This is a genomic window from Synechococcus sp. PCC 7336 (assembly GCF_000332275.1).
GTDB lineage: Bacteria > Cyanobacteriota > Cyanobacteriia > Thermostichales > PCC-7336 > PCC-7336.
Genome location: NZ_CM001776.1, coordinates 3,527,679 through 3,758,364, shown reverse-complemented (window position 1 = coordinate 3,758,364; position 230,686 = coordinate 3,527,679). Strand labels below are relative to the sequence as shown.

At 53.8% G+C, this 230,686-nt stretch carries 188 protein-coding genes, 1 tRNA gene and 3 pseudogenes (2 of these 192 only partly in view); 93 read left to right on the top strand and 99 right to left on the bottom strand.

Annotation, left to right across the window (positions count from 1 at the left end; translation table 11 throughout):
- Together bchH and SYN7336_RS17875 are read left to right on the top strand one after the other, a co-directional pair.
- A protein-coding gene (gene bchH / locus SYN7336_RS17880; protein ID WP_017327308.1) for a magnesium chelatase subunit H crosses the window boundary here: on the top strand, nt 1-1,742 show its end. Its footprint begins 2,044 nt before the window's first position; the window shows 1,742 of its 3,786 coding nt (coding positions 2,045-3,786); its start codon lies off the left edge, out of view; the stop codon is at nt 1,740-1,742.
- 113 nt (nt 1,743-1,855) lie between these two features.
- Nucleotides 1,856-2,101, top strand: a complete 246-nt coding sequence (locus SYN7336_RS17875; RefSeq protein WP_017327307.1) for a type II toxin-antitoxin system ParD family antitoxin — start codon at nt 1,856-1,858, stop codon at nt 2,099-2,101.
- 417 nt (nt 2,102-2,518) lie between these two features.
- On the opposite strand, the gene SYN7336_RS17870 is transcribed toward SYN7336_RS17875, so the two are convergent.
- The 4 genes from SYN7336_RS17870 to SYN7336_RS17855 all read right to left on the bottom strand — a co-directional run bounded on the left by SYN7336_RS17870 (nt 2,519) and on the right by SYN7336_RS17855 (nt 6,706).
- Complete coding sequence (locus SYN7336_RS17870) at nt 2,519-3,214, bottom strand: DUF4276 family protein (protein ID WP_017327306.1); 696 nt, start codon at nt 3,212-3,214, stop codon at nt 2,519-2,521.
- Nucleotides 3,207-4,313, bottom strand: a complete 1,107-nt coding sequence (locus SYN7336_RS17865; RefSeq protein WP_017327305.1) for an AAA family ATPase — start codon at nt 4,311-4,313, stop codon at nt 3,207-3,209. The genes SYN7336_RS17870 and SYN7336_RS17865 overlap by 8 nt, the downstream gene beginning before the upstream one ends.
- A gap of 168 nt (nt 4,314-4,481) precedes the next feature.
- Nucleotides 4,482-5,135: a cyclic nucleotide-binding domain-containing protein gene (locus SYN7336_RS17860; protein WP_017327304.1), complete on the bottom strand. Its 654-nt coding sequence runs from the start codon at nt 5,133-5,135 to the stop codon at nt 4,482-4,484.
- Nucleotides 5,136-5,218: 83 nt separating this feature from the next.
- Complete coding sequence (locus SYN7336_RS17855; protein ID WP_038026086.1) at nt 5,219-6,706, bottom strand: mechanosensitive ion channel family protein; 1,488 nt, start codon at nt 6,704-6,706, stop codon at nt 5,219-5,221.
- Between the two features lie 223 nt (nt 6,707-6,929).
- On the opposite strand from SYN7336_RS17855, the gene SYN7336_RS17850 reads away from it, so the two are divergent.
- Both SYN7336_RS17850 and SYN7336_RS17845 read left to right on the top strand, forming a co-directional pair.
- Complete coding sequence (locus SYN7336_RS17850) at nt 6,930-8,273, top strand: AAA family ATPase (RefSeq protein ID WP_017327302.1); 1,344 nt, start codon at nt 6,930-6,932, stop codon at nt 8,271-8,273.
- 74 nt (nt 8,274-8,347) lie between these two features.
- Nucleotides 8,348-8,956 (top strand): HNH endonuclease, encoded by a 609-nt coding sequence (locus SYN7336_RS17845; protein ID WP_162139120.1) that lies wholly within the window; start codon nt 8,348-8,350, stop codon nt 8,954-8,956.
- A gap of 343 nt (nt 8,957-9,299) precedes the next feature.
- Here the strand turns inward: SYN7336_RS17845 and gyrA are convergent, their stop codons facing one another.
- Both gyrA and SYN7336_RS28245 read right to left on the bottom strand, forming a co-directional pair.
- Nucleotides 9,300-11,762: a DNA gyrase subunit A gene (gene gyrA / locus SYN7336_RS17840; RefSeq protein ID WP_017327300.1), complete on the bottom strand. Its 2,463-nt coding sequence runs from the start codon at nt 11,760-11,762 to the stop codon at nt 9,300-9,302.
- 122 nt (nt 11,763-11,884) lie between these two features.
- Nucleotides 11,885-12,652 carry a hypothetical protein gene (locus SYN7336_RS28245; protein WP_017327299.1) on the bottom strand — a complete coding sequence of 256 codons (768 nt, stop codon included), beginning with the start codon at nt 12,650-12,652 and terminating at the stop codon, nt 11,885-11,887.
- A 218-nt stretch (nt 12,653-12,870) separates the two neighbouring features.
- Between SYN7336_RS28245 and hisS the strand changes: the two genes are divergently transcribed.
- The 3 genes from hisS (at nt 12,871) to SYN7336_RS17815 (ending at nt 16,822) form a co-directional block, all read left to right on the top strand.
- Nucleotides 12,871-14,139: a histidine--tRNA ligase gene (hisS, locus tag SYN7336_RS17825; protein WP_017327298.1), complete on the top strand. Its 1,269-nt coding sequence runs from the start codon at nt 12,871-12,873 to the stop codon at nt 14,137-14,139.
- Between the two features lie 27 nt (nt 14,140-14,166).
- Complete coding sequence (locus SYN7336_RS17820; protein WP_156820207.1) at nt 14,167-15,597, top strand: hypothetical protein; 1,431 nt, start codon at nt 14,167-14,169, stop codon at nt 15,595-15,597.
- Nucleotides 15,598-15,868: 271 nt separating this feature from the next.
- Nucleotides 15,869-16,822 carry a fatty acid desaturase gene (locus SYN7336_RS17815; protein WP_017327296.1) on the top strand — a complete coding sequence of 318 codons (954 nt, stop codon included), beginning with the start codon at nt 15,869-15,871 and terminating at the stop codon, nt 16,820-16,822.
- Here SYN7336_RS17815 and SYN7336_RS17810 read toward each other — a convergent pair.
- Both SYN7336_RS17810 and SYN7336_RS17805 read right to left on the bottom strand, forming a co-directional pair.
- Nucleotides 16,809-17,723 (bottom strand): branched-chain amino acid transaminase, encoded by a 915-nt coding sequence (locus tag SYN7336_RS17810; RefSeq protein ID WP_017327295.1) that lies wholly within the window; start codon nt 17,721-17,723, stop codon nt 16,809-16,811. The two genes, SYN7336_RS17815 and SYN7336_RS17810, sit on opposite strands and share 14 nt — an antisense overlap.
- Before the next feature lie 385 nt (nt 17,724-18,108).
- The gene (locus SYN7336_RS17805; protein ID WP_083885803.1) at nt 18,109-18,645 is read right to left on the bottom strand and encodes an FHA domain-containing protein; all 537 of its coding nucleotides are present in this window, start codon (nt 18,643-18,645) and stop codon (nt 18,109-18,111) included.
- Between the two features lie 639 nt (nt 18,646-19,284).
- Between SYN7336_RS17805 and SYN7336_RS26565 the strand changes: the two genes are divergently transcribed.
- The 3 genes from SYN7336_RS26565 to SYN7336_RS17790 all read left to right on the top strand — a co-directional run bounded on the left by SYN7336_RS26565 (nt 19,285) and on the right by SYN7336_RS17790 (nt 23,107).
- Nucleotides 19,285-21,813: a cation:proton antiporter gene (locus tag SYN7336_RS26565; protein ID WP_017327293.1), complete on the top strand. Its 2,529-nt coding sequence runs from the start codon at nt 19,285-19,287 to the stop codon at nt 21,811-21,813.
- A gap of 52 nt (nt 21,814-21,865) precedes the next feature.
- Entirely contained in the window at nt 21,866-22,639 is a 774-nt protein-coding gene (locus SYN7336_RS17795; protein ID WP_026101119.1) for a DUF2993 domain-containing protein, read from the top strand.
- 69 nt (nt 22,640-22,708) lie between these two features.
- Complete coding sequence (locus SYN7336_RS17790; RefSeq protein ID WP_017327291.1) at nt 22,709-23,107, top strand: DUF6464 family protein; 399 nt, start codon at nt 22,709-22,711, stop codon at nt 23,105-23,107.
- A 73-nt stretch (nt 23,108-23,180) separates the two neighbouring features.
- On the opposite strand, the gene SYN7336_RS17785 is transcribed toward SYN7336_RS17790, so the two are convergent.
- The gene (locus tag SYN7336_RS17785) at nt 23,181-24,200 is read right to left on the bottom strand and encodes a site-specific DNA-methyltransferase (protein WP_227498535.1); all 1,020 of its coding nucleotides are present in this window, start codon (nt 24,198-24,200) and stop codon (nt 23,181-23,183) included.
- Between the two features lie 112 nt (nt 24,201-24,312).
- Here SYN7336_RS17785 and SYN7336_RS29145 point away from each other — a divergent pair, with 112 nt between their 5' ends.
- Entirely contained in the window at nt 24,313-24,534 is a 222-nt protein-coding gene (locus tag SYN7336_RS29145; RefSeq protein ID WP_017327289.1) for a helix-turn-helix domain-containing protein, read from the top strand.
- Nucleotides 24,531-25,028, top strand: coding sequence for a type II restriction endonuclease PvuII (locus SYN7336_RS17775; RefSeq protein WP_017327288.1), 498 nt, complete (start codon nt 24,531-24,533; stop codon nt 25,026-25,028). Before SYN7336_RS29145 ends, SYN7336_RS17775 begins: the two co-directional genes overlap by 4 nt.
- Before the next feature lie 139 nt (nt 25,029-25,167).
- Here the strand turns inward: SYN7336_RS17775 and SYN7336_RS17770 are convergent, their stop codons facing one another.
- Both SYN7336_RS17770 and petC read right to left on the bottom strand, forming a co-directional pair.
- The gene (locus SYN7336_RS17770) at nt 25,168-26,151 is read right to left on the bottom strand and encodes an apocytochrome f (RefSeq protein WP_017327287.1); all 984 of its coding nucleotides are present in this window, start codon (nt 26,149-26,151) and stop codon (nt 25,168-25,170) included.
- Between the two features lie 111 nt (nt 26,152-26,262).
- The gene (petC, locus tag SYN7336_RS17765) at nt 26,263-26,778 is read right to left on the bottom strand and encodes a cytochrome b6-f complex iron-sulfur subunit (RefSeq protein WP_017327286.1); all 516 of its coding nucleotides are present in this window, start codon (nt 26,776-26,778) and stop codon (nt 26,263-26,265) included.
- 305 nt (nt 26,779-27,083) lie between these two features.
- Here petC and SYN7336_RS17760 point away from each other — a divergent pair, with 305 nt between their 5' ends.
- Nucleotides 27,084-27,392: a DUF3067 family protein gene (locus tag SYN7336_RS17760; protein WP_017327285.1), complete on the top strand. Its 309-nt coding sequence runs from the start codon at nt 27,084-27,086 to the stop codon at nt 27,390-27,392.
- 86 nt (nt 27,393-27,478) lie between these two features.
- Nucleotides 27,479-30,019: a sigma 54-interacting transcriptional regulator gene (locus SYN7336_RS17755; protein ID WP_017327284.1), complete on the top strand. Its 2,541-nt coding sequence runs from the start codon at nt 27,479-27,481 to the stop codon at nt 30,017-30,019.
- 24 nt (nt 30,020-30,043) lie between these two features.
- Here the strand turns inward: SYN7336_RS17755 and SYN7336_RS26560 are convergent, their stop codons facing one another.
- Entirely contained in the window at nt 30,044-30,277 is a 234-nt protein-coding gene (locus tag SYN7336_RS26560; protein WP_017327283.1) for a hypothetical protein, read from the bottom strand.
- A 329-nt stretch (nt 30,278-30,606) separates the two neighbouring features.
- Here SYN7336_RS26560 and SYN7336_RS17740 point away from each other — a divergent pair, with 329 nt between their 5' ends.
- Nucleotides 30,607-31,566, top strand: coding sequence for a heme A synthase (locus tag SYN7336_RS17740; RefSeq protein ID WP_017327281.1), 960 nt, complete (start codon nt 30,607-30,609; stop codon nt 31,564-31,566).
- Nucleotides 31,567-31,664: 98 nt separating this feature from the next.
- Nucleotides 31,665-32,633 (top strand): heme o synthase, encoded by a 969-nt coding sequence (locus SYN7336_RS17735; protein ID WP_017327280.1) that lies wholly within the window; start codon nt 31,665-31,667, stop codon nt 32,631-32,633.
- Here SYN7336_RS17735 and SYN7336_RS26555 read toward each other — a convergent pair.
- Both SYN7336_RS26555 and SYN7336_RS28240 read right to left on the bottom strand, forming a co-directional pair.
- Complete coding sequence (locus tag SYN7336_RS26555) at nt 32,598-33,623, bottom strand: molybdopterin-dependent oxidoreductase (RefSeq protein ID WP_227498534.1); 1,026 nt, start codon at nt 33,621-33,623, stop codon at nt 32,598-32,600. The two genes, SYN7336_RS17735 and SYN7336_RS26555, sit on opposite strands and share 36 nt — an antisense overlap.
- Before the next feature lie 380 nt (nt 33,624-34,003).
- Nucleotides 34,004-34,549, bottom strand: a complete 546-nt coding sequence (locus tag SYN7336_RS28240; protein ID WP_156820206.1) for a MerR family transcriptional regulator — start codon at nt 34,547-34,549, stop codon at nt 34,004-34,006.
- A gap of 364 nt (nt 34,550-34,913) precedes the next feature.
- Between SYN7336_RS28240 and pgk the strand changes: the two genes are divergently transcribed.
- Entirely contained in the window at nt 34,914-36,131 is a 1,218-nt protein-coding gene (gene pgk, locus SYN7336_RS17715) for a phosphoglycerate kinase (protein ID WP_026101118.1), read from the top strand.
- Between the two features lie 32 nt (nt 36,132-36,163).
- Here the strand turns inward: pgk and SYN7336_RS17710 are convergent.
- From SYN7336_RS17710 to SYN7336_RS17670, 8 genes and pseudogenes are all read right to left on the bottom strand, one after another.
- Nucleotides 36,164-36,502 (bottom strand): annotated as a pseudogene (locus SYN7336_RS17710) (DEAD/DEAH box helicase); the annotation flags it as partial.
- An 85-nt stretch (nt 36,503-36,587) separates the two neighbouring features.
- On the bottom strand, nt 36,588-36,740 hold the full coding sequence (locus SYN7336_RS32055) for a HEPN domain-containing protein (protein WP_017327275.1): 153 nt from the start codon (nt 36,738-36,740) through the stop codon (nt 36,588-36,590).
- A complete protein-coding gene (locus SYN7336_RS17700; protein ID WP_017327274.1) occupies nt 36,737-37,057 on the bottom strand; it encodes a nucleotidyltransferase domain-containing protein in 321 nt (106 codons plus the stop codon). Before SYN7336_RS17700 ends, SYN7336_RS32055 begins: the two co-directional genes overlap by 4 nt.
- Nucleotides 37,058-37,170: 113 nt before the next feature.
- Complete coding sequence (locus SYN7336_RS17695) at nt 37,171-37,656, bottom strand: DUF3368 domain-containing protein (RefSeq protein ID WP_017327273.1); 486 nt, start codon at nt 37,654-37,656, stop codon at nt 37,171-37,173.
- On the bottom strand, nt 37,649-37,900 hold the full coding sequence (locus SYN7336_RS17690) for a UPF0175 family protein (protein WP_017327272.1): 252 nt from the start codon (nt 37,898-37,900) through the stop codon (nt 37,649-37,651). Before SYN7336_RS17690 ends, SYN7336_RS17695 begins: the two co-directional genes overlap by 8 nt.
- Before the next feature lie 20 nt (nt 37,901-37,920).
- Complete coding sequence (locus SYN7336_RS17685) at nt 37,921-39,297, bottom strand: type IIL restriction-modification enzyme MmeI (protein WP_017327271.1); 1,377 nt, start codon at nt 39,295-39,297, stop codon at nt 37,921-37,923.
- Between the two features lie 344 nt (nt 39,298-39,641).
- Nucleotides 39,642-39,714, bottom strand: a tRNA-Thr gene (locus SYN7336_RS17675).
- Nucleotides 39,715-39,794: 80 nt separating this feature from the next.
- A complete protein-coding gene (locus SYN7336_RS17670; RefSeq protein WP_026101117.1) occupies nt 39,795-40,172 on the bottom strand; it encodes a DUF423 domain-containing protein in 378 nt (125 codons plus the stop codon).
- 271 nt (nt 40,173-40,443) lie between these two features.
- Between SYN7336_RS17670 and SYN7336_RS17665 the strand changes: the two genes are divergently transcribed.
- On the top strand, nt 40,444-41,334 hold the full coding sequence (locus tag SYN7336_RS17665; protein ID WP_017327268.1) for an alpha/beta fold hydrolase: 891 nt from the start codon (nt 40,444-40,446) through the stop codon (nt 41,332-41,334).
- A 26-nt stretch (nt 41,335-41,360) separates the two neighbouring features.
- Here the strand turns inward: SYN7336_RS17665 and SYN7336_RS17660 are convergent, their stop codons facing one another.
- The 6 genes from SYN7336_RS17660 to SYN7336_RS26535 all read right to left on the bottom strand — a co-directional run bounded on the left by SYN7336_RS17660 (nt 41,361) and on the right by SYN7336_RS26535 (nt 47,367).
- Nucleotides 41,361-42,314, bottom strand: coding sequence for an NmrA family NAD(P)-binding protein (locus tag SYN7336_RS17660; RefSeq protein ID WP_017327267.1), 954 nt, complete (start codon nt 42,312-42,314; stop codon nt 41,361-41,363).
- Nucleotides 42,315-42,467: 153 nt separating this feature from the next.
- Nucleotides 42,468-43,595, bottom strand: coding sequence for a glucose-6-phosphate dehydrogenase assembly protein OpcA (locus SYN7336_RS17655; RefSeq protein WP_017327266.1), 1,128 nt, complete (start codon nt 43,593-43,595; stop codon nt 42,468-42,470).
- A gap of 112 nt (nt 43,596-43,707) precedes the next feature.
- Complete coding sequence (locus tag SYN7336_RS17650; RefSeq protein WP_071590806.1) at nt 43,708-44,601, bottom strand: RodZ domain-containing protein; 894 nt, start codon at nt 44,599-44,601, stop codon at nt 43,708-43,710.
- Nucleotides 44,602-44,646: 45 nt separating this feature from the next.
- The gene (locus tag SYN7336_RS17645; RefSeq protein WP_017327264.1) at nt 44,647-45,417 is read right to left on the bottom strand and encodes a pseudouridine synthase; all 771 of its coding nucleotides are present in this window, start codon (nt 45,415-45,417) and stop codon (nt 44,647-44,649) included.
- A 56-nt stretch (nt 45,418-45,473) separates the two neighbouring features.
- Nucleotides 45,474-45,905 carry a hypothetical protein gene (locus SYN7336_RS26540; RefSeq protein WP_017327263.1) on the bottom strand — a complete coding sequence of 144 codons (432 nt, stop codon included), beginning with the start codon at nt 45,903-45,905 and terminating at the stop codon, nt 45,474-45,476.
- A 169-nt stretch (nt 45,906-46,074) separates the two neighbouring features.
- Nucleotides 46,075-47,367, bottom strand: a complete 1,293-nt coding sequence (locus SYN7336_RS26535; RefSeq protein WP_017327262.1) for a replication-associated recombination protein A — start codon at nt 47,365-47,367, stop codon at nt 46,075-46,077.
- 478 nt (nt 47,368-47,845) lie between these two features.
- On the opposite strand from SYN7336_RS26535, the gene SYN7336_RS17630 reads away from it, so the two are divergent.
- Entirely contained in the window at nt 47,846-48,223 is a 378-nt protein-coding gene (locus SYN7336_RS17630; protein WP_017327261.1) for an AbrB family transcriptional regulator, read from the top strand.
- An 820-nt stretch (nt 48,224-49,043) separates the two neighbouring features.
- Here the strand turns inward: SYN7336_RS17630 and SYN7336_RS29130 are convergent.
- From SYN7336_RS29130 to SYN7336_RS17600, 6 genes are all read right to left on the bottom strand, one after another.
- Nucleotides 49,044-49,331: a HigA family addiction module antitoxin gene (locus SYN7336_RS29130; protein ID WP_227498692.1), complete on the bottom strand. Its 288-nt coding sequence runs from the start codon at nt 49,329-49,331 to the stop codon at nt 49,044-49,046.
- Nucleotides 49,332-49,336: 5 nt separating this feature from the next.
- A complete protein-coding gene (locus SYN7336_RS17620) occupies nt 49,337-49,654 on the bottom strand; it encodes a type II toxin-antitoxin system RelE/ParE family toxin (protein ID WP_017327259.1) in 318 nt (105 codons plus the stop codon).
- 59 nt (nt 49,655-49,713) lie between these two features.
- Complete coding sequence (locus tag SYN7336_RS17615; RefSeq protein WP_017327258.1) at nt 49,714-50,385, bottom strand: response regulator transcription factor; 672 nt, start codon at nt 50,383-50,385, stop codon at nt 49,714-49,716.
- 89 nt (nt 50,386-50,474) lie between these two features.
- Complete coding sequence (locus SYN7336_RS17610; RefSeq protein ID WP_156820205.1) at nt 50,475-50,621, bottom strand: hypothetical protein; 147 nt, start codon at nt 50,619-50,621, stop codon at nt 50,475-50,477.
- Nucleotides 50,622-50,662: 41 nt separating this feature from the next.
- Complete coding sequence (gene rsmG, locus SYN7336_RS17605) at nt 50,663-51,385, bottom strand: 16S rRNA (guanine(527)-N(7))-methyltransferase RsmG (protein WP_026101115.1); 723 nt, start codon at nt 51,383-51,385, stop codon at nt 50,663-50,665.
- A gap of 581 nt (nt 51,386-51,966) precedes the next feature.
- The gene (locus SYN7336_RS17600) at nt 51,967-53,022 is read right to left on the bottom strand and encodes a YheT family hydrolase (RefSeq protein ID WP_017327255.1); all 1,056 of its coding nucleotides are present in this window, start codon (nt 53,020-53,022) and stop codon (nt 51,967-51,969) included.
- Between the two features lie 156 nt (nt 53,023-53,178).
- Between SYN7336_RS17600 and ureG the strand changes: the two genes are divergently transcribed.
- From ureG to argF, 8 genes are all read left to right on the top strand, one after another.
- Entirely contained in the window at nt 53,179-53,805 is a 627-nt protein-coding gene (gene ureG / locus SYN7336_RS17595) for an urease accessory protein UreG (RefSeq protein WP_017327254.1), read from the top strand.
- A complete protein-coding gene (locus SYN7336_RS17590) occupies nt 53,802-54,608 on the top strand; it encodes an urease accessory protein UreD (RefSeq protein WP_017327253.1) in 807 nt (268 codons plus the stop codon). The genes ureG and SYN7336_RS17590 overlap by 4 nt, the downstream gene beginning before the upstream one ends.
- Nucleotides 54,598-54,882, top strand: a complete 285-nt coding sequence (locus SYN7336_RS28235) for a DUF2887 domain-containing protein (RefSeq protein WP_026101113.1) — start codon at nt 54,598-54,600, stop codon at nt 54,880-54,882. The genes SYN7336_RS17590 and SYN7336_RS28235 overlap by 11 nt, the downstream gene beginning before the upstream one ends.
- Complete coding sequence (locus SYN7336_RS28230; protein WP_017327252.1) at nt 54,854-55,249, top strand: DUF2887 domain-containing protein; 396 nt, start codon at nt 54,854-54,856, stop codon at nt 55,247-55,249. The genes SYN7336_RS28235 and SYN7336_RS28230 overlap by 29 nt, the downstream gene beginning before the upstream one ends.
- Before the next feature lie 282 nt (nt 55,250-55,531).
- The gene (gene glgA, locus SYN7336_RS17570) at nt 55,532-57,007 is read left to right on the top strand and encodes a glycogen synthase GlgA (protein WP_017327250.1); all 1,476 of its coding nucleotides are present in this window, start codon (nt 55,532-55,534) and stop codon (nt 57,005-57,007) included.
- 21 nt (nt 57,008-57,028) lie between these two features.
- The gene (cutA, locus tag SYN7336_RS17565; protein ID WP_017327249.1) at nt 57,029-57,367 is read left to right on the top strand and encodes a divalent-cation tolerance protein CutA; all 339 of its coding nucleotides are present in this window, start codon (nt 57,029-57,031) and stop codon (nt 57,365-57,367) included.
- A gap of 256 nt (nt 57,368-57,623) precedes the next feature.
- Nucleotides 57,624-58,919: a carboxyl-terminal processing protease CtpC gene (gene ctpC, locus SYN7336_RS17560; RefSeq protein ID WP_017327248.1), complete on the top strand. Its 1,296-nt coding sequence runs from the start codon at nt 57,624-57,626 to the stop codon at nt 58,917-58,919.
- A gap of 167 nt (nt 58,920-59,086) precedes the next feature.
- Nucleotides 59,087-60,025 carry an ornithine carbamoyltransferase gene (argF, locus tag SYN7336_RS17555; RefSeq protein WP_017327247.1) on the top strand — a complete coding sequence of 313 codons (939 nt, stop codon included), beginning with the start codon at nt 59,087-59,089 and terminating at the stop codon, nt 60,023-60,025.
- Between the two features lie 93 nt (nt 60,026-60,118).
- Here the strand turns inward: argF and ppk1 are convergent, their stop codons facing one another.
- Entirely contained in the window at nt 60,119-62,320 is a 2,202-nt protein-coding gene (gene ppk1 / locus SYN7336_RS17550; protein WP_017327246.1) for a polyphosphate kinase 1, read from the bottom strand.
- 239 nt (nt 62,321-62,559) lie between these two features.
- Between ppk1 and SYN7336_RS17545 the strand changes: the two genes are divergently transcribed.
- The 3 genes from SYN7336_RS17545 (at nt 62,560) to uvrC (ending at nt 66,664) form a co-directional block, all read left to right on the top strand.
- A complete protein-coding gene (locus SYN7336_RS17545) occupies nt 62,560-63,381 on the top strand; it encodes a mannosyl-3-phosphoglycerate phosphatase (protein ID WP_017327245.1) in 822 nt (273 codons plus the stop codon).
- Between the two features lie 71 nt (nt 63,382-63,452).
- Nucleotides 63,453-64,703, top strand: a complete 1,251-nt coding sequence (locus SYN7336_RS17540; protein ID WP_017327244.1) for a hypothetical protein — start codon at nt 63,453-63,455, stop codon at nt 64,701-64,703.
- Nucleotides 64,704-64,780: 77 nt separating this feature from the next.
- The gene (uvrC, locus tag SYN7336_RS17535; protein ID WP_017327243.1) at nt 64,781-66,664 is read left to right on the top strand and encodes an excinuclease ABC subunit UvrC; all 1,884 of its coding nucleotides are present in this window, start codon (nt 64,781-64,783) and stop codon (nt 66,662-66,664) included.
- Between the two features lie 18 nt (nt 66,665-66,682).
- Here uvrC and SYN7336_RS17530 read toward each other — a convergent pair whose 3' ends face one another.
- Both SYN7336_RS17530 and SYN7336_RS17525 read right to left on the bottom strand, forming a co-directional pair.
- The gene (locus SYN7336_RS17530; RefSeq protein ID WP_017327242.1) at nt 66,683-67,375 is read right to left on the bottom strand and encodes an SIMPL domain-containing protein; all 693 of its coding nucleotides are present in this window, start codon (nt 67,373-67,375) and stop codon (nt 66,683-66,685) included.
- 275 nt (nt 67,376-67,650) lie between these two features.
- Nucleotides 67,651-69,744, bottom strand: a complete 2,094-nt coding sequence (locus SYN7336_RS17525; protein WP_017327241.1) for an AMP-binding protein — start codon at nt 69,742-69,744, stop codon at nt 67,651-67,653.
- A 369-nt stretch (nt 69,745-70,113) separates the two neighbouring features.
- On the opposite strand from SYN7336_RS17525, the gene SYN7336_RS28225 reads away from it, so the two are divergent.
- Nucleotides 70,114-70,548 (top strand): TIGR03792 family protein, encoded by a 435-nt coding sequence (locus tag SYN7336_RS28225; protein ID WP_017327240.1) that lies wholly within the window; start codon nt 70,114-70,116, stop codon nt 70,546-70,548.
- Between the two features lie 10 nt (nt 70,549-70,558).
- Here SYN7336_RS28225 and SYN7336_RS17515 read toward each other — a convergent pair whose 3' ends face one another.
- Nucleotides 70,559-72,253, bottom strand: coding sequence for a CocE/NonD family hydrolase (locus tag SYN7336_RS17515; protein WP_038026076.1), 1,695 nt, complete (start codon nt 72,251-72,253; stop codon nt 70,559-70,561).
- Nucleotides 72,254-72,315: 62 nt separating this feature from the next.
- On the opposite strand from SYN7336_RS17515, the gene SYN7336_RS31140 reads away from it, so the two are divergent.
- The 7 genes from SYN7336_RS31140 (at nt 72,316) to SYN7336_RS17490 (ending at nt 77,791) form a co-directional block, all read left to right on the top strand.
- Nucleotides 72,316-72,465, top strand: a complete 150-nt coding sequence (locus SYN7336_RS31140) for a hypothetical protein (protein ID WP_156820204.1) — start codon at nt 72,316-72,318, stop codon at nt 72,463-72,465.
- A gap of 92 nt (nt 72,466-72,557) precedes the next feature.
- On the top strand, nt 72,558-72,686 hold the full coding sequence (locus tag SYN7336_RS32750; protein ID WP_255346682.1) for a hypothetical protein: 129 nt from the start codon (nt 72,558-72,560) through the stop codon (nt 72,684-72,686).
- Nucleotides 72,687-72,726: 40 nt separating this feature from the next.
- Entirely contained in the window at nt 72,727-73,881 is a 1,155-nt protein-coding gene (locus SYN7336_RS17510) for an alanine--glyoxylate aminotransferase family protein (protein WP_017327238.1), read from the top strand.
- A 107-nt stretch (nt 73,882-73,988) separates the two neighbouring features.
- On the top strand, nt 73,989-74,588 hold the full coding sequence (gene dcd, locus SYN7336_RS17505; RefSeq protein WP_017327237.1) for a dCTP deaminase: 600 nt from the start codon (nt 73,989-73,991) through the stop codon (nt 74,586-74,588).
- Between the two features lie 184 nt (nt 74,589-74,772).
- On the top strand, nt 74,773-76,914 hold the full coding sequence (locus SYN7336_RS17500; RefSeq protein WP_017327236.1) for a caspase family protein: 2,142 nt from the start codon (nt 74,773-74,775) through the stop codon (nt 76,912-76,914).
- A 61-nt stretch (nt 76,915-76,975) separates the two neighbouring features.
- On the top strand, nt 76,976-77,116 hold the full coding sequence (locus tag SYN7336_RS31135) for a hypothetical protein (RefSeq protein ID WP_017327235.1): 141 nt from the start codon (nt 76,976-76,978) through the stop codon (nt 77,114-77,116).
- Nucleotides 77,117-77,173: 57 nt separating this feature from the next.
- On the top strand, nt 77,174-77,791 hold the full coding sequence (locus SYN7336_RS17490; protein WP_227498533.1) for a DUF3318 domain-containing protein: 618 nt from the start codon (nt 77,174-77,176) through the stop codon (nt 77,789-77,791).
- Between the two features lie 50 nt (nt 77,792-77,841).
- Here the strand turns inward: SYN7336_RS17490 and SYN7336_RS17485 are convergent, their stop codons facing one another.
- Entirely contained in the window at nt 77,842-79,257 is a 1,416-nt protein-coding gene (locus SYN7336_RS17485; RefSeq protein WP_017327233.1) for a phosphoglucomutase/phosphomannomutase family protein, read from the bottom strand.
- Nucleotides 79,258-79,563: 306 nt separating this feature from the next.
- Between SYN7336_RS17485 and SYN7336_RS17480 the strand changes: the two genes are divergently transcribed.
- The 7 genes from SYN7336_RS17480 to SYN7336_RS26510 all read left to right on the top strand — a co-directional run bounded on the left by SYN7336_RS17480 (nt 79,564) and on the right by SYN7336_RS26510 (nt 88,258).
- On the top strand, nt 79,564-80,325 hold the full coding sequence (locus tag SYN7336_RS17480) for a phosphoadenylyl-sulfate reductase (RefSeq protein ID WP_026101109.1): 762 nt from the start codon (nt 79,564-79,566) through the stop codon (nt 80,323-80,325).
- A gap of 11 nt (nt 80,326-80,336) precedes the next feature.
- Nucleotides 80,337-80,942, top strand: a complete 606-nt coding sequence (locus tag SYN7336_RS17475) for a hypothetical protein (protein WP_017327231.1) — start codon at nt 80,337-80,339, stop codon at nt 80,940-80,942.
- 68 nt (nt 80,943-81,010) lie between these two features.
- Nucleotides 81,011-81,889, top strand: a complete 879-nt coding sequence (locus tag SYN7336_RS17470; protein WP_017327230.1) for a hypothetical protein — start codon at nt 81,011-81,013, stop codon at nt 81,887-81,889.
- Between the two features lie 137 nt (nt 81,890-82,026).
- A complete protein-coding gene (locus SYN7336_RS17465) occupies nt 82,027-85,266 on the top strand; it encodes a glycoside hydrolase family 15 protein (protein ID WP_017327229.1) in 3,240 nt (1,079 codons plus the stop codon).
- A 130-nt stretch (nt 85,267-85,396) separates the two neighbouring features.
- Complete coding sequence (locus SYN7336_RS26520; RefSeq protein WP_017327228.1) at nt 85,397-87,415, top strand: mechanosensitive ion channel domain-containing protein; 2,019 nt, start codon at nt 85,397-85,399, stop codon at nt 87,413-87,415.
- Nucleotides 87,416-87,574: 159 nt separating this feature from the next.
- Nucleotides 87,575-87,925, top strand: a complete 351-nt coding sequence (locus tag SYN7336_RS26515; RefSeq protein ID WP_038026073.1) for a hypothetical protein — start codon at nt 87,575-87,577, stop codon at nt 87,923-87,925.
- A 75-nt stretch (nt 87,926-88,000) separates the two neighbouring features.
- On the top strand, nt 88,001-88,258 hold the full coding sequence (locus SYN7336_RS26510) for a hypothetical protein (RefSeq protein WP_017327226.1): 258 nt from the start codon (nt 88,001-88,003) through the stop codon (nt 88,256-88,258).
- A gap of 3 nt (nt 88,259-88,261) precedes the next feature.
- Here SYN7336_RS26510 and SYN7336_RS17445 read toward each other — a convergent pair whose 3' ends face one another.
- On the bottom strand, nt 88,262-88,939 hold the full coding sequence (locus SYN7336_RS17445) for a response regulator transcription factor (RefSeq protein WP_017327225.1): 678 nt from the start codon (nt 88,937-88,939) through the stop codon (nt 88,262-88,264).
- Nucleotides 88,940-89,213: 274 nt separating this feature from the next.
- Between SYN7336_RS17445 and SYN7336_RS28220 the strand changes: the two genes are divergently transcribed.
- From SYN7336_RS28220 to SYN7336_RS17425, 4 genes are all read left to right on the top strand, one after another.
- Nucleotides 89,214-90,938, top strand: a complete 1,725-nt coding sequence (locus SYN7336_RS28220; RefSeq protein ID WP_017327224.1) for an ATP-binding protein — start codon at nt 89,214-89,216, stop codon at nt 90,936-90,938.
- Nucleotides 90,939-91,002: 64 nt separating this feature from the next.
- Nucleotides 91,003-91,440 (top strand): response regulator, encoded by a 438-nt coding sequence (locus tag SYN7336_RS17435; protein WP_017327223.1) that lies wholly within the window; start codon nt 91,003-91,005, stop codon nt 91,438-91,440.
- Nucleotides 91,441-91,473: 33 nt separating this feature from the next.
- Nucleotides 91,474-92,991 (top strand): ATP-binding protein, encoded by a 1,518-nt coding sequence (locus SYN7336_RS26500; RefSeq protein ID WP_017327222.1) that lies wholly within the window; start codon nt 91,474-91,476, stop codon nt 92,989-92,991.
- 464 nt (nt 92,992-93,455) lie between these two features.
- Nucleotides 93,456-94,148: a PEP-CTERM sorting domain-containing protein gene (locus SYN7336_RS17425; RefSeq protein WP_017327221.1), complete on the top strand. Its 693-nt coding sequence runs from the start codon at nt 93,456-93,458 to the stop codon at nt 94,146-94,148.
- Between the two features lie 117 nt (nt 94,149-94,265).
- Here the strand turns inward: SYN7336_RS17425 and SYN7336_RS17415 are convergent, their stop codons facing one another.
- From SYN7336_RS17415 to SYN7336_RS17405, 3 genes are all read right to left on the bottom strand, one after another.
- Nucleotides 94,266-94,751 (bottom strand): hypothetical protein, encoded by a 486-nt coding sequence (locus SYN7336_RS17415; protein WP_051039838.1) that lies wholly within the window; start codon nt 94,749-94,751, stop codon nt 94,266-94,268.
- Between the two features lie 61 nt (nt 94,752-94,812).
- On the bottom strand, nt 94,813-97,974 hold the full coding sequence (locus tag SYN7336_RS26495; protein WP_017327219.1) for a response regulator: 3,162 nt from the start codon (nt 97,972-97,974) through the stop codon (nt 94,813-94,815).
- A 117-nt stretch (nt 97,975-98,091) separates the two neighbouring features.
- Nucleotides 98,092-98,802, bottom strand: coding sequence for a J domain-containing protein (locus SYN7336_RS17405; protein WP_017327218.1), 711 nt, complete (start codon nt 98,800-98,802; stop codon nt 98,092-98,094).
- Between the two features lie 93 nt (nt 98,803-98,895).
- On the opposite strand from SYN7336_RS17405, the gene SYN7336_RS29125 reads away from it, so the two are divergent.
- The 5 genes from SYN7336_RS29125 (at nt 98,896) to SYN7336_RS17380 (ending at nt 101,860) form a co-directional block, all read left to right on the top strand.
- Nucleotides 98,896-99,306 (top strand): DUF3082 domain-containing protein, encoded by a 411-nt coding sequence (locus SYN7336_RS29125; protein WP_083885907.1) that lies wholly within the window; start codon nt 98,896-98,898, stop codon nt 99,304-99,306.
- A gap of 119 nt (nt 99,307-99,425) precedes the next feature.
- Entirely contained in the window at nt 99,426-99,749 is a 324-nt protein-coding gene (trxA, locus tag SYN7336_RS17395) for a thioredoxin (protein ID WP_017327216.1), read from the top strand.
- Nucleotides 99,750-99,829: 80 nt separating this feature from the next.
- Entirely contained in the window at nt 99,830-100,885 is a 1,056-nt protein-coding gene (locus SYN7336_RS17390) for an LOG family protein (protein WP_017327215.1), read from the top strand.
- A 5-nt stretch (nt 100,886-100,890) separates the two neighbouring features.
- Nucleotides 100,891-101,577, top strand: a complete 687-nt coding sequence (locus SYN7336_RS17385; RefSeq protein ID WP_017327214.1) for a phosphoribosylanthranilate isomerase — start codon at nt 100,891-100,893, stop codon at nt 101,575-101,577.
- A 94-nt stretch (nt 101,578-101,671) separates the two neighbouring features.
- The gene (locus SYN7336_RS17380) at nt 101,672-101,860 is read left to right on the top strand and encodes a hypothetical protein (protein WP_026101107.1); all 189 of its coding nucleotides are present in this window, start codon (nt 101,672-101,674) and stop codon (nt 101,858-101,860) included.
- 103 nt (nt 101,861-101,963) lie between these two features.
- On the opposite strand, the gene SYN7336_RS26485 is transcribed toward SYN7336_RS17380, so the two are convergent.
- The 6 genes from SYN7336_RS26485 to ruvA form a co-directional block, all read right to left on the bottom strand.
- Entirely contained in the window at nt 101,964-102,470 is a 507-nt protein-coding gene (locus SYN7336_RS26485; protein ID WP_017327212.1) for a pentapeptide repeat-containing protein, read from the bottom strand.
- Nucleotides 102,471-102,562: 92 nt separating this feature from the next.
- Nucleotides 102,563-102,826 (bottom strand): Shedu anti-phage system protein SduA domain-containing protein, encoded by a 264-nt coding sequence (locus tag SYN7336_RS33090; RefSeq protein ID WP_227498532.1) that lies wholly within the window; start codon nt 102,824-102,826, stop codon nt 102,563-102,565.
- Nucleotides 102,827-102,893: 67 nt separating this feature from the next.
- A complete protein-coding gene (gene recJ / locus SYN7336_RS26480; RefSeq protein WP_017327211.1) occupies nt 102,894-105,281 on the bottom strand; it encodes a single-stranded-DNA-specific exonuclease RecJ in 2,388 nt (795 codons plus the stop codon).
- A 93-nt stretch (nt 105,282-105,374) separates the two neighbouring features.
- The gene (locus SYN7336_RS32745; RefSeq protein ID WP_255346681.1) at nt 105,375-105,509 is read right to left on the bottom strand and encodes a hypothetical protein; all 135 of its coding nucleotides are present in this window, start codon (nt 105,507-105,509) and stop codon (nt 105,375-105,377) included.
- 165 nt (nt 105,510-105,674) lie between these two features.
- A complete protein-coding gene (gene nadD / locus SYN7336_RS17365) occupies nt 105,675-106,331 on the bottom strand; it encodes a nicotinate-nucleotide adenylyltransferase (RefSeq protein WP_017327210.1) in 657 nt (218 codons plus the stop codon).
- On the bottom strand, nt 106,332-106,961 hold the full coding sequence (ruvA, locus tag SYN7336_RS17360; protein ID WP_026101105.1) for a Holliday junction branch migration protein RuvA: 630 nt from the start codon (nt 106,959-106,961) through the stop codon (nt 106,332-106,334). It lies immediately after the preceding gene.
- A 58-nt stretch (nt 106,962-107,019) separates the two neighbouring features.
- Here ruvA and SYN7336_RS17355 point away from each other — a divergent pair, with 58 nt between their 5' ends.
- Nucleotides 107,020-108,363, top strand: coding sequence for a TldD/PmbA family protein (locus tag SYN7336_RS17355; RefSeq protein ID WP_017327208.1), 1,344 nt, complete (start codon nt 107,020-107,022; stop codon nt 108,361-108,363).
- Nucleotides 108,364-108,368: 5 nt separating this feature from the next.
- On the opposite strand, the gene SYN7336_RS17350 is transcribed toward SYN7336_RS17355, so the two are convergent.
- The 4 genes from SYN7336_RS17350 to prfB all read right to left on the bottom strand — a co-directional run bounded on the left by SYN7336_RS17350 (nt 108,369) and on the right by prfB (nt 112,599).
- The gene (locus SYN7336_RS17350; RefSeq protein WP_017327207.1) at nt 108,369-109,364 is read right to left on the bottom strand and encodes a ribose-phosphate pyrophosphokinase; all 996 of its coding nucleotides are present in this window, start codon (nt 109,362-109,364) and stop codon (nt 108,369-108,371) included.
- A gap of 198 nt (nt 109,365-109,562) precedes the next feature.
- Complete coding sequence (locus SYN7336_RS17345; protein WP_017327206.1) at nt 109,563-110,513, bottom strand: D-alanine--D-alanine ligase; 951 nt, start codon at nt 110,511-110,513, stop codon at nt 109,563-109,565.
- 75 nt (nt 110,514-110,588) lie between these two features.
- Nucleotides 110,589-111,002, bottom strand: a complete 414-nt coding sequence (locus SYN7336_RS17340; RefSeq protein ID WP_017327205.1) for a DUF1824 family protein — start codon at nt 111,000-111,002, stop codon at nt 110,589-110,591.
- A 465-nt stretch (nt 111,003-111,467) separates the two neighbouring features.
- Nucleotides 111,468-112,599 (bottom strand): peptide chain release factor 2 gene (gene prfB, locus SYN7336_RS26475; RefSeq protein ID WP_156820396.1). Its coding sequence is split into 2 segments (ribosomal slippage): nt 111,468-112,526 and nt 112,528-112,599, totalling 1,131 coding nucleotides; the frame shifts between segments, so codons are not numbered across the junction.
- 234 nt (nt 112,600-112,833) lie between these two features.
- Between prfB and SYN7336_RS17325 the strand changes: the two genes are divergently transcribed.
- From SYN7336_RS17325 to SYN7336_RS28215, 3 genes are read left to right on the top strand one after another with little or no spacing between them, the layout of a single operon-like run.
- Nucleotides 112,834-113,490, top strand: a complete 657-nt coding sequence (locus tag SYN7336_RS17325; protein ID WP_017327202.1) for a sigma-70 family RNA polymerase sigma factor — start codon at nt 112,834-112,836, stop codon at nt 113,488-113,490.
- Nucleotides 113,491-113,505: 15 nt separating this feature from the next.
- Nucleotides 113,506-114,048 (top strand): anti-sigma factor, encoded by a 543-nt coding sequence (locus tag SYN7336_RS17320; RefSeq protein WP_017327201.1) that lies wholly within the window; start codon nt 113,506-113,508, stop codon nt 114,046-114,048.
- A gap of 48 nt (nt 114,049-114,096) precedes the next feature.
- On the top strand, nt 114,097-114,609 hold the full coding sequence (locus tag SYN7336_RS28215; RefSeq protein WP_051039836.1) for a hypothetical protein: 513 nt from the start codon (nt 114,097-114,099) through the stop codon (nt 114,607-114,609).
- A 24-nt stretch (nt 114,610-114,633) separates the two neighbouring features.
- Here the strand turns inward: SYN7336_RS28215 and SYN7336_RS26465 are convergent, their stop codons facing one another.
- Nucleotides 114,634-116,214: a LysM peptidoglycan-binding domain-containing protein gene (locus SYN7336_RS26465; RefSeq protein ID WP_162139119.1), complete on the bottom strand. Its 1,581-nt coding sequence runs from the start codon at nt 116,212-116,214 to the stop codon at nt 114,634-114,636.
- A gap of 409 nt (nt 116,215-116,623) precedes the next feature.
- Between SYN7336_RS26465 and cysS the strand changes: the two genes are divergently transcribed.
- Complete coding sequence (gene cysS, locus SYN7336_RS17305; RefSeq protein WP_038027225.1) at nt 116,624-118,069, top strand: cysteine--tRNA ligase; 1,446 nt, start codon at nt 116,624-116,626, stop codon at nt 118,067-118,069.
- A 27-nt stretch (nt 118,070-118,096) separates the two neighbouring features.
- On the opposite strand, the gene SYN7336_RS17300 is transcribed toward cysS, so the two are convergent.
- The 6 genes from SYN7336_RS17300 to SYN7336_RS17275 all read right to left on the bottom strand — a co-directional run bounded on the left by SYN7336_RS17300 (nt 118,097) and on the right by SYN7336_RS17275 (nt 122,184).
- Entirely contained in the window at nt 118,097-118,795 is a 699-nt protein-coding gene (locus SYN7336_RS17300; protein WP_017327197.1) for a hypothetical protein, read from the bottom strand.
- Nucleotides 118,789-119,928 carry a Holliday junction branch migration DNA helicase RuvB gene (ruvB, locus tag SYN7336_RS17295; RefSeq protein WP_017327196.1) on the bottom strand — a complete coding sequence of 380 codons (1,140 nt, stop codon included), beginning with the start codon at nt 119,926-119,928 and terminating at the stop codon, nt 118,789-118,791. The genes SYN7336_RS17300 and ruvB overlap by 7 nt, the downstream gene beginning before the upstream one ends.
- A gap of 81 nt (nt 119,929-120,009) precedes the next feature.
- Nucleotides 120,010-120,219, bottom strand: a complete 210-nt coding sequence (locus SYN7336_RS17290) for a hypothetical protein (RefSeq protein ID WP_017327195.1) — start codon at nt 120,217-120,219, stop codon at nt 120,010-120,012.
- A gap of 517 nt (nt 120,220-120,736) precedes the next feature.
- The gene (locus SYN7336_RS17285) at nt 120,737-121,132 is read right to left on the bottom strand and encodes a ferredoxin (protein WP_017327194.1); all 396 of its coding nucleotides are present in this window, start codon (nt 121,130-121,132) and stop codon (nt 120,737-120,739) included.
- A 2-nt stretch (nt 121,133-121,134) separates the two neighbouring features.
- Complete coding sequence (locus tag SYN7336_RS17280; RefSeq protein WP_017327193.1) at nt 121,135-121,521, bottom strand: DUF1257 domain-containing protein; 387 nt, start codon at nt 121,519-121,521, stop codon at nt 121,135-121,137.
- Nucleotides 121,522-121,704: 183 nt separating this feature from the next.
- Nucleotides 121,705-122,184, bottom strand: coding sequence for a glutathione peroxidase (locus tag SYN7336_RS17275; protein ID WP_017327192.1), 480 nt, complete (start codon nt 122,182-122,184; stop codon nt 121,705-121,707).
- A 184-nt stretch (nt 122,185-122,368) separates the two neighbouring features.
- On the opposite strand from SYN7336_RS17275, the gene SYN7336_RS17270 reads away from it, so the two are divergent.
- Nucleotides 122,369-122,677 (top strand): hypothetical protein, encoded by a 309-nt coding sequence (locus SYN7336_RS17270; RefSeq protein ID WP_017327191.1) that lies wholly within the window; start codon nt 122,369-122,371, stop codon nt 122,675-122,677.
- 81 nt (nt 122,678-122,758) lie between these two features.
- Here SYN7336_RS17270 and SYN7336_RS17265 read toward each other — a convergent pair whose 3' ends face one another.
- Entirely contained in the window at nt 122,759-123,001 is a 243-nt protein-coding gene (locus SYN7336_RS17265) for a Ycf34 family protein (protein ID WP_017327190.1), read from the bottom strand.
- A gap of 358 nt (nt 123,002-123,359) precedes the next feature.
- Here SYN7336_RS17265 and SYN7336_RS17260 point away from each other — a divergent pair, with 358 nt between their 5' ends.
- The 4 genes from SYN7336_RS17260 to menA all read left to right on the top strand — a co-directional run bounded on the left by SYN7336_RS17260 (nt 123,360) and on the right by menA (nt 125,397).
- The gene (locus tag SYN7336_RS17260) at nt 123,360-123,665 is read left to right on the top strand and encodes a DUF3155 domain-containing protein (protein ID WP_026101102.1); all 306 of its coding nucleotides are present in this window, start codon (nt 123,360-123,362) and stop codon (nt 123,663-123,665) included.
- Nucleotides 123,666-123,730: 65 nt separating this feature from the next.
- Complete coding sequence (psb28, locus tag SYN7336_RS17255) at nt 123,731-124,153, top strand: photosystem II reaction center protein Psb28 (RefSeq protein WP_017327188.1); 423 nt, start codon at nt 123,731-123,733, stop codon at nt 124,151-124,153.
- A gap of 33 nt (nt 124,154-124,186) precedes the next feature.
- Complete coding sequence (locus SYN7336_RS26460; RefSeq protein WP_369791864.1) at nt 124,187-124,429, top strand: RNA-binding S4 domain-containing protein; 243 nt, start codon at nt 124,187-124,189, stop codon at nt 124,427-124,429.
- Nucleotides 124,430-124,533: 104 nt separating this feature from the next.
- Nucleotides 124,534-125,397, top strand: coding sequence for a 2-carboxy-1,4-naphthoquinone phytyltransferase (menA, locus tag SYN7336_RS17245; protein ID WP_051039931.1), 864 nt, complete (start codon nt 124,534-124,536; stop codon nt 125,395-125,397).
- A gap of 1 nt (nt 125,398) precedes the next feature.
- On the opposite strand, the gene SYN7336_RS28210 is transcribed toward menA, so the two are convergent.
- From SYN7336_RS28210 to SYN7336_RS28200, 6 genes are all read right to left on the bottom strand, one after another.
- The gene (locus SYN7336_RS28210; RefSeq protein WP_017327185.1) at nt 125,399-126,589 is read right to left on the bottom strand and encodes a glycine betaine ABC transporter substrate-binding protein; all 1,191 of its coding nucleotides are present in this window, start codon (nt 126,587-126,589) and stop codon (nt 125,399-125,401) included.
- Nucleotides 126,590-126,622: 33 nt separating this feature from the next.
- Nucleotides 126,623-127,696 (bottom strand): hypothetical protein, encoded by a 1,074-nt coding sequence (locus tag SYN7336_RS17235; RefSeq protein ID WP_017327184.1) that lies wholly within the window; start codon nt 127,694-127,696, stop codon nt 126,623-126,625.
- A 71-nt stretch (nt 127,697-127,767) separates the two neighbouring features.
- A complete protein-coding gene (locus tag SYN7336_RS17230) occupies nt 127,768-129,939 on the bottom strand; it encodes a glycosyltransferase (RefSeq protein WP_017327183.1) in 2,172 nt (723 codons plus the stop codon).
- Between the two features lie 84 nt (nt 129,940-130,023).
- Nucleotides 130,024-131,874, bottom strand: a complete 1,851-nt coding sequence (locus tag SYN7336_RS17225) for an HlyD family efflux transporter periplasmic adaptor subunit (RefSeq protein ID WP_017327182.1) — start codon at nt 131,872-131,874, stop codon at nt 130,024-130,026.
- A gap of 246 nt (nt 131,875-132,120) precedes the next feature.
- Nucleotides 132,121-132,732: a PPC domain-containing protein gene (locus SYN7336_RS28205; protein ID WP_017327181.1), complete on the bottom strand. Its 612-nt coding sequence runs from the start codon at nt 132,730-132,732 to the stop codon at nt 132,121-132,123.
- Nucleotides 132,733-132,750: 18 nt separating this feature from the next.
- Nucleotides 132,751-134,751: a serine/threonine-protein kinase gene (locus SYN7336_RS28200; protein ID WP_017327180.1), complete on the bottom strand. Its 2,001-nt coding sequence runs from the start codon at nt 134,749-134,751 to the stop codon at nt 132,751-132,753.
- A gap of 524 nt (nt 134,752-135,275) precedes the next feature.
- On the opposite strand from SYN7336_RS28200, the gene SYN7336_RS17210 reads away from it, so the two are divergent.
- The 11 genes from SYN7336_RS17210 (at nt 135,276) to SYN7336_RS17160 (ending at nt 144,886) form a co-directional block, all read left to right on the top strand.
- The gene (locus SYN7336_RS17210) at nt 135,276-135,554 is read left to right on the top strand and encodes a hypothetical protein (protein ID WP_017327179.1); all 279 of its coding nucleotides are present in this window, start codon (nt 135,276-135,278) and stop codon (nt 135,552-135,554) included.
- A gap of 197 nt (nt 135,555-135,751) precedes the next feature.
- The gene (locus tag SYN7336_RS17205) at nt 135,752-136,546 is read left to right on the top strand and encodes a sterol desaturase family protein (protein WP_369791863.1); all 795 of its coding nucleotides are present in this window, start codon (nt 135,752-135,754) and stop codon (nt 136,544-136,546) included.
- A 198-nt stretch (nt 136,547-136,744) separates the two neighbouring features.
- Nucleotides 136,745-136,948 (top strand): lipopolysaccharide assembly protein LapA domain-containing protein, encoded by a 204-nt coding sequence (locus tag SYN7336_RS33085; RefSeq protein WP_156820203.1) that lies wholly within the window; start codon nt 136,745-136,747, stop codon nt 136,946-136,948.
- Nucleotides 136,949-137,177: 229 nt separating this feature from the next.
- Entirely contained in the window at nt 137,178-138,890 is a 1,713-nt protein-coding gene (locus SYN7336_RS17195) for a succinate dehydrogenase/fumarate reductase flavoprotein subunit (protein WP_017327176.1), read from the top strand.
- A gap of 9 nt (nt 138,891-138,899) precedes the next feature.
- Complete coding sequence (locus SYN7336_RS17190; RefSeq protein WP_017327175.1) at nt 138,900-139,862, top strand: succinate dehydrogenase/fumarate reductase iron-sulfur subunit; 963 nt, start codon at nt 138,900-138,902, stop codon at nt 139,860-139,862.
- Nucleotides 139,859-140,770 (top strand): CoB--CoM heterodisulfide reductase iron-sulfur subunit B family protein, encoded by a 912-nt coding sequence (locus tag SYN7336_RS17185; protein ID WP_017327174.1) that lies wholly within the window; start codon nt 139,859-139,861, stop codon nt 140,768-140,770. Before SYN7336_RS17190 ends, SYN7336_RS17185 begins: the two co-directional genes overlap by 4 nt.
- A 236-nt stretch (nt 140,771-141,006) precedes the next feature.
- Entirely contained in the window at nt 141,007-141,258 is a 252-nt protein-coding gene (locus SYN7336_RS17180; RefSeq protein ID WP_017327173.1) for a hypothetical protein, read from the top strand.
- Nucleotides 141,259-141,472: 214 nt separating this feature from the next.
- Nucleotides 141,473-142,183, top strand: a complete 711-nt coding sequence (locus SYN7336_RS26435; protein WP_227498531.1) for a thioredoxin domain-containing protein — start codon at nt 141,473-141,475, stop codon at nt 142,181-142,183.
- A 257-nt stretch (nt 142,184-142,440) separates the two neighbouring features.
- Complete coding sequence (gene rimP / locus SYN7336_RS17170) at nt 142,441-142,914, top strand: ribosome maturation factor RimP (RefSeq protein ID WP_017327171.1); 474 nt, start codon at nt 142,441-142,443, stop codon at nt 142,912-142,914.
- 116 nt (nt 142,915-143,030) lie between these two features.
- The gene (gene nusA, locus SYN7336_RS17165; RefSeq protein WP_038026068.1) at nt 143,031-144,344 is read left to right on the top strand and encodes a transcription termination factor NusA; all 1,314 of its coding nucleotides are present in this window, start codon (nt 143,031-143,033) and stop codon (nt 144,342-144,344) included.
- Between the two features lie 62 nt (nt 144,345-144,406).
- Nucleotides 144,407-144,886: a hypothetical protein gene (locus SYN7336_RS17160; RefSeq protein ID WP_038026066.1), complete on the top strand. Its 480-nt coding sequence runs from the start codon at nt 144,407-144,409 to the stop codon at nt 144,884-144,886.
- A 489-nt stretch (nt 144,887-145,375) separates the two neighbouring features.
- On the opposite strand, the gene SYN7336_RS17155 is transcribed toward SYN7336_RS17160, so the two are convergent.
- Nucleotides 145,376-145,687: a hypothetical protein gene (locus SYN7336_RS17155; RefSeq protein WP_083885905.1), complete on the bottom strand. Its 312-nt coding sequence runs from the start codon at nt 145,685-145,687 to the stop codon at nt 145,376-145,378.
- Nucleotides 145,688-146,359: 672 nt separating this feature from the next.
- Here SYN7336_RS17155 and SYN7336_RS26430 point away from each other — a divergent pair.
- A complete protein-coding gene (locus tag SYN7336_RS26430) occupies nt 146,360-146,602 on the top strand; it encodes a hypothetical protein (RefSeq protein WP_017327167.1) in 243 nt (80 codons plus the stop codon).
- Here the strand turns inward: SYN7336_RS26430 and SYN7336_RS17145 are convergent.
- Nucleotides 146,599-147,246: a class I SAM-dependent methyltransferase gene (locus SYN7336_RS17145; RefSeq protein WP_017327166.1), complete on the bottom strand. Its 648-nt coding sequence runs from the start codon at nt 147,244-147,246 to the stop codon at nt 146,599-146,601. The two genes, SYN7336_RS26430 and SYN7336_RS17145, sit on opposite strands and share 4 nt — an antisense overlap.
- 183 nt (nt 147,247-147,429) lie before the next feature.
- On the opposite strand from SYN7336_RS17145, the gene SYN7336_RS17140 reads away from it, so the two are divergent.
- The 11 genes and pseudogenes from SYN7336_RS17140 to SYN7336_RS17090 form a co-directional block, all read left to right on the top strand.
- Nucleotides 147,430-149,643, top strand: coding sequence for a PhoX family phosphatase (locus tag SYN7336_RS17140; RefSeq protein WP_017327165.1), 2,214 nt, complete (start codon nt 147,430-147,432; stop codon nt 149,641-149,643).
- A gap of 210 nt (nt 149,644-149,853) precedes the next feature.
- A complete protein-coding gene (locus SYN7336_RS17135) occupies nt 149,854-150,432 on the top strand; it encodes a hypothetical protein (RefSeq protein ID WP_017327164.1) in 579 nt (192 codons plus the stop codon).
- A gap of 151 nt (nt 150,433-150,583) precedes the next feature.
- Nucleotides 150,584-151,261, top strand: coding sequence for a class I SAM-dependent methyltransferase (locus SYN7336_RS17130; RefSeq protein ID WP_017327163.1), 678 nt, complete (start codon nt 150,584-150,586; stop codon nt 151,259-151,261).
- Nucleotides 151,262-152,509: 1,248 nt separating this feature from the next.
- Nucleotides 152,510-153,349, top strand: coding sequence for a Pvc16 family protein (locus SYN7336_RS17125; RefSeq protein ID WP_017327162.1), 840 nt, complete (start codon nt 152,510-152,512; stop codon nt 153,347-153,349).
- Between the two features lie 35 nt (nt 153,350-153,384).
- Nucleotides 153,385-154,257 carry a phage tail sheath subtilisin-like domain-containing protein gene (locus tag SYN7336_RS26425; RefSeq protein ID WP_017327161.1) on the top strand — a complete coding sequence of 291 codons (873 nt, stop codon included), beginning with the start codon at nt 153,385-153,387 and terminating at the stop codon, nt 154,255-154,257.
- Nucleotides 154,185-154,838 carry a hypothetical protein gene (locus SYN7336_RS31560; RefSeq protein ID WP_017327160.1) on the top strand — a complete coding sequence of 218 codons (654 nt, stop codon included), beginning with the start codon at nt 154,185-154,187 and terminating at the stop codon, nt 154,836-154,838. The genes SYN7336_RS26425 and SYN7336_RS31560 overlap by 73 nt, the downstream gene beginning before the upstream one ends.
- Before the next feature lie 13 nt (nt 154,839-154,851).
- The gene (locus SYN7336_RS17110; RefSeq protein ID WP_017327159.1) at nt 154,852-156,702 is read left to right on the top strand and encodes a tail fiber domain-containing protein; all 1,851 of its coding nucleotides are present in this window, start codon (nt 154,852-154,854) and stop codon (nt 156,700-156,702) included.
- Between the two features lie 253 nt (nt 156,703-156,955).
- Entirely contained in the window at nt 156,956-157,900 is a 945-nt protein-coding gene (locus SYN7336_RS17105; protein ID WP_017327158.1) for a lysylphosphatidylglycerol synthase domain-containing protein, read from the top strand.
- Nucleotides 157,897-158,928, top strand: a complete 1,032-nt coding sequence (locus SYN7336_RS17100) for a glycosyltransferase (protein WP_017327157.1) — start codon at nt 157,897-157,899, stop codon at nt 158,926-158,928. Before SYN7336_RS17105 ends, SYN7336_RS17100 begins: the two co-directional genes overlap by 4 nt.
- 154 nt (nt 158,929-159,082) lie before the next feature.
- Nucleotides 159,083-160,438: an IS4 family transposase gene (locus tag SYN7336_RS17095; protein WP_017324427.1), complete on the top strand. Its 1,356-nt coding sequence runs from the start codon at nt 159,083-159,085 to the stop codon at nt 160,436-160,438.
- 315 nt (nt 160,439-160,753) lie between these two features.
- Nucleotides 160,754-161,074, top strand: a pseudogene (locus SYN7336_RS17090) (transposase); the annotation flags it as partial.
- A gap of 43 nt (nt 161,075-161,117) precedes the next feature.
- Here the strand turns inward: SYN7336_RS17090 and SYN7336_RS17085 are convergent.
- From SYN7336_RS17085 to SYN7336_RS17050, 10 genes and pseudogenes are all read right to left on the bottom strand, one after another.
- Nucleotides 161,118-162,782 carry an ISL3 family transposase gene (locus SYN7336_RS17085; protein WP_017327155.1) on the bottom strand — a complete coding sequence of 555 codons (1,665 nt, stop codon included), beginning with the start codon at nt 162,780-162,782 and terminating at the stop codon, nt 161,118-161,120.
- Between the two features lie 53 nt (nt 162,783-162,835).
- Nucleotides 162,836-165,850: an RHS repeat-associated core domain-containing protein gene (locus SYN7336_RS17080; protein WP_369791886.1), complete on the bottom strand. Its 3,015-nt coding sequence runs from the start codon at nt 165,848-165,850 to the stop codon at nt 162,836-162,838.
- A gap of 9 nt (nt 165,851-165,859) precedes the next feature.
- Nucleotides 165,860-166,951 (bottom strand): annotated as a pseudogene (locus SYN7336_RS33080) (hypothetical protein); the annotation flags it as partial.
- A 40-nt stretch (nt 166,952-166,991) separates the two neighbouring features.
- A complete protein-coding gene (locus tag SYN7336_RS31125; protein WP_156820202.1) occupies nt 166,992-167,399 on the bottom strand; it encodes a DUF4279 domain-containing protein in 408 nt (135 codons plus the stop codon).
- A 281-nt stretch (nt 167,400-167,680) separates the two neighbouring features.
- Entirely contained in the window at nt 167,681-168,085 is a 405-nt protein-coding gene (locus SYN7336_RS17070) for a hypothetical protein (protein WP_017327152.1), read from the bottom strand.
- A gap of 1 nt (nt 168,086) precedes the next feature.
- Complete coding sequence (locus SYN7336_RS26415) at nt 168,087-173,039, bottom strand: RHS repeat-associated core domain-containing protein (protein WP_017327151.1); 4,953 nt, start codon at nt 173,037-173,039, stop codon at nt 168,087-168,089.
- A gap of 60 nt (nt 173,040-173,099) precedes the next feature.
- A complete protein-coding gene (locus tag SYN7336_RS31120; RefSeq protein ID WP_156820200.1) occupies nt 173,100-173,507 on the bottom strand; it encodes a hypothetical protein in 408 nt (135 codons plus the stop codon).
- Nucleotides 173,508-173,539: 32 nt separating this feature from the next.
- The gene (locus SYN7336_RS17060; protein WP_227498530.1) at nt 173,540-175,642 is read right to left on the bottom strand and encodes a polymorphic toxin-type HINT domain-containing protein; all 2,103 of its coding nucleotides are present in this window, start codon (nt 175,640-175,642) and stop codon (nt 173,540-173,542) included.
- Nucleotides 175,643-176,271: 629 nt separating this feature from the next.
- Complete coding sequence (locus SYN7336_RS31115) at nt 176,272-176,571, bottom strand: hypothetical protein (RefSeq protein ID WP_156820199.1); 300 nt, start codon at nt 176,569-176,571, stop codon at nt 176,272-176,274.
- Between the two features lie 166 nt (nt 176,572-176,737).
- Nucleotides 176,738-181,303: a polymorphic toxin-type HINT domain-containing protein gene (locus SYN7336_RS17050; protein WP_017327148.1), complete on the bottom strand. Its 4,566-nt coding sequence runs from the start codon at nt 181,301-181,303 to the stop codon at nt 176,738-176,740.
- Nucleotides 181,304-181,521: 218 nt separating this feature from the next.
- Here SYN7336_RS17050 and SYN7336_RS17040 point away from each other — a divergent pair, with 218 nt between their 5' ends.
- Nucleotides 181,522-182,616, top strand: coding sequence for an IS630 family transposase (locus SYN7336_RS17040; protein WP_017327147.1), 1,095 nt, complete (start codon nt 181,522-181,524; stop codon nt 182,614-182,616).
- 19 nt (nt 182,617-182,635) lie between these two features.
- On the opposite strand, the gene SYN7336_RS17035 is transcribed toward SYN7336_RS17040, so the two are convergent.
- The 17 genes from SYN7336_RS17035 to SYN7336_RS16950 all read right to left on the bottom strand — a co-directional run bounded on the left by SYN7336_RS17035 (nt 182,636) and on the right by SYN7336_RS16950 (nt 224,804).
- Nucleotides 182,636-186,487, bottom strand: a complete 3,852-nt coding sequence (locus SYN7336_RS17035) for a putative Ig domain-containing protein (RefSeq protein ID WP_017327146.1) — start codon at nt 186,485-186,487, stop codon at nt 182,636-182,638.
- 549 nt (nt 186,488-187,036) lie between these two features.
- Nucleotides 187,037-187,486 (bottom strand): hypothetical protein, encoded by a 450-nt coding sequence (locus tag SYN7336_RS17030; protein WP_162139118.1) that lies wholly within the window; start codon nt 187,484-187,486, stop codon nt 187,037-187,039.
- A 305-nt stretch (nt 187,487-187,791) separates the two neighbouring features.
- Complete coding sequence (locus SYN7336_RS17025) at nt 187,792-188,244, bottom strand: hypothetical protein (RefSeq protein WP_017327144.1); 453 nt, start codon at nt 188,242-188,244, stop codon at nt 187,792-187,794.
- Nucleotides 188,245-188,277: 33 nt separating this feature from the next.
- Nucleotides 188,278-188,664, bottom strand: coding sequence for a hypothetical protein (locus SYN7336_RS17020; RefSeq protein ID WP_017327143.1), 387 nt, complete (start codon nt 188,662-188,664; stop codon nt 188,278-188,280).
- A 7-nt stretch (nt 188,665-188,671) separates the two neighbouring features.
- Nucleotides 188,672-190,282, bottom strand: coding sequence for an RHS repeat-associated core domain-containing protein (locus tag SYN7336_RS17015; RefSeq protein ID WP_017327142.1), 1,611 nt, complete (start codon nt 190,280-190,282; stop codon nt 188,672-188,674).
- Nucleotides 190,275-190,640 carry a putative Ig domain-containing protein gene (locus SYN7336_RS31555; protein WP_017327141.1) on the bottom strand — a complete coding sequence of 122 codons (366 nt, stop codon included), beginning with the start codon at nt 190,638-190,640 and terminating at the stop codon, nt 190,275-190,277. The genes SYN7336_RS17015 and SYN7336_RS31555 overlap by 8 nt, the downstream gene beginning before the upstream one ends.
- Nucleotides 190,641-190,653: 13 nt before the next feature.
- On the bottom strand, nt 190,654-191,619 hold the full coding sequence (locus SYN7336_RS17005) for a lipopolysaccharide assembly protein LapB (RefSeq protein ID WP_017327140.1): 966 nt from the start codon (nt 191,617-191,619) through the stop codon (nt 190,654-190,656).
- Between the two features lie 544 nt (nt 191,620-192,163).
- Nucleotides 192,164-192,463, bottom strand: coding sequence for an SMI1/KNR4 family protein (locus SYN7336_RS17000; RefSeq protein WP_017327139.1), 300 nt, complete (start codon nt 192,461-192,463; stop codon nt 192,164-192,166).
- Nucleotides 192,464-192,721: 258 nt separating this feature from the next.
- On the bottom strand, nt 192,722-193,183 hold the full coding sequence (locus SYN7336_RS16995; protein ID WP_017327138.1) for an SMI1/KNR4 family protein: 462 nt from the start codon (nt 193,181-193,183) through the stop codon (nt 192,722-192,724).
- Between the two features lie 11 nt (nt 193,184-193,194).
- Complete coding sequence (locus tag SYN7336_RS26410; protein ID WP_051039833.1) at nt 193,195-198,456, bottom strand: RHS repeat-associated core domain-containing protein; 5,262 nt, start codon at nt 198,454-198,456, stop codon at nt 193,195-193,197.
- Nucleotides 198,457-198,721: 265 nt separating this feature from the next.
- The gene (locus SYN7336_RS16985) at nt 198,722-199,504 is read right to left on the bottom strand and encodes an IS5 family transposase (protein ID WP_017324155.1); all 783 of its coding nucleotides are present in this window, start codon (nt 199,502-199,504) and stop codon (nt 198,722-198,724) included.
- 32 nt (nt 199,505-199,536) lie between these two features.
- Nucleotides 199,537-199,911 (bottom strand): hypothetical protein, encoded by a 375-nt coding sequence (locus SYN7336_RS16980; protein ID WP_038026061.1) that lies wholly within the window; start codon nt 199,909-199,911, stop codon nt 199,537-199,539.
- A 1,061-nt stretch (nt 199,912-200,972) separates the two neighbouring features.
- Entirely contained in the window at nt 200,973-201,380 is a 408-nt protein-coding gene (locus tag SYN7336_RS16970) for a hypothetical protein (RefSeq protein WP_202951116.1), read from the bottom strand.
- A complete protein-coding gene (locus SYN7336_RS26405) occupies nt 201,373-220,356 on the bottom strand; it encodes a putative Ig domain-containing protein (RefSeq protein ID WP_156820198.1) in 18,984 nt (6,327 codons plus the stop codon). The genes SYN7336_RS16970 and SYN7336_RS26405 overlap by 8 nt, the downstream gene beginning before the upstream one ends.
- Nucleotides 220,357-220,592: 236 nt before the next feature.
- Nucleotides 220,593-221,384 carry a glycosyltransferase gene (locus SYN7336_RS16960; protein ID WP_026101095.1) on the bottom strand — a complete coding sequence of 264 codons (792 nt, stop codon included), beginning with the start codon at nt 221,382-221,384 and terminating at the stop codon, nt 220,593-220,595.
- Nucleotides 221,385-221,590: 206 nt separating this feature from the next.
- Nucleotides 221,591-223,087 carry an iron uptake porin gene (locus SYN7336_RS16955; RefSeq protein ID WP_017327131.1) on the bottom strand — a complete coding sequence of 499 codons (1,497 nt, stop codon included), beginning with the start codon at nt 223,085-223,087 and terminating at the stop codon, nt 221,591-221,593.
- Nucleotides 223,088-223,448: 361 nt separating this feature from the next.
- Nucleotides 223,449-224,804, bottom strand: coding sequence for an IS4 family transposase (locus SYN7336_RS16950; RefSeq protein WP_017324427.1), 1,356 nt, complete (start codon nt 224,802-224,804; stop codon nt 223,449-223,451).
- A 275-nt stretch (nt 224,805-225,079) separates the two neighbouring features.
- Between SYN7336_RS16950 and SYN7336_RS16940 the strand changes: the two genes are divergently transcribed.
- The 4 genes from SYN7336_RS16940 to SYN7336_RS16925 all read left to right on the top strand — a co-directional run bounded on the left by SYN7336_RS16940 (nt 225,080) and on the right by SYN7336_RS16925 (nt 228,033).
- A complete protein-coding gene (locus SYN7336_RS16940; protein WP_017327129.1) occupies nt 225,080-225,673 on the top strand; it encodes a Uma2 family endonuclease in 594 nt (197 codons plus the stop codon).
- 125 nt (nt 225,674-225,798) lie between these two features.
- The gene (locus SYN7336_RS26400) at nt 225,799-227,091 is read left to right on the top strand and encodes a trypsin-like peptidase domain-containing protein (protein WP_017327128.1); all 1,293 of its coding nucleotides are present in this window, start codon (nt 225,799-225,801) and stop codon (nt 227,089-227,091) included.
- A gap of 135 nt (nt 227,092-227,226) precedes the next feature.
- Nucleotides 227,227-227,436: a DUF2949 domain-containing protein gene (locus SYN7336_RS16930; protein WP_017327127.1), complete on the top strand. Its 210-nt coding sequence runs from the start codon at nt 227,227-227,229 to the stop codon at nt 227,434-227,436.
- Nucleotides 227,437-227,538: 102 nt separating this feature from the next.
- Nucleotides 227,539-228,033, top strand: a complete 495-nt coding sequence (locus SYN7336_RS16925) for a DUF2267 domain-containing protein (RefSeq protein WP_017327126.1) — start codon at nt 227,539-227,541, stop codon at nt 228,031-228,033.
- 61 nt (nt 228,034-228,094) lie between these two features.
- Here SYN7336_RS16925 and SYN7336_RS26395 read toward each other — a convergent pair whose 3' ends face one another.
- The 3 genes from SYN7336_RS26395 to SYN7336_RS16910 form a co-directional block, all read right to left on the bottom strand.
- Nucleotides 228,095-228,802, bottom strand: a complete 708-nt coding sequence (locus SYN7336_RS26395) for a PD-(D/E)XK nuclease family protein (protein WP_017327125.1) — start codon at nt 228,800-228,802, stop codon at nt 228,095-228,097.
- Nucleotides 228,803-228,858: 56 nt separating this feature from the next.
- Nucleotides 228,859-229,551 (bottom strand): ribose 5-phosphate isomerase A, encoded by a 693-nt coding sequence (rpiA, locus tag SYN7336_RS16915; protein ID WP_017327124.1) that lies wholly within the window; start codon nt 229,549-229,551, stop codon nt 228,859-228,861.
- A 64-nt stretch (nt 229,552-229,615) separates the two neighbouring features.
- Nucleotides 229,616-230,293: a riboflavin synthase gene (locus SYN7336_RS16910; protein ID WP_017327123.1), complete on the bottom strand. Its 678-nt coding sequence runs from the start codon at nt 230,291-230,293 to the stop codon at nt 229,616-229,618.
- Between the two features lie 209 nt (nt 230,294-230,502).
- Here SYN7336_RS16910 and SYN7336_RS16905 point away from each other — a divergent pair, with 209 nt between their 5' ends.
- A protein-coding gene (locus tag SYN7336_RS16905) for a bifunctional nuclease family protein (RefSeq protein WP_026101092.1) crosses the window boundary here: on the top strand, nt 230,503-230,686 show its 5' end (the start). Its footprint extends 329 nt past the window's final position; 184 of the gene's 513 nt are visible here — the first part of the coding sequence; it begins with the start codon at nt 230,503-230,505; its stop codon lies off the right edge, out of view.

Here is a 230,686-nt window from a genome sequence, read left to right as displayed (position 1 = left end):
AGTATCGCGAAGATCCCGAGAAAAACTTCCCGCTCAAGCAAGTCATTTGCAGCAAGATTGCGGATACGGGGCTGTATGCCGATTGCCCGCTGCCAGAATTGAAAAAAATGGGGATGGAGTTTTCTTACGAGAACGCCAACCTGTTTGGCGGCGAAGTGTTCGATCGCTATTTGCGCGATCTCTACGAATATCTCCAAGTCCTAGAAAATCGCCTGTTCTCTTCCGGCTTGCACGTCCTCGGTCGCGCCCCCAATTCCGAGCAGTTGGCCAGTTATTTAAACGCTTATTTCGACAATCGCTTACCCGATACCGTACTGGATGCCATTGCCTCCGGCGGCGATCGCCTTCAGGCAGAACAGCTTTGTGCAGACGCATTGCGACGAGAACCGGATGGCGAGGCAAACCCAAATCGATTCGCGCAACATTTAGACGAAGCCTTCGAGATTCGCGATCGCCTCTCCCAAACCACCGACGAACTGGCCAACCTCTTGCGCGGTCTCAACGGCGAATACATTCCCCCCGCACCGGGGGGCGATTTGCTGCGGGACGGTCCGGGGGTCTTGCCGACGGGGCGCAACGTCCATGCTTTGGACCCCTATCGGATGCCTTCACCGGCAGCGTTCGAGCGGGGGAAGGCGATCGGGCAAAAGATCGTCGCTCAACATCTAGCCGAACGGGGAGAATATCCCGAAACCGTGGCGGTGATGTTATGGGGGTTGGATGCGATTAAGACGAAAGGGGAGTCGCTGGGGATTCTGCTGGAGCTGGTGGGGGCCGAGCCCGTCAAGGAAGGAACGGGCAGAATCGTGCGCTACGAGTTAAAGCCATTGGAGGATTTAGAGCATCCACGGATTGATATTTTAGGGAATTTGTCAGGGATTTTTCGGGATAGTTTTGTCAATATCATCGAGCTTTTGGACGACCTGTTTGTGCGGGCAGCGGCGGCGGACGAACCTGGCGATCGCAATTTCATCCGCAAACATGCCTTAGAACTGGAAGCTCGGGGGGTGGAAAATACATCTGCTCGGCTGTTCTCCAATCCCGCAGGAGATTTTGGTTCGTTAGTCAACGATCGCGTCACAGATTCGAATTGGGAGTCGGGGGACGAATTGGGGGAAACCTGGCGCGGACGCAATGGGTTTAGCTACGGCCGGGGAGATAAAGGTCAGGCTCGACCGGAGGTGTTGAATACGCTGCTGCAGAGCACGGGGCGCGTGGTGCAGCAGATTGACTCGGTGGAGTACGGTCTGACGGATATTCAAGAATATTACGCTAACACTGGCGGATTAAAGAAAGCGGCTGAAATGCAGCAGGGGAAAAAGGTGACGGCCAGTTTTGTGGAAAGTTTTTCCAAGGATTCCACGCCGCGTCAATTGGAAGATGTATTGCGCATGGAGTACCGGACTAAACTACTCAACCCGAAGTGGGCCTCAGCAATGGCCGAGCAGGGTTCCGGCGGTGCTTACGAGATTTCGCAGCGCATGACGGCATTGATGGGCTGGGCTGGAACCGCTGATTTTCGGGAGAATTGGGTCTACGACCAAACAGCAGAGACTTATGCCTTCGATGCCGAAATGGCTCAGAGATTGCGAGAGGCGAATCCAGAAGCATTTCGCAATATTGTCGGACGCATGTTGGAGGCTCAGGGACGTGGATTTTGGCAGGTGGATGGGGACAAGCTGCAGAAATTGAGGGATCTCTACGACTTGACAGACGCAGAATTGGAAGGAGTGGAGGTGTAACTTATAGTAAGCTGTGCTTAGCCTGTAATTTGAATAGTCAATTCTGACAATTTTTGGGAAATCAGGTTAAGGTTTCGGTTTAGAATAGTAGATAGTTTAGATAAATATTTTCTATGAGAATTAATCTCACTCCTGAACAAGAACACTTTATCCAAACCAAGCTGCAAGCTGGCAAATATCGCTCTGCTGAAGAGATTTTAGAGATCGCTCTGCGGCTATTAGATGAGTACGATCGCTCCGAAGCAGAATGGGTTGAGGAAGTACGAGTAAAAATTGATGCGGCGGTTGAAGCCTCAACCCACCAACCTCCGATTGATGGTGAGATGTTCGTTAATAAGATTTTAGAGCGCTTCCAGTAAGCCGATCGGAATAGGCATGAGTCGCTAAAACTCATCCATGTTGAGCCTTGGAGTTTTCAGGCATTGCACTCGGCCCCCTAAATCCCCCACCAGTGGGGGACTTGTGAGAGTCTGTTGGCTTCGCTTTACACCTTTAATGACCGCGATTCGCCGGTTCGTCTTCCCCGTCTCCAAACCCCAGCTAGCACTGTATTCAAGTCCCCCAGAATGGGGGATTTAGGGGGCGAATGCAGTGGTTAGCAGCGTTAGTGAGGGAGACTAAAAGGTGCCTCATTAAAACTACAGGTTTCTGACTAGACTTGGTTTATGCAGCAATCCGCCTCGGAGTCCGAGGGTTGTCTTTGGAAGGCTATGTCATCTTCTACAGAGCGCTGGATGACGGGTTAGATATTGCACATCTTTAGACAATCGTCTCTTCTAGATAATGCTCTCGATTCGTTCTATCCAATGGTAAAATCCAGGGCATTCTTTCATGAAAGTCGTGAGCCCAATCTCAATAGCTGCAAAATTTCCGTGGATGGGTTTCTGATATTCTGGCATCAAGTCTGTGATGCGCTTAGACGGGTGAGTTTCTGGTGAATCATTGATTTCTTCTGGCGTTGAATATCCATTACGGATTTGCTGAAAGTTAGCAAATAGATCTTCCCGACAAATACCAATCGCAAACTTTTGACAGTCACTAAAAAGCAAGCCTTCGAACTCGTGCATCATAATGTATGGAATAAATCGTCTCACAGATGAGGAATTTTTCAGCTTATTAGCAATATTATTGATTAATTGTATCTCGATATGTCTAGCTTTACTTAAATATTTTAAGCTGCTTGCTTGAGAACGACCTGGCCACCCATTTCCACTTTTTCCCTCTTCGGGCAATGCATAGTAATCTACCATCGTTGACACATATACCCCAGTATCTTCTTTGAGATGCCGGATAATCTCCTCACACACCTGAGGCCAACCTCGAATACCTCCACGCCGATTCCGATTCCGAGCATTCCCCATCAATTTAGCCTTAACCGAAAAGAATCCTTTGGAGTAAAGATAATCTGCCAACACTTCATTCACAAAAGTTTCTTCTGTTTCGCCTTCCACTAACACTAACAATCTAGCCATGCGTAGGTCTACCGCCAAATTGATTCTTTTCCCATAACTGTCCTAAACTATACTCTTCAAGCCAGTCTTCTAACTTATCTGGACTTAAACGGGTAATGTTTGTTGCGCCCTCTTCTAGCTCCGTCACCAAAACATCTTCTGGCTCAAAGCGATCTAAGAGTAGAGGTGATTGCGTAGAAATAATTAGCTGAGTCTCAGTCGCAGCAGATTTGATCATGCTAGCTAACATTGAAATAGCGTAAGGATGCAGGCCCAATTCTGGTTCGTCGAGAAGAATTGCTGAAGGACGCAGATCGGGGGGTTGGAGAAGCAATGTTGCTAAACAAATAAAACGTAATGTTCCATCCGAAAGAGAAGAAACATCGAAATATTGGTCTGAATTTTGATGAATCCATTCCAAGCGGATCTTGCTTTCATTGCGGCGCAATGGAGCTAATTGAAAGTCAGATACAAAAGGTGTAACTCGCCTGATCATCTTACAAATTAAGCGATAAGCTGGCAGATGTTTCTCCTTAAGGAATAGTAGATAAGCTGGAAGATTAGAGCCATCTGGTCGCAGGAAGCGATTGTCATCTACATCTGCAATACGCTTCATCGGTGATTTGTCGCTTGTATCGTGGAAGTGATAAATCCGCCAGCTATCAAATCTCGACTGCAACCACTTAACCATCTTTCTTGTTTGATGCCGACTAATTCCTGCTTCACCATCAGTTGATTTAAGATTCTCAGTGTATGGTTGTGGATATTGTTTTTTCCAAAACCAACAAGATTCTTCTTCAACATAAAACAAATCTTCAAAAGTTGGACTCAGAGAAATTCCATAACCATTAACACCTTCTCGAAATGAAATCTCTATCTCTATTTTTGGCGTGATTTTTGAGCCAAAGTGGAGAATTCTATCCGATCCACCTCTTTCCTCTGTATATCTGCGTAAATTGCCACTACGAATTACATTTAAAAAGTCAAAAGCACCTACGAAATTCGATTTGCCAGAGCCATTTGCCCCCACCAAAATATTGATGGAACTTAGTTCCAGCTTTCCAGTTTCACGTATACTTCGAAATCCCTTAATTGAAATATAGTCTAGCGTGGTTTGCATGTCGCAAGTTTAAGCGATTGCTCTTGTGTATTCCTAGAGTAGCCTCAAATTTGTTCAATCGAGCTACGAGAAGGCGTAAAGGTACTCTCTGGTTCCCTGGAAATCCCGCAATACAAGCGTGGAGGGCTGCGAAGTTATAACAATAGCGACAGAACGCGAAGACAGCAATTAGAGCAATAGGTCTTCAAGGCTGTCCATGTTGGGGATGCAGACGATATCCCGATCGCGATCGCGTTGAATCAGCCCTTTCTGTTCCAGCTTGCCGAGAATGCGGGTGACGGTTTCGCGGGCTAGACCGCTCAGGCTGCCCAACTCGCGATGGGGCAAGTTGGGCACTTCGACCCCCGCCCGACTGACATGGCCCCGAAACTCTGCCAGAAACAGGAGAACATCGGCCACACGGGCAGTGCTGCCCGCCTCGCGCAATTGCAGCCGACGGTTGATTTGCCGCAGGCGACGGCTAATCAGTTGAGCCAAGCGCACGCCGCAAGCGGAATCCGATTCCAAAAACTCGATAAACGATTTGGCAGGCATTAGGGCCACCTTGGCCGGAGTGAGAGCAATCACGTCCGTCGATCGCGGCGCTTCATCCAACGCCGCCATCTCCCCCACCACCTCGCCGGGACCGAGAATATTGAGGGTGACTTCCTTGCCATCTAAATTGAAGGTGCGCACCTTCACCCAGCCAGCCATCACAAAGTAAACGCTATTGCCCCAATCGTTCTGCAAAATAATCGTCTGATTGGCGGGATGCGATCGCACTGTCATGATTCGACTCAGTGGCTCCAACAGTTCGGGCGCTAACCCCTCAAACAGTGGCATCACCCTCAACTCGTCGATCGAAACCCCTGACATAATCCATCCACTCAATAGATTCTCACTCTAGACAGTAGCTGCAGCAACCCTTACGGGCGACCAAAAATCTTTACAATCTCCGATCGCACCAGTTCGAAGAGACTGGCAGTCTCTTGCCGTCGGACTTCTCGATCGGCCTCGGGAGCGAGGGCAGCCTGTTGCCGCTCGGCAATCACTTGTGCAATTCGCTCTGCCATTTGCGGATGGGAGTCGATCAACCGTTGAAAGGCTTGGCGTTCGAAGGCCAATAACAAAGTGTCTTCCACCGCCATTACGGTGGCAGTTCGCACCTGTCCTGTCAGAACTGCAATTTCGCCGAAATAGTCTCCAGGCCCCAGTCGCGCCAACACGGGGCGTCCGGGTTTGAGCGTGACCTGTACCTGACCGCCCAGAATGATGTAGAAGCGATCGCCCGGTTCCCCCACCCGACAGATGGTTTCCCCGACGGTATAGCGCAGGCGATCGCCGAGATCGAGAAATTCCTCTAGCTGGCAAGATTCGCACACCTGCAAAAAGTCCACCGCCGCCAGCCATTCGAGGGCATCGGGGGGCAGCTCTTTAGCCGGCGGTCGGTGGCGGCGCACGATCGTGTCGCGAATGGGAAACGGCACCCGCAGTTCGGACCGCTCTAGGGCATACCAAACCCGTTGGCGAATTTGGCTTTGAATGCGCCGCTGCTCCCCCGGCAGGCGGCTCCAGTAGAGCACTTGATAGAGAATGAAGTAGTCGGCATAGTTTTTGACAATCGTGGTGACGGAGGGCTGGGCCAACACCCCATCCACCGACTGGGCTGCCTGTTGCAAGACCTGCATCACTTTACTGGGGGGCACTTTGTAGCTCAAGCCGAAGTCCACCTGTTGGGCAAAGGCGTTTTCGCGGCTGTAGTTGACCAATTTCGAGCGCCCAATGGTGCTGTTGGGGATGGAAATGACTTCGCGATCGATCGTGCGCAGCACTGTGGCGCGCCAATTGAGAGACAAGACTTCGCCGTAGCATTCGTCCACGGCAATCCAATCTCCCTGCAGGAAAGGGGCATCCAATTGCAGGCCGATGCCCGCAAAGAAATTGGCCAGGGTCTCTTGCAGGGCAAAACCGATCACCACCGCGCCCACAGTGGAGATGGTGAAGACCCAGTTAAAAATGCCGCGCAGGTTGACCCCTTCAAACAGTTGCGAGGTTAGGGCGATCGCCACCGTGGCGCTGATGAACATCTGAGCCAGGTCGAAAAAGATGCGGGGGGGCGGGCGGCGCAGGGTGCGGCGTAGGGGTTCGATGCAAGCCTGGACGAGCAAGATCGACAGCAATAGACCGATCGCGATCGCCAAGTAGGGATAGACGTCACCCAAAAATCGCGGCAAGGCCAAAGACAGGCCCAGCCAGATCCAGATGGCCCACTGGCACAGCATTAGAGGAACTCCCACCGCCTGGTGCCAGCGGGGGAGTTCAGCTTGCAATTGCCGATCGATCCACCAGGCGGCGATCGCCCCGACGGCGATCGCCGCGATGAAACTCCCCATGCGAATTGGCCAATCGAGCATTTTCACCCCAGCACTGATGTAGAAAGCTGTCAATCGTCGTGTTCGATTGAGCCTCTAATGGTTCTATAATCCTCGAACAAAGAGAGATTGGTGATTCCGAACCAATGGGTCGATCCCTGAAACAAGGCAAAACCGTACCGAATTTAGAATTGCCGGCCGAACTGAATGGAAACTATCAGTCCAGAGGGTATGACGGGAATATGACAACCCGCGAGGTATCGCCATGAGGATTGACCGACTGGAGATCGTCAACTTCAAAAAATTCGAGCAATACACCCTCGACCTCCACCCCCAATTCACATTGTTAGTGGGAGACAACGGCTCGGGCAAAACCTCTCTCTTGGATGCACTAGCCATTGCTGCTGGTATCTGGCTTGTCAATCCTCCCGACTCCACTCTGTCCAACAGTGGTCGAAATATTCTGCCCCAAGAAATTCGCTTAGAAGCCAACAAATCAGGGGATCGAACCCAATTCGTTGAATGTAAGCCCGTCCAAATTCGAGCAATGGGAAGCATTGGCGATCGCAACGACGTGTCTTGGATGCGACAGATTGGCGCAAGTGGATCGAGAACCTCCAACGCCGAGGCTAAAGCAGTCTTGCAGATTATCGCTCAGCTCTGCGAAAGCGAGCATTCTGAGACTCCTATCTCGCTACCTGTAATTGCCTATTATGGTGCGGGTCGAGCTTGGTTGCCCTCTAACAGTCGGGAAAGAAGAACAACGAAGTCAAAATCTCGGCGTTGGGATGCCTTTTATGATTGTTTTGACGAACGAATTCGACTACCCGATTTGCAAAATTGGTTTAAAAATGAGGCGATCGCTGCTGTCAGCCGTCATGGCAGGATGCGTCCCGGCTACGAGGTTGTAAAACTGGCAGTTTTACGCTGTATCCCCGAGGCGGATGACTTTTGGTACGATCCCGATCTCAACGAAATTGTCCTCGAGATCGCCCACAATCCCCAACCCTTCAGCAATCTCAGTGCAGGACAAAAATCAATAGTGGCCCTGATTGCCGATATTGCGATTAAAGCTGTCACCCTCAATGCATTTCTCTTGCCTGAAGAATTAGAATTAGACGGTGAAACTCTACCCCTACTTCTGCAAGAAACATCGGGACTCGTGCTAATTGATGAGCTTGACGTTCACCTCCATCCAAAATGGCAACGTCGAATTGTCGATACCCTCAAAACCACGTTTCCCTCCATACAATTTGTCTGCACATCCCATTCCCCCTTCATCATTCAATCGCTCGGCCCGGGAGAATTGATCGGCCTGGATAGTGAGGACAGGCAATCGCTGGAGTACGAGAATCGCTCCATTGAAGATATTGCCGAAACCATTCAATTCGTCGAAGTTCCTCAACAAAGTCTTAAAGCACGCGAACTGGCCGAGGCAACCGAACGATACTTCGAACTCTTGCAACAGGCGGATTCAACTCCCAGCGAGCAACTGGCTGAGGCAGAAGTGGCCTATCGTCAAGCAGCGGAGCGTTTCTCTAATACTCCTGGTTTGACTGCGCTCCTCAAGCTCGAAGCGATGGCAAAGGCGCAGGAGAACGGTGAATGAGACCCGTAGAACGAGGGGCAGCACCTCGAACCTATCGCCGCTATCAAGATGCGATCGGGGATCTCGAAGCACGATTGGGCTCTTATTGCAGCTATTGCGAACGAAAACTATCGACGGGGCTAGCTGTCGAACATATTCAGCCCAAGATTCTATACCCAGACCTGGAAACTGAGTGGACAAATTTTCTGTTGGGCTGTGCAAACTGTAATTCAACGAAAGGGGATAAAGACGTTGATATCCTCAACTTTCTCTGGCCACACCTCGACAACACGTTGCTTGCATTTGTTTACTCGAAAGGTGGCTTCGTACAGTTACATGAAAACTTGACTGCAGCACAGGCAATCCGAGCACAAGCCATATTAGATCTGGTGGGCCTGCAACGTCACCAGGCTCCTGGCTGGAAAACCCCATCGCCGAGGGATAAACGTTGGCTAGATCGCGAGCAGGTATGGGCCGCTGCCGAAAGGAGTAGAGACTTATTTGAAGCTCTCAATCGCAGCGAAGCAGCCAAAAAACTGGTACTAGAAGTGGCTCAAAGCAGTAGCTTTTTCTCGGTTTGGATAACGGTATTTGAGGCATATTCCGATATTAAAAAAGAATTAATTCAGTTTTTTCCAGGAACTTCATCGTCTTGCTTCGATCCAGACGGCATGCCGCTCAATCGACCCGGGCGAATTATTTAAACCGCTCGCCAAGCCGATCTTCCTGCCAGGTCCAGTGATACCAGTGGTACCATCCAGATACAACCCAACAGCCTCTGGATACAACCCAGCGAATCGCCCAATGCCTTCGTCACGCGATTGCACGTTCGCTATACCCGCGATCGCTTTCCCGATACCCGTAGTTGAAGAGGTCGCTCCAGACCTTTGGTGGAAGCAACTCTGGAGCGAGTAAGTGTGTCGAATCTAGCCCCGAGTGTTCCAGATCGGAGGACACTCGGAGTTGCGATCGAGATCGCTCCCCACCCATGACGGCTGGCACTGAACTACAGCAGTATCTGGTTCAGGCTAGAAGACTGCCCAATAGCTAGTAAGCCTCCGGTGAAACCAGATTGACCAGCTCGATTGACTCTCCTGCAGCAGTGGAGAGCATTCGAGTTCCGACACTGGCGCGATCGCTTTCCGGCACATCCCCCACCGAGAGCCGCAAGACGCGAGCTTTATTGGTCACCCAACCCATCGTCACATCCTCAGCCGCTGCCACCATCCCCACCAACGTGTCGGATTTTAATTTAAACTGCATCGCTTGCATGCCCACGCTGCCCCGCTTGGCCATGCGAATCGCTCGGGCCGGTATGCGTTTGGCATATCCCTTAGCCGACACGAACACGAGGCGATCGCTCGGTTGCACGATTGCCATCCCCACGATCGCCTCCTTGCGCCGCAGCCGCAGCGCCTGATTGCCCAAGGCCGTTCGACCCATCACCGGCACCTGCTCCACATTCAGCGGCAACCGCAACACCCGTCCGGCAGAGGTGGCGATCGCCACGCTCGAGTCGGGGCTGAGCTCGGTCAAAATGGCCCAGCCTACGGCATCGTCGTCTTTGACCTTCAGGGCAGAGAGGCCGCGAGCGGTCAAATTGGCAAACTCCGACAGCATCACCCGCTTCATGCGCCCCTTTTGGGTCAGTAGAGTCAAGCTGCTGTCCTCGGGATATTCCGCCAAGGCAAAGGTGGCGACGATTTCCTCTTTGGTGGACAGCACGTTCACGAGGGCGGTGCCGCGCGATCGCCCCGATGTCGCTGGAATTTCGTGTACCTTGACCGAAAACATGCGGCCGCTGGCAGTGAGGGCTAAAAAGTCTTGGTGCAGTTCGGTGGCTTGCGCTTGAATGATGTAATCTTCCACCTCCTCTTGAATGCCTTTGCGAGCTTTGGCGTGGCGTTCGAAGGCAGCGGGTAAGAGGCGGCGCACATAACCCTTTTGGGTGATTTGTAACACCACTGCTTGATTGGGAATCAGATCGGCTTCTTCCAGTTGGGGGGGCGCTTCCGAGACAATGCGGGTGCGACGCTGGTTGGAAAATTGTTTTTTGAGCGATCGCAATTCTTTTTTGAGGTGCTTGAGAAAAGCTTTGCGATCGCCTAACAACGTCTCCAATTCCTCAATCTTGGCGGTCACTTCCTCCTGTTCCGAGGCAATGCGATTGCGCTCCAATCCCGTCAGACGGCGCAATGGCATCGCCAGAATGGTGTCCGCTTGGTTAGCGGTGCAATCGAGTAACTCCTGCAGTTGTACCTTCGCCGTCGGTCCATCCGGTGCATTGCGCAGCAGCTCGATCGTCTCGTCCAGAAATTGCAAGGCCAGCAGTTGTGCCCCCAACTCTTCGGAACGCTTGCGATACTTGCCCAACTCCTGCTGCAAGACATTGGTCAGGGTTTCAATGCGGAAGTCGAGGAATTCCTGCAGGGCCTCCTTCAACGACAGTTGCTTGGGTTCGCGATTCACTAACGCGAGTAGAATTGCCCCGTAATTAATCTGCAATTGGGTGGAGCGATACAGGTGAGCGAGCACAATCTCGGGGCGGGCATCTTTGCGCAACTCCACCACCACGCGAATACCGGTGCGATCGCTTTCGTCCCGCAAATCGGAGATCCCTTCCAGCCGACCCTGATTGGTCAGATCGGCAACTTTCTCGATCCAGGCAGCCTTGTTGACCTGATAGGGAAACTCAGTGATGACAATGGCATCGCGACGGTGGCGACCCTTGCCCGGTTGAATCTCTTCGACATGGGCGATCCCTCGTAACGGAATCGAACCCCGACCTTTGGTATAGACCTCTAGCAAGCCGGTATTCCCCACAATCTCTCCGCCTGTGGGAAAGTCTGGGGCCGGAATATAGTTCATCAACCCCTCGACGGTGATGTCGGGGCGATCGATCGCGGCCAGCAAGCCATCCACCAACTCCCCCAAATTATGGGGGGGGATCTTGGTCGCCATGCCCACCGCAATGCCATCCGCTCCATTTAGCAGCAGGATAGGAAGCTGGGCAGGTAAGACCACCGGCTCCTGCTGGGAACCGTCGAAGTTGGAAGCAAAGGGGACGATGCCCTCATTGATGTTGTCTAAGACACCAGTGCTACTGATGGGAGAGAGGCGAGTTTCCGTGTAGCGCATGGCAGCGGGGGGATCGGCATCCACCGAACCGAAGTTGCCGTGCCCTTGCAACAGCGGATAGCGGCTGGAAAAATCTTGCACCATGCGCACGAGGGCGTCGTACACGGCTTGGTCGCCGTGGGGATGGTATTTACCCAGCACGTCCCCCACCACGCGGGCGCACTTGCGAAAGGGGCGATCGGGGGTTAGCCCCAACTCGTGCATGGCAAAGAGGATGCGCCGGTGGACCGGCTTGAGTCCATCTCGCACATCCGGTAACGCCCGCCCCACAATTACGCTCATGGCGTATTCCAAGTAGGAGCGTTCCATCTCTTCGAGCAAGGAGATGGGCAAAATTTGTCCGGCTACGCCTTCAAACGTTGCGTCGGTCATGGGGTAAGCCACTGGTAGCAGTCAATTGTTCACCAACTTACCCCAAACCTTACTGCTGCCACGAATTGCCACCGCTAAATTTGTGGTTAGCCAAACCACAGCGCTGTTCAATTGAAGAGGCTTCAGCGCCGCCGATTCCGCAGGGGACCGTTGTAAACCACTGTGGGCTCTAGCGTCCTCTTATCTACACTCACTTCGGTTTCCGTCCTAAAAGTAGTTCTGCCGGGGGGAGCTCCCAGAAAGGTGAAAATCCAGCGATCGCCTGCATCCACATAGGGCGATTCTAAGGCCGGACCGTGCATGGCCGGTTCGGCTCGATAGTTGGAGAGGCCGCCGTTAGCCCGCTCGGCGGCTTGGCGGGCAAAGTTTTTGGCGGTATTTAGATCTCCCGGCGCGCGCAAACTCGTCTCAGTGGGTCGAACCTCGCTACGATTGTCTGCAGTCGCGGAGAAATCGTTGCGATTGGCTGGTGGGGAAAGGTTCGCGGTTGCAGCAGTCGCAGCAGGAGATGGGGTAGCAGGAGGGGGGGCGGCTGTGCGAACGGGACCGTTGTAGAGAATGACTGTTTCGAGGGTCGATTTATCCACGCTCACCTGGCTTTCAATCGTGGGAGCCCTGCCGGGAAATCCCCCTCGGAAGGTGAAAATCCAGCGATCGCCTCCATCCACATAAGGGGATTCGAGGGCAGGACCGTGCATCGAAAGTTCGGCCCGATAGTTGGACAGACCGCCGTTAGCTCGCTCGGCGGCTTGGCGAGCAAAGTTTTTGGCGGTATTCAAGGTGCCAGCGGTTAAAGGTACCCCCGATTGGGCGAACGCTGCTGGGGAGAGAGGGAGCGGAGATAGCGCGAGCAGAGGGACCCATAGGGCCAAGATGGCGATCGAATGCATAGTGACTGTTCTCTGAGGGCATACGGAATTGAGGAGGGCCTGAAGAGTTATCTAAGATACTTGTAGTTGCAGATTGGGGAACATCGCGGGGGGAAATTGCGGGCAATGTTACGGGAGACGGACAAAAGATTAAGAAATGTAGCGATCGCCCGGGGGATATGTCAGGCTAGCGTGTAATCAAAACGAATAGGGCGTTTTAACGCTAGATAGAAGCCTCAATGGACACCATTCGCGCAATCAAAGGTACCCAGGATATTCTGCCTGTCGACGTAGCGTTGTGGCAGCAGATGGAAGTGGTGGCTCAGCGCATTCTCACTCTAGCGGGCTATCGAGAGATACGGACGCCTATTTTTGAAAGAACTGAGCTGTTTGTACGCAGCATCGGTACAGCTACCGATGTAGTCAGCAAAGAAATGTATAGCTTTACCACCCAGGGGAACGACGATATCACCCTGCGCCCCGAAGCTACGGCGGGGGTGGTGCGCGCCTTCATTCAAAACAATCTCTATGCCAGCGGCGACGTACAGAAGCTGTGGTATTGCGGCCCCATGTTCCGTTACGAGCGTCCCCAAAAGGGACGCCAGCGACAATTTCACCAGTTGGGTCTAGAGGCTCTGGGCAGCAGCGATCCGCGAGCCGATGTGGAGACAATCGCGATCGCGATCGATATTCTCAAAACACTGGGGTTAGGCAACCTGTCCGTCACGATTAACTCGGTCGGTCGCGGCGACGATCGCGATCGCTACCGTCAAGCCCTGATCGACTATCTCACCCCCTACCGAGCCGAGCTGGACAAAGATTCCCGAGATCGCCTCAGCCGCAACCCCCTGCGAGTGCTCGACAGCAAAGACGAGCGCACCCGCGAGATCGTGGCGGAGGCTCCCAAGCTCGTCGAATACTTGAGCGACACTTCTAAAGCCCACTTCGATCGCGTTCTGTCTCTGCTCGACAACCTCGATATTGCATATGCGATCGACCACAAACTGGTGCGCGGTTTGGACTATTACACCCATACTGCCTTCGAAATCCAGTCCAATCATTTAGGAGCCCAAAACGCCGTTTGCGGCGGCGGTCGCTATGACGGGCTAGTCTCGGAATTAGGCGGCCCCGAAACCCCCGCCGTGGGCTGGGCGATGGGGCTGGAGCGCATTGCTATTTTGTTGCAACAGCAGCAATTTGTCTGCCCAACCCAAACAGATGTATATGTCATTTCGCGGGGGCAGGTGGCAGAGGATGTGGCCCTAGCGATCGCCCAACAATTGCGTCAGGCGGGCCTCGTCACTGCCTTAGATCTGAGCGGGGGAAAGTTCAACAAGCAGTTTAAGCGAGCCGATCGCAGTGGAGCCACTTGGGCTCTAGTGTTGGGGGATGAAGAGGTGGCTCGCCATGTGGTTCAGGCAAAACAGTTGCAGACTGGCAAACAATATGAGGTGACTCGCACCGATTTGGTAGCAGTCTTGCGGGGCGATCTCGTTCCTGCTGGATAGCGCTTGCAGCGGTTTAGGAGAATGGTGATGATTTTTTGGTTTAAAGCTGACGATGGGTCCGATTGGCAAGAGCTTCCCCCCCAGGGCAATCCTCTTTCTGCAGGGAAGTACAGCATTGCGGTGCAATCTCCCCAACCCCACTTCAAGCTCGAATCTTCTATCCGCCACTATTGCCACTTGCCAGACGGAACTCGGGTGCAAGTCGGGCGACAAAGCAACACCTGCCGCACCAATAACGAAGGGATGGGGTGGATCGGCCAGCATCTGGAGCTACTGCCAGGGATATGGGAGATTAGCTGCCAAGATGGCGATTTAATTGCTGAATTATTTGGCGAGGGCCATACGGATAGCATCACCTTTGAGGTGGCAGACCTCGCCAGTGACTCTCAGGCAACCGAGACTGCTCCAGACCAGTTGCAGGATGGGGCTTGGCTCCACCCGGACAATGGCTCGCACGGTAACGGCTTGACGAACGGGGCTTCAGTTGCCGAAGTCAAACAGTTCATTGCCAAAGAACAGACCGGGGCCTCTGTTGCCGACGTCGAACAGATTGTCTCCAACGCACAGACAAATGCTAGTTCTGCTGTGGCGACCGATCGCTTTTCCCTCATGCGCACTCGGCTCAGTGCCGTAGCGGGGGAGGTGCTGACGCTGACAGGCCGTACCCGCTGCTCCGGTTGCCTCGACGTCACCGCTGGCAGTGCTGATGGCAGCGTTCAGTTGCTAGAACGCCGCACCCTGACCCTGCGACCGGGGGCACAAACGATGGCCTTCAGCCTGCAACTTCAGTTGCCGGAAGTCTGCTCTGGCGATTTAGCTGGCGTGGCTTACATGCACCCCCAAGATGGCAGCCCCAGCCTGCGGGTGGAGTTTACCGTCAGTATCGTGCCGCTGGCAGAAGGGGAATGGCGAGCCTCAAAACCAGCTTCGCAGATCTGGAAGATTCGGCCAGCCCAGCCCGGGGACAATGGGGATCGGCTGGATCGAGCTGAGGCTGAAACCTTTGACGCTGAGGAGCCGGATCGTGACAGCACCCAGAGCAGCAGTTCCCAAATCGCCGATCTCCAGGTGGCCGACTCAGACAGATCCACTCAGAGCAATCCTCCAGTCACTGAGGCGATCGCCGTCACACCTCCCGATGCTCCCCCTGCTGCCCCCCCCGAATTACAGTCCGCAACCGACCCATTCCCGCTCGCTGAGAGCGAATCCTCCTCTATCCCCAGACCCGAACCCCAGCTTTATCTCGACGGGGAAGAGTTGCCCTCCCCCGCGATCGCCTTTGCCAGCGATCGCGATCGCGATCGCACCTTTGAAACACTGTTAGCCCTCTTTCATGCGGCGATTGCCCGCCAAAACAGCGCCAGTTCTGCCATCGTATCGGCAGCAAAAGTCTGTTCCCCCACCGGTTCGGCATTTACTCGGGACCGCGTAGAGAGTACGATCGGCCAATCCTCGTAAGAGCAGGTCCGCCGGACAAACATTGCGAGTACTATCCTTATTTGTTTCTCAGCGGGGGAGTTGCCCGAGCTAGGGAGAATGTTGCCACTCATTTACAAATATTCATGAACGAGGAAAGTGCCGTATACTAAAACCGCCCCAAGCTTTGCTGCTCTGTTCGAGCACCTGGGTATTGGCGTGCGATCGCGGGGCGGCAGTCCCTTTGCATTTTTATTTCCTGTTTGAAAATGGGCTTACATTCGATCGCAGATATCAGAGGAGTGACATTTTTATGACAGTGGCGGGGAAGCGGAGATCCATTCCACACGAGCTGATTGGAGCCCCCGACGAGTTTTTCAATCCCAATGTGCTCATGTTCCTGGGCTCGTTGTGTTTGGCTGTCTGCTGCTTTTGCGGCTATGCCTTTTGGGCTTGGCCCCGTTGGCTGGTGTTTTGGCTGCACTTTGTCGCCCTTTACGTCTTGGGCACGGTCATCCACGACGCCTCCCACGGGTCTGCCCACAAGATTGTTTGGCTGAATGAGGCTCTAGGACACGGATCGGCTCTGTTGCAGGGATTTGTCTATCCCGTATTCAAGCGGGTTCACATGCAGCACCACGCCAACGTGAACGATCCCGTCAACGATCCCGACCACTATGTCTCCACTGGTGGCCCGCTGTGGCTGATCCCGGTGCGATTTTTCTACCACGAGGTGTTTTTCTTCAAGCGCCAGCTCTGGCGCAAAGGCAAGTACGACTTGCTGGAATGGGGGCTGAGTCGCTCGCTGGTGGTGTTTACCTTTGGGATGGCGATTCACTTTGGCTACACCGACTATCTGCTCAACTATTGGCTCCCCGGTGCGTTCATCATGGGTCTGTTGTTGGGCCTGTTCTTTGACTATCTGCCCCATCGCCCCTTTCTAGAAAAGGCCCGCTGGTACAATGCGCGGGTCTATCCCAGCGCGATTACCAACTTGCTCCTATTGGGGCAGAACTATCACTTGATTCACCATTTGTGGCCGACGGTGCCCTGGTACAAGTACCAGGCTGCCTATCGGGAAGCTAAGCCCGTGCTGGAAGAGAAGGGCTGCGATTGCTCCCTCGATATTTGGCGCGATCGCCGGGAGATTGGCAAATTCTTGTACGATTGCGTCCTGGGCATTCGCTGGGGGGACAACCATCGCGAGGGAGCAAAAGAGACTGAGGTCGTGCAGAGTGACGCTGTATCCCCCACTAGTCCAAAGTAATCGTATGAACCCAGGCTCGATAGGTGGGGTCGCGGTTTTCAGTAATCGCAGTCAGCTTGTCTCGAAGTAACTCGGTGACGGGTCGCTGCTGGGATAACTCGTAGTTTTCAATCCGCTTGACCGGGGTAATCTTGGCCGCAGTGCCGCTCAAAAACACCTCATCTGCGATCGGCAACTCGGTTTTATCCACCGGGCGCTCGATACATTCGATCCCCAAGTCGCGGGCGATCGTCAGTATGCTATCCCGCGTAATCCCCTCCAAAATATCCTGATCGAAACCGGGGGCGAACAGCTTGCCGTTGCGCACCACAAAAATATTCATCCCCGAAGCTTCGCACACTTTGCCTTGGGCGTTCATCAAGATCGCTTCGTCAAATCCCGATTCCACCGCTTCGGTCTTCGCCAGAGAAGACGTGATGTAAGCGCCACTAATCTTGCCTCGCAACGGCAAGCTGCGATCCTCTTGGCGGTACCAAGAGCTAATCCGACAACTGACGCCATCGGGTGAGAGATAATCGCCCAGTTCTAAGCCATAGACAAAAAAGTCTTTTTGGATGTTGTGCAGGCGGGGGGCAATGCCCAAGTCGGAGGTGTAAACAAAGGGGCGGATGTAAAAAGAGGTTTTGGGCTGATTCTGTTTCACAAAGTCGGCAATCACCGCTTGAATCTTATCGGCGGGTAGATCGAAGTGCAGGAACTTCGCACTTTGGCTGAGGCGCTGACAGTGGCGATCGAGGCGAAATAGCAGAATTTGTCGCGGATTGGCCGGGTCGGGAATGCCGCGCATGCCGCCGAATGCTCCCGTGCCGTAGTGGAGGGCGTGGGTGGCAATGGATAAATTCGCTTCGCCAAAGGGCACAAACTGCTGTTTGTAATAGGCGATCGGCAAAAAATCAGGCATAGCGACAGCACAGCAACAGTATCGGCAGGGTCGTGCCCCCAAGAACTGAACTCCGTCCCTCGGCGGACTCAAACCTAAATGCAAAGCAACTCAAAAACTCGTCAATTTTGAGTCAACCCTCAGGATACGACATCCCCTGCCCAATTGTTCGGTTGCTGGCTCCCCGCTGCAATCCCCCTTCTCCTGGGGTGGGGATGCTTCAGTTCTCGAGCTCGCGTTAACGAAACTGCAGACTCCAGAAACAAAAAAAAAGCAGCTGAAACACCAATTCAGCTGCCACCACAATATGCCTATACGCTGCTAGGCCATACCTCTCAAACTGTGGGAATTATGCAAAACGTTTGGAACCGATCTCCCATAACCCCCTCTAATACTCACGAGCGATTCAATCTGAAACGGCAGTCAAGCCGACTGCCGTTGCCGAGCAATCGTCAGCAGTTCGAGCGAGTTTGGGGTGAACCGATTCTGTGGGGTCGTTGCTGTTGAGAGGAGAGGGTTGCGGACATTCTGCGGACTGAGGAAGAGCCTTCACGTCGAGTTCGGGGAAACCTTGCTGCTGTAACTGCTCGAAGGTCATCAAGACTGCTTTGGCATGCGGCCCGAACGAAATGCGATCGCCCAGTTTCAACCGCTGAGTCTTTACAGAACGCCCGTTGAGAAAGGTACTGTTGGTGCTGGGTTGCTTGGGGCTGCCGTCACAGAGTAGAAATCCAGGTTGCGAGGATAGATCGGTATTCGGAATCAGCTGGGCCTGCACCCGCGAAATATATTGACCGCGCAGTTGAATATCGCTGGCAACCAAACGACCGACGATATATCGCTGTTGTTTGAGGGGAACGATCTGCGGCCCCCAGCCATCATTAACCACCAGCACCCACGTGCTGGAGGATGTCCTGAGATCGGATGAGCCTATAGCCTTCATAATCGGTTTGCGACAGGGATAAACGAAACGATTGCTTCTCCGACTTTGGTAACCAGCCAAACGTCCTAGAGAACAGTGTGAATTACTCAGCGAACCAGAAACTGCATTCCTCTCGATAGGCTAGCTGTTCGGAGGAGTACTCTATCCGAAAGAACATGAAGTCGCATCTTGCACAGAATATTCTCTGCTTCAACTAAAGATTTTCGGATTTCAGCCTGAAAGTTGGCTGATTCTATAATGAAATTTTACTGTGCTTTTTAGTTTAAAGCAAATCAGTATACAAAAATTAGTAATATTACGTATAGACAAAGAGAGAACGACTGTGTGGTAAGGGTCCGGGATTAATAGCGCCTCTCGGGGAAAGCTAAGAACCTCGCCAGACAAACGGCGATCGCCATCGCGGCCTCGAACTGGCAGGCCACAAATTGCAGAGCTGATTTCCCGCACAAAATGAGTCTGCCCAGCTGCCGCACATTAAGTGACCGTTCGAGATTTCTGTCGAGTCTGTAAAACCGTCTGGAATTAATGCCCAGAAGCCGCAGTTGCAGGCAGACTTGATACTGAGATCCGTCGCGCTCCGGTCAACTCCGATGGCTGCGGATACCCTTTGCGGCAGTTCGGCAGGTTTTAACTCCAGTCATGTTTGAAGATCCTCTGTTTGCGGCGCAGGTCTTTATCCTGTCACTATTGCTGGTGGCGATCGCCTCTGAAATTACCTTTCGGCGATTGCGAGTGCCCTATTCCATCGGCTTGATTGTGGTGGGATTTGTTTTGGGGTTATTACTGTTTGGCAATGTGGGCATGGGCTGGCTGGGGGCCGTCCAGCGGGAGACAGTATTCTTTTTTTTCTTGCCTATTTTGGTATTCGAGTCTGCCCTCAATCTGGATGCTCGCTTACTGGCGCGCAACCTCTTGTCGGTACTGACACTGGCGGTGCCGGGGCTATTGATTGCTACCGCGATTGTGGGGGTCGCGATCGCCTGGCTGACGCCGTTACCCCTCAGTCAGGCAATCTTGTTTGGAGCCTTAATTTCAGCCACCGACCCCGTTGCGGTGATTGCTCTGTTTAAAGAACTCGGTGCCCCCAAGCGGCTGACGATCTTGGCGGAAGGGGAAAGTCTATTTAACGATGCTACGGCGATCGTGCTTTTCGAGCTCGTCCTCCTGCAAATCGAGCACGGTGGATCGAGCGGCGCAGAAGCGTTGGAATTCGCCACCCTGCTCGGCGGATTCCAACGCTTTGCCGTCGTGTTTTTCGGCGGCATCTTGGTGGGATTGGCGTTGGGATTGGCGATCGTGCGACTGATTCCCTTGGAATACGGCAATCCAATGGTGCAGGTGGCCACTTCGGTCGTGATGGCTTTTGTCGCCTTCTTGGTGGCAGAAGACGTCCTGCATGTCTCGGGGGTGATGGCCACGGTTGGGGCGGGATTAGTGGTGGGCTGGTATCGCGATGTCAGCTACAGTCGCGAGGCGCGGGAAAGCATTCAACAGTTTTGGGAGTTCGCGGCGTTTTTAGCCAACAGTCTGATCTTTCTGCTGGTGGGATTGGCACAGGCTGGGTTTGTGCTGGAGCTTAGCGATGAAGGGGTATTGGGAAATTTCGGCGAAGTCACCGACCTATTGGCGTATGCCGCAGTTGCAGTGGTGGCAGTTTTGCTGGCTAGAGCGTTTGTCATCTGGACCTTCTTTCCTCTATTACTGAATCGCCTGCCGGGTATGGAGCCTGTGGATTGGCGCTATCAACTGACGATGTTTTGGGGGGGGCTCAAGGGGGCGGTGGGGGTGGCACTGGCACTGAGTCTCGACCCGGCTTTAGTCGATCGCCGCACCATTGTGGGGCTGACCTTGGCAGTGGTCTTTTTTACGGCTCTTGCGAGCGGCACTACAATAGGACGCCTGATTCATGGCTTGCGGTTAGATATTCCGTCCCTGACCGATCGCGTCTTGAAAGCTCAAACTCAACTGACGATCGCGCAATCTGCCTTAGCTCGCCTGGGCAAAGCGACCCAAGTCGGCCACTTTTCCCATCGCTTGCGCCAATCGCTCCAACAGCGCTACGAGCAAGAGATCGAACAGCGACAACAGACTCTACAACAGCTTCGAGACGATCCCTGCTATCGCACAGAGGGAATCGATCGCCAACTGTTGTGGCTGCAGGCCCTCAATCTCGAACAAGCCGCCTACACTCGGTTGTACGAGCGCGGCAGTATTGCGGATGCGGTCATGAAAGAATTGCGGCTCACCCTCGATCTGAAGCGAGATGCCGTTCGCTGCCAGCAAATCCCTCCGCCGAATGAAATCGTCGTGCCGCCAGACCAGAAAGCGGCTGAGGCGATCGCCAATTTGCTCGAACGCATTGCCCCCCACAGTCATCTGGCGAAAGAGCGGCGCTTGGCGGTCCTCACTGTACGCTACGAATGCGAAGCGGCGGTTTCGGAAGTGGCTTCCACCGTGGCGGGGGAAGTTCACCTCGATGGCAATGCGATCGCGGCCTGCGATCGCGACATCATTGAATGTCGGAACCTCTATCGTCAAATGAGCATTGACGCGATGAAGCGACTGGATCGACTGGCCCATCAGTATCCCGAATACGCCATCTTGTTACAGAAACGGGCAGCTCGGGCCTTGGCCTTAGATAGCGAGCTGATGGCTCTGGCAGAACTGACTGCCGAAGGCGATGTGCCGCCGATGGTGGCTCGGGAAATTCGCCACCATATTGAGACACAGCAATACGAATTGGTCCATCAGCCGGTGGTGAGTCTGCCCCGCGAACCGCAGGAGCTGTTGCGGCGCCTGCCCGCGTTTCGGGAGTTGCCAAAGGAGACGTTTCAGGCAGTCTCGGACAAGTTGGAGTTGCGCACAGTCTTGGCGGGGGAAACGATTCTGACTCGCGGCGATGTCAATAATTCGATTTTCTTGATTGGGCGCGGTTCTGTGGCTGTCTTCGGCATTGAGGCGGCGAGCGAGATGGACCGAGAGGCTTCTCTGCATGCGGGGGACTGTTTTGGAGAAGCTGTGTTGTTAGGCGATCGCATCAGTGGCAAAACGGTGCGAGCGGTGACTGACTGCGCCCTGTACGAGTTTAACTGTCGAGACTTGGCCGAGCTGCCCGAAGTGTATGAGGGCCTCAAAGAGATGTTGTTCGGGCGGCGAGCCTCTGCTTGAGGCCCGCACGGGATCTCGTACACTATCGGCAAGTGAGCTAAAGGAGTTGCGCGTGGAAATTTTTGCCGGTGTTTTGGCTTTACTAGCAGGTCTATTGGGAACGGGGGGATTTTTGGTCGATCGCATTGCCCGCGATGCGATCGCCGACGAATTGGATGACTTTGAAGTCCTGGAGGTCCGCGTTCAGTCCAGCCCCAACCTCAAGCTGGTCGGCGGACGGATCGATCGCCTGTTGTTGGCCGGTCGGGGTTTGGTGTTGGAGCCGTTTCCTCGATTGGAGCTGTTGGAGTTGGAAACCGATCCCGTGCGGTTGGATTTGGGGGGGGATATCGAGCTGCGATCGCCGTTACGGGCAGCAATGCGAGTGGCGATCGCCGAGGAGGATATCAATGGGGCTCTCCAGTCCCCAGCAGTGTTGGAGCGCTTTCAGGATATTGAAGCGGATTTGCCTTTTTCAGACAATGGGCCAGAGGTGTTCGATCTGGAATCTCCCGCCGTCGATTTTTTAGGCAATAACCGCGTGCAACTGCAGGTGCGGCTAGTGCCCGAAGCTAACCCTGCAGAGGTCTTGGCGATTGTATTTACGACAGAGATTGCACTGGAAGAGGGGCAGCGCCTCCGTCTCGACGATCCCGAAGTCATCTTGAACGATGTTCCTTTCCCCGAGGAAATTGTCGATGCGTTTACGGACGGCATCAATCGCGCCCTCGATGTTTCGGAGTTAGAAGCGCGGGGGGTTTTCTTGCGTTTACTCCAACTCGACATCGCAGCGGACCGATTGGAGGTGGTGGGCTTCCTTCAAATCGATTCTTTGGATGACATATAGCTGCGCTTCGATTTACTGGCCGCTGTTATTCTGGGAAGAACTGCTGACCCCCTCCCGCGATCGCCACATATGCCCGCTCCACCCTTGCCCGTCCAACTGGTCGATGCCCGCACCGGAGAAACATTTGAGAAGCTGCGTCTGAATTGGACGCCCTACCCCGGTCACACCATTCAACTGGGCAATAACACCTACACCATTTTAGAGAAGCGTCATTACTATCAATTGCGAGCGGGTCGCTATGTCCTGGATGCCATTCGGGCCTTTGTGCGTCCTGCTCCCGAAGCGGCGGAACTGGTGCCGGGAAACGGCGATCGCGAGCGAAGTCTGATGAACGGTCAGTGGGTGATTGGCGATAGCACTTGCGAATACAACGCCCGATCGCCCCTGCTGCGCTGTGCCCCCAATCCGCTGGGACCTTGTGCTGGATGTACGAGTTTTCAACCGCGATCGGAAACGCGATCGGAATGAGGATTGAAGTTATTGCTCTCTCGTGCAATGCGCCGGTACAGGCCAGATCGTAAGAGTCACTCGTTAGCGGCTGTTAGGGTCGGTACTTGCTTGCCTTCTCAAAGAGCCTTAACTGCTTGGCATCTGGGCCTACTTCAACTGATTCACCTAGCATGATTTTTTGATAGTAATGGCTTAGATTGTGCTCTCCTACATCTTCTTGCATAAACCGAAAAGCAGAAGCCGCAAGATATTGCCGCTCATTTTCAAAAGCTAACCAATAACGACATTCTTGCTCGGCCACAAAGCCAGTCGTGTTTGAGCCAGCAAATATATCAACAACAAGATCGCAGGGGTCTGTGAGAAAGCGGATAAAAAACTCCGGTAGCTTACTCGGGAAACGTGCTGGATGTGCTTTTAAACCCAAAGCTTTGCAACCTCTCAGATATTGACCATTTGAATCAGAATTAGGGATTTGCAGGAGATTAGAAGGAATTGCCCCACCGTTATTTTTACCAAACCCTTTGCCAATATCGTGACCGGAAGGACGCTTCTTAGGATCGTAAAACTTCTCTGGGTCTTCAAGAAGCTTCTTCATTCTAGAGCTATATTCAGTTAAAACCCTTGTCACGTCTGCCTTAGGAAATTCTGATTTACTGAACCACCAAACTGTATTGACTGAATCCTTTGCTCTTATTTTTCGTTTATTGACCCACTCGATTGGGCTCGGCAACTTTGAAGGATTAAACCAGTAAAAATCTTCTGCCAAAAAGAATCCGATTTTATCGCAGAAGTAAATCGGAATTCTAAAATTATAAAGACTTCTAACAGGCTTACCTTTTTCATAAGCTCCGCCTAAATCTAAGACAAAACTACCATCATCCTTTAATTTTTGGTAAACCAGTGAAGCAAATTGTGCCAACCATTCAATGTATTCACTTTGATTCTTATTTCCATATTCTTTTTTTCTCTGAAGAGCAAAAGGTGGACTCGTTAATACTAGATTGATACTATTATCGGGAAGCTGATTCAATAGCTTGAGAGAATCCCCTAAGAAGGCTGCTCCAAAACCAGTCTGATAGGTTGGTGCATGTCTAAATTGTTCAATATCCACTGGGAACTTCATTTGCTTTGGGGGCATAGCTTCTCCTGAACGCTACTTATAGTCTGTAGACCTATAGTCATCAACCTCTCAATTATAGAGGCTATGTCAACGTCTATAAGCTGTGTCATCTAACGCGAGAAGGATCTTTAGCAAGCGCTTGAGGCAGATCCGCCAAATCAGAGGACTTTCGCAAGAAGAACTCGCCAGCATGGCAGGTCTGCATCGGACATACGTTGGTTCTGTCGAGCGGAGTGAACGCAATGTATCGATTGACAATATGGAACGCTTGGCAAAAGCCCTAGAGGTTGACATTACTGAACTTCTTAGGGAAGAACCAGAATGAATTCTCATCCAGACAAAGCAATTCTTGACGAACTATTTCCGTACATCCAGCGTTATCAAGAGTTAGCACTTAAACATGGTGTCAATGATATTTTTCAAGATAATGGCGGCAAGCTTTTGCAAGTCTTGCTACTGACAGGGCTAGAAATTTTGCCTGGAAGGGAAGGGAATGATGCCAGAGATTCAGATGGGAATGAGTTTGAGTTAAAGTCACTGAACGTAGCTCTCACTAAGAGCTTTTCTACTCACCACCATATCAATCCTCGCATTATTGAAAAATATAGGAAAGTGGATTGGATCTTCTCTGTTTATAGGGGAATCAATTTGCTAAATATTTATAAACTTACACCATTAGATCTGGAGTCCTTTTATTCAAAATGGGAAGAGAAGTGGCACAGCGAAGGTGGCAAGGATATCAACAATCCTAAAATCCCATTGAAGTATGTGAAGCAGCATGGGGAGCTCCTATATGCTGCTGAAGTAGACGAAGTATAACAATCAACCGATATTGGAGCAAGTTGTCGGTCACTCAGCGCGAATGTTGGGCTTACAGCGAACCCCGTCGGCTGAGCTCCGACGGGGTTCGCGAGATTTTAACTGGTGCGAGTAATTGGGATTGAAGAGGTGAAACGGATTATACCAAACCTTCTGCCAGTTGAATCTTCTCGATTTGCTTCTTCTTCAGCACCAACAGAATTTGGGCCAAAGCAACAGCAGCCAAGAAGGCAATCAGCCACTTCACGCGGGTGGGGTTCTGCAGCACGATTTCCCGATCCGCTTGACCGAAACCGCCAACATTGGGGTTATTGGTCAGTACAGTACCCACTTCAACCCGATCGCCCACACTGACCAGCAACTGAGGACCGGCAAGAATAATTTCATCAACCAAACCCTCAGCCGTATCAATGGTGACGATAGAGAGGGGAGTGTAGTAGGGGCTCAGGTCGACGCGATCGACAGCAGCAGCGACGGGTGGATCGAAGGGATCGGGCACTTCCGTAATGGCTGAAATTGTGCCAGCAGCAGAGGCTTTGACCTGATTGTTATTGCTGATGCTGCCGTCGGGATTAATTTGGCCCCGACCTCGGTTGCCACCTGCGGAAACCAGGTACTTCATGAACGCGACAGAATCGTCTTCGGCGGGGTCGGGGGTCATGACCGGGAAAACGATTTCCTGATGGTCTTCGCCCGAGATAGGACCGACCACTAGAATATTGGGTCGCTCCTCATTGAAGGGCTGGATATAGAGGTCAGCCGTCTCTTCATACAGCTTCGGACCCATTTCCGCTTCAGTGGCCAGACGGAAGCCCTCGGGCAATACCACCACGGCCCCCACGTTGAGGCCACCTAGGGAACCGTCGCCAGTCACCTGCTGAACGGAAGTGTCATAGGGAATTTCCACTTTGGCTTGGAACACCTTGCCGGGGGTGACGGCTTGGGGCAGCTCTAAGCGGGTGGGCTTTTCGGCCAAGTGACAGTTGGCGCAGACAATTTTTCCAGTGGCTTCGCGCGGGTTGTCGTAAGCCGCTTGTGCGTAGGCAGGATAGGCGGATGCCCGATCGGCAGAGGTAAACAGGAAGGCCAAGCAGGCGATCGCCGCAAGCAAAATTCTAATCATGAGAGCGTATCTAAAAGGCCGAGAAAACAATAGAGACAAACTCAGCAAGCTCGCCCAGTGGAGCGATCCATTTGAGTTGAGTCGCCCAACTGAGTGGCGAACATTCGGGGTTTAGGTGTCGCGGAAGTCTTCGCCTTCCCAAGTGGAGAAACGAACGTTGTCCCCTTCCACAGCTGCTGCGACCAATCCCAAAGACTTGGGGGCAGGGCCGCGCACCACTTTGCCGTTGGGGGCATATTGAGACCCGTGGCAAGGGCACTTAAATAGGTCGAGACCGGCGTTCCAGGGCACCACGCAACCGAGGTGGGTGCAAATGGCGTTGAGGCCATAGTTGGCCACTGCCGAGTCGTCGATCACGACGTAGGTGGGATCGCCTTTGGGCCCTTGGGCGAGCACGCGGGCCTTGGCAGGATTGGAGGCTAAGGTAGCGGCCACGCTGATGGGATTGCCTTGGGCATCTTGAGCCAATACCCCAGCAGAACCACTGCCTGAGGACGGAGGAATAAAGTATTTTACGAACGGATACAGTGCCCCGAGGGCGACTACTCCAATCGATCCGCCCAATAGGGCGGTTAAGGCTTGTCTGCGTCCCATACTGGGAGATTCAATGCTCGATGCTTCGGTCATGGCTTACTCTGATGACTAAAACTGCGCGATACGTAGGTACAGCGCCGGGACAACGAAGTGTCGGTACATAGTGTAAACGACAGGATGTTAAGTTGAGAAACTTGAACTGGAGATGAGTAAAGCTTACAAAACTTGACATTTCCATCTTAGCGACCTTTCCGATCGCGATCGCGCTACAAAATGTAAAGCCATTATTCTAGAGCAATTTTCAGGTGGGCAGTGTACGCTCTAATTTTCAAGCCCAGAACCTCTAAGCTCTTTCGGGACAGAATGTATATTTCTAAGCTGAAAAATGCTCTAAGGCCATGACTGGAGAAGACTTTCGCCGCTCGATCGAACAAAAGTGGGGCAGAGCGTATGACGTTCAACTGCAGCGGCGGGGCAGTCGGGTGCTGTTGTTGGTTATGTGGAAGTATCTGGGGCAGCGCTCGTTTCCCCTCACCGCCGAGGAATATACTCAGCACCTCGAGGCCATCTTGGAGCGATTGGCCGATTGGGGGGTGTTGGAGTTTGCCCTGCAGCAGTTACAGGCCACCCGCCAGCGCCCCCGCTTGGGCAAGGCGGTATCGATTCCGCTAGATCTGGGGGAGCGGGCTTCTGAATGGCTTTTGTAAAGAAGAGTATTGCAGATTTTGGGGAGATCGCCGTTTGCCACAAAACCTCGCTAGGTTAGCAGTATCCGTGCTAGCGGGGTGCTGCAATGGAAATATCGGACCGGGCCGCTTGGCTGCAACAGAACACCATTTTTAAGCCGTTATCACTAGAGGTGTTGGAGGCGATCGCCTCAGCGATGCAGGAAAGAGAGATTCGAGAGAATCGCCGCATTGTCTTGGAAGGAACGCTGCCGGGAGCACTCTACATTCTCCGGCAGGGTCGGGTGGAGTCCTATCGCAGCGGCACTACCGGGCCGACGCAGGCGATGAGCTGTCTGCCTGGGTCGGTGCTATACCTGCAGGAGCTATTGCTGGAGCAGCCTGCGGAGCGGACGGCGATCGCCCTCTCCGATTGCCACTTTTGGCTGGTTCCGCAATCGGATTTTGCGGCGATCGCACAGCAATATCCCGAAATTGCCCAAACCCTCTCCCGTCAGTTGGCCGCCCAACTCCAAGATGTGGCTTCGCAGTTGGAGTACGAGCAAAAGCGGCAAGAGGCGTTGCTGCCCTATCGAGTCACCAAAGCTCGACGAGGGGTGGTGGGATCGAGTCGGTATGCCGTGCGGATTCGGCAGGCGATTCGCACGGCGGCAGGCGATCGCGCTCCAGTCGTGATTTTTGGCGAGCCGGGATTGGGCAAAGACATTGTTGCGGCTCTGATTCACTTCAGCTCCTCTTCGCGACGGGAGCCCATGATTCAACTTGACTGCAATCTATTGCAGGCAAGCGGCTCGGAGTTGTTTGGCAAGCTGGGGGGCAAGCCGGGGCTGATCGAGTGGCTGGGGCGCGGCACCTTGCTGCTGAACAACCTGCACGAGCTGCCCCCCACTCTATACGACAAGATTGGGCGCTTGTTAGAGTCGGGCACTTACCAACCCGTCAGCCGCGAAGGGGAATGGCCTGCCCCCCTCCGCACCAGTCAAGCTCGCATCGTGGCGACGGCAGAGCGGACGCTGTCCCAGCTCGATTTCAAGCGGCTGGCGGAACATTTTATCCAGTTGCCGCCAGTGCGCGTGCGCAAAGCGGATATCGAGCAAATGGTGAACTACACCATTAGTTTGTTCAGCCGTTCGCAAAAGGTGCCCCGCCCGCAGATCTCGCCAGAGGCATTGCGGCAGTTACAAGGGTACGATTTTCCGGGCAACTTTACCGAGCTGGAGAGTGCGATCTCGCGGGCGATCGCTCAGTCGAATGGGGCAGCGGTGCTGACGGAAGAGACGTTTTGGGGGACCACCAACCGCAATGACCGCTTCCGCTGGAATTTGCTCAATGCTTATCCGCAACTGCGCCAGTTTTTGCGCAGCCCTTGGTGGCCCGATCGGATTAATTATTGGGTGGTTGCACCCTTGTTTGCTTTGGTTGTGACGCTATTGTTTCTAGGACCGCAAACCCGCGATCGCAACATTGGCTTAAACCTGTTTTGGGCTTGGTGGTGGCCCCTCATCCTCATAGCCTTTCCGTTTGTGGGGCGATTGTGGTGCTCGATCTGCCCCTTCATGATTTACGGAGAAATTGTTCAAAAGCTGTCTCTGTGGCTGTGGCCCCGTCCGTTAGCCCGTTGGCCCCGGCAGCAGATGGATCGCTATGGCGGCTGGTTTTTGTTTGCCCTCTTTGCCGCGATTTACCTCTGGGAGGAACTGTGGGATTTGGAGAATACGGCTTATCTCTCCAGTTGGTTGCTGCTGCTAATTACGGGGGGGGCGATCGTCTGCTCGGCGATTTTCGAGCGGCGGCTGTGGTGCCGCTACTTATGTCCAATTGGGGGAATGAATGGGCTATTTGCCAAACTGTCGATGACGGAACTGCGGGCGCAGCGGGGCATTTGCTCGGCAGAATGCACCACTTACCAGTGTTATAAAGGCGGGCCGCAGAAGGGGGAAGGGCAGGAAACAGAGGGGTGTCCCCTCTATTCCCATCCAGCTCAAATGGAAGAGAACAAAGACTGCGTGCTGTGCATGACCTGCCTCAAGGCTTGCCCGCACCGCTCGGTGGAGTTCAACTTGCGTCCGCCCGGTATCGAACTGTGGACCACCCACACCGCCCGATCGCCTGAAGTGGCGCTGCTGTTTCTCCTCTTCGGCGGCATTTTGCTCCATCGCCTGCCCGAAATTATCTCCCAGTGGCAGATACCGATCTCGTTCGATCGCTTCTGGCTCCACGCAGCTCTGTCTGTGGCAGTATTGCTGGTGCCGGCAGCGATCGCCCTGCTGGCCTATGCCGCCACAATGGCGATCGGAAGCAAGGGCAAGCTGCAGCCGTTTACCAGCTTGGCTTACGGTTACCTACCCCTCGTCTTGGGGGGTACTCTAGCCCATTATTGGCGGCTGGGACTGACGGAGGCCGGACGAATATTGCCGGTGACGATGGCAACGTTTGGCGCGAGCGGCACGGGGCTACCTGCGATTGTCGCTCACCCGGCGGTCATTGCCTTTTTGCAGGGCACTACTCTACTCGCGGGGGCGATCGCCAGTGCGATCGCGATCCAAAAAATTGCCCGCCAGCCATTGACCGCTATGCTGCCCCAACATGCTGCCATTGTGACGATGACAAGCGGCTTTTGGCCTTTAATTGTGGGGGCGGGTCTCTAGCGGCTCGTGGCTCGGACTGTTACCCTATCTCTGAGGTGTTTGAACCCTGTCAGAATTCTCCTCCCCGAGTGGCTGTTGAATGCTTGCGGTACGCGGGCTGCGTACCGCAAGAATAATTCGCTTGGCATCTTCTAAGGCCAAGAAGCTAGCTGGCGTCTCAAATGGAATGCCAAAAGTCCGACACATCTCAACCACTTCATCCACATCGAGCTGATAGTCTTCCGCTAGTTCGGCAATGGTGATATCGGCAAAGCCCATCAAATATCCTCGCAATCTGGGATGTCAAGTTCGGGAATCGAGGCAGTGGCCGTTCCATTCAGCTCCCGATCTTCGGCTTCCGTAGCGGCCAAATTTTAACAATTCTGCCTCGATCGTCCAAAATCTAAGCTTGTTTTTAAACATTGTAACTAAGCTGTCAAACTCCCACACAATTCGAAGAAAACATTAAAGCTTGAGGCTTCTCTAAAGACTGTTTCTAGAGTGGCAGTAGGCGCAGCCAGTGTCAGACCCTAGGTGTTTGCGGGATAAGCGAAGCATTGGGGAACGGCCAGTCTGTTGCGCGATCGCCATGAATCTGTGCTGCTTGTATGCAAAACACTTACCGGCCCAACTCCCCCATCCCTCAGGGCTCTGGTGCTGAAGAATTTTCCTCCAATCTCGACGAATCGCTGCTAGCCAATTTGCGCCGCTGTCTGTATGCTCTGGCGGGTCTGACGCTCTTTTTGATGGCTTTGGGCAGTGCCACTCGCGTCATGAATGCTGGCTTGGCTTGTCCCGATTGGCCTCTGTGCTACGGCGAATTCGTCCCTAGCGCCCAGATGAATCTACAGGTGTTTTTAGAGTGGTTTCACCGCCTGGTTGCCTCCACCGTAGGGTTTTGCACGATCGCCCTAGTTGGCGTCAGTTGGTGGTTTCGGAAATCTGTGCCCAACTGGTTGCCCTGGGCGGCTTTAGCGGCTTTGGCTCTCGTGGTGTTTCAGGGGGTATTGGGGGGACTGACGGTGATCGAACTGCTGCGGTTTGACATTGTCACCGCCCATTTAGGCACGGGACTGCTGTTTTTTAGTCTGGTGTTGGCGATCGCCGTCGGTCTCACTCCCCTCCAAACAACGACCGTAGCGGCCCATCTCCCCTGGCTGGGACTGACCGCAACCCTGTTGGTCTACCTGCAAAGTCTGCTCGGCGCCCTAGTGGCGTCCCAATGGGCACTGCATCTCTGCTTCAGCGAATCGGAACTGTGCGGCGTGATGAACGCCCACCTGCTCGGCATTATTCCCGCCAGTTTGGCCGCTCTGACGGTGGCGATCGCCACTTGGCTGACCCCTGACAAAACCCCCCTGCTCGATCGCCTGTCGCAACTGGCGGGCCTGCTGCTCGCGACGCAATTAGCGGTGGGCAGCGCCACCTTCCGGCTGCACTTGCAAGTGGAACCTCTGACCGTAACCCACCAAGCGGTAGGGGCTGCGCTACTCGGCACGTTGTTGGCTTATACCTTGGTGGCGTGGCGATCGCGTGCCGCTACTCGCTCGACCGAATCTCCCGCATAACCCTAGCGGTCTGTCTCTGCTCGACTCAGTATTTCGTTCGGGGTGCAGTGACTGCCGAGACTCAGACGAACCATCCCCATCGCACTCTTTTGGATCTTATGATCGATACTTTTATCAACAGCTCCAACCCTCGCAACCGCACTTGGGGACAAGTCCTCGAAAGCTATTACCAACTCACCAAACCTCGCATTATCGTCCTGCTGCTGATTACCACTGCCGGTGGCATGTGGGTGGCCGGTGGAGGTCGAGTAGATCCCCTTTTAATGTTGGCGACCTTGGCGGGGGGAGCGCTGGCCTCTGCGGCAGCAAATACCATTAACTGCTGGTACGATCGCGACATCGATTACGACATGGAGCGCACCCGCCACCGCCCGCTGCCCTCGGGGCGGGTGCATCCGAGAGATGCATTGCTCTTTGCGGGGCTGTTGGCGATCGCCTCTTTCGGTCTGCTCGCCACCTATGCCAATCTCGCTGCTGCTCTGCTGGCCATGTCGGGGATCGGGTTTTACGTGGCCATCTACACGTTGTGGCTCAAGCGCACGAGTAGCCTCAATATTGTGATTGGCGGTGCGGCAGGTGCTATTCCCCCGTTAGTGGGTTGGGCGGCAGTGACGGGCGGTCTGGATTGGGGAGCTTGGGCACTGTTTCTCATCATCTTTTTGTGGACCCCCCCCCACTTCTGGGCCTTGGCATTGCTGATGCGAGATGAATACGCTCAGGTGAAGGTGCCGATGTTGCCGGTGGTGGCGGGGGACAAGTCGACCGCGCAGCAGATGATGGTTTACACGTTGCTGATGGTACCGGCTACCTTGCTGCTCGTATTTCCGCTGCATCAGTTGGGCTGGGTCTACGCGATCGCCGCCTTGGGCTTGGGAGAGATCTTTATCCGCAAGAATTGGCAGTTATTGCAGCAGCCTGAAGATCGGGAGTTAGCGCGATCGCTGTTCAAATACTCGCTGTATTACATGATGCTATTGTGTGCGGCGATGGGTTTAGATACCTTGCCGCTGTCGCAGCAGTTGAGCAGTGCCCTATCGGAGAACTGGGCTGCGATCGCTCACCTCTAGCTGCACCTGTAGAATTGCCTGATTGCCATCTAGCGGGATGATATCGTTCAGCGGCTGCACGTCCTCTCCAGCCACTGCCCGCGCTAAGAGCTGGTGCTGGCCTGGGGCAATGAAAAACCACTGGTGCCGCCATACGGTCCATTCGTAAGGGGTGGAGGGTCGTGTCTGTTCGGCGATCTCCCAGATACTGCCGCCATCCCGACTCACTTCAACTCGATCGATCCATACATTACTGGCCAGCGCCATCCCGGCGATCGCCACCCATCCCGGCGGCGACTGCACCCGCTTATTGCCGGTAAATACTCGCTGCCGCTGCACCTGCCGCGCTAGCCCGTGGGTGAGAATGGGGGCTCGATCGGACCAGCCCCGTCGCTCCCAATACCCCCGGAACGGTTCTGCGATCGCCTCTATCTGCGTCAGCCATTTCGGCTGCTTTTGGCCGTACTTGCCGGGGATGAAAATGCGGACCGGATAGCCGTGCTCTGGAGGTAACGGCTCGCCATTCATGCGATAGACCAGAAAAACATCCTCCTGCAGCAGTTCCTGCCGCAACAGCCCCGTTTCGTACTCGTCGGCCGATCGCAGTGCAAATGCCCTCGCCTCGGGACGCACTCCCGCCCGTTCTAGCAGGGGTCGCAACCGGGTACCCCGCCACAGCGCGTTGCCCGCCAACTGTCCTCCCGCCGGGTTGCCGATACATTCCAGCGTCCAGTAAATGTCTTCGGCTGGGAGAGAGAGGAGATCGGTAAAGCTGAGGGAGAGAGGGCGATCGAGTAGTCCCGAAAGCTCTAATTTCCAGCGATCGCGATCCAGCTCTGGCGTGCCAAACGCCGATTGAATGTAGAAGTCTGAGGTGGGGGTCACCCAATGCTCGGGCAGCGGTTGCGAAAAATCCCTCAGATCGAGCAGCGGCCAGCGTCCGTCTTGGGTAATGGCCTGCGATCGCGGTTGCAGGAGCACCAATCCCCCAGCCGTCCAAACTGAAGCCAAGCTTGCCACCTGCACAAACCGTCGCCGCCTCATTGCCGTTCGCCGCGAAACTTTACCAAGTGCAATACCTGTTTGACGATATGTCAATTGTGTTTGTCTGTTTGTCCCAGTCAAAAATCATCCGAAGTTTGGCGGATGCATTCCTAGTTTGACCCATATTCTACGTACGCGAGTCAGTTGCGGGCGATTCATTTTCAACGCGATAGTAGTGGCTCTTCCTGTTGGTGTCAAACCAATAATCTCTGTGGCTGCCGAGCGAGGGATAATATGTTCAAATTCATAAGTTACTGCTGTAAGGGATTCGGCTGTTCGGCAATAAGCACAGCAATTGGAGAAATAAGTACGGATCTGACGCTGTAGGTCAACTGGAATATAGGTGCTCACAGCTTCGATTCTGTGTAGTTTATTTGCTCTAAGGTATATCTGGCACGAGCTCTAAGCAGAGTGAGACGATCGGCTTGTTCTAACAAGCGATCTAGTTCGGCAACTTCAGTCTCAGAAAGATCTGATTCTTCGTTCTTCTTCAGAAGTTCATCTAAAAGCAACTGATTCTCAGGGGCTAGTTTACATTCTGCTAGTGCTTCCAATTCTTCATAACTGATATCTCGAAGCAATTCTCGATCTAGCACGTCACTACTTATCTGTTGTGGAACTCGATCGCGCTCTGTTGGCACGATCGAAAACTCATAGTCCCCATCGCGTAGGAAGTTCAGGATCCGTCGGATTTCTGGGAGAGGGAGCCGCTCTCCGAGACTCTGGATGAGCTTGAGTTGTAGAAGCTGCTCGCCTGTATAAGCCAAGATCGGGCAACTAGGATTGCCGATTTTTTCTGGTATAACCAGGCCAACCTTCTCCCAATAGCTGAGATTGACAGAATTCATGCCCGTGAGATTCGAGACCTCCTGGCGGGTAAATTTGCGAACCACGAACTCCGGGGCTCCTAATGAAGACAGGAATACTATCACTATAAACTTGACTTGCTGCAAAGGCTTGAAGTCCTGCTATGACTGGGATCGCAAGCCAGCTCGAGCGTAGTCTGTCATTTTTGAAGGCCCCGATATTAGGTGAAAATTTTTGACAGCGCAAGGGGGATAGGCAATTGAGCTTGAAGTCTTTTGAAATGCGCGGGTGTGCGCCGATTTGCAAGAGAGATCTGGTAGAGCCACCTATGTAGATCTCTCAACCCTTTGCCTAGCATAGGTTTCGCAATTCATCATCACAGGCGAGCCGCAGTCCGGTAGAATGTTTTCAAATGTTAAGTAGTCATAACCTTATAGGGTGCCCGCAGTCATGTCCAAGTTGTCACTTGCCAATCTTCTCGAAGGTCCTGCCGCGATCGAATTAGCAGGTAAACGGGTGTTAGTGCGGGCTGACTTCAACGTTCCTCTCGATGGCAGCGGCACCATTACAGACGACACCCGCATCCGCACTGCCCTGCCCACCATCCAAGCTTTGAGCGGTGCGGGGGCCAAAGTGATTTTGGCCAGTCACTTCGGTCGTCCTAAGGGACAAGTCAAAGAGGACATGCGTCTGACCCCCATAGCGACTCGTCTTTCCGAGGTTCTGGGGCAAGAGGTGAAGAAGCCAAACGACTGCATTGGCGATGAGGTCAAAAGCTTAGTTGATTCGATGAGCAACGGCCAAGTCATTTTGCTGGAGAACGTTCGGTTTCATGCGGGCGAAGAAAAGAACGACCCCGACTTTGCCAAAGCGCTAGCTTCTGTGGCCGATCTGTACGTTAACGATGCCTTCGGCACTGCCCACCGCGCCCACAGCTCGACCGCAGGGGTGACGGAATATCTCTCCCCTTCTGTGGCGGGCTTTTTGATGGAGAAAGAGTTGCAATTTTTGCAAGGGGCGATTGAAGCTCCCAAGCGTCCGTTGGTGGCGATCGTGGGGGGATCGAAGGTTTCTAGCAAAATCGGTGTGATTGAAACTTTGCTGGAGAAGGTGGACAAGTTAATAGTCGGCGGCGGCATGATTTTTACGTTCTACAAGGCTCGCGGTCTCAGTGTGGGCAAGTCTTTGGTGGAAGAGGACAAGTTGGAGTTGGCTCAGGCTCTGGAGGCTAAGGCTAAAGAGCGAGGCGTCGAGCTGCTGCTGCCCACCGATGTGGTGGTGGCCGATAACTTTGCCCCCGATGCTAACGCGAAAACCGTGAGTGTGGATGCGATTCCCGCTGGTTGGATGGGGTTGGATATTGGCCCCGATGCAGTGAAGACCTTCCAAGCGGCATTAGAAGGCTGCGGCATCGTTATCTGGAATGGTCCGATGGGGGTATTCGAATTCGATCGGTTTGCCAAGGGAACGGAGGCGATCGCCACTTCTCTAGCGAACCTGACCGAAACGGGAACCGTCACCATTATTGGCGGTGGCGACTCTGTGGCAGCGGTTGAAAAGGTCGGTGTGGCTGACAAGATGAGCCACATTTCTACGGGGGGCGGTGCCAGCCTGGAGCTCTTGGAAGGCAAGGTGTTGCCCGGTATCGCGGCACTGACTGACGCCTAGCGATCGCCTCACCAGTTCGAATAACAGCAAAGAGGGGCGTCGCAGAGGTTCCACAGGGGTTCGACGCACCAATCTGCCCAAAAACCGAACTGGCTCAGCGGCTCGTCGTGGAAGCTAGAGCCGATCGCTTTCTCTGGCACAACAATGATGGCTTGCTTGAGTCCCTGATTCTCTAGTTTGTCGAGGGCGATGAACATGAGCGCCCGACTCTTGCCGGAGGCCGGGGGCGATTTGATTAGAAGGTACTGTTCGCCGCGCTTTTGGTAGGCCCGTTCCTGCATCGGGCGCATCCCGAGTTCATTCGACCGCGTGGAACTGCCATCTTGGCTGTAGGTGACAGAAACAGAAGGAATCGCAGTGGGTTTGCTCATATTGTGCCAATCTCCTGAATTGCAAGTTCCAAAAACTGTTCGGCGCGGTAAATTTGTTCTGTGGCTTGGTCGGTTGTGACGGCATTCAGTCGCCTTCTAGAAAGGCTTCGGCAATGTAGAACATGGTGTAGTAGGCGCGGGAGGTGGCATAGTCTGGGTAATAGTTGGCGAGCAGGAGTTTTGCCGCTTCTAGACTTTGCTGAGCTTTGAGCAGGAGTTCTCGTTGCTCGTCAGTCATAGCAAAACTCCTTCGTTTCGGATATTGCGAAGCAGAGCACTGTTGCGGGTTTGGTAGTGGGTTTCGTCCATGAAGAGGCAGCTAATCACCACATCGTGATGAAGAGAAAGATCGGCAACAATTTTGCCTGTGCGTTTGATTTCTTCGCCAGGATTGACAGGCGATCGCAACACTACGAGCACATCAATATCTGACTCTGGTTCTTCCTCTCCACGAGCCTGGGAACCGAAGAGGGTAAGGTGGCGGAGGCGATCGCCGTAGAGTGCGCTCAGGTCTTGTTTAAGCTGGTTGAGGATGGGTTGAAGAATCGGATTCATGGTCAATTATTTTAGAGAAGATTACTGATATTTCTGGGTCAGATGGTCGTCCCCTAGGGTCAGCATGGCTTCTTCCTCTAAGAATCTGTTGTGATAGTTCAGATAGGGTGTGATTATTCTTCGGCTAGGGCCAAGGCTTGCGCGAGGACGGCGGGGCTGATGCGTAAACCGACCTGGACAAGGTTTTCTAAATCCTGCTTGGCTGATGAAATGTATCCCCTCTGTTTGGCAAGGACGACGATCGCCAACGTCCCCCGGACGGGAATCTGGAGAATCTTGGCGGCTTTCCGTGCGGCCAGGTCATCGATAATGGCTTCATATCCAGTATGATTGATGACCCAAGATAACACCTGGCTTTCTCCTAATCCCAGATCCCAACTGGCAACCCTGGTGTCAATTGCTGGAGCCGCCTGAATGAAGGCTTGGCCTGCTTGCTGGAGCCACGTCACGGCACCATCTACGTATCCGCCCAAGTTGATTTCATCCGCAACGCCTTGAGGAATCACCACTTCATCAGAGAGGTCATGCAGTAAGTGAACCCGGTCAATCTCGGTCAGGCTAATGATGGGGGAGGCATTCACCACCCAGTGGTTACCCACGGCGCACTTCCTCGCTCAGGTCTTCGGGGGTGGTCTGAAAGGGGGAAACTTCAAAGCGATCGAGGGCTTGCAGAAAGGCTTGACGGCTGATGCCGGCAATTTCAGCCGCTTTAGACTGGGAAATCATCCCGACTTCGTACCATTTGACGACCGCTGCAATGAGTAGTTCTTGGGCGAATTCGTCGGGGCTGCTGCGGAGAGCGGAGAAGGCACTTTCGGGTAGGCTCAGTTGAATCTGAATCATGGGATTGAGTAGGGGTATGGTTATGCAGTCATTTTGGTATACAGCTCGAAGAGTTTTTCTAGCCGCTCGGTGTCGTTTTTGAAGCGGCGACCGATGTAGATGCGTTCGAGCACTTCGTCGTTGCGATCGTGGGCTTCGCGGACCAACGGGAACTCGGTGTCCATGCGTTTTGGATCGTACATGTCAGCACAGGAAAAATGGCGAATTTCGATGCCGCGAAAGTTGGTCAGGGGAATCTCGGATCTGCGATTGAGTTCTCCCTGGCGCTGGTCGATTTCCGCTGCGATCGCCCGCATCTCCTTGTAGGCAATCACCAAAAAATTCCCCGACCCACAGGCCGGGTCAAACACCCGAATGCGGGCCATGCGTTTCCGCAGATTCAGCAGCTTGCGCGAGTTGTCCCCTGCTGCCTCTAGCTGGGCACGCAGGTCATCCAAAAAAAGTGGGTTCAGCACCTTCAGAATATTAGGCACGCTGGTGTAGTGCATCCCCAGAGCACCGCGCTCCTTCTCATCCGCCACCGCCTGAATCATCGACCCGAAAATATCCGGGTTGATTTTCGTCCAGTCGAGATTGCCCACATGCAGCAGGTAAGAGCGAGCAATCTTGCTAAAGCGGGGCACATCCACACCGCCAGAAAAGAGCCCCCCATTTACATAGGGAAACCCATTGGCCCAATTGCGGACCTGGGCAGCCTCCCGCGCCTCGATCGGGGTACTCATCGCCCGAAATAGCTCGGATAGCACCTCGTGGGTATTCGAGGAATCGCGCGCGCTCATCTGCTCGACGGTGGCCGTAAAGAGGCCATTGCTGTGAAAGATATTCGTATCCTCAGCGAAGAAGCAGAAGATCAGTCGGGCCATAAAGTGGTTCAGATCCTGCCGGCGATCCTCCGTGTCCCAGTTTGGATTCTCCTTCAGCAGCTCGCAGTAGAGGCGATTGAGGCGACCCGTTGCCTTAATGTCAAAGGCATTCTCGCGGATCTGCTCGACCGTCGTAATGCCCGCCAGCAGCAAGAAAAAACCGAAGTGGTCGGGAAAGTCGGAATAGTCGCAGGCTACCGTCTCGCCATCGGCCAGGTTTTCCGCCTCAAAACTTTTGCCGTCCGTAGCGAGGATGAACTTGGCCTTGTATTTGGTGGTGGCTGGACTCTCTCGCAAAGCTGTGAGGGTGGCGGTTACCTCCCCTTCCGGGCAAACCTTCAGGTGGATATTGTTACGCTGGAGTACGCCGTCTGGCAGATCGGATTGGTTCGAGCTACTGCGTTTGCTTTTGAGCCGCTTGAGGGTCGTCGGCTTGTTGCCGAAGGCTTCGAGGAATGCAAAGGGGAACGCCTCTGAGTCGAAGGGGGCTTCAGCGAGCTTTGAAACGGCTTCTTCGATTTCGACTGCATTCATATTCCGACTATAAACAGCTCAGGGGGCAGTGCTCGAGGGTTCGGCGATCGCCTCCTAAAGCAATTTTGGATTTTATCCTGATTTTCGATTGCGGAGATGCGATCGCTGTCGGATTTTGCTGGGAATGTCCCCCGCAAAACCAGTCGCCCCGCTTTGCCCCTCACCTACAAAACTAAACTTGCCCGCACTTCCTTCAGCCTCGTAGCGGCCGTGTCAATGTCCATTCCGCATCTGGCCTAGAGATGGCCTAAAAATATTTCAATAATTATCGGTTTCCAGGTGCCCAATAAGCCTAACTTAGGCCAAGGTAGTGCTTCATTCTTAAGTCAGGGGCTGGAAACTAAAGCTGGCGACAAGACTCGAACTTGCGACCTGCTGATTACAAATCAGCTGCTCTACCAACTGAGCTACACCAGCAAAGCACTCATTAAACTAGCACAACAGAATACCTCATCCAAGCAATTGGTACAGAGTTAGCCGAGCGACCCGAGGACGAGCTACGCGAGCAGCTTCCAACTGGCGATCGCCAGACAGACCCAGCCCACCATAAACGCCAACCCACCCATGGGTGCTACCGCCCCCAAGATCTTGACGCCAGAGAGACTGAGGACATATAAAGAGCCGCAAAAGAAGACAACACCGATGGAGAAGGCAATGCCAGCGGCCATCAGAGGCCCATTCCCCCCAGTTGTATAGATCGATAGCCCGACAGCGACTAAGGCCAGGGCATGATACATCTGATAGCGGGCCGCTGTCTCGAACGTAGCTAGGGCGTTCTCCTCCAATTGCGCCGCTAGGGCATGAGCGCCGAAAGCTCCTCCTGCCACCGACAACCCGGCCAAAATAGCCCCGATGAGCACGAATAGGCGAGCCATCAATTTTCCCTCCAATGCGAGTGGATCCAACTGAGCCGTTCTCAGGATAAGCGATCGCCCGAGCCCATTTGAATGAACTTCCAATCGACTCAGATTCTTTTCAGGCAGTAGCTCGAAGATTTACTTTTGTCACTTGCGAGGATAGCGAGCGACGCAAGGCGTTCTGCCCTAGGCTATCTCCAGCAGGTTGGGCGGTTGAACAACCAGCAGAACTCAGTGTTCTTCACTACAATTGAGAAGACGCAATCCTTTTGTTCCCATTCGAGCACATATGGCAGCAACTCATTCGGCGGCATTAGTTGGCCCCTGGCAGCACGGTTACATCAGCACCAACGGTATTCGACTGCATTACGTTACACAAGGAGAAGGAGATTTAGTCGTCCTCCTGCACGGCTTTCCCGAGTTTTGGTATTCCTGGAGGCATCAAATTCCGGCATTGGCCTGCAGCTTCCGGGTGGTGGTACCCGATCTGCGAGGGTACAACGACTCCGATAAACCCGATTCTGGCTATGACATCGAGACGCTGACGGCTGACGTGCGCGGTTTGGTAGAGGGGTTGGGAGAAAAAACGGCAATGGTGGTGGCCCACGACTGGGGCGGGGCGATCGCTTGGCACTGGGCGGAGCAGTTTCCCGAACAGGTGCGCAAGTTAGTGGTGCTCAACTCGCCGCATCCCGCTTGTTTTCGACGGGAGTTATTGAGTAATGTCGATCAACTACGTCGCAGTTGGTACATGCTTTTAATGCAACTTCCCCTCCTGCCGGAGTGGTTGCTACAGAGTAATTTGGGCAATGCCGTTCGCCAGATTTTTCGAGAAACGGCGATTCGGAAAGGGGCGTTTAGCAAGGCAGATTTGGAAGTGTACCGAATGGCCCTGTCGAAGCCGAAGGTCTTGACCTCTGCCATGAACTACTATCGGCAGATGTTTCACTGGCGCACGCTACAAAATTGGTTGCTCAATCCAATTCGCCAGATTCAGGCTCCGACCCTATTGATTTGGGGTGAAGAAGACTTTGCCCTCAGCCGCAAATTGACGGAGAATATGGAGTCGTTTTTTACCCGCAAGCTGCAACTGGAAATCATTCGAGATTGCGGCCATTGGGCTCAGCAAGAGGCTCCGCAGACGGTAAATCGGTTGTTGTTGGAGTTTCTGGGCCGCTGAACTGCCTGAAGGCGATCGCTGCTCATTTAGAATCGCGTCATTTTCTTGGGATCTTTATAGTTGGTATCGCGCAGCTTCTTCAAGATCCGCTCGAAATATTCCAGCAAATATCCCTCTAGAGTGGTGAGCTCCTCGGGATCGATATCGAGCAGCTCGTACACCCCTTGCATCTCTGCATGCATCGGCTTTCCAGACGCCAACACTTCAGCAAAGGCGAGGCGATCGCCAATATTCCACGTCCACTGGAAGAAATTGGCGATATTGCGCGCCCCCCGCAAAATACCGATCGGCATAGTGGCGATCTTGGCAGTTTTGTTCGAGAGTTTCTCGCACAGAGCAATCACTTCGCTCGGGGTCCAAGCCTTAGAGCCCGCTAAAGGCAGAGTCTGTCGGAGTGCTCCTTCGCAACCGATCGCCTTCACTGCGATCGCTGCAGCATCTAGGGTGTCAATGTAAGAAATTGCCGTGGGCGGTTTAGTAGTCCAGACCAATTGGTCTTCCAGAATCGGAATGGCATATTGACCGATTAGCCCTTGCATAAAACCGCAGGGCCGGAAAATGGTGTAGGGCACTAACGATTGTTTGAGGTAATTCTCAATGTGGTGCTTGAAATTCATCAGGGGCACAGTGGGAAATTCTTCGGCTCGCAAGACCGAGAAAAACATGTACTGCTTAATTTCTGCCGCGCGGGCTGCGTTGATTAGGGCAACTTTACCGTCCCAATCGACTTCCTTTAGACTCAGACTGCTGGACGGGCGCACCGTCGCGCAATCGATCGCCACCTCCATCCCCTCCAGTGCCGGGGCAAGCGTGTCTGGCTGGGTCAGACTGCCAACTTTGAGTTTCGCACCCCATTCACTTAAAAATGCAGCTTTCGTTGGGTTGCGGACGAGACAGGTGACCGCATGACCCGCCTCAATTGCTTTGCGTGCAACTTGGCGACCGAGGGTACCAGTCGCGCCAACCACAAGTACATTCATGAAAGTTCGTATTTCTTAATGTCTCATCAGTTTATCAGACTGCGATGACAGTCGGAGCCACGGATCTCTAGCAAAATGCCCCCGCGAGTACGGGGGCGTTATCGTCAGTCCAGCCAGTGGGAACAGACCGTCAGGGCAGAACCGCCAAGAACCTCAATCCGTTTGCGGGGCAGTCAAGATGGCCTCAACCATCGCCAGACTCTCTTCATACAGGAGATCTTTGCCAACCCGCTGAAGTTGCTGAGATAAGAGAGTCTCTGCGGTCTGCTGCTCGATCGGAGAGACCTGTTGAATTCGGCAGCGTTGAGCTCCTCCTTTCTCCTCCATCCGCATACAGCCAGTGGTTTCAGAGCACAAGACAGTGCAAGCATCGGCGGCTGGATCGGTGGAATTGAGGCGCAACCCCACCAGCTCGCCAGGGGTGGTGGTAATAGTAGGAACGGAAGCCAGTTCGACTTGTATGGCGAGATCGCTTGGCGATCGAAAAGCAATGCGATCGATCAGATAATCGTGCTCTTGGTGCCGTTTGCGCGAGCTGGGTTCCCAGCCCAAGCGGCTGGCAAACCAGCCCAGATACAGCCAAGCTTGGCAGGGGTTATCGGCTTGGTAATCGATCGTGACTAGATCGACCGAACTGAGGAAGGTGCGCCGTTCGGGTGGATCGAAGGCTTGGGCGGTGAGTTCTTGCCAGGAGTTGAGTCGACGCCAGTTGAGATCCCCGACATAGTTATCCCTGCTAGCGAGCAGGTGCATCTCCTGCAGGTCTTCTTCAGGATTTACAAAGGTGCTGGAATCAGCAATGATGCGATGGCTGAGCCCGACCATGAGTTGAAACAGACGACTGTCGAGATCCAAATCTCCCTGCCACCACAGATAGGTGGGCAAATCGCCAATCAGCAGGGAAGAAATAGTACTGCAGGCGCGCTCGAAGGATTCTGGAGAGGCTTGCAAGGTGATGTACTCGCAACAGACAAGCGAGCTGCGCTCTTGGCGAATGGGACAGTAGGCAGCCACCTGTGCTTGCAAAATTTCCCCCGTGCCGCTGGGCATTGCTTGTAAGTCGATGACGCGACAGGGGTTTTGGGAGGCGATCGCGTCAACGGTGGACGAAAAGGCTTGCGGGCGATCGGCTTGGGACTCAAACACGATCAGGTTAAAGGTGGCGGCACGAGCGGCTACGCTTTCCCCTTTCGATTCCCAAATTTGTCTGAGCTCCGCTTGAATTTCTTCGACCGAGACATCTTTAGGCGCTTGTAGGGGCAGAACGGCGGCGGTATCCATTGAACTTACCTAGTGCAGGTTCGCCTCTATCTTAATGACGGGATCTAATTGGATGCTGAGTCTTTATGCTTCTCTCAGGATGTGGGGGTCGGAGGCCATTCGAGGACGATCGCTACTGTACCGTTTCTCTCTCCACCGGTACCCCCCGCTTAAACTCTTGCTGGCGCACTTCGCCAAACTCTCCCATTACCCCCAACTGCTCGTCATTAAACGTGACCAAAACGCCGCCGGCATTGCCTGCCCGCAAGACAATCGACTCATCCGCTTCCCATTCCAGTTCGGCACCGGGTTGCAATATGCCTTCAAACACAGTTTTGCGATCGGCCACCACTTGCAACCACGAAGCCCGATCGACTACCCGAATGCCCAAGTGCAGCAGATCGTCCTGCAAACCACTATCACTGGGGTTCACCGTCACTGCCGAATTATCCCGCTCGGGAAACACGCCCGCGATGTAGGTCCAATCACTCAGGGTTTGAAAGGGGGGTAATTCTCCGGTACCTGCAGGACCTAGCTCAATATCGGGGGTCGGATTGACCGATCCGCCAGCTCGATTCGCGGTTGGAGGCAATGTCTGCGGTCTCTCCCCCGTTCCCGTTCGTTCCCAAAACACAGAAATGCCACCCACGGCTGCCACCACCAGGAATACATAGGCGAGCCAAGCGTGGAAGGGACGCAGTTGAATGCCCTGCAGAGATCGCGTTTGCGGCTGCTCTTTCACCACTTTGCGATCGCTCAGTTGCGGTACCGTCTGTGTAAACTGTTCTGCCAGCGCGCTACCGTCTAAATCGAGATAGTTGCCATAGGTTTTGAGAAAGCCGCGCACGTAGATTGGCTCTGGCAAGAGGTCGAAATTGGCCGACTCGATCCCCTCTAAATAGACGCACCGAATATGGACCGAATGGGCAATGGCCTCAAGTGAAAGGCCCCGAGATTCGCGGGCCTCTCGCAGTTGAGTGCCAATATCCACTAAGGTATGTGGCGGTAGGGAGTCTGTTCTAGCCATGCTCGATCTCGGATTTGCTCCTAATATGCAACGGAAGTCAGGAGTTTAGGTCCGAAGCTGTTCATATTTAATCATATGAATTTCGGCCTTTTGCAAGAGCCGAAATTGGCCCGGTTTGAGCTGGCCCAACTGGAGCGAGCCAATGGCTTGGCGGTGCAACGATCGCACGGGAAAGCCAAGTTGGGCAGCGACGCGTCGGATCTGGCGATTGCGCCCCTCCTGCAAGACTACCGTCAGAATTGTGCAATGGCGATGGGGCTTTATCCGTTCTTTATGTACGCGAGCTGGCAATGTTCGGCCATCTTCCAATGCCACCCCCTCGCGCCACTGTTGCAATACAGTTTCCGACGGATGCCCTTCCACTTCCACTCGGTAGGTCTTGGGGAGATGATAGCGAGGATGGGTGAGTTTGAGGGTGAAATCGCCGTCATTGGTTAACAGCAGCGCCCCAGTGCTAGCGGCATCCAGTCTGCCAACGGGGAAAAAGCGCGTTTGCGATCGCCATGCCTCGGGCAGCAAATCCAGCACAGTTTGCCGTCCTTTCGGATCGGAGCAGGTGGAAATCGCCCCTGCAGGCTTGTGGAGCAGAATGTAGCGCAGTTGGGGCGGGGCAATAGAGAAGTTGGAACTCGCGCGGGCGAGAGGTTTGCCATCCAGTTCGATGCGATCGCGCTGCGGGTCCGCTTTGGTGCCCAATTCTGCAACCACCTTTCCATTCAAGCGCACCCGTCCAGCCACAATCATGGCCTCGGCCTGACGCCGAGAGGCCACCCCCCAACGGGCCATAATCTTTTGCAATCGCTGCGGCTCTACCACGCTCGCTCGGGATCGGTGCGACCCCGCCCATCAACTGTCGGGATTTCCAGGGGGGACTAGCGGGCTGAAACTTCAGGCCCCTGTAAATCGCCGATGATAGAGTACACCAGACCGCAATCAAATTCTTCAGCCAAACGGCATACCTCTTTCAAATCGGCGATCGACCAAATACTCCAACTGCCGCGCAATTCGTCATTCACGCGCACTTCAACCTTATTGCCCTCAATATAAATCAAGGGCTGCGAGGTATTGGCCAGTCCCGATTGGTGTCGCAGTGCCTGAATCGGATCGACCCCCAACGAATGCATAGCTTCCAAGAGCTGGGGTAAAGCCTCCGCCACTTTTTCTCTTGCTTGGACGGGCTCTTGCTCGATCGATGCTAGCGCTTCGGTCACAGTGTCATTTAAACGCTTGAGAGTTTCGAGCGCTCCTAAAGAATCATCTCGCGAACGATCGCCCAGTTGACCTAGAATTTGACGCCAATCCATTGGCTTGCATCGGTAATGCAATCAGATCATAACAAAGTTTATCTGTCCAGAGCTAAGTAAAGCCTGAATTTTCAGGGTATCGAGGACGTTCGGCTGCCAATTGCGATCGCTTTTTCGGCCGATTGAGACACAATTCTGCACGACGTGAATTCGACTAGCCGCATCGACCTCAACCCGAGTCCTCCATCGAAGCCGCGCTATCGTCAGGGGAGCCTGGAGTCCAGTCGCAATATCGAGCCTCCCATCCCCGTCGCACCGGCTGGTAAAACAGTCTGTCTCGGAGGGTGGTTGGAAAATAATTCTGCTCTACATACCCGCCAGGGTAGTCGTGGGGATATTGATAGCCGCTGGCGCGATCGCGACTGAGGTGATTTGGCACTGGATGGGGATAGCGACCGGCCTCCATAGCGCGATCGATCGCTGTTGCTGTTCGATTGCTTTTGGGGGCGTGGGCGAGATATAACACCGCTTCAGCCAGAGCGTAGCGACATTCCGGCATGCCCAAACTGGCAACCGCTTGACTGGCGGCAGTCGCCACCCCCAATGCCTGCGGATCGGCCAAGCCAATATCTTCACTAGCCGTTACCACAATCCGTCTGGCCACCCGCACCGGATCGGCTCCTGCCACCAGCAATCGTCCCAAGTAAAATATCGCGGCTTGGGGACTGCTACCTCGAATACTCTTTTGAAGAGCAGATACGAGCTGATAGTAGGTAGTGTCGTCGCAGCCCACATAGAGAGAACTGCAGACCCGTTCGGCCATTTCTAGCGCGATCGTCTGCGGTTGCGCTGCTACTGAATCGTCCGAGTTTGGGGTGTCTGGCGAGGGGGACTTTGACAACTCCTCGCAGGCTTCTAAAAGGGTATAGAGTCGCCGAATATCGCCGCCGCAACTTTGCAACAGCACCTGCTCGGCTTCGGGGGTCAGTGACAGGTGAATTCCATTCGGATGGGCGATCGCCCGCTGTAAGGCTCGCTTGAGCCCCTGCGGGCCGAGGCCGCGCAATTCAAACACCTGCAAGCGCGACAATAAGGCTCGCTCAATCGCCACAAAGGGATTTTCAGTGGTCGCTCCAATCAGCACGATCCATCCTTTTTCCAACGCCTCCAGCAAGGTTTCCGTTTGGGAGCGGCTCCAGCGATGCAGTTCGTCCGCTAGTAACAAGAGTCCCCGCTCTTTGCCGAGAGCGATATATTTGCGGATTTCGGCGACCCCGCTCACCCCAGCATTTAATTCTCGATAGGGCAAAGCGCTATAACTGGCCGCTAACCGTGCCAAGCTGGTTTTCCCCACCCCCGGCGGTCCCCACAGGACGATCGACCGCCGCGCCCCTCGTTCTAACCAGGCCCGCAATGGGCAGCCAGCCCCCAGCAAGTGTTGCTGGCCAATGACGTCTTCTAACGTTTGCGGTCGCAGGCGATCGGCTAAAGGGGATTGAGGGGTAAAGAGACTGGTTTGCATGGTGGTTGGAATGAGCGATCTGTTGGGGCAAATCTTGCCGGTAAAGCCTCTGAGGTTAACACAGTCTGAGTTTAGGAAAGTTCGGATTGGGACAAGTTCGAGAACTATCCGTTCGATTACAATACTTGCTGGAGGGGTGTAGGAGATTGGACCGATTGAGGGCACAAGTCAGAATGCCATGCCGTCAAGGTTAGCGCGATCGCCTTCGATCGCGATCGCCTAGGTTTACCAATTGCTAAGTCCGCTTGCCCCGACAGCCCAATCTCGCTGGGATGAACCTATCTTTAGCCTCTCCAAGCATAGTTTCTTCATGACAATAGATATCTGTTCTCCCCCAGAGGCCAGCCAGTCAATCTAGAAGTGAAGCTTGCATGAAAATTGTGTTTATCAAGCAAATTCAGTTGAAAATTGCTTGCGCTCGTACCGGTAACTTAGCTACACTAAATGCAGAATTATTAACGATTGAGTTGCAGGAAATATGCCTACTACTACACAGAAGAAGCCACTCACGGGTAAAGACCTCTTAGCTAAAGTACAAGAACTGGGTAACGCTGACAAGAAAGAAAAGGCCAAAGCCTGTGGATACGTCACTCAAACCAAAAACGGACAAGAGCGCGTCAATCTGATGCAGTTCTACAATGCGATTTTGGCAGCAAAAGACGTCGATTTAGATGCCACCGATCAGGTGGGCACCCGAGGTCGCGCGCCGACCTATCGAGTTTCCGTTCACAAGAATGGAAATTTGCTGATCGGTGCAGCCTATACGAAGGAAATGGGCTTAAACCCCGGTGACGAGTTTGAAATTAAACTGGGCAGTCGCAATATTAAGCTAGAGCGACTCGATATGGAGGAATAAGCTTTTAACTCGTCGGGAGATGCCCGTCTATCTTGGAGCTATGCCCGATCGCTCCCAGTCCTCTTAGCATCTTCAATGCTATTGAGAGTGCGCCGAGAGAAGCTTCCCAGTCGGGTTGAGCCAACCGAAGCGCATCGTAACTCGGGCAGATCGAACGGGATTTTCCCAGTAGTTGTAGAATTCATCTCGACGAAAGTTGCTAACGGTTGAGCGCGGGGCGAGAGCTAGCAGTAGTAGGCTGTAGGCAGCCCTATTTTTCTTGAAATTCTTCAAGTTTTGTTAGGTGGAGCGCACCGATCGCTCTCGTACTCCGCTCAATAACCTTACAGCCAGTCAGCTTACTCCAGTTATCTATCGACTTCCATTGCAGTTTTGGCTACCTGGAGCAGAATTCTGCGATCTAGGTGCTCGCTCGTTTCGGCGTCGCAGTCATTTTAGCTAGAAACCCTAAAAGGCTTGACACTCGGCCCCCTTTCTCAAGTTTTGCCCTGAAAATCGAGCGTAGTTCGTTCAACAATCTACATTGTAGTTGGAGCGGGCAAACCCTGTTCGTCTGGGACGCAAGCGACCTAACGGGCAAGCATTTATCGGTCTGGAAGGATACGCAGTTAACCTATTGTATCCCCCTGAAAAGCTGCCAGTCCTGCGAACGGGATAGGGGCAGGAATGCCCATTCGATCGCCAAAAAGGCAGTTCGCGATCGCAAACTGCTCCATCACTATTTGACTAGAAGACCTTCTAATGCCCTACCACTGAATCGCTATACGTCAGGACGAAGTTTCCCGTTTGGCGCAACGCAGGGATTGGCTGAATGTCATCCTCAGGCAGCGTCAAAGTTGAGTTCTTGTATCTGCGATAGATCGGTATTCTGTCTTGCATGCCATAGATCGTAATGACTTTGCATTAAAAGCCAACTTTCAGGAGAGCGACCCAACCCTTTTGATAACCGTAGGGCCATTTCGGGCGTAACTCCGCTCTGACCTTTAACAACTCGGCTAAGGGTAGACGGCGAGACTCCGAGTCCCTTAGCTAGCTGCCGAATGCTGAGATCGAATGGTTCCAGATAGATCTCTCGAATGAACTCTCCAGGATGAGGGGGATTATGCATCTCCATCAGTGATAGTCCTCGTAGTCTAGAATTTGCGCGTTTCCATCTTCAAAAGCGAACGTCAGTCTCCAATTCCCATTGACCCAGATAGACCAGCGGCCTTGCTGTTTGACTTTAAGCGGGTGAAGTCGGAAACCAGGTAGATCGACATCTTCAATTGATTGGGCGGTATCTAAAGCCGCTAGCTGTATGCGCAGCCTCTTGGCGTGTTTGGCTTGTATGCCAGATGTCTTTCCAGTTTCGAAGAACCGCTTGAGTCCTTTATGTCGAAAAGAGATAATCACACTGCCATCATAGATAGCGAGTTGCGCATCACGCAACACAAGGCAGCCTGCGATCGCGAACTGCCCTATTTTTATTGGACTAGAGGATCTTTAGTTCTCTACCATTGAATCACTTTATTTTTCACCGCCACCATACACATGGCCACGCGGGGATTGGTTTCGTCCTCGACCCCATACACATCCAATTTTTCCTTCAGCCGCTGGATACAATTCTGGACCGTTTTTTTACTCGTGTGGATGCGATCGGCGATCGCCTGATCCGTCAGAGCTTCCTTGCACAACAACGTCAGCACTTCAATTTCTCGCTCGGTCAGCTTAGTCAAACCGCGCAGCTCTCGGGGCATCCGCAGCTCGCCATTGAGAGCACTCTTGGCTCCATCCAAAAACTGCGTGCGCCGTTCCATTTTATTCACTGCAGCAAAGCCCCCCTGATGGCGACTGATCGCCGCCACCAGCGGAGTGAGTAAGAGCGGCTCGCTAGAATAGGCCATCACGTTCAAACTGGGATAACTCTCGAACACGTGGCGCAGCAGATCCAAACCTGGCTCTCCCGACTGTTCGCCACTGGTCTGGCCGTAAAGTAAGTCCACTACCATCAAACTGGGGATTTCTCGCTCCAGACGCATAGAAGCTTCTTGAGGGTTGGAAACAGTCGTGCAAATAGCACTTTCATCTAAACGTTTGAGCCATTCGCAGTTATTTTGGGCCACTTCGGGATGATCTTCGACCACTAAAAACTTAAGTGAAGCTGCTTGTGCGGCATCGGCCATAATAGAAACCTTTGGAGACACACCGAGTTGATTGCTTTAGCTCAGCTTAGCCGATATTGGCGGGGCTAAAATTTGGCACGAACGACAGGCTAGGCGGTACTGCTGTTGCCAAGATTGAAGACGCCTTCAGCATCGAACTCAGGTTGCCAGTGCTCATCTGCTGGGCGTACGGCGATATCTAGACAGGATTGACTCACATCAATGCCGACCCATTGGGACTCTGTCAGTTCCTTCATGGCTCCAGACGCTCCGACTCTAATGATTGCCCGATGCTTGGCTACCTCTTGCATCCGAGCGGTTGCCGTGCGGCAAAGCCAGGAGCTCGCGGGAATTTGGCAGGAGTTTCCGCCGTCTTTTGTAGCACGATGCAGTGGCGAACGCTTTGACTGGTGGGGGTAGCAAAGGCATCCACTGTGGCGATCTCGCCGCCCAGAATTTCTGCCGCTGTCGCCAAGGTCGATTCCTCCTCTAAAGTCCACCGACCGCGATACAGGATGGCCCGACCGCCCTGCTTCAGCAGGGGAAAACAATATTCCGCACACACTTCTGCCGGACCGATCGCCCTCAAGATCGCTAAGTCGTATTGCTCCCGTTGCGACAACAGCTCCACCCGAGAAGCGATCGCCGCCGTATTGGAGAGCTCCACGCGATCGATCGCCTGCTGCAGGTAATCCACTTTGCGCTTGGTCGAGTCGAGCAGGGCGAATGAGCCATTCGGTAAGGCGATCGCCGCTGGCAAGCCTGGAAATCCCGGTCCCGAGCCAATATCGATCGCCGTCAGGGATTGCTCGGTTAGTTCGTCCCAACTGCCTAAACTGAGGAGTCCCCGCAGTGAATCCCACAAATGCTTCTCCCAAAACTCGCTCGGTTCGGTCAGACGGGTGAGGTTAAGCAGAGTATTGCCCAAAATCACCACTTCGTACAGGCGCTCCAACTGTTCTAATTGGCTCGGATTGGGTTGCCAGCCTAACGATGCCACCCAGTCCGTCGCCTGCAGCAGGTCCCGCCAAGCGCGGCATTGGGGTTGCAGGCTAGGGGGGACAGCGGTGGGTAGCTGGATGGGCTTGGACGGGTGGTGCTGAGACAATGGGGCGATCGGAAACAGTCGAGTTCCACTGTAGCGGAATCGCTTCGCCCCGTTCGAATATTTTGGAGGGAGTGCCCCTGCTGTCAGAATTGGGGGAAGGGGAACAGAACGGTAGATTGCGGGTTTGAGGCTGTTGCTCCCCTCGCCCAAAATTGATGCTGCTGGCGAAATTCATATTCCGAAACATTGGCCATTTGTCTAGATGCCTGTAGCCCCCTTCCCCTAACCCCTACCCCCAACTTTGGGGGCAGGGGAACAAGGCCCCGTAAGGATTTTCGGCTGTTTCTCCCCTCTCCCAAACTTGGGAGAGGGGCCGGGGGTGAGGGCCATGCAGAGGACTTGCACCATGCCAATATTTCTAAATGTTCAATTGGCCAGCAGTATCAAACTTGGGAGAGGGGCCGGGGGTGAGGGCCATGCAGCGCCATCGAACTCAGGTCCTAAAGGGTTTCCCTAGATCGCCAAAAGCTCGGAAGAGCCCTTTTTGCTTGTCGTTAGCTGTAACTCATCCGATCGCACCAATCCAAAACGCGGTTCCAAGCCCACCAAGGATCGGGATCTCCAGCTTCTCGCTGGCAGGTTTTGTTGCTCACATAGCCCACATGGCCGCCGTACTGAGTCAGCAATAGATGAAGGGCATCATTGCGATCGCAAGCTGCCTGCAAGTCGGGTACCAAAGTGGGATCGAACATGGGGTCGTCTTCTGCATAGACGATCAGGGTGGATTTAGATAATTGCGGCAGAATGTAGAGGGGGCTGCTGGCCTGGTAATAGGCTTCCACCGACGGGAAGCCTAACGGACCGATGACCAACTCGCGATCGAAGCCCCAAATGGTATCTGCACGCTCAATCGCTGCCGGATCGAGTGCGCCAGGGTGAGCGGCGTGGATCGAGTACGCCAATTTTTTCAATTCTTTCGCAATTCGCTGTTCTAGGCGCTTGCCGAGGGGATCGCGGACTAGGTAGCTGAGCGATCGCTGCGATTCGAGGCTGGGGCAAATGGCTGCAGCCCCCAGAATGTCGTCTGCCTGCAGACCGGAATGGGTGCCCGGATCGACCGTCTGAGCAGCTTTCACCCCCCATAGAGCCAGTTGACCTCCCAAGGAGTAGCCCGCAAACCAAAACGGTGCGGGACATCCCATTTGTTTGGCGGCGGCAGCGATACAGACAAAATCTTCCCCTTCATTTAACCCATCGGAGGTGAGGGTGGGAGACAATTCGGCAGTTTTGCCGTGGGCGCGCCAGTCGAACAGGACTACCGCATAATTTTGGGCCAAGGCTTTGCGACCCAACACCCTTAAGAACCATTGATCCTCTAAGCAGCCAGTAATGCCGTAAGTGGCCACCCAGGTACCGCGCGGGCGTTCGGGTATAGCGACCCAACCATAAATCGGTACACCGCCCGCCCCCACGAAAATCGTTTCTCGGTAGTCGGGCTCTGGCAGAGCAGTTTGGGCCTCCCAGGTTTTACCGCACTTGAGGGCTGCATACAGCGTCATGGAGAGGCCATCCCGCAGGAACAGGGGAGGAGTAAATGTAGGAAAAGCCATATCAGCCGCAGCAGCTATTTTTCATTCATGCTAAATCAGTTTGGCTCGAAACTTCCCTCCAAGCGCCAGATCTAGAGTGTGGTGAAAGGTCCACTGTTAAAAGAACGCGCTATGGTGGGGGGCGAATGATGGTGACGTTACTGGGAAGGAGATGGCATGTCTGGAGCGCAACCGATACGAGTGGGCATTGGCGGTCCGGTTGGGTCGGGCAAAACAGCCTTGGTGGAGAGATTGTGCAAATCTCTCCGATCGCGGCTTTCCCTCGCAGTCGTCACAAACGATATTTACACCCGCGAAGATGCCGAGTTTCTGGTGCGGGCAGGGGCACTAGAAGCGGAGAGGATTGTCGGGGTGGAGACCGGCGGTTGCCCCCATACGGCCATTCGGGAAGATGCCTCGTTGAATTTGGATGCGATCGCCCAGTTAGAACGTCAATTTCAACCTTTGGATCTCGTCCTAGTGGAGTCGGGGGGAGATAATCTAGCGGCAACGTTCAGCCCTGAATTGGTGGATGCCTGCATCTATGTCATTGATGTGGCAGAGGGGGACAAAATTCCTCGCAAAGGCGGTCCCGGCATCACGCGGTCCGATTTATTAGTCATTAACAAAATTGATTTAGCCCCTTACGTGGGGGCCGACCTGGAGGTCATGGCCCGCGATTCCGAGCGGATGCGCGGCACCAAGCCGTTTCTCATGACCAATCTGCGATCGGGTGAGGGATTGGATCGGGTCATCGAATGGCTCGATCGAGAAGTCCTGTTCGCCCCTGTCGCCGCGTCGTGAACGCCGCCCTAACAAACCGAGGCTATGCCGAACTGGTGGCAACCTCTGCAGGCGATCGCACGATTGTTTCTCACCAATATTCCCGTGCCCCCCTACAATGGCTCGGCCCCCTCGAACCCAATCGCGATCGCCCCAGGCTGTTCCTACGCAATCCCAACGGCGGCTTGTTGGGGGGAGATCTACAGACCATCCGGCTGGATCTGCAAGCAGATGCCCAACTCGAAATCCTCACCCAGAGTGCCACTCGCCTGCATCCCGGTCGCTCTCGACAGCAGATCCAGATGAGCTTGGGCGATCGCAGCAGTTTGATTTGGATTGCCCATCCCCTGATTCCTGGCGCGGCCACGGAGTTCGAGCAGCAAGTGAGGGTACAGTTAGCGCCTTCTGCTCGTTTGGCTTATGGCGAAGTGTGGACAGCGGGGCGGCTGGCAATGAGTCAGGCATTTGCGCCTGTAGGGGTAGCAGCAGCAGAACAGTGGCAATTTAAACGTTTGAGCAATCGCCTTGCAGTCGATCGCGAGGGGCTACCGGTTTTGCGAGAGGCGATCGCCAGCCAATTTCCCCATTCAGCACTGACCTCTCCTGGCGTTTTGGGGCATTACCCCTGTTGGGGGTCGCTATATCTGTTTGGGGCTTGGCCGGAGTTAGATTGGCCGCAGAGCGAAACCCAGTGGTCGGCGAGATCGCCAAGGGGCGATCGAATTCTGCGGGCAGTGGGCGATCGAGCGATCGCCATTTGGGACAGCTTTGTCAGCATCGGATTGAGATTGAAAGCGATCGGGAGCTCGAACGTTGAAGAATGATTCGGCGTTTTACAAGCTGTTTGCCAAATATCCTGCCAGTTTCTTTCAGTTGGTCGGTCAACCGGAAGTAGCGGCTGACTACCTGTTCGATTCTGTTGAGGTGAAAGAAAGGCTTCAGGTCGAGATTAAAAACAAGGCTTACCGCATTGATGGAGTATTTCGACCGCGTCAGCCAGAGTCAGGGAAACCGACGATATTCACTGAGGTTCAATCAGGCGGAGCGAACGGGGGAACGGTTTTCGCAGGTGGCCAAATTGGCTCGTCAGGAAATTAGCAACCCCACTCTCAGAGATGAGATAATTAAGCTAATCGAAGAAATGGTTATTGAACGATTTCCCTCTCTTTCCCCGCAGGAGGTTGCGCAGATGCTAGGCTTTGCCGATCTTAAGGATACTCGGGCTTATCAGGAGATTTTTGCCGAAGGCAAGCAGGAAGGCAAGCAAGAAGGCAAGCAAGAAGGCAAGCAAGAAGGCAAGCAGGAAGGCAAGCAGGAAGGCAAGCAAGAGGGTAGAAATGAAAAAGCTCGCGAAGTTTTTGACAAGCTACTCAGGAGGGGCTTCTCAGAACAAGAAGCCCTGGAGCTTTCTGGACTCGATCCCCTTAGCCTGTCAGCGGATTCAGGTGCGGGAACTCCTCAATAAGTTTACGAACGCTGCAGCCAGTCTTTTACTGGCTTGACTCGTTGGGTAATGCAAACCCATTGCTCTTTCATGCCCATTTTTAGCCTCTCTAGCCAGATTCGAGAGTAACTCTCCCCTAGCAGCAGGAATTCGTGCTCCTCCCGTGTAGCTGCTGGTCTTCCAAGCCATTTGAATGGTTGTATAGCTTGCAACATCTCAGTTTGAGATGTTGCAACGGCATCGTTGAGCTTGACTGAATGGCGATAAATGAACTTTTATGAAGGTGTGTGATGAGGAGTCCCCATGTACATTGTTCAGATTGCCTCCGAATGTGCGCCAGTCATTAAGGCCGGGGGCTTGGGCGATGTCGTGTACGGTCTCAGCCGCGAATTGAGCCTGCAGCAGCATACGGTCGAGATTGTTCTACCGAAGTACGACTGCATGCGTTACGACCACATTTGGGGGCTGCACGAAGCCTATCGCGATCTGTGGGTGCCCTGGTACGGCGGCGCGATCCACTGTTCGGTGCATTGCGGTTGGGTCCACGGTCAATTGTGCTTCTTTATCGAGCCCCACTCAGAGGATTTCTACTTCGATCGCGGTCATTACTACGGTAGCGACGACGATGAAATGCGGTTTGCCTTCTTCAGTAAAGCCGCCTTGGAATTTTTGCTGCAGAGTAACAAACGCCCGAACGTGATTCACTGCCACGACTGGCAAACCGGCTTAGTCCCCGTCCTGCTCTACGAGATCTATCAGTATCAGGGCATGGGCAATCAGCGAGTCTGCTACACCATTCACAACTTCAAACACCAAGGCATTGGCGGAGTTAAAACCCTTTGGGCCACTGGCCTCAACCGCGAGTCCTACTACTTCAACAACGAGCGACTGCAAGATAACTTCAATCCCTTTGCGATCAATTACATGAAGGGGGGGATTGTCTATTCCAACCACGTCACCACCGTTTCCCCCCATCATGCTTGGGAAGCCCAGTACACCGATATTGGTTACGGCCTCGGCCATACCCTGCACTTCCACCAAGACAAATTCAGCGGTATCCTCAACGGCATCAACTACGAGTTTTGGAATCCCGAAGTTGACAGCCAAATTCCATATCACTACACCCCAGAAGACTTGACCGGCAAGCGGTTAAATAAAAAGGCACTGCGCGATCGCCTCTTACTGCAGGATGTCGATAAACCAATCGTCAGCTTCATCGGTCGACTAGACCAGCAGAAGGGGGTGCATCTCGTCCAACACGCCATCTACTATTCGCTGTTCAAAAACGCACAGTTCGTCCTGCTGGGGTCCGCAACCGAATCCGGCATTAACGACCATTTCTGGCGGGAAAAAGTCCACCTCAACAACAATCCCAACGCCCATCTGGAAATTGGCTTTAACGAAGAACTGGCCCATCTCATCTATGCGGGCTCTGACATCATTGTGGTGCCGAGTAATTACGAGCCCTGCGGCCTCACCCAAATCATTGGCTTGAAATACGGTACGGTCCCCGTAGTGCGGGGGGTAGGCGGTTTGGTGAATACGGTGTTCGATCGCGATTACGATCCCAATAAACCGCTCGAAGAGCGCAATGGCTTCGTCTTCTATCAAGGGGACTATCCTGCCTTGGAATCGGCACTGGGACGGGCGATCGACCTATGGTATGAAAAATCGAACGATTTCGAGCAGTTGGCTCTGCAGGGGATGAAATACGATAATTCTTGGAATTTACCGGGTGCTGAATATGTGGCGCTATACGATCGTATCCGTCACAAATAGTTGCCGCGAAGGACTGCGATCGTGACTCCTGCGTTTCTACAAGTCACCACTACCACCGCCACCGAAGCGGAGGCTCGGCAGTTAGCAGAGCTGCTCGTCACCCGCCACCTGGCGGCCTGCGTCCAAATTGTCGGTCCTGTTGTCAGCTACTACCGCTGGCAGGGGCAGATGCAATCGGCAACCGAATGGCAATGTGCAGTGAAAACCCATGCTCGCCTCTATGCCCAACTAGAGCAGGCGATTGTAGAACAGCATTCCTACGAACTACCCGAGATTGTGGCCGTGCCGTTGGTGGCGGGCAGTCAAAGCTATCTCGATTGGCTGGACGAGCAGCTCTTAACCGAATCGCGATCGCAGTAACTTAAGGTTTAATTGAGCGCCAAAAATTCCGCGAAAAAACCCACAGCGCAAACTCGATACCTATGCTAAATTGGGCACATTCATTTCAGGGCACCTCATACGGAGACTGAGTTCGTTTGACAGGTTGCTATCATCGGAAGCGGTCACTAGGTCCAACATTCGCTATGGTGAATGCTAGATCTGAGCTAGGTGACGGCTTTTTTGAGTTTGAGATCTTCTGCTCTGAGTCCCTATTAATCTCGAGGATATCTGCAACATGAATAAGCGTGGCTTCGTACTCAGCACTACTGCTTCTGTGGCTGCCCTAGTAACTTTAGTTGGCGTACAAATTGCGGCTCCCAGTTGGGCGGGCTTTCGCAGCAATCCGAAAGAAGTTGTGGACGAAGCTTGGCAGATTATCAATCGCGAATACGTCGATGGCGATTTTAACAATGTCGATTGGGAGCAAACCCGCCGAGACTTACTGGCCCGCGACTACACCACTGAAGAAGAAGCCTACAACGCAATTCGAGATGCTCTGGGGGAACTGGACGATCCCTACACGCGGTTTATGGACCCCGAGCAATTTGCCAGTATGCAGATCGATACCTCGGGCGAACTGACAGGGGTAGGGATTCAACTGGGGGCGGAAGAGGAGACCGGTCGCCTCTTGGTGGTGTCCCCGATTGAAGATTCTCCCGCGTTTGAAGCGGGAGTTCAGTCTCAGGACATCATCATTGGTATTGACGGTACCGATACTGAAGGGATGGATGTGAATGGTGCCGTGAACTTGATTCGAGGCGAGATTGGTTCGACGGTCGTCCTCACGATTCTGCGCGGCGAAGAAGAAATTGATTTTGAAATCACCCGCGATCGCATCGAACTGCAGGCTGTCCGATACGAAACCCACAACGAAAATGGCGATCTGGTGGGCTACATTCGGCTGACGCAATTTAGTGCCAATGCCTCTGAGAAAATGCGTGCCGCCATCAAAGATTTAGAAGTGCAGGGGGCGGTAGCTTACATCCTCGATCTGCGGGGCAATCCTGGAGGACTGTTGTATTCCAGTGCAGAAATTGCCCGCCTATTCTTAAATGAAGGCGGCATTGTGTCCACCATCAACCGTCAGGGGGTTCAGGATAGTATTTCTGCCAACGGGCGGGCGCTAACGGATAAGCCTCTAACCGTTTTAGTGGACGGTGGCTCTGCCAGCGCTAGCGAAATTTTGGCGGGGGCCTTGCAAGATAACCATCGCGCTGTCTTAGTAGGCACCCAAACGTTTGGTAAAGGTCTAGTCCAATCCGTACATGCCCTGTCGGGAGACTCGGGCTTAGCCGTCACCATCGCCCGCTACCACACCCCCAGCGGCAGAGATATCGACCATAAAGGCATTGCGCCCGATATCGTGACGGAGTTGAGCGAGGCAGATCTAGAGCGGCTGTCGAGCGATCGCGACTTGGTCGCCACGCTAGCGGATCCGCAATACGCGGCTGCCGTACAGAACCTAAAACTGCAGCTTGCCAGCAGAACTGCCCAGCCGCAGGCATTAGCAGGCCCCCATAACGCAAATTAATCCTTTTCTACGGGTCGCCAACACAGGATAATAAAAGCGAAAATTCTGGCGTCGTTCGCGGGGCCAGAGTTTCTGTTTTCATTGGTCTGTCATTGGTCTGTCATTGGTCTGTCATTGGCAGGAACCTCGAGGTTTGTTGCTTGCCCGCAATCGCTTTGGAAGGCTCTATGGCAAATTCCCTTTACGGTCGCGATTTATTGAGCTTGAACGACTGGTCTCCAGAGGAAGTCGCCCTGCTGCTGCAGTTGGCCGCACAGTTGAAGGCTGGCCGAGAGCGGGCGAGTTTGCAGGGGCGGGTGTTAGGGCTGCTATTTCGCAAGGCGTCTACTCGCACGCGGGTGAGTTTTGCGGCGGCGATCGCCCAATGTGGCGGGTCGGTACTCGATCTGATGCCCACCACAATGCAGGTCAGTCGGGGGGAGCCCATCCGCGACACCGCCCGCATTTTGTCCGGCTATCTGGATGCCTTAGCCATTCGCACCTTCGATCAGACGGAAATTGAGGAATTTGCCGAATTCGCCGATATTCCCATCATTAACGCCCTCACCGATCTTTACCATCCCTGCCAAATTTTGGCGGATTTGCTGACGATTCGAGAGGTCTTCGGCCAAATTGAAGGGCTGACTCTGACCTATTGTGGCGATGGCAATAACATTGTTCATTCCTTGCTGTTGGGGGGGGCACTGACGGGGATGAATGTGCGGGTGGCCACCCCGACGGGATTCGAGCCCAAGCCGGAAATTGTGGAGCGGGCTAAGGCGATCGCCTCTAGCACTCGGACAGGCAGCCAGATCGATATTCTGAGCGATCCCGTTGCGGCAGCGGAGGGGGCGCAGGTGCTCTACACGGATGTGTGGGCCAGCATGGGTCAAGAGGCACTGGCGGAGTCCCGCATTCCCATTTTCGAGCCCTATCAACTCAACGAATCTTTGTTGGCCCGAGCGGATGCCGAGGCGATCGTGCTCCACTGTCTGCCCGCCCATCGCGGGGAGGAGATTACGGACGAGGTGATGGAAGGGCCTCGCTCTCGGGTGTGGCAGCAGGCGGAAAATCGCTTGCACGCGCAGAAGGCATTGTTGGTCAGCCTGATGACTGACGATGGCTGAGCCTCGGGTTCGATGGCTCCTCATTACCCTCACCCCCAGCCCCTCTCCCAGGGGAGATGAGAGGAATAGCCTGTTCACCTTTTCTCAGATACTTCAGCGCTCTAAGGCTCGGGCCATTAAGACCTGATGGGTACTGCGATGTTTTCCCCTGTGGGGTCGCCGCTGCTTGTAGCTGCCGTCCGACTGCAAGTCCCAAGCTTGGCGATTGTCTGCCAACATGACCCGCAATAACTCCAACAGCTCTGCCATCAACTTCGGATCGCTCACCGGAGTGACTGCTTCCACCCGCCGATCTAGGTTTCGAGTCATCCAGTCGGCGCTGCCAATGTAGATTTCCTCTTCCCCTCCATTGGCAAAATAGAAAATCCGCGAGTGCTCCAAAAAGCGGCCAATCACACTGATAACCCGAATACTCTCGCTCAAACCGGGCACGCCAGGGCGCAGACAGCAAATTCCCCGCACAATCAGATCGATTTCCACCCCCTCTTTCCCCGCTTCGTAGAGGGCTTCAATGATTTGGGCATCCACCAACGAGTTCATCTTGGCGATGATGCGACCCCCCTTGCCCTCGCCTGTCTGGTTAAACCTACGTTGGCGAGCCGTTTCGCGACGAATCATTTCGGTAATGCGCGATCGCAGCGATACCGGAGCCACCAACAGTTTGCGATAGGACTGCTGATGAGAATATCCGGTCAAGAAATTAAACAGATCGATCGCATCTGCTCCTAACGCTTCATCGCAGCTGAATAAGCCCAAATCGGTGTAGAGACGGGCGGTTTTGGGATTGTAATTGCCCGTGCCGATGTGAACGTAGCTGCGCAGGCAATCGTCTTCCTTGCGCACCGCCAGCGACAATTTAGTGTGGGTCTTGAGTCCGATCACCCCGTAAACGACGTGAACGCCTGCGTTTTCTAGCCGTCGCGCCCACTGAATATTATTCGCTTCATCAAAGCGAGCTTTCAGTTCCACCAACACGGCCACCTGTTTGCCCGCGGCCGCTGCATCGATTAGGGCCTGAATCACTGGCGAATCGCCCGAGGTGCGATAGAGCGTCTGCTTGATACTCATGACATTGCGATCGCGAGAGGCCGCTTGAATAAACCGCAAGACACTGCCGCTAAACGAGTCGTAGGGATGGTGGACGAGAATATCCCCTTTGCGAATCGCCGCAAAAATAGCGGCGGGATTGTCGCTGTCCAGGTGTCTGAAGCGGGGGGGAGCGGTGGGCGTCCAGGGGGTATCTTTGTACCCTGGAAAATCCAGCGACATAAAGGCAAACAGGCTATCGAGGCCCAGCAGGCCGTCAATCTCGTAAATGCATCGCTCGTCTAGCTCCAATTGATCCACGAGCTTATTGCGAATCTTGTCGGGGGTACCGGCAGACAGCTCCAGCCGCACGGCAGAGCCCCCCAAGCGCTGCTTGCGAAGTTCCTCTTCAATCGCGAGAAGTAGATCGCCTGCCTCTTCTTCTTCGATCGCTAAATCGGCATTGCGGGTAATGCGGAAGGGGTGGTACGTCCGAATTTCCATGCCCTCGAACAAGGGCTCCAGATTGTTGCCAATGGCGTGCTCTAGCGGCACAAAATCTAAACTATCTCCCAACTGAATAAACCGGTTGAGGGCGCGGGGCACTTTGACGCGGGCAAAATGTTCCAGGCCGTCGCGGGGGTCGTAAACCAAGACCGCCAGGTTGAGGCTGAGGTTAGAAATGTAAGGAAAGGGGTGACCGGGATCGACGGCTAGGGGGGTGAGAATGGGGAAGATATGGCACTCGAAGTAATCCTTGAGATAATCTTGCTGCTGGCGATCGAGATCTGCGTAGCTCAGAATGCGCACCCCCAGTTGGGCGAGGGCGGGGCGCAGCACCTTTTCGAAACACTTATGTTGCTGTGCCACGATGGGGCGCAGATGTTCTTGAATGCGTCCCAATTGTTCGGGAGGGGTGAGGCCGTCGGCGGTTCTGGAGGTCACCCCTGCTTCGATCTGCTGTTGGATCGCTGCCACCCGCACCATGAAAAATTCATCCAGGTTACTGGAAAAGATGCCTAGAAACTTCAATCGTTCGAGTAGGGGCGTGCGATCGTCGAGGGCTTCGTGCAAGACGCGTCGGTTGAATTCCAACCAGCTCAATTCTCGATTGAGATAATACTCGGGGGGAACTTTCTCGAGTGGCTCAGTTGGCAGTGTCAACTCTGCAGGTCCATCGACAGATATCAGTTGCACTCCTCCAGCGCCATTGTGGGGGTCACTCTTGGGGGTGGAGGGCGAGCTGAGTTGCGTGTCGGGAGCAGTCATGGAGATCGCACAGGCTGACAGTCATCCCCATCTTGACTTATGCTGCTCGATTTCGCTCTGGCATTCAGCACTGGCAGCAATTGCGAGTCAAATGAATGGGGCAGATTGGCTAGTGGGGCGATATCGCCACCCGCTACGATAATCCTGCGGTTTGCGGGCTTGCCCTCGTGCAACTCGCCTCCGCCACGATTGGACATTTGTGGCGGTTAACCTTTCATAGGTCCTACTGAGGTGCGATTTTGACGAAAAAACTGCTGGTCGCGACAGATTTAGATGGGACTTTGCTCGACCATAAAACCTATAGCTGCGAAGCGACCCTACCCACTATTGCCCGCCTTCAAGCGCGAGGCTATCCCATCGTCTTCAATTCCAGCAAAACCCTCGCAGAACAAACACTGTTGCGGGAAACCCTGCATATCCGCGCTCCTTTCATCATTGAGAATGGCGCTGCAGTGGTCATTCCCTCCGGCCAACTCGATCGCCCAGCCCGATCGCCGAACCCAGAAATCGAGGTCTTCGGACCGCCCTACGCCGACCTTGTCAGGCAAATCGATCGCCTGCGACAGCAACGGGGATATTGCTTTCGCGGATTTGCCGATCTGAGTGCGGCAGAGCTGGCTGAAATTACGGGCCTGTCTGTGGAAGGGGCTGTGGCGGCCAAACAGCGATCGGGGTCGGAACCGCTGCTTTGGGAGGATAGCGAAACGGCCTATGGAGAGTTTGTGGCGGCGATCGCGAACAGGGGGCTACAAACCACTCGCGGGGGCAGGTTCCGCCACGTCACGGCCAAAGCAGATAAAGGCAAGGCTTTAAGCTGGCTAGTTGAGAGATATCGCAGGGCGTTCCCTCAACAAGAGTGGATTGTGGTGGCTTTGGGCGATAGCCCCAACGATCTGCCGATGTTGCGAGTAGCCGACATTGGTGTCTCGATCCCCAATCCCCATCGTGCCAGTTTTGAGGTGACGGGGGTGAAGAACCTCTTGCAGCCAGAGCAGCCCGGTCCCTTAGGATGGACGGAGGCTGTGACCCATATTCTCGAGGAGCGGAGTTTGAATCTCTAGCTGTATTTGGGACATCACCGTCCATCGACCCAAACAAGCTATTCTCAAGTGGGTTTAAGGATAGGAGAGACATGGCGGACTTCTTTCAGCATGGCGCGATCGCCACTTTGCACAACCTAACCGATCGTTCCACGGCCGAATTGGAAGCCGACCTGATTCAATTTTCTCAACAGCGGCGTTTGGGTCTGGTGCTGCCAGCCCTGTTTTCGGAATTAGAATCCGATGCTTTGCCGCAGATTCTGATGGAGCTGAAGCAGGTACCCTATCTGTCAGAAATCGTGATTGGCCTCGATCGCGCCAATCTCGACCAGTGGCTGTACGCCCGCGAATATTTCTCTCGACTGCCCCAACATCACCGCATTCTTTGGAACGACGGCCCTCGCTTGCAAGCCCTCGAACGAGAACTGGCTGTGCTGGATTTAGCACCTCAAGCAATGGGTAAAGGTCGCAATGTCTGGTATTGCTTGGGCTATATGATGGCCTCCCAGCGCTGCGATGCGCTCGCCCTGCACGACTGCGATATCGCCACCTACGATCGCAGTCTGCTGGCCAGGTTGCTTTACCCGGTGGCCAATCCCAACTTCGACTACCGCTTTTGCAAAGGCTATTACGCTCGCGTCAGTGGCGATCGGAAACTCAAGGGGCGGGTCACTCGCCTGCTGGTGACCCCTTTACTGCGGGCCATGAAACTGACTTTAGGCAGTACGCCATATCTAGACTATCTCGATAGTTTTCGATATCCTCTTGCCGGTGAATTTGCCCTAATGGCACATATCATTCCCGGACTGCGCATTCCCAGCGATTGGGGGCTAGAAATTGGCGTCCTGTCAGAAATTCAGCGCAATCATGCCCCCCATCGCATCTGCCAAACAGAAATTTTAGACATTTACGATCACAAACATAAATCTCTATATGGCGGTCCCGAAGATCGAGCGCTAGCCGATAAGGATAAACATGCAGGCTTGGCCAAAATGAGCCTCGATATTACTAAGGCTCTGTTCCGCAAATTAGCTATCCAAGGCCACATCCTCACGCAGGAAACTTTCCGTACTCTCAAAGCCACTTACTATCGTCTCGCTTTAGACTTGGTGGCAGTTCACCAAAATAATGCAATTATCAACGCGCTGAAGTTCGATCGCCACGAAGAAGAACAGGCTGTTGAAGTCTTTGCGGAAAGCATTATCACCGCTGGAGATATCTTTTTGGCCAATCCTATGGAAACCCCCTTTATTCATAGTTGGGAGCGCATTCAAAGTGCTCTACCCGATTTCCTCCCCCGTTTTCTAGAGGCAGTTGAGCTGGATAACACTGAAGCGGAGTAGGTCTGCGGGAGCGATCGATGCCTCGATCGCCAGCCATTGCGCTAACCTGAAATAACCTCCCAGAGCGTATTTCGGGTATGAGCGCCACCGCCGTGCCGCTATTGCAAAACCGCGAGGTGCTGGAAGCGCGCCTCCAAGAGATCCCCTTCGAACCGGGGGTCTATCTGATGCGGGATAAAACCGACAATATTTTGTACGTGGGCAAATCGAAGAAATTGCGATCGCGGGTACGGTCCTATTTCCGCTTCAGCTCGGACCTGACGCCGCGCAAGCAGCGAATGGTGATGCAGGTGTGGGAAATCGAATTTATTGTCACCGACACCGAAGCCGAAGCCCTCGCCCTCGAAGACAACTTAATCAAGCGCCACCAACCTCCCTATAACGTCCTGCTCAAAGACGACAAGAAATATCCTTACCTCTGCATCACCTGGTCGCAGGACTATCCGCAACTGTTCATCACCCGCAACCGCAGGATGCAGAAGGAGAAAAGCGGCAAGCGCGATCGCTATTACGGTCCCTACACCGATGTCAGCTCCCTCCGCTATACCCTGCGATTAGTCAAACGAATTTTCCCCCTGCGCCAGCGGTCCAAACCCCTCTACAAAGATCGCACTTGCCTCAATTACGACATCGGTCGCTGTCCCGGCGTCTGTCAAGGGTCGATCGACCCGCAGAACTATCACAAAACCTTGGAAGGGGTGGCAATGGTATTTCAGGGGCAGGCGGATGAGCTGCTGGCCCAGTTAGAAACGCGCATGTATGGGGCCGCTGCCGAGGAGAATTTCGAGGCAGCAGCTCGGTTTCGGGACCAAATTCAGGGCTTGCAGCAGTTGGGGGAGCGGCAGAAGGTATCATTGCCCAACTCGACAGCTTCCCGCGATGCGATCGCTCTAGCCGCCAATCCCCATCGCGCCTGCATTCAACTGTTCCAAGTGCGGGCGGGCAAACTGGTGGGGCGGTTGGGCTTTATCGCTGAAAACCAAGGGTACGATCCGGCCACAATTCTGCAGCGGGTCTTGGAGGAGCACTATCAAAACTGCGATCCGGTGGAAATCCCCCCAGAGATCTCGACCCAATATCCCCTCCCCGATGCTGACTTTTTGGAAGCGTGGCTGAGTCAGAAAAAGGGCCGCAAAATCTCGTTGCTAGCCCCTCAACGACAGATGAAGGCCGAGCTGTTGGAGATGGTGGAGCGCAACGCCCAATACGAACTCGATCGCACCCAACGCCTCGCCGATCGCGATGCCGTCGCCCTGCAACGTCTGGCCGATGTGTTAGATCTCCCCGCTCCCCCCCACCGCATGGAAGCCTACGATATTTCCCACATTCAGGGCTCGGATGCGGTGGGCAGTCGCGTCGTCTTTATCGACGGTTTGCCCGCCAATCAACATTACCGCCGCTACAAAATCCGCAACCCCGACGTGCATATCGGTCGGTCTGACGACTTTGCCAGCCATGCCGAGGTGGCCCGCCGCCGGTTTGGCAAGCTGGCAGATGGAGAGATTCCCGATCTGGTGTTGATCGACGGGGGCAAGGGTCAGCTCTCTGCGGTGATGGCGGTGCTGGAGGAATTGGGGTTGGAGGATCTGCCTGTTTTGGGGCTGGCGAAGCGGGAGGAGGCTATTTTTCTACCGGAGCGATCGCAGCCGATTGTGCTCGACAATGACGATCCGGGGCGCTTGCTGCTACAGCGTTTGCGAGATGAAGCCCACCGCTTTGCCATTACTTTTCACCGCCAGCAGCGCAAAGTTCGCCAGCAATATTCCAGTCTCGACGATGTCCCCGGTTTGGGAGCCCACCGACAAAAACTATTATTGGCCGAGTTCCAGACGGTCTCCCGCATTCAGATCGCTAAGCCGGAGGAGCTGGCTCGGGTGGCGGGAATTGGCCCGAAGTTAGCCCAACAGATCTACGATTACTTCCATCCCGAAGCGGCTGCGTCGGAGATCGAGACCACTTAGAAATTCCCTCCCTCCCTTTCAGTACTCGACCGTCACCGTGACGGTAGCACTAATGTCGCGATCGCCCCCCACCACAGGGGTGGTCGCAGCAGCCCGACTCAGTTCCCCAAACTGCACCACGGGAATGGGATTGTTGCTGGCACTATTCACTTGAATCGTCCGAATGGAGGTGAGTTCGAAGTCGAGGGCGTCTAAGACGACTTCTGCTTGGGAGATGGCATCGTCCACGGCCAATCGTAGTGCTTCGTCGCGCCCCGCTTCGGCGTTTTCGTCTGTCGGTCGAAACGAGATTGAATGAATGCGACTGGCTCCGGCTCCGACAGCATCGTCCAAAGTCTTACCTGCCACCTCGACTGGTACCTCAAACTGCACAGTATTTTCGCCCCGCACTGAGGTAATCCTGGTGTCTTCTCGCGTGAAGGTTTGGGGATAGAGGGAAATGCCGGTGGTTTGTAGGTTATCGATGGCTAATTCCTGCAATTTCGAAACAACACTATCCGTCCGTTCGGCGACTTCTGCCTGGACCTCGCTAGCTGATTCTCCTTCTACGGCGACCCCCAATCGGATGGTGGCGATCGCCGTTTCCACTGCGACTGTGCCTCGACCGGTGACGGTGAGGGTGCGATCGAGCTCTTCTCGGGCAGAGAGGGGGAGGGCGAGAGAGAAACTGAGCAGCAGGGCTGCGAAGAGGGGGGGGAGCAGTCGGCGCATGGGAGAATCTCTATCTTTGCTAGTTTCACGCTAGCGAAGAATGAAGAGGGAACGTGTCAGAGATCGATTTTTGTAACAAGCGATGGAGGAGAGCTGGCGATCGCCATTGAGTAACGTCAGTTCGGCAGGTGTCTGGCCCCCATCCCCCAAAATTGGGGAATGGGGAACCGGACGGTAGATTGCGGGTTTGAGGCTGTTGCTCCCCTCTCCCTAGGGGGCAAGTGCAACATCCCGCGTATCAATCCTTGCGATTTGAGGATTAAGCTCGCGAACCACTAAGTCCTCGTTTCGATTGCAATTCGCGCTGGCTCGAACCTATCAGCTTGGAGGCATCGAAATCGATCGCGCAATACTCGACGCATCACTTTGTTGGAGGCGGTGCGGGGCAACTCATCAACGATGCGAAGGTCGCGAATCTTAAACATGGGATTGAGATGCTGTCGAATGGCGCTCTGCAAGGCAGCAGCAAGGTCATCCCGATCGCGATCGCTATCTGGCTCCAATACCGCATAGATCGCTAACTGACTCGGTCCCCCTTCCGGTGGAGAGACTGCGATGGCAGCCGTTTCGCAAATGCCCGCTTCGGCATTGAGAACTCGCTCGATTTCGGCAGAACTGACCTTGATGCCGCCGAGGTTCATGGTGTCGTCCACGCGGCCCAGGGCGCGGTAGTAGCCGTTGGGCAGTCGCTCCACGCGATCGCCGTGGCGACGGAGAGGAATGGTGGAATTGGGTAGGTGAGGGGGGCGATCGAAATAGACTTGGTGGTGGTTCCGATTGAGTAACTCGGTGGAAAGCCCGATCGATGGCGGCACGATGTAGGCTTCTCCGGCAGTGGCGGGCTGTCCGGCTTCGTTGAGGACAGCAATGTCTAGACCGAGAGCTGGCGTCGTAAAGGTGGAGGGGGCACAGGGCTGAACGAGCGTACCGGTGAGATAGCCGCCGCCGATTTCCGTGCCGCCGCAATATTCGACAATGGGTCTGTATCCGGCAAGGGACATCAGAAAGAGCATTTCTTGCGGGTTGGAACATTCCCCCGTCGAGCTGAATACTTTGATAGCGCTCCAGTCGAGCCCTTGCATACAGCCACTGGTTTTCCAGGATTTCACCAAGCTGGGTACCACACCCAACATCGAGACACCCGCGTCTTGCACGAACTGGCCGAAGGCTCGTCCCGTGGGCGCGCCGTAGTAAAGGGCGATGGTCGCTCGATCGATCAGACTGGCATAAATGAGCCACGGTCCCATCATCCAACCCAAATTGGTCGGCCACGCCACCCGATCGCCGGGGTGGATATCGTGATGTAAGAACCCGTCCGCTGCGCATTTAATCGGGGTGGTTTGCGTCCAGGGAATTGCTTTGGGTTCGCCGGTCGTCCCCGAAGAAAACAGGATGTTGGTGCGATCGTCGGGCTGAGCAGGGATGGCATCGAAGCGATCGCGATCGCTCAAAAATGCTTCCCAGGCCAGATCGCCCGCACGTAAGGGGATAGAGGAGGATACGCCACTCGACAGCACGATTGCCTGCGGAGCATTGGCCTCGATGACTTTGGCATAGAGTGGTAGCTCTTTGCCAGCCCGCAGAATGGTGTCCTGCGTGAAGATTCCCTTAGCAGCAGAAATGCGCAAGCGCGTGGCTATTGCATCGGCGGCAAAACTATCGGCAATGGAGACGACTGTGCAGCCAGCTTCGACAATCCCCAGGTAGAGGGCGACTGACTCTGCGGTCATGGGCAGGTCGATCGCGATCGCATCGCCAGGGCAGAAGCCCAGTTCGATAAGCCCATTGGCAACCCGATCGGTCAGAGTCCGAAGTTCGCCATAGGTCAGAGTTAACAGCGACTCTCCTTCGGCTTGAAAGACAATTGCGGGAGCCTCTGCAGGAGCTTGGAAGCAACTTTCAACAATATTGAATTGGGCGTCCAGCAACCATTGGGGCGATTCGATGCCATTGGCTAGATCGAGAACAGCTCGATAGGGCTGCCGGAAGCGAATGCCGAGGCGTTGCACCATCAGCTCCCAAAACTGGGCACGATGGCGGGCTGTCCAGGCATGGAATTCGGTATAGGACTGCAGACCTAGCTCGTGCAGGAGTGCAGCGATATGAGTGGCTTGGATCTGCGCTTCTGTCGGAAACCAGGCTGGAGGAACTCCCTGGCTGGCATCCCAGTTGGAGAAGACAGTTTTGTACAGGAGTTCGTGCAGGGCAAACGGCAGATCGGGGGTGAGGATAGTTTGGGTGAGGTGCTGCCAGTTGTTTGAGGGAGATCCATCGGCGAGACATTGGTTGAAGGTCGGCAGGATCTCAATTGCGATGGATTTCTCTACACCGCAAGCGACAACTTGTTCGAGCGAGAGTTGTGCGGTCATGAGAGTGTCCCCATCGGTTCGGTTCAATGGGATTTGCTACCCCGAGCGGTAGCTGCCTCGTTCGGACCGTGTTTTTAAAGCATCTTTTCTCTTTAAAAGCATCAACGTCGAGCAGGCGATCGAACGCGCGGCCGCTACACTTTTTGTCAGACAGCAACCCCTAACCCCATTCTCGCCTATTGGAACTGACGACCTAAAAGGTATGGCTCTATGCGCATAAAGAGCCATACTGATGGCGATCGCCGCTAACATATCGGAATTGGCACAATGGATCGAGAGCGATGCGGGGACTCAGTATCAGCAGATTTTAACGAATTGAGGGAGAGTCCTCTTGCAAACCAGGGACGATGCGAGAACTTCAATCTGGCAATGCTGCTCGCAAGGGCAGTGCGGCCGGTGGTGGCGGCCGGAGTGTGCGCTCTGGTGCTAATGGGAATGGTCTTTATCGGAGGTCCTGTGGCGATCGCAACTGAGGCACTGACACCGACAGTGGTAGAGGTTTTGGAGTTTCGCGTTCCTGCTGAGGACCGAGAGAGGTTTATAGAGCTGGACGATCGCGTCTGGACGGCGGCTTTGCGCCAGCAACCGGGGTTCGTCCACAAGTCCATTTGGCTGCCGCCGGAGAATCCCGAGGCAGTGACCTTTGTAATTTATTGGACCAATCGGGAAGCTTGGCACGCTTTTCCAGCAGAGTTGCAGGCAGAGTTAGACCGCCAGATGTCCCCCTACAACACCCTATTTGTGAAGGGTTGGGACTATACTCTGCGGCAGCCCCCCCCCTTTGGCTCGTCCCTCGCTGAATAGGTCTCCGCCATCATCTGGGTTCGTGCAGGAGTGGCAGTTCCAGATGGGAAGGGTATTGCGTCGAGTGAAAGATGGTTTGCGTCGCCACGTGAAAATCGCTGAAAGAGGCGCTGGCGGGCCACTGTCCCGTATTGGGATTGCGGTCGATCCAAGGAAAGGCAGCACTGGCGATCGCCACTTGTAAGCGTTCCCCCACTCGCACCTGCCAGCAGGTGGCCCGCAGGGGAATAACGTAATGCTCGATCGCCTCGGGAGTCAGCAATTGTGGCTGCGATCGCGACTGGCGAAAGCGCGCCCGCAACACCCCAGCAGTCATTAGCAGAGCTTCGCCAGAAGGGGTGACGCGCACGAGCTTGACCACCCAATCGGTATCGACAGCCGTGCTAGAGGCGTAGAAGTGAAGCGTGGGAGCCCCCGCGATCGCGAGCTGCTCCTGCAGCGGTTCGCTGTTATAGAGCAGCAGATCGGAACGCTGGTGAACCACTCGCTGATCGTAAGGACCGTAGGGGGTAGTGGGGTTGGCAATGCGCGGATCGCAAACGTAAGTGTCGAACCCGCAGCCATCCCAACGATCGCGCAGCAGGCGTCCGTCACTGTCGGGACCGTTGGCTAAGCCGTCACTGGCAAGCCACAACCGTTGCGATCGCGTCGGCGGGGGCCAAGACTCGAACCTTCGCCAGCGATTGGCCCCCATTTCGAACAGTCGGACGGGCGCTTCGGAGTCAAAGCCGGACTTTCCCTTCAGCCAGCGGTTAAACCATTGCACTTGCAGGCGATCGATCTGCGGGCTGGCCTCGGGACCGAAATCCATCTGTCCGACTCGGCGAGACCAGGGGAGGTGTTGCCAAGGCCCCACAATCAGATGTTGGGGGGCATCGCTCTGCTGTACCATCCATTCGTAGGCTTGAAGCGTTCCAGCCAAATAGCTATCGGCCCAACCGGCAATGTGCAGTCCTGGCAGATCGCATTGCCCCGTTAGATAAACTTGGGGATTGAGGCGGCGGTAGTAGTCCGAATCGGCGATCGCCTCTTTCACCCAGTCGAAATAAAACTCTCCCACCGGGCGATCGCGCAATAGTTCGAGGCGGTCTAGAGGGGTAAAGTCGAGCCAGTCAGCCAGCCGCGATCGGGCTCGCCCCAATTCCGTCGCGTGGGGTTCTAACTGGTGGAATTGTGCTTGGTCCTGGGCTAGCTGCACCCCCCAAGGCAGTGCCACATTCAAGGCCAGCGCTCCCCCCCAATAGCACCAGCCCCGATAAAAATCGATCGCCCCCATCCCCGGCGCGATCGCCGTCAGGCCCACCTGCGCTCCCCCTGCCGCCATCGCCTGAAATTGGGTAATGCCTTGATAGGAAAAGCCATACATGCCGATCTTGCCGTTCGTCCCCGGCAACGTTTGGCACCACTGCAGTGTGTCGAACCCGTCGTCCATTTCAATCGCCTGCATGGGATAAAACTGCCCCTGCGAGCGATCGCACCCCCGCACCGCTTGAATGACGACAATAAACCCCTGTGCGGCGTACCAACTGGGGTGAGCGTAGACCACCGTCGAGGCGATTTCCCGACCGTAGGGCAGTCGCATTAATAGGATTGGCAGCGGCTCGCTCTGTTGTTTGGGGCGGTATACATCCGCGTAGAGTAGAGTGCCGTCCCGCATCGGCACTGGCAGGGCCTGCGCGATCGAAATAGATGGATGCTGAGCCACGCTCGTTCCTAAGAGTCACCGCCAAGAAGTTACCATCCGCAGTCACTCTGCGACCTAGCAGCATGGAGAGCGAACCATCCAGCCTCGCCGAGCATAATGTCTGTGCAGAAGGCTTTAGGCTGCTGGCCATCTCCCTCAACGTCAGTTCGACAGGCGTCTGGCCCCCATCCCCTAGCCCCTTCCCCCCTCGCGAAGCGTGGCGTCAGCCGTAATTTTGGAGGAAGGGGAACAGAACGGTAGATTGCGGGTTTGAGGCTGTTGCTCCCCTCTCCCAAATTTGGGAGAGGGGCTGGGGGTGAGGGCCATGCAGAGTCATCGAACTCAGGTTCCCTCAAGTCAATTGCGATCGGGGAAACTCGCCGAGATCGCCGAGGACATCTGTCATCCCGAGCAAAACCTTGTTTTAAGGATGCACATTCTGCCCTGCGTGTAACAATGGTGGAACTGTGTCGAGATAGAAGCCTGGGGCAACGATGAAAGACAAGCTGCAACTGATGATTCCGGGGCCAACCCCAGTGCCGGAACGGGCCTTGTTGGCCATGGCCAAACACCCGATCGGACACCGCAGTAAAGCATTTTCTGACACGATCGCCGCAGTCACCGCAGGACTGCGCTGGCTGCATCAAACCCAAAATGACGTATTTATTCTGTCGGCCAGCGGCACTGGCGCAATGGAAGCCGGACTGGTGAATGTGCTCAGCCCCGGCGATCGCGTCTTGTGTGGCGTCAACGGCAAGTTTGGCGAACGTTGGGCCGATATGGCAGATGTGTTCGGCCTACAGTGCGAGCGGATCGAGTCGGAGTGGGGTACCCCTTACTCTGTGGAGGCGTTTGCTGAGAAATTGCAGGCAGATACCGCGAGGGCCATCAAAGCAGTCATTCTGACCCACAGCGAAACCTCTAGTGGCGTACAAAACGATGTGGAGGCGATCGCCAAACTGGCGCAGGAACACGGCGAAGCTCTGGTCATCGTGGACGCAGTGACGAGTCTTGGCGCAGCTAGCGTACCGATGGATGAATGGGGTTTGGATATTGTGGCTTCCGGCTCTCAGAAAGGGTATATGATGCCCCCCGGCTTGGGCTTTGTGGCCGTCAGCGATCGCGCGATGGCAGCAACCCAAACCTCCACTCTGCCCAAGTATTACTGGAGTTTTGCCATGGCCAAAAAGAACCTAAGCAAAAACACGACGCCGTTTACCCCTGCTGTGAACTTAATCTACGCCCTGCAAGAGACCTTGACAATGATGCAGGAAGAGGGGTTAGAGGCAATCTTTGCCCGTCACGCTCTGTTGCGCGATGCCACCCGAGCGGGTGCCAGAGCCCTCGGTTTGGGCTTGCTCGCCCCCGACAGCCACCCCAGCTCTGCCGTGACGGCGATCGAGGCCCCTGCAGGCATTAACGCAGATGACATTCGCAGCCTTGTCATGAAGAAATTCGACATTGCTTTAGCTGCCGGTCAAAACCAGCTCAAAGGCAAAATCTTCCGCATCGGCCACCTGGGCTTTATCTGCGATCGCGATATTCTCACCACCTTTGCCGCCCTCGAATCTGCCCTGCGAGAGGTGGGCTACGAAGGGTTTAGCCCCGGTGCTGGCGTCACGGCAGCCGCTCGCGTACTGGCTGGCTGACGCCAGACTGCACCAGGGGTGAGGGCAGTTCGACCGCTTCGAATTCACGTTGTGCGACACTACAGAGGGCGGAAATCGCGCCAACCTGCCATATCGACTGAATTTATATGATCAAAAACGACCGTTGGATTGTTGCCCGCGCCCGAGTAGGCATGATTGAGCCTTTCGAGCCCGATCTAGTGCGTCAAATCGAATCCCCCAACGGGTATGCCCCCCGCCAAGTGCTCAGCTACGGGCTTTCCTCCTACGGCTACGACATCCGCCTCTCTCCCGCCGATTTCCGCATCTTCCGCCACATTCCCGGAACAGTGGTGGACCCCAAACACTTCAACCCCGCCAATCTTCAACCCACCGAACTACATTCTGAAGAGAGCGGTGACTTCTTCATCCTGCCCGCCCATTCCTACGGCCTCGGTGTGGCGATCGAACGGCTGGAGGTTCCCCCCACCATCACCGTTATTTCCATTGGCAAAAGCACCTACGCCCGCTGTGGCATTATCGCCAATCTCACCCCTGCCGAAGCCAGTTGGCGCGGCCATCTCACCCTCGAATTTTCCAATGCCTCCAGCGCGGACTGCCGCATCTATGCCAACGAGGGCGTGGTGCAACTGCTGTTTTTAGAAGGCGAACCCTGCGCCACCACCTACGCCGATCGCGCTGGGAAATATCAAGACCAACCCCAAGAAGTCATTGTTGCCCGCGTGTAGCCAACCTGGAGTTGTCGCTCGCTAAAATCAATCTTTGAAATAAATTTGAAATAAGCACAACTGCCATAGGCAGTAGCGCCAGCAATGACCTAGAGTGGGTTGGGGAACATTCGAAACCTCCGCGCACTGCGTGTTGTGCCAGTTGGACCCCAACCCGAGATATTTCGGAGTGTGGCAGTAGCTTGTGAGTACGAGCAGACGCGAATTTTTGACTCGGGGAGCTTGTGGCGTTGCTGGCTTGGCGTTAGCCCCCGCCCTAGAGTGGTTGGCAACCTGCCGATCGCAAACGTATGGTAGTGCTTTTGCAGCGACTACGGGACGAAAGCTGGCCTTGCTAGTGGGGATCGATCGCTATGCCGATCCCCTCACCCCCCTGGCGGGTAGTGGCACAGATGTCGCACTGCAGCAGGAGGTGCTGGAATATCGGTTCGGCTTTGACGAGATCGTCACCCTAGCCGATACAGATGCGACAGGAGAGGCGATCGCTGACACTTTTTTAACCCATCTCGTGCAGCAGGCCAGCCCCGATGATGCGATTGTCTTTCACTTCAGCGGCTACGGTCAGACCCTCCCAGACGGTACCTCAGTGCTGCTACCGGCAGACTTCTCCAGCGATATCTCCACCGACACTGCCAACGTTCTACCGTTAGAAACCCTCTTTCTATTAGTTCAAGCCCTCCCCAGCAAACGCATCAGCATCGTGCTCGATTGTGGCTTTCAGTCTGCAAAGGCTGCGGCAGAGGGAAACTGGCGGCTGCGATCGCCTGCCGATCTCTCGATCGCGGAAGGCTATCAATTTGCGCCCGCCGTGCTAGAGCGCCAGCAACAGATCTTTCGAGACTATCGCACCTCGGTGCCCGGGACATTCGACCCCAGCCGCATCGATCGCACCAGCGGTACTTGGCTGTTAGCTGCCCCTCTGGGCCAACCTGCGGCAGAAGGAGTATGGGATGGATTTAGTGCCGGATTGCTCACCTATCTGCTGACCCAATCTCTATGGGAGAGCGCAGCCTCGGATACCTGGCGGCAGGTGTTTCAGATCGCCCGCATTAAAGCGGAGCAGGTGGCGGCCCGTCCAGAGAAATTGGCGCTCCACGGTAAGGGCAATCAACCCGATCGCCCCTACTCAAAGCTATCTTCGGCAACTGTCGAGGGGGGAATTGCAGGAGCCATTCAAACGGTGGAGGGAACGCGGGCGGAGCTCTGGCTGGGGGGGATTCCGCCCATGATTCTGCCATTTTTGGGGGTGGGAACGCGGTTCCGCTGTTATGACGGTGGCAGCGAATGGGTGCTGAAGTCGCGGGATAAGTTGACGGCAACGCTGGGCTTGGACGAGACCCTGACAGAAGCGACTCCGCCACAGGAGGGGGCTTTGGTGTCAGAGGTACAGCGGGCACTGGCGGCAGTTAAGTTAGCGATCGCCCTCGACGACAGCTTGACGCGGATTGAGAAAGTGGATGCCACCAGTGCTCTGTCCAGTACATCGCTGGCGGGAGAATTACACTCGATCGAAACGGCGAAATTGCACGAGCGCCAGGTGGATTGTCTGTTTGGCCGCATGACCCCCGAACTGCAAGCCAGTCTGCCGGAGCCTCCTCCCCTGGGTAGCTATGGTTTGTTGCGATCGGGCAGAGTCCCCATTCTGGATACGTTTGGTGAAGCAGGTGAAGCCCCCAAAGGGGCAGTACAGCGGTTGGTGCATCGCCTGCAGCATCTATTGGCGGCCAAGCGGTTGCGGGCAACTATCAACGAAAGCGCTTCCGCTCTGCCCCTGGTTTTGGAGATTGCCAGCGCATCGATCCGCTGGCAGCAGGGAACTGCTATAGCGACCAATCGTACGCCGCTACTGCGTCAAGGCAACAGTGATGGCGGCATGCCACAACTGGCGATGGGAACGCCGCTATCCTATGCCCTCGACAATCGCGGCGATCGGCCCCTGTATGCTGCAGTGTTGGTGCTAGACGGACTGGGTGCGCTGTGTGCCCTGGCTCATCCGTCAGATGAAGAGCTCCCCGCGATCGCGATCCCGCCTCAAACCAAGCTCGATTTGGCCGAATTGCTGGGGATGAAGCTGGCGGTCCGAGCACCTGGGGGACTGGCGGAAGTGTTTGCGATCGCCAGTACGGAACCCCTAACGGAGACCGATCGCCTATTGCGGGAATTTGCCAAAGAGATGGGGGCCAGCGGCGGGCTGCTATCATTACCGAGACCGCTCCAGTTTGCAGAAACCCTGATGGCAGAACTGGCTCCTGCAAGCGATGGCGGACTGCACTTGCTATCCCACGCCAAGCGGGTTACCCTCAGTTCCACCTATGTGGCGGTGTAGGGCTGTCCCCCCAACACCGAACCGCCGAGGCTGGCGATCGCCCATAATAAGAGAATAGACTGTGCTTACTTTTGCGACTGAAGCGACAGTGCTCGAAGCAGCAGTGGAACAGTTTTGGCAATTGCAATGCTGTCAGTTAGTCGATCGATTCTGCCGAGTGGGGTACGAGCTGGGCTGCGACAGGCTGAAGGTGACCGCTTAAAGATGATTGCATGGGTTGAACGATTGCATGGGTGTCCCTTGAGGAGGTGCTGCGAACGTGTACGCTGAAACGTCAATGCTGGACGAACGGGAAGTGCAGCGGTTGAAGGATTTACTTCCGGCCAGCAGTCGCGATTCGATTGAGATTTTGGCGGCACCGTTTAGCCAAGTGGAGGTCATCCGGGGAAGTCGCCTGCTGCCTTGGCAGAGGCGACTGAAGATTTTAATTAAGCCTCGAGAGTGGGAGCAATTTACCCCCAATCAGCGATCCACAGTGTTCCTGCATAAAGTGGGCTATCACAGCCGCTCGCTCACCCGCACCTTAGACTTCTACGCGGCTTTGGCGGGTCTGGGGGGGGTCAGTATGGTGGTGGAAGGGTTTCAGCGAGATCCGGTGGGAATTGCAGTGTCTGGGGGATTGGGGGGACTGGCTATTTGGCAGCTCATTAAGGATCGGGCCAGCGATCGCCGCTTGTTAGCGGCAGATGCCTATGCCGTAGATCGGCTGGTGTTGAGAGGGTTGCCTCGGATTCAGGCGGTGGAGGCGCTGGGGCAAGCGCTGCACATTGAGGCGCGGTTGGAAGGGCGATCGGGGAATGAACTGCTGGATGTTTTGCGGTACCAAAATCTCAAGCGACTGGCCCAGCGACCGGCTGAGGATATTGTCTTGAGCTAGACCGATCGCTTGTGCTCAGACGGGTCGTTCGTGCTGAGATGGGTCGTGCCTCACGGTTTCAGAATCTCGATCGCTGCGCGCATGGCCCTCGCGATCGCCTCCTGTTGGTCGCGAGAGTCAGCCTCCATTGAAATCCGCAGCAGGGGCTCGGTCCCCGACGGACGCACCAATACCCAAGCGTTGCTGCCGAGCTGGAGTTTAACACCATCTTTGGACCCCACATTCACCACATCCAGACCCGCCACGTTCTCTGGCGGACTGACTGTTAACTGTTCCATGGCCGCTTGCTTGTGCTCTGGAGTCAACCGCAGATCGATGCGATGGGTGTAGGTGGGGCCGCCCGCTGCGGCGATCGCCTCCGCTGCAATCTGGCTGAGGGGCTTTTGTTCGTAGGCCATTGCCTCAAGGACTAATAAATTGGCCAGAATACCGTCCTTTTCGGGAATGTGCCCCAAGATGCTCACCCCCCCCGACTCCTCTCCGCCGATCAAGACAGGTAATTCCCGCATCTTTTGACCGATGTGCTTGAATCCCACCGGAGTTTCGTAGACCTCTAGACCGTACTGGGCCGCTAGGCGATCGAGCAGATGGGTAGTACCCACCGTACGCACAACCGCCCCTTTCCAGCCGCGATGGACGGCCAGATGGCGAGTCAACACCATCAGGACGGTATTGGGGCTTAACATCTGTCCCCGTTCGTCTGCAATGCCGAAGCGATCGGCATCTCCATCCGTTGCCATTCCTACAGCTGCCCCCGCCTGCAAGATAGCCGCCAACATCTCCCCCAACTGTGGGGCGCGCGGTTCTGGCAGGCTGCCCCCAAACAGGACATCGCGATAGGTATGGAGGGCGCTGACGTCGCAGAGACAGTAGCGCAGTGCTTCGTCGAGATAGCCGCGAGAGGTGCTGTAGAGGGCATCGTAGACCACAGAAAAGTTAGCTGCACGGATACGATCCAGGTCAATCGACGAATAGAGGCAATCGAGATAGGTGGGTCGCGGATCGAACTGTCCCACCTCAACTCCCTTTAAGTCGGGCAGCCCGTCCGGCACTCGCTCTAGATAGCTGGAGATGGCATCTGTAATGTCTGCTGTCGCAGGACCGGCATAGTCGGGAATGTACTTCAGACCGCAGTCGGTGGAGGGATTGTGGCTGGCAGTAAACATTAAGGCTCCAGCCGAACGGCGCAATCGGGCCGCAAAGGCGAGGGCCGGCGTGGGGCAATCCCGTTCGGTCACCAATACCTTCCAGCCCTCAGCAGCGAGCACTTCCGCTGCCTGACGGGCAAATCGATCGGCCAAAAAGCGCGTATCGTAGCCCACTAAGACGGGGCGGGTGCGCTCGTAGGTAGTGTCTAAGTAGCAGGCGATCGCCCGCGTTGCACGGCGAACATTTGCAAATGTAAAATCCCCGGCAATGGCACCGCGCCATCCATCTGTGCCAAACTGAATCGCTGTTGTCGTCATGGCAAAATTTGTATCTCAAGCCCACCGTAATTGCTCCTAGGATATCGAGATTTCCGCCGTATTGTGCAGCACAGTCGATAAAAAACAACCTTAAGTTCTGCTCAAAAGTACGGATCTCTCTCTAGGTAAGTAACCGTTTGAGATCCGTAAGGTAAAATCAATCACTTCTTGGCGGGGGTAGGATAACGGCCTGTCGTCTGCTGAGTTCTCCTGTACCCTAGGAGAGAGCCATGTCGAGTTCGGACCAAGGAGCTTGGCATGTCGTAACATTGTTGGGCTGCGTTCGTGCTGCCGCTCTCGTTCGATATGGTTTTGAAATCCCTCGAACTCAACTGCAATATCGACCTGGATACAGCCAATCGCTGCTTAGCCGATGCTAGCGCCCGAGAGGTTGTGGAATGGGGGGCCGAGATGTTTGGCGATCGCCTCGTCATGAGCAGTAGCCTCGGCATCCAAGCGGCCGTGATGCTGCATCTGGTGACCCAGATTATCCCCAACATCCCCGTGATTTGGGTGGATACCGGTTATTTACCTCCCGAGACTTATCAATTTGCAGAAGAGCTGATCGAGCGGTTACAGCTCAATATCGAGGTGTACCAAGCCACCATGAGCCCCGCCCGCATGGAAGCACTGTACGGACGCTTGTGGGAAGACAATACGGTTGAGTCCCTCGATCGCTACAATCAAATCCGCAAAGTGGAGCCCATGTGGCGTGCCCTGCGCGAACTCGATGCCATGGCGTGGCTGGCAGGTTTGCGCACCAGCCAAACCAATCACCGCAAAACCCTCCGTCGCATTGAGATGCAGTCGGGCATTGTTAAATTGCACCCAATCCTGCACTGGAGTGCAAAAGATGTTTACGAATACCTCACAGCCCACGACCTGCCCTACCATCCCTTCTTCGATCGCGGCTACACCAGCGTGGGCGATTGGCATTCCAGCCGTCCGCTTTCGCTAGAAGATACCGACGAGCGCGACACCCGCTTTAACGGCCTCAAACAAGAGTGCGGCTTGCACTTGCCCCTGACGCGAGGGGAAGCCGATAGTCTCAACGCGAGTTCGTTGTAGTTTTCACCCCCATGCCCACACCCTGTGACAGCCAAATGGTGCGATCGCTCGACTCGCTCTCCGATCGCGAACTCGTGCAAATGCTGCAGCTCCATCCCGAGTCGGGACGCTACTCAGTTGCCCTTTACTGCCGCTATCGCGCTTTACTCAAAGAACTCGTCCGCCGCTTTTGTCCGCAACCTGCCGAACGTGCCCACTACCTGAATCGACTCTGGCAGCAGTTTTACCAAACTTGGCTCGATGCTGACGACACCGCTCCCCAATGGGAGCGCCTGGATGTGTGGATAACAACTCAACTGCCCCAAGTCTTCCCCCAACTGCCAGCCCCGAAATTGCCAGGGTCGATCGAACCAGACAGCCGACTTGCTCGCGGCAGTGCCGCTGTATCTCCGCCACTGTGGTGCTACCTACAACAGGCGATCGCCTCACTGCCGGGGGATCTGCGATTTATTCTGGTCTTCGCCGAGGTGTTTCAATGGCAGCCCGAGCAAATTAGCGCTCAATTGGCCGCTGAAGGATATGCGCTATCGTTGGAACAGGTGCAGCAGGCTATTTCGCGATCGCGCGAAAGATTGTTACAATTACTACCAAGCGACATCCTCAGTTTATTTTTCTAGCCTATTGAGCTGGAAGGTCTTTCCACTCCCATTGAGATTTCCCTCTGTCAGTTGGCCTCTAAGGTGACATGAAGCCCTTTTCACCCCGCCCGAACTCCGATTTACGTCAATCCTCAGACAAGCGACTGCAGCAAGCTCTCGCCTATCTCGACTTAGACGCAGAGGAAGAGCTGGAGGCATTTCGTCGCTGGCAAGAGAACCGAGTCAACTCGCCGCTCGGCGATCGCCAAGCAAGCAACATTTCCAGAGGGGGGAATCCTCCCCAATCGACCCACCCTCAACCGTATTTTGAAGATCTCGACATGGAAGACGATTCTCGCAGAGGCATCAATTTATTTCCCTTTGTGGCACTGCTGAGTTTGTTGGCTGCTGCTGCGGGCATTGGGCTAGCGTTCTCGTGGCTGACAAGTCCCAATCCGCAGACGACCCGAGACGATCGCCAAGATTCACCTGTGGTGCAGCAACCGGAAACAGGACTGATTAGCATTCCGCTGGAAGAACTACCTCTGATTCCAGTCTCTCCCTCTGAAACAGCTCGCATTCGATCGAATCCTAGGTGGCAGCGGGCCAACGATATCGGTCCAGATGGCGAGGCGGTTGCGAACGCTGCGGGGCAAGGAACTGAATCTAGCGAAGCAGATCTCTTCGAGGCCGGTTCTCCAACAACCGAACAGGTTGAAAGTCAAAATGTGGCGTTTGCCACTCCCGTCACCCCTTCTGTGGACGGGCTCGGACCCAACCTCGGTTCGGGCACCTTTCTCGTCTTAATGACTTACCAAGACGATGGCAGCTTGGCTCGAGCGCAACAGTATTCGCAAGGGGCCTTTGTCAAACAGCTCGGCGACGAAACCTACGTTCAACTGGCCGCATTCGAACAGCTAGAATACGCCCGTCACATGGCTGACAATCTCCGCAGACAGGGAGTTCCCGTGCTGATTTTGCAATAACTTCGGGATTGTCACGAGATTCGAGAGTTTTACCAAGTCGAGAGTTTTACCAAGTCGAGAGTTTTACTAGGTATAGAAGCCATTTACCGATTCCCCCTTCCCCCCCACAATAGTGATGTGAATTACTATTCGTACCTTTGTCCGTCCCTCTCCAACCTCACCAGCAGCGATCGCGCCTCGACTTTTACTACAGCCAAGTCCGCGCCACCATTCTCGCTCGCCAACACCCCATCACCGGCCTGCTGCCAGCCAGCACTGCCGTCAACGAGCATGGAGACTATACCGATGCCTGGGTGCGAGACAACGTCTACAGCATTTTGGCCGTTTGGGGGCTAGCACTTGCCTATCGCGATACTGACGACACCAACGGTCGCGCCTACGAATTGGAACAAAGCACAGTCAAACTCATGCGCGGCCTTCTGGCTGCCATGATGAAGCAAGCCCACAAAGTGGAGCAGTTCAAACACAGCCAAGATCCTCTCGACGCCTTGCACGCCAAATACGACACCTCGACAGGGGATGTAGTCGTCGGAGATCGAGAGTGGGGCCACCTGCAACTCGACGCTACCTCATTATTCTTACTGTTTCTGGCTCAAATGACGGCCTCGGGATTGCGCGTCATCTTCACCTCGGACGAGGTGGCGTTCGTGCAAAATCTTGTCTTTTATATCGGGAAGGCCTACCAAACCCCCGATTACGGCATTTGGGAACGGGGTAACAAAATCAACCACGGCAAGCCCGAACTCAACGCCAGTTCTGTGGGGATGGCCAAGGCGGCTCTAGAGGCAATGAACGATTTCAATCTGTTCGGCCTCAATGGCGGCCAAGCCTCGGTCGTTCACGTCTTGGCCCACGATATCGCCCGCGCTCGCGTCACCTTAGAGTCCCTGCTCCCGCGCGAATCCAGCTCGAAAGAGGTGGACGCCGCCACCCTCAGCATCATCGGTTACCCCGCCTATGCAGTCGAACATCGAGACCTAGTCGAAACCACCCGTAACAAGATTCGAAACCAATTAGAGGGCCGCTACGGCTGCAAGCGGTTTTTGCGAGACGGGCACCAAACGGCGATCGAAGATACCCGTCGCTTGCATTACGAGCCCTCAGAACTGAAGCAGTTCGAGCACATTGAATGCGAATGGCCGCTGTTCTTCACCTACTCTCTGTTGGATGCCCTCTGTCTGGGCGATCGCGATCGGGCTGAGGCATACCGCAGCAAACTCGAGGCCCTCTTAGTCGAAAAAGACGGCCAACAGTTACTGCCCGAACTCTATTTCGTACCCCTCGACGCGATCGAGGACGAGCGCGCCCAACCGGGCAGCCAACAGCGCTATCCCAATGCCAACCTGCCACTGGTGTGGGCACAAAGCCTATATTTACTGGGCGAAATGGTAGCCGAAGGATTGCTGTCCGTCTCCGATATCGACCCCTTAGGCCGTCGCAATAGCCTCAACTCGCGAGCCGTTCCCATTGTCCAACTGGCGTTGTTAGCGGAAGATAAGCCCTTGCAAGCGGAATTGGCCGCCCGCGGCATCGACACCCAAACGCTAGCAGAAATCGTCCCAATTCAGGTGTGGAGTGCCGATCGCCTGGCGAAAGCCTACATGCAGGTGGGCCGCAACGATCGCCTGGGACTGAGCGGCTGTCCCCTGCAGCGGATGCGCAGTCTCGCCACCTCCCGAATTTTTCGCCTCAAGGGTCAACCCACTCTGTTCCTGCCCGCCTTTCTCGATCGCCGCCAGTTCTACCTCACCATCGACTATCACTTTTTAGTCGCCACCATCCGCTCCGAACTGGCTTACCTGCAACAACATTGGCGCACTCTCGGTCGCCCCACAATGGTGTTGATGATTACCCGCAATCTGCTGCGATCGGGCAGTACCGCTCTACTCGATCTCATGCAGGAATTGCAAGAGGGCAGTTGCAATGGCGTCACGGTGCAGTTGGGTCGGATCGACCAATTGAAGCTGACGGCGGGGACCGAGCGGATCGATTATCTGCACGACTTCGAATTAGTATCCCAACCTCTGGCGGGCGAGCAAGTGTTGCCCTCATACCTGCGATATGACGAGGCCGAGACTCACCCTCTCAGCAGCAATCAGGAATTATTATTGGAGTGCGAAACGGATGTCGAGGCTCTACTGAAGCGATTGCGACGCTCGGGCAATCCCTACGAGCAGGTAGAGGTTTTAAGTACGTTGCTGCCCCTGGAGGGAGCTGACTGCGACACGGGCTTCGGTCGGCACCACAGCCTCGAGGTCACCATTCAAGATTTGCTGGACGAGCTTTACAACCGAGCGGGTCGGCTGCAGTTGTGGTCGGTGGTGCGACGGGCAGCGGGCTTGCTGCGCAAAGTGGATATTGGACTGGCGGATGCAGTTACCGATATTTTAGTGCGACAAAAGGTGGTGGCGGTGGGCAAAGCCTATACCGAAGCTTCTACCATTTCCAGTCCCCAATCGCAGGAGCAAATCTTTGCCAAGATTCTGCGATTTTGCAGTGAAGATGTGCGGGAGCACGTTCTCACCCAGGAAATTACGATCTTCTTGAGCCTGCTAGTGCGCTCGAACCCCAGTTTGTTCGACAATCTCATCACGTTGCGGGTGAGCAATTTGATCCTGTTGATTACTGGCGAGATCGCTCAAGCGTTTGAGTTGGGGCAGGAGGACGCCTACGATCGCATGATGGCCATGAGCCCCTTTGAAATTAAGACTCACCTAAAGCAGGTATTGGAGGAATACAACCAGTTCGATCGTGCTGTCGTCCAGCAAGAATCGTTGCACATTCGCACCCATCGCCCCGATTTGCAGCAAGTGGAGGTGCCCGACGCCCAAGAGCCCCTACCAGCAGGGGGTTGGCTGCGCCGCCGCCGCATGGAAGGCAGTCTCAACCGCGTCCCCCCCGACTTTTACCGCCGGGTGTGGAACTTGATGGGTCACTGTAAAGGGTTGGCGATCGGAGATAAATTAGAGCGCCGCAACCACCTCGACAGTCAGTTGATTTTGGCAGAGATGACCCCTGGCGAGCAGAACTTTGCCCGCGCGATCGAGCATTTGCTCAACAAAACCGCAGCTCCCGAATATCGCCAACTCAACGTGGAGGCTCTAATGGCCCTCTCGCAGGCTGTCGAGGCGAACCCCGATCTGCAAATCGAAGACGATCTAGTGATGGATGTAGTCATCGGTCATGCCGTCCGCTTGGCATGGCTGGAAGAGCATCCCGAGCATCGCGATCGCTATCGGTTTGACGGCGGTTTGCGAGCCCGCGCCTGGAGTGCCTTCTACGAGCGTTCTCCCTATCACTGCGAAAAGGCGGTCATCGCTGCTCTATCTTTCCTCATCGGCATTGGCCTGCAAGAGCGCCAATCCACAGTCGCATAAACCGTTAGCTTCGCTCTCGGTCAGCCCTAAGACTGGGTTTCTAGGATAGCCTGTTGGCAAATAGCGATCGCCTCCACTGCCTCAATCTTCCGCAGTCAGCATCGCCATCTGATACTGCAGCAAAAACTACATGCTCGCCCAACCCGTTCAGTTGAGATCGCTTCGCCGTTGGAGTGGCCTCGTCATCGCAGTCGCGATTCTTCTATTCGGCTGGGCGATCGCCCCCCTGCCCGTCCTTGCTCAATCCCCTCTCGACGCACTCTCTCGAACAGCTCCAGTGGTGCTGGACGGTCGCGAACTATTTCGCATCCATGCCACCGATACCCTGACTGCGAGCAATCGAGCTGGATACATTAATGCCAATCTGCGAGAAGCACTGCGATCGCGCAACCCGAGGGATTTAGCCCTCACGACCGATACGGAGGGATTGCAAGCCAATATTAGTGCTGGCGGCAACCATCTCCTCACCGTTACAGAACGAGACACTCTCCCCGGTCTCACCCCCGAGTTACAAGCGCGCTTGTGGGAGCGGCGGCTTCAGTTTTCTTTAGAGCGGGCATTGCAAGAACGCACTCCAGGCTATCGCCGTCAGGCGCTCTGGCGCAGCGGGGGGATTCTGCTGGGGGCGATCGCGATTCATCTCGGGCTTGGTTTTGGGCATCGGCTGATGTCGCGCCGAGATCGCCGCCAGCCACAGCAGAGGCGATCGCAACAGTTGGCCAGACTGATGTTAGCTTTGGGACTCATCCTGGGTCGTTTGGGCTGTTGGCTGGGGGTTAGCTTTTGGATTGCGGAATTATGGCCGCTCTTGCGGCGGGGGCGCTATCAGTTCCTGCAGTTTTTAACCACCAGTTTTCAGGAACCCTTAATTGTCACGATGGGGGCCAGTGGCGGGTTTTCTCTGCTCGACTTGATGGTGTTGCTGGGGCTGCTGGCGGGAGTTTGGGCGGGGGCGATCGCCTCGACCCGCCTGCTCAAATCTCAGATTTTGCAACCACTGGGGGCTGAAGCCAGCCTGCCGGATGGCGTGGCAACGACCATTCAATATGCTCTGCTCATTGTGGGCACGATTGCGATCTTGCAGGCTTGGGGGCTGGATCTGACATCCCTGACCATTGTGGCCAGTGTTTTTAGTGTGGGAGTGGGATTTGGCCTGCAGAATATCTTCAGGAATTTCATTAGTGGTTGGGTGATTTTGTTGGATCGTCCCGTGCAGGTGGGGGATTTTGTCAACATCGGCTCGTTGGTGGGAACGGTAGAGCGAATTGGAGCCCGCAGCACCACAATTCGCACCCTCGATCGCGTCGCGATCGTCGTGCCCAACTCCCACATTTTGGATCGAGAGGCAATCAACTGGAGTCAAGGTCATGCCGTTTCTCGCTTGCACGTTCCCCTCGGGGTGGCCTACGGTTCCGACATTCGTCAAGTGCGCGCAGTTCTATTGAGAGCAGCTCGCAGCCATCCGACAGTGTTGCAATATCCTCGACCGCAGGTCTGGTTTCAAGGGTTTGGAGACAGTGCTCTAAATTTCGAGCTCTTGGTATGGCTGGCCGATCCTCGACAGCAGTTTAGTCTAAAAAGTGACTTGAATTATCGAATTGAAGCCAACTTGCGCAAGTTGGGGGTTCAAGTGCCATTTCCGCAGCGGGACGTGCATTTGCGATCGCCTCACTTAGAAAAAATGGCCGGGGTTTGGCTGAAACAGCAAGTGGATTCAGAGTCGTTAGCAGAACTTGAGGAACTGCTCGCGGGCTGTGAAGCGGAAGAGCGTCCCTTTGTAGAAGATGCTTGGTCGAAGGAATTTTTGACGCCGCTGCAGTTGCAGGATGCTTTTACAGAGACGCAGGTGACCGAGTTGGTGGAGAAGATGCGGGGGGAGGGCGGCGTGGAAATTCGCGATCGCCGCTATCGGCTAACGACGTATCGAAACTGTTTTGTGGGAGCTGAGGCGGTGGAATGGTTGATGGAGAATCAGCGGACAACGCGGGAGAATGCAACTCAGATCGGTCAGATTCTGATGGATCGGGGGATGATTCAGCATGTTTTGGACGAACAGCCGTTTTTAGACCGGTATTTGTTCTATCGCTTTAGAGATGATGCTGGCGATCTGACGTTACCTCAGCAAGAGGACGGGGCTCCCGTGCAATAGACGCGCTTCGAGTGCATTTGCTGTTCCGGCTCGAATTTAGGCGCGATCTTCCCATACTTCCCGCTTTCTTCTCGCTTTCTTCCCCCTTCTTTCTCCCAGGCTCTTTAGAGTGGGCATCGAGGTGAAAAACTGCCTCCAATCCCTTTAGAGAGAAGGAAGATGAGCTACGCAATAGTCAGGGTGCTACCGACGGTTATCGCCCGCGAAATCGACTCTATTTTGCCAACCTATCCCCCAGAACCCTATCAAAGGGTGTTTGCGATTTCTGAAGTCAAGCAGCAATTGATTGACTACGTTCTCAAGCAGGTGCTCGGTCAAGCCTCGATCGATCGCGCGCGCGCAGGCAAGATAGAGTCCGACCGGCAAGATTTGGACGTACAACTCGACCGAGTGCGACTGCTCGTCCATTTGGGCCTCGCGGAGGTGTTGCAAGACAACAGCAGTCACTGCCAGTTTGCCCGAATCGGTAACTATCGCTACAGTGACGAACCTTCCCGTTGGTTCGGGTGAGATATTTTTCTGGCCATCTCGCGGCACTCGCCGCTTGCAAACTCAATTGAATACCCTTGCTGGAGAGTATCACTCATGACCTCTAACCGGACGCTCGATCTCGGCTATCCCGCCCGAGCCCTAGAGAAATTGTCTTACCTGACATCAACCCCCGCACAGGCAATCTACAGGGATTGTTTGAAGCGATTTATTCGACGCATCGGTGCCATTCGAGCAATGGAGACCGAAGGCAAGATCGATCGCGAGAAAGCCTACGACGGCATTCTGTTCTGCTGGGAACAGCTACAACAGAGCCAGCGAGACCTCGGCCTAGCTGAAGACTCTGCAGCGTAAAGGTCAGGCCAACTGCTTGAGCCGATAGCCCACACCGCGAATGTTTTCAATCGCATCGGGGGGGGCTCCCACTGCTTTGAGTTTGTGGCGCAATGCCTTGACATGGGCTTTGACAGAGTCTTCCACGGGCGGATCGTCATAGCTCCACAGTTGGCCGACAATGGTTCGTCGGCTCAACACCCGCTGGCCGCTGCGCAGGAACAGTTCCAGCAGTGAAAACTCTTTGGGGGTTAGATGTAGGGGGGAGCGATTGTAGGTGACTGAATAGCAGCTGGGGTCGAGCTGCAATGCCCCCCACTGAAGAACGGGTTGAGCGATCGCTTGCCCCCGTCGCAAGAGGGCTCGAATGCGGGCTAACAATTCTGGCAAGTCCAGAGGTTTGACAAGATAGTCGTCGGCTCCGGCATCCAATCCTGCGACTTTATCGGTGCTGGCATCGCGAGCTGTCACCATCAAAATGGGTATCGCACAACCGCGCGATCGCAGTGACCTGCAGAGACTCACCCCATCCAGTTTAGGCAGCATCACATCCAGCAGAATCAAGCTGTATTCTTCCCGAATCGCCTGGTCCAGACCCGCTTCTCCATCGCCGACCACATCGACGACATAAGAATAGTCCTGTAGTGCTTCAGCTAAAACCTCAACCAGACGGATATCATCTTCGACCAATAAGAGTCTCATTCTTAACGTGCAGCCTCAGCCATTGGTAGTAAGTATTCCCAAAGGAGCGATGTCGAGTCAACTTTAGATCTCAATTGCGAACAGGTCAGAAATGCGAGGGGTGAGGGCCATCAGAGCCATCGAACTCAGGTTATTTTGGTTCTGGCCGAGACGGTCTCTTAGCGAAACTGATAGGATGCACATCGAAGGACCGACATCGGTATAGAGGTGAGTTAGCGACTCGCTCACTCGGTGGTATGGCTATTCCTAGCAAATTGGTCTGGGCAGGGCTGCGATGAACGACGACTCCTCTAATCCCCAATTGAAGGCGATCGCAAGCTCGAACGGAGCTGCCAGCGAGACCGAGCAGTCATTCCATTCCGCTTTACCTCCAGACAGCGGGGTAGAAGAGGGCAACCTCGAGCGGTTCTTCACGCTGTCGATAGATATGCTCTGCATTGCCGGGTTTGACGGCTACTTCAAACGTCTCAACCCCATCTGGGAGAAAACTCTCGGCTACACGCAGGCAGAATTGTTGGCCGAGCCCTATCTCGACTTCATTCATCCCGACGATCGCGAGTCCACCATAGCGGAAGCCCGCAAGCTGGCGGATGTCGGCATCAACACGATTGCATTTGAAAATCGCTATCGATGCAAAGATGGCTCCTACCGCTGGCTGTTGTGGAATGCTACCCCCTTCCCCGAACGGCAATTACTTTACTGCGTCGCCCACGACATTACCGAGCGCAAGCGGGCCGAATTTGCCCTACAACGCCAATTGGAGATCGATCGCCTGATTGCCAATATTTCCACTCGCTTCATTAACTTGCCTTGCGAGCAGATCTCCGACGGGCTCGATCGCGCCCTACAGGAGATCGGCCAATTTGCTGGAGTAGATTCCAGCTTTGTCTTTCGGTTCTCAGACAACCTCGAAACCCCGATCGTGGCCCGCCAATGGGTGGCAGAAGGCATCGAATCTCGGCTCGATCGCGCTCCCAGCCTGCTGCCCGAGAGCTTTCCTCGACTTCATTGCGAACAGCAAGACAGAAATGTTATCGAGGTGGCGAATGTGGCCGAGCTCCCCGAGATAGCAGGAGGCGATCGCGACCGAGCCTTTCCGTTTGCAGCATTCGTTGCCGTCTCGCTCAGCTATGAAGGGGAGGCGATTGGATGGGTGGGGCTTGGCTCTTTGAAGCCAGTTCGCAATTGGTCGCGCGGCTATCGGCACCTGTTGAGAATGGTGGGGGAAATTATCACCAATGCCCTACAGCGGCAGCAGGCTGAGACCGAGATTCGTCAGCTCAATAGCGATTTGGAACAACGGGTGTTGGAGCGCACGGCACAACTGGCCGCGACCAATGAGGAACTGGAATCGTTTTGTTATTCGGTGTCTCACGATTTGCGCGCTCCCTTGCGGGGGATCGATGGCTTCAGTCAAGCGCTGTTAGAGGATTATGAGGCTGTGCTCGACGACATCGGGCAAGATTTCCTGCAACGCATTCGGGCCGCCACTCAGCGCATGGGGCAGGCGATCGACGATCTGCTCGCCCTCTCCCGCGTCACTCGCCAAGAACTGCGCTGGGAAACTGTGGATCTGAGCGCACTGGCAGCGGAGATTGTAGAGTTGCTCCAACAAACCGATCGCGATCGACAGGTGGATGTGGCGATCGCGATCGCCCCCGAAGTGCGAGGAGATGACCGCTTGTTGCGCGTAATGTTGGAAAATCTGCTCGGCAATGCCTGGAAATTCACCTCCAAAACTCCTCAGGCCCAAATTGAGTTTGGCACGCTGCCAGAAGCGGAGGGGCTGGTTTATTTCGTGCGGGATAACGGAGCTGGCTTCGATATGGCCTATGCAGATAAGTTGTTCGGCCCCTTTCAACGGCTCCATAGAATGGCTGAATTTTCGGGGACGGGAATTGGCTTGGCCACTGTTAAACGCATTATTAACCGCCATCGAGGCCGGGTATGGGCTGAGGCCGAAGTCGATCGCGGCGCAACATTCTTCTTTACGCTCTGAACACTCGATCTCTTTCCCAACCAATTGAAGCTAGGATATTTCAAATGATTCTCCTCAGGAACCTGTGAATCACAAAGCGATCTTGTTAGTCGAAGATAACCCCGACGATGAAGCACTCACCCTGCGAGCCCTAAAGCGCAATCGCATTTCTAACAAGATCGTCGTGGCACGCGATGGAGTAGAGGCGTTAGATATTCTGTTTGGCCGGGGAGAGTATGTCGATTGCGCAGTCTTGCCGACCCCGATCCTGCTCGATTTGAAGCTTCCGAAGATAGACGGGTTAGAGGTATTGAAAGAGCTGCGATCGCACGATCGCACGAAACTAGTGCCCGTAGTCGTACTCACTACATCGCAGGAAGAACAGGACCGACTGGCCAGCTACCGTTTGGGATGCAATAGCTACATCCGCAAGCCCGTCGATTTTGTTCGGTTCACAGAAGCCGTCAGACAATTGGGTATCTACTGGCTGTTACTCAACGAAGCGCCACCGCTGCCGCAGTGAGCTCGAGATCCGTCACCACTAGATTTGGCTGCAATGGACAAGCCCCTGCGAGTGCTGATTGTGGAAGATTCGGAGGATGACGCGCTGCTGACAGTGAGGCTGTTGCGCAGAGGAGGATATCGAGTCGAGTTCGAACGGGTAGAAACGGCTACCGCCATGCAGACCGCCCTGAAAAAGCAAACTTGGGATCTGGCGATCGCCGACTACACGCTGCCGCAATTCAGTGCCCCGGCTGCGTTAGCGCTGCTGCAATCGATGCAGATCGATCTGCCATTCATTGTGGTGTCTGGCACCATTGGCGAAGATCGAGCGGTGGCGGCGATGAAATTGGGAGCCCACGATTATTTGATGAAGGGTCAATGGGCTCGACTCCTGCCTGCCGTGGAGCGGGAACTGCGAGAAGCCCGAGAACGGCGGCAGCGGCGGATGGCGGAACAGGGGCTGCGCCGCAGCGAACAGCGATTTCGGGCACTGATTGAAAATGCCTCTGACATTATTCTGCTGCTGGATAGAGCGGGTAGCGTGCAATATGCCAGCCCATCCGTGCGACGCAGCTTAGATATCGACCCCCAACAGACCCTCGGTCAACCCTTTGCAGATTGGTTGCACCCCGACGATCGCACTCCTGCAGCAAAGATATTAGCAACGGTCCTTGCTGCTGATGGCACCGTGCAAACTGCCGAGTGGCGCTGGCGACATCGGCAAGGGGATTGGCGGGTGTTTGAAGCGATCGTCAAACGGTTTGACGATGCAACCAGGTTTTCGGGCTGTGTGGTTTGCGCTCGCGATATTACCGCCCGGTTGCAGATAGAGGAGATGCGTCGCGCTCTCGAGCGGGAGCGGGAGTTGACCGAACTGAAGCTGCGTTTCTTTTCGATGGCCTCCCACGAATTCCGTACCCCACTGAGTGTGATTTTGATGGCAGCACAAATGCTGGAACATTCGGAGCCGGAGTGGCTCGATGCTAAAAAGCTGCGCAATTTGCACCGGATTCAGGATGCTGCCAAAAGTATGAGTCAAATGCTGACGGACATCCTCACCATTGCCAGGGCTGAGGCTCAGAAACTCGAGTTCGATCCCCAACCTCTGAATTTGTTTGAGGAATGCCGCCAGATTGTGGAGGAAATGGAGTCGACTGATGCGCAACAGTCAAGCTCAATTCAGTTTGTCTGCTCGGGTCGAGGCGATGGGGTTTGTCTCGATCGCAAGCTGTTGCATTCGATTTTGACGAATCTGCTTTCGAACGCACGTAAGTATTCTCCCGCAGGGGCTGAGGTGGCCTTGCAGGTGTCTGTGGGGGAAGAGGTTGTGACTTTTGAGATAGCGGATCGGGGGATTGGGATTCTAGCGGGCGATCGCGATCGCCTCTTCGAGTTATTTTATCGCGGTGGGAACGTCGGTCAGATCGAGGGCTCGGGGTTGGGACTGGCGGTGGTGAAAAAGTGCGTGGATCGGCACGGAGGCTCTGTATTGGTGGCGGGGGCTGAGGGGGAGGGAACAACGTTTGTCGTGCGGATTCCTGTCACCGAAGGCGACAATCGCTCGGACTGACGTCAAACCAGCATTGAGGGGATTCACCGCGTTAGGCAAAATTGCTGGCCTGTCGGTGGCGATCGTAGCGCTCTACTGGCGAAGCACTTGACCTGCTTTGTGGCAGCCGAGGCGGTATCTGATTGAAGCTGAAGAGACTCTATCTCAGTGTTCGGCAGATTAAAGAGTCTGCCTTGGAAAGCAAACAAGAAAGGCAAAGTATATTTTTTAATTCTTTAAAGCAGCAAACTTAGGAATATATAGCCAAATAGCAGCTTGCATGGTGTTAGACCATGAAATAAATCGAAACATTAGAGCTACATCTAAGAGCGTTTGTAGTGTTAGGCGGAGGCAACCGTATTTACACTTAAACTACAGTGCATTTTCTTGAGATCCTAGCAGAAGTACTGTATAATCACTGAGGGAAGCTTCACAGAACACGTATTTATTTTGCCGTTGTGAATTTCGATAGTGGGGTCTTATAAATGATTTCAAGTGTGACTTGGCGCAGTTCGCTGGCCACATTAGCTTTGGGGTTAGCTTCAACGGTTGTAGTGGCTCCAGCTAATGCAGCATCAATGTTTGGTTTTGAGAATATATTTCCTGGCGACACCTTTGGCGACAGTATTGTTGGTGACTTTGGTTTCGATGTTTCTGATACAGGTGGCGGTCAAGTTTTATTTAGCTTTTTTACAACCAATACCGTCACTGCAGCTGTAGCGCAAATTGCCTTCTCAGACTCAACCGATCTGCTGAGCAACTTAACAATCTTAAGTGGTGCTGCTGATGGCGTCCAATTCGGATCCACAACTGCCAACCTGCCTCAAAGCAATAATATTCTCGATCACCCCAATGGCGATGCTTTTAATGAGGATTTTGGCGTCGCTAACATTAACCTTATGGGGAATCCTGATGGATTAAATGGAACAGCAGGGGCACTGCAGGTCGGAGATAGCTTAGTACTTGAGTTTGACGGTGTTTTGGCCGATGTTGCTGCTGCCCTAAATAGTCGAGAACTTTTGGTTGGAATTCACGTCAGGTCTATTGACCCTAATGACGAAAGCGATGTTTTTGTCACCCCTGGCACAGTAATTCCTGAGCCTATGACCATTGTAGGATCCACGATCGCCGCACTCGGTAGCTTGGGCTTACGCAAGCGCCGCACTCATCGAAGCTAGGTTACATAGGCCGCAAGTTCATATGAACAAAGTGATGCAAGAATTTTGCTCCTTGCATCACTTTTTTGTTTATACAATCAATCGATTTCAAACCGAAAAATAGGGATTTTAGCTTGATTAGAGCCGCTCGATTTCAGTCAGGGTTACCCCAAAGTTGCGAGTGCCAATTCTAACTCCAGTCCTGGTTGTGCCTTTGACCACGACATTGGAATCTATTGCAGGCAATCCCGAATCGGTGGTCACCCAAATGCTGCCACTGTCATCTTCAACTTGGTAAGCCCCCTGTCCCAAAAACGCAAACTGGCTGACAACCCGACCGCGAATATAAATTTCTTGCGTATCTCCAGCAGACTCGATCGCCGTTGCAATCGGTGTTGTGGTGGCTGTGAGACGCGCGATTTGGCCGCAACTCGACAGCGTCACTAGGCACAACAGCAGAGCGATCGCCGTTCTCCGATATCCCAGTCCCAACCGTTTCAAGCCAGCCATCCCGTCATCTCCAGCCAAATTCCCGTTCAGAATAGCTCGATCCTGCGGCGATCGCAGCAGGACGCGACGCAACATCATTGCCCACACCCATTCCAGATCTACCGTTGAATGCATGGTGCAGACCGTCCCCAGTGCTATCAGTCATTGCACCCGTCATCGGAGATCGGTCTCAAAGTCATCCGAGCGACATCTCCTCAGGCAACTCCACTCGCGCGATCGACTGGGCTAAATCCGCCAACAGGAGCGGCTTGCTGAGAAAATCGTTCATGCCTGCCTCCAGACAGCGATCGCGAAACTCCTGATGGGTGCTAGCCGTGATGGCAACAATCCACGGTTGTTGGCCGCAATAGTGCTGGCGAATGCGTCGGGTCGCCTCCCAACCATCCATCTGCGGCATTTGGATATCCATCAACAAGAGGTCGTATTGCTGGCGCGACAGAGCCTCGATCGCCTCCACCCCATTATTGCTAATGTCGGCTCGATAACCTAGCTTGCCTAACATCAGACAGGCGACTTTTTGATTGATGCTGTGGTCCTCTACTAGCAGAATGCTTAAGGGTTTTTGACGGGCAAAGCTAGTATCCAGCCGGGGGCGATCGTCTGGGGCGGCTCGATCGGGGCGATTGCGACTGCCTAATAGCGAAGCCACGGCGGCGTAGAGCTGCGATCGCTTAACCGGTTTGACGAGATAGCGGGAGATGAGCTCGGGTTCCTCGGTGTCTTGCGAACCCAATGAAGTCATTAAAATCAGCGGCAAGTGCTGGCTGCTGGGGAGCTGCCGCAGAATGGAGGCAAGGGTGAGGCCGTCCATTTCCGGCATCTGCATATCTAGAATAGCTAGATGATAATCGTGGGTGGCTCGCTTCAGCTTTACGAGGGCTTCAGCTCCCGAGGCCGCCGTTTCAACCGACAGGCCGACCCCCTGCAACTGCAAGCATAGAAGTTTTCGATTGGTATCGTTATCGTCCACCACTAAAATTCGCTTGTTTGCCAGCACCTCTCCTGCATTCAATTCGGGGGCGCTAGCAGCTTCGGCAATCGCAGCACAGATGGTGAAGTAGAATGTAGAGCCTCGACTGAGATCGCTCTCCACCCAAATACGACCCCCCATCATCTCGCACAGTCGCTTGCAAATTGCCAGCCCCAAGCCGCTGCCGCCATACTGGCGGGTTGTCGATGCATCCACTTGGCTGAAGGGCTGAAACAGCCGATCCAGCCGGTCGAGGGCAATGCCGATGCCGGTATCTCGCACCGCAAACTGCAGCATATAGCGATCGCTTCGACAAGCTGCTGTCGCTGGGGTGCCATCTTCTCTGGTGCCACCTTCGCTGGCGAGATCGACTGCTAGCGAGACTGTGACGACAACCTCCCCCCACTCTGTAAACTTGATGCCATTCCCCACTAGGTTCATCAGAATCTGTCGCAGTCGAGTCACATCGCCAAGAATGTAAGGGGGAACCTCTGGGGCGATCGACGCCACGAGTTCCAGACCTTTTTGGGAGGCCAGAGGGGCGAGCACATCTAAAATATCTTCGACACCTTGGCGCAGCGAAAAGGGCTGTTCCTCTAATTCCAATCGATCCGCTTCAATTTTGGAGAAATCGAGAATATCGGAGATCGTCTCCACTAATGCGTTGCTACTGTGGCGAACGGTCTCGGCAAAATCTTTCTGTTGAGCTGTTAGGGGGGTATCCAACAGCAACCCTGCCATTCCAATCACAGCATTGAGGGGCGTCCGAATTTCGTGACTCATCACAGCCAGAAATTCACTTTTAGCGAGGTTGGCGGCTTCAGCCGCTTGGCGGGCGCGATCGGCCTCTGCCAGCAGGTCGGCCTGAGCTAAAGCAATTCCCACTTGGGCGGCGATCGCCTCGACAAATTCCACCTCATCCGGCTGCCACTGGCGGGGGTTGTCGCATTGGTGCAAGACCAACATGCCATTGGGCTGGCCTCGATAAGAGGTTCGTGCTGCCAGCATAGACTCAATTTCTAGACTCTGGCAGAAGGGGATTAAGGTCTGCGTGAGGGAATCGCTCCAGACGCAGTCAGTAGCAATGGCAACATCGCCGGACAAGACCGCTTGGGCGTGGGGATTGTCTGCAACGGGAATGACGGCATGGCGGCTGGAGGAAGTATTGTGGGATAAATATTCCGAGACGCAGGGCAGGTGGGGGGTGGGGTGCTCGATGTAGGTGTGCAGGTGGACGCGATTGACGCCAAACATTTGGCCCAAACGGGTGACGGTGGTTTGGAAAATAGTGTTAGCATTAAGGCTTTGGCGAATGTCGTGGGTGAGTTCCCGCAGCAGCAGAGCCCGCTGATATTGGTGCTCTAGGGTGGTTTTGGCCTGCTGTCGCTCCAGTTCTACCCCCACCCACTGACCCATCAACTGCAACAGTTCTCGATCGGCGGCCCCGAAGGGAGTACGTCTGGGCTTAGCGCTGGAGAAATTCAGCGTGCCGTCTGCAATTCCCCCCACCAACACCGGAACCCCGAGGTAAGCTTCCAGCTTATGGCGAGCGTAGCAGGAGTGGCGACACCAGGCCGACTGACTGGCCCGTTCGAAGCTTAAAGGACCATTGGCCTGCAGGGTCTCGCGGCAATAGGTGTGGGCCAGCTCGAATGTGGTGCCGCTGACGATCGCCCCATTGGGATCGATGACCGCCATCACCGTATAGCGATCGCCTCGGACGCGGGAGAGAATGCCTAAGTCGAGCCCGAAGCGGCTGCAGCCCATTTTGAGCAATTGATGCAATCGCTCGGAGAAGGTGAGATCGGAAGCGGCCACAATTGCATATAAATCGCGAATGGCAGACTCGCTGTCTTGCAGGGCCAACTGTGCCTGTTTGCGTTCCTCTTCTACCCCAATCGCCGCTGCCACAATCTGCATTAACTGCAGTTGTTTGGGGCTGGGGGCAACATCGGTGCGGTACAAGACGCACAACGAGCCCACCACCTCTCGGTTCCAGGTAACGGCCATTCCCACATAGGTTTTTAGGTTATGGGTCTCGATGTTGGGATCGGTGCGAACGTAGGGGCTGTTAGGCAGGTCTCGAACCACTAGGGGCTCTTGCTCCCCCCGTTGTTGGATGATGTCGTAGCAGAGATTCCCTTCAGGGGGGTTGATGGGCTGGCAGTTTAGAGGGGCGTTCCACTGACCGAGGGGAACAATCGTGCCATCCGGTTGCAGGCGGTTGTAAAGGGTGAAAGAGGCTTGTAGCAATTGACCGCAAATACCGAGCAGGCGGTTGATATTGGCATCTGGATCGCTGGTGAAGCTGAGAAAACAGGCGTTGAGTGCTTCCAACGGGTCTTCCAGTGGGAGGCGATCGTCCATAGATCTCTGCGAAGTCGCTGCGGAACTGGGGTAAGCCACTGATTGCGGACTGGAGGACACACTACCTTACCCAAAACCCGATGGGGCGGCGGCAGTAGAGGGAGCCCCCGTTCCAGACTATCGCTGTATCGACGCCTGCAATGTCTCAGCGGCTTCTTGGCGCAAGCCTCGGGCAATACGAAACAGTTCTTGTCCGGTGTGTAAGTGGCGATCGTCGAAGTTGAGGGGAAAATATCGCAACTCCTCCAACGCATCTCCCAATTGGTTGATGCAGTAATACAGCCGCGAGGCCACCCCTGCCAACGTGCTGGGATTGGGGTGCTGGCGAAATAACCTTTCGATTCTGGCAAACTCGATCCGACTGCGATCGACATAAGCCGCAAACTCGTCGGTCAAAACCTCATCGTAGGGATCGGCAGAGAGGACCTTGAGTTGGGGAGCAAGCGATCGCAATAGGCTACTCAGTTTGCGGTTGAGGGGGGTATAGACTTTTTGAATCCACACTTGCCGAGCCAGTTCTTCGTCGGAGGCAGTGGGTTGGCGCGGCATGTCCGCCACCGATTGAGCGCGAGTGGCCCTGTCTCGCGCATGCTGACTCATGCGATTGTCGTAATCCTGTCGAGATTGGCGATGTTTCAAAATCTCGTAGGCAGCGTTCACCTGACGAATGCGCTCGGCACTCGCCACCGCATCCAAGGCACTACTGGTTTGGCGATCGGGATGGTGTTGTTTGACCAACCGCCGATAGGCCCGCTTGATCTCCTCAGCGGAAGCATTGGCAGTCACTTCTAGGACGTCATAGTGGGTTCGCTGGCGGCGGGAAGGCATGAGAACAATCCGACATCGCCCCCTATTCTACGTAGAATCGAGGGGATGGGGCGACAAGTTTTAGCCCCCCAATCCTTAGCGCCGGCGCCAACCATGACCTCTCCAGTCCCCTCTAGCTCTCCTCCAGCAAATGCTCGGGCCGAATTTCTCAAAGTTCTGTTGGGAGCCTCAATCTCGGGGGGAATGGCCTATCTATTGATTCGACTGCTGCAGAGCATCGTGGCCCATTTGCCTCCGATCGCTTTAGATGGCCCAGTGTTTGCCCGCAATATTTCTGTAGCCGTGCGTTACTTGCTGGTGGGCTCAATTGGATTGATGGCCTTTATGTTTGTCATGGTCGCGGTGGGCCTAACAGCCTACATCGGGCAGCTCGTCTGGCAGGGTTTTGTGGGGAAAGCCGTTAGCGCTCCCCTAGAAAATTCACTAGAACGCGAGCCGCCGTCGCGCGACGCCGAGCCCGAAACAGTGGATGGCACGCAATCCCAACCTCAAAAGCAAGATTAAAACTTGTGTCAGTTCTCGCAAAATAGCGAGATATCCCGACGCAACTGAGAATTCGGCTCGGACCGCTGTGATACGATGTCAACCGAACAGTAGTTTGCTTTACAAGGAGTTCTCCGGCCATGTCTGGAGCCATTGACGTTCTCGATGCTTCCTTCGAACAAGAGGTTTTAGGTGCAGAAGTACCCGTATTGGTAGATTTTTGGGCTCCTTGGTGCGGTCCTTGCCGAATGGTGGCTCCGGTGGTGCAAGAAATTGCCGAGCAATACGACGGCAAAGTCAAGGTCGTCAAAATGAACACGGACGAGAATCCTAAGGTGGCTAGCGAGTACGGCATTCGCAGCATTCCGACCTTGATGGTGTTCAAAGGGGGCCAAAAAGTTGATGTGGTCGTCGGGGCGGTCCCCAAGGCTACGCTGGCCAGCACGCTAGAAAAACATCTCTAAACCGCTTGACTCCAGGCCCGCCGCTCGATCGTTTATGCATCTGAGCATCTTAGAATCTATGGATCTATCAGTAGGCATTCTTGAAAGAACCTGTCTCTGAAACTTTAACTGCCTGCGGGCAACTGCTCGAACAGCTTTCCGATAACTCCAATCGAGATGTTTGGACGGGTGCTTTGCAGACTCTCGTAGACATTGGACATCTAGATCTGACCCATCTGGATACCAAGATTCTTAGGGCAACGTTGAAGGATATGGAGGCGGGGTATCGAGCCTTTGCCCAGCACCAACACACCCGCAAAGTGACGCTGTTCGGTTCCGCCCGATCGCCTGCCGATTCTGCCGAGTATCGACAGGCTCGCGACTTTGCCAAGTTTATTGCCCAACAAGGGTTTGCCGTGATGACTGGAGGGGGCAGCGGCATTATGGAAGCGGGCAACCAAGGGGCCGGTTTAGAGAACTCCTTCGGCCTCAATATTCAGTTGCCCTTCGAGCAGGAATCTAACCCCGTCATTGCCAGTAGCAATCGCGAGATTCAATTCAAGTACTTTTTCATTCGCAAGCTGTTTTTCCTCAAGGAATCCGATGCTGTGGTGCTGTTTCCCGGCGGCTTTGGCACGCAGGATGAGGGGTTTGAAACCCTGACCTTGATGCAAACAGGAAAAGCGCAGTTAATGCCGCTGGTGTTAGTCGATCGCCCGGGCGGGCGATACTGGCACGAATGGGATGATTACATTCGATCGCACCTATTGGCTCGCGGCTTGGTTAGTCCCGAAGACGTCGAAATTTACCGAATTACTGACGACGTGACCGTCGCCTGCAACGAGATCGCCAGTTTTTATCGCACGTTCCACAGCAATCGCTTTGTTGGCGATCGCCTCATCATTCGCCTCAACGCCGAACTCACCGACGAATCGGTCGAGATTCTTAACGACAAATTCAGCGATATTTTGCTCTCGGGCAAAATCAAGAAAACACGTGCCTTACCGGCCGAAGGGAAGAAAGACGTCGAGCATTTACCCCGCTTGGCAATGCATTTCAACCAACGCAACTTCGGTCGTCTCTGGCAACTCGTTCGCACGCTCAACACTCTCGATTGTATCGATCGCCAGACCAACCCCCATCCCGAACGCAAGTAAAACCGATGTTTGTCAAAATTTGCGGGATTACCCAGGTGGATCAAGGAGTGGCGATCGCCCGCGCCTTCCAGCGCTACGGCATGGCTGGACGTTGTGGGTTGGGGTTTATTAGCGTTTTGGCCTCCAAACGCTATGTTGCCCCCGAGCAGGCTGCGGCGATCGTAGAGGCTGTGCCGCCAGGGGTGGAAACGATTGGGGTGTTTGCAGGCGAGACATGCGATCGCGTCGTAGAGATTGCGGCCCAAACGGCACTCTCCGGCGTGCAACTGCACGGCAACGAGTCGCCCGATTATTGCCGCAGTCTGAGGCGAGCTCTGCCGCATATCCGTCTGATCAAAGCATTGCGATTGCGCCAGCAAGACGACTTAGCGCAATTGGAAGCTTATGGGGATGAGGTGGATACCTACTTAATCGATGCTTATCACCCCCAACAGCTAGGGGGGACGGGGATAGCGGCTGACTGGAGTTTATTGAAAGGATTTCGCCCGCTACTGCCGTGGATGTTGGCCGGGGGATTGACCCCTGAAAATGTGCGGCAGGCGATCGCCACTGCGGTTCCCGACGGTATCGACCTGTCTAGCGGTGTCGAGCGGCAACCGGGGCTGAAGGATCTCGACCGAGTGGAGCAATTGCTGAGCGTCGTGCAAGCAGTTGAGCGATCCGTCGAGCCAAATCGCGATCGCTCTGGTTAGATGCAGGGATTATCGCCCACTTCCCCGAGGGAATTAAGCTACACTCAACACATATTTCTCCTAACTATTGCATTCGCTTGCAGGGGGTCGAACCATGTTTCCATTTCTTGGGATGTGTTGTGGCAAGAAGATGAGCCACACGGAATATCAAGAGGGCAAACTCAAATTCCTCAAATGGATGCGGGATGACATGGAAACCCGTTTGGCGGGCTTGAATGCAGCGATCTCCTCGATTGAAGCTCAGGTGAGTCGGGCGAAGACAGAAGAAACAAGTGTTGAATGACCTGCGTTCGATCGCTCTGCATGGCCCTCACCCCCGACCCCTCACCCCCGACCCCTCACCCCCGGCCCCTCTCCCTAGGGAGAGGGGAGAAGTAGGTGGCGCTTTAGGCGTTAGGATTGGTCAGCACATTGCCATCCGGCATGATGGTGCTATCGAACGTCACAGCACTCATATCCACTTTGTCCAGCTTGGCCTTGCGGAGATCGGCATGGCTTAAATTGGTGCCTAACATCACTGCGCCACTGAGATCGGCTCCCCGCAAATCTGCCCCTCTCAGATCGGTCCCAATCAGATCTGTGCGCGTCAGGTTGACGTCGGTGAGATTGGCCTGCTGAAAGTTGGCGTCGCTCAAATTGGCTTCTTGCAAATTCGCTTGCTGCAGAATGCTGCGCGCCAGAATGGCACCAGTCAAATTGGTGCGACGCAGTTGAGCGCGGTTGAGAATGGCATCGCACAACACCGCCTCTTCCAGATTGCTTTTATACAGATCGGTGCCTACTAAGCTAATGAAGGGTAGATAAGCACCTACGAGATTGAGGCGCAGGAGCTCGAGATTGTGAAATCTTCTGACGCCCATTGCGTAGGCTGCGAGCAGTTCTTCTGCAGTCATAACTCATTTCGGCTGTCTAGCCATTCATTGTACAAATTGACCGCCCTACCCCAACGCGGGAGAGATGGCGATATTCCTGCTGGGCAATCTCCTCAGACCCTGTGATAAGTCTCGAGCCAATAGTCGAGATCGTCGCAGAGTCCGTTGAAGGAAACACAAGAGATTGCGTTTGAGTCAATCATTGTCCTGCCCAAACGCCACTTCAGTCGATCTCGTTCTCGTGGCGAAAGATTCATATCCTTCCCAATCACAATCAATCCATGGAAGGTTGCCCGACGACTAGATCGGCCACAAAATCGCCGTAGATTTGATACTCGTGCGCAAATCTGTCTGGATTTGCGATTTTCGGCTAGCATTCCTGTACGTCATGCTAGCCTGCGCCGAGCCAGATTAGATGGCGATGACCGGACTTAAGCCCTTCGCTTATTGCTTGGGGAGGGCTAGTTGAGCTGCGCGGAACTGTTCCACAATCGCGGCCACTTCCCCCGCCGAGCTAGCAAACCACCGCTGTAGCTTCTCCAATTCTGCCGGTAAATCGCTAGTGGCGGGGAAGGTCGGACAGTCCCAACCGAGCGATCGCAGGCCCGCCACTAGCACAGAGGGCGACACCCACCACTGCTGGGCCAAACGCAATAGATCCAGTTCGCGGCTGTTGCGAAGGTGTCTGTCCAGATGCTGTTGCAGTGTTTCGGCACTCGGAACGGCTACCGCCTGACGGTGCAAATAAATCTGATGGCCCTCTGGGCTGGCGGGGCAGGTGGCAGACAAGAGCCAGTTGAGATGAGTGAGGGACGGGGGTAAGCTCCACAGCCAAATGGCAGTATATGGCTGCCCGGATTGGGGACGATCGTAATGAATGTCGAGGGGGGGCAGGGGCGAGAGCGAGGGACGGCGATCGCCGTAGAGCAGGACTGTGCCGCGAGATTGGGGAAAGGGAGTCTCTAGCGAGTCGAGGGTATGCCAAGTGAGGGGAACTGCGAGTTGAGGAGCCGAACGGTAGTTGTTGAGGTTGAGGGGCGATCGCTCGTGCCCAGCTGAATTTTTACTCGGCTTTGCCTGCGAAAGGAGATCGGGTTGTGCAGCCCGAATGCCCTTTACCTCCAATTCGATCGCCACCTCTCCCTTCCAGTGACTTTCCCGCAAATTAAAGACTAAATCCACCTGTTTGGGCAAAGGATAGGCTGCGCCACTGCGCCAGGCGATCGCCGCTCTGGGCAGATCGCAATCGGACGATCGCACCTGCAATTTGAGATGGGCTCCCTCGCGACCGAGCAAGCGCTGCTGCACAACAGTCAAGTTGCGGATACAGAAGGTGGGTTCGCGATTGCCCATGCCATAGGGTTGCAGCAGTTGCAGGCATTCAAACAGTTCTCCACCCACATCTGCCAGAGCCAGCTCGGCATCGATCTGGACCAGAGGGAGCAAGTCGTCTGGCGCGAGGCTAGTGCGAGCATAGTCGCGCAGCCCCTGCTGCAGGGCGGGCCAGTTGCCCGCCGACATGGAAAATCCTCCAGCGGCGGGATGCCCGCCAAATTTGTCGAACAGGCGATCGCAGGATTGTAATGCTGCGAAGACATTAAAGCCGGGAATACCGCGAGCCGAGCCGCGCACAGCCCCTTCTTCTAGCGAGCCAATAAACACCGGTACGCTGTAGCGCTCTAACAACCGCGAGGCCACAATACCAATCGTGCCGTGGTGCCAGCCTTCCCCCAAAAGGACCAGCACGCGATCGCCCAACGGATCGAGGCCCTCTGCTTCAATCTGGGCGATCGCCGCTGCTTCGATCTCAGTACACAACTGCCGTCGCTGCTGATTGAGCTGTTCGCACTGCATCGCTTGCTCTAGCGCCACTCCGGCATCGTCGGTGGTGAGTAACTCGATGACCGCAGAGGGCTGAGCCAAGCGACCGACCGCATTCACTCGCGGCCCCAAGCCGAACCCGATCGCCTCTGGCGGCAAGGTATCTGCCCGCTCGGTTAAGCCCGACACCTGCATCAACGCTTGAATTCCAAGAATTTGGGAGTGGGGCAACAGAGCCAGTCCGGCTTTGACCCAGCGGCGATTGATGCCGGTCAGGGGGGCGAGATCGGCAATGGTGCCTAATGTCAAAAGCTCTAAGAGCGGCTGGGCGAGAGCCTGTGTTTGACCGAACTCTGCAGCCAATTCCAGCGCCAACAAATAGGCCACTCCCACCCCCGCCATGCTGCGATAGGGAGACTCTGCTGCAATCAGTTTGGGATTGAGGATGGTATCGGCGGGGGGAATCTGGGGGGGGATATCGTGGTGGTCGGTCACGATGACGCTCAACCCCAACTCGCGGGCGAGGGCAATGGGTTCGTAGGCAGCGATGCCGTTATCGACGGTTACCACCACTGAGACCCCCTCAGCGCAAAGCTGCCGCACAATCCGCTCGTTAATGCCGTAGCCTTCGGTCATGCGACTGGGGATGGCATAGTTCGCTTGCCCTCCTAAGTGGCGGAAGGTGCGCAACAGCAGGGCAGTGCTGGTCATGCCGTCCGCATCGTAATCGCCGCAAATGGCGATCGCCTCCTGTTGCCGGATCGCCGCTGCCAATCGTTCGACGCTGGCTGCTAAGTCAGGAAAGTCTTCGCGGGGGTCGGGCAGCGGCGCTGAGTTGGGGTTGAGAAATAAGTCGGGCTCCTCGATCCCTCGATTCGCAAATAAACGAGCCAAGAGCGATCGGAATCGATCGCTCTCGGGCACTAGAGTCTTTAATTGAGTTTCCAAGACTGATAAGCGTTCTGGCTCGGGGGATGCCAATTGCCATCGCTGCCGAGTCAGCTTGCCCATTGTTGGTTTGTCTCCGCTTTAAATTCCCTTCAAGCTTCGACCTTAACCAAAGTTGGGGCGATCGCGCTAGGGTGGCGCTAAAACTGTACTTGACTATGGGGCAATTACCGCTGCCGCTGCCGTTGCCTGCGTGCGAACGCTCTCGCCTTCAACCGGCAGATTGCCATTGTTTGAGTGCCAGACCAGCAGAGCTGTTCCAAAAACGGCGATCCAAAATAACTTTGACACTTTATTTTCTCCTTACAGTGCAAAATTTTTGTGAAGCCGGATAACTAAAATACAGTATAGACCAAACTTCATCGAAAATTCACATCTTTTTGGGCACTTCATTTTCCCATTACCGTTTCTTTCCCGTCTCTGGCAGCATCAGGTCGGTTATGGCTGAGGATTCGGTTATGGCTGACGATATAGACTGTGGGCTTGAATGTAGGCGGCAACTTCAGCGGGTACAGCATTGGCAATCTTCTTACCCTGCTGGAGCTGTTGCCGAATCTCGGTGGAAGACACTTCAACGGGGCGACAGTCGAGCAGAACGGCCCGCAGGGGCAATTGCGATCGCACCTCTGCCAGTACCTCCTCTGCCTCCGCCAGCCCCGGACGGGGGGCGACAATCCAATCGCACAGTTGTACCAGTTCCCCGACCCGATGCCAACTGTGCAACTCTCGAATGGCATCCAACCCGATAATCCAATACCATTCCCGCACATCCGGCTGCTCTCGCTGCAGTTGCGCCACGGTATCGATCGCAAACGACTGTCCCTGCCGGCGCAATTCCAGATCGGACCAAGCAAAGCTGGGCTCGTTGGCAATGGCTAATTTCACCATTTCGAGGCGATCGCGATCGGAGGCTCCCGCCGCCAGCGGCTTGTGGGGCGGGATGCCGGTGGGGATCCAGACAATGCAATCTAAATCGAGCTGCTGGCGAGCACAGTGGGCGATCGCCACGTGACCCGCATGGACCGGATTGAAGGTACCGCCTAAGAGACCGACGCGGCGGGCCGTAGCGGGAATCGCGGCAGTCGCTACCGCAGTCTGTTGCGGACTCGCCATCTACACCGATTCCTGACTGAGATAGGCGATTGCGGTACGCAGCCAGTCTTCGACCGATTGACCGAGGCGATCGCCCTGCTGCTGTCCCACCGCTTGTAACGCCTTCACCGCCTGACTGGGACTGTAGCCCAAGGCCAGCAGCGCCATTTCCACTTCTCCATAAATCGAACTGGGCGGTCCCCCGGCTGCCGCCACCGGCACATCTGCCTCCTGTCGCCAGGTGGAGAGACGGGTTTTGAGTTCCAGCACCAGCCGCTGAGCCGTTTTTTTGCCAACGCCAGGGGTCAAACTCAGCATGCGTACGTTTTCAGTCACCACTGCCCGTACTAATTCCTCCAGATTCAGTGTGTTGAGTAACGCAACCCCCAAGGCTGGCCCTACCCCCGACACCTTGATCAGTTCCGTAAACAAGTCTCGCTCTGCCGATGACTCAAAGCCATACAACACCATCTCAGTCTCTCGTACCGCCAAATGGGTAAACACCTGCACGGTGTCGCCGATTGCGGGCATCTGTTGCAACAGCCGTTGGGGAACCATCAGGCGATACCCCACGCCATTCACATTCAGGGTGACACTGCTGCGATCGCCCCGCTGCACCGCTACCAGTTCCCCTCGCAAAAATGCAATCATGGCCCCCGCTGCCGACTTGTTATAGTTGTGTAACGAAACTAGGTTACAGTGCATCTTCATGACAACCAATATTCAGGCACTTGCTACCCAAGCCCGAGACATCGCAGACAAACTCGGCATTCGCAAATTCGATATTTCTGGTTCCTCCGTGGACGAAAACAGCGTCCGAGTGGACCGAGGAGAGCCCAAGCAAGTCAAGGCATCTAACCGGTCCAGCATTACCGTGCGGGTTTGGAATGAAGCCCAGACCGTCGGCATCGCCTCCACCACCGACACCGATCCGACCGGCCTGGAACTCTCCCTCAAAACCGCTGCCGAGGCCAGTGCTTTTGGCGTCAAAGACCATGCCCCCGACTTCAGCCCGGAAGCCACAGTCCAGTTGCCCGACTACGACAACACCTACCTGCCTCAGGCTCCAGTTGCCAAGTCGATCGAAACACTGGCAGAAGCCGAACGGGAGCTGTTAGAGGCCCACGAGGCGATCGCGGGGGTGCCCTATAACGGCCTCTCCCAGCGAGATATAGAACGCTTTTATCTCAATAGCGATGGAGCTGAACGGTACGAGGCGGGATCTTACGCATCGGTCTACCTCTATAGCAAGACCGAACAGAAGGGCAAAAAGCCTCGCAGTGCCGGAGCCTTCCGGGTGGATCTCGGCTTAGACAAGTTGGATGTTTCCGGCTGTGTCAAGGAGGCGGCAGACAAAACCATCAGCCACCTCAACTACAAACAGATTGAAACGGGCAAATATACCGTCGTTTTTTCTGCCGAAGCCTTTCTCAGCCTGTTCGGCGCCTTCTCGAATATCTTCAACGCCCAGAGCATTCTCGACAACCGCAGCCTATCGACTCCCGACTCCCTCGGTACTGTCATCGCCTCTCCCCTGCTGTCTGTGGACGACAACGAACTCGACCCCAATAATGTCTCCCCCAGCCACTTCGATGGCGAAGGCACCCCCACCCGCCGACTGCCTCTGATCGCGCGGGGAGTGCTGAGCAATTTCATGCACAGTGCTGGCACTGCCAAGCGCATGCATGCCAAGCCCACCGGCCATGCCAACCTGGGTGCAAAAGTGACTGTGAGCGGCAACTTCACCTGCGTTTATCCCGGCGAGCCTGCTGCCACTGAATACAGTATCGAGACTGCCGATAATGTTATTTGGATTGACGAGATTAAGGCTCTGCATGCAGGCGTGAGTGCGCTGGAGGGGTCTTTCTCACTGCCGTTCGATGGTTGGATTGTCGAGCAGGGCCAGCCCGTCAGTATTGAATCGGCAACGGTGGCGGGAGATTTCCGCGAGCTGCTGAAATCGATTGTGTATGTGGAGAAGGAGGCCGAGGTCACCCCTGGCGGTGTCTGTCCGCGCATTTGGGTGGAGGGGCTGTCGATTACCGGCGACTGAGCGACTTAGCGGAACATGCTGCTGACGGAGCTGTCTTCGTGAATGCGCCAGATGGCTTCGCCCAAGACGTTGGCGATCGAGAGAATGCGCAGTTGCGGGAATAACTTTTCGGGGGGAAGGGGAATGGTATTGGTGACAATCACCTCTTTGAACAGACCTGATTGAGACAGGCGCTCGACGGCAGCACCGGAGAAGACGGGGTGGGTGGCGCAAGCATACACTTGGCGGGCTCCCACTTGACTCAGCATCTTGGCCGCCCCAGAGATGGTGCCTGCCGTATCGATCATGTCGTCCACCAGAATGGCGGTTTTGCCGGCCACATCCCCAATCACATTCATCACATCCACTTCGTTGTGGGCTTGGCGGCGCTTGTCGACGATCGCCAGAGGGGCATCGTCCAGCTTCTTGGCAAAGGCGCGGGCGCGAGCCACACCGCCCACATCGGGGGAAACCACCACAATATCGGGCAGTTGCTGCGCTTTGAGATAGCGCACGATCTCTGGAGAGCCGTAGACGTGGTCGAAGGGAATATCGAAATAGCCTTGAATTTGGGCCGAGTGCAGGTCCATTGCCAGCACGCGATCGGCCCCAGCATGGGTGATCATGTTGGCCACCAGCTTGGCCGTGATCGCTTCGCGACCGGCGGTTTTGCGATCGGCCCGGGCATAGCCGTAGTAGGGCACCACTGCCGTAATTTGACGGGCTGAGGCGCGGCGGCAGGCATCAATCATCACCAGCAATTCCATCAAGTGGTCGTTGACGGGACGGCAGGTGGGCTGAATCAGATAGACATCTGCACCGCGAATGGATTCTTGGATTTGGATGTACAGTTCCCCGTCAGCAAAGCGCTTTTGCACTTGTGGCCCCAAGTCCATACCCAAATATCGAGCCACCTCGGAGGCGAGCTCGACATTCGCAGAACCGGAAAAAATTTTGAGGCGGCTATTGTCTGCAATCGACAGGGGAGAAGAGCGTAGAGGCAGCGGCGCAGAGCGAAGCACAAACCGTGTCTTGAATTCTGTCAAGCAGATCCTACCACCCAGATTTGAGTTCCTTACATCCTTGGGAAGTTTTTTAGCAAGTTTGCGATCGCTACTTTTACCCAGCAGCAGTCCAAAACCCGTATTTGTACCGATCGTTTTTTGCCGATCGGCGTTCGAGAAGGTTACTTATAACCTGCGGACCTGCGAATATCTCAGCTAGACGAGCTCAGTCACCAGCCGCTGCCGCCGATGCATCCCCTCTGCCAGCAAACACCGCACCAGTTCCCTAAACGACCAGCCCAGTGCCGCTGCCGAGTCGGGACTGAGGGAGGTGGGAGTCATGCCGGGAAGAGTATTGACTTCTAAAATCCAAGCTCGTTCGGCTGCGTCGATGCGGAGATCGATCCGTGCCAGCCCCTCGCAGTGCAGGGCATCGTAAGCCCGTTTGGCGATCGCCCCCGCTCGCTCTTCTCCCGCCCGACTCAAGCTCGTAGGGATTAAGTGCCGCGAGCCGCCAGGCGCGTATTTGGCTTCATAATCGTAGAAATCTCCTTCAGCAGGGACGATCTCGATGGGGGGGAGAATGCGATCGCCGATGACCGAGACGGTCAGTTCTTTACCGGCAATATATTGTTCGAGAATGAGGCGCTCGTCGTGCTGTCGGGCCAGTTCCAGACTGCGCTCGTAGTCTTGGGGCGATCGGGCAATGGTAATGCCCATGGTGGAGCCGGTCGCCACGGGCTTGACGACAACAGGCGCACCTAGCTGCGCAATGCAGTTATTCCAGTTGGGAGCGGATTCCCGTTTGAGATTGACAGACAGCCATTTCGGCGTAGACAATCCCGTGGCCTCGAAAATTTGTTTGGCCACCCATTTATCCATTGCCAGAGCACTGGCGAGATAGCCCGGTCCTTGATAGGGCAATCCCAACCAATCGAGCATGGCCTGCACGGTCCCGTCTTCTCCACCAGCACCGTGCAGCGCAATCCAGACAAAATCGCAACCCGCTTCGGCTTGCAACCACAACTGCTGGGGCAGGTCGCGACCCGGATCGAGGGGGGTAACGGTATGGCCCAAATCTTCTAGGGCAACCCGCACGGCCTTGCCGGTCACCAGAGACACATCCCGCTCGGGGGATTGTCCGCCTGCCAGTAGCACAATCTCCATCAACCCTCTCCACCGATTTGAGGGGATGGTAGCGAACTTCCAGAACCCCTGCAAGGGCGGCGATCGCCAGTCGCGCTAATCAAACAAATTCAGGGGTAAATATCCGTAAATATCGGTGTTACTGCCTTCGCTGACAGCATGGCAGCAGACTAATACTCCGCGCGATGGACCGGAGTAAGCCTCAGCATAGGTCTGGCTGTTGCGCGTGTTGAATTTGATATAGATCGGCTCTTTGTCGCTGCCGCAGTCCTGAGGGAAATCCTGGCCGTCGGTGTAGCCGAAGGCTGCGAGATATTGGACTAGGGCAGCGTAGCCTGCAGCGGCAGTCTCGGCACAGACACCGAGGGTTTGGTAGTCAGATTCGGCCACCAATGCCTTGAGGGCGATCGCGATTTCCTGGCGATCGCTCGCATTGTCGAGTTGGAGCCGATCCTTTCCGTTGAAAGGGACGAGTAGGGTCCGAGCGCGCTCGAGGGAGATAGTGCTCACGTTATTTTCTTCACAGTTGTTATCGGGGTCATCATTCCAATCAAGACTATCTTTGTGAAAGCTTTGTAAAGAAGGCAAGCCTTATGAAAAATATGTAAAGCAAGTAGGTGTTGCCGTCTCGGAAATGGATTAGCAGGGTTCCAGGGGGTTGGTTTGGACTGGCAGCCAGTCGAGATACCTGAGTTCGATGGCGCTGCATTGCCCTCACCCCCGGCCCCTCTCCCAAAATTGGGAGAGGGGAGAAACAGCCGAAAATCCTTACGGGGCCTTATTCCCCTGCCCCCAAAGTTGGGGGTAGGGGTTAGGGGAAGGGGGCCACAGGCATCTAGACAAATGGCCAATGTTTCGGAATATGAATTTCGCCAGCAGCATCAATTTTGGGGGAAGGGGCTAGGGGATGGGGGCCAGACGCCTGTCAAACTGACGTCGAGATAGATGGCTGCTCGCTCGGATTGCAGTTTGGGATTATTCTCCAGCACTGGCTGGCGGCTCTTTGAGCTGGTGCAAATAGGCTTGAATAAAGGTCGCAATCTCCTCCGAATCTCCCTGCATAAATGCATCTACATTATAGGTTTCGGCTCCCGTGCGGTGATCCTTGATCGCTTTGTACGGGTCGAACGTATAGGTGCGAATCCGACCGCCAAACCCTTGCGTCACCATCTCGCCGCGAATCTCGGCGAGCTCCTGCTGTCGCTTTTCTTCCTCCAACTCCATCAGCTTGGCCTTGAGGATTTGGAGGGCGCGTTCTTTATTTTGCAACTGCGATCGCTCTTCTGTACAGCGCACTGCAATGCCTGTAGGCTTGTGGACAACCCGCACCGCTGTTTCCACTTTGTTCACGTTCTGACCGCCCGCCCCACCCGAGCGAGAGGTCTCGAATTCCAGCTCGTCCGGCTTCAGCTCGAACTCCATTTCCTCATCGGGAATGGGCATCACCTCTACACCGGCAAAGCTCGTCTGCCGCTTGCCATTGGCGTTAAAGGGACTAATGCGTTCCATGCGGTGGTTGCCTTTTTCTGCCGACAGATAGCCATAGGCATAATCCCCTTCGAGCGAAATCGTGGCGGATTTAATGCCCGCCTCACTGCCCGAAGACAGATCGAGCGTCTTCACCTTGTAGCCTTGGTTTTCCCCCCAACGCACATAGGTGCGCAGCAACATTTCAGCCCAGTCTTGAGCGTCGGTGCCCCCCGCCCCCGCCGTAATCGTCAGAATGGCTCCCTTGGCATCGTAGGGACCAGAGAGTAACCGCTGTAGCTCCCACCGATCGAGTGCTGTAGCGAGATCTCCGACAGTTTGGTCTGCCTCTGCTCGCAAGGCCGAATCGGCCTCCTCTTCTAGCAATTCCGATATGGCTTGTGCATCTTCTAATTGGGCGGTCCAGCCTTGAAGCTGTTCGAGCGGATGCTTGAGAGCGTTGAGTTTTTGCATCGATCGCCGAGCTGCTTCAGCATCGTCCCAAAAACCAGGTTGGGAAACCTCCTGCTCTATCACAGCAATTTGCTGTTCGGTGGCAGGAACGTCAAAGATAGTCCCGGATCTTGCCCAGGCGAGACTCTAATTCTTCGAGAGCGCGACGTAAATCGGCCAGTTCCATAGGTCTGAATCCATCGTCAGTCATCTAGATCTAGTCTAAATCGCAGCAAATGGCAATTGAGCGAGTCCCTATGGGGGGCAGGGACCGAGCGGAAAGACTCTGGGATACCCTAGTGAGGGAACCTCGGCTCCCATCAATACGTCTAGTTTGGACAAGTGCTGCTGTATCTGTGCTTCAAACAGCTTCACTAGCGCCATTCGAACAACTGCGAGACATGCTGGGGGCCGTGCCTGAATGAGCGAAGCTTATCCCTTGAATTGGTCCACCTCCGCTACCGCCTCGGTTGAGCCCATTCAGCCGGAACAGTTGGTCACATCCGAGCTGATCGCGATGTGTCAGAGTACCTTGCGACCCCATCGAGGAGCTTTTGCCGAACTGATCCGCCGTCACCAAAGGGATGTCGATCGGATTTTGTACCATCTCGCTCCCGACTGGACCGATCGGCACGATTTAGCGCAGGAGGTCTGGCTGCGGGTCTTTCGCAACCTCCGCCGCCTGAAAGAACCCGCTAAATTTCGCGGCTGGCTGGGCCGCATTGCCACGAATTTGTTTTACGACGAGTTGCGCAAGCGCAAGCGCTATCAGCGTCCCCTCTCTCTCGATGCTCCCATTACCGTGCAGGATGGGGCGATGGAGTGGGAATTGCCCAGCGAGGCAATCGGCCCCGAAGAGGTGCTGTCCGCGCAGGAGTTTTACGAGCACCTCCACCATGCCGTTCAGTTGTTGCCGGAAGCGTTTCGCCAAACGATTGTATTGAGGGAAATTCAGGGGCTATCGTACGACGAAATTGCCGAAATTACTGGAGTTTCGTTGGGTACGGTAAAGTCTCGCATTGCCAGAGCCCGCGGTCGGCTACAAACAATGCTAAAGCCCTATTTGGAAGGGCATTGACGAGAGGGTCAGATCATGACAGAGCGACTTCGACCCGATGGCAGCCAATCCGGCTCGTCCGATCTGTACGCAGGCGATCGCCATTTGTCCGCTGACGAACAGTGGGAACTGTTGAGTGCTTACCTCGATGGCGAGCTAGAAGCAGCAGAGCGCCAGCAGGTGGAGGTGTGGCTGGCGGACAACTCCGATTTGCGCCAAGCCTACCGTCAACTGCAACAGTTGCAGCAGCAGATCGAGCACCTGCCCGTACCCGCTTCCTCACCCCAGATGGCCGAGCGGGTTTTGGCTCAATTAGACCGATCGCCCTCGATCGCGTTTGTCCCCACTCGACTCCTGCGGCAGGGTGTCCGTGTCGCCGCAGGAGCAATCGTTCTTCTGGCGGGGGCAGCGGTATGGCAGGCCACTCGCCCCCCCGTTCTGATGGTGTCTCTGGAAGAGGCTCCTGTGGTCATTCCAGAGCCGCCCCTGCCGTTCGTCCCGGAATCAGTGGCGCAGTCTTATCTCCTCATCCCCAGCGCCGATCGAGATGCCTATGCAATTTTGCTGGCTGATAGTTAGTGTTCGTCGGGTTATGGTGAGGTTCGCGACAGTCAGGATAGAGAAGACATGAGGCAACGATCCGACTTGATTGGTAGGTGGCTCAGCCAGATTGTGACGTTGGCGATCGCCGAAATCTCGGCAGTGGCGATCGCGTTCAGCCCATTACTGTTTCCAGTAGGGGCAGAACCAGCAGTAGAGCCAGCTAATCGTTTACCGATCGACGAGCGTACTGCAGGCGATCGCCAATCTCAACTACCCGTTCCGCTGCTCCCAACCGTCAATCTCGATGCCCTAGTTCTGCTGCCCGATCGCCAAACTGCAGACTGGTTGGAGGCTCAATTTGAGGCCAATGTGGCCATCCTCAACGATCGCATTACCCGCCGCCAAGCGATGCTGCAGGATCTGTTAATGGACGCTGACAGCCACGACGATCGCATCCGTCAGGTGCAATCGATTCTCAGCCAACTGCGCACCGCACGCGATCGACTGGCGATCGAACATCTCCTTCTGATCCGCAAGCTCAGCCCTGACGGGACATTACCTGCAGCGGTAACGCCACCCCCCGCTGAAGGAGGTTGAGGGAAGAGGGACTCGACGAACAACTTAACGCAAGTACGGCAGAGGATTAACCGGCGAACCGTTGACATGGACTTCAAAGTGCAGGTGGGGGCCAGTACTCCAACCCGTGCTGCCCCGACTCATAATGACTTGACCTCGGCTAACGGCCTGCCCGTAAGACACATACCGCTGCGTGCCGTGAGCGTAGAGGGTGACCGAGCCGTCGGGGTGGCGAATTTTAATTAGATTGCCGTAGCCCCCCGCATGCCATCCCGAATAAATCACACGGCCCTCCCGAACGGCAACAACGGGCGATCCGACGGGGCCAGGAATATCGACGCCATTGTGCATCCGTCCCCAACGCCAGCCAAAGCCAGAATTAATCCGACCGGAAACCGGCCAAGCGAAGCCACTGGATGTGACGGGGGCTGGAGGTAAAGAGGTGGCTACGGTGGCAGACGAGGCATGACTGCTCGGAATCGACAATGTGCGGCCCACCTGTAGCCGAGTGGCTCGCACGTTGGGATTGGCCCGCACGAGAGAGTTGACGGAGACGTTGTATCTGCGGGCGATGGTGCCGAGGGTATCCCCCGGTTGAATGCGATAACTTTGCTGGGCAGTTGGGGTAGCGGCAGCAAAAGCACCACCTTGTCCTGGAATGGTGAGTCTTTGGCCAATTTGCAATCGTCGGGCGCTGACACCTGGATTGGCGCTGACGAGCTGACTGGCAGACATTCTGTAGCGACTGGCCAAGCCAATGAGGGTATCGCCCGGTTGTACGGTATAGGTTTGCAACTGCCCTCGGGCAACCCGAGCTGCCTGTCGTTCAGCCTCTGCACGAGCAATTCTGGCTGCCTCTGCTTCTGCCGCTTGGCGGCGCACGGCAAGAATATCGCTCACCGAGCCGGGAATGACCAACCGCTGACCGATGCGGAGAAAATGGGCGTTGGTGAGGGGAGTGGATGCGATGATGGCAGATTGAGAGACTTGATGGGCGCGGGCAATAGTTTCGAGGGTGTCTCCTGCTTTGACAGTGTAGACAAGCCCTTCAGTTCGAGGAATATAAAGTTTCTGCCCCGCCTCTAATTCCGTTTGGGCGTTAATGCCATTGGAGGTGGCGATCGCCGCTGCATCCAGTTGGTACATCTGGGTCAACTGCCACAGCGTTTCCCCTTCAGAGACCTCATGCAAGATAATCCCTCGTGCGGGCTCTTCGGGAAGCAAGGCACGAGCGTCTAGTGCTGCAGCGACTTGTTCGAGTTTGGCCTCGTAGTTCTGCTGCAAGACTCCCCGAATCGTTTGGGTGGTCGGGGGAACAAATTCAAAATCGGAGGCTGACTGGCGATTGAAGGTCTGTTGGCTATTGGCTAGCACTAGGCCCGCCAGGCTAGCCCAAGCGAGCAATCCAGCGAGCAAGCGGGGATGCTTCAGGCGCAGTCGCCAGGTAGGAACGGTGGGGCTGCTCTGCGAGGTCGCGGCGATGGTTGTTGCTATATGCTCCCGGTCGCTGCTGACGGGAAACATGCTGCTGACAGAAGACACGGGGTCGGGACGAACAGCCTTTAAGGAATGGCCTGCTTGGTCTTCAGCGACAGTGCCGAGATCGTCATGACTTGTCTGACTCATTTGACTGTTGGGAGCCAAGAGGAGCACCTCCGCAAGGGTGAGGAACGGTTGCAATGCCGCAAAACGGGATGGTATACCTGGGTATTTTTACCAGATGTAACGCTTTGCAAAGAGTACACTTTCGTGTGGCTGCAAACAAGAGGGGGCGAAGCCCACTTTTTACATGGGCATCATGATTCCCACATACCTCATCTCTACTTAACAAAAGAGCTCCGTAGATTTAAGGAAAACACTGGAATAGCGACAGCGCGATAGCGTAGAGATACCGAATGGATGGCGTAAGGGGCTGTGACTTGCCCTACTTGGCAAGATTCGATAGGGTTTGCAGGTGACTGGAGATAGCCAGTTGTCAAGCAATGGGGCAAATGTTGCTGCCGCGATCCAGAACGTCTCGAATTGCGTGAACGTCTTGAATTCCCTGAACGTCTTTAATTCACTGTCTCGACAGAAAGAGCCCTTCGTTCCGCTGGAGGCTGGCTCGGTCAAGATGTATGTCTGCGGAGTGACGGTTTACGACTATTGCCATTTAGGTCATGCACGCACCTACGTTACCTGGGACACGGTACGGCGCTATCTGGAATGGAAAGGCTATCGGGTTACATACGTTCAAAACTTCACGGATGTAGATGACAAAATCCTCAAGCGAGCTCGGGAACAGGGCTCGTCGATGCAGGCGGTGTCGGAGCAGTTTATCGAGGCTTACCGCAAGGATATGGAGCGGTTAAATGTGAAGACTGCCGATGCTTACCCCCGGGCAACTACATCTTTGGAGGCGATGTATCGGCTGATTCGGGATTTGGAGTTGAAGCAGTTTGCCTATCGGGTGCGGGGGCAGGAGGGTGGCGAGGATGTGTACTATGCCGTGGGCAAGTTTGATGGCTATGGCAAGCTGTCGGGGCGCAAGTTAGCGGACATGCAGGCGGGAGCCAGCGGTCGAGTCGGGGCTGAAGGGGCCGAAAAGCGCGATCCGTCTGATTTTGCCCTGTGGAAGTCTGCACCGCATTCGGAAGAAGGATTCGAGTCTCCTTGGGGGTGGGGGCGTCCGGGCTGGCATATCGAATGTTCGGCAATGGTGCGGCAGAATTTGGGCGATCGCATTGACATTCACGCAGGGGGGGCCGATTTGAAGTTTCCCCACCACGAAAACGAAATTGCCCAATCGGAGCCTGTGGCCGGCGAGCCGTTCGCCAAGTATTGGATGCACAATGGCTTTCTCAATATCGACGGCGAGAAAATGTCGAAATCGTTGGGGAATTTCACCACGATTCGGGATTTGCTGAAGACTTACGACCCGATGGCACTGCGACTCTTTTTCTTGCAAACCCAGTACCGCAGTCCGATCGACTTGACCGACGAGAGCTTGACGGCGGCTACGAATGCTTGGAAAACCCTGTCGGCGGCCCTGCAGTTTGCCCGCAGTTTGGCATTGCAGGGGGTGGAGCCAGAGGGAGAGGCGATCGCCAGTTTCGAGACTGCCATGGACGACGATTTCAGTTCGCCTGGAGGGTTGGCTGTCGCTTTCGATCTGGCAAAAACACTGAACAAGGAGCAGAATCAGCGCATCCACACTGGTGCGGGGGTGTTGCCAGAGGCTGTTTGCCAAGCAAAAGCAAAAGCACTCTTGGAAATTGCAGATGTTTTAGGGCTCGCGATCGCAGATTCGCCAGTTGAAACAGTAACCGAAGTTCCCAATGATTTATCCGAAGCGGATATTCAAGCGTTGTTAGAGCGACGCAATGCCGCGCGGCGGGAGAAGAATTTTTCAGCAGCAGACGAGATCCGCGCTCGCCTAGAGGCAGAAGGCATTACCATCCTCGATCGGGCTGACGGGACTAGCCATTGGGTGCGCAGTTAAGTCTCCACCCAATTGGGTTCTCGTGCTTTAGCGGAATATCTGAGCGGGATCGAGCGGGGGTAACTCGCGCTCGGGAGGTGGAGCGATCGGGATGGTGGAGGGAGTTGGGGCCGGAAGTGGAAGGGCTGGAGCTGGAGTCGGAGGAGGGGCCGGTAAGGCCGACGCTGGGTCTGGAGGCGGAATGGGTAGGGTTTGGCTGGTGCCGTAATAAAACTGGCCGTTGGGGGCAAATCGGATGAACTCCCCTTGCAGAGCTTGACCTCGGGCTTGCAAATCCTGAAAAAATCCCTCCGGCTGGCGATCGATGTCGAGAATGGCCATCACAATCGCCTCTTCAGCCGGAATTGGCAAGACTTCAAAGGTGATGGGGTCCGTTTGCCAAGTTTCGAGCAGGGTGCCGCTCCGACTGACACTGTAGAGATTGAGCTCTGCTTGCCAGCGTCCCCGCTCCACCTCTACTTCTTCCCGAGCCAAGATTGCCAGATAGGTGGTTTCGAATGGCTCTGCCTGTAACTGTAGGGAGCGGACGACCAAAATCCACAGGTGCGCCCCATCCGGCAGTGAGGTGGCCCCACGAGCCAGATACCATCCGTGCTGAGACTGGGGCTCCACTCGCTCGATGGCGATCGAGGATGGGGTGGGGGCCAGAGGAGGAGTACAGCCGACCAGTACGATGGCGAGGAGGGCGATCGCTCTGGCAAATGGAGTGAAGTCGATCGTTACCACAGTTGTAAAGGCAAGTTGATTTCATACCCCAAATGTTGCAAGGCCGCAGGCGTGACGACGCGACCGCGAGCGGTACGCTGCAAAAAACCAATTTGAAGTAAATATGGCTCGTAAACCTCTTCAATCGTCTGGGCATCTTCCCCGGTGGCGGCAGCCATCGTGTCCAGCCCCACCGGACCGCCATCGAAGTTATCCACCATCATTGCGAGCAGCTTGCGATCGGTCCAATCCAACCCCTTCGGATCGACATGAAACAATTCCAGCGCGACTCTAGCCACCTCTGCATCGATCTGGCCGTCACTACGAACTTGGGCATAATCCCGCACTCGCTTGAACAGGCGATTGGCAATTCGAGGGGTGCCGCGCGATCGCCGGGCAATTTCTGCCGCCCCAGCTTCGTCGATGGGGGTGTCGAGCAGGCGGGCGGTGCGCTGCACGATCTGGAGGAGTTCTTCCGGTTCGTAAAAGCGGAGGCGTTGGACCAAACCAAAGCGATCGCGTAGGGGGGCCGTGAGGGCTCCGACGCGGGTGGTGGCCCCCACGAGAGTAAACCGACCTAAGTTCAAACTGGTGACGCGGGCCGATTGACCTTTCCCGACGGTGATATCCAGCCGAAAGTCTTCCATCGCTGGGTACAGCATTTCTTCGGTGACCTTGGGCAGGCGGTGAATTTCGTCAATAAACAGAATATCGCCGGATTTGAGGTTGACCAGATATCCGGCAATGTCTTTGGGGCCTTCTAGGGCCGGGGCACTTGTGAGGTGCATTTTGACTCCCATTTCAGTGGCTAGGGCAGCACAAATAGTGGTTTTGCCCAGGCCGGGGGGGCCGTAGAACAGCAGGTGATCGAGGGGTTCGGAGCGGGCTTGGGCGGCGGCGATCGCGATCTGCAAGACTTCCTTGAGCTCTGATTGACCCACATAGTCTGCGAGCGTCGTGGGGCGCAGGGAAGTACCACTGGAGCGGGTTTCTTCCTCTTCTGAGAGCGCCTGCGGACGCAGCAGGTCTATATCTTTGGGGGAGGATCGAGCGCTTGGCTCGGCGGGCGCGGCAGAGTCTGCGGGCTTCGGGCTGCGCTGGGAGTGTTGGGGGCGCTCGGCGCTAGCGCCCGATTGCGAAGAAATAATGGCCATATCCGCTCCACCCCCATTTGCTTACGGCCATTCTAGACATCAATGCGGTTGGGAACGTGGAATCATTCCGAGATCCATTTGTCACTGAGTCGCAGACTGGTCCGCAACCACTAAAACAGCGGCCCCTCGAATATTGCCCGATCGCAGTGCCGATAGGGCTTCGTTAGCTCGTTCGAGAGGAAACGGCCGAACCTCTGTCGAGACTGGAATGCGGGGGGCTAAATCTAGAAATTCTTCACCATCCTGCCGGATCAGATTGGCGACTGATTTGAGGGTCCGTTCCCCCCACAAATGATGCTACTGGCGAAATTCATATTCCGAAACATTGGCCATTTGTCTAGATGCCTGTGGCCCCCTTCCCCTAACCCCTACCCCCAACTTTGGGGGCAGGGGAACAAGGCCCCGTAAGGATTTTCGGCTGTTTCTCCCCTCTCCCAAACTTGGGAGAGGGGCCGGGGGTGAGGGCCATGCAGAGGACTTGCACCATGCCAATATTTCTAAATGTTAAATTGGCCAGCAGTATCACAAATAGCGGTAGGGGAACGTGGGGATATCGCTCGTATGAATGCCCGCACAAACGACGATTCCCCCTTTGGCGACAGCTTGTAGGGCCGCAGGCACGAGCCTTCACAACAGACACCGCAGGCGAGCACGCGCAAGAGAACCCCACTGGCCGTCGGGGTTGGTACGGGAACATCGCTGAGCTGGAGGGGAATACCGGGAGACTCGAATACGAGGGCACGCACGAACTCGCCTCAAACCTGTCACGATATCCCTATCTTGGCGCAAATGCAGAAATTGCTACGAACTACTTGGCGGTCGGAGGAGCACCAATTTTAGGCATTACCTGAAAGCGACGCTGCTTCTCTAACTGTTGCAATTCCTTATAGCCCACGCGATGAATGCAATCTACCGGGCAAGTCTGGATGGCCTCGTCAACCAAAGGCTCGGGATCGCCATTTTGCTTCATCACCCGAGACTTGCCGTAGTCTTCTTCTAAAAAAAACGTGTTGCGGGCCACGTAAGCGCAGTGCCCGCAACCAATGCACTCTACTTCATCCACATAGACGCCAGTCTGGCGAATGGTGCCCCCCAACTCGGGCTCCAACCCCGATCGCCGCTCGCGATCGCGCAGTAGCCCTCCCAGCTCGGGCTCTAAGCCCGTGCGTTGACTGGGTTCGCGCTCGATGGGGGAAAGTGTCATGACTATGCACCCCAGCGCTGCAGCACGAGACGGACACTGCCATCTTCAGCTTGCTTTTGCTCCACCAATTGGAAGCCTTTTCTCGAAGATTCGCCCACAATCGTTTGGTAGGCATATCGTTGCGTAACTTTGTCGATAAACGTTTCTACCGACCAAGGCTGCTTCCAGTACTGCAAATCTGCGACTAGTTGGTAGGCATCGCCATTCCACTGAAAGCCAATATCGTAGCCATTGTCTTGATGCACGATTAACGAAGCCGCCTGAGTGTTGCCTCGGTAGCCGCGTACTTGCATTTCGCCGCGTTCGGAGTCTATGCCCAATTCACTCAGGGCGGCTTCCAACGCATTCAGATCGAGGATCTTTGTCTTGATTTGGCTGAAGTGGGACATACGCTCGAACCTATTGACTAGAAGAAATATGTCTTGATGTGAAGTTGTATGAGCAGGAATTACAGTTCATATTAACCCAACTCTTCAGATGCTCCACATCAGTTCCAATTTTCTTTGGAACCATCCTCAGAAACCTTGCGACCCCTAAGAATGAAGAGTTGTTAAGTGGGAGGCTATGCCCTTTTAGTCGAGCAATTTAGCAATATCGGCCTCGATACTCGCGGGGGTATCGATTGAACCGTAGCGTTTCAAAACGGTACCATTTTTATCCACCAGAAACTTCGTGAAGTTCCACTTGATCGCCTCAGTTCCCAGCAGGCCCTTCTGCTCGGACTTGAGGAACTGGTAAAGCGGGTGGGCGTTCTCGCCATTCACGTCAACCTTGGCAAACAGGGGAAAGGAGACACCGTAAGTGGTGGAGCAGAACTGCTGAATCTCTGCCTCGCTGCCGGGTTCCTGCGCCCCAAACTGATTGCAGGGGAACCCGAGAATGACTAAGCCCTTGTCTTTGTACTGCTCGTAGAGGGATTCCAAACCTGAATATTGAGGGGTAAACCCGCATTTGCTAGCTACATTGACAATCAGCAGGAGGCGATCGCGAAAGTCGCTCAGTGACTGCTCAGTACCGTCGATGGCGTTGGCGGTGAAGTCATAGATACTCATGGCATTCCCCTAGCAATGGCCTCAATCTGTTCTTTACAATTTTTAACACAATTCCGTACCAACCTTCCCTGCCGCTCTTGCAAGGATCGTGCTGAGGGGAGTGGGGCATCTCCAAATTGAGCTCGGGAACCGGTAAGCTAACAGTGCTGACAGCGTCACAAGCTGCAAGTTCAATGGTGCAATCGTGTTTGGGTTGAATACATTCTGGCTTTCGGTCGTCGGTACCGCAGCAGTGTCGCTGCTGACAGTGGTGTGGCTACTGTTTGACGAGGCTAAAAAGCGAAAGCAGTACGAAGTAGAGAGGGAAGCATACGAGCTAGAACTCAAAGCCCGTCAGGAAGCAGAGGCCCGAGAAGCTGCCCGCAAAGAAGCCGAACGGGCAGCCAGAGCTGCTGCCAGTGCGTCATCCGAGCCCGAAGAAGACGAGCTTGAGAGAAAAGCATCCGAAGTTGCAACGGACCCCGAGCAGACCTCAGAGACTAACGAGGCATAAGCCCCCAATCTATACCTGTTGCTGCAGCCCGCATCCCAATCTCCCAAACGCTAGTTTGGCTAAAGTTTCGGAACATTCATGCTAGGTCGGTACTAGCTCTCCCGGCCTCAGGCGGGCCCATTTATCCCGCTCTTCCACAAAACTGGCACAACCCACCACATCCCATTCCATTTCCTTCCCACCATTGCGGATATTGACATTAATTTCTGGCTGCTCCGGCAGAAAGTTTGGGGTATCGGTGAGATGGGGTTGCTCGTGTTGCATTTCGACCGCGTGGTAAGTTTCGCAGCGATCGACATAGTGACAGTGAATGCAAATACACATGAGATCGATACAGAAAGACAATCGAGAGGCAAGCAGACCGCGAGTCGCGTGGCTCTATCGTAATCAAGTTTCTGGCGGCGGCACCCAAAGCAGCCCGAACCTTGCCGATTCCAGCAACAAAACTTAAGATAGAGAGAGACTCTGTTCCTCCTTCAGGTGCTTTGATTCGCGGTTTTTAGGGCCTCAGAAGCAAAAAAAATATTAAGGGAAGAATGAGTTACATCACGAAGTGGTAATTAGTGATTGCAATTTTTTGTTAAACTCGCTATACTTCTGGCGGTTTATGTATCGAACGTCACAAAACAGTGATGGGCGATTTAACCTTGAAGATTCGTTACATTAATTCGGGAGGCTTTCTTTGGCTAGAAGACGGAAGCGTAAGAGTCGCCGCAGACAGGAAGGGCGCAAGATTCTCGAACTCATTCCTCAGTTCAGTATTGACAGTGGCGATCTAAAACCCGTGACCGCTGCCCGCAACCACATTCAAGAGAACCAGATTACGCCACCGGCATTGCTGCTGGTGCGCCGTAACGAGCATACTGTCGATCGCTTTTTCTGGGCTGAAAAAGGCTTGTTTGGCGCACAGTATGTCGAAGAGAACCATTTCCTGTTTCCCAGTTTGCGGTCTCTGATCTCTGACGAGCCAGTGGCAGTTCCCCGCTAGCCCATGACTGTGGCAATCGAGGCTAGCTGGTCCCCAAGCGACTGGCTAGCTCTTTTTGGCATGCGGTGCTGTCTCCTCGCAGCTTGGGCGATCGCCTGCCGACAAAACAGCGGGCGGTAGGGTCCGTGGCTTATGATAGGAAAGCTAATCTTTACAAATCGTTATTCCAAATGGCGCGAATCGAGTTAACCCCCGGCATCAGTGAAGTCCCCAGCAATGTCCGCGTCATGCGCTCCAAAGCTGGCGATCGCGCTTCGGCCATATTCACATTTGCCGATCCCAGTACCCAAGACTTCGAGGTGCCCGGTATGACCCTGTCGGACGAGGAAGGGAAGATGGTGACGCGGGATGTACGGGTGAAGTTTACCGATGGCAAATTTAAAGCGCTTGAAGCCATTTACTCCATGACTGGCGATGATGAATGGGAGCGGTTCCTGCGCTTTATGGAACGCTTTGCCGAGGCCAACGAGATGGGTCTGGGCGAATAGCAACAAATCATTATGATTGAGAGTGGATTGGCCGTGGAACCCACCCCTCGATTGGAATTAGGTCAATTTCTCAAGCTGGTCGGGGCAGTGGCAACGGGCGGTCAGGCGAAGTTTGCGATTCAGCAGGGTTTCGTGCAGCTCAATGGCGTCGAAGAAACCCGCCGCCGCAAGAAACTCGCTCCTGGCGATCGGATCGCGTTCGAGCATCGCACTTGGACGATTCCTCCCGCCGGCACCCCGATCGCAGCGGATTTAGAGCCAGAATCGTCCGATTGAGTGGATAGACGGGCGATCGCTAATGGGACAATAGGGAGCCAGGTATCCCGAGCGAATTGTCCGTGACTGTCACCCCTTCCTCTCTCCGCCGCCGCAAGCTGTGGATGGCCGCGATTAAACCGCCAATGTACAGCGTGGCGATGATGCCGATTTGGCTGGGTACGGCGATCGCTCGAACTCAGGTTTTAGCCATTAATTGGGGCATTTTTGCCATCTTTTTAGCGGCGGCGATCGCCATTTTGGCCTGGCTCAATCTCAGCAATGACGTGTTTGATTCCCAAACTGGCATCGATAAAAACAAAGCCCATTCGGTGGTGAATCTGACGGGAAATGCCAAGGGGGTATTGGCGATCGCCAATCTGCTGCTGGCAGCAGGCATCTTGGGAATCGTAGCGATCGCCTGGTGGCAGCGGGATGGGACAGTATTGGGCATTGTCGCAGCCTGCTGTGCGCTGGGATATACCTACCAAGGTCCTCCCTTTCGATTGGGCTATCTGGGATTGGGGGAACCCATTTGCTGGCTCACCTTTGGCCCGATGGCGATCGCGGCGGTCTATTACAGTCAAACCCAAACTTGGTCTTGGACGAGTCTGCCTGCCGCCTGCCTGCTCGGCCTCAGCACCAGCCTGATTCTGTTTTGCTCCCACTTCCATCAGGTGGAAGATGACTTAGCTGCCGGCAAGCGATCGCCGGTCGCGCGCATGGGAACTGCTGCAGGGGCGCGGGTCGTAGCAGCGATTATCTCGGTCTTTTTTGGCAGTCTGTTCGTATTTGTCGCTCTGGGCTGGATGCCGCTATGGACGCTGTTGGCGATCGCAAGTCTGCCCCCCGCCGTGCGCCTCAGTCGGCTGATGCTGCGCTATCACAGCTTTCCCCGCCAGATCAGCGAGGCCAAATTTATCGCTGTAGCCTTTCATTTTTGGACTAGTTTGCTGCTGGGCTTGGGCTATTGGCTGGCAGTTCCTTAAATTAGTTTTGGCGACGAGAGCGATCGAGATAGCGTCTGGCCATGTCTCGGGCTACTGCCGGATCGGAGCCACGGGTGTGGAGTTCGAACACCACATTGATAAGATCGCGCGTTGCGATGATTGCTTCGAGACCGCGAAGTGCGTCCTCTAGTCCTGCAATTTGCTGGAGTGCTTCGCTGCGCGCGATCGGGACTGCATGGTAACTGGGGAAGAAAGGGTCTCTATCCTCAAGCACAATCAGCTCGCGCGAATTGGCAAGCTGCGGATCGGTTTCGTAGCCCACAAACACATCCGCCTCGCCGGACTCCAACATGCCGTAGCGATCGTTGATATCGCAGACTTCAGTCGCTTTGAAGCGCAACTTGTAGGTGTTGAGCAAACCGAGATAACAGTCGTGTCGGTTTAAAAATTCCGGATCTCCACTGAAAACCAACTTTGGCGAGGCCAGTGTCAGATCGCTGAGGCTTTTCACCCCCAGCTCTTTAGCCTTGTCTCTTCTCATCGCGAGGCAGTAATTTTCCGAGGCCCCCAGCGGGCGCAGCCAGCGAATGCCGTGGACTGCAGACCGCTTGTCTAACTCGTCGATCGTGTCATCGACACTGCTGCCTCGCATGTCGATTCCGTATAGCTGACAGCCGGTGCCGGTAAATTCCACGTACATGTCAATGCGGCGATAGCGGAGGTCGGCAAAGTCTTTCAGGCCGCCGTTGGGGGCGCACAGCTCGCATTGAATATCCCGAACATTGCGCTCGATCTGCTCGGCCAGCAGGTGTGAAAAAAACACATGGGAGAAATCCATCTTCGAGCCAATTAAAACGCGGGACTCGGCCCAGCGTTGCGGAGCGCTAATATCGTCACCGGCCAGAATTGGCCAGACTGCCTGCTCGGCATTGCTCACCCGCCCCGAGACATCCCCTCTGACCCGCTTCAATTCCAGGTCTAGGCGATCGCTCAATTCCCCCATCTCCAAGTGCAGCTCTTGACCGGAAAACCTTAACGTGAGCGAACGGAGTGCCTTGCTCGAAGCCAGCAATACAAATGGAAGCACCGCTAGAGCCAGTAATAGCAGCACTCGATCGGTTGCGCGCAGAAAGTCGAGCCAGGGAACGCCCAGCTCTGCCAGCAGCAAGAATATCAAGATGACTTGATAGAAGATGAAGACGATGATGAGCGAGAACTGCGCGGACTTCACGATCGACCCTGTTTGACAACGATCTGCCTTCCATTAGGGTAGGCGAATGGTGCGGCCATCCACGTACAACATTTGACCTTTCATGGGAGAGTCGATCGCCCGGACTCGCACGAGCACTCGATCCGGACGGTTGGCGACCTCTGCAGGCGCGAGGTAAGCATCGCCCCAATCTTCTACGACGACACGCGTGCCTGCCGGCAGGAGTACCGACTCTCGGCTAGATGGCTTGAGGAATCCTTCAAGGTATCCCTCGGACGAGAATGAATGCAGTATGACAGCCCGTTCTGCATCAATGCGGCCTCTGACATCGGCAAGTAGGATATTGTAGGCACCATTCCCTTTCATTCCTGCCAAGGCTTTGTTGAACTGTTCGATCAGTCTGCGATTGTTGGGATTCTTTCTCGAAGCCAGTAGATGCACGCTGATAGGCCAGGTTTTCTCAGATACCTCGATCGCAATCTGCTGCTCGGGGAAATAGTCTCGCAGGATACCCTTGCCAACATCCCTGGCTTCGGCGACAAACTGCACCTCTGGGTTCTCAATCAGTTGCTGAAACGCCTTGAAGGCACTGGGAACCATCGGGGCGTCGCTGAGGAGACGCTCGATGTCTGGATGATACTGATAGCTCTCGACACGCACTCCCCGGTAGCGATCGAGTCCTCCAGGTCGATCGACCTGTTCCACTAGTTGGGGGGTGTTCTGTGCGTTATAAAAAATGGAAAGCTCGACCTCGAGCAGCGCATCCGAGTAGTAGAACTCTCGCTCGCGGGCTGCCGTGCGATACCAAGGGAAGGTTCCCCTTATGCCTCGATTCATTCTGCTATCGGCAGCCGCGTTGTAAGCCTGCGACCAAGCCATGAATTGCAGATTGGCCTCATAGCCAGCTTCGCTTGCAGTAGAAGCGACCACTGCCGATGCTATCCCCCAATCGGGAAGCTGTTTGCCACTGTAGGGAGCCCAGTCTCCGGTTGCAAAGATCGCGGGCTGCAGTGGCAGATCGGGCTGGCTGCGCAGGTATAGCAGAATTAAGAACGTCAGGGCGATCGGAATGGCAAGTGCTGCGGTCAGCGCCGCAGACCGCCCACCTGCTTGGAGTTTCTCCACCATGCCGACTACACCTCCGTTCGGTCAATGGACAGACTCGATCGCCATTCAGAAGCAGCAAGATTGCCAAATCGCTAACGGGTCTCTGCCAGCGAGTACAGGCGAAAAATCGATCTAAAAAATGCCCAACTCGTGACGTGCTCCGGGATTTTGCAGTCCGTCCAAGGTTCGGGATCGCAGTAGAGCAGTTCGATCGCCTGGCGCAATTGAGTTTCAGAAAGATGGACAAACTCTAGACCCAGCCGATATTGCTGTTTTTCTGCTTCAAACGATCGCCACCTTATTTTGGCTTGAATCGGGGCGATCGCACTAAAGGGGCCAGCAATAGTTGGAAACGTCAGAGTGACGCGATCGGGAATTGCATCGAGCGATCGCTCGCTAGAGACCGTCACCGCTGCCCCCGCTTCCGATAGATTGACGGTCAGCCCAGAAATAGTAAAGCGATCGCAGTCGAGCTTGCAGTCGAGGGCTTTGTCAAATCGAGGATAACTGCGCTGAGGCACATCAATAGCAGCCAAAATACAGATCTGCAAGAGAGCTAGGCTGTAGATGGACCAGACAATATTGACAGCAACACTCTCGTAGCTCCCAGAACTCCAGACTAAGTTGACAATGCGATAGAGAATGCCCCCAGCGTACAAACCCATCAAGCACAAAAGAGGACCGATGAGCCCCCAATTTGGACGAATTTTATTGGAAGCAACCCCTTTCGGAGTTACCTTAAACCCTTTTCCAAATGGCTGTACTAATGTATTCAAGACTGTGAGTGCCATTGGAACGCAGATGAGGGTTTCGTACACATCTGCCCAAAACACCGATCGCCGTCCGTCTGTCAGCCAGCCAAAAATCAGAATATTGCCCAAGTAGAATGGCAGGTAAAAGTAAGCGATATCCACCACGGTTGCCCGAATGGGCACTAGTCCAAACAGTAAAAATGTTAGCGGCATAACCAAAAAAATTAGTCTCGGGATGCACAAAAACCAATACAAAACTCCCCAAGCATGAGTCATTCTCTGCCATAGAGTCAGTCCTGGCAGAGTAAACATATTGGTATCGCAGAACAAGGCTTGAATGGTACCCCGCCCCCAGCGCAACCGCTGATTGATATAGGCACTGATATTTTCAGGCGACATCCCGGCAGAAATCGCTTCATTCAAATATTTTGTTTGATAGCCGAGAGATTGCAATTTAACTGAGGTAAAAAAGTCTTCTGCAATACTTTCCGTCGGAATGCCTCCAATCCGATCTAAGGCACTTCGTCGAATTACAAAAGAGGTGCCGCAGCAAACCAGTGAGTTAGTGGCATCTCGACTGGGCTGAATATAGCGAAAAAAGAGCGATTGCTCGTTGTTTAATACCCCCTGCAGTCCTAAATCCTCTGTAATGGGATCGTCATTATAAAAATGCTGGGGAGTCTGCAATAAAGCAACATCTCGGTCGGCAAAAAAGCCCACTGTACGGTTGAGGAAATTTTGTTTGGGCACAAAGTCAGCATCGAAGATGACGATTAATTCGCCATCCACATATTGCAAAGCATGATTGACATTGCCCGCTTTGGCATGGCGATTGTCGGGGCGATCGAGGTAGTAGCACTTTAAGTCGTAGGCCAATTGGCGAATATGAGGGCGACGTAAATCGTCCAATAAATAAATTCGCTTGCGCGGATAATCGAGCGCCTGACACCCCATGATGGTGCGGCGCAGCAATTCAGGAGGTTCGTTATAAGTGGGGATGAGGATATCGACCCACGGCCGATATTTGCCCGATCGCACCAGAAGTTCGCCCCGGTCTGCTTCGCTCGTGCGATCGACCCTAGGGAGAGTTTGTAGGAAAAAAATAATCGTGTTGAGAAAGGTGACCAGCTCCATAAAAAAGAGCAGCAAGCTCAGGCCGCCCGTCAGCGGATCGGACAAGTTGAGCGATTGCGTCCCCCGCCACAAGATATATCGCACCCCCAGAAAAATCATCACGCTGGCCACGATCGCCCGCGAGCATACAGTCTCCGGTTTAACCGTTAGCAGTTTGAAGCTACAAATCGACGCCACCGATACAATTGTGGGCAACAACAGCCCCTGCCACGTCACCTCCTGCGGGACAAATAGCTGTTGAATGGTTTGCCAGAAGAGAAATGCATTGGCAGCAAGATCCGGCCCACTCACTCGAACGAGAATAAAGGCCAATAGAAACGCTGCAGCGAGTAATAGAGAAGCTTTATCCAACCAGGGCAGCCAGCGGGTTCGTGACATAGAAGTGACTTCTCAGGAGTGAATGCAAGCGGGCGATCGAGCGCGGACGAAGACAGCAGGATCGGTCTTGGATTGAGACAAGGTCTAACGGGTTGAGCTCGGCGAGCGAGGGAATCTGACTTCAGCACTTCGCCCGATCGCACAAAATTCAGCCGCCTCGAAATTGGGATCGGAGTCAATATTGACTCGTACTGACACTTGTCTGCGCGTAAGCCCTTCGGGCGGAATCGCAACATCTTGACCGGTTTCGACTCGACCGACCCCCGAGCGAATTCCCTGCACTGCTCCTGCAAGGGACTCCCTGCGGAGATTGCCGAGGAAGCGAACTGTAGCCTGCGCCCCCACAAAGAGGTGCTCGGCATCTCGCTCCGAGACAAATGCTTCTACCCAAACGTTATTGCAATTGGCAATATGGGCGATCGGATCGCCAGTCGCAACCACAGTTCCGAAGGTATCCGGTTGATAATCGATCGACCAGATCGCCCCATCGCTGGGGCTCAGAATCGTAGCAGACCTTTGCAGTTGCAGTTGTTCTGCGATCGTATTTAATTCACTTTGCTTCTGCTCGATTTGAGACGCCAAGCTCTGCCGCTCTAGCTCCAAATCGGCAATTTCACTCTGCACCTCGCGACGGCGAATCTCTGCAAAGCTGAGGGTGCGGGAACCATTCAGTTGCAATCCCCTCTCGCTCGCTGTGGCCTCTAACCTGGCTTGGGCCAGTTGAGCTCTGCGGCTGCGGACCAAGGTTTGGGTTTGGTCTTTTTCTGCCACAGCGCGATCCACATCTTGCTGCGAGACAGCCCCTTCTTCAGCCAAGCGCAACACTCGCGCTGCTTCCATCTCAGCCAGTTCGGCAGCTTGAATCGACTCTTGCAATTCCCACTGCACTCGCTCGACCAACTGCTGCTGAAAGGCACTCTGTAGCGATTGCTGGGCTGCAGCCTCTTGCTCGAATTGCTGCAAAGATATCCTTCGATCCACTAGCTGTGCCTGCAGCCGTTCCTGCTGCAAAGTTAAATTCTCCAGCTCCGAGCTGAGATTTTGCTGGGCGATCTGCAGTTCCGAATTGCGCGGGTTGAAAATATTACCGAGTGGCGTCCCTGCTTGAATTTGTTGACCGGGGCTGATGTTCTGCAGGCGAAGTTCTCCGGCGATCGGAGCTCGCACGGGAATAATGCGACCATTCACAAAGGCTTTGTGGCTGGTGATGGTTTGAGACCGCTGCCACAACCAGGAACCTAGCGTTGCAATGATGCCAATCCCAATGACAAGCCGAACGGATTTAAACAGAGCTTGTCTCGAAAGCGTGGGTTTAGAGCTCGATCCCAACCGTTTGGCCACTTGAGATACCGTTGCCTGCAACCCAGACACCTGTGGCAGCGTTTTCTTTGGCAGCGGTGCAAGTTCTGTCGAGTCGCTCGCTGGTTTTCGAGTCGTTGCGGCGATCGGTTTGTGAAGTGTCGAGGCGATTGGCTCCTGAGAAGATATACGCTCTACAGCCGGAGGAGTCGAGTCTTGCGACTTCTGGGGCATTGAATCTAAAACAGCAGTTCGGCTCTGGCCCCCAAATGCAACAACCGTTGCCGGTACAACCGATACTGACTCCACCTCCACCTCTATTTCTCCTAGGCGGATCGTGCTGCCCTGATGGAGAACGACCTCGTTAGTGGCAACTCCTCGGCCGTCAACCCGGACGGGATTATTGGGCTTGAGATTGCGCAGGTAGAAAGAGCAATGGGCCGGGTTGAAGACAATTTCAATGTGCAAGCGCGAAACCGTGCGATCGCTTTCGGTCAAAGATGGCAGAACGACATCGCATTGGGCCGGGTCTCGCCCGACGCGAATGGTCCAGGGCGCTTTCGTCGATCCAAAAATATCGACAGTTTGAGTTTTGCGCTGGCCTGCTTCGGTCCAAGCTAACGTAATTCCGTCCATAAATCTTTCAGCCAAGCAAGAGGACGTGAAATGACTATCACTGGTTGCTTTTGAGCCTAAAAAACAGTGAGAATACGATTGACAATATCAGTATTGCAGACATGGTTGATGTAACCGGAGACGCAAATATTCTGCGCGTAGTGGAAACTGGCTTCTCTCCACCCTTTGACCGATGTCATCAATAGCGTCAGAACGGCCAGAATCTTGCCTTCAATCTTTATCGGTAGTTGTTTTGCCTGAAGGGATTTACGGGACCTTACTGGGGTCTTCAACCTCTAGCACCGCGATCGCGTAGCGGCCTCGATCCTGGGGGGTGGCGCTGGTGACAACAACGGTGTAAGTGCCAGTCTCGGGTAAGGGCAAGAGGATGCGGGCATCTCCTCTGACCGGATCGAAACCGCTGTTATCGTCTTCAGCCACGATCTCGCCGTCGGGACCGATGAGCTTGAGATAGGGATCGAGTTGCATTCTGCGATCGCTACTGCCAATTAGGTTGAGCATGACGAACTCGCCCGCATCGCCACTGAATTGATAGGTGTCTTGGTAGAAACCATCGTTCAACTGATTGGGATTGCCCAGGATTCCGGGTCGATGGCTGTTTGGAGTCAAGACTACTGGTGTGGCGATTGGGGGAGGTAACTGACTCGGCGATGTCGTTAAAGGTCTCGGAGCGGGGGCAACAAAGCGATTCGGCTGCGCAGCAGGTGCAGCAGGCTCCGGTGCAGGGGCGAGAAACTCTTCCAGTTGCTGGATTTCTTCCTGCTGAGCTAGAGCACTTGGAACTGAGCACAGAGCTGACAGACCCAACACCAGAGATAGCATCCCGAATTGGCGCGAGTAGCTCGGACACACGAACATCGCAATCTCCCCATACTGCTAAAATTGCTGCGCGACAGCAACCCGATCGGTGACTGAACTGACGCGATCGACCACTGGTATTCGATCGAGCAATTCGTCAAGGGTTAGGTCGCCATTTTTGTATGATATCCACAAACTCGTGTCAACCCTGCCCTGCAGATCGTTCTCTGCCGGGTAAATAATCAAACGGTCAAATTCAGTATACTTGGACCTCAGGGCTGCCATCATGGCGATCGCCACCCGCCGGATACCTTCTTCGCTGGCAAGCTTGGCATCGGAGGAGTCATCGTATTGAAGCAAGAGCCCCTCCGATCGGATTTCAATTTGAGGGCTGAGGGCAGCCAGCGTCGGACTGCTATTGGCTAGATGGGTTTCCAGTAGATTGCTCTGCCACTTCCAACTGTCGAGGCGAGCCTCATCAGACAGGGGCGAGTCCGAGTCGATTTGGGCAACGGTGGTGATCGCGGCTTCCAGATCGGTGGGAGATAGGGTGCGGGCGCGAGCTAATAAATCGCGATCGCGTTCCAACTGCTGCTGTGAGAGCAGTGCTTGGCGGTAACTCTCGATCTGGGTGACTGCCCTGCTGTGGAGAGGAGACTCTGGCGGAATTTCCCGCGCTTTCTGAATGGCATCCTCTAGATTGACTTCGGCAAGCTGGCGCGACTCTAGCAAGATTTCGCGATCGCGGGACACGATTGGCAGTTGCCCGATATAGCGAACGGCGAACCAGCTTGCCCCAACGGCCAAGAGGATTGCAGTGAAGCTGGCGATCGCGATACTGGCCTTCACTTCGCTTTTGTCCAGCAGCGATCGCAGGCGATCGGTCGAGGTAGCGTAAGCATTACGAACAGAGCGGACGGCTGCAGGGGCACGATCTTTGGATTGGTGCCAAATAGCTAGACTGGTTTGACGGGCAAAGCCAACAGCGGCCCGCAGTGGAGCCAATTTCTGTTGCGCTGGAAAAGACTGGGGGTAAGGCGGGGTCGGGATAGCTTCGATCGAACCGAGCTCCATCGGTTCGTCTCGCTCGGATGCCATTAAGGTCAGTGGGTTGTTCTCTACAGTGGCGGAGTCGCTGTCTGCGGTGCGATCGGGGGTGGCCAGTGGCTGAGGGGGGGGTTGGCGATCGGCAACGAGGGCTTGCAAGCGCTCGGGACAAGTATCCAGATTGTCGGGGTATAGCGATTCGAGTTTGGCAATCTCTTGCAAGATTTCTGCTGCTGATTGATGGCGCTGCCCGAAGTGATAGCGAACCATCTTACCGAGTAATTCCTTGAATTCGCTCTCGATCGCGGCCCGCTCTTGCCAAATAATCTCGCCTGAGGTGGAGTCTTCGTGGAGCTCCTTGGGATGGATACCGGTTAGCGCCTGAATGGCGACCATACCGAGGGCATAAAAATCGCTGCTCAATTTCGGCCTGCCGTAAGATTGTTCGCAGGGCATATAGCCCGGTGTGCCGAGAGTGGTTGTTTGCGGCGTTAGGTTGGTCGAGGTAGTGAACTGAGTTCTAACCTGCTTGACCGAGCCAAAATCAATTAAAACAATTTTATGATCGCTGTCCCTCAAAATAAGGTTATCGGGCTTGATGTCGAGGTGAATCACGTTGTAGGAGTGGACAAACTCCAAGATTTCTAAAGTTTGCTTGAGGATATAAAGAACTTCAGGCTCGGACAGAATAGTTCCACTACCCAGCATTCGCCTGAGCGTCTTGCCCGGAATAAATTCTTGAACGATGTAAAAATTTTCGCGATCGTCATCAGTAAAATAGGCTAGGAGCTCGGGGATTTGATTGTGGGTCTTGCCGAGTTGTCGTAGGGTTTTAGCTTCGTTGAAGAAAAACTTGCGGGCGTTTTCGACATATTGGGGATCGTTGCTGAGAATTTTAAGCTGCTTGACAACACAAATGGGAGAGTCGGGTAGGTGAGTATCTCGGGCGAGAAAGGTGACGGAAAACCCGCCTCCGCTCAACATGTCTGTAATTAAGTACCGACTCTGCAGTCGTTGACCAATCTCAGTCATAATGTCGCTTGGCAGATATTGTTCGGGAACAGCGAGGTTTAGCGTTCCGTATTTCTGAGAATACCCCTTTACGATAAACTATCTGCCGCAACGTTGGGGAGATGGGAGAGTGCCTGAGAGTTCGAGATCGAGTGCCGCCAGAGCCGAAGGAGAAGATAGATCCCAAAACAATGTACATCCACGCACCTGGGGGCAGGCGCGGGCGCCAGATCGATAATTCCACTGAAGAATTTGTCGATGCAACGCGAATGGGACTGCCTTAGAGCTTGGCGAGAAGATTCAATCTCCAAAAATCACAATAGTTATAGCGAGTTCGATTTTTCTCCGATCTGGCGGATTGAGCTATATTTTATGCCTTGAATAAGGTTATTTCCAAAAATTAGCTGCTATTATTAGATAGAAGGCGTTATCTCATCGCTTAAGTGCGCTAACCTACCCCGTACTTAGATTCCCAACCGTTCGCTCGATCGCTTTCTTTATTGGCATTAAAACTTTAAAATATAATAAAGAAAAGGCAAAATCTGATGAGCTGCCCCATTCCCTACGAGCAACGGCAGGTGCAAGTGCCTTTAGAGGTAACTCGAGAAGTTGCGGAGCTGTTGACAGACCTGGGATTGTCATTGCGGTTTCGACCGGATGGATTCCTGACTGCTGTTATTCGCTTCGGGCTGCAGGGCTCACTCGATCGCCTTGCAATCACTCATGCCGAGCTGCGGTTTTCCAATAATCGGCCAGACAAGGTGCAGTGGTTAGAGATGTGTTGGCGTCTACCGATCCATTCTCACCCTCGATTGCAAAATTAACCGGTTTTACCCTCATCCAGCGGGAATAACCTTTCAGTTTTGGATGACTTGAATTTCCATAACCTTTTTATGACGCCACTCGAGCCTCACTCGCATGGTTGAATAGTAGATGTAAGGCTACAGCAGCAATCTGCCAAGAAATTGAAGTTGGTTGCTACTCCCTCAAAACGAAATGGAAAATTGGGAATAGCAAGGATATGAAAATGATAGAACATTCATTTGGGTTTTACGGTATCGCTTTTTTTGGAATTATTCTGCTACGCTACTTCCTGGCGGCGGGGGGGACGTATTTGTTCTTTTATTCGCCATTCAGTCAAGCTTTTATCAATTGCAATCGACAGCATCGGGTTCCCTCCTGGCAATCGATTCAGCGCGATATTAAACTCTCGGTTCTCTCGGCAGGCGTGTTTGCGTTGGCAGCGGCGATCGTTATGTCAGGATACAGTTGGGGTATTACTCGCTTATACAGCCACTCTCAACAGTACGGGCTTTGGTATTTAGGCGTTAGTTATGGTTCCGTATTGCTTCTCCAGGATGCCTATTTCTATTTTACCCATCGCTTGTTTCACCATCCCTCACTTTTTTCCTGGTTGCATCGAGGGCATCACAGATCGCGCTATCCAACCCCGTGGACCTCATTTGCCTTCGACCCACTAGAGGCGATCGTTCAGTCCCTCTTTTTTATCGGCATCGTCTTTATCGTCCCACTCCATTTCATCACGTTTATTGCAGCCCTCACCACTATGACAGTCTGGGCAGTGTTAAATCATCTCGGGATCGATCGATTGCCTCTGTCGTTTCCCCACCATTGGCTGGGTAAGTGGTTCATCGGACCTGCCCATCATTCCGTCCATCATCTCAAGTACAATGTGCATTACGGTCTGTATTTCACATTCTGGGACAAACTTCTCGGCACTCAGGATTCTAACTATGAGAAGAAGCTTGATGGATGTCAGTTGAGTCATCAATACACCGACCTGAAAAAAGAGTAGCCATTTTTCTATGCTGAGTATAGGAGTAGGAGATTCTCAATCCTTATGGGAACCGCCTCAATAGTCGAACAGGAAAAGGTAAAAGGCACGCAGAAGCTATAGGCGAGCTGGCATTCCAGGTGAAACTTCTTACCCCTTCACCGATCGAGCTGTGACTTGGGATTATTTCGATTTTTAGCCACCACGGAGGTAAAGATTATGTCCTGGTTTTTATTTTCTGCTCTAGCGCTCACATTGATGTCTTTAGTCTTTGCGTGGCAGAATTCTAGCCCTGTAGCTGTCAATTTATTCTGGGCTTGGAAATTTGAGGCATCACTAGCTTTGCTTTTACTGCTAACCTTTGGTCTGGGCCTATCAGTTGGAATCATGTTCTCAATACTTCAGTTCTCGGGTGGAGTCTAACCATTGGGCGATCGCGCGATCGCCAGAGAGGATACTACAGACAAGGTTCTCGATGCTCCGAGCGAGCATTCGGGCAATATTCGGGATGCGATCCAGCGATCGCCAGGGTCGCAGAGACGATCTACTCGAACGGAAGCTGCTAGCAATTCATTAAGATGCAGCAGCATTTTGGCCGGGACCGGCCTTTCGGTTGCTAATAGTGGTTTAGGCAACTGCAGGTCAGAAACCGATGCTAGAACACGACATCGTCATTGTGGGGGGCGGTTTAGCAGGCTGCAGAGCCGCACTCGAAGTCAAACGTACCAATCCCGACATCGACTTAGCCGTCGTGGCCAAAACCCACCCCATCCGCAGCCACTCCGTTGCCGCCCAAGGGGGAATCGCCGCCACCCTCAAAAATGTCGATTCAGAAGACTCTTGGGAAGCTCATGCCTTCGACACTGTTAAAGGCTCCGATTATCTAGCCGATCAAGATGCGGTCGAAATTCTGACCAAAGAAGCCCCACAGGTTATCTACGATTTGGAACATTTGGGCGTGCTATTCTCCCGCGTGGAAGATGGCAAGATTGCCCAACGGGCCTTTGGCGGGCACAGCTACCGTCGCACTTGCTACGCCGCCGACAAAACCGGCCACGCCATCCTGCACGAGCTGGTCAGCAGTCTGCTGCGCTACGGCACACACATTTATGACGAATGGTACGTCACCCGCCTAATTGTGGAAGACAGCGTCGCCAAAGGGTTGGTGATGTACGAGCAATCCACCGGACGCTTCCAGGTATTGCGGGCCAAAGCGATTATGTTTGCTACAGGGGGCTACGGTCGGGTGTTCAATACCACTTCAAACGACTACTCCTGTACGGGGGATGGTTTGGCGATGACCGCGCGGGCGGGCTTGCCGCTGCAGGATATGGAGTTCGTGCAGTTCCATCCGACGGGGTTGTATCCGGTAGGAGTTCTCATCTCCGAAGCGGTACGGGGAGAAGGGGCGCATCTGCTTAACAATGATGGCGATCGCTTCATGGCCACTTATGCCCCCAAGCAAATGGAGCTGGCCCCGCGAGATATTACGTCCAGAGCGATCGTCACAGAAGTCAGAGCCGGACGGGGTATCGATGGCGGCACCTATGTCCATCTCGACCTGCGGCATCTGGGGGCAGAGATGATTCACCAGCGCTTACCCTTCTGTTGGGAGGAAGCCCATCGGCATCTCGGCATCGATGCTGTGGAGGAACCCATCCCGGTACGCCCCACAATCCACTATTCAATGGGGGGCATTCCTGTCGACACCGATTGCCGGGTACGAAACGGCCCCGATGGCTTTGTGGAAGGGTTCTTCGCAGCAGGGGAAACCGCTTGCGTCTCAGTCCACGGTGCAAACCGATTGGGCAGCAATGCGCTGTTGGAATGCGTAGTTTACGGTCGGCGGGCGGGGGCGACGATGGCTGGCTATATCGAAGGGCGCTCTCTTCCCGTACTCAACGAAGCTAGCCTACTAGAGGAGGCGGAAAACGATCGGGCTCAACTGTTGGAACAGCAGGGGGAATACCGGATCGATCGCCTTCGGCGCCAATTTCAAGATTGCATGACGGAGTTTTGCGGTGTCTATCGCACGGAAGCCTCAATGGGAGAAGGGTTGAGTAGATTGGAAGAGCTGCGATCGCAATTGTCCAATATTCGCCTCGACGACAGCGGCAAAATCTGGAATACCGAATTGACGGAGATGTGGGAATTGCGCAATCTCCTGACCGTCGGTGCCACCATTATGACTGGAGCCCTTTACCGCCGAGAAAGTCGCGGAGCCCATTCCCGCGAAGATTACCCCAGCCGCGAAGATGCCAACTTCCTCAAACACACATTGGCCTACGTCAGAGATGGCTCGGTCAAAATCGACTATCGTCCTGTTGCGATCGATCGCTTCGAACCCAAAGAACGCAAATATTGAGTCTCCATCATGAACGTCGAATTTCGCATCTTCCGCCAAACTGCCCCCGACGCTCCGCCGAGCCTCCAACCCTACTCCATCGACGTCAATCCCAAGAGCACTATTCTCGATGCCCTGACCCAGATCAAATGGGAGCAGGACGGCAGCCTCGCCTTCCGCAAAAACTGCCGCAACACCATCTGCGGTAGCTGCGCCATGCGCATCAACGATCGCGCCGGTCTCGCCTGCCAACTGCACATCGACGAAGCCCTCGCCGGTCGCGATCGCATTCTTATCGGACCGATGGGAAACCTGCCCGTCGTCAAAGATCTCGTGGTGGACATGCAAGCATTTTGGACCGATCTCAAGCGGGTCGATCCCTATGTCAGCACTGCCTCCCGCACCATTCCCGAGCGCGAATTCATTCAACTGCCGCAGGAGCGAAACAAACTCAACCAAATGGGCAACTGCATCATGTGCGGCGCCTGTTACTCCGATTGCAATGCGAAGGAAGTCAATCCCGGTTTTGTCGGTCCCCACGCCCTCGCCAAAGCCAATCGCGTGCGGTTAGACACCCGCGACGATCGCACTGCAGAGCGAGTCCGAGAGCTCGACAATCTCGATGGCGTCTGGGGCTGTACCCGCTGTCAAAACTGCAATGACGTCTGCCCGATGGAGGTCGCTCCCCTCGACCAAATCACTAAAATCAAACAGGCGACCCTCGCCATCTCTCCCCCTGCTGGAGCTGCCAGTCGAGCGGTGCGCCATCGCAAGACAATGGTCAGTTTAGTCAAACAAGGGGGCTGGGTGGACGAGCGTAAATTTGGGGTTGCAGTGGTGGGCAATTACTTTCGCGATTTGAAAGGGTTGCTCAGCTTAGTTCCCCTCGGCTTGGGAATGGTTACCCACGGCAAGTTTCCCACGACCTTTGAAGCCTCAGAAGGGACAGCAGAAGTGCGTCGAGTAATTGAAGCAGCGGAGGGCCAGTCATGAGTTTGAAATACGCCTACTATCCCGGCTGCGTCGCCCAAGGGGCTTGCCGAGAGCTGTACGATTCTACTGCGCTGGTCACCGAAGCCTTGGGGATCGAGCTGATCGAACTGAAACAGGCGAGCTGCTGCGGTTCCGGCACGTTTAAAGAAACTTCGGAACTGCTGGAAGATTCCGTCAATGCCCGCAATTTAGCCTTGGCTGAAGCCCTCAATCTGCCCATGCTGACCCATTGCAGCACTTGCCAGGGGGTACTCGGCCGCGTCGATGAAAAGTTGAAAGCGGCCAAGCGCGAGCGCCCCGACTATTTCGATCGCGTCAACCACACCTGCCAGCAGGGGGGCTGCAAACATCTTTACAAAGGCTCTGGCGAAGTCAAACACTTGCTCTGGGCATTGGTGCGAGATTACGGGCTAGAGGCGATCGGCGAGCGGGTCAAACAGCGACTGAGCGGTCTCAAATGCGCGGCCTTCTACGGCTGCTATCTATTGCGATCGCAAAAACACAATCCCGTTGACGATCCCCACAATCCCCGCTCGCTAGAGAATCTATTCGAAACCCTCGGAGCCGAGCCCGTCTTCTATCGCGGCAGAACCCAATGCTGCGGTTGGCCCATCTCCAGCTACGCCCCCGAACAGGCATTTCGTATGGCAGGAAATCATATTGAGGAGGCGATCGCCGCAGGAGCCGACTGCATGGTGACCCCCTGCCCCCTCTGCCATCTCAACCTCGACTCCCGCCAACCCGAAATCGAACGAGTGGTCGGCAAACCCTTTCAACTGCCAGTCCTGCACCTCCCCCAATTAGTCGGTTTGGCCTTAGGTATTTCTCCCCGCCAATTGGGCTTGCACCGACATATTGTCTCTGCCGCTCCAGTTATAGAGCGGCTAGCATTGGCGATCTCCAAATAATTTCGGACTGGCCAAATAATCTCGCACTGTACGATCCCGCCTATCGGCTGGGCAATCTACCTAGGTAACTGTGCCAATTGACAGGACTACATTCTGAGGGGAGACTGGCAGTATTTGTCAATTGAGGAACAGCGGTTGGGGAGACGCGATTGCCGCGAGTTGCAAGGGTCGCGGGCCGAATTCCAAGCCTCGCGCACGGGCTGCTTGAAGTTTTTCGAACGTTGCAGAGAATTCCAATGCTGATTCTGTCCAGGCAAGACGTCGAACTCCTGAAAATGAAACAGCCCCAATCCCAACTGGTGCTGTTTCGCTATCGTCGGCGCGTGTTTCGACGCACCAGCCAGTTTGGAGATATTCAAGCAGCGATCGCCGCTTGTCGCGAGGGGCTCGATAGCGGTCGGTTTTGCGTAGTCTTGCAAGATGGGTTTAAAGGTCAAGAAGTCTGGCAAGCCCTCGGTCAAGATGAACTCAAGGCCCTCAAAGCTTGAATCGAATTTTATTCCCTTCGCAACTGGAGTTTGGGAATGAGGGGCGAAGTCACACCCTCCCGAGGCTGTATCTCCAGGTTTTCCCCATACTCGAATCCGTCAAGCGATTGCAGCTTGCGCAATAGGGAGGAATCTCTCTAGGATGTGTGAGTCTGAGGTTAAGCAATCAGCACCATACTATTCGATTCAGCAGATTGACTGGGGAGATGCATTTGTGGCTAAGAAGAAACCCGATAGTCGGCGGTCTAAGCCGTTCATCCAATTGCTGGGGTTGGGCATTGGCGTCCTGATGATTATTTCTCTGCCCCTTCTCCCCGTCCTGCTACCTTTACTGTCAGGTTCGAGTCCCCAACCCTCGAATATTGAAAATCGCCAGCAAGTGGTGGATCGATACGTGCGCGAGAATGGTTTAGCTGCCCTAATCGGCGATTCTCCTCGTATCGGGGCTGAAGGGGCAGAGGTTTTTTTGATCGAGTTTTCCGATTTTCAATGCCCGTTTTGTGCCAGAGCTTATCCCACCGTCAAAGAGTTTATGGCCACCCACGGCGATTCCGTCCAGTTAGTCTACAAACATCTACCTATCGTTCAAATTCATCCTCAAGCCCTGCCTGCTGCCCGCGCCTCTTGGGCTGCCGAACAACAGGGCAAATTTTGGGAGTATCACGATCGCCTGTTTGAAAATCAAGCCGAGCTCGGAGAACCGTTGTACGTGCAGACTGCCGAAGACCTGGGGCTCGATATGGAGCAGTTCGATCGCGATCGCAACAGTCGCGAATCGCGTCAGGCGATCGAACGCGACTTGGAAATCGCCAATGCGTTGGGGATTAGAAGTACGCCCACCTTCGTGATGAACAACCTACTGATTCCGGGTGCAGCTCCTCTCAACCTCTTCGAACAGGCTTTGGCCTCCCTTCAGGCAGAATAGCCGTCTCCATTTCCAGGAGTTAAGACATTCTGGAAGATTGAGGGGCGATCGCCTCCGCTGTCTGAGTCGCGCAAGTGGTTGAATATGCAAGCCTTGCCAATTTAGGAACAGGGTTTGCTACAGTAAGGGCAGCGGTTTGCCTTCGCGGCGATCGTTGCTGTTAGCCGAAATGGCTAGGGCTGTTAGCCGAAATGGCTAGGTGAGAAGTGGGTGCAAGCCCACTTTTTTGTTGTCTTAGTTCCGTCCCCTCTGAGGTTATGCCCCATCCTCTTGCTGGCGAATTTGCCAAGATTGCCAACCCGATCGCCCGAGCGCTGGGGTTGGAATTGGTCAACGTGGTGTTTTACACCAACCAAAATCCGCCCGTGATGCGGTTGGATATCCGCCAACTCGATCGGGAGAGAGACACCAGCCATGCTGATTGCGAGGCCATGAGCCGTGCCCTCGGCACCCGACTGGAGCAAGACGACCCCATTCCTGGGGCCTACCTGTTGGAAATTTCCAGTCCGGGCTTGTCGCAGTATCTCAGCAGCGATCGCGACTTTGAGGTGTTCAAAGGGTTCAGCGTTGCCGTTACACTCTCTGCCCCCTTCAAGGGCCAGACCGAGTGGACCGGCAGGTTGCAAAAACGCGATCCAGATTGGGTGTGGCTCTCTCAGAAAGGACGTCCCGTCAAACTCCCCCGTGCAGATGCCCAACAGGTCAAGCTATTGGATGGAGAAACCCCTTAGCAGCATCGTTGCTGTAAGTCTGGCTGGCCTCCCCCGACCCCCAGCCACAGGTGGCGGGCATCCCGAGCGAGTTGATTTTTTCAAGTGTGTTTCCGAAACTGTAAGGAGCGATCGCCATGTCAATGGTGACTCTACCCGGACTGGGTGAAATGGTTGATGTGATTAGTCGCGAGCGGAACTTACCCAAGTCTGCGGTGACGGCGGCCCTGAGGGAGGCCCTGCTCAAGGGCTACGAGCGCTATCGCAAAACCCTCTTGCGAGACAGTCACGCCTTTGACGAAGAGTATTTTGGCAACTTCGATGTGGAGCTCGATATTGAATCGGGCGGGTTTCGAGTGCTGGCCACCAAGACCATCATGGAAGAAGTGGTCAACCCCGACCACGAAATCAGTTTGGATGACGTGCGTCAAGTCGCTCCCGAAGCGGAAGCAGGGGGGCAAGTGGTGGTGGATGTCACCCCCGAGCAAGCAGATTTTGGCCGCATGGCGGCCATTCAGACCAAGCAAGTGCTGTCGCAGAAGTTGCGAGACCAGCAGCGTCGCCTGATCCAAGAGGAATTTCAGGATTTGGAGGGCACCGTCTTGCAGGGACGAGTGCTGCGCTTAGAGCGATCGTCTGTGATTATCGGTGTCACCAGCGGCTTCGGGCAAGCGGAAGTGGAGTCGGAATTGCCCCGCCGCCAGCAGTTGGCCAACGATCGCTATACCATCGGCGCGGTCATGAAAGTCTATCTGCAGCGGGTGGCCGAGGGCTCTCGCCGAGGACCGCAACTGATTGTTTCTCGGGCTGACGCAGGCTTGGTGGTCTACCTCTTTGCCAACGAAGTTCCCGAAATTGAAGATGACATCGTGCGTATTGTGGCAGTGGCGCGCGAGGCCAATCCTCCCTCCCGCAATGTCGGCCCCCGCACCAAAATTGCTGTCGATACCCTAGAGCGCGACGTGGACCCCGTCGGAGCCTGTATCGGCGCGCGCGGTTCTCGCATTCAAGTGGTGGTTGCGGAACTGCGCGGGGAAAAGATCGACGTGATTCGCTGGTCTCCAGACCCCTCTACCTACATCGCCAATGCCCTCAGCCCCGCACGCATTGTGGAAGTGCGCCTCGTCGATCCCGATATCCAGCAGGCCCACGTGTTAGTGCCGTCCGATCAGCTCAGTTTGGCGATCGGGAAAGAGGGGCAAAACGTGCGGCTGGCAGCCCGCTTGACCGGTTGGAAGATCGATATCAAGGATGCCGACGAATACTATGCGGCGGAAGATGCAGGGGAAGTGATGTACGTTGCGCCCGAGCGTCCGCCTGGCCCCGTTACTTACGAGATTGAGGAGGAGGAGGTTCTAGAAGATTTAGAGGAATTGGACGATCGCAATGACGTGCCGGTTGACGAGTTCGACTTCGATGCAGAATTCGATCTGGCCAGGGGTTCGGAATGAACCTTTCGAGGGAAAATTCTCGCTATAATCACTTTGATTCATCAACGCCTGTGGTAAGCCTCATGACCGTTCAGCGTTCTAACGCCAAATTTGCCAGTTTCTGCGATCGCCAGCGCCAGCGAGTGCAAAACTTTGCTGGGTCTATTTTTGTTTGGTTAATTGCCTTTATCAACGATCGCATCCTTCCTGCCAATCGCCCCCTCGATGCCGAGGCGATCGCCGCCTGGTGCCAGCAATTTTTGGCCGAGCGAGATGCGGGTGAGTTTCAGTATCGCGGTCTGCCGGTCGATCCCGAGTTTGCAGCCGCGATGAATCGTCCTGGGGCGATCGACGAGTTTTGGTATCGCGGCCAGCGGGTAACCGTCAAGTCTGCAGAGTCCGCTCGTCCTGCCTATCTGCTGTCTGCTGGTGCCGAGAAGCCTTTTGTTCCCAGTTACCAGCGCACGCTGAAAAAATGGATTGTGCGGGCTGATATGACGGATATGGATCGGGTGGCTGCCACTCCCGACATGGAGTACAGCTTTAGAGGCCGCGACCTGTAGAGTTGCCACAACCGCTTCGATTTTGGCGATCGTACCTGAGGGTGGCGATCGCCTTGCTATTTGTTACAACCTGAGTTCGATGACTCTGCATGGCCCTCACCCCCGGCCCCTCTCCCCTCGCGAAGCGTGGCGTCAGCCGTAAGTTTGGGAGAGGGGAGAAACAGCCGAAAATCCTTACGGGGCCTTGTTCCCCTGCCCCCAAAGTTGGGGGTAGGGGTTAGGGGAAGGGGGCCACAGGCATCTAGACAAATGGCCAATGTTTCGGAATATGAATTTCGCCAGCAGCATCAATTTTGGGCGAGGGGAGAAACAGCTTGAAACCCTCAATCTACCGTTCGGTTCCCCTTCCCCCAGAATTACGGCTGACGCCACGCTTCGCGAGGGGGGAAGGGGCTAGGGGATGGGGGCCAGACACTTGTCGAACTGACGTGTTACAGCAACAATTGACTGATTTTCAAACACTCCGTATATCCAGGTTATTGGAGCTAGTTATTTACAACAGAGCCGCTTCACCACCACTTCCACTTCAGATGCAACCAACTCGTCATGCTTCAACCAAGTGTAGTGAGCCATTTCTCCAACCACAACGCAGTAGGAAGCGATTTCTACTGCAGCATTCCAGACCTTCGCTGGATCGATGCCTTCTGCAATCTGCGACAGCAGTTGGGCGAGTTTAGTTTGCCCTTCACTGAGGTGAACGGATAAAGACGATCTGCCAGTATGCATCAAATGAATCGCATAATTTGAGACGTCTGCGATCGCTAGAGCAGAACTCTTCGCCGGTAAAACAGTTTCATGCATCATTACCGTACCTCATAAGTAATGGTTTGGTTTTCATCCCTCTAAATGAGAGCTAATCTAAACTGCATCCAACTTGTACATCTAATTTGAAAACCGTAGTTTTGAGGATATTTCTAAAGGCTTATCAACCAAGGACTCCAGACCGCTTATGTTATTCTCTGAAAAACTCTAGTCCTCAAAATATTGTTTACCTGAAAGGGAACTTGACTTTACTAAAGTAAAAATTTAGTGCTCTACGATTGTTCCTCAATCTATTTCCAAAATTAGTTTCTGCCAGAGCCCTCTTAAGTTAAGGTGACAACCGCAAGATAAATCTTTAGGTAAAGCGAGTGTTGCCACTTTGGCACAAAAAAGAAGGAGAGCGAATCATAAAAAGTCAACCAACTCAGTGCTTGAGGTATCAATAAACAGCGTACTTCAGCCCATACTATCAACAGGTCCTAGCCCTATCATTATTCTAGACAAAAAGTTAAAGAAACAATAGTAAATGCACGGCAGTAAAAATAGAACTTTAAGCTGCTAAAAATGATATATCGCCCGATCGATACAATACAACCATTAGTGTGTTTCAATAGCAGGTAATACTTTCTATGATGCTCTTTCTCCACAATGTCGCCGCCCACAAACTATAGTGGAAACTAAAGAGTGCGGAGGCATTCAGTGGATAGAGTTATGGAAAATAAAACATCAGGGATAGGATTCAAAATTGGTACTACCGCCATTATTTGGGGTTTTGCCACCGGAATGCTGGCTATTTGTATCCCAATCATATCGATGACCGGCAGCGGTGTAATCCTACCATTGGCTGTCATTGTAGGAACGACTATCAGCACAATAGTGGTCTGGCTGAGCTCTGGCCGGACACTGCCGAAAATAACCGAGAAAGATACAAATAACCCAGACAGCTCGAGCTAGGCAATCGCTCCGCCAGAGCGGCGAGCTTTCGGTTTGGCGAACGCGCTCATCAGCACCGATCCCAGCAAGTGTGGGTGCTCGACCCATTGCAGTCCAGCCTGTGCGCCCAGCCTTTCCCGCGCATTGGGACCGTACAGCCGAACACCTCCAGGGGTGACGGGCCATTGGATAGTTCCACGTTCAAAGATTGGCTTGCCATCGACCCAATAGAAGCTGCCCCCTGGCCGCAATACGCGAGCGATTTCCCGAAACACAGCTTTGGGTTCGAGATAGTGCAAAAAACTGAAGGTACAAAAAACCGCATCAAACTGCCCATCGCCAAAAGGCATCGCATCGGCACTCCCTCGCACGAAAATGGGGCGAGGTCTGTGGCGAAAGCTTCCGCGAGCCTTACACAGCATTTGGGGAGACAGATCCAGCCCGATACTGCGAACCCGAGGGTAGTGCTTTGCTAGGCGATCGAGAAAGCGTCCCGTCCCGCAGCCGAGATCGAGCACCTCAGCGCGATCGCCCAGTCGGACGCGTGCGAGCAAAAGCTCGTGGACGACCTGATAAAAGAAGGAAGTGAACGGGCAGTCGTAGACAGTTGCCCAGCGATCGAAAAATTGTTGCTTAATGCTTTGACGAGCCACGATGTCATTCATTGAGAGAGACCGAGCAAGTGAAGGTACAGGTGAACCCCCTAGAGCTATGACGGGCGATCGAACTCATTCCTCTGGAACTAGACCCAAATGATATCGCCTGCAGAGAACCCTAAAACTCGAACGTTAACCCCTCGTTAACGATCTCCTAACTGTCAATGCGACTTCGATCTCCGAGCATGTGAGATGAAGACTTTCAAGTGGCCCTCAATGGCCTTTACGCGTCGCGACTTTCTCGTGTTTCTAGGAGCCAGCGCTGGCGCTGGTGCAGCCGCCACATTACTAGAAAGCCCCTTAACTGGAACTGCTCCGATCGCCCGCGCGGCCAGTCTGCCTTTTCCCATCCTCCAGGGGGCAATGCCACTGGTAACGGATGGCATCGCGACTGCCGACCAGCCTGCAGCCTATGCCAGTTTCGCAGTTGTCGATGACTTGCTTCTCCCCGAAGGGTATACCTACGATGTCATTGCCGCCTGGGGCGATCGCGTCGGCGATTCCCGTTTCGGCTATAACAACGACTACCTCTCCTACGTCGAAACCGGCCCCGACGAAGGGGTTTTGACCGTTAATTTCGAATACATCAGCAGTAACACCTGGATGGCCACCTATCCTGCTGTCATCGGCAAGTCCCTAGATACGAGCACTGTCACTGCCGCAGCCCCCGCTGGAGTGCTAGATGCCTTCAGCCTCAGCGAGACCGACCCCGTCAAGGTGGAATTGATGGCGATCGCCAAAGAAGCCATGCTCGATCTCGGTATTGGGGTAATTTCTATCCATCGCACCCCCGACGGCACCTGGGAGCGCACCTTCTCCAATCGCGATCGCCGCATTACCGGCATCTCTGGGTTAGAAGACGGTCGCTATCTCAAAGCCACCGGTCCCGCCGTCACCGCCTTCGGGAAGACGAACAAAATGGGCTACGAGGATGGCTTGGGAGCAAACATCATCGGCACATTTGGCAACTGTGCGGGCGGCACCACCCCTTGGGGAACGGTGCTCAGCGCCGAAGAGAATATCCAGAACCTCGTTCCCGAACCGGTTATGCCCGACGGGTCTTCCCTCGATCCGTCCACTTCCCCCTTCAAATTTGCTAGCTTTCAGGGGCTCGGTAACATTTTTGGGCTGGCAGGTAACAAATACGGTTGGATGGTGGAGGTCGATCCCGTCAATCCAGAGGATTGCGGTACCAAGCACACCTGGCTGGGACGCTACCGTCACGAAGCAGTTGCCTTTCGGGCTGAAGCTGATAAACCACTGGCGGTTTATTCTGGCTGCGATCGCCAGGGTGGCCATCTCTACAAATTCGTCAGCACCCAGTCCGTCACAGACCCCACCGACAAAGCCAACTCTCGGCTGATGGAAGACGGCATGCTCTACGCGGCTAAATTCAACCCCGACGGCAGCGGCAAGTGGATTCCCCTCAACCCCAGTACCCCCGTCAAACCCGTCCGCCCCAGCGATATCTTCGGCAGGGGGGGCGAGCCTGTCGTCAGTCTGCCCCAGCGCCCTGATGGCGGTATATTCCAAGCTGAGTCTAATGGCGCAATTGCAGCATTTCGGGCGAGATTTGCCACCCTCGGCGATCTCTACGCAGGCACCGACGAACAAAAGCAAGGGGCAATCTTAATTGATGCCCACTACGCCGCAAATGCTGCCGGTGCCACTGCGACTGCGCGTCCCGAAGATACCGATATTGCTCCCGACGGCAGCCTCTTCATCGCTTTTACTTCGGGTAGTCCTGGAAGCGATGGCGGTCCCGATAAGGTCATTTTCAGAGCGGACGGCGCAGTCTGGGAATACGGCTGGATTGTCAAGCTCGTTGAAGATGGCAACGAGCCGGGGGCGATGACCTTTACCTGGAATAAATTTGCCGTGGGTGGCGAACCTGCCGAGGGGGGATTGGGCTTTGCCAACCCAGATAATCTCGAATTCGATCGCAATGGCAGCCTGTGGATGGTGACAGATATGTCCACCAGTCGTCACAACTTAGCCGTCCCGAGCGATCGCGTCGATGCCGCAGGGGAACCGATCGGCCAGTCCAGATTGCGCGGCCTCTACGGCAACAACTCAGTGTGGTATGTCCCCACAGCCGACGATTGGGCCGGACAAGCTTTCCTATTTGGGTATGGACCGATGGAATCGGAGATGACCGGCCCGTTTTTCACCGCCGACAACAGCACCCTATTTTTAGCCGCCCAGCATCCGGGAGAACTGCACGGTATCCGCCGAGATATGGCTTTTGAAACCCGCCAGTACGAGATGCGGACCACTGACGGCCAGCCTTTTACTCAAACGCGGCAAGTGCCGCTGGGGTCCAACTGGCCGGATCGGCAACCCAACGTTCCTCCTCGCCCTGCAGTGGTGGCCATTCGTCGAATCGATCGCGCTCCGCTAGTGTAGTGAAAGCGAAAAATCGCTTTAGCCTGCAAAGCCCGTGCCTGTCGAGGTACTATCGGCATGCAATTGCAACAACGTAATACACGTAACAAGGACGAGTAAACTCATTGAGATAAGTTCTTACCTGGTAGGGGTCAAACCCTTACTTCTCTAGCATTTCGCTACGTTCTTTTACTTTGTATCTCCGACATAGCCCCTTGATGGAGCCCTCTAATGCCCAATAAATTCCAACCTCAAGTTGCTAAATTGTGGAGTCTGTTATCTAGCTCCGATACCTGGACAACCTATCGCGAAGCGCTTGTCACTACAGCAGAGATTCTCAAAGAAACCGCGATTCTGTTTTGGTATCTCGTTCTGTTATTGCTGGTTGCCGTCGACTGGCTGTGGACCCAAGGGTATGCTGCCGTCCAGAATGTGCGGCTGTGGCTGACTTCAGTCAAAACCAGTTCCGACAGCGAGGCCGAGCCTCTAGATGCCAATACCCTCGCTGCTCAAGCAGGAAAGGCGATCGCCTCTGTTAGTAAAACCGGCCTTGCATCCGCTGTGGTACAAGCGCGCAATCAATTGGGCCTACCTGGAAAAGTCGAGCCCGAATTTAGCCCCCCTCCGACCCAAACCGCCGAACCCGAACCCGTTCCAGTGGCAGCCTCTGCCCCCCAACCGGCGCCCGTCGCAGCCCCTGCTCCGCCGGAGCCCGTGTCCGAACCCCAAAAACCCTTCATGGAAATGGCTCCCGACCAGCCAGAGCCGATGGCTGAAGCTCCTGATACAAACGCAATCACAGAAGACTGACGCTGAAAGTCGATTCTTGCGGCAACCCTAGAGCCCATCTCGCCGTCAATTGGTCGAGGTGGGCTTCACTCCATGACAGTTCTGCACAATTTATCCGCTCAGTCCGAGAAACCTCGGTAGGATAATAGTGAAGAAATATGAACTCGATTGCATGTTGCTGCAAGCCGAACAGCGGGCCAAGCTAGACCCCACCGATGACAGCCTGTTCTACTCCTACCCCCGCTTCGTCACCCACGTTGACGATCGCTTCATCCAACAGTTGACCGAACTCTACCGCCAGACCCTCAAACCCAACAGTTGCCTCTTCGACATGATGAGCAGTTGGGTGTCTCACCTGCCCGAAGAGATGGTCTTCGATCTCGTTGTCGGGCAAGGCATGAACGAAGCGGAGCTGGCCCGCAATCCCCGCCTCGATCGCTATTTTCTGCAAGACCTCAACGAAAATCAATTATTGCCCCTCCCCGATCGCAGCTTTGACGCCGTGCTCAATGCTGTCTCCGTCCAATACCTGCAATATCCCGAAGCCGTCTTCGCTGAAATCTGGCGCATTCTCAAACCGGGCGGAATGGCGATTGTCAGCTTCTCCAATCGCATGTTTTATCAGAAGGCAATTCAGGCATGGCGAGAGGGCAACGATGCCAGTCATGTGAAATTAGTCAAAAGCTACTTTGCTTCGATAGCGGGCTTCAGCGACATCGTGGCAGTTGGTGGCGATCGCCGCCCCAGCCCCAAAGGATTTGACTGGACGCAATGGTTTGCACCTCCTGCCGATCCGTTCTTTGCCGTCATGGCAAGGCGATCGCCAGACGAACCTTCCCCCACCTGCTAAGAGCTGATTTGTAAGCAGAGTCTTAGCCACCCTGCGGTTCATCAGGCGGATGAGGGAGCCAAAAATCACGGCCTCACTCATCTCCGCGTGCAACTCAAAATCTTTCCTGAGACGACGAAAGCGCTTTCGCTAGCCAAAGGTTCGCTTTAAACTCCGTCTAAGCAGAGACCCGTAGTTTTGAGAATATGTCTATTAGACCCTCTCACTAATGCAGTGCCTGAAAACTCCAGATCTCAATCTGGATGGGGTTTAGCTTTTAGACTGAGTTGCCACTACCATCATTTCTTTTAAAAGTGCAGCTAGCTCGATCGGCAACTTTACGATCGGCCATTCGCAGGTTGCCATAAGCTTTGCAAGCAATCTTCCCGGGGGTCCAAATGCCACTAACCGCCAACTCTGGTGCAATTGCAGGGGAGATACTTCCCTGCAATTGCCTTTACATCGTCCTCTAAAGTCACGCTTTGCCCGAGCATTGAGAACTCGTTCTCGAGTAAAGATTTATATAATAAACTCGTCATTTTACCCTGCCCTGCCCAAAAAATCTATCAAAAAGCTTGTGATGCATCATTTTTAATAACAGCATTAAGTTAAATTAAATTCGCCATTCAATGCTGATAGTTCTGAGAGATTCTGTATGCGTGATCGATTGAGGTCATAAATCAAGCCTATATTTAATATTATAGAGTAAGCTTAAGAAGTCTTACTTGAATTGAACAATCTTGTATGAATCCACTTGCTTCATCAACGATTCCTTTTAAATTTAAAGGAATTAACGAAGCTCTGAAAGGCTAATGACTCCTTTGCCACTCTATGCTATTTGGGGCTAAGGTTCTTGTCCCAAAGCTACTTGTCCCAAAGCTATTTGAATATACGCTCGGAACGGGTAAATCCAAATTTGGATTTCTCCTGAAAAAGTATATCCATATGACCGTTCTTAGTCTTGACGGTTCTGTTCGGCATTTTAAGAGGAATTAAATTCAATTAGTTATTGAATTTATTTTTTAAGTGACTAAGGAATAATTTAAATGGATTAATTTGTGCGACTTTTGTCTGGCTAAATTTAAGTCATCAAAACGACTTAAAGGAAGCTTGTTTCAGGATCTGGATTTATAAAAATGAAATGTTCCATCAATTGTCGAGAAACCAAGGTATTCAAGAGGAAGTTTTTTCGAAATCTGGCCAACTGGAAAGGTTTTCGATAGGGTTTGTTAGGGTTAAGTTCTGCGATACTAAGGAGATTCGATCTCCATGATTAGCGATCTCAGTCAGATTTTAGGCCGAATTTTGGAGGAATCGGCAGTGTCTTTTTCAGCTCAGTTGCCAGAGCTGGCCAGCGCACTGATTGCATTCGATCGCCCCACCGATCCCTATACTCCATCGCAAACAACGGTCAATCTATTTCTCCACGATATCCGCGAGAATCTGGAACGCCGCAATAACGAGCCCACGATCGACCGTCGGAATGGGCTCATTACCCAGCGACGGGCTCCCATGCGAATAGATTGCTCCTATCTGGTGACCGCTTGGCCCATCGGTGGTGAGGAATTGACGCTCCAAGAGCACCGTCTTTTGAGTCAAGTTCTGCAAGTATTTGCGGGCTATCCGTTCATTCCGGCAGAGTTCCTGCAGAGCACCCTCTTGGAAGGGCAAGAGCCTCCCCTACCGCTAATAACTGCCCAGGCCGATACCTTACAAAACCCGTCTGAATTTTGGAATTCGATCGGCAACAAAATACGGCCATCACTGACAGTAACCGCAACGATCGCCGTTGACCCGATAACGCTAGAGGTGCCCGAATTGCCTATGGTTATTACCCGAGAGCTGAGCTTTTTGGAGCCCGCCGAAGCCACCGCCTTCCATATTGGCGGACAAGTATTGGATGCTGGCGGCACGCCCGTCGCTCGGGCAACGGTAACGGCGATCGAACCCAATCTCTCAACCACCACCCGCTCTGATGGACGCTATCGCCTCGGTCCTCTCAGCAGCGGTACTTACACCTTACGGGTGCAGACAGATATTGCCACGCAGGAGGTTAGCATCGCCGTCCCGGCAACAACGAGCAGCAACTATAACGTGCAGATGGCTTAGTCGAGCTTAAACGTCGATATCAAGGAGGAGGCAAAATGCCAACTTATCTCTCACCGGGAGTCTACGTTCAAGAAGTGCCCCCCTCAGCCCGACCGATTGCGGGGGTAGGCACCAGCACCGCAGGATTCATTGGCGTGGTGCCAGATGATGTGAATATGCCATTCTTACCTGGCAGCGAAGCCGATCGGTTCACGGTTGCCCCTGCCGGAGAACCGCAACTGATTACCAGTTGGGAAGGGTTTAAAAACGCCTTCGGGGACTTCCAAACGAGTAATGCAACGCTGGCTCACGCCGTCTATGGCTTTTTCAATAATGGCGGGAACCGCTGCTGGATTTTGCGGGTGGCTGCTGCTGCCGATCTGACCACCCCTGCTGAAGAACTCGAAAAATTTGCGGCCATTGACGAAATTGCGATCGTCGCCGTTCCCGGTGCGACCGCCAGCGTGCAACACGACGCGATTCTGAGCCACTGCGCCAACGATACTCTTCAGGATCGGTTCGCCATTCTGGATGGCGTCCAGGAGCCAGAAACCCTGATACCCGAAGAAATTGCGCTATTTGGCCGCAGCGCAGCAGGCAGTTACGGTGCGGTGTACTACCCTTGGATCGAGGTATTCGATCCTGTGGATGAGACGATTGTTGCGGTCCCTCCATCAGGACACCTAGCGGGTATTTATGCTCGGAGCGATGGCAATCGCGGCGTTTTCAAGGCCCCAGCGAATGAGGTGATTTTGGGAGCAGTGGGCGTCGATCGCCCAATTAGTAAGGCAGACCAAAATGACCTCAACCCCGAGGGAATCAACGCCATCCGAGTCCTCAGTGGGGCGATTAAAGTTTGGGGAGCGCTACCATCAGCATTCCTGCTCCTTTCGATCTGGCTAACCAGATTGTCGAGCCAACGGCTTTAGCGCTAGAAGAAACCGGGGATCTCATTGTTGCCGATGCCAATGAACCTCCCAGAGATAGCGATCCGCCTACAGCCGCAGATCTACGGAGGGTCAATTCAACCAACGGTTCGGTTACCTCTCTTTTGAGCGACTTGAGCCTGGAGCAAAATCCCCTCATATTTCCGACGGGGCTAGTGTTTGAGACCCCACAATCACTCCTAGTCTGCGATACAGGAGTCAGAAATCGCGTGATTGACGTGGCCAGCCATCGCCACCGGGCTGAAACAGCCGGGATCTATCGCGTCGATCTCTCCCAACCCTCCCCTCAAATTAGTCAAGTTCTATCGGCCACCAGCTTAGTTCGCCCCAGCAAAATGGCCATCGATGCTCGAGGACAGCTCGCGATTAGCGATCGGGGAGATGCTTACGTCACTTCAGACCAGAGAAGAGAGTGGCGAGCCAGATCGAATGAATTTGGGGTGGAAGTGCTGTTTTCACAAGAGCGCTTTACCCCTCGGGAGGAAAGGAACAAAATTCGCTTCGAAATTGCTCAACTCCTCGACGCACAAAAACCCGGACAGACGACTTGGTGGATATCCTAAGGAGAACGCGACCGTGACAGATCAACCTATTATTCGCAACCGCTACTTCGACTCCCCTGGCTTTGAGTGCAATCTCACCTCGACGCTGGTGGACGAAGATTTCCAAACCTTTCACCTTCGCACTGCTCGCACGGAACAAGCCAACCTACATGACTTTGGGATTATCCGAGGATTAGAGGTCAGCGGCACCCTCGGCAGTAGTGTCCTCACCATTGACTCTGGCGTGGCGATCGATCGGCAGGGGCAATTGATTGTGCTAGCCCAGACAGGGACAGGTGAAGTGCTCCTCAATCCTGCGACCCGTCAGCAGGAGGAAAGGACTGTTCCAGTGACATTTGACGTCACCGATTACCAGGGAACCGGCCAGCTCGACTTTTACCTCGCGATTCAATTCTCCGAGGTTATCCGGCCACCTGCCGATGCGGAGCACGATTGCGGTCGGTTCGAGCAAGTTCCTTTCCTTCGCTTGTACGAGGCTTCAGTGTCCGATCCTTCAATTGAGGATGGCTCGGCAATTGTACTGGCGATCGCCACCCTCGATTCAACTGGTCAACTGGTAGCTCTGCAGCATCAAAAGAGTGCTTTGACTCACCGCCGCCGCATCGTTGGCAAAACGCTGGAGCAATTGCACATTCAGCGCTCCGAACAGGCGGTCAGTGGCAGCGAGATCGACCTGAGCGAGATTGCTGCTGGCAGCTTGGGTCCCCTGACTGCCGGAGGGTTGCAACTGAGCGTGCCCAATGGGACTGACACTATTGTCATGACCGACGCAGGGGGTGGCAGCTTCACAAAGTTTGACGTGCGCTCAAATGTCGAGATTGGCGGCAATCTTCAGTTCAGCAGCGGTGTTGCCATCAATCAGTTTTCCAGTGACTCTAGCCTGAGTGATGCGAATGACCTAGGGGTGCCAACTCAACAAGCTATCAAAACGTATGTTGACGGACAAATCGGCCAAGTGAATTCAGCCCTATCTGGTAAGGCCGATAATTCAGCTCTAGCCAGTAAGGCCAACTTGAGTGGATCGGTTTCTCAAAATTTCAACACGGGTAACCTTCATGTAAAAGGTGCATTGGGAATAAGCAAGAGCGAGAGCTGGAACTTTCAGGTTGACTCTAGCGGCAACTTAAAACTGAATGCAAACTCTCTAACTGCTGGCACCACTCGAATGTTTTTTAATGACAATAATGGCAATATTGGTATTGGCACAACCAGTCCAGGGGCAAAGTTACATATAAATGTCAACAACAATGCATCAAGTGATACTCTTCTACTTGGCAATAAGACCTCAAAAGGACTGCTTTTGAAAGATACAGGCGGTGCAGTCGATATTGAATCTTTTGGTGTTAGCTTGTACATCAACAATGGTGGTGAAAATACACTACTAAATCCGCAAAGTGGCGGTAATGTCGGCATCGCCACAACGACGCCAAGGTATAGGCTAGAAGTTAATGGTAGTGCAGGGAAGCCAGGAGGAGGTTCTTGGACGAACTCATCGGATATTCGCTTGAAAAAGAACATTGAACCTCTTTTAGGGACACTTGGCAAGTTGTTAAAGCTGCGTGGCGTCAGCTTTGAGTGGAACGAGCCGGAAAAGCATGGGAATTTAACAGGTCAGCAAATCGGTATGATTGCACAGGAGGTAGAAACTGTATTCCCCGATTGGGTAGGCACTGACTCGGAGGGTTATAAGGATTTAACTTTTAGAGGTTTCGAAGCCCTCGCAGTGGAAGCGTTTCGAGAACTGCAAGCAGAAAATGAAACCTTGAAGTTGAAATATGTGGAGCTTGAAGCCAGAATGAAGAGTCTAGAGGAAGCTCTAAAATATTCGGCATTGAATTTTGCTCCAAGTCTCGGCGCAACTTAAGCTTCATCCATGTTGAAAACTGGAGTTTCCAGGCATTGCGATCGGCCCCCTAAATCCCCCACTAGTGGGGGATTTAGGGGGCGAATGCAGCGAACCACAGCGCTAGTGAGAGGGTCTAATAGACACATTCTCAAAACTACGGGTCTCTACTTAGACGGGGTTTAAATCGGATCGCGAGATTCTGACAGCGCAGTAGTAGGATAAAACTCGGCCTGGGGTTTAGCCTCTCCCCGCAATGAAATGCTGCTCTGTAATGAAATTCTTCAAAGCTCTCGTTGCACTCGTTAAGCCCTACATCCGCTGGGTCATCCTGACGGCCACGTTGGTGTTCTTGGGACACGCCCTCGCCCAACACTGGCAAGAGGCGATCGCAATTCCAATTCGCCCGCGCGGCTGGGGAATTGTGGCGATCGCCACTGCCGTCACCCTGTTCTCCCACATTTGGTCGGGGTGGGTCTGGACGTTAATTTTGCAGGAGTTTGACTGCACGGTACCCAAGCTGTGGACGGTGCAGGTTTATCTCAAAACCAATATAGCCAAGTATTTACCGGGGAATGTCTGGCATTTTTACGGGCGAGTGCGGGCCATGCACGCAGCCAAGGTGCCCTGGGCGATCGCCGTGCTGAGTGTGGTCATCGAACCTTTGCTGGACATTGCAGCAGCGCTCTTGGTTGCGATCGGTCTGGGAGGGCTGGAGCGACCCCTGCTGCAACTGGTCGGCTTGGCGATCGTCTTGCTGGCGCTCCACCCCGCTGCCCTCAACCCGGGCATTCACTATCTCAGCAAGCTCAAGCTCAAACCCGCCAGTGCCGAAGAATCGAGTTTGGAAAAGGCGATCGTCGCCCGCTATCCCCTCATTCCGCTGCTGGGGGAAGTTATCTTTTTTATCCTGCGCAGCCTCGGATTTCTCTTGATTGTGGTTGCCCTCACCCCCGACCCCCTGCAATGGCAACAATTCCCCCTGCTGATGAGCAGCTTTAGCGTCGCCTACTTTTTGGGCTTGGTGGTGCCGGGAGCACCAGGGGGAATTGGCGTGTTCGAAGCCACCTTAGTGGCCCTGCTAGAGCTACACTTTTCTGCAGGATTGCTACTGAAGTCGGTGGCAATCTACAGGCTTGTCAGTATCGTGGCCGAGGTAACCGGTGCGGGGCTGGCGTCAATACAGTTGCCCGATCCCCTCAATAAGGGTTTGCGATGAATCTCTATACCGCCTCGCCCCAAACATCCAGTCAGGCGATCGCCCCTGCTCCAGCCAAGCCAGAGGTGTCAGTGGTGGTGCCCATCTACAACGAGGTGGATAGCATCCCCCATTTAGTCGAAACAATCGCCACAACGTTGCGCAAGAGCCGACTCAACTACGAAATCATTTGTGTGGACGATGGCTCTCGCGATGGGTCTGCAGAGCTGCTGAAGCAGATGGCAGAGGTGCGGCAGGATTTGTGTGTGGTGCTGCTGCGGCGCAATTACGGCCAAACCCCAGCAATGGCAGCTGGATTCCATCGGGCGCGCGGCCAAACGATTGTGACGCTGGATGGGGACTTGCAAAACGATCCCGTCGACATTCCCAATTTGCTGGCCGCGCTGAGCGAAGGTTACGACTTGGTCAGCGGCTGGCGCAAACATCGCAAGGATGCCACCCTCACCCGCACGCTGCCTTCCAAGATTGCCAATTGGCTGATCGGGCAGATTACTGGGGTAAAGCTGCACGACTATGGCTGTTCGCTCAAAGCCTATCGGGCCGAGCTGGTGGCAGACATGAATTTGTATGGCGAGCTACACCGTTTTTTACCTGCGTTGGCCTACATCGAAGGGGCCAGAATTACTGAAATCCCCGTCAACCATCACGCCCGCAGGTTTGGCAAGAGTAAGTACGGTTTGGGGCGTACCTTTCGGGTGTTGATGGATCTGCTCACGATTTATTTTTTCAAAACCTTTTTGACTCGCCCCATGCACGTATTCGGCCTGCTGGGCATCCTGGCGTTGCTGTCGGGCTCGGCTACGGGGCTCTATTTGGCTGCTTTGAAATTGATTTGGGGTCAAGATATTGGCAACCGTCCGCTGTTGGTTTTGGCGGTCGTGCTGTTTTTAGCTGGGGTCCAGCTTTTCTGTTTCGGGCTGTTGGCCGAGCTGCAAATGCGCACCTACCACGAGTCGCAAAATCGTCCCATTTATCGGGTGCGAGAGACGATCGGCCCGGGCGGCGTGCGAGTGGGTCAGGCGGATTGAGTCATTTCTCGATCTCAATTTCTTAACATCGATATTCTGGCTCCCCTCTCCCAAAATTGCTATCCATTAGGCACAAGTCGATGGAGAGCTTACTGTGACTGGATTATAAACTGCAGTAGAGACTGAAGCAGTTGTAGCCGGAGGGAGAGAAACCATGCAAGATTGGGTCAGCCAAGAAATCAACCCGATCCACTTCGCCGATTTGCGACATGCAAAGCGGTTGGGGCAGATCGTCACAGACTTGAGTGAGCAGCCCACAGCGAGCGTGCCTCAGGCGAGTGGGAATGCCTCAGTGGCCCAAGGAACCTATCGATTTTGGGCCAACCCGAAGGTGAGCACGAGCAGCATTCTGGACAGTCATCGTGATGGAGTGGTCAGGCGGGCCCTCACGGGCAAGACGGTGCTGGCCATTCAAGACACAACGGATTTCGACTTCACCACTCACCCCCAGACCGAAGGGCTGGGCTTCATCAATCAAAGCCATCAACAGGGAATCAAAGTCCACAGTTGTTTTGCGGTGAGCGGCGAGGGAGAACCCTTAGGTCTGTTGAGTCAATTCATCTGGAATCGCAAACAGCGGCGCGGGAAGAAAGAAAAACGCTCAGTGACTCCCATCGAGCAAAAGGAAAGCTATCGCTGGATAGCAACTCTCGCAGCCGTAGAGCGAGAGCTCGCGGGCCAAGAGCAAGTGGTTCATATTGGCGATCGAGAAGCAGACATCTTCGAACTGTTTGCCCATCCCCGTGCGGACAACAGGGAGTTACTCATCCGCGCAAGGCACAATCGCAAACTTAGCCACGAGCTGGGCAAGTTCATCCCCACCCTCGAACAAGCCCCAGTCTTGGGAGCGATGAGCCTGCAAGTGCAGCGTAATCCCAAGCGAGCGGCCCGCATTGCCCAGTTGCAGGTGCGGGCGATGGCGGTGACGCTGGAGGTGCCATCGCATCACCTCAAAGCCGCGAGCTTAGAGCCCGTGCGCCTCAATGCCATCTTCGTGGAAGAAACCGTCCCCCCTGATGATGGCGCTCAGCCGATTCGCTGGTTTCTGCTGACCAGCTTGCCAGTTGAGAGCTTCGAGCAGGTCTGTCAGTGCATCCGCTGGTATAGCTACCGCTGGCTGATTGAGCGGTTTCACTTCACCCTCAAAAGTGGCTGTGGCATCGAACAGCTCCAACTGCAAAGCTATGAGCGCTTGCTCAAGGCTCTGGCAACCTACAACGTTGTAGCTTGGCGATTGATGTGGCTGACCTACCGCGCTCGACTCACCCCGCAAGCCTCCTGTGAGCTCGTTTTACAGCCTGCTGAATGGCGGCTGTTACGACGCAAGTTTGTGCCGAAAAGTCGCTCTCAAAAGCCACCCACTCTGCAACAGGCAATGCTGTGGATTGCTCGATTGGGAGGCTTCTTGGCTCGCAAGGGCGATGGCAACCCTGGATTGAAGACGCTTTGGCGAGGGCTGACCAAACTCCACCATTTGCTTGAAGGGGCTCAACTGGCTTCTCAAAGCTAGTGCCTGTCTATGGTTCAGCTACTTTTGCCTAATGGATAGCCCCAGGGAGAGGGGCCGGGGGTGAGGGCCAGATCTGTAGCAGCATTAATGAGAATTGGCGTCATAGCTTAAATACATCAGCATAGACTTTGTCTGACTCGACTATTCGCCGATCGCCAGGAGAATCGCGAACAACCAAGATAGAGTCTTCATCTTTGAGCCACGAGAATAAAGGTAACCGTCCCAAGGTCTGGTCCTTGTAGTGAGAGAAAGAATAGAGTACGAAAGTAGAGTCATGAATGAGAAAGCGACCAGGGATGATACGTCCAGTCTGAAGCAGTCTTGTATAGCGATGAAACCAGCTTTCCCCAAGGGAATCGGGACGGAGGTAACAAGAGCAAGACCAAAGGTTGGGTCTGGGGATTGCTCACCCCTCTGGTGTGCTTTTTCGAGGTGGTATTGAGCCGTTCCCAAGCCACCGCCCAAGGCTTGATTGGGGAATCGTTTGAAGGGATTCTGGTCACGGATCGCTATAGCGCCTACAACTGGTTACCCCTGGAGCAGAGACAATTGTGTTGGGCTCATCTCAAGAGAGACTTACAGGCGCTCGCGGAGTGCATATTCATCCGACTTCGGGGTCTTGTCCGCTTTTGGTGATCGTTAAATCTGTCCTAAATGAGGCGCTTATTTCGTATAAGAATCAACTGATTAGGATGAGGCGCTTGGCCAATAGCTCGAGCCCAGCCCTTCCAAACATCTGCCGTTTCAGCATTTTTAGTCGGTTGTTTTGACCCTCCACTGGCCCATTGCTCACCTCGAGTGTGAGAGCTGCTTTCACCGCATCGTAATCTTCTTGAAGACCCTTGGCAAAACTCCGTAATGCCTTGATTGAGCTGCTCACAGCTGTCTCCAGCCAATCGTCGAATTCCCCAGGCAGTCGCTCGCGCACCAGTTTGATGAACCCCTGAGCCAGAGCGATCGCCCCCGATAACTTTGGCTGCTGGCCCAGTTTTTCCAGCAGGGTTTTCTCCTCAGGCGTAAGGTTTTCAGGCCGTGTCAACAGCAGCCAAGCCGCCCGCTTGGCACTCAAAGGCTCTGACACTGGTGTGGCGGGTGATGGCGCTGGTCCCCGACCCGGTAAGTCATTGAGGGATTCTCGGCTGGGCTTGATGGAGGGCAGAGAGCAACGCAACTGCCGAGTGTAACGGGCGACGGTCATATAGCTGCCCGGGTACCCTTGCTGTTGGATCTCGCCAAACAACTGTTTAGTTTGTTGGCGCCCTTGCTGCCATTGCTCTGACAGGTAAGCCTTGTATGGATCCAAACAACTGGGGTTTCTCCGCCGCCCCACAGGATATTGCCATTCCGGAAACGTTGACGCGGCCAGGTAGGTATACACCGTTCGCTCGCCAATGCCGAGGTGATGGGCAATGTCTTTAATGGCATAGCCTTGCTTGCGTAGAGCATGGGTTTGTTCCCACTTCTCCAGTCGTATGGCCCGATTGACTTCCCTTTGGGTTCGATATCTATCCGGAGCAGCTTCGGGGGTCGGTGCTTCGGTTGGCTGTTGGGCTTGAATCTGTTGCTGCTCAACCTGTTCGAGCGACTGGGTTTGTCCCTTAAAGACTTTCTCTAAAGCCTCTTCGAGATTCTGCAACAGATGAAAGCGATCGGCTACCTGGATGGCATCGGGTGCTCCATCGCTCATGCCTCGCCTGTAGGCTTTGGAGCGATCTCTCGAGAGAATCTTCACACCAGGCTGCTCTTTCAACCAGGCTGCTAAGGTCCCAGCCGCCCGGTCGGGGAGTAGTGCGATCGGTTGGTTGGTCTCCAAGTCGACCAAGATCGTTCCGTAATGATGACCCGTGCGAAACGCGAAATCATCCACCCCCAATATCTTTGGCGTGGCCATGACTGGTAGGGGCAATTTGGAGATGGCTCGCAAGATGGTGTTGCGGCTGTATCCGTATCCGAGCTGATGGCTCAAGCGGGCTGCTGCCGAACCACCGAGGGCTAAGCCCATCGCTTCCAGTTGAGCCGTGTAGCGAGTCGTGCGTCTGGCCCAAGGCGCGACAACCTCGGGCAGACGCTCCGTAAAGATACGCCGAGGGCAACGCTCGTTGAGGCAGAAGAACTTACAGACTTGGAGCAATATCGTCAGCGTGAATTGAACCAATGGCAAATCCCTCAACGTTCTCTCATAGTGGCTATGGATGCGATCGGTGGAGCGATGACACAGCGGGCAACAGGCCACCGTTTGAGTCGAGCAGAGGTTAACAACGAGCTGTTGGTTGGCCGGATCGATACTCCAACTGTTCAAGCTCACATCCGTTTGGCTGGGCAGGAGATGCTGTAAAAGTTCCACGGGCTTGGCAGAGTGAGGGTTTGCACCTGGTATTCTCCTATACCTTCTCTGCATCACCAAAAGCGGACAAGACCCCGAAGTCGGATGAATATGCATAGCCCGCCGATCGATCGCGCGAACCCTCTCGCCCCCCTCAAGGGATTGCGCAGTAGTGAGCGCGGGTTGAGAGCACCATCCAGTAATCCGAAATCTAACAGGGCAGAGGTGACACCCGCAAATGCCCGTAAAGGATCGCCACTAGACAATCCTGCTCGCAGCGTATTGAAAGAATCTGCTAAACCATTGGCGACCAGCAAGCTAAGACCCACTGTCCCACTAGCGCTCTTAAGCAGAGCTCCAGCAAGTGCCGGACCGAAGACAAAGCCCAACCCCCCAAATGCTGCCGCCCCTAAAACTCCCAATACTGTCGAGCGCTCTCCTCGAGCAAAGTCGCCAGTCACCTGTGCCCCAGCACCAATCCCCGCACCCAGCAAAAATTGCGGGCTCGAAATGACACTCAGCGTTCCCCTAGCCACTGAAGCAGCACTGACATTGCCAATGCTGAAGAAGCCGCTGGGGTCTGTGTAGGTAACTGGATTGGCGTTGGCGTAGAGATAGCGGTTCTGGCTAATCGGGTTGGTAATAAAGCCCTCGAAGGCATCGCGACTGATAAAGCGTCCCGTACTCGGGTCGTAATAGCGCTGGCGTAAATGATAGAGCCCCAATTCCTGCTCGAACTGCTCTCCCGCAAATAAGTTATCCACCTGCTCGGCATTGCGAGCCCCCAACAGCTCGCCAAAGGCCAAGTAGTCGAATTCCTGTTGAACAGTGCCCTCGCCATCAGTCACAACCCGAGTGCTACCCAAGCCATCGGTATGGAAGAACGAGCTTTGGTCCCCTTGCAACTGAGCAATCAAGTCCAAACCAAAGACGGAAATCTGTACGAGATCGTCACTGGTGATGGATTCGAGTACCTGAGCGAAAGGCCGATTGCTATCGACTACGTATGTCGTGGTTTCGCCATTGCTGGTGCTGCTGACCTGAATGCCCGCCTGGTCGTAGACGTAACTAACCTCGTCGCCATTGGGCAGCAACACCCCGACTAAACGGTTGGAATCGTTCCAGTCAAACCGCGTCGTGCCGCTAGTGTCACTCGTCCGGCTGAGCAGATTGCCGTTGGCATCGTAGCCGTAGGTGATGGTGTTGGTGACATCGCCATTTAGACTGCGGACTTCCTGGAGCAGTTGATAGTCATCGTTGTAGGTGTAGGTGGTCAGCCCTTCGAGCGAATCGACGCGGGTGAGGCGGTTGCCGAGGGCGTCGTAGGTGTAGCTGATGGTGCGACCATCGTTGGTGGGGTCGTCCGGGTCGAGGATGCGCTCCTGGGTGAGGCGATAGACATCGTCATATTCGTATTGGGTGATGCGGCCATCGTGTTCGGTGATTTGCAGGCGGTGACCGACATTGTTGAGGGTGTATTCGAAGCCAGCAATGACGGTTTCTGCGCCGGTTTCGGCATCGATTTGGACGGTGGTGAGACGGGTGAGACGGTTGAGATTGTCGTAGCCCCGTCGTTCCTCGATACCATTGGCAAATTCGGTGAGGGTGAGGCGACCGGCGAGGTCGTATTGGTAGGTGGTAACGCCTCCATCGGGGTCGGTGACCGTTTCGAGACGGTTCTGGGCATCGAACGTATAGCTTGTGGTGCCGTTGGGGGTGCTGACGGAGGTGCGGTTGCTGGCTTCGTCGTAGGTGTATTCGATGGTGGGGCCATCAGGACGGATATGGGGACCATCTGGGTCGGTGCGGGAGACGAGTCGATCTCGATGGTCGTATTCGAAGCGGGTGACTCCGCGCCCGTCGGTAATGGTCTCGATTTGACCAGTATCGGTGTAGGTATAGGTGACGTCAGCGTCGCTGGCGAAGTCAGTGGTGACGAGTTGGTTGAGAGCGTTGTATTCGTAGCGGGTGGCGTTGCCGTTGAAGTCGGTGTAGGTGGCGAGGTTGCCGTTAGCATCGTAGCTGTAGCTGGCTCGATCGCCTTCGGGCAGCTCGATGCTGGTGCGGCGACCGAAGCTGTCATAGTCGTAGTTGGTGGCGATGCCGTTGGCATCGGTGGTTTCAGTCAGAAGACTCAGAACGTCATAGGTGTATTCGGTGCTCTGGTTGAGGGCGTCGGTGATGCCGGTGAGACGTCCAAAGTTGTCGTAGTCGTAACTGGTGGTGTTGCCTTCCTGGTCAGTGACAGAGGTTGTCTGACCGATTTCGTTGAAGGTACCGGCAACGGTGGTGCCGTCGTCGAAGGTGGTGAGGACGAGATCGCCAGCTCTGTTGTAGGCAAAGCTGGTTTCCTGGCCCAACGGATCGATTTGCTGCAGCACTTGGCCGATCTCGTTGTATTCGGTTCTCAGCCGAGGGTTGTCGGCTAAAGTTTCGGGGGTGTCGTCAGCCAGGATGGTTTCGGTGAGGCGACCGAGGGCGTCGTAGCGGAATTCGGTGGTATTGCTCAGTTGGTCGGTTTGAGATTGGACGCGGTCGTTGTTGAAATAGTCCGTTTTGATGCGGGGGTTATCGGCGAGGTAGGCTGGCGCGGCGTCGGGGTAAACCACCTGGGTCCAATCGACCGTATCGAGGGTTTGGCCGGGGGCGATCGCCGCTAGCAATTGCTCCAGAGAATCCGATGCGGTGGGATAGATTCTTTCTACAAGGCGACCGGCTGCATCGTAAACGTAGTGGAGAGCACTACCAGCGGTATCAACTTGAGCGCGCAAGCGACCGGCGCGATCGTACAGGTTGATTGCGCGAAGGTTATCGGATAAATCTTCGGGAGTATCGTCAGCAAAGATCGTTTCAACGAGGAGATCGTTGTTGTTATAGCGGAATTCCGTCCGATTACCGGCCCGATCGATCTGGGCGCGAACTTTCCCATCGCCGTAATATTCAGTAATTTCGCGCAGGTTGTCTGCGAGAAACGCTGGTGGTTCATCTGGATAGACTACCTGGGTCCAATCGACTGCCTCGAGGGTTTGACCGGGGGCGATCGCCGCAAGGAGCTGTTCTAAAGTTTCCGATTCGTCCGAGAAAATCACTTCGGTCACGCGCCCTAGAGCGTCGTAGACGTAGTGAAGAACGTTGCCATCGGCATCAATTTGAGCGCGCGCTCGAGTGCCGCGATCGTAGAGGGAGATCGCGCGCAGATTATCGGATGAATCCTCAGGCGTATCGTCCGTAAAGATCGTTTCCACAAGGAGATTGCGAGCGTCGTAGACGAATTCGGTTCTTTCCCCTCTTGCATCGACTGTCGCAATGAGGTTGCCATTAGCGTCATATTCCGAACGAGTAACGTTGCCAGCGGGATCTTCAATTGCAATCAGGCGATCTTCAGCATCGTAGGTAAATCTAGTCGTTAGTTCTTCGGTGACGTCTTCAGCCAGAGTGAGTGAGTAGGATTCGGTGAGGCGATTGCCGCGACCGTCGTAGGTGTACCTAATCTCGTGGCCGAGAAAATCGATGATGCTGCTGACGGAGCCAAATTCGTCATAAGTAATAGCACTCGTATTGCCGTTTTCGACAAAGCCGACAATGCGACCGAAGTCGTCGTAGAGCACTTCGGAAAAGCGGTCGATCGCGTCAGTAGCCGTGAGAACGTTGCCAGCTTCATCGAAAGTACTATTGAATGCTTCGCCCAGAAGCCCAATCGTGCTGACAAGATTGCCTTGGTTATCGTAGAAGAACTGGAGGGTAGAGCCGAGGACATCGGTTATGCTTTCAAGCTGACTATCTGCACTGAACGTTGCTGTAGTCGTCCGACCTTCGGGGCCTGTTTCGTCAGTGACGATGGTTTCGCTGATGCGGTTGTTATTCTCGTCAAATTCGAAGAGTCCTTGGTTACCCAGAGCATCAATCTGGCGAACGAGGTTACCGTGCTCGTCGTATTCGTTAAGGGTGGAGGCTCCGAAGGGATCCGTTACAATCTCAATTGCGTTTTCAGGATCGTAGGTTAGCGAAATCGACTCACCCGCCACGTCGAATATTCTGGTTAAGCGCCCGTTTTCGTCGTAGTCGGCGCGAGTGCCAGAGCGACCTAAGGGATCGATGATTTCGTCTAGGAAGTGAGCTCGCTCGTCGCTATAGTCAAATCGAGTCGTGTTGTTCTCGCGATCCGTTACCGCGACTAGATCGCCAGCCGCATCGTATTCGTATCAGGATCAGCCTCGGGAAAGTTCTATTTTAAATTGCTATAACAGAGACTGTCATTGGGATGTTTACTTTAGCTATTACTTGAATAAGTTGATAGGGTAATCTAAAACCACCTTGATCACTTTCTTGTAGTAAAGAAATATATATTTCTGGCTCAAAGCTTTTGATATTAAAGCTTTCAAGCCTAGGTAATACGGCTTCTAGGCTGGTAATAGCTTCTAATAAATCATTCTCAATATCGGTAATAGAGCTATTATGATCTAGATTAGGTGTGAGATTAAGTATCCAAACGTCATGAGGTTGAGTTCTCTTTTTATTCCGGCCAACAAGCTCTCCTTTTTGGTAGAAACTTGATGCTTGTATTCCTAATATTTTGTTTGTTTCTTTAAGTGTAGGAAGTTCTCCTCTAAGTCTTAATGATAAATTAAGTTTAGTCATTTTAAATATCCTATAAATCTAAATACTCGTTTGCTAAATCTCTAAGTTCATCGAAGGTTAAATTATCAGCACCACCTCTACCTTCTGCTCTTTTTTGTTCTTCAAGAAAGTCACCAAAATCTCTCCTGTCAAGATTATTTTCTCTAGCTATCGCGTCAATCTGCTGGCGATCTCTCCTGTTTGCTCCTCTTGAAGGGTTTCTTGTTCTTGGGTTATCGGGTCTAGCGCTGGGTAGATCATCGAATAGATCCAGAAGTTCATCTTCTAAATCAGGATCTAGATTATTTGTGTCTGCATGTGATCGTCAAACTGCAGCTTGTAGGAGCAATGAGGTCATTACCTTCATAGTAATCAAGATGGATATGCTCATTTTCTTTGCAAGTTTCATCAAAAAAATTTAGAAAAGACTGTCCTAGCTTACGAAGGGCAACATCCGTGCCTGAAATTAAAAGGTTATTTTGATGAATTAATATACTTAACAAGTTTGACTTATCTGTGGTTATATCCTTTCTGAAAATTAGCTTTTCAAGATTTTCTGGATAGAATTCTGATTTCTCCTGACTCGACATGAACTCAATTTCTATATCGATATTAAATAGAGAATTTCCTATCTCTCTCAACGATGAGGCTGAGTCTGAAATATCCACTTCCGGGTTTTCTAGATTTCCATTAAATAATATGTTCATGCTAGCAATCTCCTGGTCTAACAGTATTTGGGTTGATCGAGATATGAGGGTCTGCTAGATTTCCTCTCTGTATAACACCATTAATTTGAGTTTGCAAATTAAGATGTGGCCCTCCCATTGCTCGAACATGGCTTGAATTAAGATTCACATCAAAGCCTACTCTTCTTGTAATACTTTGACCTTGGGAGTCTACAAAAGTTTGGATTACTTGAATACCTGAATTTTGCTCGATAATTGTTATTTTAGATGAGACACCTTGAATCAAGAACTGATCTGCTAGTGTTAATGCATCATCCATTGAAATAGGAGTATTTGATGGAGTAGGCGGTGGAACAAGAGCATTATTTGGGTTGGTGCTTGTAGAGTTTAAGCCGCCGCTACTACCACTACAGTGGTCAAAAGGTTTGTCGATACCATCTGGAGTAGTCTCATCGGGGGTTGCTGGGTTGCCAGGGAAAGGACGCGCCGGTTCACCGAGATCTGTGGGAGGGAGATCTGTCGGTAAAGAAACTCCTTCTCCTCTGCCCAGAATATTGTCAAGTATATCCCGGATCCATCGAGGGAAGCCCGCCACAGGTGGCGGTGTAAAAGCGTCAGTGTCTACAAAGCGATTATTCAGTGCTTGGCTGGTTTCGAATGATAGCGAGATTTGATTCACTACCAGAGTGGTGTAAGCAATCGCATACAAAATACTGGCAGCTACAGTCGCACTTGCTTTTTCAGAGAGTGTGAATAACCCACTGGGGTCAGTGTTGTTTACCGGATTGCCGTGGGCGTACTGATACTTATGTTGTGAGTATGGGTCATCCAAGAATCCAGAGAACGGATCGCGACTGATAAACCTCCCTAAATCCGGGTCGTAATACCGCGCCCGTAGGTAATCCAGCTCCAGCGTGTCATCTCGCTGCTCTCCAGCAAACTGGAACTCTGTGTCAGCCCCTTCCTGCAATAACTCCCGCCCAAAGGCGTCGTAATCTAGCTCAGCCACCACCTCTGCGTTAACATCCGTCAACACCCGATTGCTACCCAATCCATCAGCATGAAAGAACGCCACCCCGTTCGAATCACTCTGGGCAATGCCATAGACATACGATGTGTTCACCTCACCATCAGCACCGTATTCTTCTAACACTTGCGCATACGCCACATTGGGATCGACTAGATAGCGAGACTCCAGCCCATCAATCATTGAGGCCACGCGAATCCCAGCATCGTCGTAGACATACTGAGCCAGCAGTTGCTCCCCATCCCGCTGAATATCGGCAGTCACCAAGCGATTCTCAGCATCGAAAGTGTAGCCAATCTGCTCGAAAAGATTCTCTCGAAGGATGACATTGCCGTTGTCGTCATAGGTGAACTGGGTTAGAACACCATCGGCATCGACAGTGGTCAACAGTTGATTGAGCTTGTCGTAGGTATATTGGGTAAGCCCTTCCACCGAGTCAGTGCGGGTGAGGCGGTTACCTGCGAGGTCGTAGGTATAGGCAATCGAGCGATCGCCATTGACGGCATCGATAATGGACTCGTTCAATAGGCGGTAGATGGAGTCGTAGGTATAATTCACCTGCCGACCATCTAGTTCAGTCACACTAGTACGGTTACCTACTGCATCGAGAGTGTAGTCGTAACGGGCGAACAGTTCGCCCTCAGCATTGGTCTGCTGCAGCGAAAGGAGACGGTTGAGATCGTCATAACTAGAGGTTTCGATCGTGCCGTTGCCCAGCTCGGCACGGACTAAATTGCCGACTTTGTCGTAGCTATATGATGTCGTTCCGGCGTTGGGGTTTGTAACTTCTACAAGACGGTAGAGATCGTCGTAACGATAAGTTGTGTTGCCAGACGGAGCTGAAAGGCTGGTGAGATTGCCTGCGTCGTCATAGGTGTAATTAATTTGACGATTATCAGCATTGATAAAAGAGGTGAGACGATCCCGTTCGTCATATTCGTATTGCGTCAGGCCATAGCGCGCATCGTCGATGCTCGCGAGCTGACGATCGTCTGTATAGGTATAGGCAACGCTGGAGCCATCCTCGAAGGATTTGAGGGTGAGGAGATTTTCGGTATTGTAATCGTAAGTGATGACGTTGCCGTTGAAATCAGTCAGCTCGACGAGATTACCGACGGAGTCATACCTGTAAGCACTGCGCTGACCGAGAGCCAGTTCTGTCGCAGTGACTTGGCCCAGCAGGTTGTATTCGTAATTTGTGGCATGACCATTCGGATCCACCGCCCGCAACAAATCGCCCAGCTCGTTATAGGTGTAGGTAGTTCGTTGTGTTAGAGCATCTTCTACTGCTGTTAAGCGACCGAGAGCATCGTACTCGTAAGATGTGGAATTCCCCGCTCGATCTTCTGTGGCAACTAGGCGATCGAGGGCGTCATAGGTGTTGTTCTGAATCAGACCATCGGCAAACTCAGTAGAAATCAGGCGATCTAGCACATCGTAGGTGTAATGAGTGGTCCGCCCCAATGCATCGGTGATAGAAGTCAAGCGATTCCCACTGTCATAGGTATAAGTGGTTTCGTTATCGAGGGCATCGCGTACCAAAGATAGACGGCCAACTGTGTCGTATTCGGATTGAGTTTTGTTGCCCAATTCGTCCACTCGATCCAGCACCCGACCCACAGCATCATAGCGAGTGATTTGACGGGGGTTGTCACTCAGTTCATCGGGTGTATCGTCGGCAAAAATCGTACTTTTCAGACGACCGAGGGCATCGTATTCAAAGTGGGTGGCCACCCCCTCACGATCAATTGTAGTAATGATTTGATTGGCTGCATCGTAGACATATGAAGTCGTTAGATTATCGTCCAGATTATCTGGTGTGTCGTCCGGGTAGACAATCCTTTCAAGCAAGCCACGATCGTTGTAAATATATTCCGTTCGGCGATCGAGGGCATCGATTTCTGCCACCAACTGACCGGCAGCATCATATTCATAGCGATCTGTCCGTCCTTCAGGATCGGTCCTGCTAGTCAATCGTCCCTCGGAGTCGTAGGTGTAGATAGTCTCTACTGTGCGAACCTCTCCAGATGCCGAGGTTTGAATACTTGATGCGGAAAGTATACGCCCCTCTGCATCGTAGGTATAGGTAGTTAAATCGCCCAACGGGTTGATAGTGCGCTCGAGATTGCCGCGAGCATCATAGAAGTATTGAGTGGTTTGGTCGAGTGCATCTGTCTTTTGGTTTCTCAGGCCGAGAGAATCATAAAAATAGCGAGTCTCTTGCTGGAGAGGATCGATGATGGAAGTTGTATTGCCACGGCTATCGTAGGTCAATCGAGTCGTATTACCGAGGGCATCGGTCAAACTCTCAATCTGACTAAAATCATCATAGGTAAACCGCAGAGTATGACCTAAATCATCCTCAACCGTCAATAAGTTATTTCGATCATCGTAGGTGTAGCGCTGAGTTTCGCCCTCTGCATTGGTGACACTCAGCAGATTATTATCGTCATCATAGGTGCGATGAGTTTCGCCTAATAAGGCATCAATTGTAGTCAGAATATTGCCGCGATTGTCGTAGACAGATGTGGTCGATCTCCCTAAAGCATCCGTTACTGCTTGCACGGAATTATCGGGATCGTAGTCAATCTGGACAGTTTGCTCGCCACTGCCCAAGACGCGACTGAGGCGTCCCGAGTCGTCATATTCGGCACGAATTCCCCTGCGTCCCAGAGGATCGATAACTTCATCTAAAAAGTGAGACCGCTCGTCGCTGTAGTCCAATCGAGTCGTATTGTTCTCGCGATCGCGTACTGCAACCAAATCCCCAGCTACATCGTATTCATACCGAATACTCTCCCCAGCCGGGTCCACCACCGACACAATCCGCCCCTGCCCATCCCGCTCGAACGAAATCGACTGACCGGTGGAACTGACAATCCCGTCATCACTAAAGCTGAGCTGGTTGCCATTGCGATCCTCCACCGTGAGCAGATCGCCAGTGACCGCATCGATGCGATAGATAATGCCCTCGCGAGTGGTCAGTCGGTAAATGCCGCTAAAGCCGCGATCGGTGTCGGCAGGATTGAGCCCAGACCCGTGATTGAGGCTGACATACGAACCATCTGCCGCCCGCGATAGCCGCGATACCCCTTCAATCTCCAACGTGCTGGTGACCCCAGCATCCCCCCGGAAAGCCGAGCGATAAATCGTCGGATCGCCCCCCAAATCCACATTGGGGAAGAAGAGCGAAATCGGGTCAATCGTCGGCGCAAATGTAAATGCTTGCCGCTCGCCTCCCGGCAGCGTGATATATACCCGAGTGCGATCGTCAAATGTCTGGGAACGAATTCCCAATTGCTCGAACAGCTCGTCCGGTCCCAAACTGGTGCGCAGATCCGTATCGCGGAACTCCAAACGCCAGCCAAAGCCAAAGTCGTCGCTGCTGCTGGCATTAAGACTGTCGTAGGTGCGAGTCACTGAAATGGGAATCCCGGTCAGGGGAATTTGCAGGTCGGTGAAAGAGAGTTGGAAATTCCCCAACTTCAATCCGCCAGCCACATTGACCGTCTGCTCGATCGCATTCACATTCCCCGTCTCATCCACCGCTTCCAAGCGCAACGTATAGGCATCGTTCTGCAACAGCGTCGGGTCGAAGTCGCCGATATCGCCATCCGCAATATTTGACTCCCCTCGGAAAACCTCGACAAACTCGTCCGTCCCTACAGGCGCAACCGAGAGGGTATAGAAGTCCAGATTGTCATCCGTCACCGTGCCGAAGATATCTGTCGGTGCCGTGACGAACTCCTCGAACTGCTCGGCGACTAGCTCCACCGTCGGCGGCGTGCCGTCGCTGAAATCGACGACATCGAAAGTCAGTACGGATTGGGATTGATTGCCCGCCGCGTCGGTTGCAGAGGCGATCGCCACAAACTCCCCAACTTGTGCGGGAGTCAACGTAAACGTCCCATCCGCCTGTAACGCCACGGGAGAGCCATTGACTTCCAACGTCAGCTACCGGGGACGAGGATATCGGCCACATCGTCGAAGCTATTAATTTATGTTTCACTAGCTATACTCTCCTGTTATTTCATGCAATAAAAAAGCTATCAACTCCCGAAACTCACGATTGGAGTGGCGACCTAATTCAGGTTCATTTTTCATCACATAAGCACTTGAACCACGGATATTCTCATTTATTCGTCGAGAAATCTTATCAAGAAACTCTGGATATAATATCCAACAATTAGGGCTTTCTTCCTTTAATATCCAAGCAAATCTTCCAGGAAAATCTGAGATTTTTTGCTTAAGCAAGGAAATGTCAATTTCATCTACTGGTTCTTTATACCAACAAGTCACACTTGGTGGATAACAAATAGCTTCTTTGCTTTCACTATGGAGGCTCGGTGCAATACGACAGTTTTTGATATTGCCAAATTGCGACAACAGAAAGACCACAGGATTACCTTCTATCATTTAAGCTAACCTTTAAAACTATAGAACAACCTCTAGGAACCAGGTACAATCCTGATGTTGCCTGGGTTAAGGCGATTGATTAGTCTATTATAATCACCTAACGGGATCGGATTATTAGATAGCCTTGGATCGTAAACGAACCGTCCATCGGTAAAGACTGTGTGGTAAACAAAATCCTGAGGAACTATTACTCCATCTATAGACTCCGGGACAGCAATAGTTGCAAATGGCGAAGTATCCCTTGGCTGAAAAGTGATGATCTCCCCAGCCGTCCCAGAAGCACTAGCAATTACCTCGGCTATTTCGCTGCAATCACAGCCTGGAGTGTTTACAAGATCTTGAAAGTTTGGATCATCAAAAAGGTCTTTTATCTGTGAATTTGCTGGAAAATCAGGGTTTTCTGAGCGGAAAGGTCTATCAATTCCAGGAATACCACTGCTTGAACCATCAGGTGCATTATTCGAGCCTCCACACATATTATGTGACAGGATTTCTAAATCCGAAACGAAGTAAGTATGGAGTCCGTCGATCTCAACATTGTAGATATTGGTAGTTTCATCACGCTTATGCACAGCATCGATAGAAACGGACTTCCCGGCCCGCGTCTGCAAGACAGCTCCAACGGTAAGCTGGGATGCCCTTACCCAGCCTCGCCCCTTAACCCAGAAAGGATGTTCGGGTGTGCAAGAGATCTTCTCCGTGCCAATAAACAAGTCGATAATCACAGGAGCCTGTCGTTCATACCACTCCGTTACCTGCCGCTGACTAACTTCCCCAGTCTCCTCGTCCCAAGCAATCACCCAATCACCTGGCCGGAGCCTGTCAATATCGGTCTTACCCTGCGGAGTCAGAATGGCTGTGCCCGCAACAAAGCACTGAATCGTGTCGGGCCTGGTTGGAGAAGCACCATCCAAGGCGTTGTCAGCCGCATTGCGGCCACCGTCGAGGATGTTGCCGATGATGTTATCGACAAGATCGCCACCTTGCCTAGCAATGTTATCGGATAGCCCGCCGATCGATCGCGCGAACCCTCTCGCCCCCCTCAAGGGATTGCGCAGTAGCGAGCGCGGGTTGAGAGCACCATCCAGTAATCCGAAATCTAAAAGGGCAGAGGTGACACCCGCAAATGCCCGTAAAGGATCGCCACTAGACAATCCTGCTCGCAGCGTATTGAAAGAATCTGCTAAACCATTGGCGACCAGCAAGCTAAGACCCACTGTCCCAATAGCGCTCTTAAGCAGAGCTCCAGCAAGTGCCGGACCGAAGACAAAGCCCAACCCCCCAAATGCTGCCGCCCCTAAAACTCCCAATACTGTCGAGCGCTCCCCTCGAGCAAAGTCGCTAGTCACCTGTGCCCCAGCACCAATCCCCGCACCCAGCAAAAATTGTGGGCTCGAAATGACACTCAGCGTTCCCCTAGCCACTGAAGCAGCACTGACATTGCCAATGCTGAAGAAGCCGCTGGGGTCTGTGTAGGTAACCGGATTGGCGTTGGCATAGAGATAGCGATTCTGGCTAATCGGGTCGGTAATGAAGCCCTCAAACGCATCGCGACTGATAAAGCGTCCCGTACTCGGGTCGTAATAGCGCTGGCGTAAATAATAGAGCCCCAATTCCTGCTCGAACTGCTCTCCCGCAAATAAGTTATCCACCTGCTCGGCATTGCGAGCACCTAGCAGCTCGCCAAAGGCCAAGTAGTCGAATTCCTGTTGAACAGTGCCCTCGCCATCAGTCACAACCCGAGTGCTACCCAAGCCATCGGTATGGAAGAACGAGCTTTGGTCCCCTTGCAACTGAGCAATCAAGTCCAAACCAAAGACTGAAATCTGTACGAGATCGTCACTGGTGATGGATTCGAGTACCTGAGCGAAAGGCCGGTTGCTATCGATCACGTAAGTCGTCGTCTCGCCATTGATGGTGCTGCTGACTTGAATGCCTGCTGTGTCGTAGACGTAGCTAATCTCGTCCCCATTGGGCAGCAACACCCCGACCAAACGGTTGGAGTCGTTCCAGTCAAATTGCGTCGTGCCGTTAATGCTGCTCGTACGGTTGAGCAGATTGCCGTTGGCATCGTAGCTGTAGCTGGCTCGATCGCCTTCGGGCAGTTCGATGCCGGTGCGACGACCGAAAGCCATCACGTTGAACCAAAGTCCCTCTCCTGCATTATCCAACCCACATTCAGCAGGCAGTCAGAGAATTAAAATGATTTTATGTGAGGTAGTTTTCGAATTATTTTACTCATCAATATGAGCAATTAGGTTTCATATTACGGCATGACTCCCTTAACCTATTCTTATTGAGAATATTCTTAATAGAAGCGGGCTTGGAAGTAGTGGAGATATCAGAGGATTTGTGGACTTACGATTGAGGCTTAATGACTGAACCCCCTTTTGTGTATAGGTTTCAGCTAAATATCGGAAAATATTTTTGTGCTAGCACAACCTGATAAATGTGGGATCCAAGGCGTTGTCGGCTGCATTGCGGCCATTGTCGAGTATTCCGCCGATGATGTTATCGAGGTGACTACGAATGGCTGATTGTCGAGGACTTCTCAAGCAAATGGTTCAGGTTCATTACCGGAGGGTACGAACCATGTTTGAGCGTTGACATGAAGAATGCCGCTTGCTCTTGACAATCCACATGGCTGAGAGTAATCGTACCTTTGTTGGAGTGGAACCTAATTTCCGGAACGGGAGCAGCCATAATTTCCGGAATTCACAAGGGGAGGGATCCCTCGGCTTAGGCACCCATACCCTACTAATATTTACATGAAACTTGGCTTCCAAGATTGACCAGTGAATAGCTCCCTATTCTCTTCTATAAAGACCTTTACTCTATCTCCAGATTTAAACATGCAGAAGGGATTTTCCTGGTTAGCAAATGTTACTAATACTCGAGTCTTCATCTCAATAGATACCATACAGCCAATCGCATCAGCTAGATGATTTAAAATAGCGGCTCCGAAATATTTGTCTGAGCAGAAAATATCAATATCGACATTAAATTCATTAAGTTGTAGGCTTCTAAGAATAGGGTTTGGCTCCTCAATTCCTTGCTCTTCCATGAATTTCCTCGTGTATGAATAAGCCTCACTCCGATCCTCGACAACAATATGGACTCCTAAAAATTGCATGCTTCCAAGTTTAGTATGCAGAAGTTTATTTAAGGAAGCTTCGTCAATTCTCTCAACTGAAATAGTACAACATAATTCTGTCATTTTTAGAATTGCCTTATCTTGGTAGACTACTCTCATCAAATAGCCGGAAAGTTACACCTGGAATGCTAGGAGTGAAGTTGTTAATAAAATCTTGGAACTGAGCTAATGTATTTTGAGAGTTAGATGCTCTTACAACAAGAACTTGACCGCCTGAACCAACTTGGCGAACTCCTTTAGCTAAGTCACCCGCTGCATTTCTTCCTATACCTGATAAACGCTTGACATCAGCTTGAACTCCACTATTGAGAAGCGTAAAGTCATTGGTTAGTCCTGGCCCTGCTTGACCTTGACTAAGGCTATCGTCAATGAAATGAACATTCTCTCCCTCGGCGCGTAACTGTTTTGCAACGCTCAACTCAGCTTGCGCACTCAGGCTATTTGGATTTGTAGGATCCGCAGCAATACGTGCTTTACTTGCAACAATATCGGGATCTCCTGTTATCTTGCCTCCAAGACTTGTGCCTCCACACATATTATGTGACAGGATTTCCAGATTCGAAACGAAGTAAGTGTGGAGCCCAGTAATCTCAACATTGTAGATATTGGTAGGCTCATCATGCTTACGAACAGCATCGATGGAAACGGGCTCTCCAGCCCGCGTCTGCAAGATAGTTCCAACAGTAAGCTGCGAAGCCCGCATCCAACCTCGTCCCTTAACCCAGAAGGGGTGTTCGGGTGTGCAAGAGATCTTCTCCGTGCCAATAAACAAGTCGATAATCACAGGAGCCTGTCGTTCATACCACTCCGTTACCTGCCGCTGACTAACTTCCCCAGTCTCCTCGTCCCAAGAAATTACCCAATCACCTGGTCGAAGACTATCAATCGCAGTCTTACCATGTGGAGTTAGAACATGTGTTCCTGAAACAAAGCACTGAATCGTGTCGGGCCTGGTTGGAGGAGCACCATCCAAGGCGTTGTCGGCTGCATTGCGGCCATTGTCGAGTATGTTGCCGATGATGTTATCGACAAGATCGCCACCTTGCCTAGCAATGTTATCGGATAGCCCGCCGATCGATCGCGCGAACCCTCTCGCCCCCCTCAAGGGATTGCGCAGTAGTGAGCGCGGGTTGAGAGCACCATCCAGTAATCCGAAATCTAAAAGGGCAGAGGTGACACCCGCAAATGCCCGTAAAGGATCGCCACTAGACAATCCTGCTCGCAGCGTATTGAAAGAATCTGCTAAACCATTGGCGACCAGCAAGCTAAGACCCACTGTCCCACTAGCGCTCTTAAGCAGAGCTCCAGCAAGTGCCGGACCGAAGACAAAGCCCAACCCCCCAAATGCTGCCGCCCCTAAAACTCCCAATACTGTCGAGCGCTCTCCTCGAGCAAAGTCGCCAGTCACCTGTGCCCCAGCACCAATCCCCGCACCCAGCAAAAATTGCGGGCTCGAAATGACACTCAGCGTTCCCCTAGCCACTGAAGCAGCACTGACATTGCCAATGCTGAAGAAGCCGCTGGGGTCTGTGTAGGTAACTGGATTGGCGTTGGCATAGAGATAGCGGTTCTGGCTAATCGGGTTGGTAATAAAGCCCTCGAAGGCATCGCGACTGATAAAGCGTCCCGTACTCGGGTCGTAATAGCGCTGGCGTAAATGATAGAGCCCCAATTCCTGCTCGAACTGCTCTCCCGCAAATAAGTTATCCACCTGCTCGGCATTGCGAGCCCCCAACAGCTCGCCAAAGGCCAAGTAGTCGAATTCCTGTTGAACAGTGCCCTCGCCATCAGTCACAACCCGAGTGCTACCCAAGCCATCGGTATGGAAGAACGAGCTTTGGTCCCCTTGCAACTGAGCAATCAAGTCCAAACCAAAGACGGAAATCTGTACGAGATCGTCACTGGTGATGGATTCGAGCACCTGAGCGAAAGGCCGGTTGCTATCGACTACGTATGTCGTGGTTTCGCTATTGATGGTGCTGCTGACCTGAATGCCTGCTTGGTCGTAGATGTAACTAATTTCATCGCCATTGGGCAGCTCTACACCAACTAAGCGGTTGGAGTCGTTCCAGATAAATCGAGTCGTGCCGCTAGTGTCACTCGTCCGGCTGAGCAGATTGCCGTTGGCATCGTAGCTGTAGGTGATGGTGTTGGTGACATCGCCATTTAGACTGCGGACTTCCTGCAGCAGTTGATAGTCATCGTTGTAGGCGTAGGTGGTCAGCCCTTCGAGCGAATCTATACGGGTGAGGCGATTGCCGAGGGCGTCGTAGGTGTAGTCGATGGTGCGACCGTCGTTGGTGGGGTCGTCTGGGTCGAGGATGCGCTCTTGGGTGAGGCGGTAGACATCGTCATATTCGTATTGGGTAATGCGCCCGTCATGTTCGGTAATTTGTAGGCGATGACCGATATTGTTGAGCGTGTATTCGAAGCCAGCAATGACGGTCTCTTCGCCGGTTTCGGCGTCGATTTGGACAGTGGTGAGACGGGTGAGGCGATTGAGATTGTCGTAGCCTCGTCGTTCCTCGGTACCGTTGGCGAATTCGGTGAGGGTGAGGCGACCGGCGAGGTCGTATTGGTAGGTGGTGACGCCTTGGTTGGGATCGGTGACCGTTTCGAGACGGTTCTGAGCATCGAACGTGTAAGTAGTGGTGCCGTTGGGGGTGCTGACGGAAGTACGGTTGCTGGCTTCGTCGTAGGTGTATTCGATGGTGGGACCACCGGGACGGATGTAAGAACCATCGGGGTCGGTGCGGGAGACGAGTCGATCGCGATGGTCGTATTCAAAGCGGGTGACGCCGCGCCCGTCGGTAATGGTCTCGATTTGGCCGGTATCGGTGTAGGTGTAGGTGACATCAGCGTCGTTGGCAAAGTCAGTGGTGACGAGTTGGTTGAGGGCGTTGTATTCGTAGCGGGTGGCGTTGCCGTTGAAGTCGGTGTAGGTGGCGAGGTTGCCGTTGGCATCGTAGCTGTAGCTGGCCTCTTCGCCTTCGGGCAGTTCGATACCGGTGCGACGACCGAAGCTGTCGAAGTCGTAGCTAGTGGTAATGCCGTTGGCATCGGTGGTTTCGGTTAGGAGGCTGAGGTTGTCGTAGGTATATTCCGTCCGTTGGTCGAGGGCGTCAGTAATGCTAGTGAGACGGCCGAAGTTGTCGTAGTCGTAACTGGTGGTGTTGCCTTCCTGGTCGGTGGCAGAGATTGCTTGGCCGATTTCATTAAAGGTACCGGCAACGGTGGTGCCGTCGTCGAAGGTGGTTTGGACGAGATCGCCAGCTCTGTTGTAGGCGAATGTGGTTGCTTGACCCAACGGATCGATTTGCTGCAGCACTTGGCCGATCTCGTTGTATTCGGTTCTCAGTCGGGGGTTGTCGACTAGAGTTTCGGGCGTATCGTCCGCCAGGATGGTTTCGGTCAGGCGACCGAGGGCGTCATAGCGGAATTCGGTGATGTTGCCCCGTTGGTCGGTTTGAGATTGGACTCGGTCGTTGTTGAAGTATTCCGTTTCGATGCGGGGGTTACCGGCGAGGTAGGCTGGCGCGGCGTCGGGATAAACCACCTGCGTCCAATCGACCGTATCGAGGGTTTGGCCGGGGGCGATCGCCTCCAGTAACTGTTCCAGAGAATCGGACTCTGTCGGATAGATCGTTTCGGTGAGGCGACCCACTTCGTCATAGACGTAATGGAGAGCGTTGCCACCCGCGTCGATTTGAGCGCGCAAACGACCGCTGCGATCGTAGAGGGTAATGCTGCGCAGGTTATCCGATGAATCTTCAGGGGTATCGTCAGCAAAGATCGTCTCAACCAAGCGATCGCTGAGGTCGTAGCGGAACTCCGTCCGGTTGCCTGCGCGATCTGTCAGGGCTCTGACTTTGCCATCGCCGTAATATTCGCTGATTTCGCGCAGATTGTCGTTCAGAAAGGCCGGTGGTTCGTCGGGATAGACCACCTGGCTCCAATCGACCGTATCGAGGGTTTGGTTGGGGGCGATCGCCGCAAGGAGCTGTTCTAAAGTTTCCGATGCTTCCGAGTAAATCACTTCGGTGACGCGCCCGAGAGCATCGTAGACGTAGTGGAGCGCGTTGCCAGCAGCATCGATTTGAGCGCGTGTCCGTCCGCCGCGATCGTAGAGGGCGATGTTGCGCAGGTTATCGGATGAGTCTTCGGGAGTCTCGTCGTCAAAGATCGTTTCTACGAGGAGATTGCGATCGTTGTAGACATATTCTGTCCGCTGGCCTCTGGCATCTGTGAGGGCCAAGAGATTGTTGTTGGCATCGTATTCGAAGCGGGTGACGTTACCCGCCGGATCTTCAGTTGCTGTAATGCGGCCTTCATTGTCGTAGGTGTAGCTGATGGCGAGCTCTTCGGCGACGCCCCCGGAGAAGGTAGCGGTGTAGGTTTCGGTGAGGCGGTTGCCGCGATTGTCGTAAGTGTAGTTGACTTCGTTGCCGAGAAAATCGGTCGTGCTCGTGATGTAACCGAATTCGTTGTAGGCGATGGCACTGGTATTGCCGTCGGGGTCGATAAAGCCGATCGGTCGGCCGAAGTCGTCGTACCGATATTCGAGCACGCGACCGATCGCGTCGGTGGTGGTCAGGAGATTGCCAACTTCATCGAAGGTATTGTCGATCTCTTCACCAAGCACTCCGAGCGTGGTGGAAAGATTGCCTTGGTTGTCGTAAATGAACTGGATGGTGGAGCCAGTGACATCGGTGATGCTTTCGACTTGGCGATCGGCGCGGAAGCTTGCCGTGGTGGTGCGTCCCTCCGCTCCGGTTTCGTCGGTGATATAGCAATCCTAATTCACTTATAAAATTTCAAGATTGTTATAATGAAGTTGGAGGATACTGAGGGAGGCATGAGATGCTCAAGAGTAATCAGAAGAGAAATATACAGGAACCTGAGGGTGATGCGTTAAGGGAGTTAGAGGAATTTATTGAAAGCAATCCTGACCCTCGGGAGCTCAAAAGAGCTTTAGCTGTTCGGATACTGATTGAGGGTCTGAGCCGAACCCAGATTCAGATTGTACTAGGGGTATCGATTCCGTTTATCAGCAAGTGGAAAGTGAATTTCGCCCTAGGAGGTGTCGAAGCATTGAGATTGGGTTATCGAGGTTCTGTAGGATATCTCAATCCAGAAGAGCGTGAAGAAATTATTGAGTGGCTAAAAAATCAGAAATCTTGGAATTTACTAGAGCTAGAAAATTATATCGAAGACAATTATAATGTCTTCTTTAAGTCAAAGCAAAGCTACTACGATCTTTTTAAGGAGGCCGGGATCAGTTGGAAGAAGTCTCAAAAAAAGAATCCGAAAAGGGACGATGAACTGGTCAAGAACAAGCATAAAGAGATCTACGATATTTTAGAGTCAAATCGGGATGATATAGAAGCTGGAAGGCTTGTGGTGTATATCATTGATGAGTGTCATCTTCTCTGGGGAGATGTCTGTGGTTACGTCTGGGGTAAAACACAAGAGCGAATAGAAATCCCGATTATTAATGAGCGAGAAAGACAAACTTATTATGGAGCAATAAATTATGCAACCAAGCAGTTCATCAAACAGGAATACGAAGTTGCAAATTCTGAAAATACTGTTTCTTTCTTGAAGTATTTGCTATCTCTCAATCCAGAAAGTAGGCATTTAATAATTTGGGATGGAGCAAGCTATCATAGGTACAAAGAAATGAAGGATTATCTAAGAGAAATAAATCAAGAATTAGAAGCTTCTGAATGGCCTTTAAGGTGTGTGCTTCTGGCTCCTAATGCACCGGAACAGAACCCGGTAGAGGATATTTGGTTGAATGCCAAAAACTGGCTCAGAAGATGTTGGTATGAGTTACGCTCTTTTTCTTTAATCAAATGGTTCTTTAGTTTTATTATTGAGAGGCAATTTTATGATTTCCCTAAACTTCACAAATATGGTTTCTTTGAGCTCAAGCTTGAAGGACTTTCAGCCTAGTTTAGCTCGGATTCTTATGTCACTGATTTAGGATTGCTATAATTGTTTCGCCAATGCGATTGTTATTCTCGTCAAACTCGTAGAGTCTTTGGTTGCCCGAGGCATCGAGCTGGCGCACGAGGTTGCCCCGAGGGTCGTATTCGTTGAGAGTAGATGCCCCGAAGACATCCGTCACCACTTCGATCGCGTTTTCGGGATCGTACGCGATCGAAATCGATTCGCCTGTGGCATCGAAAATTCTGGCTAGGCGTCCGGTTTCGTCGTAATCGGTGCGAATGCCGGAACGGCCTAACGGATCGATAATCTCTGACAAGAAGTGGGCTCGTTCGTCGCTGTAGTCAAATCGAGTCCTGTTGTTCTCGCGATCGGTAACAGCGACTAGATCGCCAGCTGCGTCGTATTCGTAGCGGATGCGGTTGCCATCGGGATCGACAATGGCCGCAATTCTGCCACTGGCATCTCGCTCGAAGGAAATCGATATCCCCGTCGAGCTGGCAATGCCGTCGTCACTGAACGTCAGGCGATCGCCGTTGGGGCTTTCGACCGTGACAAGATCGCCAGTCAGAGCATCGATGCGATAGACGAATCCCTCTCGGCTGGTCAGCCGGTAAATGCCGCTAAAGCCTCGGTCAGTATCTGCCGGATTGAGTCCAGCTCCCTGATTGAGACTGACATACGACCCATCCGCTGCCCGCGAGAGCCGCGACACCCCTTCAATCTCCAACGTGCTGGTCACTCCAGCATCTCCCCGGAAGGCCGAACGATAAATCGTCGAGTCGCCGCCCAGATCCACATTGGGGAAGAAGGCCGAAATTGGGTCAATCGTGGGCGCAAACGAAAATGCCTGACGCTCGCCACCCGGCAAGGTAATAAACACCCGCGTGCGATCGTCAAACGCCTGAGTGCGAATTCCCAACTGCTCGAACACCTCATCCGGTCCCAGACTCGTGCGCAGGTCCGTATCCCGGAACTCCAAGCGCGTGCCGAAGCCGAAGTCATCGCTGACATTGGCATTGAGGCTGTCGTAAGTGCGAGTCACCGTAATGGGAATCCCGGTCAGCGGAATCTGCAGGTCCGTAAACGACACCTGGAAATTCCCCAACTTCAAGCCCCCAGCTACATTGACCGTCTGCTCGATCGCATTCACATTCCCCGTCTCATCCACCGCCTCCAATCGCAGCGTGTAAGCATCGTTCTGCAGCAATGTCGGGTCGAAATCGCCGAGATCGCCATCTGCAATGTTTGACTCCCCTCGGAAAACCTCGACAAACTCGTCCGTCCCTACAGGCGCAACCGAGAGGGTATAGAAATCGAGATTGTCATCCGTCACCGTGCCGAAGATATCTGTCGGTGCCGTGACGAACTCCTCAAACTGCGCGGCCACCAGCTCTACGGTTGGCGGCGTGCCGTCGCTGAAATCGACGACATCGAAGGTGAACGTAGATTGGGATTGATTGCCTGCTGCGTCGGTTGCAGAGGCGATCGCCCTCACCTCCCCAACTTGTGTAGGAGTCAACGTAAACGTCCCATCCGCCTGCAACGCCACGGGAGAGCCATTGACTTCCAACGTCAGCAAGTCCACCCCAACGTTGTCAGTCGCCGTCGCCAAGAAGGTAATCGGATCGCCCAAACTGACGCGGTCATTGGTCGCAATCAAATTCACCAACGGAGCAGACTCATCCGCCGCCACCGTCAGCTCGAAGCGCTGTTCAATTTCGCCACCCACCGCATCGGTAATGGCGATCGCCACCTCGTGGGAACCCACATCCTCAGCCGTCGGCAAGAAGCGCAGCCGACCCAACTCGTCGATGGTGATACCGAGGGCAATCGAATCAGGATCGAGACTGTAAATCAGTTGACCGCCATCCGGGTCAGTGGCGCGGACATCGTAACGGTACAGGATTCCCGGTGTCGCTTCGAGCGGTGGGTTCACCGACGAGATCTGGGGCAATTGATTGACTGCAGCCGTGAGAACGTAGCCTTGAGCGGCCCCCAACCCTGCTTCATCGCGAACACCCACTACAATGCGGTGTTGACCGACTGCCGGAGTCGTCCATTCCAGCAGGCCGGTGTCGGCATCAATCGTGACGCCAGCGGGAGCTTCGAGGAGCGAGAAGGTAAGGCGATCGCCCAAATCGGGATCTACCGCTTCGACCTGATAGCGGTAAGGGCGATCGATATCGCTGGCAAAAATGGGTGTAGAGGTGATAGTAGGCGCTTGGTTAATCGGAGCCTCTTCCACCACGAGGGTAAATGCCTGTACAGCCAAAGCCCCCGAATCGTCCAGCACCTGCACTTCCACCCGATGCTCGCCCAACTGCTCGGCAGTCGGATTCCAACGGACCCGCCCAGTCTCGGCATCAATCGTCAACCCATCGGGACGAACGCCGAGGGCAAAGCGGAGTGGGTCGTTATCGATATCGGTAGCCACCGCCCGATATTCGTAGGTCTGTCCGGCAGCCGCACGGGTGATGGGGGGAGACACAATTAGCGGCGGCGTATTAATCCCCCGCACAGTCAGCTCGTAGCTTTGAGTCACCGAAGCCCCCCGACTGTCCGTCAACTGCACTTCGATAACGTGCATCCCCAATTGCCCTTCGGTCGGTCGCCAGCGCAAAGCCCCCGTCTGAGGATCGAGCACCGCTCCTTGCGGTCCATTCGCCAATGTCCACACCAGCAGATCGCCATCGGGGTCCCTCCCCTGCAGGTCGTATCGATAGTCGCGATCGAGATGGGTGGTCAGCTCTGGGGCAGAAGTAATGACAGGCGTATGATTCACCACCCGGTTGCTGACCTGCACCTCGAAGTCGTGGGTAATACTGCCCCCCTGACTGTCGCTGATGCGGATAGAGAAAGCGTTATCGCCCGTTTGAGCAGCAGTGGGGTTCCAAACCAGTCGATTGTTATCGAGCAAGGCCCCTGCAGAAGCGTTGACCAGCTCGTAGGTGAGGGCGTCGCCGTCAGGGTCGCTGACCAGGATGTCGTAAGAGTAGAGCTGCTCCGGTCGCGTCAGCCTGCGGGGGGTCGAAGTAACCGTCGGTAGCTGATTGGGGATGGGGGCGACCACATCGAAGCGGACGGTTTGCAGGTCTTCGCCGCCCCTACCGTCAGTGGCTCGAATGGTGACGTTATGCGCGCCCTGCTGGCTGGACGTGGGGGTCCAGTGGAGCAGACCGGTGTCGGCATCAATCGTGACGCCGCTGAGGGGATTGACTAAGGCATAAGTCACATTATCCAGATCGGGGTCGGCAGCACGGGCTTGGTACTCGAACAACTTGCCCACCTGCGGGCGGGCGTCGGGAAGGCTGGAGGTAAAGATAGGAGCTTGGTTGGGGGCGAGCACCTCCACTTCAAATACCTGTAAATCGAACCCACCGCGACCGTCCTGTACCCGCACGATCGCGGTATGGAGACCGGTCTGTTCGACAGTGGGCCGCCACAGCACCGCGCCGGTCTCGGCATCGACGGTCAACCCCTCCGGTCCGGCAGACAGCTCGAAACGAGGCACATCGGCATCGGGGTCGGTGGCGATCGCCCGATAGCTGAAAACCTCTCCCGCCTCCAAGACAGGGGTCGGAGCCGTACTCAAGAAGCTGGGATTCTGATTGGGAACTTCTGCCGTGCGAGCAAGACCGAACAGATGGGTAAAGGTTTCTCCCAGCCCGGTGCCCGTAACGGTATCGACAAAGAATTCGCCCAGGGGAGCGGTTGGTTCGAAGCCGTTGGGGGTAATAGCCCGGACGGTGTAGTCGCCGGGAACGAGATTATCGAAGCTGAAGTAGAAGTTGGTGTCGTCGAACAGGTTGCTGCCTCGGCCGCGACGGGTGAGCTGGAAGGGTTCGGATTCGTCCAGTTGGCCGTCGTTGTCCAAATCGAGGAAGACGGTGATGTCTTCTAAGAAGGGCTCGATGGCAGCAATTGTTAAATGGAAGCGGAACAGATTATTGTGCAGGGTAATCGCACTTAAATTCTGGAATGCCTATGATGTCTAGATCCTATAAAACTATAAGCGTTTATCTTTATGTATGGATGCCTTACCTGGTAAGGGTTTGAAAATAGCTGCGATTGCCCTGGATTATTGTGTTATTCGTATCTTAGGCTACACAAGTAAAACACTTCGGAAATATTACTATTTTAGTAATTGATACTACAGCTAAGCTCGTAAATTACTTCCGAAATGGGTCTTCTCTTGAATATATAGAGTCTCATATTATCAGTGATTGTAAGATACGCCTAGCACAGTAATTTGTTCCGCTTCCTATTACAAATGGGGACCTCGAAAAATTGCTTTCGCCAAGAAATCAAAGGCTGAAACCATTGAAAACTCGTTGAGTATTCTCAATCACTCGACCCTATTCTCAACAATCTTGAATTAATCGAGGTTCCCAAATGTTTCTGGCCGCTTCAATGTCAAGAATTTTCATAAGTTCCAATTTACGAAAAATTTCTCAGACAAAATTTCACCGGGAAAAACTTCTATACAAGTCTTATATTCTAGGGGTAGGATTGGCAGAAGTGCGTCACCGAAAGTAGATTTGAATCTATCTATTTCAGTCAGTGCTAAACTCGGCCAGTATGTATTAAATCCAAAACATACTCCTTTGAAGAAGATCTCGACCGAATATACTTCCTCAGATTCAACATGTAGTGTTATGGAGCCGTTGAATTTAAATCCTCGTGGGGTCACAAAGACAGACTTGATAAATAGAACATCTATCTTGTGAATATCTTGCTTGCTTAATTCAACTGGATAAATCTCATCTTCAGCTTCAAATGGCGAGCCTTCATACCAAGTCCAGACGGGGTACTTGTCAAGCCATTCTAGATTTAGATCGGAGATTTTGATCCGTACATTATTTTCCAAACTCACGAAGAACTCTCCTTGCTGCAGATCTTCCGCTTCTGGGAACAACGATGTTCATTCTTCCTCCATCAATAGGGCTACGTGACTTCCGCAGAAATTCTCTGGCTATATCTCGATCATTTAAATCAGCTATTTGAATCTATAGATTATTTCCCAAATCCACGCAGAACTCTCCTTGCCGCAAATCTTACTACTTTGAGAACAACGATATCTGTTTATCATCAGGGGGAGTTAGTTTGTTAGAAGTTTCTCTCTGAAATACCTGCCCAGAAAAGCCTTCAAGAGATATAATGGCTTGCAATAAGATCGTTTTATGCATTATCAAGATCGACTAATTGGGTTTTTGTGCTAGAGATTCTAAATCCTAGTTTTAGTTTTTTCTGACTATCTCTTTCGCGGACCAAGATCTCTCCGACAAGTAAGGAATCTGATATTTCATGATCACAAACCTCTATCAGTACATAGTCAGTTTGTCTGAGAGCATTGTCTAGATTTTCTCTAATATAACTTTCAATATCAGTGTAAAAGATTTCAGAGTGATTTAGCTCAAAATATATATTTTGCTCGTTTGATAACAAGGCAAATCCAGATAAGAGATCGCTCTTGCTTTGGTTGAGGCTCAAAAATCGCATGATTTTTTTAGAATGTTTGTTGCCTTTAAGCTGGCTTTCCTCAGCTAACGCTTGATTTAAAAAATTTAGAATATTTGATAATATCCTAAATGATTTTTCCTTTTGGCTGCTATTAGGAGTCTCTAAGCTCATGTGATTCCTCTCAGAAAAGCATCGTCAAAAATTCTAATCAACAACTCTTGCAATGCGATGTGTTAACATATATTCTATGATTTTATCTTGTGATTCTATACGTTTGCTTTCTTTCCTAAATGTTCCTTGTGACCAATACTGATTTCTCCACCAAGAAGGATTGCTGGAAATTTCTGAAAACCAAATAGCTAGTATTTTACAGATGTCGGATATTGTTCCTAATGTAGAGTCATCTTGGCCAATAATTCTACCGTCATATAATTCTATACGCTTTAAGTTGAATATGTCTATAAGTGCTAAGATATCTTCTTCCCCCCACTCAATTTGAAGTTTTGATAGTATATCAAAACATGCTCTAAAGAAATAGTATTCCTGTGATTTTAGTGAATATTGGTTTAAGAATTCTTCTGTTTTTTCCATTGTCTTACTAGAAATTATTTAGGGCTTCAAAAAAGACTCTGATATTTCTAATGCCTCTACCTCGAAGTGACCTTGTAACACCCTTGAAAAAAGGTAACCTTGGTGTCCTAAACCTTACAGCTCTAGCATCTACACCTACATCAATTGCGGCTGTCAATGCTCTTCTGTCTGAGGTCGCGAACTTCAAGGTTCTACTTTCAGCGGTAGTAATGATCCTTAGATCGTTATTCAGCACTCTGTTAAGCCGACTGGCAATTACTTGAGCTTCAGCTTCACTAGCTCCTTTAATAACTTCTACGTTGAAGTCGTTCAAGAACTTATTGAGATCTATTCCACCATTGAGAGCTTCTTGCGCCACTGTATCATCTATTACTAATCTACCATCTAACCTCTGCGCAAACTTGCCACTTCCTGGTTCTCCATCTGCTAGCTGATCCACAATATTAGTATCAAGCAATACATCTCTAGGGGAGGTAGAAGGATTGGAAGGTCCACCGCTACCTTTGCTTCCAGTACCATTGCCTCCTCCGTTGCCACTGGAGCTACCATCGATTGGGCCGACAAAGCCTCCATTGAGTGCAGATTGAAGGGCTAAAGCTCCTAGAGCTAGGTTGCCTCCGGGAATCGCAGCCGCAGCTCTGCCTACCACAGCTCCCAAGACCAGCCCCCCAATAGAATTAAGCAAAATGTTTTCAAGCCCAAACTCAGTTCTGAGAATGGCTGCATCTCTTAAGCTTTCTCCAGTACTAGCTTGAATCCCTGCAAGGGTATTGCGAATGTTGTTAGCCGCTTCAATCTCGCCAATAGTGAACAATCCGCTGGGGTCGGTATTGTTCACTGGGTTGGCGTGAGCGTACTGATACTTGTGTTGAGAGTACGGATCTGTGATGAACCCAGAGAACGGATCGCGGCTGATAAACCGCCCGAGGTCGGGGTCGTAATAGCGAGCCCGCAAATAATCGAGCTCCAATGTCGTATCCCGTTGCTCCCCTGCAAACTGAAAGTCTGTCTCGACTCCCTGTTGGCCGATCGCCCGCCCAAAGGCATCATAATCGTACTCGGCAACAATAGCCCCTGTCTCATCGCTCAACATCCTCGTGCTGCCCAAACCATCCACATGGAAGTAAGTAGCTGCCTCCCCTTCCAATTGAGCGATCGAGCCGTTGCCATAGACGTAAGCAGTCTCAATCGTGCCATCCGGTCTATATTCCTCCAGCACCTGCGCGTAAGTCAGATTGCTATCGACTAAGAAGCGAGTCTCTACCCCATCCACAACCGACGCCACGCGAATGCCGAAATCGTCGTAGATAAACTCGGCCACCTGCCGATCGCCGCCTCGCTTAATGTCAGCCGCCACCAACCGATTCTCAAAATCGAAGCTGTAAGCAGTCCGTTGGGCAGAATTCTCCCGCAGGATTAAATTACCGTTGTCGTCGTAACTGAATTGGGTGAGACTGCCTGCCTCATCTAGCGTCGTCAGCAAGCGGTTGTTGGCATCGTAGGTGTATTGGGTCAACCCTTCCAACGAATCCGTGCGGGTGAGGCGATTGCCAGCGGGGTCGTAGGAGTATTCGATAGCGCGATCGCCATTAACCGGATCGACGATAGACTCACTCAACAGATCGATAGTCGCGATCGAGATGGGTGGTCAGCTCAGGAGCAGAAGTAATGACAGGCGTATGATTCACCACCCGGTTGCTTACCTGCACCTCGAAGTCGTGGGTAATACTGCCCCCCTGACTGTCGCGAATGCGGATAGAGAAAGCGTTATCACCCATTTGAGCGGCAGTGGGATTCCAAACCAAGCGCTCGCCATCGAGCACAGCTCCTGCAGGAGCGTTGACCAGCTCGTAGGTGAGGGCGTCGCCATCGGGGTCGCTAGCCAGGATGTCGTAAGAGTAGAGCTGCTCCGGTCGAGCCAGCGTGCGAGGGGTAGAGGTGACCGTCGGGAGTTGATTGGGGATGGGGGCAACCACATTGAAATCGTCTCTAAGAGTTTGACTCAAGGCGTTTACGCAATTGAGACTGAAACTCAGGCATAATGACTTTGCCTGATTGATTTAACTCTTCAAAAATCTGCATCAGTTTCAGGTTGGCTTCTTTTAGCCAGGGCATCTCGTGAGTTAAGGCTATAAGCTTAGCAATGCAGTGCTCTACACTACCAGAGTTTGCTAAATGATATGCATGTTGCATTCTAAAATACGGGCTGTCATAAAATTCAGCCTCAGCAATCTTCCAAAATTCAGCAGATTGATGCGGGTCGCTTAGTTGCAATCCAATCTGAACAGCAAATACAGGGGATGAAATTATTCCTGTCTCTTTAGCGAACATTTCTGAAAACATTTCAGAAATCGAGTTGTTTTGGGAGGGCTTGGCTAAAGCTAACTGCTCCTGGTAGATTTTGTCAGCCTCTTCAGGATAACCACATAAAGCATAGGCATCAGCTAAGATAAACTTATTTCGTATATCCTTCGGGCTAGCTTGAAATGCCTTTTGAGCCCATGTTAGTGCTTCTTTGTAATATGTTAGAGCGATCAGAGATCTAGATAAAGCTATGCAGTATTCTGGAAATTTATCTGAATTTTTGGAATTCTTTATTTCACTTTGAAGAATATCTAATGCGTCAAGTGGACTTCGGTTGGCAGTAAGATAGTTGGCAACTTGCCAAGGTTTCATGTGTTGACCAACGAGACTGTAGATTGCCTCATATAGGAGGCTACGTCGATCCCACAATGACTGAATAGTTTGCCATTGTTTGAAAACATCAGGAATTGCTTGATGGGGCTTGCAGATCTCGCGAGTTTTCGGATGCCTCAAGTTCAATTGAAAAGACTTAAATCCAACATCAATCTGGAATCTAGAGATGGCATCATCCCACTCTGTATCAAAACGATCTTTTCTCCTGTCAATATTTTCTTTATGGTTCTGCTTGCCAAATCCTTTTGCCCCACTCATAGCTCACCTAAGAACTTGATTCAGTATTGATATTTATTGTACACGACCTCACATGTGGAGTAATATAGCATAATTAGATGTGAGTGTATAATATAAAATCCGGTCAGATGAACCCCTCAAACGACAATGCTGTTCACAACGCGCAAGTCCAAGCTGGGTAGATCTCAGCGTAGCAAAACAGCAAAAAGGGGTTAACTAATAGGATTCCGTATGATTTGAGATTCAGATATCTTTCCGTTTAGCTGTTCTGCCGGAACGTAACAGTATAAAGTCAAATATCAATTTGACATCATAAATATGGAAAAAGTTGCACATCCTTTATAAAATCTTCTATCCATTTCCATACAGATGGATATATCTGACGTATAGGACCAGCCTCTTCCCAGACATATACAGGCGAATCATCTTCACCATTGGTAATGATAAAGTTGAAATAATCTCCATATCTTGATGAAACTATAAAAAGATTCTCTGGAATATAGCGATCCTAAATGAATTGTAAATCTCGATCCTTGCCGGCACTGGGTTTCAGGTCTCTCAGCGTTCACGACTGACTTATGACTGCTATATCTTCTTCTTTAACAGCTAATTTTAGATAATCAAGATCTTGTTCGTTTATTTTCAATATTTGATCTAGATAAAACTCAAACTCTCTTCTGTCAACTAATCTACCTGCCTTGCGACCAATTAACTTCATTATTTCACGATAAGATTTTGGCAAATTACCGTAACTATCTTCAATCTCATCTAGCTCTTCAGTGGTACATCCTATTAATTGGGAATCAGAAGCAATGCCAGATGAAATAAGTTTCTCCCTCAGATCTTCAGTATTAAGAATTATCATCTTTCTTCCTATCTAACAAACTCAGCAATTTGTATTCTTATTCTCGGTCTTAAATTTTGAAATGTTTCTATAGCAAAATTCCTGAAAGATCGACATACAGTTCTGTTGACAACTAGTGAATGTAGTTTAAAATCAAGGCTCTTCTAGACCTTGGCATGCTAGTTCCACTCCAATAGCGGCCCAAAGCCTTGCTGGCAACGAGTTAGGAATTAAAGCCGCTAAAACTCCTTTCTTAATAGGAAAGACTTTTGAAGTCTATCACAAATTCAGAAAAAGCTGAGCATCTTTTATGAAAGCTTCTATCCATTTCCAGACTGAAGTGTATGCTTGTTTAATGTCTCCATCATCATCCCAAACATACACAGGGGAATCATCCTTTCCATCGGCCACAAGGAATTTAGGATACTCAGTATATCTGGATGATATTATGAAGATTTTATCAATTAAGCCTTCTTCCTGTACAACCAATTTAAGTCGTGCAAGATATAATTCATTGACTTCTAAGACCTGGTCGTAATAGAATTCAAATTCTCTTCTATCTATTAATTTGCCTGCTCGATGGCCAATGAGTCTCATGATTTGCCTGTAAGACTTTGGAAGTTTTCCATACTTGATATCAATCTCTTCTAGTTCTTGAGGAGTACATCCTATTAGTTGATATTCAGAGGCAATCCCAGAGGAGATTAGTGCTTCTCTCAAATCATCAAGATTAGAAATCATGGTTCATCTCTCTATCTAGCTAGCTCAGCAATTTGTATTCTGATTCTTGGTCTCAACCTCTGGAACTGATCTATAGCATAATTTCTACAAGAACGACATGAAAGCCTATTAACGACTAGTCGAAGATGACCGTCACTACTTTGTGAGGTATTTTGGAGTACTTGCTCTAGAATCTTAATCTCTGTATCAGAGAAGCGTTCTCGTGATTGACCGTCCAATCTTATGGCTGGAAGGTTTCGTTGATCTTCTGGTAGTAGTGGAGCTAAGACTGGCACATTCCGCCCCCCAGAGAATCCCCCAACTGTAAAGAATCTACCATCGATATCTACGTCAGCAAAGCCGAGTGTCTTTCTAGTATTAAATACACTTCCATCCAATCTATCTCTAAAATCAGCAATACTTTGCCTGTCTTTATTACTCGAAGCCTGAGATAAATTCTGATCGAGAAAGTTTCTTGCTGTATCCCTAATTTGCTCTAGCCTACTGATATCAGTATCGCTCACTGTTTGTGAGAAGGAAGGGTGTAATCTTTCAGGCGGTAGTAATCTTGAGGGGTCCGTGATGATCTGAGGGCTATTAGGATCGAAACTCCCTCCGCCTGAAGGAGTATTGATAGGACTAACAAGATCTCCATCTAATGCTGACTTGGCAGCTATCCCTTTCAGAAGAAGGCTTCCGCCAGGAATAGCTGCTGCAAGTCTTCCTATAACTGCTCCAAAAGCCAAGCCCGCAATTGGGTTGACTAGAGCATTGCCTGCTCCAGCTTCTCCTCCACTTGTCGTAGTTGAAATCAGGCCCTCACCTGCTGTGAATTGGATTTCTGCAAGGGTATTGCGAATGTTTCTGGCTGCTTCAATCTCGCCGATAGTGAACAATCCGCTGGGGTCGGTATTGTTCACTGGGTTGGCGTGAGCGTACTGATACTTGTGTTGAGAGTACGGATCTGTGATGAACCCAGAGAACGGATCGCGGCTGATAAACCGCCCGAGGTCGGGGTCGTAATAGCGAGCCCGCAAATAATCGAGCTCCAATGTCGCATCCCGTTGCTCCCCTGCAAACTGAAAGTCTGTCTCGACTCCCTGTTGGCCGATCGCCCGCCCAAAGGCATCATAATCGTACTCGGCAACAATAGCCCCTGTCTCATCGCTCAACATCCTCGTGCTGCCCAAACCATCCACATGGAAGTAAGTAGCTGCCTCCCCTTCCAATTGAGCGATCGAGCCGTTGCCATAGACGTAAGCAGTCTCAATCGTGCCATCCGGTCTATATTCCTCCAGCACCTGCGCGTAAGTCAGATTGCTATCGACTAAGAAGCGAGTCTCTACCCCATCCACAACCGACGCCACGCGAATGCCGAAATCGTCGTAGATAAACTCGGCCACCTGCCGATCGCCGCCTCGCTCAATGTCAGCCGCCACCAACCGATTCTCAAAATCGAAGCTGTAAGCAGTCCGTTGGGCAGAATTCTCCCGCAGGATTAAATTACCGTTGTCGTCGTAACTGAACTGGGTGAGACTGCCTGCCTCATCTAGCGTCGTCAGCAAGCGGTTGTTGGCATCGTAGGTGTATTGGGTCAACCCTTCCAACGAATCCGTGCGGGTGAGGCGATTGCCAGCGGGGTCGTAGGTGTATTCGATGGCGCGATCGCCATTAACCGGATCGACGATGGACTCACTCAACAGGCGGTAAGTGAGATCGTAGGTGTAGTTCACCTGCCGACCGTCCAACTCAGTCACAGCAGTGCGGTTACCCACTGCATCGAGAGTGTAACCGTAGCGAGCTAGGATATCGCCTTCGGCATTTTCATGCTGAAGCGAAGTTAGACGGTTGAGCTGGTCGTAGTTGCGGGTTTCAACCGTACCATTGGCCAAATCAGTACGGACAAGATTGCTGACCTCATCGTAGGTATAGACGGTAGCGCCCAGATTGGGATTGGTTACTGTTACCAAACGGTTGAGGGCATCGTAGGCATAGCTGGTGTTGCCCGATGGAGCAGAGAGACTGGTGCGATTGCCAGCATCGTCGTAGGTATAGGCGATCTGGAGACCATCGGGATTGGTTTGAGCCGTGAGCCGCTCGCGTTCGTCGAACTCATATTGGACAAGGCCGTAGCGGGAATCATCAATTGTCGAGAGTTGAAGCGTATCCGTGTAGGTATAGGCGACAGTCGAACCATCCTCAAACTCTTTGCGAGTGAGGAGGTTTTCCGGGTCGTAAGTGAAGGTGGTGGTGTTTTGATTGAAATCGGTTAGGCCAATGAGATTGCCAACCTCGTTATAGGTATAAGTCTCCCGCTCGCCCAGGGCCAGTTCCGTTGCAACCACTTGACCAACGCGATTGTATTCGTAGAAGGTTGAATGGTTATTGGGGTCGGTGGCGCGCAATAGATTGCCCAACTCGTCATAGAGATAGGTGGTGCGCTGTTCGAGGGCATCTTCCACAGCGGTGAGGCGACCGAGGGCGTCGTATTCGTAGGCAGTGGCATTATTTTCGCGGTCCTGCGTTTCTACAACGCGGTTCAGAGCGTCGTAGGTGGTGGATTGCACGCCGCCATCAGCAAACTCGGTGGAGACAAGGCGATCGAGCTCGTCGTAGGTAAAGCGGGTAGTGCGCAGCAGTGGATCGGTGACGGCCACCAGACGACTGGCGGCGTCGTACTCATAGGTGTTTTCCCGACCGAGGGCATCGCGCACTAGGGCCAAACGTCCGACTGTGTCGTATTCAAATTGAGTTTCGTTGCTCAACTCGTCAATTGCAGCTACCACACGGCCCACGGCATCGTATTGAGTGGTTTGTCGAGGATTATCTGTCAGATCGTCGGGCGTATCATCTGCAAAAATTGTGGCCACGCGGCGATCGAGCCTATCGTATTCAAAATGGGTTTCTCGACCCGCACGATCGACCACGGAGATGAGTTGATTGACCGCATTGTAGACATAGGAAGTCCGCAAATTGTCGACCAGAGTTTCAGGGGTTTCATCGGGATAAATAACTTCTTCTAGTAGACCGAGTTCGTCATATACAAATTCAGTCCTTCGGCCTAGGGGATCGATCTGAGCCACCTGATTGCCAACGGCATCGTATTCGTAGCTAAGGGTTCGGCCTTCGGGATCTGTAACACTGATGACTCGCCCCTCTAAATCGTAGGTATAGATAATTTCAACGGTACGGGCTTCTCCCGCAGCAGTGGTTTGAATGCCAGATGCAGTCAGCAGGCGCCCGTTGTTATCGTAGGTGTATAACGCTTCATTACCGATTGGATTAATCGATCGCACTAAATTGCCGAAATCATCGTAGAAGTATTGTGATATTTGGTCGAGGGCATCGGCGGAGCGAACTAACAGCCCCTCGGAGTTATACAAAAATCTGGTTTCTTGCTGTAGGGGATCGGTTGTAAGAATCAAATTGCCGCGTTCGTCATAGGTAAATGTTGTTGAGTTACCTATAGCATCTGTCACGCTAGTGAGCTGACTGAATGCCCCGTAAGTAAATCGCAGCTCGTTCTCTAATTCATCCTCAACACTCAATAAATTATTTTGATTGTCGTAGGTATAGAGCTGAGTCTCACCTGCTGCATTAGTCAAGCTCAGAAGATTGTTGTTTTCGTCATACGTGCGGCGGATTTCTCCCAATAACGGATTGATTTCGGTGAGGATATTGCCGCGATCGTCGTAGACGTAAGTAGTCGCTCGCCCCAAGGCATCGGTCACGGTCTGGAGTGAGTTGTTAGGGTCGTAGGCAATCTGAACGGACTGCTCGCCACTGCCCAAGACGCGATTCAACCGTCCCGCCTCGTCATACTCCGAGCGGATGCCCGTGCGTCCTAATGGATCGGTAATCTCCTCTAAGAAATGAGCCCGCTCTTCACTGTAGTCATAGCGGCTTGTGTTGTTCTCGCGATCCGTTACCGCGACTAAATCTCCGGCAGCATCGTACTCGTATTGAATGCGCTGCCCAGCCGGATCGAGAACAGATACGATTCGCCCTTGTGCGTTGCGCTCGAAGCTGACGGACTGACCGGTGGAACTAACAATCCCGTCATCGCTATAGGTGAGAAGATTGCCATTGCGATCCTCTACTGTGACCAAGTCCCCAGTTTCCGCATCGATACGATAGACAATCCCTTCACGGGTGGTGAGTCGGTAAATGCCGCTAAAGCCGCGATCGGTGTCGGCAGGATTGAGTCCAGCTCCCTGATTGAGACTGACATAGGAACCGTCCGCTGCCCGTGACAGCCGCGATACACCTTCAATCTCCAACCTGCTAGTAACTCCAGCATCCCCTCGGAAAGCCGAGCGGTAGATAGTCGGGTCGCCGCCCAAATCCACAGAGGGGAAGAAGGCCGAAATCGGGTCGACCGTCGGCGCAAACGTAAACGCCTGTCTCTCGCCTCCCGGCAAGGTGATGTAAACCCGAGTTCTGTCGTCAAACGCTTGAGAACGAATCCCTAATTGCTCGAACAGCTCGTCCGGTCCCAAACTGGTGCGCAGATCCGTATCGCGGAACTCCAAACGCCAGCCAAAGCCAAAGTCGTCGCTGCTGCTGGCATTAAGACTGTCGTAAGTGCGAGTGACGCTGATCGGAATCCCGGTCAGGGGAATTTGCAGGTCGGTGAAAGAGAGTTGGAAATTCCCCTGCTTCAATCCGCCTGCCACATTGACGGTCTGCTCGATCGCATTCACATTCCCCGTCTCATCCACCGCCTCCAAGCGCAACGTGTAAGCATCGTTCTGCAACAGCGTCGGGTCGAAGTCGCCGAGATCGCCATCCGCAATATTTGACTCCCCTCGGAAAATCTCGACAAACTCGTCCGTCCCTACAGGCGCAACCGAGAGGGTGTAGAAGTCCAGATTGTCATCCGTCACCGTACCGAAGATGTCTGTCGGTGCCGTGACGAAATCCTCGAACTGCTCGGCGACTAGCTCCACCGTCGGCGGCGTGCCGTCGCTGAAATCGACGACATCGAAGGTGAAGCTGGCTTGAGACTGGTTGCCCGCCGCGTCGGTTGCAGAGGCGATCGCCACAAACTCCCCAGCCCCATCGGGCGTAAACGCAAACGTCCCATCCACCTGCAACGCTACGGGAGAGCCATCCACCGCCAACGTCAGCAAATCCACTCCAACGTTGTCGCTCGTCGTCGCCAGGAAAGTAATCGGATCGCCCAAACTGACGCGATCGCCCGTCGCAACCAAATTCACCAGCGGAGCCGACTCATCCGCCGCCACCGTCAACTCGAATCGCTGCTCGACAAGGAACCTATCAAAACAAACCACGTCTAGCTAGAAACCCATAGTTTTGAAATGCAGCTACAGTGTTGACGAGGCAATAGTTTCAGCCTCCAGAGACCACCTCTAGAAAACTCCAGGTCTCTACGTGGACGGGGTTCAGATCGTTTTACCGCGTCGAATGCTCAATTTCGCTTTGCCGTTCAATGTTTTGTATCAGGCGCGAACGAAACCCGCAAACAGTTGTGCAACAGAGGCGCCCTCTTAGCCTGTTATCTCGACCTCTAATGAATTAGAACGTGTCTGAAAAGTCTCAAGCCAGCCTACGAAGCATGAGATTGACCATAGCAGCGTAAAGCATCGTCTCACTCGTAGTGGGCAAATATTCGTAGTCCTTGCTCAAGCGACGGTATCGACCAAACCAGGCAAAGGTGCGCTCAACCACCCATCGCCGAGGTAAAAGCTGGAACCCTTTTTGCTCAGCAGGCCGTTGTACGACTTCAATAGTCCAGCCAAACGCTTGCTCAACCCAAGCCACAAAAGATTTGCCACCAAAGGTTTTATCGGTCCAAATCAATTGCAAGCAACTCCACATACTGGCAAACCAAATCCCCAGCAAGGTGAGGCCGTCATGGTCGGAGCGTCGGGCACTGTGGACCTTGGCACCCAGCAGTAGACCCATCGTATCAACCAGGATAGTGCGCTTGCGACCTTTAACTTTTTTGCCTCCATCAAAGCCTGTTTCTTGAGCGGCACCAGCTGTTTTGACCGATTGGGAATCCAGGCAGGCTGCCGAGGGAGAAGGATTGCGCCCCACCGTTTCTCTCAGTTGCTGGCGCAGAGCATGGTTGAGAGCTTCCCAGGTGCCATCGGCTTCCCACTGACGGAAGTAATGGTAGACCGTTTGCCAAGCGGGGAAGTCGTGGGGCAGCAGACGCCAGGCACATCCGGCTCTCAACAGATAGAAGATGGCATTGACCACTTCGAAAACGTTGACGCTGCGGGGACGACCGCCTGGCTTAGCTGGCGGTAATAGCGGAGCTAGAAGCTCGCACTGGGCAGGGGTTAGATCGGTGTCGTAGGATTGGCGTGTCATTGGTTGGGAGGCTCTAACTCAGCCTCTCAACTTTATCTGCTGACCTTTTCAGACACGCTCTTAGAAATAATTTCTATTTTTCCCCATTCACCAGATAAGTTGTAGCTATTACCTAAAATTACAAATTTATCAATATTGCCATAGTCAATCTCACCACTAGAATCTGTTAATGGGTTCATGAGCTTGACTTGCCAGTCAACTTTAGATGGCCTTATGAATTTAATCGTTCCTCTCTTAAAGCAATATATCTCGTCATCTTTCGGAGGTTCATATTCTGGATGGTTTTCCTGTAGCACAAAATCCATAAAAAATATGATAATTGCTTCCTTTTCTTCGATGGCGATTACATAACTATCTTCTAAGTAAATGTACTTTAGTTCGGGGATCGAATAGTACTGTTCTGACATCGATATTCTCCTCTTAAGTCCAATCACAAGTCATGATTTATTGGGGTATGATTTCTAGGGCTTCTTCTGGTGACTGGATTGCCAAAGGGATCAACTCTTTGTCCAGGCCGAATTACGTAACTCAACATGTGGAGAAGCGCTCCCAGGCGCTCGTTGGCTACCTCCTTTAATCATTATTCGTATTACACCATTTTCGTCAGCATATTTGGCTGACCCATTGGGATTCTGTACCCTTGTCCAGCCTTGGCTTTCTGCAAGGTCTCTAATTGTACTAGCGTTAGGTGTATTTCCATTCTGAAAAAGTTGATCGATACCAGGAGCTGCTAGGTTACCGCTATTTGATAGGAAGGATCTTGCTGGATCGATGTTAATGTCACCCCCAGCACCTGAATTGGGGTAAGCGTAAGGAGACCGCAAATTTGCTGTATCGCCAAGAGGGGGCCCATCCAATGTGCCGCCAAGAGGACTCCCGTCCAAATCGAGAACTGGATTGGGTGTGGGAGATAGACCGACATTTCCAATACCCTTAAAGTTTTCATTGATGGGGAAGCTAAAAGTGTTTTCTACGCCCAGGTTCACCAGATCGATGAACGCGACGGAGAACTGTCCGTTCGACCATTTCCCCTAGTATAACGGAATTTTATTTTCGGCAATCAATCACTACATGTAGCGTATCAAAAAATCAATATCCATTGATCGCAGTGAGGCAGTCTGAATGCATGCTACTGGTATCTTGTCAATCAATTGCCAAGGACCTGAAACACTGATTCCACCGTGGATAATTCAGGGACTCGATCCAAAATGGTCGAACGGTGAGGGAGAAGTTATCTCCAGTGATATAGTCGGGTAGGGCTGACCAGACTGTCGAAATAGATAGAGAGTTTGACCGGTCGTGCCTTCATGGGAGGAAAAGCACTTCTGGACCTATTTCCATTTTCTCTTAGGCCACCTCAATTAATTCAGGTTTGTTGAGAAGGTAGCTGAGCCATTAAGAATCAACAACAATGTTTCAATATTCTTACCTTCTGTTTTTGGGTAAAAGTAATTTTTCGAGCTTCCCTTTAAATAGAATCAACCCATTTTGGGATTGGCGGATAAGCAGAAAGTACATCTATAACATCATTTGGAGTAACGAAAAAATAGTGAATCACCCCTCGCCCTTCATAAATATTATGACTCTCCTCGTTAAACCATTTCAAATAATTTGAGTTTTCTATGATGAAGAAAGGCCAAATCTCATTACTTCCTCTATTATCAAATGTTTTTAGTAAATCTCCCTCGTCATGATTTCTATAGGATAGCGCGGATTCAAACATGATAGCAATATACCTTGAATCTTTATCTTCTCCTTTAAAGACAAGAGTAAGTCCGTCATAGGTATCCCTTAATTCTTCAAGATAAAGAGTGTTTGGGATATCTTTCGTAGGTTTCCATATATTCCATTTTTCAGACATTTTAGAATCACTCACTGTTGATTGTACTGCCAAAGCGAAACTTTGTACGCCTTCTTCTCGTCTCTTGAAGTTCTAATGTTGGTCTCCCATCTCTACTACCGCTTCTAACTACAACAGTCCTCCCATCATCTAACTGACCTACACGTCCATTAGGAATATTTCTAACATTTGAAGGGTTAAGTGAGTCAAACACTTCATTTGCTGTTTGGAAGTCACCTGGTCTCTCAAATTGTGTTGTGCCTCCCATTGTTGGCCGACCAGATGCCGAAGTGCGAACTAATTCATCAATGATATCTTGTGGGTCGTTATCTGATAGGAAGGGTCTTGCTGGATCGATGTCAATGTCACCCCCAGCACCTGAATGGGGGGAAGCGAGGGGCTCACCAAGAAGTGGGCCATCTAATGCGCCGCTGCCAAGAGGACTCCCGTCCAAATCGAGAACCGGATTGGGTGTGGGAGATAGACCGACATTCCCAATACCCTTAAAGTTTTCGTTAATGGGGAAGCTAAAAGTGTTTTCTACGCCTAGGTTCACCAGATCGATGAACGCGACGAGGAAGTTATCTCCAGTGATATGGTTCTGCAGAGATAAGCCCGCTATCGCGAAGAGAGTACCGCCAACAATCGTCGTTGCCGTTACTTCATTCAGAGTGAATAAGCCACTAGGATCGGTATTGTTGACGGGGTTGTTGTGGGCGTACTGATACTTGTGTAGAGAGTAAGGGTCGTCCAAAAAACCGGGGAACGGATCTCGACTAATAAACCGCCCCAAGTCCGGGTCGTAGTAACGCGCTCGTAAATAATCCAGCTCTAGTACATCATCCCGCTGCTCGCCCGCAAATTGGAAGTCGGTATCGGCACCTTGTTGGAAGAGTTCTCGCCCGAAGGCATCGTAATCGAACTGGCTGACAATCTCGCCAGCGCTATCGGTGAGAATGCGGGTACTGCCCAGCCCATCGGCGTGAAAATAGGTGACTGCATCGTCTGCATCGATCTGGGCGATGAGACTGTCGCCGTAGACATAGGCTGTCAGGATCTTGCCATCGACGCTGTATTCCTCCAAAACTTGAGCAAAGGGTCGATTGGGATCGACCAAGTAACGGGTTTCCTCTCCGTTGACGGTTGAGGCAACGCGGATGCCGAAATCGTCGTAGATATATTCGGCTTGCTGGGTTTCGCCGTTTCTATCGATGGTGGTTGAGACGAGGCGATTTTCGATGTCGAAGGTGTACTCAATCTGTTCGGTGGAGTTCTCCCGAAAGATGAGGTTGCCATTGTCGTCGTAGGCGAATGTGGTTGTGATGCCACCGCCATCGAGAGTTGTGGTGAGTTGGTTGTTTTGGTTGTAGGTGTATAGCGTCAGCCCCTCCGCAGAGTCGTTACGGGTAAGACGATTGCCGACGGCATCGTAGCTGTATTCGATGAGGCGATCGCCAGCGAGCGGATCGCTAATGGACTCGCTCAGCAGACGGTAGGTGCTGTCGTAGGTGTAGTTCACCTGGCGACCGTCTAACTCGACCACCTGCGTGCGATTGCCCACTGCATCTAAGGCGTAGTCGAAGCGGGCAAAGAGTTCGCCGTCAATGTTGGCCTGTTGCAGTGAGACGAGACGATCGAGATCGTCGTAAACAGCCCTCTCGCGGGTGCCGTTACCTAGTTCGGTCAGGACTCGATTGCCGACTTCGTCGTAGGTGTAGGTGGTGAGTCCGGCGTTTGCATTATTGGCGGAGGCAAGGCGGTTGAGGGGGTCATAAGTATAGGTGGTGGTGCCTGCTGGTGAGGACAGACTGGTGAGATTGCTGGCGTCATCGTAGGTGTAGGTAATCTGGCGATTGTCGGCGTTGGAGAAAGTTGTCAGACGGTAACGCTCGTCATAGGCATATTCCGTTCGGCCAGAGCGAGTGTCGTCTATGCTCGCCAGTAGTTGTGCGTCTGTGTAGGTGTAGCTGACGCTGTTGCCATCGTCGTAGGACGTCAGTACGGGTAGGTTTTCGGCGTTGTACTCGTAGGTGATGACGTCCCCATTGAAGGTTGTCACCTCGATGAGATTGCCGACGGCATCGTAGACATTGGTTTGGCGCTGACCCAATGCTAAGGTCAATGCCGTCACCTCGCCGACTAAGTTGTATTCGTAATCGGTTACATTGCTGTTGGCATCAACCGTGCGGAGAAGATTGCCCAATTCATCGTAAAAGTGGGTTGTCCGCTGCTCCAGGGAGTCTTCAATTGCGCTCAGGCGATCGAGGGCGTCGTACTCGTAGAAGGTAGAATTGCCCGCTCGATCCTGGATTTCAACCACGCGATCGAGGGCATCGTAAACTGTGGTCTGGCTGAGACCGTCGACGAATTCGATGCTGACGCGGCGATCCAAGGCGTCGTAGGTGAACTGTGTAGTGCGCCCTAGGGCATCGCTGACGGATGACAAACGGTTGGAGTTGTCGTAGGTATAGGTGGTTTCGTTGCCCAAAGCATCGCGGACGAGGGACAAACGACCGGCGAGATCGTATTCGTACTGGGTTTCGTTGTTGAGCTCGTCAATCTCGGCAATGACTCTACCGATGGCGTCGTAGCGCGTGCTTTGACGCGGGTTGTCAGTTAAATCGTCGAGGGTATCGTCTGCAAAGAGCGTCTCAACCAATCTGCCCAGCTCGTCGTATTCGTAACGGGTGGTGCGTCCTTCGCGATCGATGTCTACAATCAATTGGTTGGCAGCATCGTAGGTGAAGGTGTCGGTGAGGTTGTCTGCTGTGGTCTCGGGCGTGTCGTCGGGATAGATGATGCGTTCGAGTAAGCCGCGATCGTCATAGAGGTATTCAGTACGGCGATCGAGGGGATCGATCTCGGCAACGAGCTGGCCGCTTGCGTCATATTCATAGCGAGTGGTGAATCCCTCTGCATCGGTAATGCTGGTGGTGCGCCCTTCGCTGTCGTAGGTGGCATTTACCTCAACCGTGCGTTCTTCCCCTGCTAGCGACGTTTGAGTACGCGAGGTAGAGAAGTTACGACTGAGATCGTCGTAGCTGTAGCTGGTTTCGAAACCGAGGGGATCGATACGGCTGATGAGGTTGCCGCGTTCGTCGTAGCTAAATTGAGTGATTTGGTTGAGAGCATCGGCAGAGCGGGTGAGCAATCCAGCGTCGTTGTAGAAGAAACGGGTTTCTTGCTCCAGCGGATCGATGATGGCGCTTAAATTGCCGCGCTCGTCGTATTCGTAGCGGGTGGTGTTGCCGAGCGCGTCTGTGGCGCTTTCCACGAGGCTGAATTGCCCGTAGGTGAATGTTTGAATGTTGCCTAGTGGGTCCTCAATAGTCAGTGGGTTATTGAGGGCATCGTAGGTGAAGGTCGCGGTTTGCCCTGCTGCGTTGGTGAGGCTGAGAAGATTGTTGTCTTGGTCGTAGGTGCGAATGGTTTCTCCCAATAACGGATTGATTTCGGTGAGGATATTGCCGCGATCGTCGTAGACGTAAGTAGTCGCTCGCCCCAAGGCATCGGTCACGGTTTGGAGTGAGTTGTCAGGGTCGTAGGCAATCTGAACGGACTGCTCGCCACTGCCCAAGACGCGATTCAACCGTCCCGCCTCGTCATACTCCGAGCGGATGCCCGTGCGTCCTAATGGATCGGTAATCTCCTCTAAGAAATGAGCCCGCTCTTCACTGTAGTCATAGCGGCTTGTGTTGTTCTCGCGATCCGTAACCGCGACTAAATCTCCGGCAGCATCGTACTCGTATTGAATGCGCTGCCCAGCCGGATCGATAACAGATACGATTCGCCCTTGTGCGTTGCGCTCGAAGCCGACGGACTGACCGGTGGAACTGACAATCCCGTCATCACTAAAGCTGAGCTGGTTGCCATTGCGATCCTCCACCGTGAGCAGATCGCCAGTGACCGCATCGATGCGATAGATAATGCCCTCGCGAGTGGTCAGTCGGTAAATGCCGCTAAAGCCGCGATCGGTATCGACAGGATTGAGACCAGCCCCCTGATTGAGACTGACATACGAACCGTCCGCTGCCCGTGACAGCCGCGATACCCCCTCGATTTCTAAAGTACTGGTGACCCCAGCATCCCCCCGGAAAGCCGAGCGATAAATCGTCGGATCGCCCCCCAAATCCACATTGGGGAAGAAGAGCGAAATCGGGTCAATCGTCGGCGCAAATGTAAATGCTTGCCGCTCGCCTCCAGGCAGCGTGATATATACCCGAGTGCGATCGTCAAATGCCTGGGAACGAATTCCCAATTGCTCGAACAGCTCGTCCGGTCCCAAACTGGTGCGCAGATCCGTATCGCGGAACTCCAAACGCCAGCCAAAGCCAAAGTCGTCGCTGCTGCTGGCATTAAGACTGTCGTAGGTGCGAGTCACTGAAATGGGAATCCCGGTCAGGGGAATTTGCAGGTCGGTGAAAGAGAGTTGGAAATTCCCCAACTTCAATCCGCCCGCCACATTGACGGTCTGCTCGATCGCATTCACATTCCCCGTCTCATCCACCGCCTCCAATCGCAACGTGTAGGCATCGTTCTGCAACAGCGTCGGGTCGAAGTCGCCGAGATCGCCATCCGCAATGTTTGATTCCCCCCGGAAGATTTCGACGAACTCATTCGTGCCCACTGGGGCAATCGACAGGGTGTAGAAGTCGAGATTGTCATCCGTCACCGTGCCGAAGATGTCTGTCGGTGCCGTGACGAACTCCTCAAACTGCGCGGCCACCAGCTCTACGGTTGGCGGGGTACCATCACTGAAATCGATGACATCGAACGTCAAGACAGACTGGGATTGATTGCCTGCCGCGTCGGTTGCAGAGGCGATCGCCCTCACCTCCCCAACTTGTGCAGGAGTCAACGTAAACGTCCCATCCGCCTGCAACAGCACGGGAGCTCCATTCACCGCCAACGTCAGCAAGTCCACCCCAACGTTGTCGGTCGCCGTCGCCAGGAAAGTAATCGGATCGCCCAAACTGACTCGGTCATTGGTCGCAATCAAATTCACCAACGGAGCCGACTCATCCGCTGCCACCGTCAGCTCGAATCGCTGTTCAATTTCGCCACCCACCGCATCGGTAATGGCGATCGCCACCTCGTGGGAACCCACATCCTCAGCCGTCGGCAAGAAGCGCAGCCGACCTAGTTCGTCGATTTCAATCCCTAAAGCAATCGAGTCAGCATCGAGACTGTAAGTCAATTGACCGCCATCCGGATCGGTGGCGCGAACGTCATAGCGGTACAAAACTCCCGGTGTCGCTTCGAGCGGTGGGTTCACCGACGAGATCTGGGGCAATTGATTGACTGCAGCCGTGAGAACGTAGCCTTGAGCCGCTCCCAGTCCAGCTTCATCTCTGACCCCCACGACAATGCGGTGTTGACCCACCGCTGGAGTCGTCCATTCGAGCAAGCCAGTCTCGGCATCGATGGTGACGCCAGCGGGAGCTTCGAGGAGCGAGAAGGAGAGGCGATCGCCCAAATCGGGATCGACCGCCTCCACCCGATAGCGATAAGGCTGACTGACATCGCTCACAAAAATCGGCGTCGAGGTAATCGTGGGCGCTCGGTTAATCGCCGCCTCTTCCACCACCAAAGTGAATGTCTGCCGGGTCAGCGCACCAGAATCATCCCGCACCTGCACTTCAACGACGTGCTCGCCCACCTGCTCGGCTGTGGGGATAAAGGAGATCGCTCCCGTTTCCGCGTCAATCTCTAACCCTTCGGGACGAATGCCCAAGGCATAGCGCAAGGGGTCATTATCGAGATCGGTCGCGACGGCCCGATATTCATAACTCTGGCCGACCGCCGCCCGCGTATTGGGGGGAGAGATAATCAGCGGCGGCGTATTCAGTCCCCGCACGGACAGCTCGAAGGTTTGAGTCACCGAAGCACCGCGACCATCCGTCAGTTGCACTTCGAAAACGTGGCTGCCCAATTGCTCGCCAGAAGGCTGCCAGCGCAACGCCCCCGTTACCGGATCGAGTGCTACCCCTTGCGGAGCCTGCAGCAACGTCCAAATTAATGAATCGCCATCGGGGTCGCTCCCCTGCAAGTTGTATCGATACTCCCGTTCGAGATGGGTCAAAAACTCGGGCTCGGACTCAATGCTCGGAGCGCGATTGCCCGCAAAGTGGGTGGCACGGATGGTGAAGTCTTGAGTGACCGTCCCTCCTTGGCTATCGCTGACGCGAATCGAGACGGCATGATCCCCCACTTGGGCAGCAGTCGGAGCCCAGAGCAAGCGATTCCCCTCTAAAACAGCTCCTTCGGGGGCCTGTTCGAGGCTGTAGGTGAGGGCATCGCCATCGGCATCGCTGGCAATCAGGTCGTAGAAATAGGTCTGACCGATGGGAGTGCTGGTTCTAGGGGTGGATTCCAGTGTGGGCAGGCGATTGGGGATCGGTTCAATTGCCTCCAACACCACCGTCTGCAAACTCTCGCCCCCCTGACCGTCACTCACGTTTACTAGAAAGACGTGACTGCCTACCTGAGCTTGGCTGGGCGTCCAAGTTAACAGTCCGGTGGCAGCATCAATTTCCGCTCCGTTGGGAGCTCCGACTAACGAGAAAGTGGTGGCATCGCCGTCCGGATCGATCGCGCTGGCTTGATAGTGATAGGTCTTGCCCACCTGAGCCTGCCGCACGCTGGGCAGGGAAGTGAACAGGGGTCTGGCGTTCTCCGATTCCACCGTGAGCTGGAACACTTGCAAGCTGGAGTTGCCCTGCTCGTCGCGAGCCCGCAGGATGACGTCGTGAGTGCCCGCTTGGTCGGAGGTGGGATTGAAGGTCAGCAGGCCGTTGTCGGGATCGATCGCCAGTCCCTCCAAACTGGAGGTGACGCTATAGGTGACGGCATCGGCATCGGGATCGAGGGCTAAGGCCCGGTAGTCAAAGCGATCGCCCACACTCACCGTCGTGCTCTCGGGGGTGCTGACAAATTCGGGTGCGCCGTTGGGGGCGGCAACGTCTTCGGCAAAGCCAAAGTTGGTGCGAATGGTTTCGCCCGTTTCGGTAATCGTGAACTGGAAGGCAGGCCCGTCTGCCGGGGTGGTGCTGCTGAAGCCGTTGGGGGCGATCGCCCGTACCGTGTAATCTCCCGGAGCCAGTCCCTCGAATTCAAACGTAAAGAGCTGCCGACCTAATTGGGACTCGGGACGCTCTAGGGTAGTGAACTGTAGCGGTTCGCCCTCGTCCAGAACGCCGTTGTCGTTGAGGTCGAGATAGACGGCAGCATCGTCGATAAAAGGCTCTAGCAAGAAGCGGGGGTCGAAGCCCGAAAAGATCTCGATTAACTCGTCAATCGTTTCGATTTGGGCCGCATTCGCATCGATGGGTAGGAGTTGTTCGATGGAGGCGCTGCGTCCTTCTCCCAGCGCAAAAGCCCGAACGTTGATTCCCGAAGCACTCAACGCTTCTAAAACGGGTTCGCTCGCTCTGCCGAAACCATCCGAGAGGAAGATGAGGGTACTGTTGGCGGGATCGTCGAGGGCTTCGAGCACCGCTTGGCCGTGGCTGAGGCCATCGTCAAAACTCGTTCCCGCCCAGGGATTGCCATTAAAATTGAGTCTTTCTTCTAAATCGAGCAGGCCGTTGTCATTGGCATCTGTATTGGGGTTGATAAAGATCGTTTGGGTGGCGGGATCGAAATCGAGATCGGCCGATCTCCCTCCTTCGTTAAACACAGAGACGGCGATTTGGGCGATATCGGCTAAGCCTGCATCGATCAGTTGGTCGTTGAAGGCCACGATGCTAGTCAGTTCTAAATCGAGCGGACTGCGCGGTTCGACCGTGCTGACGTCAATATCTCCCAGAGGAATGGTGCGCCGACCGACACTGCCCGACAAATCGATAACGAAATGAACGTTGGGCGTATCGCCTCTGAATAGATCGGTGTCTTGGAAGGTATTGCGGTTGAGATCGTCAAACACCGTGCCCTGCAACGTACCGGTGGCTGCTGCCACCTCCAACTCGAAGGTTTGAACGTCGCGACCGCCCCGAGCATCGGACACCTCCACGGCAAACTCCAGGGTGTCGCCCGGATTGGCAGATTCGGCGGAGAAGAACAGGTAACCGGTATCGCGATTGAGGGTGGTGCCCAACGGCGCATCGACTAGGCGATAGCTGAGGTTGTCGCCATCGGGGTCGAGCGCCTCCACGAAGTATTCGAAGCCCGCCTGATTGAGGCCCAACCGCGAAACGCTCGGCAGGCTGGTGATGGTGGGAGCGTTATTGTCGGGGTCGGGACCGATGCGCAGGGTGAAGTCTTGTACGGCAACGCCACCGCGATCGTCTTCGGCGGCGATTTGCACCCGGAAGCGACCGAGGGAGTCATCGTCATTGGCAGTGGCTTCGCCGCTACCGGGGACGAGGATATCGGCCACATCGTCGAAGCTGTTGATTTGGAATTCGTAATTGAAGGGATTGGGATTGGTGCCGCGCGTAATGCGCACTTGGTAGCGTCCGTCGCTCTCGGCAACAAACTCGAAATCGTTGAAGTCTCTGAAGGTCGTGCCAAAGTTATTGACCAGACGGCGGCCGTCGGGGGCATACAGCTCTAAGAGGGGAGAGCCGCTCCCGGCGTTGCTACCGATATCGAAGAACAGTCGCTGTCCGGCTTGCGCCTCGAAGTACAGCAGTTCGGTCAGTTGGCCCGTCGGCAAACTGCCTCGGAAGGGGCGATTCAACTCGATCTCGGCCGCATCGGCAAAATCGAGCAATTGAAAGCCGTAATCGGTGTTGCCACTCCCCTGCACGACAATGTGATAGACATCGTCCCGCTCCAGCGTCAACGCGAATTGGCTGCTGGCAGACGAAAAGTCACTGGACACTGCCTCGATCGCCCTGCCGTCAGCGTCGTAAACAATCGCCCTGACATTGCCGTGGGTGCCGTTGAGGAAGATCTGCTGACCGCTGCGGCCGCTGAAGGTATAGATATCGGCAGCATCGCCCGGGCCGGTGGTTCTGCCATCAAAGAAGCTGCCCACTTTCACCGTCGTGCTGTTGGCCGCCAGCGGGCTTCGGGGCAATTCCAGCGTTCTGAATTGCCAGCTCAGGGTCGAATTCCCGTTCAGCGTCAGGGTGTACTCCCCCGAGCTGGGCAACCGGATCGGCCCCACATTCCCCGAGGTGACGAATCCAGAGGCAACCTCGTTACCCTCGGGGTCGAGCAACTGCCCTCGCAAGAATTTCGAGCCTCCCCCGATGCGATCCAAATAGATGAGGGAGCCGACCGAGCCGCTAAAGCTATAGCTTTCTCCGCCCGCGAGGGTGACGGGCTCGCTGCTGGGCGGCGCGATGCTGACTGGCTCTGCCGGGGTGGTGTCGGTGACGGTGAATTGATAGTCGAAGGGGGCAGAACCGTTCTCTTCAATCGCCAATACATAGGTGTCATCGCTCGAAAGACCGACATTGAAAGTGGGATCGGGGCGGTTAAACTGACCAAACCCCAGACGAGTCCCCCTAGAGTTGTAGAGAGCCCATTGGGCAATTGCTCCGCCAAAATTGCGATAGGTGTTGCTGTCGAGGCTAAAGCTGAGACTTTGCCCCACTCGACCGCTGAATTGATAGAGGCTGGTATTGCCCCCAGCGATAGTTGTTCTCGCTACAGGCGTGCCAATGGGCAATTCGGGGGCATCGAGAATGTCGCTCAACCGCAGACTGTAGCTACCCGTTGTCGAGTTGGTACCGTCCACCTCCAAGCGGTAGAGGCCGTCTTCGAGCAGGGTAAGAGGCGGGATATCGCCGCTGAGCTCGAATTCGAAGGTAGGGCTAATGTTGCCGAAACTATTCGAGTATCCAATCCGCACCGGTTCGCCACTGGGGCTAAACAGTCGACCGACGAGGCCATCGGCCCCCGCGATCGCATCCAAGTAGATCGCCTGACCGGCTACCCCTGCAAACTCGAACGCATCCCGTTCGCCTGCGACAGAAATTTCCCCGTCCAGCCGTTCGCCCAAAGCGATCGCTCGACTCTCCGCTTCCGACAAAAGCGCTCGGAACTGATAGTCAGCTTCCTCTCCCCGCGCCAAGCCCGAGGCAGAGACAGTTCCACTCACCCGCAAAATGTAATTGCCCGTATAAGGAAGGACGCGCTCGAAGTCAGTTGAAAGGGTCTGATTGGGGGTGAGCCGTTCGTAGCGATCGCTCAACAGCGCGATATTGCCGAAGTTATGAACGCCAATCGCATCGATAAACAGCGTTTGTCCGGCGTTGCCCTCAAGGCGATAGAACCGAACGTCGTTGCCACTGGTGCCTAAACTGCCCGAGATAATCTCTCCATTCGGGAGCAAGAGCTCGGGTTTAGCCACTTCTGCATCTAAATCGAGCAGGCGGAAGCCATATTCTTGTGTATGGTCTTCTACTCCATCTACCTCTAAGCGATAGGTGCCAGTTTCTTGCAGGGTGTAGAGTCGTTCGAGCGAAGTGAATTGACTGCTGGCGATCGTCAGGCCGGAGGGAGAAATCAGGGTGCCAATAATATCCCTGGAGGAGGGGAACTGACTATCGAAAAAGAGCCGCTGTCCTGTGACCCCTTCAAACGTATAAAAGTCCCGCTCTCCCTGCTCGGAAATACTGGTGGAAATAGTGTCGCTGAGAGTGTAGTCTTGCTCGATAAACTCTGGCGTGACAATCTCGACTTCATAGCTGGCATTCGCAGCACCCGAGCCCCTTAACTGCAGAATATAATTGCCCGTCTCGGGTAGAACCAATTCAAAATCAGTCGCGAGATTGCGAGAGCCAGCGATGACTTTGAGGTTCTCGTCCAACAGAGCCCAGTTACCGACATTGCGCGTATCGAGATTGTCGATATAAATGCGCTGACCGGCCTCTCCACTAAAGCGGTGCAGGCGCGTTTCAAAGTTACTGGGACCGAAATCCCCTGCAATGCGGGTGTCTAGCTCGATCGGGGCAGCCGCTGCTGTGGCGTCGTAGTCAAAGATGCGGAAACTATAGTCCCGCGTCCTTGACCCAATGCCGTCAATCGTGAGGCGATATTGCCCCGTTTCGGTCAGGGTAACCCGCAGATCTTGCGTGCGAATATCGTCGGCAACGATATCGCCGCTGGGGGTGCTGAGAGTGACTCGGAGTTGGCTAAAAGTAGGACCGACCAGACTGTCGAAATAGAGCGTTTGTCCGGTTGTCCCCTCAAAGTTAAAAATATCTCGTTCGCCCGGACGGCTAATCGCCTCCGTCACAATCTCGTCTAAACGATATTCCCGTTCGATCCAGTCTAAAGAAACAACTTGGAATTGGTAGTTAGAGCTACTTCCCCCTTCGCCGTCAATCCGCAATTCGTATTCGCCCGTATGAGGCAAGATTAAACTGTCAAAATCTTGGCTCAAAGCGCGCAAATTCCTGGAGAACGAGATGTCGCTCTCCAGATTCAAGAGCTGGCCCGTGCCGTCGTACAAGCTCCAGAAATGATTGCCGACACCCGCCAGAGATTCGAGAAAGATGCGCTCGCCCTCCGAGGCCGAGAACCGATAGATTTTGGTCTCAAAAGGACTCTGCTCGAAGCTGCCGGAGATAACCGTATCCAGCGCAATCTCTCCGCCAGCGCTGGCATCTAAGCTGTCGTAGTTTAATAGCCGGAATTGATAGGGGTTGGGAGCGCCGCTCAAGCGCAAAGTATAAGTGCCCCCTTCATTCAAGCGCAGCAGCCGATCGCGATCGTTAGGACCAAATCGATTGAACCCATAGGTACTGCCCGAGAACAGGGGGCTGCCATCGGGGCCGATGAGCCGCCAATTCAGACTGGTGTTGTCGAGATAATCGAAGTAGACCCTCTGACCGGCCGCCGCCTCGAAGCTATAGTCGTTAAACTGGCCCAGCTCAGCGATTTCCCCAGCAATGAGCTGGTCGAGACCGATCGCCTCAAACTGGGGCTCGGGAGTCACCAGACGGAAGGAATAGTCCGCTTGCGTTTGAGCGAAATCGGTGCTGATGGAGAGGAAATAATCCCCCGCTCGCTCCAAGTCAATTGCCCGTTCTTTTGAAAAGCGCAGTCGCTCTGTCAGGGCCTGACCGGCAGCGTTGTACACCTGGTAGAAGGCACTCGAATTGGCGCTGGGGAGGTCGAAATAAACGCGATCGCCCGCGTTGCCCGAGAAACGATACAGCGCAGCCTCGCGGCCACTCGCGCCAAAACTACCCGAGATCGGGGTGTCGTAGTCGATGACGGGGTCGGCAGTTCCATCGAGCACCTGGAAATTCAGGCTGCGCGAGCCAGCAGTGCGACTCGACAACACCAGATAGTAATCGCCCGTTTGAGTCAGCGTTTGCAAGCCGGTATCGAATCTGGCATCTGTCTCTAGCAGCAGTTCGCCATCGGGGGCGTAGAACTCCACAAACAGATTTTGGGCGGGGGAACGTCTGCTGTGGTCGCTGAGACTGTCGAAGAGGATTGGCTGGCCTGCCGTTCCTGGCACTCTAAACACGTGCGAAGTATTGGGAGGAAAAGAAAGCGAGCTGGGGACATTCGGAACTAGAGGGGCAACAGCAGACAGATTGTGCAGTTGAAAGTTATAGGGCTGAGGTGAAGCATGGATTGGCCTGACCTGCAAGCGATAGATCCCGGTTTCGGACAGTCGGAAGAGTCCGTCATTCGTGTTGCCATCTGCAACCCCTGCAAACACGGGATTGCCATTGGGATCGAGCAGTTCGAGCCGGTTTGCTGCACCGGAGCGCGCACTATCTAGATAGACGATTGTGCCTGCATTGGCTTGAATTTCATATTCATCCAGCCCGTTGCTCACCGTTCCCGAGAAAGTGCCAAAGCCGGTTTCGACGAGCTCGGGAGTGGCGATCGCCTCCACCTGCAGCGCAAAATCGGCGGCGCTATCGGCATCGTTATTGAGCGCCAACGTGTAAGGACCGCTGGCAAACAGCGTGCGGCTGAAATTACCGCCAGTGCCAATGTCGATCTGCTCGCCATCGGGGCCGTAAAGGGTCAAATTGGCCGCAGAGTCTGCGAGTAAAGTCTCTAGCTGAAGCTTTTCTCCGGCGACCCCCTCGAAACGGTAGAGCAGGGTTTGATTGGGATCGAGACTGCCGGAGAGGGGGGTATCGAATTCTAACTGAGCGCTGGCAGCGCGATCGAGTAACTCAAAGGCGTAATCGCCGATCGCTTCCTGCTGCCCGTCCACCCTCACGGTATAGATACCGCTGTAAGGAATTGCGATCCGATCGATCGAGCCAGACGAATCGAGATTTCCCTGATAAACGACTCCATCGACGCCAGAAATAGTCACCGTCAGATTGGAACTGCCCGTCTTGGCATCGAAATACAGTTGCTGGCCAATCGTGCCTTCAAACGTAAAAGTCTGTCTCTCTCCTAACTCCGAGAGGCTATTAGCGATAACGGTATCCGGGAGAATGGCGATCGCCTCTGGATTAGCCAGGGTGGGCACCCATTGAATGGAATAATCGCTCGCGCTCGCCAGCTCGTTATGAACCAGCAGATAGTAGGTGCCGCTGGATTCCAAAACGGTTTCGAAATCGCTGTTAAAGCGACGATCTTCGAGCAAGTTGAGGCTAGGACCATAGAATCGCCAAATGGCATCTCGCGAACTCGACTGCCGATCGAAATAAAGGCGATCGCCTCCAGTCCCTTCAATTTGGAAAACCTGCACTCGATCGGGGGCTAGGGTTCCCGATTCCAGACTGGATGGGGCGAGGAGCGGCTTCTCCCGCAAATCGAGTAATTGGAAATGGTAGTCGCCCGTTGTGGCCTGAGTACCGTCAATTTCCAATTGATAAATTCCATCCTCCGCCAAAACAAAGGGTTGACGGTTGAGATCTTGAGCCAGTGTGACCCCATTCAAACCGGTGGCACTGCCATAGGCATTGGTGAGCGTGGCGCGAATTCCCGCATTCGAGCTGAGGGAATCCAGGAAGAGAACTTGTCCGGCCCTACCTTCAAACGTATAGAGATCGCGCTCTCCCTTCTCGCCAATCTCGCCGCTGATGGGCGTATCGAGCGCCACGGGGGCCGTGAGGATATCGGGGGTAATAATTTCAAAACCGTACTCGATCGGAGTGCTACCGTTGTTGCCGCGCAGCAGCAACGTATAGCTGCCAGCGCGATCGAACACATGCTCGATATCTGTTCGAATAGAAGTGCTGTTGACGATGACGTTGTTGCCCGCATCGTAAATAATCCAAGTGCCGTTACCGCCTCCCGAACGGGCATCGAGAAACAGGCGCTGACCGGCCTCTGCCGTGAATTCAAAGGCGTGGGTTTCTTGGCCTGAGTCGAGGCTGCCTCGGTACTCGCGATCGAGCTCGGCAATCGTGGCGCGATCGAGATCGAGCACGGAGAAGCTATAGTCGCCCAGTCGCTCGTCTCTGGCATCAATACGCAGGGTGTAGGTGCCATCGCGTTCGAGGGTTATCGGATTGTCATTCCGATTGGGTTGCAGTACCGTGCTGAGGATCGTACGGCCATTCGGATCGGTGAGGCTCGCATCGGTTTGGCCGGATAGTGCCCCCGTCACAAACAGGTTGTCGAACAGAATCCGTTGCCCCGCCCATCCCTCAAAGGTATAGAGGTCTTCCTCCCCTTTCTCGCCAATCGTGCCGTTCACAATGTTGGCTTGGGCGTTATCGCCGAGGCTGAGCGGTCGGGTGATTTCGTCCGGTGTAATCAGCTCGAACGTGTAAGTGTCAGTGCGACCGAAGTTCTCGGTGCTTTCAATCACAAGGTAGTATTCTCCGTCTTCCGGGAGAAAGATTTCGCGATCGGTGAAATCGGTGTTGGAGCTCAGAACCGATTCTCCCCGCTCGTTATAGAGCCGCCAAAACTGTCGGAAGGAGCGAGCGGAGCGCTGCAGCGAGTCGAAAAAGATTTTCTGACCGGCATTGCCCGTAAAGCGGTAAACATCATCTTCCGTACCGGGGCTCGTCGCCCCCGAAACCACCGTATCCAGTTCGATGGAGGGAACCGCTGCCGCGTCAATCAGGCTGAAACCGTAGAACCCGGCGTGCTCGTCCCGAGGATCGATCTCGATGCGATAATTCCCCGTCTGCGGCAGGCGCAGAAAGGCCGGACTATTCAAGCCCCGGCCATTAGTCCCGCGTCTTGCCTCAACCAAAACATCGGTGCCCGTCGGGCTAATCACCCTGACATCGAAGTTATTGTTCCCCGGAATCAAGGTATCGAGATAAACGAGCTGACCGAGTGTACCGCTAAAGGTATAGAGATCTTTCTCGCCCACAACGCGAGTGGTGGCTAATACGGTGTCCCCCAAAATTAGCGCGGGGGGCGGCGTAAATTCGATTTCGCCCGTTTGGCGATCGATCGTCAGCCCCTCGGGACCTTGAATAACGCGGAAGCTAATCGGATCGACATCGGGATCGATCGCGTCGGCATCGTGGCGGAACACCTGGTTGATGAAGGCATCAACTTCGGGATCGTTGGTGAAGATGGGCGGTCGGTTAGGAGGCAGTTCGATGGTGGAGAGGGTAAAGCTCTGGATATCGACGCCACCACGTCCGTCACTGACCTGCACCACCACCGAATGATTGCCCACATCCGTATTGGGGTCGCTGGCGGGTAGCTCGCTCGGCAGCCAAGTAATCAGGCCCGTTGTCGGATCGATCGTCAATCCTTCAGGCGCAACCAATAACTCGAACGCGAGCTGGTCGCCATTGGGATCGACCGCTTCGACAGTGTATTCAAACAGCCGACCCGCGATCGCCTCAGCCACCTCCCGCCCCGGTACCAACGGATCGCTCGTAATCGCAGGAGCATCGTTAATATCGGCCAGGATGGTCAGGTCGTAAGTAAACTGCACCCGATTGGGATTGTGAAAGGCCAGCGTCCCCGTCAGCGTGGTGTCGCCGGGATTGACCTGACCGTCCGCTAGCGCATCAAAAGCAAAATAGGGCAAGCCTTCTGGCGTCAACCCCGCCGTATTGCGAGGCAAGACAGTCGGGTCGCTGAGGTTCGTCACGACAACGTAGAGGGGACCGTCTACTGCAAACGTGCCGATATTGCGCAGGGTCACCTCGGAGTGCAACAGGTTCGAGCTTTCATCAAAGCTGGTGAGCCCGTATTCCGCCGCAATGCTGGTGCTGACATCCTCTAAGTTGGCAAAGTCGGGACCGGCTGCAGGAGCGTCCGCCAATTGAGCCAACCCACCGCTGCTGGGAGCGTCGGTACCCTCGGGGGCATCCAGCAAGAGAATATTGGAGATGCCAACACTGGTATTCGTGTCGCCATCGTTGTTCGCCAGCCGGAAGATTAACGTGGCCGATGAACCGGGCACCAACCCAGCCAGATTGGCTGTGACGACACCGGTCAGGGCATCGAAAGTAATGCCGGGGGCGAGCTGAACGGTCTCCTCTTCCGTCAAGTTAAAGAAGGCATCGCGATCGCTTTGGAACGTATGCAGCAGGGAATTGCCACTGGCATCCACCAAACTCACTTCCAAGGCATCGTTGATGGAATTGCGATCGCCCAGGTCAAAGGCAATCGGGTCGAGGGTGAAACTGAGTAGTGAGGGCTCGGTCGGCACCGTTAAGGCGATCGCCGCCTCCCGCACAAACTCCATCTCCTCCCGCAGGACGAAATCAATACTAATCACAGCCGTTTGGATGGCGCTATTGCCCGCGCTGTCAGTCACCGTCAATTCGACCGGAAATAATCCGCCAGTCGTGGGAATGCCGCTGAGTAGGGCCGTGCCATCCCCGTTATCGACAAACGCCAACCCATCGGGCAGACCGGTGGCACTGATGCCGAGGACATCTCCTTCGGGGTCAGTCGTCGCAATCAAGTAGCTATAGGGCAGACCGGTCTCCGCTTGCGTGACGGGCAGGCTGGTAAATTCGGGAGCCTCATTGACATCGAGCACTTCGATGCTGAAGGTTTGCTCGAAGCTCAGGGCAGGATTGCCGCTGTCTGTGCTGCGAATGGTGACGCTGTGGCTGCTGGCTGTCTCGCGATCGAGGCTGGCTCCTTCAGCGAGCAACAGGCGATCGCCCTCAACCACAAATAGCCCGTCTGGGTCGCCGACAATCGTGTAGATATGCAGGTCGCCGCTATCGGCATCTGTCGTGCTCAACCGACCAATTTCGGTGGCGGCAGGACTATTTTCCAACACCGCCGTATTGCTCAAAGCGATCGCACTCGGTGCCTGATTCTCCGGCACGCGGGTAATGGTTATGGTGGCGGTTCGTTGGTTCCCGGCCAGATCCGCTGCCACCACCGCAAAGACCGTCGCCCCCAACTCCAACGGCACATCCGTAAACGTCACCTCCCCCGTCGGAGCGGCGATCGCCGTGCGATTGAAATCCGCCAATTGAACGGTCGCTCCAGGCTCCACCTGCACCTGCAGGGCAATGAATTCGGCGGTAGTCTCTAAATCCCCCAGCGGTCCAGTGTCGGAGTCGGGGGAGAGATCGACCGTTAGGGGACTGAGGGTCGTATCCAGTTGGAAGCTCAGTTGGGTGGCAGCCAGGTTGCCAGCGGCATCCGTCGAGCGCACCTCCACGGTGTAGAGCCCGTCGGCGAGGGGATTGCCGTAGAGGGTTTCTAGCAGCGCGCGATCGAAGTTGAATTGCCCGCCCGCTTCCACGCGGGAGAGCACGTCCGCAAAGTTGCCCGTGCCGTTAATGCGAGCCTCCAGGGTCGCCAATGGCCCCTCGTCCAAAACCGTTCCCCGCAGGGTGGGCTCGGAGGTGAGGCGATCGCTGGCGCTGCTGCCGGTATCGTTCGCCAAAGCTAGCGTCAGTTGCGGTACAGTCGTGTCCGGCAGTGGTTCCCCAACATTTCCAGACAGTCCCACAATTGTTGGATTGCCGTTAAAGGTAATGTTGTTTTTAGCTTCAACTGACCCATACAGCACCGAGCGACTGTTGAACGTGACAGAATTCGAGGCGAGAAATTCTCCCCGCGTATCTGCGCTGGCATTGAAGGTCAGATCGCCTCCCGCCGCCACAGTCGCGAAGTCATCGGCATCGACGGTGCTGGTGGCCCCATTAAAGAGAATGTTTTCACCCGCCGCCAAGATCGTGCGATCGTCGAACCGGGCAGCCTCGTTCGTCTGAATTGTGCGGGAGGCATACACCTCCAGATTGACGCTCTCTACATTACCCAGATTGACATTGCCGCTATTGGCTATCAGCGTCACATGCTCGAAGTTAGCGCTGCCATTGAAGTTAATCGCACCCCGCTCGACGATCAGCACCGCATTGCGCAGTACGGCGCGATCGGGAATCGTCAGCCCGCCCCGCTCGATCTGCAGCACCGTTCGATTCTCGGCAGAGCTGCCACTGGGCACGGCATTGGCAAAATCCGAGGCCGTATTGAGCCCCTGCAAGCGAGTCACTGCAGGAATCTGCACATCAACTAACTCGGCCAAGCGCTCGTCCCGCAGTTGCTGCCAGCCGGGTACCTCCACCGTTTGGGTGGGAATCACTTGAGGCGATCGCAAATTACTGTAGAGATCCTGCGGAGCATTGATAGTGTTGTAGTTTTCCGAGACTGTCAATGCTCCGGGCACGAGTACCGGCAGACCGCTCTCATCCAAAACGGGCGTGCCACTTGCGTCGCGCAGAACTGGTAGAACGGGGCGGCTGTTAATCGTAAATCCCTGTCCGGCATAAATGAAGGCATCGTCTGTCGGATTGAGGGGGTCGCCATCAAAATCACCGCCACTGTTAATGAAAACCTGTCCTTCTGCCCGCACGGCAATATCGCTCGGCCCGCCTTCGCTCCCCAGCCCGGTGAGCGGATCGCCCGTTGGAAGGGAACTGTTGCCTCCCCCGCCGGAAGATCCCTGCGGTGGCTGGAAGAGGTTGTCGGGGTCTTCTAGTTGTAATGGGATTGGCTCTAGCTCGGGCAAGGCTTCAGCCTCGGCAGCTAAGCTCCCTTCTCCGATTGAAGGTGCAGTCTCGGGCAGCACCAAGCTGCGATCGAGGCTGGCTTGCTCCATGAGTGATTGAAACGCGAGGGCGTCGTCTGGGGCTAGTCCAGAGGCAGTGGCTTGAGAAGCAGGCGATGAGGATTGGGACACAAGAATGTTGCGGTTGACGACACAGAGTAGTCAAGGAAAATCTATACAGCCCCTACCAGAAGCCTGCAGGCTGTTTTCACCTGCATTTGACGACTGGGCAATTTGCGAGAGCCAAATAAATTTAGACTAAGAATCCTTAGTCGATGCTTATATTGCCGCCACTCATCTGTTTTTATACGTGACTTAACAATCTGTAGTCTTTATAAATACTTTATGATTTAGATTGAGAGGACGAGCTAGTGAGGGTCCGTCGCGATCGCCGTTCGAGAAGATTGCTTGGGTTGCAGGATGTACCTGGGTCGCAGTTCCAAACGCAGCTCCAGTCGATCTGCCAGTCCCCGCCGCTTCAGAGCTTGCAAAATCGCTTCGTAGCTGCAGCGAATTTGTTCCAGTTGCCTTGCCTGCGAAATGGAATGGCGATGGACCCGATAGCGATACAGCGATTTGGGGACGTGGCGAATCTCAGTGACTTCCGACAGACGCAAACACAAATCGTAATCCTGAGCCGCATTGAATTTCGGATTAATTCCCCCCACCTGCCGAAACACTGATGTGCGCATCAGACGAAAGTGAAAGGTCATGAAATCCAGCAGCAACTTCTCTTTCGAATAGGGCATCTCGCAGCGTTTGCCCAGGCCCAAATCTCTGCCCTCTGCATCCATGACGTTGTGGTTGGTGTAGACCATGCCCACTTCGGGAAAGTTTTCGAGCATGACTGCAGTCTGAGCTAGGGAAGTCGGACAGAGCAGATCGTCGCTATCGACAAAGCCGAGAAACTCCCCACGCACTAGTTGAGTGGCGGCATCGAGGGCGGAGCCTCTGCCGCGATGCTCTGCTGCCACAAATCGAATGCGCCGATCGCGCTCGGCGTAGGTCCGAGCAATCTCGACCGAGCGATCGCTCGAACCGTCATCCCACAGAATCAACTCAAAATCCGGCCAGGATTGATTCAACACGCTCTCAATTGCCTGCGCCAGATAGCACTCCCGGTTGTAGACCGTCATGACGACGGAAATCGCAACTGCCATGTCTCCTCAGGGTGTCGAAGGTTGGACTCAAGCGACTCATTGCTGGTTATCGGCACCATACTACACAACCTGAGTTCGAGGGCCCTACAGAGCCATTGAACTCAGGTTGACAGGAAGAGGGGTATTGCCTCTGATGGCGATCGCCAACAAAAAACACCGGCAGGCCCGCAGACCTGCCGGTGTGAGATCGCCTTAAGTCAAGTCGATTAGAACCTGAAGATGGTTTCAACACCGCCGACAATAATGTCGTCGTCATCGCCGTTCACATTGGTGATGTAATAGACACCAGGCGTGATGGTGATGTTGTTGGTGATTGGGAAGCCATACCAAGCTTCAAATTGCAGCGGGTAATCAAAGTCGTCGTCGCCATCATTGAGACTCAGAACGTTTGTCTCGGGGCTGCCAACCAAGAAACCGCCGTTGGACCCTTCAATGAAGTAGTCAGAGAAGGCAAAGCCAGCAATGAAATCATTGGTATCGTCAAGGCCACCTTCCTCGAAAAAGCCACGCGTATAGTAAGCCTGGAAGGCGATACGGGGAATAATTTCCCAGTTGACGCCGATCGTGGCTGCCTGGACGTCACCCGGAATGTCGCCGACAGGGGTGGCACCGCCGCCTTCGCCCTGGCCTTGTGCGTAATTGGCATACTGGGCCACAACGGTCACATTATCGGTCGGGGTGAAGCCTAATTCAACAAGATGAACGGTTTCGCCCGCGAAGAGACCCTCGCCGAAGGTAGAGGATTCGGCTTCATTAGCACTATAAGCGTAGGTAATGAAGAACAGGTCCTCAACCACTTCCCATTGGAAGCTCAATGTGGTGTCTTGAATGAACCCACTCAAGGTAAGGTTAAAGTCCAATTCGGCTAGGTCGGAAATACCGCCGGAGAGGACATTGTCAAAAACAGTCAGGAAGTTGGTCTGGATTCCGTTCAGGCCGAATAAGCCCGTCACGCGCCCGTCAAACAGAGGGAACTCATAGAAGACGTCGTCTAGGTTGACGTCATCATTGACGCCACCGGGAGCACCGCTCCCTTCACCCAAGCCGAGCCCGACCGGATCGCCTGCAAAGCCAGAGTTTTCGCGCGCTTGGATTTGGACGCGGAAAAAGTCTTCTCCCGTGAAGGAAGCATCGAACTTGGGACGAATCCGATACGGAATAATCGCGTTGTTTGATTCGTCGAAGGGATCGCTGGCAGCGAAGATACCGGTAATGACTTCAAAGCTCAGCTTGCTGGTGACGGCGTTCAACCCCAGAGGATTGGCTTCCAGCTCGGCGGTCTTGGCTTCCAGAGCGTCAACCCGACCGGATAGAGCTGCCAACTCAGCCGCAAACTCTTCTTGCAGGCGCTGAACGGTGGCCAAATCTTCGCGGGAGACCTTATCGGCTAAGCCAGCTGCAATCAGTTCGTTGATGCGGTCCAAGCAGGCATTCAAGCCAGCAGCGAACTCGCCACGGGTGAGGGCGCGGTTGCCGCGATAGGTGCCGTCGGGATAACCGGCGATACAGCCATAGCGCTCTACCAAGGACTGGAGAGCGGAGAACCACCAATCGGTGGGTTGCACGTCAGACAGTTGAGAAACTGAGGTGACCTGTGCAAATTGTTGGGACTGAGTGGCTTGGGCCACAGCTTCCCCAGGGGCAATAGCAAGCGCAGCGCCAATTGCAGCACTGGCCAGCCATAAAGACTGATTGAATTTCATGAAACACTCCTCATTGGATGAGATCTCGACTGCAGTAATGCTGCTCGGCACCAACCCCTAACTCAAATCGCACGGTAGAGAACGCGAGGTTCCGAGCGCGTCTGGCAGAGTGTGTCGCACAACACACAGTCAACTCACGCTACCTATAGTACCAGCTAGGCCCCTTAAAGCTAGGCCCAGCCGCAGCATTCGGCTTGGAAAAAGCCACAATCAATGTGGATCGTGCAATCGAAGTATTCGGCTTGTGCAAGCATCGGCCAAGCTAGTCAACCTGAGTTCGATAGCTCTGCATGGCCCTCACCCCCGGCCCCTCTCCCTGGGGCTATCCATTAGGCAAAAGTAGCTGAACCATAGACAGGCACTAGCTTTGAGAAGCCAGTTGAGCCCCTTCAAGCAAATGGTGGAGTTTGGTCAGCCCTCGCCAAAGCGTCTTCAATCCAGGGTTGCCATCGCCCTTGCGAGCCAAGAAGCCTCCCAATCGAGCAATCCACAGCATTGCCTGTTGCAGAGTGGGTGGCTTTTGAGAGCGACTTTTCGGCACAAACTTGCGTCGTAACAGCCGCCATTCAGCAGGCTGTAAAACGAGCTCACAGGAGGCTTGCGGGGTGAGTCGAGCGCGGTAGGTCAGCCACATCAATCGCCAAGCTACAACGTTGTAGGTTGCCAGAGCCTTGAGCAAGCGCTCATAGCTTTGCAGTTGGAGCTGTTCGATGCCACAGCCACTTTTGAGGGTGAAGTGAAACCGCTCAATCAGCCAGCGGTAGCTATACCAGCGGATGCACTGACAGACCTGCTCGAAGCTCTCAACTGGCAAGCTGGTCAGCAGAAACCAGCGAATCGGCTGAGCGCCATCATCAGGGGGGACGGTTTCTTCCACGAAGATGGCATTGAGGCGCACGGGCTCTAAGCTCGCGGCTTTGAGGTGATGCGATGGCACCTCCAGCGTCACCGCCATCGCCCGCACCTGCAACTGGGCAATGCGGGCCGCTCGCTTGGGATTACGCTGCACTTGCAGGCTCATCGCTCCCAAGACTGGGGCTTGTTCGAGGGTGGGGATGAACTTGCCCAGCTCGTGGCTAAGTTTGCGATTGTGCCTTGCGCGGATGAGTAACTCCCTGTTGTCCGCACGGGGATGGGCAAACAGTTCGAAGATGTCTGCTTCTCGATCGCCAATATGAACCACTTGCTCTTGGCCCGCGAGCTCTCGCTCTACGGCTGCGAGAGTTGCTATCCAGCGATAGCTTTCCTTTTGCTCGATGGGAGTCACTGAGCGTTTTTCTTTCTTCCCGCGCCGCTGTTTGCGATTCCAGATGAATTGACTCAACAGACCTAAGGGTTCTCCCTCGCCGCTCACCGCAAAACAACTGTGGACTTTGATTCCCTGTTGATGGCTTTGATTGATGAAGCCCAGCCCTTCGGTCTGGGGGTGAGTGGTGAAGTCGAAATCCGTTGTGTCTTGAATGGCCAGCACCGTCTTGCCCGTGAGGGCCCGCCTGACCACTCCATCACGATGACTGTCCAGAATGCTGCTCGTGCTCACCTTCGGGTTGGCCCAAAATCGATAGGTTCCTTGGGCCACTGAGGCATTCCCACTCGCCTGAGGCACGCTCGCTGTGGGCTGCTCACTCAAGTCTGTGACGATCTGCCCCAACCGCTTTGCATGTCGCAAATCGGCGAAGTGGATCGGGTTGATTTCTTGGCTGACCCAATCTTGCATGGTTTCTCTCCCTCCGGCTACAACTGCTTCAGTCTCTACTGCAGTTTATAATCCAGTCACAGTAAGCTCTCCATCGACTTGTGCCTAATGGATAGCCCCAGGGAGAGGGGAGAAACAGCTTTTACGCCACTCGGTTGACCCAAGAGAATTCCCGTCAAATTTTGCGTTACGATTGCTCGATTTTCTATTTCGAAATCATCGAGAGAGCGATCGCCAATCGAGGCTTTCGCCCAGATGAGCTACCCTGACAGCAAAGCCTTTGCAGGGCGATCGCCATGACTGCTCCCACCCTCGCGCAACCCTATACCCTCACTGCTTATCGGGCCTTGGAAGAAGCCTCGGAAGAGCGCCACGAGTACCGCAATGGGGGAGTCGCCCTTATGCCGGGAGGTACGTTAGAGCACAGCCAGATTGCTGGCAATATCTATGCCCTGTTGCGAATTGCCCTGAAAGGCACCTCCTTCAAACCCATCACCAGCGATTTACGCATTTGGATTCCTCAATACCGACGAGGTACCTACGCAGATATCGCAGCTATCGAGGGGCCACCCCAGTTCAACGACAACCGCCGAGATGAAATTCTGAATCCAAAACTCATCGTTGAAGTCCTATCCCCCTCGACAGAAGCCTACGATCGAGGCAATAAATTCCTTTACTACCGCTCCATCCCAACTTTCTCGGAATACTTACTGGTCAGCCAATCTCGACCATTCATCGATCGCTACATCAAAACGACAGACACTCAATGGGTTTTAACGTCTTACGAAGGGCTGGAAACAACCGTAACAATGGCAAGTATCCCTGTCGAGCTCGCAATGGCAGGCATTTACGAAGATATTGCCTTTGCGCCCAAACAGGATCGGGAATAAACGCGCGGCACCATCACCTTCAGCGCAGAGATTCCGGTTCCGTAACCCAATCCCCGAGGCAGAACAGTTAGAATTTCAGCATATTGGTCTGTTTGAGGCGTCGGCCCTGTCACCGGCGATCGCGCATGTCTCCCACTTCTCCGTCTCTTCGTTGGATAGTCCGGTCTTGCGTTGGGGTAGGGCTGTTATCCCTGGTAGCCTGCAGCAGTGCGATCGAGCGGCCCTCGCAACCCCGAGCAGACAATCCATCAGCCGCAGAATCTTTTCCCTCGCCCTCCCACGACGTTGAGAATCCCATCTTCGATCTCAGTGACGAACTCTCAGCCCCCAGCGAACGGAGCAATTACGGCCTCAACTTTATTGCCGACGCTGCCGAGCGGGCTGCTCCTGCTGTCGTGCAATTACAAACAGCCCGCCGCATAGCAGTCAATCCAGACAACTCTGCTCCCCGCACCCCTTTCCGGCGCTTTTTAGATGACTTTTTACCCGAACCCGGTCCCCGTCGACCCAACGAGCGAGATCCGGAGCGATCGCCCAGAGGCAGAGGCTTCGAACAACGAGGGTCTGGATCGGGTTTTATTGTTAGCGAAGCGGGGATGGTCGTCACCAATGCCCACGTCGTCAACAATGCGGACGTGGTGAGGGCCACCCTGGCCGACGGACGAGAATATGCAGGGCGAGTGATCGGCCGCGATCCCCTCACTGATTTGGCTGTCGTGCAGTTGGAAACCGATGAACCGTTGCCTGCCATTGGGTTTGGCGACTCCGGCCTGTTGCGTCCTGGCGAATGGGTGGTTGCCCTCGGCAGTCCGTTAGGGCTGAGCAATAGCGTTACGGCAGGGATCGTTAGTGCTTTGGGCCGCACCAGCCAGGAAATTCGAGTGGGCGATCGCCGCATTGATTTCATTCAAACAGATGCAGCCATCAATCCCGGCAATTCGGGTGGCCCGCTGATTAATATCGATGGCGAAGTGGTGGGGATTAACACGGCCATTATTCGCGGCGCAGAAGGGATTGGCTTTGCTATTCCAGTCAATGAAGCCCAAATTATTCTCGATCAATTGTTAAGCAACGGTAAGGTCGTGCGCTCTTATGTGGGGGTGCGGATGAATACGCTTTCCCCCGAAGTGGTGGAGCAGTTACAGCAGCGGGATCTGAGCTTTAATTTCGACGAAACCGTCACCAGTGGCGTCTTGATTGTGGATGTGGTGGCGAAGTCCCCTGCAGCTGCGGCTGGCTTGCAGGGCGGGGATATCATCATCGGTCTCAATGGCGAGGCGGTTACCGAAGCCAGCCAGATGCAGGGCGCGATCTCGGGCTTGCCAGTGGGGACGGAGGTCACTCTATCCATTAACCGCAACGGTCGAGAACGAGAGGTGGTGTTGAAGACAGCAGAGTTAACTCAACAATTTAGCTAACCCTCTTTCTTCTCCACCCAGCGAATAGACCTACGTCAGACGGCCAAGACCGCCTCGGGGGATTCCTTTTTCTCAATTTGTTTACAAAAGTTAATTAAAGCCGTTATAGTTGCTTTACTGCCTTTGGCTCCTCTAATGTCCGATACCGATCTGGTTAAAGTGCTGCGGGAAGAGTTTTCAGTCTCTGCTGAAGAACTCGACCTGGCGATGCGCCACGCTCAACGCTTGCAAGGTCCACTGCACATGGTGCTCTGGCAGTTTGGGCTGATTACGTTAGAGCAACTAGACGCACTTCTAGATCGGATGATTTCGGACACTGGTCTTGCCCCAGCGACAACCCACTGACTGATTCTCTCGCCGCAGGCTAGCTCCATCGATGGACACTTTCCACGATGCGATCGCAGCTCGTCCTCCTCAGTCCACAGTTAAAGCTTTTAAGGTTCACCCATGACAGCAGCCGAGATTTCCTCCTCTCCAGACCCTGCCGCAGAGGTCGACTCTCCCTCTCCTTACCAGGTTTTTCTAGAAGCAGTGGCCGCTAATGGCGGTCTAGATAGCACCTACGATGCCCGCGATATTGCAGAAGTGGTATTTCGCTCGATTCGCGATCTCATGCCCACTGAAGCCTCCAACCGCATTGCGGCCGAACTCGACGAGATTGAATCCGGGCTCGATCTGCAAACGGGATCGATCGCCCAACTGTGGCGCGATACCAATCCGTTAGTCCGCTGGTTGAGCCAGGTTCGCGCTCCCTTGGATGTTAGGGATGAGATGTTTCTGCGTCGGATTCAAGAGGAAGCTGGAGTGCCTAAAAATGTAGGTGCTACGGATGTCACGATCGCTGTGTTCGGGGCGATAAAAGCAGTTCTGAGTTCGGAATCAAACTCAGAAATCGCTCAGTATTTGCCCGGTCAAGTTCGCTTTGCTTGGAATCGGGCTTGAACCTCTGAAGCTTGGGCGATTGCTTGGATTTGCTGGTAACCGCCGTCAGATCGTATCCCTTTTAGGGCAGCGGCAAAGGGGGGATATCAGCCACATCCAGTTGCCGAGCGGCTCCTGCGATCTCGCGTTGGAACTCGCTCCCGTCAGGAAATGAGTTGTGAGTCAGCCAATCTTCAAGTTGGCCTAGCAGGCGAGCGAGGATTTGGCGGTTGGCCTGATGGGTAGCGCGATCGTAGTGAAGGGTGACAGGGCGATCGGGGGCTTCGGCAAACCAGTAGGTCATCGATAGCATTGCCGGCGAATAGCCATGGGTTTCGGCCAATAAAAATAGGTACAGTCGAGTTTGCCAATCGAACTCCAGCTCTCGGAGCTCGCGCGGCCTGCGATAGGTTTTCCAATCCACAATTTGAGCGCGATCGCGATTTGTCACCAGCAGATCGACAACCCCGAACAATTGGAACCCCCGCATTGCGATGGCGAGAGGATATTCTGCTTGACGATCGCCCTCAATCGAGGGGGGAGGATGGCGTTCGTAGGCATCGAAATATCGTTTCAGATCGCGATCGGCTGCCACTAACGCATCGATCGGCAACGCCAGCGCCTGTTGCTGCATGAGCTGGTGAAACTGTTGGCCCCGTTCGATCGCCTCAGGATTTCGCGGCAAGTTAGGCAGCGCCAATCCATCTAGAAACAGTCGCCGAAACCGGTGGGGTTCCTTGTCGAGAACCCTGAGATGCGTCTGGGTAATTCGCTGCGGTTTTTCCCACATACTGGCAAGCGTTAGGGGTCAGGGGATGTGGCGCTCTCGACCCCGGCAGAAGTCGATTACTTCGACAATACTTCGATACCCGAATCGGTGGCCACGATCGCCTCGGCGGTCATATCGATAAAGAGACCGTGCTCGACGACGCCTGCCGTTGCTTTGAGTGCATTGGCGATCGCCACCGGATCGTCCATCGGACCGAATTGGCAATCAATGATGTAATGTTGCTCGTCGGTGATAAACGGTTCGCCACCATCGCTCAGGCGCAACACGGGCTGGCAGCCGAGCGCCTCCACACGGCTGAAAGTACTCTTCCAACCAAACCGCACAATCTCGACGGGTAGCGCAAACTTCTCCCCCAGCTTATTCACCTTTTTAGACTTATCCGCCACGATGATGAGGCGATCGGCGCTCACCTCCACTAGCTTCTCCCGCAGCAGTGCCCCCCCCGCTCCCTTGATCAAGTTGAGGGAACTCAGTTCAATTTCGTCAGCCCCATCGATCGCCAGATCCAATTTGGGCTGTGCTTCCAAAGTTGCAAGGGGAATGCCGAGGGACTGGGCCTGCTCGAACGTGCGCGCGGAGGTGGGCACGCCGATAATCTTCAACCCCTCTGTTTTCATGCGATCGCCGATGGCGCTGACGGCATAGGCAGCAGTAGAACCGGTGCCCAGTCCCACCACCATGCCCGATTGCACGCGCTTGACCGCCTCTTCAGCAGCCATTTTCTTCAATTCATTGGGTGTCAGCGCCATAACGTCCTCTTGCGGTCAATCAACTCCTTATCCTACAGGCGCGAGTCTCCGATCGAGGCCAGTCCTACAAAAAACCGTGTTCGGATAAAAAGCTCAGGTCTAATGCGGGCTCGCCGACCGGCACCCGCTCGGCAGTTGTCTCCGTCCTGCGCCCCAGCAAGAATTGCTCGACATATTTGCCCAAAATATCCCCTTCTAGATTGACTGGATCTCCCGGCTTGAGGGCAGATAAGTTGGTGAGTTCGTAGGTATGGGGAATGACAGCCACCTTAAACCCACTCCCCCCAACCTCCATATCTGCCACTGTCAGACTGATGCCGTTGATGGCGATACTGCCCTTGGGCACGATATATTTTGCCACCCGCTCGGGTACTCGAAAGCTCAATTCCCAAGCGGCTCCACTTTCAACGCCCTCGCCAAAATAGCCAATCCCATCGATGTGACCGGTGACGAAGTGCCCCCCCACCTTGCCCCCCACCCGCAGCGAACGCTCCAGATTGACGAGATGGTTGGCGGGGCGATCGACCAATGTCGTGCGGGCCAGCGTTTCGGGCGAAACATCGGCAATAAAGCCATCGGATGTCCCCCGCGCCACAGTCAAACACACCCCATCCACCGCCACACTGTCCCCCAACTCCAAATCGCCCAAGAGTTGGGGACTGGCCCCCAGCCAGTGGATGCGAACTTGCGATTCGTTTGCGGTTTGCAGGCGACCGGTGGCTTGGATGAGTCCAGTGAACATGGCGATCTTGTGGGGTGGTGGGGACAGATAAACATCTTTGATCGCGGCGATCTATCGATTGATTGCGATTGGTATCCGATTGTTTCTGCAACCGGTCAAGCACTGACAGAACAAATCATTTTCTTGCAATTTCTCCCGATCTCGGCTGCTTGTCAAAGCTATGGGGCATGGTTAGGATCGAATTACCCAGCGGTCGGGAGGCCAGAATCATGGTGGAAATGGAGGTTGCAGCGATTGCATTAGATGCTGCCAATCGCGTGCCCATTGTGATTCTGCGAGACCTCAGCGAACGGCGAGCGTTACCCATTTGGGTCGGTAAAGCTGAGGCCAATGCCATTATGCAGGCCCTCGACGGCCAAACCCCCGCCCGCCCCATGACCCACGATTTGATCC

Bases quoted from the DNA above. Each gene is read 5' to 3' on its own strand.
- SYN7336_RS17875 (WP_017327307.1), top strand. From the start codon at position 1,856: ATGAGAATTAATCTCACTCCTGAACAAGAACACTTTATCCAAACCAAG.
- SYN7336_RS17870 (WP_017327306.1), bottom strand. From the start codon at position 3,214: ATGGCTAGATTGTTAGTGTTAGTGGAAGGCGAAACAGAAGAAACTTTT.
- SYN7336_RS17865 (WP_017327305.1), bottom strand. From the start codon at position 4,313: ATGCAAACCACGCTAGACTATATTTCAATTAAGGGATTTCGAAGTATA.
- SYN7336_RS17860 (WP_017327304.1), bottom strand. From the start codon at position 5,135: ATGCCACTGTTTGAGGGGTTAGCGCCCGAACTGTTGGAGCCACTGAGT.
- SYN7336_RS17855 (WP_038026086.1), bottom strand. From the start codon at position 6,706: ATGCTCGATTGGCCAATTCGCATGGGGAGTTTCATCGCGGCGATCGCC.
- SYN7336_RS17850 (WP_017327302.1), top strand. From the start codon at position 6,930: ATGAGGATTGACCGACTGGAGATCGTCAACTTCAAAAAATTCGAGCAA.
- gyrA (WP_017327300.1), bottom strand. From the start codon at position 11,762: ATGACCGACGCAACGTTTGAAGGCGTAGCCGGACAAATTTTGCCCATC.
- SYN7336_RS28245 (WP_017327299.1), bottom strand. From the start codon at position 12,652: ATGCATTCGATCGCCATCTTGGCCCTATGGGTCCCTCTGCTCGCGCTA.
- hisS (WP_017327298.1), top strand. From the start codon at position 12,871: ATGGACACCATTCGCGCAATCAAAGGTACCCAGGATATTCTGCCTGTC.
- SYN7336_RS17820 (WP_156820207.1), top strand. From the start codon at position 14,167: ATGATTTTTTGGTTTAAAGCTGACGATGGGTCCGATTGGCAAGAGCTT.
- SYN7336_RS17815 (WP_017327296.1), top strand. From the start codon at position 15,869: ATGACAGTGGCGGGGAAGCGGAGATCCATTCCACACGAGCTGATTGGA.
- SYN7336_RS17810 (WP_017327295.1), bottom strand. From the start codon at position 17,723: ATGCCTGATTTTTTGCCGATCGCCTATTACAAACAGCAGTTTGTGCCC.
- SYN7336_RS17805 (WP_083885803.1), bottom strand. From the start codon at position 18,645: ATGAAGGCTATAGGCTCATCCGATCTCAGGACATCCTCCAGCACGTGG.
- SYN7336_RS26565 (WP_017327293.1), top strand. From the start codon at position 19,285: ATGTTTGAAGATCCTCTGTTTGCGGCGCAGGTCTTTATCCTGTCACTA.
- SYN7336_RS17790 (WP_017327291.1), top strand. From the start codon at position 22,709: ATGCCCGCTCCACCCTTGCCCGTCCAACTGGTCGATGCCCGCACCGGA.
- SYN7336_RS17775 (WP_017327288.1), top strand. From the start codon at position 24,531: ATGAATTCTCATCCAGACAAAGCAATTCTTGACGAACTATTTCCGTAC.
- SYN7336_RS17770 (WP_017327287.1), bottom strand. From the start codon at position 26,151: ATGATTAGAATTTTGCTTGCGGCGATCGCCTGCTTGGCCTTCCTGTTT.
- petC (WP_017327286.1), bottom strand. From the start codon at position 26,778: ATGACCGAAGCATCGAGCATTGAATCTCCCAGTATGGGACGCAGACAA.
- SYN7336_RS17760 (WP_017327285.1), top strand. From the start codon at position 27,084: ATGACTGGAGAAGACTTTCGCCGCTCGATCGAACAAAAGTGGGGCAGA.
- SYN7336_RS17755 (WP_017327284.1), top strand. From the start codon at position 27,479: ATGGAAATATCGGACCGGGCCGCTTGGCTGCAACAGAACACCATTTTT.
- SYN7336_RS26560 (WP_017327283.1), bottom strand. From the start codon at position 30,277: ATGGGCTTTGCCGATATCACCATTGCCGAACTAGCGGAAGACTATCAG.
- SYN7336_RS17740 (WP_017327281.1), top strand. From the start codon at position 30,607: ATGCAAAACACTTACCGGCCCAACTCCCCCATCCCTCAGGGCTCTGGT.
- SYN7336_RS17735 (WP_017327280.1), top strand. From the start codon at position 31,665: ATGATCGATACTTTTATCAACAGCTCCAACCCTCGCAACCGCACTTGG.
- pgk (WP_026101118.1), top strand. From the start codon at position 34,914: ATGTCCAAGTTGTCACTTGCCAATCTTCTCGAAGGTCCTGCCGCGATC.
- SYN7336_RS32055 (WP_017327275.1), bottom strand. From the start codon at position 36,740: ATGACTGACGAGCAACGAGAACTCCTGCTCAAAGCTCAGCAAAGTCTA.
- SYN7336_RS17700 (WP_017327274.1), bottom strand. From the start codon at position 37,057: ATGAATCCGATTCTTCAACCCATCCTCAACCAGCTTAAACAAGACCTG.
- SYN7336_RS17690 (WP_017327272.1), bottom strand. From the start codon at position 37,900: ATGATTCAGATTCAACTGAGCCTACCCGAAAGTGCCTTCTCCGCTCTC.
- SYN7336_RS17685 (WP_017327271.1), bottom strand. From the start codon at position 39,297: ATGAATGCAGTCGAAATCGAAGAAGCCGTTTCAAAGCTCGCTGAAGCC.
- SYN7336_RS17670 (WP_026101117.1), bottom strand. From the start codon at position 40,172: ATGGCTCGCCTATTCGTGCTCATCGGGGCTATTTTGGCCGGGTTGTCG.
- SYN7336_RS17665 (WP_017327268.1), top strand. From the start codon at position 40,444: ATGGCAGCAACTCATTCGGCGGCATTAGTTGGCCCCTGGCAGCACGGT.
- SYN7336_RS17660 (WP_017327267.1), bottom strand. From the start codon at position 42,314: ATGAATGTACTTGTGGTTGGCGCGACTGGTACCCTCGGTCGCCAAGTT.
- SYN7336_RS17655 (WP_017327266.1), bottom strand. From the start codon at position 43,595: ATGGATACCGCCGCCGTTCTGCCCCTACAAGCGCCTAAAGATGTCTCG.
- SYN7336_RS17650 (WP_071590806.1), bottom strand. From the start codon at position 44,601: ATGGCTAGAACAGACTCCCTACCGCCACATACCTTAGTGGATATTGGC.
- SYN7336_RS26540 (WP_017327263.1), bottom strand. From the start codon at position 45,905: ATGGATTGGCGTCAAATTCTAGGTCAACTGGGCGATCGTTCGCGAGAT.
- SYN7336_RS26535 (WP_017327262.1), bottom strand. From the start codon at position 47,367: ATGCAAACCAGTCTCTTTACCCCTCAATCCCCTTTAGCCGATCGCCTG.
- SYN7336_RS17630 (WP_017327261.1), top strand. From the start codon at position 47,846: ATGCCTACTACTACACAGAAGAAGCCACTCACGGGTAAAGACCTCTTA.
- SYN7336_RS29130 (WP_227498692.1), bottom strand. From the start codon at position 49,331: ATGCATAATCCCCCTCATCCTGGAGAGTTCATTCGAGAGATCTATCTG.
- SYN7336_RS17615 (WP_017327258.1), bottom strand. From the start codon at position 50,385: ATGGCCGATGCCGCACAAGCAGCTTCACTTAAGTTTTTAGTGGTCGAA.
- SYN7336_RS17610 (WP_156820205.1), bottom strand. From the start codon at position 50,621: ATGAAGGAACTGACAGAGTCCCAATGGGTCGGCATTGATGTGAGTCAA.
- SYN7336_RS17600 (WP_017327255.1), bottom strand. From the start codon at position 53,022: ATGGCTTTTCCTACATTTACTCCTCCCCTGTTCCTGCGGGATGGCCTC.
- ureG (WP_017327254.1), top strand. From the start codon at position 53,179: ATGTCTGGAGCGCAACCGATACGAGTGGGCATTGGCGGTCCGGTTGGG.
- glgA (WP_017327250.1), top strand. From the start codon at position 55,532: ATGTACATTGTTCAGATTGCCTCCGAATGTGCGCCAGTCATTAAGGCC.
- ctpC (WP_017327248.1), top strand. From the start codon at position 57,624: ATGAATAAGCGTGGCTTCGTACTCAGCACTACTGCTTCTGTGGCTGCC.
- argF (WP_017327247.1), top strand. From the start codon at position 59,087: ATGGCAAATTCCCTTTACGGTCGCGATTTATTGAGCTTGAACGACTGG.
- ppk1 (WP_017327246.1), bottom strand. From the start codon at position 62,320: ATGACTGCTCCCGACACGCAACTCAGCTCGCCCTCCACCCCCAAGAGT.
- SYN7336_RS17540 (WP_017327244.1), top strand. From the start codon at position 63,453: ATGGCGGACTTCTTTCAGCATGGCGCGATCGCCACTTTGCACAACCTA.
- uvrC (WP_017327243.1), top strand. From the start codon at position 64,781: ATGAGCGCCACCGCCGTGCCGCTATTGCAAAACCGCGAGGTGCTGGAA.
- SYN7336_RS17530 (WP_017327242.1), bottom strand. From the start codon at position 67,375: ATGCGCCGACTGCTCCCCCCCCTCTTCGCAGCCCTGCTGCTCAGTTTC.
- SYN7336_RS17525 (WP_017327241.1), bottom strand. From the start codon at position 69,744: ATGACCGCACAACTCTCGCTCGAACAAGTTGTCGCTTGCGGTGTAGAG.
- SYN7336_RS28225 (WP_017327240.1), top strand. From the start codon at position 70,114: ATGCTGCTCGCAAGGGCAGTGCGGCCGGTGGTGGCGGCCGGAGTGTGC.
- SYN7336_RS31140 (WP_156820204.1), top strand. From the start codon at position 72,316: ATGGAGAGCGAACCATCCAGCCTCGCCGAGCATAATGTCTGTGCAGAA.
- SYN7336_RS32750 (WP_255346682.1), top strand. From the start codon at position 72,558: ATGCAGAGTCATCGAACTCAGGTTCCCTCAAGTCAATTGCGATCGGGG.
- SYN7336_RS17510 (WP_017327238.1), top strand. From the start codon at position 72,727: ATGAAAGACAAGCTGCAACTGATGATTCCGGGGCCAACCCCAGTGCCG.
- dcd (WP_017327237.1), top strand. From the start codon at position 73,989: ATGATCAAAAACGACCGTTGGATTGTTGCCCGCGCCCGAGTAGGCATG.
- SYN7336_RS17485 (WP_017327233.1), bottom strand. From the start codon at position 79,257: ATGACGACAACAGCGATTCAGTTTGGCACAGATGGATGGCGCGGTGCC.
- SYN7336_RS17480 (WP_026101109.1), top strand. From the start codon at position 79,564: ATGGTTTTGAAATCCCTCGAACTCAACTGCAATATCGACCTGGATACA.
- SYN7336_RS17475 (WP_017327231.1), top strand. From the start codon at position 80,337: ATGCCCACACCCTGTGACAGCCAAATGGTGCGATCGCTCGACTCGCTC.
- SYN7336_RS17470 (WP_017327230.1), top strand. From the start codon at position 81,011: ATGAAGCCCTTTTCACCCCGCCCGAACTCCGATTTACGTCAATCCTCA.
- SYN7336_RS26520 (WP_017327228.1), top strand. From the start codon at position 85,397: ATGCTCGCCCAACCCGTTCAGTTGAGATCGCTTCGCCGTTGGAGTGGC.
- SYN7336_RS26515 (WP_038026073.1), top strand. From the start codon at position 87,575: ATGAGCTACGCAATAGTCAGGGTGCTACCGACGGTTATCGCCCGCGAA.
- SYN7336_RS26510 (WP_017327226.1), top strand. From the start codon at position 88,001: ATGACCTCTAACCGGACGCTCGATCTCGGCTATCCCGCCCGAGCCCTA.
- SYN7336_RS17445 (WP_017327225.1), bottom strand. From the start codon at position 88,939: ATGAGACTCTTATTGGTCGAAGATGATATCCGTCTGGTTGAGGTTTTA.
- SYN7336_RS28220 (WP_017327224.1), top strand. From the start codon at position 89,214: ATGAACGACGACTCCTCTAATCCCCAATTGAAGGCGATCGCAAGCTCG.
- SYN7336_RS26500 (WP_017327222.1), top strand. From the start codon at position 91,474: ATGGACAAGCCCCTGCGAGTGCTGATTGTGGAAGATTCGGAGGATGAC.
- SYN7336_RS17425 (WP_017327221.1), top strand. From the start codon at position 93,456: ATGATTTCAAGTGTGACTTGGCGCAGTTCGCTGGCCACATTAGCTTTG.
- SYN7336_RS17415 (WP_051039838.1), bottom strand. From the start codon at position 94,751: ATGCATTCAACGGTAGATCTGGAATGGGTGTGGGCAATGATGTTGCGT.
- SYN7336_RS26495 (WP_017327219.1), bottom strand. From the start codon at position 97,974: ATGGACGATCGCCTCCCACTGGAAGACCCGTTGGAAGCACTCAACGCC.
- SYN7336_RS17405 (WP_017327218.1), bottom strand. From the start codon at position 98,802: ATGCCTTCCCGCCGCCAGCGAACCCACTATGACGTCCTAGAAGTGACT.
- SYN7336_RS29125 (WP_083885907.1), top strand. From the start codon at position 98,896: ATGACCTCTCCAGTCCCCTCTAGCTCTCCTCCAGCAAATGCTCGGGCC.
- trxA (WP_017327216.1), top strand. From the start codon at position 99,426: ATGTCTGGAGCCATTGACGTTCTCGATGCTTCCTTCGAACAAGAGGTT.
- SYN7336_RS17385 (WP_017327214.1), top strand. From the start codon at position 100,891: ATGTTTGTCAAAATTTGCGGGATTACCCAGGTGGATCAAGGAGTGGCG.
- SYN7336_RS17380 (WP_026101107.1), top strand. From the start codon at position 101,672: ATGTTTCCATTTCTTGGGATGTGTTGTGGCAAGAAGATGAGCCACACG.
- SYN7336_RS26485 (WP_017327212.1), bottom strand. From the start codon at position 102,470: ATGACTGCAGAAGAACTGCTCGCAGCCTACGCAATGGGCGTCAGAAGA.
- SYN7336_RS33090 (WP_227498532.1), bottom strand. From the start codon at position 102,826: ATGCTAGCCGAAAATCGCAAATCCAGACAGATTTGCGCACGAGTATCA.
- recJ (WP_017327211.1), bottom strand. From the start codon at position 105,281: ATGGGCAAGCTGACTCGGCAGCGATGGCAATTGGCATCCCCCGAGCCA.
- nadD (WP_017327210.1), bottom strand. From the start codon at position 106,331: ATGGCGAGTCCGCAACAGACTGCGGTAGCGACTGCCGCGATTCCCGCT.
- ruvA (WP_026101105.1), bottom strand. From the start codon at position 106,961: ATGATTGCATTTTTGCGAGGGGAACTGGTAGCGGTGCAGCGGGGCGAT.
- SYN7336_RS17355 (WP_017327208.1), top strand. From the start codon at position 107,020: ATGACAACCAATATTCAGGCACTTGCTACCCAAGCCCGAGACATCGCA.
- SYN7336_RS17345 (WP_017327206.1), bottom strand. From the start codon at position 110,513: ATGGAGATTGTGCTACTGGCAGGCGGACAATCCCCCGAGCGGGATGTG.
- SYN7336_RS17325 (WP_017327202.1), top strand. From the start codon at position 112,834: ATGAGCGAAGCTTATCCCTTGAATTGGTCCACCTCCGCTACCGCCTCG.
- SYN7336_RS17320 (WP_017327201.1), top strand. From the start codon at position 113,506: ATGACAGAGCGACTTCGACCCGATGGCAGCCAATCCGGCTCGTCCGAT.
- SYN7336_RS28215 (WP_051039836.1), top strand. From the start codon at position 114,097: ATGAGGCAACGATCCGACTTGATTGGTAGGTGGCTCAGCCAGATTGTG.
- SYN7336_RS26465 (WP_162139119.1), bottom strand. From the start codon at position 116,214: ATGAGTCAGACAAGTCATGACGATCTCGGCACTGTCGCTGAAGACCAA.
- ruvB (WP_017327196.1), bottom strand. From the start codon at position 119,928: ATGGCCATTATTTCTTCGCAATCGGGCGCTAGCGCCGAGCGCCCCCAA.
- SYN7336_RS17285 (WP_017327194.1), bottom strand. From the start codon at position 121,132: ATGACACTTTCCCCCATCGAGCGCGAACCCAGTCAACGCACGGGCTTA.
- SYN7336_RS17280 (WP_017327193.1), bottom strand. From the start codon at position 121,521: ATGTCCCACTTCAGCCAAATCAAGACAAAGATCCTCGATCTGAATGCG.
- SYN7336_RS17275 (WP_017327192.1), bottom strand. From the start codon at position 122,184: ATGAGTATCTATGACTTCACCGCCAACGCCATCGACGGTACTGAGCAG.
- SYN7336_RS17265 (WP_017327190.1), bottom strand. From the start codon at position 123,001: ATGTGTATTTGCATTCACTGTCACTATGTCGATCGCTGCGAAACTTAC.
- menA (WP_051039931.1), top strand. From the start codon at position 124,534: ATGGCCGCGATTAAACCGCCAATGTACAGCGTGGCGATGATGCCGATT.
- SYN7336_RS17235 (WP_017327184.1), bottom strand. From the start codon at position 127,696: ATGGTGGAGAAACTCCAAGCAGGTGGGCGGTCTGCGGCGCTGACCGCA.
- SYN7336_RS17230 (WP_017327183.1), bottom strand. From the start codon at position 129,939: ATGTCACGAACCCGCTGGCTGCCCTGGTTGGATAAAGCTTCTCTATTA.
- SYN7336_RS17225 (WP_017327182.1), bottom strand. From the start codon at position 131,874: ATGGACGGAATTACGTTAGCTTGGACCGAAGCAGGCCAGCGCAAAACT.
- SYN7336_RS28205 (WP_017327181.1), bottom strand. From the start codon at position 132,732: ATGTTCGTGTGTCCGAGCTACTCGCGCCAATTCGGGATGCTATCTCTG.
- SYN7336_RS28200 (WP_017327180.1), bottom strand. From the start codon at position 134,751: ATGACTGAGATTGGTCAACGACTGCAGAGTCGGTACTTAATTACAGAC.
- SYN7336_RS17210 (WP_017327179.1), top strand. From the start codon at position 135,276: ATGAGCTGCCCCATTCCCTACGAGCAACGGCAGGTGCAAGTGCCTTTA.
- SYN7336_RS17205 (WP_369791863.1), top strand. From the start codon at position 135,752: ATGAAAATGATAGAACATTCATTTGGGTTTTACGGTATCGCTTTTTTT.
- SYN7336_RS33085 (WP_156820203.1), top strand. From the start codon at position 136,745: ATGTCCTGGTTTTTATTTTCTGCTCTAGCGCTCACATTGATGTCTTTA.
- SYN7336_RS17195 (WP_017327176.1), top strand. From the start codon at position 137,178: ATGCTAGAACACGACATCGTCATTGTGGGGGGCGGTTTAGCAGGCTGC.
- SYN7336_RS17190 (WP_017327175.1), top strand. From the start codon at position 138,900: ATGAACGTCGAATTTCGCATCTTCCGCCAAACTGCCCCCGACGCTCCG.
- SYN7336_RS17185 (WP_017327174.1), top strand. From the start codon at position 139,859: ATGAGTTTGAAATACGCCTACTATCCCGGCTGCGTCGCCCAAGGGGCT.
- SYN7336_RS17180 (WP_017327173.1), top strand. From the start codon at position 141,007: ATGCTGATTCTGTCCAGGCAAGACGTCGAACTCCTGAAAATGAAACAG.
- rimP (WP_017327171.1), top strand. From the start codon at position 142,441: ATGCCCCATCCTCTTGCTGGCGAATTTGCCAAGATTGCCAACCCGATC.
- nusA (WP_038026068.1), top strand. From the start codon at position 143,031: ATGTCAATGGTGACTCTACCCGGACTGGGTGAAATGGTTGATGTGATT.
- SYN7336_RS17160 (WP_038026066.1), top strand. From the start codon at position 144,407: ATGACCGTTCAGCGTTCTAACGCCAAATTTGCCAGTTTCTGCGATCGC.
- SYN7336_RS17155 (WP_083885905.1), bottom strand. From the start codon at position 145,687: ATGCATGAAACTGTTTTACCGGCGAAGAGTTCTGCTCTAGCGATCGCA.
- SYN7336_RS26430 (WP_017327167.1), top strand. From the start codon at position 146,360: ATGGAAAATAAAACATCAGGGATAGGATTCAAAATTGGTACTACCGCC.
- SYN7336_RS17145 (WP_017327166.1), bottom strand. From the start codon at position 147,246: ATGAATGACATCGTGGCTCGTCAAAGCATTAAGCAACAATTTTTCGAT.
- SYN7336_RS17140 (WP_017327165.1), top strand. From the start codon at position 147,430: ATGAAGACTTTCAAGTGGCCCTCAATGGCCTTTACGCGTCGCGACTTT.
- SYN7336_RS17135 (WP_017327164.1), top strand. From the start codon at position 149,854: ATGCCCAATAAATTCCAACCTCAAGTTGCTAAATTGTGGAGTCTGTTA.
- SYN7336_RS17130 (WP_017327163.1), top strand. From the start codon at position 150,584: ATGTTGCTGCAAGCCGAACAGCGGGCCAAGCTAGACCCCACCGATGAC.
- SYN7336_RS17125 (WP_017327162.1), top strand. From the start codon at position 152,510: ATGATTAGCGATCTCAGTCAGATTTTAGGCCGAATTTTGGAGGAATCG.
- SYN7336_RS26425 (WP_017327161.1), top strand. From the start codon at position 153,385: ATGCCAACTTATCTCTCACCGGGAGTCTACGTTCAAGAAGTGCCCCCC.
- SYN7336_RS17105 (WP_017327158.1), top strand. From the start codon at position 156,956: ATGAAATTCTTCAAAGCTCTCGTTGCACTCGTTAAGCCCTACATCCGC.
- SYN7336_RS17100 (WP_017327157.1), top strand. From the start codon at position 157,897: ATGAATCTCTATACCGCCTCGCCCCAAACATCCAGTCAGGCGATCGCC.
- SYN7336_RS17095 (WP_017324427.1), top strand. From the start codon at position 159,083: ATGCAAGATTGGGTCAGCCAAGAAATCAACCCGATCCACTTCGCCGAT.
- SYN7336_RS31125 (WP_156820202.1), bottom strand. From the start codon at position 167,399: ATGACTAAACTTAATTTATCATTAAGACTTAGAGGAGAACTTCCTACA.
- SYN7336_RS17070 (WP_017327152.1), bottom strand. From the start codon at position 168,085: ATGAACATATTATTTAATGGAAATCTAGAAAACCCGGAAGTGGATATT.
- SYN7336_RS31120 (WP_156820200.1), bottom strand. From the start codon at position 173,507: ATGATAGAAGGTAATCCTGTGGTCTTTCTGTTGTCGCAATTTGGCAAT.
- SYN7336_RS17060 (WP_227498530.1), bottom strand. From the start codon at position 175,642: ATGGCTTTCGGTCGTCGCACCGGCATCGAACTGCCCGAAGGCGATCGA.
- SYN7336_RS31115 (WP_156820199.1), bottom strand. From the start codon at position 176,571: ATGGAAGAGCAAGGAATTGAGGAGCCAAACCCTATTCTTAGAAGCCTA.
- SYN7336_RS17040 (WP_017327147.1), top strand. From the start codon at position 181,522: ATGCTCAAGAGTAATCAGAAGAGAAATATACAGGAACCTGAGGGTGAT.
- SYN7336_RS17025 (WP_017327144.1), bottom strand. From the start codon at position 188,244: ATGAGCTTAGAGACTCCTAATAGCAGCCAAAAGGAAAAATCATTTAGG.
- SYN7336_RS17020 (WP_017327143.1), bottom strand. From the start codon at position 188,664: ATGGAAAAAACAGAAGAATTCTTAAACCAATATTCACTAAAATCACAG.
- SYN7336_RS17005 (WP_017327140.1), bottom strand. From the start codon at position 191,619: ATGAGTGGGGCAAAAGGATTTGGCAAGCAGAACCATAAAGAAAATATT.
- SYN7336_RS17000 (WP_017327139.1), bottom strand. From the start codon at position 192,463: ATGATAATTCTTAATACTGAAGATCTGAGGGAGAAACTTATTTCATCT.
- SYN7336_RS16995 (WP_017327138.1), bottom strand. From the start codon at position 193,183: ATGATTTCTAATCTTGATGATTTGAGAGAAGCACTAATCTCCTCTGGG.
- SYN7336_RS16985 (WP_017324155.1), bottom strand. From the start codon at position 199,504: ATGACACGCCAATCCTACGACACCGATCTAACCCCTGCCCAGTGCGAG.
- SYN7336_RS16980 (WP_038026061.1), bottom strand. From the start codon at position 199,911: ATGTCAGAACAGTACTATTCGATCCCCGAACTAAAGTACATTTACTTA.
- SYN7336_RS16960 (WP_026101095.1), bottom strand. From the start codon at position 221,384: ATGGCAGTTGCGATTTCCGTCGTCATGACGGTCTACAACCGGGAGTGC.
- SYN7336_RS16955 (WP_017327131.1), bottom strand. From the start codon at position 223,087: ATGAAATTCAATCAGTCTTTATGGCTGGCCAGTGCTGCAATTGGCGCT.
- SYN7336_RS16950 (WP_017324427.1), bottom strand. From the start codon at position 224,804: ATGCAAGATTGGGTCAGCCAAGAAATCAACCCGATCCACTTCGCCGAT.
- SYN7336_RS16940 (WP_017327129.1), top strand. From the start codon at position 225,080: ATGACTGCTCCCACCCTCGCGCAACCCTATACCCTCACTGCTTATCGG.
- SYN7336_RS26400 (WP_017327128.1), top strand. From the start codon at position 225,799: ATGTCTCCCACTTCTCCGTCTCTTCGTTGGATAGTCCGGTCTTGCGTT.
- SYN7336_RS16930 (WP_017327127.1), top strand. From the start codon at position 227,227: ATGTCCGATACCGATCTGGTTAAAGTGCTGCGGGAAGAGTTTTCAGTC.
- SYN7336_RS16925 (WP_017327126.1), top strand. From the start codon at position 227,539: ATGACAGCAGCCGAGATTTCCTCCTCTCCAGACCCTGCCGCAGAGGTC.
- SYN7336_RS26395 (WP_017327125.1), bottom strand. From the start codon at position 228,802: ATGTGGGAAAAACCGCAGCGAATTACCCAGACGCATCTCAGGGTTCTC.
- rpiA (WP_017327124.1), bottom strand. From the start codon at position 229,551: ATGGCGCTGACACCCAATGAATTGAAGAAAATGGCTGCTGAAGAGGCG.
- SYN7336_RS16910 (WP_017327123.1), bottom strand. From the start codon at position 230,293: ATGTTCACTGGACTCATCCAAGCCACCGGTCGCCTGCAAACCGCAAAC.